Origin of the sequence: Janibacter limosus, assembly GCF_004295485.1 — a bacterium.
In the GTDB taxonomy this organism is placed as follows: Bacteria; Actinomycetota; Actinomycetes; order Actinomycetales; family Dermatophilaceae; genus Janibacter; species Janibacter limosus_A.
In genome coordinates this window covers 3281711-3503234 of sequence record NZ_CP036164.1, presented here as the reverse complement: position 1 = coordinate 3503234, position 221524 = coordinate 3281711, and the positions used below count along the sequence as shown (strand labels likewise).

Here is a 221524-nt window from a genome sequence, read left to right as displayed (position 1 = left end):
CCGACCTACGGCGTCGCCACCTTCATCGTCCCGCTCCTGCAGCGCTATTTCGGCCTACCGATCGGGGCCGCGTCCATTGGCGCCGGAGCGATCCTCGGCCTCGCCGGGATCGTCGGCCTGCTGGTGGGCGGACGCCTGGCCGACCGCGCAGCCGATCGCCACCCCTCCGGTCGCCTCGTCGTCCCGGCCATCGGATTCGCCCTCGCCATCCCCCTCACCCTCGCGGCCCTGCTCCTCGGGTCCGGCAACGCGGTGCTCTTCATCGCCCTCTTCGCCACCGGTTGGACGGGCACCCAGTTCCTCTCCGCCGCAGCCTCGCCCGCGATTGCCGATGTCACACCACCGGACATGCGAGCAACCGCCATCGCGGTCTACTTCGCGTCCTTCAACCTCGTCGGGGCGACCCTCGGACCGATCCTCGTCGGCATCCTCTCCGACACCTTCGCGACACCGGTCGGTGGCCTGAGCGCCGAAGCCGTCGGTCTTCACCGCGCCCTGCTCGTCATCGTGCCCATCGGGTTGGTGGTCGCCGTCTTCGGCTCCTATCGGGCCAGCCGGGCACTGCCTGCCGACCGGGAGTCGATGACCGGCCCGTCGGGAGTCACTGCGACAGCGTGACCACGCCCAGCAGTCGGGCGAGCCGAGCCGCCATGTCCTCGGCTGAGTGGTCCTCGTGGTCCTGCCACCACGTGACGGCGGCAGCGACGATCGACTCCCACAGCCGGTCGAGGAGGTCGTGGTCGAGCGGGTCCGTCAGGCCGGCGCTGGAGAGCACGTCACGGGTGCCGACGGTCCCCATCGTGCGCAGCTGCACCCGCAGCTCCATCGCGCGGGCCGCAGCGGCGGACCCCTCGGGCAGGGTCTCGTCGTTGATGAGCGCCCACGCATGGCGGTGGTCAGCCATCGCGCTGAAGATCGCGGTGAAGGTCTCCTGCGCCCGCTGCCCGGGGTCGCTCGCCGTCTGCGCCATCGCGATCGACGCGACCAGGCCGGGCCCGACCTCCTCGAGACAGGCCAGTGCGAGCGACTGCTTGGAGCCGAAGACGTTGTGCACCATCGCCTTGGAGACACCGGCGCGCTCGGCGACATCGGCCATCGACGCCCCGGCATAGCCCCTCCGGCCCAGCTCCTCGACGGCCTCGTCGACGAGCTGCCGCCTGCGCTCGGCGCGAGCCACGCCCTTCGTCCCGATCCCGGTCACATCTCCTCCTCCTGTGATGCGGCACATCTTGTCACCGGCCTGAACTGACTCTAGAGTCAGTTGTCCCCCTCTCGATGCGGCAAAGGAGCCCCGACATGCAGCGACCCGATCTCACCGTGCTGGCCATCCCGGCCTTCGTCGGCGCCATGGGAGCCGAGTTCTGGTGGCAGCGCAAGTACCCGGCAGCCCCGGGCGAGGACCGCGCGGGCGACTACGAGCTCAATGACACGATCGCCAGCCTGGCCATGGGCGTCGGGAGCCTGATCGCTCCCTTCGTCACCGGTCCGATCATCCACCGGCTCTACCCCGGCCGCACCCGGGCTGGCAATGTCCTGGTCGGCCTCGGGGTGGCTGCCGGGGTCGCGACTACCGTCGGCGATGTCCTGCGCCGGCGCGCGGACCACGGAGGCAGGCTGCCCGAGGCGGGCACTCTCCCCTCGGACCAGACACCCGCCACCACCGTCCGCTCGCGTGTTGACGCCCTCGGCCTGATGACCTCGGGGTCCGCCGTCGCGGCCGTCGGCTCCTCGGCTGTCGCCGCCGCCTCGATCTGGGCGGTGCAGACCTCCGCGACCAAGCTGGCCGAGCGCAGCCCCCTGTCGATGCGGTCCGGTACTGCCGCCTACCTGATCGCCATCGCGGGCTGGGACTTCATCTACTACTGGAACCACCGCCTGTCCCACGAGTCCCGCTGGCTCTGGGCGGTCCACGTGGTCCACCACAGCAGCGAGCGCTACAACCTGTCCACGGCACTGCGTCAGCCGGTCGCGGACGGCGTCACGATGGCCGTCCCCTACGGTCTGCTCGCACTCCTCGGCATCCCTCCGCGGTACATCGAGGATGCCCGCGCGATCAACCTGATCTACCAGTTCTGGATCCACACCGAGGCGGTCAAGTCGATCGGCTGGCTCGAGAAGTTGCTCAACACCCCGAGCCACCACCGCGCCCACCACGGCAGCCAGCGCCAATACCTCGACATCAACCACGGTTCGATCCTCATCCTGTGGGACAAGCTCTTCGGCACCTTCGAGCCCGAGGTCGAGCGGGTGCGCTACGGCCTGACCCGCAACATCGAGACCTACAACCTCGGCACGATCGCCACCCACGAGTGGCGCGCCATCGCCTCGGACATCGCCTCGTCGCCCACGTGGTCGGACCGGTTCGGCTTCCTGCTGCGCGGGCCCGGCTGGGCCTACGAGCGGCGTGACGAGCTCGCCCCGCCAACGCACGAGCCGGTCTCCGCGCCCGTCGCGGGCTGAGCGCCCGACGTTACCTGCGGGTACGACGTGCACCTGCCGTGACCGCTCGATCCTCACGCCCGGCAACTCGGGCCCCGCGCCCCTCCCGCGGCCGAAGGTGCACGTCGTACCCGCAAGTAACGAGTCAGTAGTAGACGGCGAGCGGCCCGTTGGGCCCGGCGATCACCTGCACGGGGGTGTCGAAGACCCGCGTGAGCACCTCGGCGGTCATGATCTCGGCCGGCGTGCCGAACTCCACGACCTTGCCGTGCTTGACCGCGCAGATCCGGTCGGAGTAGTGACCGGCGAAGTTGATGTCGTGCAGGACCACGATGATCGTGCGCCCCAGCTCGTCGGCGGCCCGGCGCAACATCCGCATCATGTGCACCGAGTGCTGCATGTCCAGGTTGTTGAGCGGCTCGTCGAGCAGGACGTAGTCGGTGTCCTGGGACAGGACCATCGCCACATAGGCGCGCTGCCGCTGGCCGCCGGAGAGCTGGTCGAGGTAGCGGCCCTCGAGCCCACCGAGGTCGAGGAAGTCGATCGAGCGGGAGATGACCTCCTCGTCCTCGACGGTCAGCCGCCCCTGCGAGTGGGGGAAGCGCCCGAAGCCCACGAGCTGGCGCACGGTCAACCGGGTGATGAAGTGGTTTTCCTGCCGCAGGATCGAGACGATCTTGGCCAGGTCCTTGGACTTGGTGCTCGCCACGTCGTAGCCGGCGACCTCGATGCTCCCCTCGTCGAGGTCGAGCAGGCGACCGATCATCGTCAGCAGCGTCGACTTGCCGGCGCCGTTGGGTCCGACGAGCGCAGTGACACCACCGGCCGGGATCTCGAGGTCGACCGGACCGATCGTCACCTCGCTGCCATAGGTCTTGCGGACATCGGTCAGGGTGATCACAGGCGCCCCTTGCGGAGGATGACGATGAGGAAGACGGAGCCGCCGACGAGCTCGATGATGATCGAGACGACGCCCTGCGCGTAGAAGACGTGCTTCATCACGAAGTACGCCCCCGACAGGACGACGAAGCCCACGAGCACGGCCACGGGGAAGATCCGCCGGTGGTCATAGCTGTCGGCGAACTGGTAGGCGAGGGTGGCGACGAGGAACCCGAGGAAGGTCATCGGCCCGACGAGCGCCGTCGAGACGGCCATGAGGATCGAGACGAGGAAGAGGGTCACCATCAGCTCGTGGCGGTGGTTGAGCCCGAGGTTGGTGGCGGTGTCGCGGCCGAGCGCCACGACGTTCAACCGGCTCGAGCGCCACCACAGCAGGGCAGCGGCGACGATGCACAGGGGGATCGCGACGGGGAAGTACATCGGGTCAGCGTTGGCCATCGACCCGAACATCCGCGCGGTGAGCACGTCGAACTCGCTGGGCGTGAGCATCCGCCGCATGAAGGAGGAGACCGAGGCGAGCCCGCCGCCGATGACGATGCCGATCAGCAGCATGATCTCGACATTGCCGTAGCGCCCGGACAGCAGCCACCCGTAGAGCGCGAGGGAGAGCCCGACCATGATCGCGATCTGCAGGACGAACTGGGGCAGCCCGGTGAGCATCCCCAGGCCGGCGACGCCGAGGAAGTACACGGCGGCCGTCTGCACCGCGACGTAGAGCGACTCGAAGCCCATGATCGAGGGCGTGATGATCCGGTTGTTGGTCACCGTCTGGAAGCTCACGGTGGCGATCGCCTGGCAGACCGCGACGACCGCCATCGCCACGAGAGAGCTCGCCCGCAGCTCGGCGACGAGCCAGAATCCCTCGGAGCCGAGCGGCATCGGGTTGTCCCAGGCGAGGTGCCCGAAGCCGAAGCCGACCGCCAGGACGATGAGCACGGTCAGGACGATCCGGTAACGCCGGCGGGAGCGAGCGGTGGGAAGGGGGCCTGACGCGCGTTCGCCCGTGGTCACCGCGGAGTCCCCACCGACCACGGAGTCCGTGATCGGTGGGGTCACGCGCTGCCGCGTGGACGCCTCAGCCACGACGACGCTGCCTGAGCAGGAGGGTGACGAAGACGACCGCACCGACGACCCCGAGGATGAGCGAGACCGGCACCTCGAAGGGCGCGATGACCGTGCGTCCGATGAGGTCGCAGACCGTGACGATCGCGATGCCGAGCAGGCAGACCCACGGCAGGTTGCTGCGCAGGTCGTCGCCGCGGAACATCGAGACGATGTTGGGCACGATCAGCCCGAGGAAGGGCAGGTTGCCGACGACGACCGTCACGACCCCCGTCGCCACGGCGATCAGGCAGGTGCCGATGAGGATGACCTGGTTGTAGTTGAGCCCGACATTGGTCGAGATCTCCTCGCCGAGGCCGGCGACGGTGAAGCGGTCCGCGACCACGAAGATGGCGATGGCCACGAGGGCGACGATCCACAGCACCTCGTACTGGCCCCTCAGGACCGAGGTGAAGCTGCCGGCGAACCAGATCCCCAGGTTCTGCAGCATGTCGGTCTGCAGCGCGATGAAGGTGGAGACCGAGCCCACGACGGCGCCCAGCATGATCCCCACGATCGGGACGATGAGCGAGGACCGGAGGGTCACCCTTCGCAGGAAGAGGAAGAAGACCATGGTGCCGATGAAGGCCGCGACGATCGCGCCGATCATCCGCTCCATGAGGCTGGCGCCCGGGAAGAGGATCATCACGGCGAGCAGGCCGAGACCGGCCCACTCCGTCGTGCCGGTCGTCGTCGGCTCGACGAAGCGGTTCTGCGTCAGCAGCTGCATCACCAGGCCCGACATCGCCATCGCGGCGCCGGCGAGGACGAGGGCGACGGTCCGCGGGATGCGGGTGATGGCGAACATCTCGCCCCCCCGATCCCCGCCGAAGATGTCGTAGACGCCGGTGAAGAGAGAGACGACGAGGAGCCCGCCCACGGCCAGGATGCCGAGGGCGAGCTTCGCGTCGAGGAGACGTCCCTTGGAGGCGACGCGCTCAGCGGTCGTGGCGCTCAGCTCTTCTTCCCCTCCAGCGCGTCGGCGAAGGTCGTGAAGAACTCCGTGAAGGTCTGGATGCCCTCGTTGGTGTAGGTGTCGGCGGGCATGAAGACGACATTGCCCTCCTTGACCGCGGTGACGTCCTTGAGCGCCTCGGAGTCCTCGAGGAGCTGCTTGGCGGGCGTGTAGCCCTCCTCGTCGGCAGCCACGGCGGCGTCGCGGTCCATGACGAGGATCCAGTCCGGGTCCGCCTTGGCGATGGCCTCGACGGAGACCTCGTCGCCCTGGTGGTCATCACTCGCGCCCTCGACCTCGAGGGCCGGCTCCAGGTCGAGCAGGTCGAAGACCGGGCCGAGCGTCTGGCCGACCGTCGGCGCGATGTAGCCGAGCTCGCCGCCGGAGGTGTTGATCGCCATCACGGTGTCGCCGGGCTGGTAGGCGTCCTTGACCCGGGCGACCTGGGCGTCGAGATCCTTGCCGAGCTTGGCCGCTTCGTCCTCCTTGTCGAAGACCTCACCCAGGACGGTGGTCGCGCGCTTGAGCTCGTCGTCGAGAGGCTCGCCCTCGCGCGGGTCGAGGTTGAGGAAGGCCGCATCGGGCGCCAGCTCCTTGAGCTTGGGCTCGTGCTGGGCGTAGCGGTTGCCGTTGATGACCAGGTCGGGCTTGGCGGCGACGATCGCCTCGAGGTCGGGCTCACGGTGGCTGCCGAGGTCGACGATGCTGTCGTCCTTGGTGTAGTCGATCGTGTCCGGCATCAGGGTCACGGCCGCCGCGGAGAGCTTGACGTCCCAGTCGGAGAGCGTCTCGAAGGTGCGGTTGTCGGTCGCGACGACCGACGTCGGCGCCTGCGGCACCGCCACGGTGCCGGAGTTGTCCTGCACCTCGATGGTGGGTCCGGCGGCGGTGTCGGCGTCGGAGGCTCCGCCGCAGGCGGACAGGGCGAGGGCGAGCCCGCCGACGAGGGCGAGCGAGCGGGTACGAGTGAGCACGAAGGGGGGTCCTTACGACGGGGCGCACCGCACCAGCGGACGCCGGGTGGCGAGATGCGGTAAGGCTAGCCTCACCATACGTGCACCTGTCACGTGGGTCCCACCCTGCGGAACGCCCGGCCCCGGAAGAGGTCCGCTCGACCGTCAGTCGACCGGCTCCCCCAGCACCGTCGTCAGCCGGTCAATGACGTCCTCGTCACCGTCCATCTCGACCAGGTGAGCCGGCCCGCGGTGCCACAGCCACAGGTCGAGGTCCTGAGCTGTCCCCGAGACGAGCGCATCGGCATCGCCGTGCCCGTGCACCGCCCGATCGGCGACCCGCAGGTGTGGCTGGTCGATGTCTGCGTCGTCCCTCGGGTTGTGACCGGTGACCCGACCGAGGGCGACGAGGATGCGATGGCCCGTGTCGGTCACGTGGACGAGCACCGTGCCGCCGTCCGGGGCGAAGCTCGCCCAGCGCGGCAGCCCGCCGTACATCCAGTCCAGCGCCTCGAGCACACCGTCGGCCGCCAGCTCGGTGTCGAGCGGGGTGGGGTCCCCGATCGCGAGCTCGGCGTCGACCCGGTGGATGAGCGCCTCGTGCGCCTGCCGGCGCATCGTGAAGCCGACCGTGTGCAGCTCCGGGTCACCGCTCCACGACCAGGCGCCCTCCGCCGGGTCGGCGTTGCGCAGGCGCAGCATGAGGTCCTCGTGGGCATGGTCGAGGACGTGCAGCAGGCCGGCCCGGTCCGCGGGACGCGCCGGCTCCTCGTAGGCAGCCGGCGCGTCCGGCCGGTGGGCGATGACCCACGCCCAGAAGTCCTGCACCTCGCCACCCAGGTGCCACAGCAGGTCGTCGGCGCTCCAGTCCGGGCAGCTCGGTACCCGCGCTGACGGGTCGGCGTCGGCGAGGCACTCGCGCGCTCGTCGGGTCTCCCGCTCCAGAGCCGCGAGATAGGTGTCGAAGGGGAGCCAGTGGGCCTGCACGTCACCAGTCATGGGGTGAGACTTCCCCCCTTCGGCCTGCGGCGCAACGGCATTGTCGGCACGCGGGTGCAGGATGGTCCGGTGACGACCACCGTCTTCTTCCACGCCCACCCCGACGACGAGGCCAGCGGGACCGCCGGCTCGATGATCCTCACCTCCCGCGCCGGCCACCGGGTGGTCGTCGTCTACGCGACGCACGGCGAGCACGGCACGGTCCCCGACGATCTGGGCGAAGGGGGGAGCCTCGCCGACCACCGTCGGCGCGAGGCCGAGTCGTCGGCCGCGATCACCGGCACCGCCCGGGTCGCGTGGCTCGGCTACGCCGACTCCGGCATGACCGGGTGGGAGCAGAACGGTCACGAGACCTCCTTCCACGCCGCTGACCTCGACGAGGCCGCCGGACGGCTGGCGCGCGTCCTCGACGAGGAGGACGCGGACATCCTCGTCGGCTACGACTGGCACGGTGGCTACGGCCACCCCGACCACGTCAAGGTCCACCACGTCGCCCACCGGGCCGCGGAGCTGGCCGTACGCCGCCCCCGCGTCCTGGAAAACACGATGAACCGCGACCGGATGCGTGAGCAGATCGAGGCGGCCAAGGCGATGGGGATCGACCCCAGCTTCTCACCCGACGACCCCATGGACGACGGCAACCCGATGGGCCTGCCGCAGGACGAGATCCACCACGCGGTCGACGTCACCGAGGTCATCGACGTCAAGCGTGCGGCGCTCGCGGCCCACGGGTCCCAGGTCGACGTGCAGCAGATGCTGGCCATGCCGCCGGAGATCTTCGCGGTGGCCTTCGGCGTCGAGCACTACGCCGAGCCCGGGCTACCACAGCAGCTGTCGACGGAGAACCCCTTCGTCTCATGAGCGGAACACAGGGTAGGCAGGCCTAACCCCATGGGTCTATCGTGCGGGCATGGGCAAGAAGGTGAAGATCGGCAAGGTCAAGGTCAAGGAGAAGTGCTGCGTCAGCAAGAGTCGCTGCAGCTCCTGCCCCATCCGCCTGCTCAAGGAAGGCCGTCTGCCCGACGGCTACGCCGTCCACAAGCGCAAGCTCGTCACCACCAAGCAGAAGGCCAAGCTGCGCGCTGCCGCCTGACCCCGCGCCCCTGAGGCGTCTGCGAGCGCACGTAGGGTCGCCTGTCCTTGCTCGAACAGCGGCGGGCTCGACCATAGGCTGGCGCGATGACGACGTCGAAGTTTGCCGCCCAGCTCACCGTGCAGATCGGCGAGGAGTTCGCCGCGCACCAGCAGTACCTCGCGATCGCCGCGCACTACGAGGGCATGACCCTGCCCCAGCTCGCCGGCTGCTTCTACCGCCAGGCCGCCGAGGAGCGCGGCCACGCGATGATGATGGTCCAGTACCTCCTCGACACCGACCAGCCGGTGCGCATCCCGGCCACCCCGGCACCGACCTGCGACTTCGAGGGGGTCGTCGCCCCGATCGAGCTCGCCGTCGAGCAGGAGAAGACGGTCACCCGGCAGATCAACGCCCTGACCCGGATCGCCCGCGACGAGAACGACTTCGCCGCCGAGCAGTTCATGCAGTGGTTCATCAAGGAGCAGGTCGAGGAGGTCTCCAAGATGCAGGACCTGCTCACTGTGGCCCGTCGCAGCGAGGGCGACCTCAACGACATCGAGACCTATGTCGAGCGCGACATGGGCGCCGGTGCCGCCGACCCGGCCGCGCCCCGTCAGGCCGGGCAGGTCCAGTGAGCATCGCTCCCTCAGGAGGCGCGCCAGCGCCGTCTCGAAGGGTCCCTGAGGAGGCGCGCCAGCGCCGTCTCGAAGGGTCCCTGAGGAGGCGCGCCAGCGCCGTCTCGAAGGGTCAGCGCAGGCTGACCCGCACCCGCCCGTCGACGACCTCGAAGAGCACGTCGGCGAGCGAGCCCACGACGAGGTCGGCGCCCGCCAGGGCGTCGGCCTCGCTGGTCGTCGTGACCGCGAGCACGGTGCACCCGGCCGCCCGGGCCGCGGCGACCCCGCTGGGCGCGTCCTCGCAGACGAGGCAGTCGGCCGGGTCCACGCCCAGGCGCTGCGCCGCGAGCAGGAAGGGATCGGGGTGCGGCTTGCCGCGCTCGACGTCGTCGAAGCTGACGACCTCGTCGATACCGATCTCCGCGGCTGCCAGTCGGACCCGCGCCAGCTCGCGCGTCGCGGACGTCGCCACCGCGACCGGCGCCCCGTCGAGTGCGGCGATCGCCTCGAGCACCCCGCCGAGGGCGATGACCCCCTCGACGTCGGCGAGCTCGAGCTGCTCGATCCGCGCGAAGGCTGCCACCGGGTCCACGTGCGGTGCGACCGAGGCGATGATCGCCGGTGCCGGCATCCCGTGGTGGCCGGCGAGCGCGCGCGGGTCGATGTCGTGCTCGAGCGCCCACCTCACCCAGGAGCGCTCCACCGACCCCGTCGAGTCGACGAGGGTGCCGTCGTTGTCGAAGATCACCGCGGCGAAGGTGCGGTCGGCGAAGGGGGCCGGGCCTGCTGGGGTTGAGTCCATGCACACGACCTTAAGGAGATGCGCACCGATCTCGTCCTAGTCTGGGCGCAGAGCCCCTGGAGGTGCCATGTACAGCACGACATCGGCCGGACCCGACCGCGAGCCCCCGCCGGACCGGTCCGCGATCGGACCCGACTCCCGCGGCCTGTGGCTCATGGGCAATGACGTGGACCTCGCCCGCCGCCTCGCCGGCACGGGCTTCGACTGGCTCGCCCTCGATGCCCAGCACGGCGCGATCGACCGCTCGGCCCTCGTGGACCTCGGTCGTGCCCTCGGTGACGTCGGGGCCAACTACGTCGTCCGGGTCCCCGGGGTCGACCACGCGTGGATCGGCGCCTCGCTCGATGCCGGCGCCGCGGGTGTCGTCGTTCCTTCGATCGCCTCCGTGGAGGACGCCCGCGAGGCCGTGCGAGCGACCTACTACCCGCCGCTCGGCGAGCGCAGCTGGGGTCCGCTCACCCCGATGTGGGACGGCTACGCCCCGGATGCCGAGCGCGCCAATGCCCAGGTCCAGTGCGCGGTGATGATCGAGACGGTCGGCGCGCTCGATGCCGTCGAGGAGATCGCGGCGCTGGAGGGGGTCAACCTGCTCTTCCTCGGCCCGGTCGACCTCTCCCTCTCCCTCGGGATGAGCCTGGACGACCTGCTCGCCGACACCTCCGACTCCGGCCCCGTCGGTCGGATCCTCGCGGCTGCACGCGGCCACGGCGTCGAGGTCGCCGCCTTCGCCGGCGATCCGTCGAGGGTCCCCGCCCTGCGGGCCCTGGGCATCAGCCGCATCGCGGTCGCCACCGACATCGCCCTCGTGGCCCTCGGCGCCCAGCAGGTCCTCGACCTCACCTGAGCCACGTATCCTCGGGGTCCGTGAGCACCACACCCGAGGACCCCGCGCGCACGACCACCGTGGCGGGCGTCGACCCCGACGACCTGGCCACCACCCTTCGCGTCCTCGGGATGCTCCACGAGCTGCCGTCCGGCCACGACGACATCTCCACGGTCAAGCGGGCGACCAGCTCGATGTACAACCGGGTGAAGAAGACCCGCCGCCGCGAGGCCCGCCAGGCCGAGCGCGGCCCCAAGGTCATCCACGACCAGGCGATCCTCGACCAGACCGCGACCGGCTCCCCGTTGCGCATCGACGACGAGACGAAGGGGATCCCCCTCACCTCCTCGACGGGGGCCCGCTACGCGGGCGAGCTGCAGATCCCGCGCGGCTGCTACATGTGCCACGCCGACTACACACTCGTCGACGCCTTCTACCACTGGCTCTGCCCGGACTGCGCGGCCATGAGCCACGAGCGCCGCGACCAGGGCACCGACCTGCGCGGACGTCGGGCGCTGCTCACCGGTGGGCGCGCCAAGATCGGCATGTACATCGCCCTGCGCCTGCTGCGCGACGGAGCCGACCTGACGATCACGACCCGCTTCCCCAGGGATGCCGCGCGACGCTTCGCCGAGCTCGCCGACTCCCCCGAGTGGATCGACCGGCTGACGATCATCGGCATCGACCTGCGCGACCCGACGCAGGTCGTCGCGCTGACCGACGAGGTCGCTGCCGCAGGGCCGCTCGACATCCTCATCAACAACGCCTGCCAGACCGTGCGCCGCTCCCCCGGCGCCTACTCGAGCCTCGTCGACGGCGAGTCCCAGCCGCTGGAGACCGGTGGGGCGACGCCCAGGATGCTGACCTTCGACCGGGTGAGCGAGGCGCACCCGGCCGCGCTCATCGGGACGCTGGGTGAGCACCCGGTGCCGCACGCGGACGTCGCCGCACGCAGCGCCGCCGACCTGACCAAGCTCGCTCTCTCCGCCGGCAATGCCTCGCTCGAGGCGCACCTCGCCGGCACTGCCGTCGACGCCGGTGGCCTGCTCCCCGACGTCGTCGCGAGCAACTCGTGGAAGCAGACCGTCGACGAGGTCGACCCGCTCGAGCTCCTCGAGGTGCAGATGTGCAACTCGGTCGCTCCCTTCCTCCTCGTCTCCCGGCTGCGGCCGGCGATGCGGGCCGCAGTGGAGCGGCGCAGCGAAGAGGTCGGCCACGCTGCTCGGGCCTATGTCGTCAACGTCTCGGCGATGGAGGGGCAGTTCTCCCGGCGGTACAAGGGCGCCGGCCACCCGCACACCAACATGGCCAAGGCCGCGCTCAACATGCTGACCCGCACCTCTGCCGGCGAGATGTTCGAGACCGACCGGATCCTCATGACCGCCGTCGACACCGGCTGGATCACCGACGAGCGTCCGCACCACGAAAAGCTGGAGATCGCGGCCCAGGGATGGCACGCCCCGCTCGACCTCGTCGACGGTGCCGCCCGTGTCTACGACCCGATCGTGCGTGGCGAGCGCGGTGAAGACCTGCACGGGGTCTTCCTGAAGAACTTCGAGCCCTACGCCTGGTAGAGGTGTGCGGGGCCCCCCTTCGGGTATGAAAGAGGCTACGGTGACAGAGATCACCACCTCGTGACGAAGGAGCAGCCGCAATGGCACCGAAGGACTCGACCTTCTTGGGCTGGCCCGTCCTGCGGCAGCTGGCGTCCGGCGACTTCCTCGGCCGCGGCAACGCGGTCACCTCACGCACGACCCGTGAGATCGAGCCGCGCACGTCGACGGCCGACCGTGTCGTGCAGAGCGTGTGCCCCTACTGCGCCGTCGGCTGCGGTCAGCGGGTCTTCGTCAAGGACGACAAGGTCGTCCAGATCGAGGGTGACCCGGACTCGCCGGTGAGCCGCGGGCGGTTGTGCCCCAAGGGTGCCGCGAGCGAGCAGCTGGTCAACTCCCCCACCCGTCAGACGCACGTGATGTACCGCGCGCCCGGAGCCACGGAGTTCAAGCGGATGGACCGCGACGCCGCGCTCGACATGGTCGCCGACCGGTACCTGGAGGCCCGCGCCAACAAGTGGCAAGAGGTCGACGACAAGGGTCGTCGCCTGCGGCGCACGATGGGGATCGCTTCGCTCGGGGGCGCGACCCTCGACAACGAAGAGAACTACCTGATGAAGAAGCTGTACACGGCTTCTGGCGCGATACAGATCGAGAACCAGGCGCGTATTTGACACTCCGCCACGGTTCCCAGTCTGGGATCCTCCTTCGGGCGCGGCGGCGCCACCCAGTCTCTGCAGGACATGGCCAACGCAGACTGCATCATCATCCAGGGCTCCAACATGGCCGAGTGCCATCCCGTGGGCTTCCAGTGGGTGGCCGAGGCCAAGGCCCGCGGCGCCCGGGTGATCCACATCGACCCCCGCTTCACCCGCACCTCCGCGATCGCTGACACGCACGCCGCGATCCGGGCCGGTACCGATGTCGTCCTGCTCGGCGCGCTGATCAACCACGTCCTGGCCAAGGACCTCTACTTCCACGACTACGTCGTCGCCTACACCAACGCGGCCACGCTGGTCAGCGAGGACTTCGTCGACACCGAGGACCTCGACGGCGTCTTCTCCGGCTACGACCCCGAGACCGGTACCTACGACATGTCCTCGTGGGCCTACGACGAGCGTGACGATGGCGAAGGGAGCGGCGAAGGGAGCGGCGAAGGGGGCGATGGCGCCGGCGATGACGTCGGTGGCCCCACCGGTGGCCACGAGCACGGCTCCAGCAAGAGCGCTCGCGCCGCGGGCGACCAGCACGGCGGCTCAGGGCCGGCCCTCGAGCACGCCCGGGTCATCCGTGACGAGACCCTGCAGCACCCGCGCTCGGTCTTCCAGGTCCTCAAGCGTCACTACGCCCGCTACACGCCGCAGATGGTCGAGGACCTCTGCGGCATCCCCCAGTCGCAGTTCCACGAGATCGCCGACGCCCTGACGGCGAACTCCGGTCGCGAGCGCACCACCTGCTTCGCCTATGCGCTGGGCTGGACCCAGCACAGCCTGGGCGCGCAGTTCATCCGCACCGCAGCGATCCTCCAGCTGCTCATGGGCAACATGGGTCGGCCCGGTGGCGGGATCATGGCGCTGCGCGGGCACGCGAGCATCCAGGGCTGCACCGACATCCCGACGCTCTTCAACATCCTGCCGGGGTACCTGCCGATGCCGACCGTCGGTCTGCACGACACCTACGAGGACTACCTATCCAGCATCAGCTCTCCGCTGCAGAAGGGCTTCTGGACCGAGGCGCCCTCCTACACCGCCAGCTTGCTCAAGGCGTGGTTCGGTGACGCCGCCACACCGGACAACGACTTCTGCTTCGACTACCTGCCCCGTCTGACGGGTGCCCACGGGACCTACCAGACCGTCATGTCGATGATGGACGACGAGGTCGAGGGGTACTTCATCCTCGGGCAAAACCCAGCGGTCGGCTCGGCCCACGGCAAGATGCAGCGGCTGGCGATGACGCACCTGAAGTGGGTGGTCGTCCGCGACTTCCAGCTCATCGAGTCGGCGACCTTCTGGAAGGACTCCCCCGAGATCGCCAGCGGCGAGCTCAAGACGGAGGACATCGACACCGAGGTCTTCTTCTTCCCCGCCGCCAACCACGTGGAAAAATCGGGCACCTTCACCCAGACCCAGCGGATGCTCCAGTGGCACCACCAGGCGGTGCTGCCCCCCGGCGATGCGCAGAGCGAGCTGGAGTTCTTCCACGAGCTCGGCGTGCGGATCCGCGCACGTCTGAAGGGCTCGACCGACGAGCGCGATCGTCCGCTGCTCGACATGACCTGGGACTACCCCAAGGACGAGCACGGCGAGACCGACGCCGAGGCGGTCCTGAAGGAGATCAACGGCTTCCACCTGAGCGGCGACAAGGCCGGGCAGCTGCTCGACAAGTTCGCCGACATGAGGCCCGACGGCTCGACCTCCGGCGGCTGCTGGATCTACACCGGCGTCTTCGCCGGTGGGGTCAACAAGTCGGCCAACCGCGTCCCCGGCCAGGAGCAGGACGAGACCGCGCTCGACTGGGGCTGGGCCTGGCCGATGAACCGCCGGATCCTCTACAACCGCGCCTCCGCCGATCCCGAAGGCCGGCCGTGGAGCGAGCGGAAGAAGTACGTCTGGTGGGACGCCGACGCCAAGAAGTGGGTCGGCAAGGATGTCCCGGACTTCCCCATCGACCGCGACCCGTCCTTCCGACCCGACCCGGACATCGGTGGACCGGCAGCGATCGCCGGTGACGACCCCTTCATCATGCAAGCGGACGGCAAGGGGTGGCTCTTCGCACCCAAGGGCATGGTCGATGGCCCGATGCCCAGCCACTACGAGGCGCAGGAGTCGCCGGTCACCAACCCGCTGTACTCGCAGCAGCGCAACCCGGGCCGGCTGGTCTACCCGCGCAAGGACAACCTGTGGAGTCCGTCCGGTGACGAGCCGGGATCGGGTGTCTACCCCTTCGTCTTCACGACCTACCGCCTCACCGAGCACCACACCGCCGGGGGGATGAGCCGCTGGCTGCCGTACCTGTCGGAACTGCAGCCGGAGATGTTCTGCGAGGTCTCCCCCGAGCTCGCCGAGCAACAAGGGCTGGTCAACGGCGAGTGGGCGACGATCGTCTCGGCGCGCAGCGCCATCGAGGCACGCGTCCTGGTCACCGAGCGCATGACGCCGCTGACGATCATGGGCCACACCGTCCACCAGATCGGTCTGCCCTACCACTGGGGCGTCGGGCGCGATGCCGTCGTCGAGGGCGACGGCGCCAACGACCTGCTCGGCATCGCCCTCGACCCCAATGTCCAGATCCAGGAGTCGAAGGTCGGGTCCTGCGACATCCAGCCCGGCCGACGGCCCCGTGGCGAGGAGCTGCTGCGTCTCGTCGCGGAGTACCAGTCGCGCTCCGGCACCACGGTCGAGACGGGCAACCAGCACCGCGACGACCAAGGAGGAGATCGCTGATGGGGTACCTCTCCCGACAGCTCGCCGGGCCCACTGACCCGGCACAGGACGCCGGTTGGCAGGACGCTCCCAGCCGCAAGGGCTTCTTCACCGACACCTCCATCTGCATCGGCTGCAAGGCCTGCGAGGTCGCCTGCAAGGAGTGGAACGGCATCCCGCTCGACGGGCTGGCGATCACCGGCAACTCCTACGACAACACCGGCGACCTGGGGGCGAGCACCTGGCGGCACGTCGCCTTCGTCGAGCAGACCCAGGACCGCATCACTGCCGCCCGCGAGTCGGGCCAGGCGCTCGTGGACCTCGGGATGCCCAGCATGGGTGCACCAGCAGCCACGCCCGAGCCGTCGATCGCCTCCCCCGCCGGGTACGGCACGCTCCCCGCGCCGATCGAGGGGCACGGGCCTGCGCTCACGGACATGCTCAACGAAAAGGCCACGGTCGAGGCCGGCGGTACGGGCGACTACGGCCTCACCGTCGACGGCGTGCCGATCGTCGGGGCGGTGCCGGAGTTTCGTTGGTTGATGTCCTCCGACGTCTGCAAGCACTGCACCCACGCCGGCTGCCTGGACGTGTGTCCCACGGGCTCGCTCTTCCGCAGCGAGCACGGCACCGTCGTCGTGCAGGACGACATCTGCAACGGCTGCGGGTACTGCGTCGGCGCCTGCCCCTTCGGCGTCATCGAGCGTCGCACTGACAAGAGCGTCTCGGTCACCGCCGACAGCCACGTGCCCAATGTCGGTGTCGCCCAGAAGTGCACGCTCTGCTACGACCGGCTCGAGCACAACCAGACACCCGCCTGCGCCCAGACCTGCCCCACGACCTCGATCAAGTTCGGGGCCCACGAGGACATGGTGACCACGGCCCGCGAGCGCGTGGTCCAGCTGCACGAGCAGGGTTTCACCGAGGCCCGGCTGTACGGCGCCAACGAGGACGACGGCGTGGGCGGCACCGGGTCGGTCTTCCTCCTGCTCGACGAGCCCGAGGTCTACGGCCTGCCGCCGGACCCGATCGTCCCCACCGCCAAGCTGCCCGAGATGTTCCGCGCTGCGGGCCTCGCCGGGATCGGCCTGCTCGGAGCCGTGGCCGTCTCCTTCATCGGGAGCAAGCCGTGACGACCTCTCCCTTCGACAGCTACCGCCCGCCCGAGGAGGGTCGGCGCAAGCGCCGCCGTGACTCCGGGATCCGCCGGGCCGGCGATCTGGCCAAGGGGGCCCAGCGCAGCTGGCTCAGCCGTGACGGCGGCGGTCGTCGGGAGGCGCCCGCGGTTCCGGACGCCGAGTTCTCCAGCTATTACGGCCAGGCGATCGTCAAGCCGGTGCCGTGGGACCACAAGATCTCCGCGTACCTCTTCGTCGGGGGCATCGCGGGGACGTCCGGCATCATCCAGGCGGGAGCTGCGGCCACGGGCAATGCTGTCCTGCAACGCAATGCACGACTGACGGCGATGACCACCGTCGCGCTCAGCGGCGCAGCCCTCGTGGCCGACCTCGGTCGACCCGAGCGCTTCCTCAACATGATGCGCACCGTCAAGCTCACCTCCCCCATGTCGGTCGGCACCTGGATCCTCACCGCGTACGCCGGCTGTGCATCAGTCACCACGGGCGCCGAGGTGCTGCGACTCCTGCCCGCGCGGGGACCGGTCACGGCCCTCACCCGGGTCACGGACGCACTCGACACTCCGTCGACCATCGGTCAGGCCGCCTTCGGCGCGCCGCTCGCGGCATACACCGCTGTCCTGCTCGCCGACACCGCCCACCCGGTGTGGCATGAGAGCCGGCGCCAGCTCCCCTTCGTCTTCGTCGGCTCTGCGGCCCTGGCCTCCGCTGGCGTGCAGATGGTCCTGACCCCCGCTGCTCTTGCCGGTCCGGTGCGTCGGCTGGCTTTGGCGGGTGTCGCCACCGAGCTGGCCGCCATGCACCAGCTCGAGGAGCACCTGACCGACCTGGGCATCGACGAGCCGGTCACCACCGGGCAGGGCGCGGGCAAGCTGCGCATGGCCAAGGGGCTGGCCATCGCCGGCGGCCTGGGCACCCTGCTCGCGGGGCGCAGTCGCGTCGCCGCGATCGCCTCGGGCACGGCCCTGGCGGCCGCTTCGGCCCTGACCCGCATGGGGATCGTCGAGGCGGGTATCGAGTCGGCCAAGGACCCCAAGTACACCGTCCGTGTCCAGAAGGACCGGCTCGACAAGAGACGACAGCAGGGCTCCATCGACGACAGCATCGTCACGGTCCGCTGACCAGCGGGCCGTGCCCCTTCGTACCAGGAGGTCTCCATGAGCACGGCAACCACGAGCTCCGCTTCGGCCGCCACCGGCAACCGGTGGCTCATCCTCGCTGGTGGTGTCCTCGTCCAGCTGACGATCGGGGCCGTCTACGCATGGAGCACCTTCAGCAAGGCGATCCAGGGTGACGCGTCGGCGATCGAGCTGTCCAAGGTCCAGGCCACCATCCCCTTCGAGGTGGCCATCGGCATGCTCTTCCTGGGGACCTTCCTCGGTGGGCGCATCCAGGACAAGCGCGGACCACGGCTCGTCGCCCTGGCCGGTGTCGTCATCTACTCGATCGGCATCATGCTGGCCAGCCTCACCCGGGAGGCCTCCGACCTGTGGCTGCTCATCCTCGGCTACGGCGTGCTCGGCGGCTTCGGTCTCGGCCTGGCCTACATCGTGCCGATCGCCATGTTGCAGAAGTGGTTCCCCGACAAGCGCGGCCTGATCACCGGCATCGCTGTCGGTGGCTTCGGCTTCGGTGCCGTCATCACCTCCCCGCTCGCCCAGCGGATGATCGACGGGATGGCTGGCTATGACGTCCACCCGACCAAGGCCTTCCTCTGGTTGGGCGTCGCCTACCTGGTCTTCGGCCTCATCGGCGCCTCGGTCTTCAAGAACCCGCCGGCCGGCTATGTCGCGCCCGGCGTGGCCGCGGCAGAGGCGAAGCACGACACCAAGAAGCAGGAGCAGGCCAAGAAGGCCGCCCGTGACTTCACCCAGCAGGAGGCGCTGAGCACCCCGCAGTGGTACATGCTCACGCTCATCCTGACGATCTCCGTGACCGCCGGCATCTCACTGATCTCTGTCGCCGCCGGGACCGCCACGGACGTGGCGGGCATGAGCGCCGCCGCGGCCGCGACCCTCGTCGGCGTCATGGGCCTCTTCAACGGCGGTGGTCGCATCCTCTGGGCGGCGGTCTCCGACAAGATCGGCCGCATGCCGGCCTTCATGGGCATCCTCGGGCTGCAGGGTCTGGCCCTGCTCGCGATCCCGCACATCGGCAATGCCGCCGCCTTCTACGTGCTGTGCGCCATCGTCTACACCTGCTACGGCGGCGCCTTCGGCACCCTGCCGGCCACTGCTGGCGACTTCTTCGGAGTGAAGAACTCCGGTGGCATCTACGGCCTGATGCTCATCGGCTGGTCCATCGGCGGGATCATCGGCCCGCTGCTCATCTCGTGGCTCATCGGCGAGGACCAGGCATACACGATGGCCTTCACCGTCATGGGCATCATCGCCCTCGCCGGTCTGGTGATCCCGTTCATCGCCAAGCCGCCGAAGCACGCGTAGCCACTCGGCAGCCCGAGCCCGGCGTCGTTGTGCGCGCCCGGACCCCCTTCTCGGGTCAGCCGGGTGCCGTCAACGACGCCGGGCTCACTCCCGGATGTCCGCGGGGCCGGCGTGGAGCGCGAGGCCGGCGGCGATCCACCCTTCGACCCCATCGATGACATCGGTCGCATCCACTCCCAGTGAGCGAAGGGAGGCCGCCGCCAGGCTCGAGCTGTAGCCCTGACGGCACAGCACGATGACCGGCACGCCGGCGGCCGCCTCGGGGATGCGGTGCGGGCTCGTGGGGTCCAGTCGCCACTCGAGGACGGTCCGATCGATGACCAAGGCACCGGGCAACTCGCCCTGCCGGGCCCGTTGGGCAGCGGTCCGGGTGTCGATGAGGAGGGCTCCCCCCTTCGCCGCATCGTGTGCTTGCTCGGGGGTGAGGCGGGTCAGGCCGGCACGGGCCGACTCAAGGAGCCGGCCGATCTCGTTCACGCCACCTGCACCAGGGCGCCGTCGGGCAGCGAACCGGCAGCGACGGTCTCGCCGACGACCGGGGCACCGGGTACCTCACCGACGACGAGCAGCCCGCCAGAGGTCTGCGCGTCCGCGAGCAGGATGAGCTCGTCCTCGGTGATGCCAACCGCGGACAGGTGCGGGCGGACCCAGTCGAGATTGCGCTTGGACCCGCCCGGGACGTGCCCGGCAGCCAGAGCCTCGCGGGCACCCGTCACGTACGGAACCGCAGCGGCATCGATCCGAGCGGCGACACCAGAGGCCCGGCACATCTTGTAGAGGTGGCCGAGCAGACCGAAGCCGGTGACATCGGTCGCGGCCCGGACACCTGCAGCCAGTGCCGCATGGGCGGCATCGCGGTTGAGGGCAACCATCGAGGCGATGGCTTCTTCGCTGCGCTCCCCGGTCGCCTTGTGCCGGTTGTTGAGCACGCCGACGCCGAGCGGCTTGGTCAGGCTGATCGCCAGGCCCGCTTGTGCAGCGTCGTTGCGCATGAGCCGGTCCGGGTCGGCGGTGCCGGTAACGGCCATGCCGTAGATCGGCTCGGGGGCGTCGATGCTGTGGCCACCGAGCACGGGGAAACCGGCCTCGGTGGCGACGTCGAGACCCCCACGGAGCACCTCGGTCAGCAACTCGGTCGGCAGCAGCTCCCGCGGCCAGGCCACGAGGTTGATCGCCATGATCGGGTCCCCACCCATGGCGTAGATGTCGGAGACCGCATTGGCCGCGGCGATCCGACCCCAGTCATAGGGATCGTCGACGACGGGCGTGAAGAAGTCCGAGGTCGAGAGCACCGCGCGGCCGCCCTCGATGCGCACCGCCGCCGCGTCGTCGCCGTCGTCGAGACCGACGAGGACGTCGGAGCCGGGCGGGGCCGCGACGTGCAGGCCGGCGACGATCTGCTCGAGCTCACCCGCCGGGATCTTGCAGGCGCAGCCCCCGCCGCGGGCGAACTGGGTCAGTCGGATCGGCTCCATGACCTCACCATAGGACCCAGGTCACACCGGGGGGGAGTCGCGGTCTCAGAGCAGGACGGCGAGCACGGCGCCGGCCACGATCCCGGCCCCGGCCACCACACCGGCCGTGGCTGCGGTGACCCGCCAGGTGAGCGAGCGGCCGACCATGATCAGCGAGGGCAGGCTGACCGCGGGCAGTGCCATGAGGACGAGCCCGAGCACCCACGGGCTGGCGCCGATCGCGGCGAGGGTGAGCAGCACCGGGATCTCACCACCCGTCGGGATGACGAGGAGGACGACGATGGCGGCGACCGCGACGAGCGCGATGCCTCCACCCGTCACCCAGGCCGCGTCGAAGGTGAAGACGTGCGCAGCCGCGCCGACGAGGGCGACGACGACGAGGTACTCGGGCACGAGGGTGATCGTGAAGCGCGCGAGGGAGCGCACGAACCGCTGGAGCGAGGGCCCGTCCTGCTCCTCGCTCGGCTCGGGGACGAGGTCCGCGGAGGTGGGGTCCACCCAACGCCTCGGGGCCAGGCGGGCGGCGAGGGCCGCAGCCCCGAGCACCAGGCCCATGCCGACGACGAGCCGGGTGGCGGCCCACTGCCACGGTCCGACGAGGGCGAGGAAGACGAGGACGGCCGGGTTGAGCACCGGGTTGCCCAGCCAGTACGCGACGACCGAAGGGAGGGGAACCCCGGTGCGGCGCAGGGAGACCGCGACCGGCGAGGCACAGCAGGTGCACATCATGCTGGGCATCGATGCCGCGCCCGCGATCGCGGCACCGGCGGTGGTGCTGCGACGGGTGAGGACCCGGCGCAGCCACTCGCGGGGCAGCAGTGCGTCGATGGCAGCGGCGATCAGCAGGCCGACGAGCAGGGCCTTCCACACCGCGTCGCTGTACGCGATGGTGAACTCCCACGCGCCCTGCCACCACGTCGGCGCGTCCCTCGCGACGTCGACGAGCGCGCCGCCGTCCCACGCCCGGCTGTCGACGAGCCCGTCGATCTTGAGCGTGTAGGGCCACCACTTGGCCCAGACCAGCCCGCCGACGAAGAGCAATGTTGTGAGGGCCGCGCCGAGGACCCAGCGGTCGAGGGGCCGCGGCGCGCGAGGGGTGGGTGCGGTGCTCACCAGCAACACCATAGGACCCACCCGTGTGACTCGAGCCACCTGCCATAAGGTGGGAGTCGGAGGCGTCTGGGTTCCTGGTGGTCCCCCCGGTCTTCAACACCGGTGAGGCCGAGCATCTCGGTCTGGCGGGTTCGATTCCCGTCCGCCTCCGCCACCTCTTCACCCGGACGAAGGGAGCGCAACCCGTGAGCGAGGACCCGCGCCGGGCCATCCCGCGCACCGACACCGTGTTGGCCCAGGCTCCCTTCGTCGCAGCGGTCGAGCAGCTGGGTCGCACCGTCGTACGGACCGCCGTCGCCGCGGCACAGCAGCGAGCCCGGGACGGCGAGATCGCCCCCGACGAGGTGGTCGACGCGGCACTGGCAGCCTTGCCCACCCGGACCAGCTCGCTCACCCCGGTGCTCAATGCCACGGGGGTCGTCGTCCACACCAACATCGGCCGAGCGCCTCTCTCCCCCACCGCGATCGAAGCCGTCGTCGACGCCGCCGGGTACGTCGACGTCGAGATGGACCTGGCCACCGGGGCGCGCAGCCGGCGGGGCGCCGGGGCCCTGGCGGCGCTGCTCGAGGCGGTCCCGGACGCCGCAGGTGCGTTGGTGGTCAACAACGGCGCCGCAGCGCTCGTCCTCGCCACCACCGCCCTGGCCGCCGGCCGTGAGGTCGTCGTCTCCCGGGGCGAGATGGTCGAGATCGGCGACGGCTTCCGCCTGCCAGACCTCATCGCCTCGACCGGGGCGCGGCTGCGTGAGGTCGGCACGACCAACCGCACCCATCTGCGTGACTACACCGATGCGATCGGCCCCGAGACCGGGTGCGTGCTCAAGGTGCACCCGAGCAACTTCCGCGTCGACGGGTTCGTCACCTCGGTCGGGCTGGACGAGCTGCGAGGGCTCACTCGTCCTGATGGCTCGAGCGTGCCGGTCGTCGCCGACATCGGCTCCGGTCTCCTCTCCCCCGACCCGCTGCTGCCCGACGAGCCGGATGCGACGACCTGGCTGCGCGCCGGCGCCACGATCGTCACCGCGAGCGGCGACAAGCTGCTCGGCGGACCGCAGGCCGGGCTCGTCCTCGGTGACGCGGAGGTCGTCGAGAAGCTGCGCCGGCATCCCCTCCAGCGTGCGCTGCGCGTCGACAAGCTCGCCCTCGCCGCGCTCGAGGCGACCGTGCGTGGACCCGTCCCACCCGTGACGGCGGCGCTGCACGCAACCGCCGACGACCTGCGGCCCCGTGTCGAGGCACTCGCCGCCGAGGTCGGTCGCGAGATCGTCCCGGTCGAGGGTCGAGTCGGTGGCGGGGGCGCCCCCGGGGTCCCACTGCCAGGATGGGCCGTCGAGATCCCCGTCGCTGCGGTCGAGCGACTACGCCAGCCCGAGGGTGACCTGCCGGTCGTCCTCGCCCGCGTCGAAGGGGGCCGTGGCCTGGTCGACCTGCGCTGCATCCCCGTCGACCGGGATGTCGACGTGCTCGCAGCGCTGCGAGCGGCACTGGGGCACGACGGATCTGGCGCGACTCCCCCTTCGTCGTCATGAGGAGAGTGCTCGCCACTGCCGGGCACGTCGACCACGGCAAGTCGACCCTCGTGCAGGCCCTCACGGGGCGCGACCCCGACCGGCTGCGCGAGGAGCGTGAGCGCGGACTGACGATCCAGCTGGGCTACGCGTGGACGACCCTGCCGAGCGGGGCGGAGGTCGCCTTCGTCGACGTGCCGGGGCACCAGCGCTTCGTCGGGACGATGCTCTCCGGGCTCGGCCCGGCGCCAGCGGTGGTCTTCGTCGTCGCCGCCGACCAGGGCTGGCAGGCGCAGAGCAGCGAGCACCTCGCGGCCGTCCAGGCCCTGGGCATCACCGACGGGCTGCTCGTGCTCACCCGCTGCGACCTGGCCGACGAGCCCCAGCGCGATCAGGTGCGGACGGAGGCCACCCGGCGGTTGACGGAGGCCGGGCTCGACGTACCGGCGGTGGAGGTGTCGGCCGTCCGCGGCGACGGCATGGACGCGCTGCGGGTCGCTCTCGACGACCTGGCAGGGCGACTGTCCGAGCCGGATCCCGGTGCGCCCGTGCGGCTCTGGGGCGACCGCAGCTTTTCGGTCTCGGGCGCGGGGACGGTCGTCACCGGCACGCTCGGCGCCGGCACGGTCCGGGCCGGCGACCGCCTGACACTGCTGGACCACGGACGCGCTCGTGAGGTGAGCGTGCGCGGCTTGCACAGCCAGGACTCCGCTCGCGAGGAGGTCGGACCGGTCTCTCGGGTCGCGGTCAACCTGCGCCGGGTCGAGTCCGACGAGGTCGGCCGTTCGCTCGCGCTGCTCACGCCGGGAGCCTTCGAGCTGGCATCGGTCATCGACGTCGCGTTGACCGAGGTGGCCGTCACCGAATCCGCGCATCTGCCTCGGCAGATGCAGGGTGAGGGTGACCACGACAGGGGCGTCGACCGGGCAACGCTGCACGTCGGGTCGCTCGACATCGCCGTCCACGTGCGTCCGCTCGCGGACGGGCTGGCCCGCCTCTCAGCCGACGTCGACCTGCCGTGGCGGGTCGGCGACCGGGCGATCCTGCGCGACGCGGGCAGCCGCCGACTGTGGGCGGTGCGGGTCCTCGACGTCGACCCGCTCCCGCTGACCCGCCGCGGAGCCGCGGGACGCAGGGGGCAGGCCCTCACCGCTGCCGGCCCCTCCCCCGAGGCCCTGGCCGGGGTCCGCCTGACCTCCCGCGCGGCCGACCACGCAGGGGTGCTCGATCGGCTGGGCCTCGAGGCACCGAGCAGCGCTGTGCAGCACGGCGACTGGTGGATCGACCCCGACGCTCTGCAGCTGTGGCGCGACCGTCTGGCCAAGGCGGTCCGGGCGCGTCACGCGTCCGATGCGCTGAGCGCCGGCCTGCCTCTGGCGGAGGCCGCACGCTCCCTGGGTCTGCCCACACACCTGCCGACCGCCCTAGGTCAGGCACTCGTGCCGACGCTGGCAGCGGAGGTCGAGCTGACCGTCACCGACGGCCGGGTCCACGACGCTGCGGCAGCCGGCCTCGGACCCGCGGAGGCGGGGATCGCGGCTCTCGAGGAGAGGTTGCGGGGCACCCCCTTCGTCGCGGCGGATCGGGGTGAGCTCGCCGACCTCGGGCTGGGTACCGCGGAGCTGGCTGCCGCCGAGCGGCTCGGTCGGGTCATGCGGCTGCCCGACGAGGTCGTGCTGCTGCCCGACGCCCCGGCTCGGGCGATGCGCGTGCTCGCGGGGCTGGAGCAACCCTTCACCCTCAGCCAGGCGCGGCAGGCGCTCGGGACCACGCGACGCGTCGCGGTACCCCTGCTGGAGCACCTCGACGCGCGAGGGTGGACCCGGAGGGTCGACGGCACGCTCCGCGAGGTCGCCCGCTGACGACGAACCCCCACAGGCAGGGCCTGCAGGGGTTCGCGGTCGGATGCAGATCGCTCAGGCAGCGACCTCGAGGCTCGTGGTCACCGGCACGCCGTTCGTCAGGTTGTCGAGCACCGGGCAGTGGGCGGCGACCGCCTGCTCGAGACGCCGGTACTCGGCCTCGCTCTCGGGACCGGAGACCTTAATGCCCAGCTCGATGCCCTGGAACCCCGGTCGCACCGAGTCGTCCGTGCCGAGGAAGCCGGCGAGGTCGAGGTCGCCACGCAGGTCGACGTCGATCGTGTCGACCGTGAGGCCGAGCTTGTCGGCCCAGACCTGGTAGCTGATGACGGTGCAGGAGGCGAGCGCAGCGAGCAGGTGCTCGACCGGGTTGGCGCCCTTGTCGGTGCCGCCCAGGGCCGGTGGCTCGTCGATCGTGTAGCTGAACTGGCGGCTGGTGAGGGTCACCTCGGTCCCGGTGACGAGCGAGCCCTGGGTGGTGACCTCGAGCAGGGTGGTGGGGACAGCAGTTGCAGTCATGGATGGCTCCTGAAGATCAAGGGCTCTGGCGAACCCGCGCTTGGCGCGGCCGGTCGGCCGACGCCCTGGTCGTCACCCGGGGCACCCCACCGAGGGTGGAGGGTTGCCGCCCAGCAAGCCGGGGCTTCGCGCTGGGACTCATGACCTACACATAAGATGACACACAGCCACCCATAACGTCCAGTTATGTATCAATGGGCGGGACGGGCTGCTTCAGGTCCACGGTGAAGAGCGGCAGGAAGAGCTGCGCGAGGGGGCCGATCGCCAGGGCGTAGATGACGGTGCCCAGACCGACGACGCCTCCGAGCAGCCAGCCGACGACGACCACCGCGACCTCGAGGCCGGTGCGCACCACCCGGATCGAGCGACCACTGACCCGGGCCAGCCCGGTCATCAGCCCGTCGCGGGGGCCGGGGCCGAACTGCGAGCCGATGTACATGCCGGTCGCGACCCCGTTGAGCACGATCCCGCCGAGGGTGAGCACGAGCCGCCAGGCGATGTGCTCCGGCGGGTCGATCAGCGACAGGACGATGTCGGCCGACGGACCGATGAGCAGGGCGTTGCCGATCGTGCCGACACCGGGCTTCTGCCGCAGCGGGATCCAGCCCAGCAGCACGAGCAGCGAGACGCAGATGACGATCGTGCCGAAGCTCAGCGGGATGTGGTGGGAGACGCCGACGTGCAGGACGTCCCACGGGATCTGCCCGAGCGTCCCGCGGATGACCATGGCCATCGACCCGCCGTAGAGGAAGAGCCCGACGAGCAGGAGAGGGAGGCGGATCGTCAGCCTGCCGGCCCTCAGCTGATCGATGGGGCCGATGTCGGCCAGTGCCCGGTTGCGTGGCTGGGTGGGTCGTGCAGCATTCTTCGTCACGAGGTCACCTTGCACCTGCAAGGCCGAGGGTGTCGACCTGGCGCTCCAGGATCGCGGCGAGGAGTCGGTCCGCCGGCGCCACCAGTGGCAGGTTCAGTCCCCGATGAGCTTCTTCCCGCGAGCGACGACCTTCCTGTCCGGGGCGTAGACGACGGCCGTGTCCTTGCCCTCGTAGTCGAACTGGTTGAGGAAGTAGCGGATCGCGTTGATCCGCCCCCGCTTCTTGTCATTGGACTTGATGACGATCCAGGGCGCGTGCCGGGTGTCCGTCCGCTCGAACATCGCCTCCTTGGCCGCCGTGTACTCGTCCCACTTGTCGAGGCTCTCGAGGTCCATCGGGGAGAGCTTCCACCGACGCACGGGGTCGATCTGGCGGATCGCGAAGCGGGTGCGCTGCTCCTGCTGGGTCACCGAGAACCACAGCTTCGTCACGTGGACACCGGCGTCGGAGAGCATCCGCTCCACCTTGGGCGCCTGGTCGATGAAGCCCTCGTACTGCTCATCGGAGCAGAAGCCCATGACCCGCTCGACCCCGGCGCGGTTGTACCAGGACCGGTCGAAGAGGACGATCTCGCCGCTCGTGGGCAGGTACCGGAGGTAGCGCTGGAAATACCACTGCCCTTCCTCGCGCTCGCTCGGCTTCGTCAGGGCGACCACGCGCGCACCGCGCGGGTTGAGGTGCTCCGTGAAGCGCTTGATGGTCCCGCCCTTGCCCGCGGCGTCACGTCCCTCGAAGAGGACGACGAACTTCCGCCCGGTGTCCTGCGCCCAGTACTGGAACTTCAGCAGCTCGATCTGGAGCAGGTACTTCTCGACGTCGTAGTCGTTGCGGGTCATCAGCTCGTCGTAGGGGTAGTTCTCCCGCCAGGTCTCGACCGCCTTGCCATCGGGCGCGATGAGCATGGGGTCATCGCCCTGGTCGTCGCGGACGGTGTAGCCCTCGACCATCAGCTGGTCGATGTACTCGCGGAGGTTCTGCTTCTGCATGAGGTGTTCTTACCACCCCGAGATGACGAGCAGGTGGACAGCGACACCGGGCCGTGCCAAGAGGACACTGGACCCATGAGCAAGAGGACGAAGGGGGGCGGCGCCACCCCTGCGACGCGGGCGCTGGTGGCGGCCGGGGTGGAGTTCACCGAGCACCCCTACGAGCACGACCCGGCGGCACCGTCGTACGGGCTCGAGGCGGCCGAGGCGATCGGCGCACCTCCGGAGCGGGTCTTCAAGACGCTGCTCGCCCAGACCGACCTGCCCCGCGACCACGGCCTCCTCGTCGGCATCGTGCCCGTCACCGGGCAGCTCGACCTCAAAGCCCTCGCGGCGGCAGTCGGGGCCAAGAAGGCGAGCATGGCCGACCCGGCACTCGGGGAGAAGACAACCGGATATGTCGTCGGCGGCATCAGCCCCATCGGTCAGAAGCGTTCGCTGACAACGGTCCTCGACTCCTCGGCGCTGGAGCACGCGACGGTCTTCGTCAGCGGGGGGCGACGCGGACTCGATCTGGAGCTGCTCCCTTCGGACCTGGTGGCGGTCACCTCTGCGACGGTGGCCGCCATCGCCAAGGACTGAGGCACGACCGCGAGTCGTACTGGAGTTCAGTCCCCGTGCCCGGCGTCGTTGTGCGGGGTTGGCCGACGACATACCGTCAGCCAACCCTGCACAACGACGCCAACCCTGCACAAGGACGCCGGGTCAGCGCCCGAGCGGGTCGACCTGACTCACGCAGCCGACGGGCAGGTCGCCGCCGTAGACATGGGGGAAGAGCTCGTCGCCACCGACGACCGCCGGCTCGTACCGCACGTCGAGGCCGTGGGTGGCGAGCGCCTGCTCGTCGAGGGTCAGGACGAGCAGGGGCTCGGTCACATCCGCGTAGAAGCGACCCGCGACTGCGTCCCGCTGCTGCTCGGACCCGCTGCAGTGCATGAAGCCCTCCTCCGCAATCAGCCGACCGCGAGTGGAGATCGGGTAGGTGCCGGCGGCCTGAGCGGCCTGCCAGTCGGACTCGAGGGCGATGTGCTGGAGGGTCATGGGTCCATGGTGCCCCTCACATCTTGACGCCGATGTACTTCGTCTCGAGGAACTCCTCGATGCCGGTCATGCCCCCTTCGCGGCCGAGGCCGGACTCCTTGATCCCGCCGAAGGGAGCGGCGGGGTTGGACACGACGCCCTGGTTGAGGCCGACCATCCCGGCCTCGAGCGCCTCGCTGACCCGCAGTCCGCGGTCGAGACCCTGGGTGAAGACGTACGAGATCAGGCCGAAGGGAGTGTCGTTGGCCAGCGCGATCGCCTCCTCCTCGGTGTCGAACTCGGTGATCGCCGCGACCGGACCGAAGATCTCGGCCTCACCCATCTGCGCATCCGCCGGCACGCCCGTCAGGACCGTCGCGGGATAGAAGAAGCCCTCGCGATCGACCGGCTCCCCGCCGAGGGTTGCCGTGGCTCCCCTGCCCACCGCGTCGCGGACGAGCTCGTCGACCTTGTCGACCGCCTTCTGGTTGACCAGCGGCCCGACGACGACGCCCTCCTCGACGCCACGGCCCATGGGCAGCGCGCCCATCCGCTCGGCGAGCCGCTCGCCGAACTCCTTTGCGACAGAACGCTGCACGAGGATCCGGTTGGCGGCGGTGCAGGCCTGGCCGATGTTGCGCATCTTGGCCGCCATCGCGCCCTCGACCGCCACGTCCATGTCGGCGTCGTCGAAGACGATGAAGGGGGCATTGCCCCCGAGCTCCATCGAGGTGCGCATGACCGTCTTGGCGGCCAGCTCCAGCAGGTGCTTGCCGACCGGCGTCGACCCGGTGAAGGAGAGCTTGCGCGAGCGCGGGTCGAGGATCATCGGCGCCATGACGTCGTCGCTCCTGCTCGTCGTCACGACGTTGACCACGCCCGCGGGCAGGCCCGCGCGCACGAGGATGTCGGCGAGCGCGAGCGTGGACAGCGGGGTCTCGGCGGCGGGCTTGATGACCGAGGTGCAGCCGGCGGCGATGGCCGGGCCGATCTTGCGCGTGCCCATGGCCATCGGGAAGTTCCACGGGGTGATGAAGACGCATGGGCCGACCGGCTGCTTGGCGACGAGGAAGCGCGAGCCCCCGGCCGGGGCGGTCATGAAGCCACCGTCGATGCGCACGGCCTCCTCGGCGAACCAGCGGAAGAACTCGGCGGCGTAGGCGATCTCCCCCTTCGCCTCCGCCAGCGGCTTGCCCATCTCGAGGGTCATGATCAGCGCGAGCCGGTCGACGTCGGCGAGCATGAGGTCGCGGGCCCGGATGAGGATCTCGCTGCGCTCCCGCGGCGGCGTCCTGGCCCAGTCCGCCTGGGCCGCAGCGGCGGCGTCCAGCGCGGCGGCCGCCTCGTCGGGGTCGGCGTCGGCGATCTCGCACAGAGGCTGCCCGGTCGAGGGGTCGACGACCGGCATCGTCGCCGCAGTGGTGCGCCACTCCCCCCCGATGAAGAGACCCGTCGGCACCGAGGCGATGGCCTCGCGCTCCTGCTCGCGGGTGACCTCTGCCGTATCCGTCGTGGTCATGGGTGACTCCTTCGTCAGCGTCCTTGCCGTCCCCCTCACCGTAGACGTATTGTCAACAATCAGACGAACAACTCGGAGGTTCTGATGACAGCGTTGTCCCCCCTGCTCAAGCAGGCCACCCCCGTCACGATCGACCATGCCCTCGGCAGTGAGATCTTCGACGTCGATGGCAACCGCCACCTCGACTTCACCGCCGGCATCGGCGTCGTGAGCACGGGCCACTGCCACCCCAAGGTGGTCGCCGCCGCGCAGGAGCAGATCGGCAAGCTCATCCACGGTCAGTACACGACCGTCATGCACAAGCCCCTCCTCGCGCTGGTCGAGCGACTCAACGGCGTCCTGCCCGAGCACCTCGATTCGCTCTTCTTCGCCAACTCCGGCAGCGAGGCGCTGGAGGCCTCCCTGCGCCTCTCCCGCCAGGCGACCGGTCGGCCCAATGTCATCGTCTTCCACGGCGGCTTCCACGGTCGGACGGTCGCGACCGCGACGATGACGACCTCCGGCACCCGCTTCTCGGCCGGCTTCTCACCCCTCATGGGCGGGGTGCACGTCGCGCCCTTCCCCAATGCCTACCGCTACGGCTGGAGCGAGGAGGAGGCCACCGCCTTCGCCCTCAGGGAGCTCGACTTCATCCTCGCAACGCTCACCTCGCCGCAGGAGACCGCCGCCTTCATCGTCGAGCCCGTGCTGGGCGAAGGGGGGTACGTCCCGGGCAACACCGCCTTCTTCCAGGGTCTGCGCGAGCGCGCGGACAAGCACGGCATCCTCCTGGTGATGGACGAGGTCCAAACCGGCTTCGGCCGCACCGGCAAGATGTTCGGTCACCAGCACTTCGACGTGCAGCCCGACATCATCACGCTGGCCAAGGGGATCGCCTCCGGCTTCCCCATCTCGGGCATCGCCGCCTCGCAGGAGCTGATGAGCAAGGCGTGGCCCGGCTCGCAGGGTGGCACCTACGGCGCCAACGCGGTGGCCTGCGCTGCCGCTGTCGCCACCCTCGACGTCATCGAGGAGGAGGGCCTGGTCGCCAACTCCGCCGAGCGCGGCGCCCAGCTGCTCGAGGGCGCGAAGGCCGCCGCCGCCCTTCGAGACGGTCGCGGGGCGACCTCCTCAGGGAACGGGACCATCGGTGACGTGCGGGGCCTCGGCCTGCTCGTGGGCAGCGAGTTCACCGCCGCCGACGGGACCCCGGACAGCGCACGGGCCGCGAAGGCCCAGCAGCTCGCCGCGACCAAGGGTCTGCTGCTCCTCACCTGCGGCGCCCACATGAACACCGTGCGGATGATCCCGCCGCTCGTCGTCACGGCCGAGCAGGTGGACGAGGCCCTGGACATCTGGGGCAAGGTCCTCGCGGAGGTCTGACCCCCTTCGCCGGTTGGAGGTAAACCCGCTGATCAATCGTCAGCGCGTTCACCTCCAACCGGAACGATGAGTTGGTGCTGGAGGCGCACATGAGTCGGTACATGTCGATCACCCTCGAGTCGCGCGGCGTGGTGTGCCGGGCCCGACTGCTCGAGGAGGAGGCCCCGCTGACCTGCGACGCCGTGTGGGACGCACTGCCCGCGGGCGGTGACGCCTTCCACGCGAAGTACGCGCGCAACGAGGTCTACACGCTGCTCCCGCGGATCACCGCGGCCCCCCATCGGGAGAACCCGACGATCACCCCTATCCCCGGCGACGTGTGCCTCTTCGACTTCGAGCCCTGGGAGATCGGCAACCCCGCCTACGGGTACGACCCGGGCTCGACCGCCCACGCCGAGCAGGGCGCGACGGACCTGGCGATCTTCTACGGCCGCAACAACCTGCTCATCAACGGCGACCTGGGCTGGGTGCCCGGCTCGGTCTTCGGCGCGATCGAGGAGGGGCTGCCCGAGATGGCCGCCGCGTGCAACGACCTGTGGCGGCACGGCTTCGCCGGGGAGCGGCTGGTCTTCGCCCGGGCCTGAGGCCCGAGCACGAGAGGGCGTCCTGGTGCATTTCGTGGCGGAATCTGCCACCGAATGCACCAGGACGACCCTTTGTGCACGGGCAGGTCAGGGGAATGTCGTCCGGAACCAGGCCCGGGCCCGCGACTCGTCCTGCGCGGTGATGGCATGGCCGACGGGCAACACCTCGTGGGTGACGGCAGCATGCATGCCGCGCAGGTCCCCAGCCAGCAGGGCCCCATCCCCCACAGCTCGACGCTCGTCGTGGGCACCGTCGAGGACGAGGACCGGCACGCCACCCAAGTCCACCAACGGCGGCGTGGCGAAGGGAGAGAGCGGCCGGAAGAGCACAGCGCCCGCGATCAGCTCGGGGTGCGACATGAGCACTGCAGCCGCCATGATCGCTCCGTTGGAAAAGCCGACCACCACGGGTCGGGCGCCGAGGTCGCGCTCCATGCCCAGGATGAACTCACGAAGGACGGGAACCCTCGCCGAGAGGTCTTCCTCGTCGATCCGCCGGTCTGCGTGGCGTCGGAAGAATGCGTGACCGCCCAACATGACGACTCGCCCACGCACCCCGAGCTTCGTGGCTGTGGGTGAGAGTCGATGAGCAAGCCCCAGCAGGTCCGACTCGTTGCCATCCGACCCATGGAGGAGCACCAGAGAGGCGCTCCCCGTGTTGGTACCGGGGACAAGGACATGCTCATGGGGTGGCGAGCTCACACTTCATCCTCCCCCGAGCCCGTGGAACGAGTCAGCCCGCGAGCACGCCCTCGATCCACCGGGCGGCAGCGAGGACGAGGTCGTCGGAGTGGCGCGGCCCGACGATCTGCAGGCCGACGGGCAGTCCGGCGGCCGTGGTCCCACAGGGGATGCTGATCGCCGGCTGCTGGGTCATGTTGAAGGGATAGGTGTACGGGGTCCAGTCGGGCCAGCCGCGCATCCCGCTGCCCGGCGGCACGTCGTGACCGGCCTCGAAGGCCACGATCGGCATGGTCGGGGTGAGCAGCAGGTTGTGCTGCTCGTGGAAGGCGCCCATCGTGATGCCGAGCTGGGCCGCCACGCCGCGCGCCTGGAGGTAATCGACTCCCGAGCTGGTCTCCCCTTCGTCCCAGACCCGCCCCAGACCCGGATCGATGGTCTCCCGCGCACCCGGCATCCCCCGCAGCAGCGTCGCGGCGCCGGTCGCCCACAGCAGCTCGAAGGCCGCAAGCGGGTCCCCGAAGCCCGGGTCGGCCGCATCCACGGCCAGCCCGGCCGCAGCGACGCGTGCGACGGCCGCATCGACGACCCGGCCGACCTCGTCGTCGAGATCGACGAAGCCCAGGTCGCGTGAGTACGCCACGTGCAGACCGGTGAGGTCCCGGGCGAGCTCCCCGCGGAAGGTGCGCGTCGGCGGGGCGAGCGAGGTCGGGTCGCGTGGGTCGGGCATCGAGAGGATGTCCATGAGCAGGGCCGTGTCCTCGACCGTGCGCGTCATCGGGCCGGCGTGCGCCAGCGGGCCGAAGGGGCTCGCGGGAAACATCGAGATGCGGCCGTGCGTCGGCTTGAACCCGACGATCCCGCAGAAGGACGCGGGGATGCGTACGCTGCCACCCCCGTCGGTGCCCACCGCGACCGGCCCCATGCCCGCGGCAACCGCTGCCGCCGCGCCCCCCGACGACCCTCCTGCAGTCGTCGAGGGGTCGGCGGGGTTGCGGGTGATGCCGGTCAGCGGCGAGTCGGTGACGCCCTTCCACGCGAGCTCGGGCGTCGTCGTCTTGCCGACGAAGACCATCCCGTCGGCACGCAGCCGCGCGGCGACGGGCGAGTCGACGTCCCACGGCTGGTCCGGGTTGATCGCCTTGGAGCCGCGAAGGGTGGGCCATCCCTGGGTGAGGAAGATGTCCTTGATCGAGATGGGCACCCCGTCGAGCAGACCCTGCGGGTGACCCGCATGCCACCGCTCCTGCGAAGCGCGCGCCTGCACGAGCGCCGACTCCCGGTCGACGAGGCAGAAGGCGTTGAGGTCACCGTCGGCCGCCTCGATGCGATCGACGACCGCATCGGTCGCCTCCACCGGGGAGAGCTCGCTGGACCCGTAGGCGGCGACGAGCTCGACAGCGGTCATCTCGGTGGGGTTCATGCAGGGCTCCCGTCGGTCGGTACATATCCCAGTGAGGTGTCGACGACGTGGCGCAACGGCTCCTCGTCGACCCACCGGGTGAAGTTGTCGGCGAAGAGCCGCACGAGCTCCTCGCGCCACCCCACGAAGTCCCCCGAGCTGTGCGGGGTGATGACGACATCGGGCAGGTCCCACAGGGGGTGGTCGGTCGGCAGCGGCTCGGTGTCGAGCACGTCGAGGGCAGCGCCGGCGATGGCACCCTCCTGCAGCGCGGTCACCAGGTCGTCGGTGACGACAGACTCGCCCCGGCCCACGTTGATGAAGCGGGCGTGATCGGGCATGGCGCGGAAGGCTGCGGCGTCGAACATCCCTCGTGTGGCGTCCGTCAGCGGGGCGATGCAGACGACCCAGTCGGCTCCGGCGAGCGCGTGGTGCAGGTCCCCCTGGGCGGTCACCGTGCCGAAGTCCGGGTCGCCGGTGCGGGCGCGGCGACCGGAGGCGGAGACCTCCATGCCGACGGCGCGCAGGAGTCGGGCGATCGCGCGACCGATCTGACCGGTACCGACGACGAGCACGCGCGAGCCGGCGACCCGCTCGGACTCGCGGTGCACCCAGCGGTGGGCTTGCTGCAGCTCCCACGAGCGCGGCAGCCCCTTGGCGATGCTCACGACCTGCCCGAGGACGTACTCCGCGATCGCCTCGTCGAAGACGCCACGCGAGTTGGTGAGGACGACATCGCTCTCGCGCACCTCCGGGGAGAGGATCGCGTCGACACCCGTGGAGGCCACGTGGAGCCACTCGAGGGAGTCTGCCGCAGGCCACGCGTCAGGGATCGCGGTGGAGAAGAAGTCGTAGGCGAAGAGCACATCGGCGCCGACGATCGCCTCGGGCAGCTCGGCTGCTGTCGCGTAGCGCACCTCGTGCGCCCGCTCGAGGACCGGCGCCATCGCCTGCTCGCTCGGGAGATCTCCGTCGTGGAGCACCACGACCACGGACTGCCTGGGCATGTTGACAACGTAGGAGCGGGTTCCTAGATTGTCAACAATCTGGCAATCCGATGCGAAGGGTGGTCCGCGCGTGGAGCTCACCGGCGTCGAGTTCGACGGGCCGCTGGCCCAACGCGGCATCGGGGTCATCGCCCCCTTCGACCTGGCGCTGGAGCGAGAGCTGTGGCGCTGGGCCCCGCTGGAGGTCAGCTTCCACCTGGCGCGCACCCCCTTCGAGCCGGTGCCGGTCAGCCTCGAGATGGCGCAGCGGGTCTCCGACATCGGCGCGCTGCAGGCCGCGACCCGCGAGCTGCTCGGTGTGGACCCCGAGGTCGTGGCCTACCTGTGCAGCTCGGGCAGCTTCATCCACGGCCGCGACGGCGAGGTGGCGCTCGGTGATGCGATGCGGGCGGCAGGCGCACCAGATGCGGTCACGTCGTCGGGTGCGCTGGCGGAGGCCGTCACGTCGCTGGGGTTGCGCCGGATCTCGGTGATCACGCCCTACGACCGGCCGCTGACCGACCGGCTCGTGGAGTTCCTCGGTGAGCTCGACGTCGAGGTCGTCACCGCGCAGCACCTGGGTCTCGGGGGCGGCATCTGGCGAGTCAATTACCGCACCGTGGCCGAGCTCGTCTGTGCCGCAGACGATCCCGCGAGCGAGGCGCTCTTCGTCTCCTGCACCAACCTGCCGACCTACGACATCATCGACCCGCTCGAGCGCGACCTCGGCAAGCCGGTGCTCACGGCCAACCAGCTCACGGTCTGGGCCTGCCTCGCGCGCATGGGCCTGCCGATGATGGGGCCGGGCAGCTGGCCGGGAGAGGTGTTCGGCTGATGAGCGGGGCGAAGGGAGTCACCGCCGGGATCATCTACCCGGACCACGCCGCCGAGGACGAGTACCCCTGGGCCGCAGACCTGCTCGGCGTGCACCTGCCGGTGACGCACGTGTACGGCACTGACCTGCATGCGGTGCCCGAGCTGCTCGACCTCGGCCGTCCCGACCGGCTGGCAGCCGGTGCGGCGGCGCTCGCCGAGCACGACCCCCAGTCGGTCATGTGGGCGTGCACGTCGGGCAGCTTCGTCTACGGGCCCGAGGGCGCGCGGCAGCAGATCGACCAGCTCGCCTCTGCCGCAGGCGTGCCCGCGTCGAGCACGAGCGCGGCCTTTGTCGACGCTCTGTCCCACCTCGGTCTGACGCGCGTGGCCGTGGCGGCGAGCTATCCCGAGGACGTCGCTCGGCTCTTCGTCGAGTACCTGGCCGCCGCGGGCATCGAGGTCGTCGGGATGTCCAGTGCGGGCATCGACACCGCCGCCGAGGTCGGCGCCCTCACCCCCGAGGAGGTCATCGACCTCGCCGTCACCCACGACCGTCCCGAGGCGCAGACGCTCCTCGTCCCGGACACCGCCATGCGTACCCTCGGCGTCATCCCCGACCTGGAGGCCCGCCTGGGCAAGCCGGTGCTCACGGCCAACCAGGTGACGATCTGGCAGGCGCTGCGGCTGGCCGGGTCGCGGCCCACCTCGTCCGTGCTCGGCACCCTCTTCGCGCAAAGGCAGGACCATGCCCGTCAGTGACCTGACCCCCCACCCGCGTCGCTCGACGGTCGAGCACATCGCCGACGAGCTGCGCAGCGCCGTGATGACCGGGCGCCTCGAGCCGGGCGAGCAGCTCGGCGAGGCCGACCTGGCCGCGCACTTCGAGGTCTCGCGGGGGCCGCTGCGCGAGGCCATGCAACGGCTGGTCTCCGAGGGGATCCTGCACGCCATCACCAACCGTGGCGTCTTCGTCAGCGAGCTGACCCTGGAGGACGTGCGCGACGTCTACCGCACCCGCTCGGTCATCGAGCGTGGCGCGCTCGAGGCCGTCCTCGACGAAGGGCACCGGGAGGCGACCGCCGACGAGCTCGACGACGTGGTCCGCCGGATGCGACGGGCGGCGGCGAAGGGGGACGGTCCCGCGGTCTCCGACGCGGACCAGCACTTCCACGAGGTGCTCGTCGAGGCATCCGGCAGCCCGCGACTCATCCGCGCGATGCGCACCCTCCTCGTCGAGACCCGGATGTGCCTGGGCGAGCTGCGCACGACCTACACGGACCTCGAGACGCAGGTCGACGAGCATGAGGCCCTGCGGCGCACGATCCTCGAGGCGACCCCCGCCAAGGCCAAGGCGGCCCTGCAGGCCCACCTCGACGATGCCGTCGAGCGGCTCGTGGCCAAGCGCACCTGAGCTGCCGCCTCCTCCCCCTTCGCACGACCTTAAGGAGATGCGCACCCAAGACGCACGACCTTAAGGAGATGCGCACCCAAGACACACGACCTCAAGGAGATGCGGAAGGGCCAGGTCAGGGGATGACGATCTGCGCGCCCTCGAGCAGCCGCAGGTTGGTCGACGCGAGGTTGAAGGCGGTCTGCCGCATGGGGATCCGCTCGGTGAGCCAGTGCTCGGCGAGCACCGCGACCTTGGAGCGCATCTCGGTCGACAACCTGCGGAAGGAGTCCTCCGGGTCGGTCCCCACCTGCCCCTGCAGCAGCCACCAGGCCCAGGCCGCGGCGCCGGTGTTGGCGATGAAGTCAGGGACGACGGCGACTCCCCTGGCCACGAGCGCGTCCTCCGCGGCCCACGTGGAGGCGGCATTGGCGGCCTCGACGACGACGCGGGCTGCCACCCCTTCGACGTTGTCCTCACGGATCGCGTACGAGACCGCCGCCGGCACGAAGATGTCGGCCGTGATCCCGAGGATCGCGTCGCGGTCGAGCTGCTGCACACCGGCCGGGACCTGCGACCGGTCGACCTCGCCGTAGACGTCCCGCAGCTCGAGGAGCGCGTGGACGTCGAGGCCGGCAGGGTCGAAGAGCGTCCCCCGGGCGTCGGCGACTGCCGTGACCTTGGCGCCGGCTTCCTGGAGGTACCAGGCAGCGCCACCGCCCATGGTCCCGATGCCCTGGATCGTCACCTCGGTCTCGGTGACCGGCCAGCCGAAGCCCTCGGCCACCCCGAGGCAGGCCTGCGCCACCCCGTAGCCGCCGATGATGTCGCCGAGCGGCAGCCCGTCGGTCATGACACCGAGGCCGGCGTGGACCCGCTCGAGGGTCGCGGACGGGTCGGGCGAGCGGGTGATCGCCGCGTGGAAGGACTGCGAGAGGCCGATCTCCTCGAAGGCCTCGTCGATGAGCTGCTGGGTCACGCCCAGGTCCTCGGCGGTCACCCAGTGACCGTCGAGCCACGGGCGCATCTGCTCGAAGAAGCGGGTGAGCACACCAAAGGCCCGCGGGTCCTTGGGGTCGAAGTCGACCCCGCCCTTGGCCCCGCCGACGGGCAGGCCGAAGGCCGCGGTCTTGGTCGCCATGCCGCGTGCCAGGTCGGCGACCTCGTCACGGGTGCACCCGGCCCGCATGCGGGTGCCACCCGTCGCGATGCCGCACACGAGGGTGTGCACGACCAGGTACCCGTGGGCCCCGGTCACGGGGTCCACCCAGTGCTCCTCGTGCGCGGGGGCGCGGTCGACGAAGTCATGAGCAGCGTTGGTGGGGTGCGTGAGGGTCATGGATGAACCACCTCTATTCGTGGGGACCGATGACCCCAGCGTCCGGCTGTGACACCGCTCACGTCCAGTTACAGAAGGTGGGCTCGATCGTGCACCTCCACTGCACGATGACTCGGGCCTAGGGTGACCACATGGAGCTGTCCCTGCGACGACTGCAGATGCTGCGCGAGCTGCACCGCCGTGGCACGGTCACCGCTGCGGCGCAGGCCCTGCACTACAGCCCCTCCGGCGTCTCCCAACAGCTCGCCCAGCTCGAGCGCGAGGTGGGCGTGCAGCTCATCGAGAAGACGGGCCGGCGGGTGCAGCTCACCGCGCTGGGGCTGCTGCTGTCCGAGCACGCCGAGGAGATCCTCGCGTCGGTCGAGCGCGCGACGACCGCCATCGAGCAGGCGCAGTCAGGCATCACCGCGCGGCTGAGCGTGGGGGTGTGGGCTTCCGTCGCGTCGGGCCTGATCCCCCGGGCCCTGTCGGTGCTGGCACTCGACCATCCCGGCATCGCGGTGAGCACGACGGAGCTGCTCCCGGAGGAGACCGCGAGCGCGGTGCGCGACGGGCGGGTCGACGCGTCCTTCGTCATCGACTACTCGGGTCGCACCACCGACTGGGAGCCGTCGCTGCACCGGTCGGTCGTCGCCGTCGAGCGCTTGCACGCTGCAGTCCCGGAGGGCGCGATCCCCGACGACACGGTGTCGTTGAATGCGCTGGCCGAGTTCCCCTGGATCCTCGCGGGGCCGCGGTCCCACTTCGGTCGGGCGGTGCGCGCCGAGTGCCACGCCCGGGGGTTCGAGCCGCGGATCGCCCACACCGTCGAGGAGCAGTTCACCGCCCTGGCGATGATCGCCGGCGGTCTCGGCGTCAGCCTCGTCACCGACCTGGGCCTGACCCTGCTGCCGCCCGGTGTCGACGTGGTCCCCCTCGAGGAGCCGATCCTGCGCACCCTGTCGGTCGCCCATCGGGCCACCTCGACGCCGCGCCCCTCCATCGACCTCTTCGTCGAGGCGGTGCGCACCGCCGCCGAGGAGCAGGGCCTGGGCGCCGGCGGCACTCCGCCCGACGCCGCACGACCTTAAGGAGATGTGGGGTTGGTGCCGCACGACCTTAAGGAGATGCGGGGCCAGGGCGCACGACCTTAAGGAGATGCGGGTTTGGGAGTGCTGATGCGGGACTCGGTGGCTGGGCGAGGTGCCGGAGCAGGCACCAGCAGGAGGGCGGCGCCGGTGGCGATCTGCCAGACGATGACCGCGTCGACCGCGAGCCGCTCCACGAGCCCGAACCCGCCGACACCCGTCAGCGCCAGCACGCAGCCAAGGAGGGAGACCAGCGCGCACACCGCGGTCCACACGGCGAGCAGAGGGTGTCGCCCGGCCACTGCGGCCGTGATCGCCGCCAGCAGCACCGCGCCGCCGACGATCGCCATGACGGCCCCGAGCCCGTGCATGTTGGCCCGCTCCGCGGTCAGGCCGGTCGGGTAGAACCCGACGATGATCGTCCCCACCCCGTGCACGACGGCGAGCGGCAGCACCAGCCACCGGACCCGCGGGACGAAGGGAGCGAGCACCAGCGTCGCGAGCAGCACCCGCGCCCCAGAGGCGATGAAGGTCGCGTTCATCGCCACGTGGCGGGTCGAGGCGATCTCCCCCTCGCCGGAGTGGAGGACCTCGGGCACGCCGAGCGCGCTGATCGCGTCCTGCGTCCAGCTGTAGGGCCGTCCCTGCCAGCCACCGACGGCCCACGCCTCACCGATCAGGTAGGCGATCGCGAGCAGGAGCAGCAGCCCACCGAGGCGGCGACGCATCACACCCCGGACGAAGGGGGTCCTGCCGGCGGGTCGTCGTCGGCGGCACCGTCGTCGGGTGCCTGGTCGGCGACGACGTCGACCCCCGCAGCCAGGCCCGAGCGGACCTTGCCGAGGAGTCCGGTGGCCTTGCCCCCGGTGACCCGGTCGACCTCGCCCTCGGCCTTGTCGAGGAGACCGTGCGCCTGGTCGCGGTGCTCGGCGGCGAAGCTGCCGGCGGCGCCCACCGCCTGCTGGGCGAACTTCGCCGCGGCCGCCCCGGCGGCCGCGAGGTGCTTGTCGAGCTCGAGGTCCTCGATCGCCTTGCGGGCGTCTCGCTTGTCATCGGTCACGGGAGTCACTCCCCCTTCGTCGGCAGGTGGTCGTCCAGCCAGCCGATGACGAGGTCGGTGACCTCGTCGCGGTTGGTCTCGTTGAGCAGCTCGTGGCGAGCGCCCGGGAAGAGCTCGAGGGTGACGTCCTCGACGCCACCGGCCCGGAAGGCCTCGGCCGCGGCCCGCACGCCGGCGCCGTCCTTGCCGCCGACCGGGTCCTGCTCGCCCGAGATCACCAAGAGCGGCAGGTCGTGGGGGACGCGGGCTGCCAGCCCCTGCAACCGGTTGACGCCACCGAGCAGGTCGGCGAAGAAGCCGGAGGTGAAGACCTCACCGCAGCGAGGGTCGTCGATGTACTTGCGCACCTCGGCCCGGTCACGAGAGAGCCAGCCGAACTCCCCCTCGGCCTTGAAGGGCTTGTTGTACGCGCCGAAGGTCATGGCATCCATGAGCTTGGACGTGTGGCGGCGACCGCGGAGGCGCGCCTCGACGCTCGCCAGTCCCTGGCCGACCTTGCCCAGCAGGCCGGGGTTGGCTGCCGTGCCGCTCAGGACGGCACCGACGAGGTCCTGCCCGTAGCGGGTGATGTAGTCGCGGCCGAGCAGGGAACCCATGGAGTGGCCGAAGAAGAAGAGCGGCAGTCCCGGGTGGGCCTCGGCGATCGCCCGGGTCACGGTGTGCATGTCCTCGACGACCGTGTCCCAGCCGTGGTCGTCGGCGTAGTAGCCGCGGTCCTCCTGCTCGGTCGAGGTCTCGCCGTGGCCGCGATGGTCGTGCATCCACGCTGCGTAGCCGGCGTCGGTGAGCGCCTGCGCGAAGCGCTCGTAGCGCCCGGAGTGCTCGGCCATCCCGTGGGCCATCTGGACGACGCCCTTGGCCTCGCCGTCGGGCTGCCAGGTGCGCACGAAGAGTGGCAACCCGTCCTGCGGGGAGGTGATGGTCGTCGTCTCTGAACGCATGCAGTCAGACTAGTGGCGAGCACCCTCAGTAGACCTTCAGTTGACGGTGCAATAATCCCGGCAATTCCGCCCCCGCCTACCCCGAGGGACCCATGAGCAGCAAGAAGTCGATGTCCGCCCGCGAGGTCAAGCTCGCCGAGGCACGCAAGAAGGCCCAGTCCGCCGAGCGTCGCCGCTCCCTCCTCCTGGCAGGTGCCGCAGCCGTGGTGATCGCACTCATCGCTGGCACCGTGGGCTATGCCATCGTCAGCGAGCGCGACGACCGCCGGGCCGCGGGAGACCTGTCGGGGGTCAAGACCTTCGACTACACGGGCGGCAACCACGTCGAGGGCAAGATCGACTACAAGGAGTCGCCGCCCGTGGGCGGCGAGCACAACGGCGTGTGGCTCAACTGCGGCACCTACGACACGCCGGTGCCCGACGAGCACGCCGTCCACTCCCTCGAGCACGGCGCCGTGTGGATCGGCTACGACCCCGACCTGCCTGAGGCCGACGTCAAGAAGCTGGACGACGCGCTGCCCGACACCTACACGATCCTCTCGCCCTACGAGGGCAAGATGCCCGGCAAGATCGTCCTGTCGGCCTGGAGCAACCAGCTGAGCGTCGACTCGGCTGACGACCCGCGGATCAAGGGCTTCATCAAGGAGTACCGGCAGGGCAAGCAGACCCCCGAGCCCGGGGCGGCCTGCACCGGTGGTGTGACCCCCGAGACGAGCCTGGTCAAGTGACCCCCCGGGTCGTCCTCGCCGCGGTCGTCGCGCTCGCGATCGGTCTCGTCGCCGGCCTGGCGCTCAGCCGCGTCGGCGGGGACGACCTCCCTGGTGACGACAGCGTCGCCGCCGGCTTCGCCCGCGACATGCAGACGCACCACGACCAGGCCGTCGAGATGTCCTGGATCATCTACGACCGCACCGACGACTCGTTGGTGCGCTCCCTCGCCTACGACATCGCGCGCACCCAGGAGTCGCAGTCGGGGCAGATGGCCGGTTGGCTGCAGGTCTGGGGGCTCTCGCCCACCGGACCCGGCAAGCAGATGGACTGGATGCGTGGCCTGGGCCACGAGCACGGCGCAACGATGACCCTCGGCGATGACGGCCTGATGCCCGGCATGGCGACCCAGGCCGAGATGACCAAGCTGAAGGGGATGCGCGGCAAGGCGGCCGACATCTACTACCTCCAGATGATGATCCGCCACCACAAGGCGGGTGTGCCGATGGCCGAGGCCGCGCGTGACAACTCTCAGAATGACGCCGTCGAGACCCTCGCCCAGTCGATCATCAACAGCCAGACCACCGAGGTCGAGACGATGACCCAGATGCTCAAGGAGCGCGGCGCCAAGCCCCTTCCCGAGTGACACGGCGGGCCGGCCTCGCGACGATGGATGTGCAGGTCGAGGTACGTGAGGAGCCTCGAGGTACTCGGTCAGGGCATCGAGCAGCCGGTCGTCGGGAGCGCTCCCGACGAGGGCCTCGATCACTGCCGACGCGTCGATGACAATCATCGGCGGCCCTCGTGCAGGGCAGCCAGGATGTCCTCTCGCGTCGGGGCTCCACGCCGATCTGCCGCCCGCAGCCTGCTCACCAGCTCGGCATTCGTGGGCCGCTGGGCCAGCTTGCTCAGCTCGGCACCGACGTAGGCTGACAAGGACCGGCCCTCCGTGGCCGCTCGCGCGCTGAGGGTCGCGGCCACATCGCCGGGGATGTCACGGATGTGGAGCGTCGCCATCGCCTCGTGCTAGCGCTCTGCAAGCAACCGCGCCTGGCTTGCCCTCGTCGGTCGTCACCGATGATGGACCCATGGACTTCGGCATCGACAACATCAGGGCGGCAGCGCAGCGGCTCGAGGGCAGGGTGCGGCGGACCCCCCTTCTCTCCTCGCCGATGCTCGACCAGCTCACGGGCGCAACGGTCCTCGTCAAGGCCGAGGCGCTGCAGCTGACCGGCTCCTTCAAGATCCGCGGCGCGCTCAACACCCTGCTCTCCCTGAGCGACGAGGAGCGGGCGGCAGGTGTGCTCGCCTTCTCCACCGGCAATCACGGGCAGGCGGTCGCCGCCTCGGCGCAGATGACCGGCTCGACCGCGACGATCGTCATGCCGCAGGACGCCCCGCGGATCAAGGTCGACGGCTGCCGGTGGTGGGGCGCCGAGGTCGTCTTCTACGACCCGGCGACGCAGGACCGCGAGGTGGTCGGCCGCGAGCTCGTCGCCGAGCGCGGACTGACGCTGGTGCACCCCTATGACGATGTCCGCGTGATGTCCGGCCAGGGGACGGTGGGCCTGGAGATCGTCGACCAGCTGGGCGAAGGGGGGTACTCCCCCGACGCGGTCGTCCTCCCCTGCAGCGGTGGTGGGCTCTCGTCGGGAACCATCGAGGCGGTGCGGCACTCGCTGCCGGGGGTCACCCCCTTCGTCGTGGAGCGGGCCGGCTACCCCAAGATGGCGCGCTCGCTCGCCTCCGGGCAGGTGGAAAAGGTGCCGGCCGTGCCGGTCTTCCTCGATGCCATCGGCTCACCGACGGTCGGTCAGCACACGCTCGAGGCCCTTTCGCGGCACCCGGTCGAGGCACTGGAGGTCACCGACGACCAGGCCCGGGTCGCGATGCGCGAGGCCGTGCGCACGCTGAAGCTCGTCGTCGAGCCCGGCGGGTCCGCAGCACTGGCCGCCGTCCTGGCGCACAAAGAGCGCTTCGCCGGCCAGACCGTCGTCGTCGTGGCCAGCGGTGGCAATGTCGACGCGTCGGTCCTGGCCGAGGTGCTCGCCACCGGTCCCTGAGGAGGCCGCCCGCGGCCGCCTCGAAGGGCCGACCCGACTCAGCCCTGCCCTTCGTGACGCTTGCTGCGCAAACTCCTCAGGACCCGGGAATCGTGGCGACCTGACCGGCCCGCTCCAGGCTCGCCGCGACGAAGCCGCTGCCCTTGAGCTCCTCGACGACAGCAGTCAGCGCGGCCACCTGTGACTCGGGACGGTCGCGGGGAACCGCGATCGCCTGACGGATTGCCTGGAAGGCCGGCTCGAGCACGGTCAGGCCGTTCTGCTGCGCGTAGACGGTCACCGGCTGGCGGACTCCGGCGAGGACGTCGGCGCCACCCTCGTAGACGTCCTCGGCCTCGTCCCCGCGCAGGATCGTCGCGTGCTCGATCGTGCGGGTGAGATAGAGGTCGTAGGCCGAGCCGCTGCGGACCGCGATCTCGATGCCCTCCCGGTCGACGTCAGCGACGGTGAGGTCGGTGTCGCCGGTCGCGAAGACCCCTTCGATCCCGACATAGGGGGTGGTGAAGCGCACGCCCTCCTCACGGGCCGGCTCGATCGCGAGGAAGCCGACGTCAACGTGGCCCTCGACGAGCGCCGCGTACGCGTGGCGTGCGGCGGTGACCGTGGTCAGCTCGAGCTCAACCCCGAGACGCTCCGCCAGCTCACGGGCGATGTCGACGGTGACCCCGGTGGGCGCCTCAGGGGTGCCCTGTGCCAGCACCGGGTTGCCGAGGTTGATGACGACGCGGAGGGAGCCGGTCGGGCAGAGCCCGGGCAGCAAGTCGGAGGAGGTCATACGGGCATCCGATCACACTCGCCCGGCGGGGCTCAGGCCAGCGTCGCCGCCAGCTGCTGGTCGGTCGGGTCGCGGTCGGCGAACCGGCTTGCCGCGCCACTCGGCAGCGGCGATCTCGCGTAGCCAACAACCTGACATCAGCGAGCCACGCTCCATCACCTCAGAGGGGCACTACCCAGTCGCTGATGAGTCTGGTTTGCAGCGGCTGGACGATCGCATCCCAGCCGCCGGTGAGCAGGAGTACCCCGACGATGATCAGCAGGGTTGCGCCGGCGATCTGGATCCTGCGCTGATGACGAAGCAGCCAGTTCGAGACCGGGGCCCAGCGCTCGTAGGCCGCGGCGATGAGGATGAAGGGCAGTCCTAGCCCGAGGCAGTAGGCCACGGCGAGAACGACAGCTCGGGTGATCGAGGCGTCGCCGGCGAGGTTGAGCGCGAGGACCGCGGCGAGTGTCGGGCCCATGCAGGGCGCCCAGCCCAGGCCGAAGACGGCCCCGAGGACGGGCGCCCCGGTCAGGCCGGTGGCGGGCTTGATCGGCAGGCGGAAGGTCCGCTGCGAACCGGCGCCGAGGAAGACAAGGGCCATGAGAATCACCACTACGCCACCGATGCGCATCAGCAGCTCTCGGTGCTCCACGAGCGCGCGGCCAGCGGTGGCGACGAACATCGAGGCAAGAACGAAAACGAGGGTGAAGCCGAGGATGAACAGCAGCGCGCCCAAGACCATCCGGCCGCGGCTGCGCTTCTCCAGTGCTACGTCGGACAGGCCGGTGACGTAGCCGAGATAGCCCGGTACGAGGGGCAGCACGCAGGGCGTGGCGAAGGAGACTAGCCCGGCGAGGGCCGCGACGAGCGCCGCAAGAGGCAGAGCCCCACTGGCGACCTGGTCACTGAGCCCGGTCGTGAAGGAGACGATCATCGGCCCCCCTCGGCAAGGGTGTCCTCGATCAAGCCTCGGAGGGTCGACTGCGTGGTCGCTCCGAGGACAACCGCAGCGATACGACCCTGGCGGTCGAGGACAGCGGTGGAGGGCTGGGTGGTCATCTTGCCTTGCATGGCGATCGAGGTGATTCCGGACTTGTCGTAGATCGAGGGCCAGGTGAAGCCCCACGTCTTGGCTTGTGCTCTGCCGGTCGCCACGGAGGACTCTCGGAAGTTGATCCCGACGAGCTGCACGTCCTCCCCCTTCATCTCCTTGTTGAGCGCGACGAGGTGTGGGGCCTCTTTGGCGCAGGGTCCGCACCAGCTGGCCCAGACGTTGACGACGACGACCTTGCCACGGTGATCGGCGCTGTCCCACGTCTGGCCGTCAAGCGTTTCACCAGCCAGTTCAACCGGTTCGCCCCGCTGGGACTCGTCGAAGGCGGTCACGCTGCCGTCCCCGGATCGATAGCCGAGGTCTTGGTCATCCTCGGCGCCGGATGAGGAGCACGCGGCGAGAGCACCGGTGGCAGCGATGGCACCTGCCGCGGTGAGGAGACTTCGGCGGGATGGACGACGTGCGGTCATTCGGGTCTCATGCTCCTGAGGTTGTCGGCGCGTGTGCGTGGATGCGCGGCGAGGTGTCGGGGTCGTCGTTCGTTGGCGCCGGGGTGGCTGGAGGATGCCGCTCGGCCTCTCGGCGTGATGGCGATTCGGTCCACGGGTCAGTGATCACAGGATCGTGACCCAGTAGTTCCAGAACCTGATGGCGATGAGCACGATGATCACGAGGTACCACGCGGTCAGTGCTGCTGCGCGGTACTCGATGAGCACTGATACCACCCGGGGTACGTGCCGAGCCGTGGTGGCTCGCCAACGCTGGAGGTTGTGGATGGTGGTGTGCCAGAAGACGGCGATGGTCACGACCCACACGACCATGCAATAGGGACACAGTGCGCCGATGACGTACAGGCTCTGGAAGATCAGCCAGTGGATGAACACCACCGCGAGGGTCACCGCGGCCTGGGTCGCGACCCACAACCATGCCCGAAGGCTTGTGCCACTGACCAGGACTGCTCCAAGCATGGCAAGGGCTGCGAACCCGGCGACTCCGATGAGCGGATTGGGGATGCCGAAGGCGTCTGCCTGCGGGGTGACCATGACCGAGCCGCAGGACAGGATCGGGTTGATGCTGCACGAGGGGACGTAGTCCGGGTTCTTGAGCAGCTCGATCTTCTCCACGAGCAGCACGCCGGCGCAGAGCAGCCCGACCAGGCCCCCGACGAGGTACAGCCAGCCCAGTCCGCGTGCGTTGAATGCAGCCGACGGAGTGACGACGGCCGGCTCAGTCTTCGATTGCGGCATCAAGCTTGGTCTCGAAGTCGGCGATGGTGGTCGGCTCGATCTTGTTGCCGTCGAGGAAGAACGTGGGGGTGCCGGTGACACCCAGTGTCTGGGCGTCCTTCGTGCTCTGCTCGATGCGCTTCGCGGCGGCGGGGTCCTTCAGGCTGGCGCGGTACTGCTTCATGTCCAGCCCCAGCTCCTGGGCATATCCCTCGAAGGTCTTCTCCTTCGAGGCCTCGGAGTGGCTCCACTCGGCCTGCGTCTCGAAGAGCTTGTCGTGCATTTCCTCGAACTTGTCCTGCTCACGGGCGGCCTCGGCAGCCAGTGCCGCGTTCATCGAGTTTCCGTGGAGGGGCAGGTAGCGCACCACGAAGGTCACGTCGTTGCCGTACTTCTCTCGCAGGTCTGTCATGACGGGGTGGGCTGCGCCGCAGGCCTCGCACTCGAAGTCGAGGTACTCCACGAACACTGCCTTCTTGCCGGAGGTCAGGCGAGGGCTGTCATCGCGCACCAAGGGCGCGGAGGCACCGCTTCCGGACCCCGTGGGTGCCGCTTCTTCGCCGGCCCGGCTGAACGTCACCGCAGCGACCAAGGCCACCAGGACCGCCACGATCATGACCATGGACAGTTTCAGGCTCTTGCTCATCGGGATCCAATCATCGAAGGGGGCTGCTGGCGCGCAGGGTAGTCATCGATTCTGGCCACAGGCTGGGAATGGCGCTGGGTGCGGATGGCTCGCAGACCGTTGGCGATGACGATGACCTCGGCGACCTCGTGGACCAGCACGACCGCGGCCAGACCCAGCACGCCGAACAGAGCGAGCGGGAAGAGGACCGCGATCAGGACCACGGACAGGACGACGTTCTGGGTCATGATCGCTCGTCCGCGGCGGGCATGTGCGAGGGCCTGTGGCAGCAGGCGGAGGTCGTGGCCGGTGAAGGCAACGTCTGCGGACTCGACTGCGGCGGCGGAACCGCCGGCACCCATCGCGATACCGACGGTGGCAGTGGCCAGGGCGGGCGCGTCGTTGATTCCGTCGCCGATCATCGCCGTCGGGGCCGTGGCCATCGAGGCGCGGATGTGGTCGGCCTTGTCCTGGGGCAGGGACTCCGCGTGCACCTGTCGGATGCCGGCTTCAGCGGCGATGGCCTGCGCGGTGCGTGTGTTGTCACCTGTGAGCATCACGGTGGACACGCCCTGCTGGTGCAGGGCGGCGATGGCCTGGGCTGCCTCGGGGCGTAGCTCGTCGCGGATGCCGATCACGCCGCATGCTTGATCGTTGACCTCGACCACCATCAGGCTCATGCCTTGGCTGGCCATGGCGTCGGCCTGCTCGCTCAGGTCGTTCGGGGCGACCCAGCGGGGGCTGCCCACGCGTACCCGGTGTCCGTCCACCAACCCGCTGACGCCGTGTCCGGCGTGCTCGTGGACATCGCTCGCCGCAGGATGAACTGGTGAGGCAGCGACCACCGCCGACGCCAGGGGGTGGGTGCTGGTGGCCTCCAGTGCCGCTGCCAAGGAGAGCACCTCAGCGTCGGTGTGGCCCTTGGCCGCGTGAGTGGCCACCACCCGGGGGTCGTTGCGAGTCAGGGTGCCTGTCTTGTCGAAGGCGACCGTGCGGATCGTCCCGAGCTGCTCGAAGGCTGCTCCGGACTTGATGATCACCCCGAACTTGCTGGCCGAGCCGATCGCTGAGATCACCGTGACCGGGACCGCGATCGCCAACGCGCAGGGCGAGGCCGCGACCAGCACCACCAGCGCACGCTCGATCCACGTCTGTGGGTCGCCCACCACGAACCCGTACGCCGCGACCAGAGCAGCGGCCAGCAGCACCAGGGGGACGAGCGGTTGGGCGATGCGGTCAGCCAGGCGCGCACGCTCGCCCTTGTCCGCGTGAGCCTGCTCGACGAGCTCGACCATCTGGGTCAGGGAGTTGTCCCGCCCGTCGGCGACTGCTGTGATGCGCAATGTGCCCGACGTGTTGACCGATCCGGCCGCGATCTCGTCGCCGGGCGCGACTTCGACGGGGATCGACTCGCCGGTGATCGCAGAGGTGTCCATCCACGAGTGACCCGCCTCGACCACGCCGTCCGTGCTGACCCGGTCGCCAGCGCCGACGACGAGGACATCGCCCCGCCGAACCTGCTCCGCGGGGATCCGTTCATCAGTTCCCGCTCGTGAAACGACAGCGGTCTCTGGGATCAGGGACAACAACGCCCGCAGCCCGTGACGGGCCCGGTCCATAGCGCGGTCCTCAAGCGCCTCGGCAATCGAGAACAGAAAGGCCAAGGCTGCCGCCTCGCCCACGTGCCCCAGCAGGACGGCACCCGTACCGGCGATCGTCATCAGCAGGCCCACACCCAACCGGCCCTGCCCACGCCCGGTGACGAGGCGGCGGATGGCAGCCGGAGCAAACGTCCACGCACCCGCCCCCAGACCGAGCGCGTACGCGGCCACACCAAAGCCCTCGGCCCCGGCGGACTCCAGAACCAAGCCGGCCAGCCACAACACTCCAGCGGCGGCCGGCAGCGCCAATTCCCGGTCGCGCCACCACGGTGCCAGGTCCTCGTGCACCGGCTCGTCAGAGACCCCACAGCATGCATCGCTCACTGGTCTACCTTCCTTGTATCAGCGTTCTCCGATAGGGCGTTGATGCACCCGAGGTGCCACCAGGCCATCGCCCAGCTCGCTCGATGCGTTGGATGTCCACGATGAGATCTGCGAGGTCTGGTGGTTACCCGGGACGTGCAGACCGTCGACAGGGCTGAGCGCCTCCGAGCGCCGATCAGTGAGCGAACCGGCAGCTGCGTCCCGGCACCAGCGGCACCACATGAGGGTGCCTCCCCACTGGGACTAGCAGCGAGGAGGCTGACATGCAGTCTGCCACCAGCACCACCCTGCCCGAAACCCCACTCAACGACGTCACGGCCGGCATCGATTGGGCCGTGGATGACCACGCCGCGTGCATCGTCGACGGCCGCGGCCGCGAAATAGCGCGCGTCATGGTCGAACACACCACGACCGGCCTGCGCGACCTGGTCATCTTCCTGGCCAAGCACGGCGTCGATGAGGTCGCCATCGAACGACCCGACGGGCCGATCATCGACGTCCTCCTCGAGGCCGAACTGACGGTGGTGGTGATCAGCCCCAACCAGGTCAAGAACCTGCGCGGCCGGTACGGCTCGGCCGGCAACAAGGACGACCGCTTCGACGCGTTCGTGCTCGCCGACACCCTGCGCACCGACCGGGCCCAGCTGCGCCGACTGGAGCCGGACACCCAGGCCACCACGGCGCTGCGCCGCGCCTGCCGCACCCGCAAGGACCTCGTGGCCCACCGGGTCGCCGCCGCCAACCAGCTGCGCGCCCACCTGAGCATCGTCTTCCCCGGCGCGGTGGGCCTGTTCGCCGACCTCGACTCCGAGATCAGCCTGGCCTTCATCGCCCGCTTCGATACCCAAGAGCGCGCCGACTGGCTCTCTCCCGCCCGGCTGGGCAAGTGGCTGGCCTCGGTCGGCTACAGCGGCCGCACCGACCCTGCCGTGCTCCACGCCCACCTGACCCAGGCACCCAGGGGCCTGACCGGCCCGGCGGCCACCGCCGAGGCCGGCAGCACCCACGCGATGATCGCGCTGCTGACGACCCTGGTCGAGCAGATCAAGATCCTGGGCCGCCAGATCGGCGACCAGCTCGACGCCCACGCCGACGGGCACATCTTCACCAGCCTGCCCCGCTCCGGACGCGTACGCGCCGCCCGGCTGCTGGCCGAGATCGGCGACTGCCGCGCCAAGTACCCCACCCCCGAATCCCTGGCCTGCCTGGCCGGCGTCGCGCCCTCGACCCGACAATCCGGCAAGATGCGCGTCGTCGGCTTCCGCTGGGCCTGCGACAAGCAACTGCGCGACGCCGTCACCGACTTCGCCGGCGGCAGCCGACACGCCAACCTCTGGGCCGCCGACCTCTACGACCGGTCCCGAGCCCGCGGACACGATCACGCCCACGCCGTGCGCATCCTCGCCCGCGCCTGGCTCTACGTCATCTGGCACTGCTGGCAAGACAACGCTGCCTACGACCCCGACAAGCACCACGCGCTCCAACGCGTCCTGACCAACCGACGAGCCACCCAAAACCAGGCGGCTTGACACAGGGCTTCTCATCGCGCGACCTCATTCTTCTCATCGAGGGTGAGTGGAGGCGTGGCTCCGCAGCACAGCGGTACATCGCAGTCCGCATCCATGCAGGGGACCCCGTCGTCGACCGCCAAGACCACGTCCATCAGCGACTCCAATGCCCGAGTCAGATGCGCGTCAGCGATCTCGTACCGGGTGCGACGCCCTTCCGGTGCGGTGACCACGATCCCGCAGCCGCGCAGACAGGCCAGATGATTCGAGACATTCGTACGGCTCAGATCGAGGTCACGCGCCAGCTCAGCGGGATAACTTGCCTCCCGCAGCAGCGTCACCAGGATCCGCGCGCGGGTCGGGTCCGCCATCGCCCTACCCAATCGATTGAGCACGTCCAGTCGAGCAGCATTGTTCAGCATGCAGTGACCATACATTGCCAACTGACTCATGGGCCAACCGCGTGGGTACCAACTCATCGTTCAATGGCGGTAGCATCGCTCCATGACGATCAATAGCCAGCATGAAAGTCCAGCTGCGATGGAGGTGTCTGACGCCTGCGCCGCCTTGTTCCACGCCTTGGCCGAGCCCACGCGCCTGGCGCTCCTGAAGCACCTCTCCAGTGGGGAACATCGGGTCCGTGACCTGGTCGACCACATGCACCTGGCTCAGTCGACGGTGAGCAAGCACTTGGCGTGCCTGCGGGACTGTGGGCTGGTGAGGGTGCGGACCGAGGGTCGCGCGTCGTGGATCTCGTTGACCGATCCGTCCCGACTGTCTGACCTTTTCGAAAGCGCGGATGCGCTACTGGCAGCGTCGGGCGCGGTGTTGTCCCTGAGCGAGCACCGTGACCACGACCAACTTGCGACCGAGGAGGTCTGATGGGATCCGACCACCACCACGGCCCGACGAATGGGCAAGCGAGCAGTGGCTTGCGCAACCGCCTTCTGCTTGCCTTCGGCATCACCTCGCTCATCGTCATCGCGCAGGCGATCGGGAGCGTCATCACCGGCAGCCTGGCGCTGCTGACGGACACTGCCCACGCTCTATCGGACTCCACCGGCCTGCTGGTCGCGGTCATCGCGGCCACCATGATGCTGCGGCCTCCGAGCAGCCAGCGCACGTGGGGTTTCGCGCGAATCGAGATCGTCGCTGCCCTGGGCCAAGCGGCGTTGCTGCTGGTGGTGGGTTCGTACGCGGCCATCGAAGGGGTCCGCCGACTGGTTGAGCCCACGCAGGTCCAAGCCAGGGAGCTGCTGCTCTTCGGCATCATCGGACTCGCGGCGAACATCGTCGCAATGGTGATCCTGTCCTCCAGCCGCGACGCGAACTTCAACATGCGCGCGGCATTCCTCGAAGTGCTCAACGACGCCTTGGGTTCCTTCGGGGTGATCGTGGCCGCCATCGTGATCGCCACCACAGGGTTCCAACGAGCGGACACCATCGCCGGGCTGTTCATCGCGGCCTTGATCCTCCCCCGCGCATACAAGCTCTTGCGCGAGACCGTGCGGGTGCTGATGGAGTTCACCCCGAAGGACGTCGACCTGGACGCCGTGCGGACACACATCCTTGAGCTGGAGCATGTTCGTGAGGTCCACGACCTGCACGCCTCCACGATCGGCACTGACCTGCCCGTCATCTCCGCGCACGTCGTGATCGACGACGAGTGCTTCGAGTCGGGCCACGCACCACAGATCCTGGAGCAGATCACTTCGTGTGTGAAGGAGCACTTTCCCGTTTCCTTCGAGCATGCCACCATCCAGCTCGAGACGGCCGCAGTACGAGCGCGAGCATGCACCTCGGTTCAACACACGTAGAGCGACCCGACCCATGAGCACGTCCGCCCACGCGCTCACCGAGAGCCACCCCCGCGTCCCCCTTGCCACTCTGGGCCAAGTGATTCAGCAACTGCTGTACAGTTCACCACATGCTAACCATTGCTTCTCGACTGGACGTCATGCGTCGTCTGGGCCGCGCGCTGGCCGACCCGACCAGATCCCGGATCCTCCTGACCCTGCTCGACAGCCCGGCCTACCCGGCAGAGCTGGCCCGGGACCTGGACCTGACTCGCTCGAACGTGTCCAACCACCTGGCCTGCCTGCGCGACTGCGGCATCGTCATTGCCGAGCACGAGGGCCGCAGGACGCGCTATGAAATCGTCGACTCACATCTCGCACAGGCACTGGCGGCGCTGGTCGACGTCACCCTGGCTGTCGACGACGGCGCCCCATGCATCGATCCAGGCTGCTTTGTCCCGGGCTGCTGTGCAGGAGAGGTGGACGCCTGATGCTCACCACGACACTCCAGGCCATCGGCCTGTTCATGGCCACCAACATCGACGACATCATCGTGCTGTCACTCTTCTTCGCTCGAGGCGCGGGCCAGCGCGGCACCACCACCCGCATCCTGGTCGGCCAGTACCTCGGGTTCGCCGGCATTCTCGGCGCGGCAGTGCTGGTGACCGTTGGCGCCGGTGCCTTCCTGCCCTCCGGGGCCATTCCCTACTTCGGGCTCATCCCTCTGGCCCTCGGGCTCTGGGCTGCGTGGAACGCCTGGCGCGGCGACGATGACGATGACGACGACGCGAAGGTCGCCGGCAAGAAGATCGGCGCGTGGACCGTCGCCGGTGTCACCTTCGCCAACGGCGGAGACAACATCGGCGTCTACACCCCCGTCTTCCTCAGCGTGGACCCCCTAGCGGTCGTCGCCTACTGCATCGTCTTCCTCGCGCTGGTCGCCGTCTTGGTCGTACTCGCCAAATTCGTCGCCACCCGCCCACCGATCGCTGAGATCCTCGAACGCTGGGAACACATCCTTTTCCCCATCGTCCTCATCGGCCTCGGCATCGTCATCCTCGTCACCGGCGGAGCATTCGGTCTCTAGCGAAGACAGGATCGGTCAGGTCCGTGGCGGTCCGCCGGACGACCATCACCGCGCACCCGTCAACATGCGGTGAAGACATGAACGATCCGTGAAGGTCGCCAGCGAGATTGTCAGGTGGCTCCGACGATGCTGGGGTCACCACCCGAGGCGGGCAGCCAGCTCTTCGGCTGTCAGATCTCGGTCGGCATAGATCAGGCGCACGGCGTCCGGGTTGGGGTTGCCCTCGTCCGGGGCGCGGTACTGCCGGGTCATGCCCAGCTTGGTGGCGACTCGCTCGGACGCGATGTTGTGCTCGAGGAGCCACGCGATGACCGGCGACTCAGGAGCGATCTCGCGGGCTGCCGCGAGCGCGGGACGCGAGGCCTCGGTGCCCACACCCGCACAGCGGGCGTCCGGGGCGATGCCGTAGCCGAGGTTCCACCAACCACCCGGCCGCAGCCAGCACCCCGCGTTGCCGAGGAAGGCACCGTCCTCGAGCGAGCGCACGATCCACGGTCCCAGCCCGTCGCTCTCCCACCCATCCATCCAGCCGGCGAGCATGACGAAGGTCGTGCGCTCATCCGTCTGCAGGTCCTCCGGGGAATGCGCCCAGGTCCGCGGGTCCGAGTAGATGGCGTGCAGGTCCGACAGGTCGTCGATGGTCGGGATGTCGAGCCGGAGCCGCTCGGTGCGCACGTGCTGCAGGTCGCTCATGCGGGAGCGATGACAGCGAAACCGAGGTCGCGAGACGCCTCAGCCATGCGGTGGTCGTAGGTCACGATGGCGTCGGCTCCGATGCGTATGGCTGCCGCGAGATGCAGTGCGTCGAGCGATCTCAGGTGGGCCCCACCCAGCAGCCCTGCCTCGCGGAAGAGCGATGTCGGCACCTCGAAGAGGTTCACCCGCTCGATCAGCTGGGTCACCATCTCCTGGGTGAGGTCACCCCTTCGTTGCGCTGCCCGACGCAGCTCCGTCTCGAGCAGCAGGCAGGCCACGAGGTCGGGGGTCTCTGTGTCCAGGTGATCGACCAGCACGCTCGATTCCCGCTCGTCGATCACGAGCTTCAGGGCAGCCGAGGTGTCGAGGTACCACGAGCTCACCGCTCGCCCCGCAGGTCGTCGAGGAGTTCTTGGGTGGACTCGGTGGCACGGACCCGGCGGATCTCGGCGAAGGGCGATCGCTTGGTTGCTGGCCGCAGACACCGCAGGTCCGTCTGCCCGGTGAAGGGTGACAACCGCGCCACGGGGACCCCACGTCGGGTCACCGTGTAGCTCTCGCCCTGTTCGACACCGCGCATGATCTCTGCGTTGTCGTTGCGCAGTTCCCGCTGGCTGATCGTGGTCATGAACCAACTGTAGCGTGCTGTAGCACAAGCAGGCAGCGGTCGAGCGTGTGGACGGTCCGGCGCGCGTTGTCGGTCTGCGCGGATACGGTCTGACCGTGGCACTTCACCTCCACCGCGCGCAGCGCACCGACACCCTCGCCGACGAGCTCGGCGAGCTGCTGTCGAGCCCGCTGCCGGACCCCTTCGCTCAGGAGGTCGTCGTCGTGCCCGAGCAGGGCATCGAGCGGTGGCTGGCCCAGCGGCTCTCCCACCGCCTTGGTACGGGCGAAGGGGGGCACGACGGGGTGTGCGCCGGCGTCACCTTCCTGCGCCCCCGCTCCCTCGTCACGATGCTCACCGGCCGCGACGACGACGACCCGTGGCTGCCGCAGCACCTCGTCTGGCCGCTCCTCGAGGTCATCGACGCCTCGCTCGGGCAGCCGTGGTGCGTCGCGCTGAGCCGCCACCTCGGCCACGGCACCGCGCCGGGCGACCTCTTCGACGTGCGGGCCGGACGGCGATACTCCGTCGCCCTGCGGCTGGCCCGGCTCTTCCACCGCTACGGGCAGAGCCGACCCACGATGCTCACCGACTGGCGCGAGGGCCGTGACACCGACGGGGCCGGCCACCCCCTCGACGCCGACCTCACCTGGCAGGCCGAGCTGTGGCGGCGACTCGTCACGGCCGTCGACGCTCCCCCGCCAGATGTGCGGCACGCCGAGACCGTCGCCCGGCTGCGCGATCTTGCCCCCTCTGGTGGGGGCGACGGCCTCGACCTGCCCGAGCGCCTGTCGCTCTTCGGTCACACGAGGCTGGCCGTCACCGAGGTCGAGCTGCTCGAGGCCCTCGCCCTCTCCCGCGATGTCCACCTGTGGCTGCCGCAGCCGTCGACCGACCTGTGGGAGCGGCTGGCGCCCGCCGCCTCCGAGGGCGTCGTGGCCAGGGTCGAGGACTCGACGAGCGAGCTCGTGCGCCATCCGCTGCTTGCCTCGCTCGGACGAGACTCGCGCGAGCTGGCGCGGGCGCTGGGGGCGGCTGCGTCGGTGGAGGTGGGAGGCGGTCCGCGGCCGAACCTCGACACCGCCCCGGGCTTCGAGGCTCCTCCGTCGCACCTCAGCCAGCGTTCGGTGCTCCAGTGGCTGCAGGCGGACCTGCGCGACGACCACGTACCCGACGAGGGCGAGCGACTGGCCCGCACCGTGCCGCAGGACGACCGGTCGATCCAGGTCCACGCCTGCCACGGCCCCGCCCGGCAGGTCGAGGTGCTGCGCGAGGTGCTCGTCGGGCTCCTCGACGACGACCCGACGCTCGAGCCGCGAGACGTGCTCGTCATGTGCCCCGATGTCGAGACCTATGCGCCGCTCATCGGGGCGGCCTTCGGCCTCGGCGACCACGGCACCGACGCCCAGGGCGTCGACACCCACCCGGCCCACCGACTGCGGGTACGCCTCGCCGACCGGTCGCTGCGGGCGACCAACCCGCTGCTCGCCGTCGCCGACCGGTTCGTCGGGCTGGCCGGGGGGCGGCTCACCGCCAGCGAGGTGCTCGACCTCGCGGCCAGCGAGCCGGTGCGCCGGCGCTTCCGGCTCGATGACGACGATCTCGCGACGATGACCCGATGGGTCGGTGACTCGGGCATCCGGTGGGGCTACGACCAGGCGGGGCGGGCCCCCTTCGCGCTGGACGTGGAGCCGCAGGGGACGTGGCGCTTCGGTCTCGACCGGCTGCTGCTCGGCGTCACCGTCTCCGCCGACGGGCCGCTGCAGGTGGGCGGAGTCATGCCGCTGGACGACGTCGGCAGCGGGTCGGTCGACCTCGTGGGCCGGGTCAGCGAGCTGCTCGCCCGCATCGGCGACGGCCTCGACCGGCTCGAGCGTGCCGGCACGGCAACGGAGTGGATGGACGGCCTCACCGAGACCGTCCTCGCGCTGACCGACGTCCCCACCCGCGAGCGCTGGCAGGTCGGCGACCTGCAGCGCACCCTCTCCTCCGCCGCGCGCCACGCCAGCGACGAGGTCCCACTGCGACTGGCCGACGTGCGCGTCCTGCTCGCCGACCAGCTCGCCGGCCGACCGAGCCGCGCCAGCTTCCGCACCGGGGGCCTCACGGTCTGCACGATGACGCCGATGCGCTCGGTGCCCCACCGCGTGGTGTGCCTGCTCGGCATGGACGACGACACCTTCCCCCGGCAGCAGAGCGTCGACGGCGACGACGTCCTCGCCCGACGTCCGCTGACCGGCGAGCGCGATGCCCGCAGCGAGGACCGCCAGCTCCTGCTCGACGCCGTCCTGGCCGCCCGCGAGCGCCTGGTCATCGCCTACACCGGCGCCGACGAGCACAGTGGCGAGCCCTGCCCGCCGGCCGTCCCCCTCGGCGAGCTCGTCGACGCCGCCCGGGAGACCACCGCCGCCCCGATCGACGTCATGCAGCACCCGCTGCAGCCCTTCGACGCGCGCAACCTCACCGCCGGCGGGGTCGGCGGGTCGCGCCCCTTCAGCTTCGACCGCTCAGCGCTGGACGCCGCCCGGGCCAGCGCCGGCCCTCGGACCGCACCCGGTCGGCTGCTCACCGCTCCTCTGCCCGCGCGCGCGATCGAGGACATCTCACTCGCGGACCTGATCTTGTTCTTCGACAACCCCGCTCGCGGGTTCCTGCGCGACCGGCTGCACGTGGGTGTCTCCCGCGAGGCCGAGGAGGTCAGCGACCGGCTGCCCATCGACCTCGACGGCTTGCAGAAATGGACCGTCGGCGATCGCGCCCTGCGGGCCCGCATCGCCGGACACGACCCGCGCTCGATCTACCGGGCCGAGCTGCTGCGCGGTGAGCTGCCACCCGCCGGCCTCGGCGAGGCGACCCTCGAGGAGATCGGCCGCGCCGTCGAGCTGCTGATGGGCCAGCTCGCCCTCGGCCCGCCCGAGGACCCCCGCTCGGTCGACGTCGAGGTCACTCTGCCCGCAGACGTGCGACTGACCGGCACCGTCGACGGTGTGCGCGGCCTGCACGTCGTCGACGCGACCTACTCTCGGCTGGGCCCCAAGCAGCTCATGGCCTCGTGGATCCGGCTGCTCGCGCTGACCGCCGGCGGCACCGACGACGAGGGCTGGCAGGCATCGGCCCTCGGCAAGGGCTCGCGCGGCAAGGTCGCCCGCACCAGCTACGGCGCCCTTCCGCAGGCTGCGGCCCGCTCCCACCTGGCTGCCCTCATCGACGTCTACTCCCTCGGCCAGACCGCGCCCCTCCCCCTGCCGGTCAAGACCGCCCACGCATGGATGCAGGTCGTCCACCGCAACCCCACCCACCGGCGAGCCGCCACGCAGAAGGCCGTCGGCGAGTGGCTGCCCAACCAGAAGTTCGGCTTCCCCGGCGAGCGTGACGACGCGTGGTGGCGTCTCGTCCACGGGAGCGATGCTCCCTTCGAGGTGCTGCTCGAGGCACCGGCCGGCCCGGGGAGCGACCTGGCCACCCTGGCACCGAAGATCTGGGCCCCGGCCCTCGACAACGTCGGGAGCACCTCATGAGCGCCGGCTTCAGCACGAGCGAGCTGACCCCCTTCGACATCACCGCGGACCTGCCCACCGGCACGGTCCTGCTCGAGGCGAGCGCGGGGACCGGCAAGACGTGGACCATCGGGGCCCTCGTCGCCCGGCACATCGCCGAGGGGGTGGTGCGGCTCGAGGACATGCTCGTCATCACCTTCGGTCGGGCCGCCTCCCGCGAGATGCGCGAGCGGGTCCGTGAGCACCTGCGCCACGTCCACCGGCACGTCGCCGACCCGAGCCTGCCGACGCCCGACCCCGTCGTCGCGCTCCTGCGCGAGGGCACCGACGAGCAGGTCGCCGAGCGGGCCCGCCGGCTGCGCGACGCGCTCACCCACTTCGACGCGGCGACGATCGCGACGACCCACCAGTTCTGCCAGCTGGTGCTGCGCGGGCTCGGTGTCGCCGGCGACTCCGACCCCCACTCCCGGCTCGTCGACGACCTGTCCGACCTGCGCGACGAGGTCGTCGACGACCTCTACGTCCGCGGCTTCGCCCAGGGCGGACCGCCCGCCTTCACCCGGCAGCGCGCCGGGGAGATCGCCCGCGCCGTGACCGACAACCCGCACGCCCAGCTCGACCCCAGCGTCCTCGAGGGTGGGACCGCGGACGCGCGCAGCTTGCGCTTCGCCCATCTCGTGCGCGCCGAGCTCGACCGTCGCAAGCGCCGGCAGGGCGTCCTCGGCTACGACGACCTGCTCTCCCACCTGGCCACGGCCCTCGAGGACGAGGACTCGCCCGCTCGCGAGCGGATGCGCCAGCGGTGGAAGGTCGTGCTCGTCGACGAGTTCCAGGACACCGACCCCGTCCAGTGGCAGATCCTCGACCGCGCCTTCAGCGGCCACAGCACCCTCGTCCTGATCGGCGACCCCAAGCAGGCGATCTACGGGTTCCGCGGCGGCGACGTCGACACCTACCTGACCGCCTCCGAGAGCGCGACCACCAGGCACACGCTCGGGGTCAACCACCGCTCCGACGGGCCGCTGGTGCGCAGCCTCGGGGTCCTGCTCGGCGGGGCCGAGCTCGGCGACTCCGAGATCGTCGTGCACCCGGTGAGCGCTGCCCACGAGGGGTCGCGCCTCGGGGTCGCCGACGGCATCGCTCCCGACGGGCTGCTCGCCCCGGTGCGGCTGCGCGCCCTGCCCAGCGAGCGGGTCCTGCCTCCCGGCGAGCGCTCGGTGTCGATCGGCACCGTGCGCCCGATCGTCGCGGCCGACTGCGCCGCCGAGATCACCCGGCTGCTCACGGGCCGCACGACCTTCGACGGGCGACTCCTGCGCGCCGGCGACGTCGCCGTCCTCGCGCATACCCGCCGGCAGCTCGACGAGGTGCGCTCCGCCCTGACCGCCGTCGGGCTGCGCTCGGTCATCGTCTCCAGCGACAGCATCTACGACTCCCCTGCCGCCACCGCCTGGCTCACCCTGCTCGAGGCGATGGAGCTGACCCACCGACCCGAGCGGGTCCGCGCGGCGGCACTCACTCCCTTCGTCGGCCTGGGTGCCCGCGAGCTCGACGACCGCGGCGACGACGTCACCGAGGAGGTCGCCCACCGGCTGCGGACCTGGGCCGCCCTGCTCGGGCGGCGAGGCGTGGCAGCGGTCCTCGCCGCCGCCACCGCTGACGGGATGGACGCCCGCGTCCTCTCCCGCACCGACGGCGAGCGCCTCCTGACGGACCTGCGCCACATCGGCGAGACCCTCCACCAGCGGGTCGTCACCGAGGACGACGGGCTGGCCTCGCTGACCGCGTGGCTGCGTGAGCGCATGGGCGCGACCCGCAAGGAGGAGCGCGCCCGCCGTCTCGACAGCGACGCCGACGCCGTCCACCTCGCCACGATCCACGCGAGCAAGGGGCTGCAGTACCCGATCGTCATGCTCCCCTTCGTCTGCGACCGCTGGCTGCCGCGCCCGGACGTGCTGCACTTCCACCGCGCCGACCGCACCCGCTGCCTCGACATCGGGATCAGCTCCGACGAAGGCCGCCAGGACCGCCTCGACCGGGCCGCGGCGGAGGAGAGCGGCGAGTCGCTGCGACTGCTCTACGTGGCGATGACCCGTGCCCAGAGCCAGGTCGTCACGTGGTGGTTCCCCTCGGCCACCAACACCGGGCCCTCCTCGCTCCACCGGGTCCTCCTCGGTCGCTCGCAGGGCCAGGGGCCGGTCCCGCGCACCCACCCCGTCCCCGGCGACGCGACGCTCCAGGACCAGCTGACCCAGTGGGAGCACCGCGGCGCCCTGCGCGTCGAGTACGTCGACCAGCCGTCACCCGTGCCGATGGCCCGGCCCGAGACGACCACCGACCTGTCGGTGCGCGGCTTCACCCGCACCGTCGACGACGACTGGCGGCGCACCTCCTACACCGCCCTGACCCGACCGCTCGACGACGTCACCCACGCCGGAGCAGACACCCTCGTGGCCAGCGAGCCGGAGGTCACCGACCGTCAGGACGACGAAGGGAGCGCCCCTCTCGCCGTCGTCGGCGACGGGTTCGCCCCCTCTGGAGGGGGCGAAGGGCTCGCCCCCTCGGCAGGGGACGACGGGCTCACCCCGGAGGGCGGGGGCACGCACATCCCCTCGCCCATGGCCGACCTGCCGGTCGGCGCGGGCTTCGGCTCGCTCGTGCACGCGGTGCTCGAGGAGGCCGATGCACAGGCACCGGACCTGCTCGCCGAGCTGCGGGCCCACGTCGAGGAGCAGATCATCGCGTGGCCCGTGCCCGACCTCGATCGTGATGCCCTCGCCGAGGCCCTCGTCGAGGTGGTCCGCACCCCCCTCGGGCCGCTGGCCCCGGGCACGAGCCTGGCCGACATCGGGGCACGGGACCGTCTGTGCGAGATGGAGTTCGAGCTGCCGCTGGGTGGCGGCGACGACGCGCCGTCACCGTCGGCCGCGCAGGCGGTGCTGGGCGACCTCGCGACCCTCATGCGCGAGCACCTGCCGGCTGACGACCCGGTCCTGCCCTTCGCCGACGTGCTCGACAACCCGCTCCTCGGTGACCAGTCGCTGCGCGGCTACCTCACCGGCTCGGTCGACATCGTGCTGCGCGTCGGGCAGCGCCACCTCGTCGTCGACTACAAGACCAACTGGCTCGGGCCCGTCGACACCCCGCTGACGACGCAGCACTACGACCCCGCCGCCCTGCGCGAGGCGATGAACCACTCCTCCTACCCGCTCCAGGCGATCCTCTACGGGGTCGTGCTGCACCGCTTCCTGCGGTGGCGCCAGCCCGGGTACGACCCGTCGGTGCACTTCGGTGGCGTGCTCTACCTCTACCTGCGCGGCATGGCCGGACCGGACACCCCCACCGTCGACGGGCACCCGACGGGCGTCTTCTCCTGGCAGCCGCCGATCGCGCTCATCGAGGGTGTGTCCGACCTGCTGGACGGTCGTCGGCCCGCGGCGGCCGGACCCTCGACCGCCACCCCCGAGGAGACGCCATGACCGAGATCCTCGACGGCTACGACCGGCGACTGGCGCGCACCGCGACCGGAGAGCTGGCGGACCTCAACGCCGCCGGCATCCTCGAGGCCGCCGATGTCCACGTCGCCACGCGCCTGGCCGAGCTCGTCGACGAGAGCGACCCACTCGCGCGGGTCACCCTCGCCCTCACGGTGCGGGCCGCCCGCGAAGGCTCGACGAGCATGGCGCCCGAGCACGCCCGTGAGCTCCTCGCCGCGGGAGCCACCGCCGGCGACTCTGGAGTCCAGGGCGGCACCGAGGCTGGCGGCGGGACCGCGCGGGATGGCGAGTCCGAGGGTAACGGCGGGATCGAGAGTGACGGTGGGATCGAGGGGACGAGCACAGCCTCCCCCTTCGAGCTGCCGCCCACCGACGCCTGGCTGGACCGGGTGCGCACCAGCGCCCTCGGTGAGGCGGGGGTGCTGCTCGTCGAGCACGGCCTGGTCTACCTCGACCGCTACCACCGCGAGGAGGTCCAGGTCGCCGACGACCTGGCCCGCCGGGCTGCGGCGCCGCAGCCGAGCATCGACGCGCAGATGCTCCAGGACGGGCTCGACCGGGTCTTCGCCGAGGCGACCTGGTCCGAGCAGCGGTCGGCCGTGCAGGCTGCTGCCGGGCGGCTCACGACGGTCCTCGCCGGCGGCCCCGGCACCGGCAAGACCTCGACCGTCGCCGGGCTGCTGACCCTGCTGCTCGAGCAGGCCGAGTCGAGCGGCCACCGGCCCCGCATCGCGCTGGCCGCGCCCACGGGCAAGGCGGCGGCCCGACTGCGCGAGTCGGTCCTCGGCTCGCTGGCCGGGCTGCCCGCCCAGGACCGTGACCGGCTCGGCAGCGACATCGAGGCGGTCACCATCCACCGCCTGCTCGGCTGGCGCCCCGACAGCGGCAACCGGTTCCGGCGGGACCGGCGCAACCCCCTTCCCCACGACATCGTCATCATCGACGAGGCGTCGATGCTCTCCCTCACCCTCACCGCACGCCTGCTCGAGGCGCTTCGGCCCACGACCCGGCTGCTCCTCGTCGGCGACCCCGACCAGCTGGCCTCGGTCGAGGCCGGCGCGGTGCTCGCCGACCTCGTCGCGGGTTACGGCGAGAGCGGACCCGTGGTCCGGCTGAGCACCTCGCACCGATTCGGCCAGGAGATCGGCGAGCTGGCCGAGGCCGTCCGGGTCGGTGACGCCGACCGGGTCCTCGAGCTGCTCGATGCCGCCGCTCCCGGCGGCCCGGTCGAGCACCTGCCCGTGGACGACGTGCTCGGGGCCGACGAGGTCCTGCGGCCCAGGCTGGTCGAGCACGCGGCCCGACTGCGTGACCTCGCGCTGGCCCGTCGGCACGCCGACGCCCTGCGCGCCCTCGGCGAGCACCGCCTGCTGTGCGCCCACCGCGATGGCCCCTGGGGCGTCGGCCCGTGGAACGACCGCGTCGAGCGCTGGCTCGGTGAGACCACCGACTACGCCGGACGCCAGGTCCTCGGACGCCCGCTGCTCGTCACGACCAACGACCGTGGCCTCGGCCTCTACAACGGCGACACCGGCGTGATGTCCCTGCGCGAGGACGGTCGGGTCGTCGGTGTCTTCGGTGAGCCGACCGCTCCCCAGGTGCATGCCGTCTCCACCCTCGGTGAGGTCGACACGGCGCACGCGATGACGATCCACAAGAGCCAGGGCAGCCAAGCCCGGTCGATCACCGTGCTGCTGCCCGACGCGGACTCCCGGCTGCTCACCCGAGAGCTGCTCTACACGGCGATCACCCGCGCCCAGGAGTCGATCACGCTCGTGGGATCGCACGAGGCGATCCGGGCGGCCGTCACCCGCCGCACCCAGCGGGCGACCGGCCTGCGCCACCGGGTCTGACCGCTCGACGAGACGGACCCGGTGGCCCGATCTGCGTGGGTCTACCGGGGCGCGTCCGCAGGCTCCGAGTAGATGACCCGCAGGTCCTCGAGGACGACCGGCATGTCCGGGGCGAAGCCCCGGTCGTGGCTCGCGTGCTCGGTGAAGAAGGCTTCGTGCACCTGCCGCCAGTGGTCGAGCGAGCGGTCGCCCTCCCCTTCGGCCCTGGCGTGCTCCTCGTCCACCTGGTCGAAGGGGACGGTCCGCACCCGGCTCGTCACGACGAGGGCCCGCGGGGCTCCCCGCCCGTCGGTGACGATGCCGAGGGTGCCCTCGGTCGGGAGGTCCTCCCCTTCGGCCTCGTAGTCCCACAGCGCCGACGACGTCGAGGTCTTGGTCCCATCGATCACGAGGGCGAGCAGCTCGTCCGCCTGCTCCGGGGTCGCGCCGAAGGCCCAGGCCGGTGGGCGCAGGAGCGCCATCGGGCTCTCACCCATGTACGAGTTCACCGTCGCAAGCTCGGCGTGCCGCTGCGCGCGCTGCCAGAAGGCCTCGATGTCATCCATCTGCCCATCATGCCCCCGGCAGGCGCGCCTGCGGGCGAGGCCGCGTGCGTCACGGAGGGAGGCGAGCACCGTGGCACGCTGACCGCATGACCACGCCATCCCACCCCTCACGCAGCGACACCCCGACGAAGGGGGCCTTCCCCTCGTGGTCGGCACCCGCCGGCGAGATCGTCGGTCGCCGCGACGGCGCGGTGCTGCGGGCCGGTGGGATCCGCTACGCCAGGGCCGCACGGTTTGCCCCACCCGTGGCCGAGGCACCGGTCGAGCGCATCGACGCCACCGGCCCGTCGCCGGCCTGCCCGCAGCCCCGGGTGGAGTTCCTCGAGGAGGTCCTCGGCCTCGTCCCGGGCGAGCTGCCCTTCGACGAGGACTGCCTGCGGCTGTCGGTGACCGTCCCCGCCGACCTGGGTGGCGACGAGACCCTGCCGGTCATGGTGATGATCCACGGCGGCTCCTACGTCTCGGGCGCCGGTGACCTGGAGATCTACGACCCCGCGGTCCTCGTCGTCGAGCAGCGGGTGGTCGTCGTGCGCGTGACCTACCGCCTCGGCCTGCTCGGCTATCTCGGCGACGGCGCGACCCGCCCCGCCAACCTCGGTCTCCTCGACCAGATCGAGGCGCTGCGGTGGGTGCGCGCCAACATCGCGGCCTTCGGCGGCGACCCGAGCGAGGTCACCCTCTTCGGTCAGTCCGCGGGCGGCGACGCGATCGCGCACCTGATGATCGCCGAGGGCGCCGACGGGCTCTTCCGCCGCGCCATCATCCAGAGCCCACCGATCGGCGTCATGCCCGGACGGTCGGCGATGACGGACGCGATGATGCGGGTCGCGCAGTCCCTCACGATCGAGACCGACATCGACGACGTGCTCAGCGCGCAGCCGTCGGTCGAGCCCTCGATCGCGCGCCACGGAATCGCTGCCGGCATGCCCTTCGGCGTGCAGTACGGCCACCACCCGCTGCCCGCCGAGGAGGACCTCGACGCGGCCTGGCGCGAGGCCGCGCAGCGGGTCGACGTGCTCATCGGGTCCACCGACCGCGAGGCCTCGCTCTTCCTGGGCAAGGCGCTCGGTGACCGGGCGCTGAGCCCGTGGCTGGCTCCCTTCGTCCAGCGGGTCGGGCAGGCGCTGACCGACCGGATCTACGGCAACGGCATCCTCGACTTCGCCGAGCGGCACCACCGGGCCGGCGGGCGCGGACAGCGCTACCTCATCACCTGGGGCGTCTCCGGCAACCCCTATGCGGGCGCACACACCATCGAGCTCCCCCTGCTCCAGGGACGCCTCGAGACCTGGTGGGGCGCCGACCTGATCGAGGGCGTCGACCCGGACGACTTCGAGCGATCGGGTCGGCGGCTGCGGCAGGTCTTCGCCGACTTCGCCCGCACCGGTGACGTCGGCGTGATCAGCGAGCCGGGGCTCATCGAGGTCCGCGAGCTGCCCTCGCGCTGACTCCCCGCCACCCACCGCGGACAGGCAGACGCCCCCTTCGTCCGTGGGGGGAGCTCGGACGAAGGGGGCGTCAGTCGTGGGGCGGGAGGCTCAGGAGCCGTAGACCGAGCGGATCCCGTCACGGTCGGTGGAGGTCATGCTCAGGTCGTCGCTCGACCCGTTGCACTGCGGGTAGTGCATGATCGACGCCGAGTCGTAGGGGGTCAGCGGACGCCAGTTGTTGTCCTCGAAGCAGGTGCCTGCCTCCGGTCGGGTGTGCTCGTGGCGGAAGCCGAGGGTGTGGCCGAGCTCGTGGGCGAGGATGTTGCTCGGGGTCCACGAGCCGGCGTTGAAGAGCTGGTTGGTGCTCACCAGGACGTTGCGGCTGCGCTTGGGGGTGCTGGGGAAGAAGGCCCGCGCGATGTAGCTCGTCGTGTTGGTCGGCTCGACGGAGAAGAGGACGTTGCTGTTGCGGGTGGTGCACTTGCCGTCCTGCGCGGCGACGTGGGTGAAGTTCACGCCGGAGCTGGCGGCCTCCCACTGGGCTGCCCCGCTGGCCATCGCGGCAGCCACCGCGTCGTGATCGGTCCCGAACTTCGTGCTCACGCAGTAGGTGAGGTTCTTGGCCTGGGTCGCGGTCCAGACGTCGTCCTTGCCGTAGACGGTGTTGACGATGAGCTGGTTGTCCTGCCCCGGGCTGACCATCCCCTGGTAGAACTCGCGCAGCTGCTTCTCGCCGGACACCGGGATGTCGCCGTTGACGATGTACTGCTGGTCGGCGTCCTGGAGCGTCTGCGACTTGAAGTCCTGGTAGGTCGGCTCCTCGGTCACCCCGGCGTACCCGACGCTGGCGGCCCCCAACGAGACGGTGGCGGCGAGAGTCAGGACGGTTGCTGCACGCTTCATGCGATTCACCCTTCGACGAGTCCCGGGGCGCGGTCGCGCCGACCGGGTGGTGGGAATCTATGACCGCGGGGGCGCGCACTCCACCAGACTTCGGGTGAGGTTGTGCATGGGTTTGGTCAAGTCCTCGGGCCCTTGTCGTCGGGGCGAAATCCGCTCCGAGACAGCAGGATGCCCCCTCGCGACGGGGAGGAGATCCATCGCGAAGGGGCATCCCTTCAGGGGTGGTTCCGAGCCCGGGGAGACTCAAGAACCAGTGATCGGGTGGACCCCCTCGCGGTCCGCCCGATCAGGTCTCGTGCACGATGTCGACGCTACGCGCCGACCGCGTCACGACTCCATCCCCGGGGCGTCAGGGTTCCGGCAGGAGACGTGCGGACTTCGTCAGGACCGAAGGGAGGTCAGCTCGCCCGACCCACGAGGCCGGCGAGGATCTCGAGGGTGCGCACCCGCTCGTCGAGACCGGGTGCCGGGTTGGTGAGGATCAGCTCGTCCGCGTCGGCGAGCGCGGCGAAGTCGCTCAGCCCCGACGCGACCTGCTCCGGGTCGCCGACGATCGTGTGGGTGAGCATGTGGCGGGCCTGGGCCCCGACCGCGCTGTCCATGAGGGCGGTGACCATGTCCTCGTCGAGGCTGCCGCTGCCGACCCGGCCGGCGAGCATCCGCACCCGGGCACGCAGCACCTTGTCGGCGAGCTCGGTGGCGGTCGCGGAGTCGTCCGCGGCGACGACATTGGCCGCGGCGATGACGTACGGGCTGCTCAGCTGCTCGCTCGGGGTGAAGCGCTCGCGGTAGACCCGCACGGCCTGCTGCAGCGCGTCGGGGGCGAAGTGGCTCGCGAAGGCGTAGGGCAGACCGTAGGCCGCAGCCAGCTGCGCGCCGAAGAGCGAGGAGCCGAGGACATAGAGGGGCACCCGCGTCCCGCGGCCGGGGTAGGCGTGGATCCCGTCGATGAGGGTGTCGCCGGAGAGATAGCCCTGCAGCTCACGCACGTCCTGGGGGAAGGACTCCGCGGCCCGCGGGTCCGTGCGCAGCGCGCGCATCGTGGCGCCGTCGGTGCCCGGGGCGCGGCCGAGACCGAGGTCGATGCGGTCGGGGTAGAGCTCGGCGAGGGTGCCGAACTGCTCGGCGATGACGAGCGGCGAGTGGTTGGGCAGCATCACCCCGCCGGAGCCGACGCGGATCCGCTCGGTGCGCGCCGCCACGTGGGCGATGAGCACGGAGGTCGCGGCGGACGCGATGCGCGACATGTTGTGGTGCTCGGCGAACCACAGCCGCTCGAAGCTCCCGAGCTCGTCGGCGCGCTGCGCCAGGGTGACGGTGTCGGCGAGCGCCTCGCTGATCGGCTGGTCGCGGCCCACGGTGGCCAGGTCGAGGAGAGAGAGTTTGGGGAGCACGCCCGCGACAACCCCGGCAGCGCGGCGGGTATTCCCCGACGACACCCTCGACGACCCCGGCGAAGGGGGGTTGTCGGGGGCAGCGCCTACCCTCCTGCTCATGGACATCGGGGAGGCGCGGCGCATGGGTCGCGCACTCATGGACGAGCACGGCCTGGAGGACTGGCGGCTCGTCGTCGACCGCGCCAAGAAGCGCGCGGGGGTCTGCCGCGCGGCGGAGCGCACGATCGGCCTGAGCGGCCCCCTCACCGCACTGCACTCGCCGGAGCAGGTCCGCGACACCGTCCTGCACGAGATCGCACACGCTCTCGTCGGGCCCCGGCACGGCCACGGGCCGAGGTGGCAGGCGATGGCCAGCAGCATCGGAGCCGCACCGGAGCGGTGCCTGCCGCAGGACGCCCCGAGCGTCCCCGGCGCCTGGGTGGGCACCTGCCCGGCCGGCCACACCATCGACCGGCACCGCCGCCCGTCACAGGTCACCTCGTGCCGTGAGTGCAGCCGCTCCTTCAGCGCGCAGGCCATCTTCACCTGGACCCACCACGGCGTCGCGGCCCCGATGACACCGGCCTACCGCCGTCAGCTGGCGACACTGCGCGCCACCGCCGACCGCGGCGGCAGCGGTGACCTCGTCAGCATCGGCGACCGCGTGCGGGTCCTCACCCCCGGCCGCTACCAGGGCTTCGTCGGGGTGGTCGTCAAACGGGGCCGTACCCGCTTCCACGTGCGCGGCTCGGGGTCCCTGCTCACCGTCCCCTTCGACCACGTCGAGGCGGCACAGGTCCCCCGGGTGCAGGAGATCTGGCGAAGTCGTGGTTGGCTGGAGGGGTGAACGTGCGCGAGATCCTGCCCCCCGGCCTCGACCTGCCCGCTGACGGCACGGTCACGATGTTTTCCACGACGTGGTGCGGCTACTGCCGTCGGCTGAAGTCGCAGCTCGACCGTGAGGGCATCGGATACACCGAGATCAACATCGAGACGACGCCCGGCACCGCCGAGCTGGTCAAGACGATCAACCGTGGCAATCAGACGGTGCCGACGCTGCTCTACCCCGACGGCTCCTCCGCGACCAACCCGTCGCTGGCCGACGTCAAGAAGGCGCTGGGCTGACATGGCCCGTCTGTCGCCCGCCACCCGCACCGCCGTGGGCACGACGCTCGCCGGGACAGCACTGTCGGCGCTGTCCACCGCGCCGCACCAGCTGAGCCACCTCTTCCGCGGTCGCTTCCCGGCGGTCGCCGTCACCGGCATGACGGGTGTCGGCAAGACCCGCCTGGCCGACCGGCTCGCCCGGCGCGCCTCCGCCGAGAGCACCGTCGAGGTCGGCTCCGCCACGATGGAGCGCCGCACCCGCCGCTCGGCCAAGGGCAAGGGCTTCCGCTTCCGCGTGGTCCCCGGCGACAACGCCGCGACCCGGCTCGGCGCCCTCGACGAGGTCTTCCACGACGACCCGGTCGACGGGATCCTGCACGTCGTCGCCAACGGCTACGCCACCCCCCGCCGACCTGCGGGCACGACCGGCACGGCCGTGGCCACCCGCGAGGAGCAGCTGGCCGCCGAGCTCGAGGACTGGACCATCACCTCGCACCGGATCGCGTCGATGGCCCTGCGCCGTGACCGCCCGGTGTGGCTGGTCATCGTCGTCACCAAGGCCGATCTCTTCCCCGACGGGGTCGAGGACGCGGTCCGCTACTACTCCCCCGGCAGCGGGTCTCCCTTCGCCGTCAAGCTCGACGAGCTGCGCTCCCTCGCCGGCGGGGCACGCCTGTCCGTCGACGTGCTGCCGATGTGCACCGAGCCGGGCGAGGCGTCCGGCAAGGCCGCCCGCAAGGACGCCGGCAAGCGCTGCAGCGCGATGCTCGCCGCCCTCGAGTCGCGCATGGCCCAGCTCAGCGGTCACGTCTGAGCCTCCACACCCCTTCGCCCCGCTCCCCCTTCGCTCCACCCCCCCTTCGCCGGGTGGAGGTATGCGCGCCGACGAATCATCCGCGGGTCTGCCTCCACCCGAGGCGCGGGCACGGGCGAACGGGGCGGGTGGATGTCGACACGCCGACCTTTCGTCCGCGCGTTTACCTCCACCCGGCGCCCCTCAGAACGTGTGGCGAAGGGGGTAGCCGCTCACCCCGACGTCGTCCGTCCTGGTGGCGAGCAGGTGGGTCAGCTGGACGTCGTTGCGCTCGAAGCCGATGCGCGAGCCGACCATGTACAACCCCCACAGGCGGGCGGTCCCCTCACCGACCTCGGCGACGGCCTCGTCCCAGTTGTCCACGAGGTTGTCGACCCAGCCGGCGAGCGTGCGCGCGTAGTGCATGCGGAAGTTCTCGGCGTGCTGCATCTCCAGGCCCGCGTCCTGGAGCTGGACGAGCAGCGTGCCGGCACCGGTCAGCTCCCCGTCGGGGAAGATGTAGCGGTCGATGACCGCCCCGGTACGCGTGGCGCGGTTGTGGTCGCGCGTGATGCAGTGGTTGAGCAGCCGACCCTGGGGCCGCAGCTTGCCACGCAGCGCCGCGAAGTACGCCGGGTAGTTGCGGATGCCGATGTGCTCGGTCAGACCGATCGAGCTGACCGCGTCGAAGTCCCCCTCGGGCACGTCGCGGTAGTCCATGAATCGCACCTCGGCGAGGTCACCGAGACCCTCGCGGTCGATGGCCCGCTTGGCCCAGTCGGCCTGCGCCTGCGAGAGGGTCACGCCGAGCGCCTTGACGCCGTGGTGCTTGGCCGCGTGGATCACCATGCCGCCCCAGCCGCAGCCGACGTCGAGCAGCCGCTGCCCGGGCTGCAGGTCGAGCTTGCGGGCGATGAGCTCGTACTTGTGGGCCTGCGCCTCCTCGAGCGTCGCGTCGGCGGTGGGGTAGACCGCGCACGTGTAGGTCATCGACGGGCCGAGGATCATCTCGTAGAAGCGGTTGGACACGTCGTAGTGGTGGTGGATCACCTCGGCGTCGCGGGCCCGGCTGTGCCGCATGCCCTCGACGACGCGGCGCCAGCGCGGCAGGTGCTCCTGGGGCGGGATCGGCGGCGGGTTGAGCTTGTCCCACCCGATCCCGCGGATCAGCTCCAGGGCCTGCGCGGGACCGGGGATGCGCCACCGGTCAGTACTGCTCATCAGGTCGAGCACCGGGTAGAGGTTGCCGGGGTGGAAGCCCGTGCCGACGAGGTCGCCGGCCACCCAGGCCCGGGCGAAGCCGAGGTCGCCGGGCGCGGTGAGCAGGTAGCGCAGACCCCGCTCGTTGCGCAGCTCGAGCCCGATGTCGGCGTCGACGGGGCCGGCGGAGCTGCCGTCGTAGGCCGTCAGCCGCACCGGGAGGTCGGCGGGCATGATCCCCGCCAGTGCTTCAGCAATCTTGATCGTGCTCACCTGGTCTGCACCACCTTGTCGTAGAGGTCGGTCAGTCGGCCGGCCGGGTCGTAGCGTCGCCGCACCTCAGCGAGGTTGGCGCCGTCGTAGAGCTCGTCGAAGACGTCTCGTGGGTAGAAGGCCTCGGAGTACAACGACTTGTGCCCGCCGAGCTCGTGCACCTTGGCCTCGACGGCACGGTTGGTCGGCCCCTCCGGGGCGTCGTCACCGACGTGCACCGTGCCCCAGAAGCCGACGTTGACGTAGGTGCGGCCCGGGTCGAGGGGGTAGGAGGGCCACGTGCGGGCACCGTCGGCACCCTCCCGGAGGCGAAGGGGGCACAGCCACACCGGTCGCATCCCCACCTGGGCGTCGAACCACTCGAGGAACTCGGGGAGGCGCTCGCTGAGCACCTCGATGTCCTGGATGACCCGCTCGCGCTGCGGCCGTCCGGCCCTGCGGTCCAGCCTCCCGACGACGTCGAGGCGCCGGTCCAGCCCGACGAGTCGGTGGTAGACGTCGGAGCGTCGCCACCGGCGGGGCCAGAGTCGACGGATCGCCGGGCGGTGCAGTCCGAAGGCACCGGAGCACCAGAACCAGTCGGTGTCCCACCGCCACAGGTAGTCGTGCATCGTCAGCAGGTCGGTGCTGCGCTCCTGCAGCGAGCGGTAGAAGATCTGCTGGCCCGTGTAGTCACTCGTGGGCCGCGCGTCGTGCGTCCACGTGGCCAGCGTCAGGTAGATCTCGTCGGGCGCGAAGGCGACGCCGTCGAGCGCGTCCACCCGCACGCCCTCGTGCTCACCGGCGTCGACGATCGCGTCGATGGCGTCGGTCGCGGCCCGTGCGTCGTGGAAGCGCAGGTGCCGCAGGGCGACCCGTGGGGGCACGGCCTCCAGCTCGATGTGCAGCCGCACGGCGTAGCCGAGCGAGCCGTAGGAGTTGGGGAAGGCGAAGAAGAGGTCCGAGTGCTCGTTGTCGGGTCGCGCGGTCACGACCTCACCGGACCCGGTGAGCACGTCCATCTCGAGGACCGACTCGTGCGGCAGGCCGTTGCGGAAGCTGGTCGCCTCGATGCCCAGCCCGGTGACCGCGCCCCCGAGCGTGATCGTGCGCAGCTGGGGCACGACGAGCGGGATCAACCCGTGCGGCAGCGTGGCGGCGACGAGGTCCTCGTAGGTGCACATGCCCTGCACCTGCGCGGTCCGGGAGGTGGGGTCGACCTCGATGACGCCGGCCAGCCCCGAGACGTCGAGACCGGCCACGTCGGTCGCGGCACGGTGGCGGAAGAGGTTGGAGGTGCGCTTGGCCAGGCGCACGGGGGAGCCGGCCGGGATCGAGTCATGGGAGCGCACGAGCCGGTCGACGGCGTCCCGGTGTGCCTGCCATCCAGTTGTCTGCATCGCACACACAATCTACTCCGGGTGCTGCGCGTCAGTACAGCGGGTTGTCCTGCTGCTCGCCCCGGGCGAAGCGGGCGACGGCGGCCAGGCACTCGCTCGGCGACTGCCACAGGTCGTTGTGCGTGCGACCGGGCACGACCACGCGCAGCGCCGACGCCAGACCCCGCTCGAGCTGTGCGCTCATCGCCGGCGGGACGAGGTCGTCGAGCTCACCGTGGACGAGCATCGTCGGCACCTCGATCCGCTCGAGCAGGCCGTCGGTCTCCCACCGGTCGGGGACGAGCCGGCGGGGGAAGCCGCGCACCACCCGCTGGACCATCGCGGTCATCGACGTGAAGGGGGAGACGAGGACGAGGCGGCCACTCCCTTCGTCATCGGTGAGCAGGCCCTCCGCGGCGAGGTGGGCCGCCACCGACGAGCCGAGCGACTCGCCCACGAGGACGGTGCGCTCCGCGGGAAGGGAGAGGTGGGCCAGCCCGTCGCGGGCAGCCGAGAGGATCCCGTCCTGGGTGGTGCGGCCGGTCGCGGGCCCGTAGCCGGGGTACTCGACCGCGGCGAAACCCAGTCCCTGCTCGTCGAAGAGGCCCGCGAGCGGGTTGGCCGACGCGAGGTCGGAGCCGTTGCCGTGCAGGTAGACGACCGTGCGACCGCCCTCGGGGGCGGGGTGGTGGACCAGGTGGGTACCGCCCTTCGTCGTGGTGACGGGCAGAGCGATCGCCGGGTCCCAGGCGGGGACGGGGTAGATCAGGCGGCGCAGCATCAGATCTCCTGCAGCTGCTCGACCGGCTGGCCGTCGCCGGGGTCGGGATCTGGCAGCACCTCGTCGTGGTCGATGAGGTAGACCGTGTAGCCGTCGAGCCGCAGCCGGCGCAGGGCCTCGAGGAGCATGTGCCGGGCCGGGCCGCCCACCGAGCTGACGTGGGTGAGGTCGACGACGATCGTCCGCTCGACCGGCTCCTCCTCCGCAAGGCGCCGCACGACCCGCTCGGCACCGGTGAACCCGATGGTCCCGGCCAGCTCGAAGACCCGCACGGCCTCCTCGCCCTCACCGACGACTCGCGAGCGCTGGATGACCGAGCGCGCGGGTGGGGCGACCTCCATGAGGTGCAGACCCATGTCGTGGGAGAGCCGCTCGAAGGTCTCGATCCCGCGCACGCTGCTGCCGTGCGGGTCCAGCCGCGGGGCGAAGGTCGCGATCCCGACCTGGCCGGGCAGCGCGCCGATGATCCCGCCGCCCACCCCGCTCTTGGCCGGGATCCCGACGTTGGAGACCCAGTCACCGGCCGAGTCGTACATGCCGCAGGTGAGCATGACCGAGAGCAGGTGACGCACCTGGTGACCGGAAAAGATGCGCTGGCCGGTCACCGGCTGCACCCCCGCGTTGGCCAGCGTCGCCGCCATCATCGCGAGGTCCTCGGCCGTGACGAGCACGGCGCACTGGCGCACGTAGGCGGAGACGACCTCCTCGGGCGAGTCGCTGATGATGCCGTGGCTGCGCAGCAGGTGCGCGATCGCCAGGTTGCGGTCACTCACCGACATCTCCGAGGCCCACACCTCCTCGTCGACCGAGAGCTCGCGACCGGCGAGGTCGCACAGCAGCCGGTGGATCTCCTCGAAGCGACCCGCGGAGCTCACCCCGTCGCCGCCGACGAGGGCGTGGGTGGTGATCGCTCCGGCGTTGATCATCGGGTTGCGCGGTCGCCCGGTGCCGTCCTCGAGCGACAGCTCGTCGAAGGGGTCGCCGGACGGCTCGACGTCCACCTTGCGCAGCACCTCGGTCAGGCCCCGCTCGCGCACCGCCAGCCCGTAGACGAAGGCCTTGGAGATCGACTGGATGGTGAACTCGTGACGGGCGTCCCCGACGGAGTACAGCGCGCCGTCGATCGTCGCCATCGCGACGCCGTAGCGGTCCGGGTCGACCGAGGCCAGCTCCGGGATGTACGAGGCCGGCTCGCCGGAGGTCAGCGACGCGCAGGCTTCGGCGACCTCGGCCAGGTAGTCGGGCACGGGGTTGTCCATGCGGCCGATCCTGTCACGCGACACCCGGCTCGTCGGACCGGCCGCACGTCGGGTCGAGCCCGTCGGTCACCAGATCGACTCGACCCACTCCGGGTGGTCGATGAAGGGGTTGCGGTTGCCCTGCCAGTTGGCGTAGATCCGCTCGTTGCGGCGCTGCTCGAAGGCGTCGGGCGGGTCCTGCTGGCTCCACTGCTTGAGGACGGAGACCCGTCCCATGTACGGGGCGGAACCGTTGCCCACCCGGTCGTTGACCTCGAGGTCGACCATGTCGCCGGCCTCGTAGCGGACCGACATGTAGAAGATCATCCGGGCCACATCGCCCTTGACCGCGTCGCGCGGCTCCCACGAGTCCCCGTCGGCGTAGTTGCCCGGGGCCTCAGAGTTTTCGCTGCCACCGTTGTCGAAGTCGAGGTTGCCGCGCGCGGAGTTGACCGTGACATCGGTCGGTCGCAGGTGGTGCAGGTCGGTGCCGGGTCCGTTGGAGGTGCCGAAGTCGCCGTGGCTCTTGGCCCAGACGTGCTCGCGGTTCCAGTTGTCCACTCCCCCACCGTTGTTCGACTTCGGAGAGGTTGTGCCGGAGTAGAGGAGTCGGACGCTGCTCGTGTCCTGCGTGTCCTCGTCGACATCCTTGAGCCCCTCCCAGACCTGCGAGTAGCTCAGCACGGTCTGGTTGCTGATGATCCCGTGCAGCTCCTCCTTCAGCGCCTGTCCGCTCAGGCCTGCGGTCCCGTCGTAGTAGCTGCCGGGGTCGGTTGGCTCACCGGGCTCCTCGGGGTCGCCCGGGTCCTCAGGAGTGCTGCCGTCAGCGAGCGCGATCGAGCTCGTGCCCTTGACCCCGGGATGGGAGAAGTACGCCTCGAGCGCACCGGTCACGTCGACCTGCTGCCCCATGAGGTCGGGGTTGGACGCGAGTCCCCACTGCGAGCGCAGGGCCGCGGGCACCTGGACATAGAGGATCTTCGACGTGTCGGTCTCACCCGCAGAGGCGGCGATCGCGATGGCGTAGTCGTTGGGGAAGCCACTGGTGACCACTCGCTCGCTCGCAGTCGGCTGCCCGACGACGACGCCGCGCACGGTCTGGGTCGAGCCGTCCTGCTGCCCCAGTGCCGCGCTGACCCCGAGCGGCGCGGCCGTCGCCGCGAGCGAGGACGTGGACTGGGTGGTCGCGGAGCGAGCGGCCTGCGAAGGGAGGGCCGGCACGGCCACGAGGGCGGCGGCTCCGGCGAGACCGACGAGGCGGCGGAGGGTGCGGGACATGGGTGGACCTCACGGGTGGGGGCTGGGTGTGGGCCCAGCCTCACCGTCCGCGAGGCCCGCTGGGTGAACGGCGAGTCAACGAAGGGTCGAGGTTCTCCCCCCTTCGTCCATGGAACCGCTGGCGTCCGGGCGGCGTCAGACCATCACCACCATCCAGGGAGGACCCATGACCATCCGACGCCGCACCCTCGCCCTCGCCGCCGCCGCCTCATGCCTGCCCGTGCTCACCGGCTGCGGCCTGCTCGATCCCGACCCCGGACCGGTCCCGGTGACCATCACGAGCAGCTCGTGGAACGGCTGGGATCGCAACCACAAGCCGACCCCCAGGATCACGACGGTCGATGCGACGAAGGGGGCCAGCGTCCCCTTCACGGGGCACGTCGACTTCGACATCACCTTCACCGACGTGGACGAGGACTCCGTCGAGTTCACGACGAGCGAGCCGATGTCACCGCGTGGCGAGGGCGGTGGCTTGAGTCTGAGCGACACCGAGACCGAGTTCACCGTCGAGCGCGGAGAGACGCTGAGGTTCTCCACGCCGACGACGGACGGCGGTATGCACTACGAGGTCACCCTCGCGTCGTGAGGGTCAGATCGTCGAGGCGTCGATGACGAAGCGGTAGCGCACGTCGGAGGCGACGACCCGCTCCCAGGCCTCGTTGACCTGGTCGGCCGAGATGACCTCGATCTTGGCGCCGATGCCCTTGTCCGCGCAGAAGTCGAGCATCTCCTGGGTCTCGGGGATCCCGCCGATCATGGAGCCAGCCAAGGACTTGCCGCCACCGATCAGGGAGAAGGCCGGGACCTGGAAGGGCTCGACCGGCGCGCCGACGTTGACCAGCGTGCCCTCCACCCCGAGCAGCGACAGGTACTGCTGGATCGGCAGGCTCGCGCTGACCGTGTTGAGGATCAGGTCGAACTTCCCGCGCAGGTCCTCGAAGGTGCTGTCGTCGCTCGTCGCGCGGTAGTCGGTCGCACCGAGGGCGAGACCGTCCTCCTGCTTCTTCAGCGACTGGGACAGCACGGTGACCTCCGCGCCGAGCGCGACGGCCAGCTGGACGCCCATGTGGCCGAGGCCGCCGAGACCGATGACGGCCACCTTGGAGCCCTCACCGACACCGAAGCGGCGCAGCGGGGACCACGTGGTGACACCGGCGCACAGCAGGGGGGCCGCGACGTCGAGGTCGATGCCCTCGGGGATCTTCAGGGCGAAATCGGCGTCGACGACGATGTGGGTCGAGTAGCCGCCCTGGGTGATGGTGCCGTCGCGGTCGGTCGCGTTGTAGGTGCCCACGGACTGTGGGCAGTACTGCTCCTTGCCAGCGGTGCAGGCATCGCACTCACCGCAGGAGTTGACCAGGCAGCCGACGCCGACGCGGTCACCGACCTTGTGCTTGGTGACGGCGGATCCGACCTCGGCGACGGTGCCGGCGATCTCGTGGCCGACGACGAGCGGGTAGGGGGCCTCGCCCCACTCGCTGCGGGCGGTGTGGATGTCGCTGTGGCAGATGCCGGCGAAGGCGATGTCGATCAGTATGTCGTTGTCGCCGACGTCCCGACGCTCGATGGTCGTCGCGGACAGGGGTGCGGTGGCGGAGGTGGCCGCCCAGGCCTTCACGGTGCGCACGGGTGCGCTCCTCTCATCGGGGGAAGACGGATCCCCCTCAGTCAACTCCTCGCGCCCCGAGTCACCAAAACGAGCCGAGGATCCACAGGCGAAGGGCAAGAGTCAGCTGACATCAGACGGGCGGTGGCGGCTGCCCGTGCGGAGGCCGGCCCCCCACGACGGGTGGACCGGCCGCCTGCCACGGCGGCATCCCCTGTCGCAGCCCCTGCGCGATCTGATCGATGGCCCGTCCGCTGTCGGACCAGCCACCGCCCTCGGTCTCCCACGCAAAGGTCCAGCCCTCACGCACCTCCACCCACCAGTGCCGGCCGAGGAGCATCCGGCCCACGACGGCGAAGGGGAGGACCAGCAGCAGGAGCAACATCTCCAGGGCGACGACGAGGCCAAGCACCAGGACCGGGATGAAGAGGATGAGCAGGACGACGCCGATGATCGCGCTGATCGGGTCGTCCCCGAGGCTGCCGCTGAAGACGGGCCCGTCCCCCCAGCTGCCGAAGCGTGTCTTGCGCCGCCACGGCATCCACCGCCGCGAGACACGCCATGTCCGGCCTTGCGGGTCGACGACCTTCATCGCGAGTCCGCCCCCGCGACGAGCAGGCTCAGCAGGGGCGCTGAGTCCTGCGGCAACGGCCGGCTCACGTCGACCCACCGGACCTCCTCGATCTCGGCAGCGGGGACGACGCTCGGACGCGACCGGTCTGTCAGGTGCGGGTGGCGGAAGACGCTCGCGACGAGCGCCATGCCCGCCTCGTTGGCGGCGGCCGTGCGGTGCACCGCCAGGAGGTCGAGCCGCTCCGGGTCGAGGACCAGACCGAGCTCCTCCTCCACCTCACGGACCGCGCACTGCGCAGGGGTCTCGCCCGGCTCCGGCTTGCCACCGGGGTGCATGAAGGAGTGCGTGCCCCGCTTGCGGACGGTGAGCACGTGGCCGTCGGCATCGGCGAGCACGACCGCGCTGACGACGATCGCGTCACCGACGTCGTGCGGGTGGTCGCTCGCCAGCGCGGCGTACACGAGCGAGTCGGTCCACTCCCCCTTGCTCCAGTAGTCCTGTCGCGGCTGGGCCTCCAGCTGCATCCCGAGCCGCTCGGCGACGCGCGCCGAGGCCGTGTTGCGAGCATCCATCTGGGCGATGACCCGGTGCAACCCGTAGCGGGCGAAGCCGACCTCGAGGACTGCGGCCGCCGCCTCGGTGGCGAAGCCCTGCCCCGCGACGTCGGGGCGGAAGGCCCAGCCCATCTCTCCCTTCGCTCCCGCCTCGTCGGTGACCCAGAGCAGGACGTCCCCGATCACGCGACCCTCGTGCTCCACCACGAGGCCGAGGCTGCGGGCCGGGGTGTCCAGTCCCAGACACAGCACCCGCTTGGCCAGGTGCTCCCGGCCGGTCTCCCGGGTCCACGGGTGGTAGGGGAGGTAGCGCGCCACCTCGGGCAGGGACTCGTACTCCAGCAGCGGCTCGAGGTCGCCCACGCGGTGCGCCCGAAGGGTGAGGCGCTCGGTCCGGATCGGCAGGAAGGTGTCGGCGTGCACCCGACCAGCATGCCCGGTCCGCGCCCTGCTGCCTCCCAGACTCGACCCCTAGGCTGGCTCGGCACCCGACCCCGGAGAGACCATGACCCAGCCCCCCGCGCTGCCAGCGGAACTGTCCGACGACGCGATCCGCCGGTTCGCCCAGATCCGTGACGACTTCACGCGGATGATGCTCGGCTACCGGTTCGGCATGGAGCAGGTCGCGATGCGGCTGGAGATCCTGCGCGAGGAGTTCGCCGAGCTGCACCTCGACAACCCGATCGAGCACATCTCCACCCGGGTCAAGAGCCCGGAGAGCATCCTGGAGAAGGCCGCCCGCCAGGGGGTCGAGCTGGAGATCCCGGACCTGCGCGAGCACATCACCGACATCGCCGGGGTGCGGGTCATCTGCTCCTTCGTCGCCGACGTCTACCGGCTCGTGGACTCGCTCACGGCGCAGGCCGACATCACCGTGCGGGTGGTCAAGGACTACATCGCCAACCCCAAGGCCAACGGCTACCGCTCGCTGCACGTGATCCTCGAGATCCCCGTCTTCCTCTCCTCCGGGCCGGTGCAGGTGCCGGTCGAGGTGCAGTTCCGCACGGTGGCGATGGACTTCTGGGCGAGCACCGAGCACAAGATCTTCTACAAGTACGAAGGGGACGTCCCTCCCGACCTGCGTCAGCGCATCACGGATGCGGCTGCGACGGCCGCGCGGATGGACGAGGAGATGGCGCAGCTGCACCGGGCCGTACACGGTGGCGACTGACAGACAAATTCGTCCACACCCCCGTTACCGTTTCGTGTCCCAATGCCTTATCCTTTTCGCGACCCCACACACGAGGGGTTGCCACCGGGCCGCCTAATCCTGCCAACCCGACTGGCCCCCTGAGTCAGCACGGCAGGAGCGGGGGACCCACCGAACCATGGCCTTGCAGCCTTGGGGTGAAGTCCTCGTGGTCCACGGACCACAGGGCGGAGTGATCTCCACTCCAACCCGACAGCTAACTCCGCAGGCGTAGGAGAGACCCATGTCGATGTTCTACGCCGGACGCCACCGCGGTCCGAGCCACCCCTCGCAGGTCGGCAAGCGCGCTGGCGCGACCATGGTCGCCGTCGCCGCAGTCAGCCTCGGCACCGCCACCATCGGCGCCCAGTCCGCCACCGCCGCTCCGTCCGCCACCTCCGCCGCCACCTTCTCCGGTCTGGTCAAGCAGGGCTCCCGCGGCACCGTCGTCAAGCAGATCCAGCAGAAGGTCGGCGTCAGCGCCGACGGCATCTTCGGCTCCCGGACCGCCTACGCCGTCAAGCGCTGGCAGCGCAGCCACGGCCTGACCGCCGATGGCGTCGTCGGCCCCCGCACCGGCACCAAGATGGGCCTGGGATCGACCACGACCCGCTCCAGTCGGACCACCGCGTCCTCCACCGCGCGCACCAACTTCACCGGCCTGGTCCGTCAGGGCTCGCGCGGCACCGTCGTCAAGCAGGTCCAGCGCGTGGTCGGCGTCAGCGCCGACGGCATCTTCGGCTCCGGGACGGCCGCCGCCGTCAAGCGCTGGCAGCGCAGCCACGGACTGACCGCCGACGGCGTCGTCGGTCCCCGCACCGGCTCCGCGATGGGCATCACCGGGTCCACCCGCTCCACCACCACGACGACCTCGCGCTCGACGACGCGCACCGCGGTCTCCAGCAGCGGCATCATCAACACCGCCGCGAGCCTCGTCGGCACCCCCTACGTCATGGGTGGCACGAGCCCCTCGACCGGCTTCGACTGCTCGGGCTTCACCCAGTACGTCTTCGCCCGCAACGGCAAGACCCTGCCGCGCACGGCCGAGCAGCAGCGTCAGGCCACCACCCGGGTCTCCTCGCCCCGCGTCGGCGACCTCGTCTTCTTCGGTGCCCCCGCCTGGCACATGGGCATCTACGCCGGCAACGGCCAGATGTACGACGCCGGCAACTCGCGCGTCGACACGACCAAGCGCGCCATCTGGACCAGCGCCGTCACCTACGGTCGCGTCTGATCCACCAGTGACGACGCACCGCGTCGCCACCATCGAGGGGCCCCGACCGTCACGGTCGGGGCCCCTCGGCGTTGCGCCGGCGGGGTCAAGGCATGCTGGCCGGTCAGCGTCGAGTGCGCCCCCACGGCTTGTACACCGAGAGGACAGTCGCCAGGGAGAGCACGACGAGGGACACGATCGGCGGGAAGACCAGCTCCGAGACGTCCCCCTCCGGCACGAGGCCGGCCGCCAGCTGCTCACCGTGGAGGACCACCTCGGGCATCCCCGGCCGTAGCGCGACGACGATCAGCACCGTGAGCACGAGCGTGAGACCGAGCTTGACGAGCACCCACCAGTACCGAGCCAGACCCCACTTCGTCCCCAGGCCGAGCAGCAGCCCGGTCGCGAGGCTCGCGAGTGCGGCTGTGAGCATCGGGACGACGACGAAGCTCCCGAGGGCCCGGTAGGCCAGACCGGCCGTCGCCGGATCGCCGAGCGTCCCGGCGAGGACGAGTGCACCGACGAGGACGTCGATCCCGATCCATCCGCCCACCGAGAGCAGGTGGAGGACGAGCACCCCCTTGCGCAGGGCGGGCCTCATCCGCGGTCGCCGGGCATCGGCGGCGGTCGAAGGTCGGCGAGTGGTCGTGGCGGTGGACATGGCTCCAAGAGTCCTGCCGCACGGGCGCGGGCGCGTCACCCACCGGACGCAACCGCAGCTACGTCCGGGGACGTAGGCCCTGTTACGCCGCAGGCGGGGTGACGGGTGGGCCCTCCTGCGCGAGAGTGGACATCGCCCACACCGACGAAGGGAGAGCCGTGCCGCGACGCAGCACCGGTCGGCCGGCGCCCGCACGAGGTCCCGGGTGGCTGCGCGAGGTCCCGCTCGCGCTGCTGCTCGCCGTGCTCGGCCTCGTCACCCTCCCCTTCCTCGGCGGGGGCGAGGGCCCGTGGGGACGCCAGGGGCAGGGACCCGGTGACGGACCCCCCTTCGGCCCGGGGGCCAGCGACGCCGTCCCGCCCGATGCTCTGGCGCTCGCCCTCGTCGCCACGGCCGCCGTCGCGCTGGTGCTGCGGCGGCGGCAGCCGGTGTGGACCCTCGTCGTCACGACCACCGCGACCGCCACCTACCTCGCGCTCGGCCACCCGTACGGTCCGGTTCTGCTCAGCCTCGCCGTGGCGGTCTTCGCCATCGCCCGGCACCGCCCCACCCGCGAGGCGGCGCTCTGGTCGTCGGGGGCCTTCGTCGCGCTGCTCGTCCACCTCTTCACCCAGCCACCGGGTGGCAGCGCCGTCGCCGGTGTCGTGCCGGCTGCCACCTGGGTCGTGCTGCCCTTCACCATCGGGTGGGCTCGCCAGGTGCTCGCGGACGCCAGGGCCCGCTCCCGGGCGGACGCCGACGAGCGGCTCGTCCAGGCAGAACGCGTCCGGCTCGCTCAGGAGGTCCACGACGTCGTCGGTCACGGTCTCGCCGCGATCCAGATGCAGGCCGACATCGCCCTGCACGTCCGGGCGGCGCGCCCGGGCCAGCCGGAGGAGGCCCTGCGGGCGATCAGCGCGGCGAGCGCGGAGGCCCTGGAGGAGCTGCGGACCACGCTGTCCACCCTTCGGCCCGAGGACTCCGGGGCGCCGGACGACTCGCGGGCACCGACCCCGGGAGTGGCCCGACTCGGCGCCCTGTGCGAGCGGGTGCGGGCGGCGGGCGTCGAGGTGGATCTCGAGGTGAGCGGTGTCGACGCAGCGCTGCCCGCGGCCACCGATCTGGCCGTGTACCGGATCGTCCAGGAGTCCCTCACCAATGTCGTCAAGCACTCGGCGCATCCTCGCGCCGAGGTCCGCGTGGGTCGCGACGAGGACGCCGTCACGGTTACCGTCACCAACCAGGACCTCCACGCCGACGACCACGTGGCCGGACTCGGCATCACCGGGATGCGCCACCGCGCGACCCAGCTCGGCGGCGAGCTGGCCCACGGCCCGGGTCCTCGACCGCACACCTTCCGGATCCACGCCGTCCTGCCTGCCCCACCGAAGGAGTCCCCGTGACCTCCGTGCTGCTCGTCGACGACCAGGAGCTCGTCCGCCTCGGACTGCGGGCCCTCGTGGAGGCCACCGAGGGTCTCACCATCGCGGGCGAGGCCGCCGACGGGATCGCCGCGGTCGCCCTGGCGCGCGCCACCCGTCCCGACGTCGTCCTCATGGACATCCGGATGCCCGGTATCGACGGGCTCGAGGCGACCCGTCGGATCGTCGGGGACCCCGACCTCTCGCACACGCGCGTCCTCGTGCTGACGACCTTCGAGCTCGACGAGTACGTCTTCGATGCGCTCCGGCACGGCGCGAGCGGATTCCTGCTGAAGAACACCCCGCCCGCGACTCTGGTCGAGGCGATCGAGACGGTGGCCGACGGTGGCGCCCTGCTCTCGCCGTCGGTGACCCGGACCCTCATCCGCGAGTTCACCGCCAACGCACCCCGACGTCCCCGACCGCACCCCCGCCTGGCCGACCTCACCGAGCGCGAGCGAGAGGTCGTCACCCTCGTCGCCGAGGGGATGAACAACAAGGAGATCGCCGAGCGTCTCGTCGTCAGCCCGGCCACCGCGCGTACTCACGTCAGCCGGGCGATGATCAAGCTCGGCGCCCGTGACCGGGCCCAGCTCGTGGTCTTCGCCTTCCAGTCCGGCCTCGCCTGACGCCATGACGAAGGGGGGAGCCCGCGGCTCCCCCCTTCGTCTCGAGATCACTTCTCGCGCAACACCGTGCGTCGGGCGCGGTACTCCTCCTCGTCGATCGACCCGTCGGCGTACCGCTCGGCGAGCAGCCGCTCGCCCGAGCGGCGTCCGGCGGTGGCCTCGCGGCGGCGGCGACCCAGGACGGCGACGGTGATGATCCCGCCGACGAGCAGCAGCCAGACGAGCGGGAAGATGACGAAGGGCGGTCCTGCGCCTTCGGCCCACCGGCCGTCGCCGGCATGGACGGCAAGCTCGGGCAGTGCGGTGATCAGGGTGTTCATGGGGTCCTCCTGGAGTCGGCTGGTGATGTGTCCACACTCCTCGGGTCGTCGCCCTGCGACATCCGCCCGTGAGCGACACCCGGCGTACGTCGCGAGGCGCATGCCGGGCGGCGACGGGGTGGATGTCGACGAGCTGCGCCACCCCAAGCGCTCGTTACCATTTCGTGACCAAATGGCCTAGTGTTCTCCGCGGCCCCGACACGCGTCGGGGTACTTCGGGGCACGCCGTGACCTACCACCCCGGAGGTTTCCCCTGCAGTGCCGGTAGGCGTGGTGGAGCAGAGCTCGCCGCGGGCGCAGGAGATCTACATGAGTACCTTCCACACCGCGCGTCACAGCGCACGTCGCACGCACCGGACCGCCGCGCACCGCGCTGGCGCCGGAGTCCTCGCCGCAACGGCCCTCGGCCTCGGAGCATCGATGATGACCGCGACGGGCGCCGCCGCCCAGGGCGGACCCGAGGCACCGGCGTCGTCGACCTCGACCGCCAGCGCACCGAGCGCCGGCACCGCGACCAGCAGCTCGTCCTTCGACGACGTCGTGCGCGTCGGCGACCGTGGCATCGTCGTCGAGCAGATCCAGGACAAGGTCGGCGTCACCTCCGACGGCGTCTTCGGCAGCGAGACCGAGCAGGGCGTCATCAGCTGGCAGAACGACCACGGACTGTCGGCCGACGGCATCGTCGGCAGCGAGACGGGCTCCAGGATGGGCCTGTCGAGTGGCTCCACGACGTCGACGGCGAGCTCCTCCGAGACCGCCGCTGCCTCGACGAGCAGCCCGGCATCGGACTCCTCGATCGTCGAGACGGCCCGCGGACTCGTCGGGACGCCCTATGTCATGGGCGGCACGAGCACCTCGGGCTTCGACTGCTCGGGCTTCGTCCAGCACGTGTACGAGGCTGCCGGCAAGGATGTGCCGCGCACCACCCAGGACCAGCAGGCGGCGGCCACCCCGGTCTCCGACCCACAGCCCGGTGACATCGTCTTCTTCGGCAACCCCGCGTACCACAACGGGATCTACGCCGGAGACGGCAAGATCATCGACGCAGGCAACCCCAGCACCGGAGTCAGCGAGCGCGACATCTGGACCGACGACGTGACGTACGGTCGCTTCTGATCCACCACTGACGACGCACCGCGTCGACACCACCGAAGGGTCCCGACCGTCACGGTCGGGGCCCTTCGGCGTTGCGCTCCCCTGTCGGTTGTCCCAACCCGGTGGCAGGGTTGGCACATGAGCAGCGGACACGAGGGACACGAGCACACCGGGCACGGGCACGAGGGCCACGCAGGTCATTCGGGCAGCGGGCACTTCGACGACCGGGCCTCGACCTGGGACGACGACCCGGACAAGCTCCGGCAGTCGGGTGAGGTCGCCGAGGCCATCGCGGCCGCGATCTCCCTTCCTGCCCGTGCCCGGGTGCTCGAGTACGGCGCCGGCACGGGCCTGGTGACCGCCGCCCTCCTGCCGCACCTCGTCGAGCCCACGCTCACCTTCGCCGACAACTCCTCGGGCATGCGGCAGGTCCTGGCGGACAAGGTCGAGGCGGGGGCCCTCCCTTCGCCCTCCCGGGTGTGGGACCTCGACCTCGAGTCGGCCCCGGTCCCGACCGACCGCTTCGACCTCGTCCTGACGTCCAACGTCATGCACCACGTGCAGCAGCTGGACCGGGTGCTCGCCGGCTTCGCCGAGCTGCTCGATGCCGGAGGTCACCTCTGCATCGCCGACCTCGACCGCGAGGACGGCAGCTTCCACGACCACGACTTCGGCGGGCACCACGGGTTCTCGCGCGACGAGCTGGCCACGCAGATCGAGGCGGCCGGACTCACCGACGTGAGCGTCGGCGACGCGGGCAAGGTCGTCAAGGAGGGCCGCGACTACTCCGTCTTCCTCGCCGTGGCGCGCAAGGCCTGAGTCGTGCGTCTGGTCGACGACCGCGAGCGCCGCGCCCGGCTGGCGGTCCGGCACGGGCTGCACCCCGAGCACCGGGCGAGCGGTCCGGTCGGTGCCGCCGAGGCGGTCGTCTGCCTCCACGCGACCGAGGCGGCGACCGTCCACCTGGCCGTCGGCGCCCGGACCAGGGGCACCACCCCCGCCGACGTCGAGACGGCGCTCTACGAGGACCGCTCGCTCGTCAAGCAGCTGGCGATGCGCCGGACCCTCTTCGCCTTCCCCCGCGACCTGCTTCCGGCGGCACTGGGCGTCGCGCTCTCACGGATCGCGCCCGAGCAACGGCGCCTCATCGCCCGCGATGCCGCACGGCACGGCATCGCCGCCGACGGTGACGCCTGGCTCGACGCCGCCGGCGCGGCCGTCGTCGACCGGCTGACCGGCTCGCCGGCGCTCCCCGCCAGGGCCCTGCGTGAGGAGCTGCCCGAGCTGTCGGGCGCCATCACGGTCAACGCGGACAAGCGCTACGGCGGCACCTTCAACCTCGCTCCCCGGGTGCTCACGTGGCTCGGCGCCGAGGGGAGGCTCACCCGGGGGCCCAACGCCGGTCACTGGCGACTGTCCAAACCGGCCTGGACGCTGCTGCCCGACTGGCTCGGCGAGAGCATCGCGCCACTGCCCCTCGACGATGCCTATGCCCAGCTCGTGCGACGTTGGCTGGCCCGCTTCGGCCCCGGGACGCTCGAGGACGTGCAGTGGTGGCTGGGCGCGACCAAGGGCGCCACCCGGGCGGCCCTCACCGCGGTCGGTGCCGTCGAGGTCGCCCTCGAGCGCGAGCGCACCGGATGGGTGCTGCCCGACGACCTCGACCCGGTCGCCGACGTCTCCCCGTGGGCCGCGCTGCTACCCACCCTCGACCCGACGACGATGGGGTGGAGGCACCGCGAGGCCTACCTCGACCCGGCGCACCGCGAGCTGCTCTTCGACAGCAATGGCAACGGCGGCAGCACCGCGTGGTGGGACGGCCGGATCGTGGGCGCCTGGGTCCAGGACGACGACGGCGTCGTGTCCGTCGTCGAGTGCCCCGGCACCGACCTCGGTGGCGAAGGGAGGTCCGCCCTCGCCCTCGAGGCGCAGCGGCTGACCGCCTGGCTCGACGGGGTGCGGATCACCAATGTCTACAGCTCACGACTGATGAAGGGCGAGGCACTCCCCTGAGTGGCCGGTCGGCAGACGGCTCGCCGCGGTCCGACGGTGGTCGCTGGCGGGTGCCACCCTCGCCCGGCACACTGGGTGGATGAGCGAGCAAACCCCTGACGAGGCAGCCGTCGACCTGGCCCACCAGCTCTTCGACTGGGCGCGGGAGGGCCAGACCGATCGGGTCGCCGCCTATGTCGACGCGGGCGCTCCCGCCGACCTCGCCGACCCGGCGGGCAACACCCTGCTCATGCTCGCGGCCTATCACGGCCACGCCGGGCTGGTCGGTGAGCTCGTCCGACGAGGGGCCGACGTCAACCGGCCCAACGACCGCGGCCAGACCCCGCTCGCGGGCGCTATCTTCAAGGCTGAGCCCGACGTGGTCGCCGTCCTGCTCGATCACGGCGCCGATCCAGACGCCGGGACACCCACCGCCCGGGCGACCGCCGAGATGTTCGGTCAGGCCGCGTTGCTCGAGGAGAGGACGTCATGACCGACGAGTACGACGTCGTCGTCATCGGCGGCGGCCCCGTTGGCGAGAACGCGGCGCAGTACGCGACGGAGGGCACCGACCTCGGCGCCGTCCTCGTCGAGGGCGAGCTCTTCGGCGGCGAGTGCTCCTACTGGGCCTGCATGCCGAGCAAGGCGCTGCTGCGACCGATCTCCGTCGCGGGCACCACGCACGACCTGCCGGGGGTGCACCCCACCGAGGTCGACCGCGACGCGCTCCTGGCCCGACGTGACGCCTGGGTCTCGTCCTATGACGACGCGGGGCAGGTCCGGTGGGCCCACGACACGGGCATCGCGACCGTGCGCGGGCACGGCCGGCTCGTCGGTGACCGCCTCGTCGAGGTCACCGGGCCCGAGGGCACCCGGCGGCTGCGTTCCCGGCACGCCGTGGTCATCGCGACGGGCAGCGCACCCGCCGTCCCCGCTCCCTTCGTCGACGTGCGGCCGTGGGGGTCACGCGACGCGACCGGCGTCGTCGAGGTGCCCGACCGTCTCGTGGTCATCGGCGGTGGCGTCGTCGCGTGCGAGGCGGCCACGTGGATGAGCGCCATCGGCTCGCAGGTCACGATGCTCGTGCGCGGCGAGCGGCTGCTGTCCGGGCTGGAGCCCTTCGTCGGCCGGGAGATCGCCGACTCCCTGCGGGCGAAGGGGGTGGACGTCCGGTTGTCGACGTCGAGCACCGGCTGCACCCGACCCGACCCGCAGGACACCGGAGTCGGCCGGGTCCACGGCGGTCCGGTCACGGTCGAGACCGACGACGGTGCGGTCGAGGCCGACGAGGTGCTCGTCGCGACCGGTCGACGACCCCGCCTCGACGACGTCGGGCTGGAGACGGTCGACCTCACCGCCGACGACGTCCTCGAGGGCCGTCTGCCCGGGTGGCTCCACGCCGTCGGTGACGCCAGCGGGGACGCTCCGCTGACCCACTGGGGCAAGTACCGGGCGCGGGTCGTCGGGGCCCAGATCGCCGCCTCCGCGACGGGCGCCCCGGCACCCGCCGTGGTCGAGGACGCCCCCGTGCCGCAGGTGGTCTTCACCGACCCACAGGTGGCGTCGGTCGGGATGACCGAGGAGGAGGCCCGCGATGCCGGGCACGACCTGGTCGTCTCGTCGGCCCCCGTGTCCGGGGTGGCCGGCGCGGCCCTGCTGCGCGATCACGTCTCGGGCACCGCGCAGATCGTCGTCGACCGGCGGACTCGTCTGCTGCTCGGAGCGACCTTCGTGGGGCCGGACGTGGGCGAGCTCGTCCACGCTGCCACGGTGGCGATCACCGGCCGGGTCCCGGTCCACGTCCTGCGCCACGCGGTGCCGAGCTATCCGACCTCGGCCGAGGTGTGGCTGCGCCTGCTCGAGGAGCTGCCGGTCGAGCTGCGGAGACCGGCGTGAGAGCGGCGTGCCCGGCGTGAGGCGGGCGCTCAGTCGACCGGGCCGGAGGGGGCCGCGCGCAGGTTGAGGTCCGCGTAGTCGGGGTGCCTGGCCATCCAGGACTCGATGAAGGGGCAGACCGCGAGCACCTGGCGCGTCCCCTCCGCCCGCACCTGGTCGAGGGCGCCTCGGGCCAGCGCCCCACCGACACCCTTGCCCTCGTGCGCCGGGTCGACCTGCGTGTGGGTGAAGACGTAGAGGTCGTCGGTGAGCTGGTACTCGGCGAAACCGACGAGCACCACTCCCTGATGAGCCTCGAAGCGGCCCTTGTCCGCGTGGTCGGTGACGACGATGTCCGGCACGTGAGCTCCTGGGCAGTTGACGCTGTCGGGGGTCGGGGGTTCGATCATCAGTATGGATCAGATCTCAGACTTCCGTCCCGATCTCGACACCGCCCAGACCTGGGTCGCCGACCTCATCAGTGCCGTGCGACCTGATCAGCTCGACTCCCCCACACCGTGCACCGAGTACGACGTCCGCGGCCTGCTCCAGCACATCTCGGCACTCCCGGCCAAGGTCACGGCCGTCGCCGCGGGCGGCAACCGGCGCGAGCTGCCCCCGCAGGTGGCCATCGACGAGGAGGGCGTCGGGGAGCGCTACCGCGAGGAGGCCGCCGCGGCGCTGGGCGCGTGGGGCGACGACGCGCTCCTCACGACCACCCTCACGGCACCGTGGGGACCGGCTCCGGGTGGGGCCGCGCTGGGCGGGTTCGTCATGGAGACCGTGGCGCACGGGTGGGACCTGGCCGTCGCCACAGGTCAGGACCCCGAGGCCGACCCGGCCCTGGCGGCCAAGGCCCACGCCATCGGTGAGCGCGCGCTGGCCGAGGCACCCCGTGGGTCCGGGATGCCCTTCGGCACCCCCGTCGAGGCCCCCGCCGGAGCGGGACCGACGACCCGGCTCGCCGCCTTCCTCGGGCGGTCCTGGGACCGCGGCTGACCGTCGGTCCGCGGCTCAGGTCCGCTCGTGACGATCGGTCAGCAGCCAGCCGGCCGTGATCGACAGCCAGGCGTCCTCGCCGTCCCGCAGCCGGACCAGCACGTCGTCGACCTCGGGCAGGCCGAGCTCGGCCAGTGCCTCGATCGCGGGCAGGACGACCTCCTTGTCGTCGTGCTCGACGACGCGCAGGAGCGCCGGGGCGGCCACTCGGGCAGCGGGGTCACCGATGCCCAGCAGCACCTCGGCCGCGTGCCGTCGCACGGACGCGTCCGCGTCGTCCAGCCTGGTCGCCAGCCCGGCAACCGCAGCCTCGCCTGCCTGCTCCAGGGCCCGAGTGAGCTCTCGGCGACGGAACTCGTCCTCGTCACCGAGATGGTCGACGAGTGCCGCGACGGCGCCCGGGGTCCCGATGCGCCCGAGCGCCCACCACGCCTTGGCCGCGACCGCATCGTCCTCGTCGTCGGCCAAGGGCAGGATCTCGGCGACCGAGGCCGGCTCACGGATCTTGCTCAGGGCGTGGAGCACCTGCACGCGGGCGGGACCGGGGTCGGCCAGCGCCTGCACCAGCAGCGGGTAGGTGCTCACCGACCTCGTCACCACTGCCCACGTGAGCGTCTCGCGGACGTAGAAGTCCGGCTCGGTGACCAGCAGTGACACGAGCTCCTCGGCGATCGACTCGTCGCCGTGGGTACCGAGCCAGAAGGCGGCCCGCTGCCGCACGGAGGAGTCGTCGTGGCGCGCGGCCCGCAGGGCCCGCTCGAGAGAGCTGCTCATGGTCGGGACGCTACCCGCGACCCTGAGCAGCCGCTCAGTGCGTCGTGCCCCCGATGTCCGTCCCGCGCGGTGTCAGGACGAAGACCGTCGCCGCCACGACCAGCATGAGGACCCCACCGACCAGGCCGGCCGTCTGGAGCGACTGGGTGAAGGCGGCCCCCGCGTCGTGGGCGAGGGCGGGCAGCCCGAGCCGGTCGGCGGTGGCGGTGGCCGCGCCCAGCGAGTCCTGGGCCTGTCGGGCGGCCTCCGGGCCGGCCTGCTCGAGTACTCTCGAGCCGGCGAGGTGGTCCTTGTAGACCAGGGCCGAGATGCTGCCGAGGACGGCCACACCGAGCGTCCCGCCGAGCTCGTAGGAGGTCTCCTCGAGTGCGCCTGCGTTGCCGGCCTTGTCCTCGGGCGAGCCGAGCATGATCATCGCCGAGGCGATGGCCAGCGACCCCGTACCGGTCCCGACGAAGAGCATCGCGACGAGGACCAGGCGATAGGTCAGGACATCGGGGCCGAAGCCGACGACGAGCAGGCCGACACCGGCCATGGCGAGGCCACCGGCGAGGACGGCCCGCGCACCGATGCGGTGGGCCAGCGGCGGGGCCAGGAGTGAGGCGGCCGCGGCCGCTAGCGCGACAGGGATGAGCTTGATGCCCGACTCGATGGGGCTCGAGTGGTCCACGAGCTGCAGCCACTGGGTGAGCAGCAGCAGCGCGGCGAGCATGGCGAAGGTGGTGCCGAGGGCCGCGATGATGCCGGCGGAGAAGGGTCGGTTGCGAAAGAGCCTGATGTCGAGCAGCGGGTGCGCGCTGCGCAGGCAGCGGAGCACGAACCACACCATGGCGCCGATGCCGACCGCGAGGGCGAGCAGCGCGGCGGGGTCGGCGAAGGTCGCCTTCTTGCCGAAGTCCTTCAGCGCCCACACCACGAGGACCATGCCGACCAGTGACAGCGCTGCGGCGAGGGCGTCCCACGGTCCGGCGCCGACCACCTTGGACTCGGGCAGGATCAGCAGCCCGGCGATGATCGCGACGATCATCAGCGGCACGTTGACGAGGAAGGCCGCGTGCCAGGAGAAGTGCTCGAGGAGGAAGCCTCCGACGAAGGGCCCGACGGCCGCCCCGAGACCGGACACCGCGGCCCAGATGCTCAGCGCGGTCGCCCGCTTGCTCGCGTCGGTGAAGATCACCCGGATGAGCGAGAGGGTGTTGGGCATGATCATCGCGCCGCCGACACCCAAGAAGATGCGCAGGGCGATGACGGACTCCGCAGAGTCAGCCAGGAGCACGAGGAGCGAGGCCACGAGGAAGATCGCGTACCCGGTCATGAGCATCCGCTTGCGGCCGATCCGGTCGGCGATCGCCGCGAAGGAGACGAGCAACCCGGCGAGGACGAGGGAGTAGACGTCGACGACCCACAGCTGCTGGGTGGCAGTCGGCCGCAGCTCGGCGGACATCTCCGGCAGGGCGATGTTGAGGATCGTCATGTCCATCGTGACGACGAGCAGGCTGGCGCTGAGGACGGCGACGGCAGCCCAGGCGCGGCGGGTGGACACCGGCTCGGCCACGGAGGTCGTGAGGGTGGTGGTCATCGGGGGTCACTCCCTTCGCTCGGGGGGATGGTCATGAGGGCTCGGAGGGTGCGGGCCATGGCGTCGGCGGGGATCGGCTCGTCGTGCAGGCCGGCGTGGAGGGTCACGCCGTCGAGGTACACCGCGATGGCTTCCGCTGCCTCCCGGCCGACGTGCTCGGTGAGGATCTCGGTGAGCCGATCGGTCCACCGACGGGCGATGTCGCGCAGACGAGGGTCGGTCATGCCGGACCCCATGAGCTCGATCTCGGCGCGGACCTGCCGGGTGTCGGTGAGGAACTCGTGCATCACTGCGGCGAACCGCTCGGGCGCGGACTCGAGCGGCAGGATCTGGTCTGCGACCCGCGCCAGGTCGACGTCGACGTCCTCGGCGAGAGCCTGCAGCGCGGCCTCGCGCAGCTCGTCCAGGGAGGTGAAGTACTGCGTCGTCGAGCCGAGTGAGACCTCGGCCCGCGCGGCGACTGCGCGATGGGTGATCGACGCGGCGCCACCCTCGACGATGAGCTCGGCGGCGGCCGCGATGATCGCGCGACGACGCCCCTCGGGGTCGCGTCGCCCCGGTGCCGGCCGGTCCTGCTGGGAGCCCACGGCTCCTCCCTTCGATCCTGTACAGACGTACATGTACAGGTGTACATGATCGCCGTGGGTGACGCAAACGGGGAGCGTTCCCCATCGCCACCCCACGACCGCGGTGGCACAGTGCCCCCATGGCATCCGACACCGGCACCGAGCTCCCGTCCTGGTGGCGCGTCGTCGCCACCCTGGCGGTCGGGACCGTCATCGCGCTGGTCCTGGCGCTCGCCGTGACGACGCTGGGCGAAGGGGGCGACCCCCGCCCCGTCGCCGACGTCGGCCACGTCTACGACCATCCCTTCGCCGAGGACGAGCTGCCGCACGCCGGCGCGGTCTCCCTGCCGTGGGCGCGGATCGAGGTGGCGGTGGGCACTCCCCAGCGCGAGCTCCCCACGATCCTGGACGACGCCGTCGACGTGGCGCCACCCGAGGGTGGCAGCTTCGTGCGGGTCGATGCCCGTGCGGCCGAGCCCGCCCAGCTGGCCTTCGCCGCGACCGGCCGTCCCCTGCAGGCGGAGGTCGAGGTCGTGCTGCGGGCCGACGGCGCCGAGTACCCCCTGAGCGGTCCCGGAGGGCTGCGCTTCGACCCCAACGACGCCTTCGTCGGCTCGACGGGCAGCCGGTGGGTCGCCGTCCCGGGCCGCCCGAGCGAGCTCGAGGTCGCCGTCCTCGTGGACGGCGAGGAGCAGACCGTGCACGCCGACGGCACGGTGAGCGCCGGACGAGCCACCGGCCTGGCCGAGCTGCCGACGTTGAGCTCGACCAGCCGGCCCGACGAGGTCGCGTGCGGCCCGGCCCGCCGCACCGACCACTCGTCGCTGCGACCGCCCGAAGGCCTGGACGACCTGGCCTGCACGGTCAAGGCGACCTTCCGCACGCCCTATGTCGACGGGGTCGGGTGGGCGCCCGAGGGGCGTGAGTACCTCGTCGTCGCGGCCCACGACGACGTCCCCGCGGTCGACGGCCCGGCCGGCGAGAGGTGGAATGCCACCGACACGCTCACGGGACGGCTCGACGGGGCCGAGCCCGTCGTCGCCCCGGTCGACGTCAACGCCGTCAACGCCGGAACCCTGGCCTTCCAGGACCCCGACGACCCCCGCATGCTGGTCTTCGAGGTGGCGGAGACGGGCTCCACGGGTGACCTCGTCCTGCGGCTCGACGTCGACGCCCGACCCGACGACCCCGCGGCCTCCGGCCACGAGCGGATGCGCCTGGAGTCGACCGTGCCCGAGGAGGACCTGCGATGAGCCCGGGACGACACCCACGCCGGCACACCCACCCACGCGCCACCCCGGGCGAGGTCAAGCTGGCCCTGACGGCGCTCTTCGCCGTCCTCGTGCTGCTCGTGACGCTGGCGGCGACGACGTCGCCGGACTCCTCCCACGTCGTCTCGGTCGGCGAGCAGCTCCCCCTGCAGGCCGCCCCCTACAACGGCGACGTCCACGAGGTCATCGTGCCGAGCGCCACGGTCACCCTGCGCGTCGGCCAGCCCGTCGAGGAGATCGACAGCGCGCTGGTGGACCTCGAGGACGTCCCGGACGCCGATCGCGCCCAACGCTCCGACGACCCGGTGCGAGCCACCGCTGGAGCGACCCTCGTCCCCGTGTCGTGGAGCGTGCGGCCGGCGACGAGCGGCAGCAGCGCCGAGATCCAGGCCGTGCCCATCACGATCCGGCTCGTGGCCGGCGAGCGGTCGCTGGACCTGGCCGACGGCCCGCTGATGTCATTGCGCTCGCCCGAGGGCGAGACCCATCCCCCGATGTCGCTCGTCGGGGTCGAGCGGGCTGCCGACCTGTCGATCGAGGTCGAGTACGACGGCGTCACCCAGACCCTCGACATCGCGACCGGCGAGCTGGACACCGGCCTCGCCGCAGGCATCTACTCGCCCACGTCCACCATCGACACCGGGTGCGGGGAGGGCGCAGGGTGCCACCTGGGCACCGACCCCGGCTCGACCTGGCAGGTCGACCGCAACGACGCCACGATCACGGTCCGGCCGCTGACGATCCGTCCCTACGACCCCGAGCTGGGCTGGGCGGCGTCGGGGCAGCGATGGGCGACGGTCGGGATGCACATGGCGTCAGCCAGCGGGGTCAGGGACGGCGAGAGGTACCGGTCCGTCGACCGGGCCGGCCCCTTGGAGGTCACCCTCGACGGGGCCGAGCCCGAGCGCTCCACGGGCCTGGGTGATGACCGCTTCGTGGATACGCGGGTGGGCAGCGCGGTCTTCGCGGTCGATGCCGACACCCCGCCTCGCGAGCTGTCGGTCGACCAGGCCCTCACGCTCGAGGGCAAGGAGTCACCGCGGACGGTGGCGATGCACCTCTCGATCCCGCTCGACGGTGGGAAGTGAGAACCCTCCCTCCACCTGCGCGGAGGCTGCCGCGCCGGGCACCGGCCTACTCCACGGGTCCGGCGACCTACGCTTGATGACATGCAGCACCGCATCTTCACCACCGCCGTCGCCGACGTCCACCCCCTCTACGTGACCAAGGTCGAGAAGAAGGGGCGCACCCGCGCCGAGGTCGACGAGGTCATCCGGTGGCTCACCGGCTTCGACCAGACGACGCTGCAGGGTCACCTGGATGCGGGCACGACCTTCGCCGACTTCTTCGACGCGGCGACCCTCAACCCGCACACCGACCTGATCACCGGCTCGGTGTGCGGGGTCAAGGTGCAGGAGGTCGAGGACCCGCTGATGCAGAAGATCCGCTTCCTCGACAAGCTCGTCGACGAGCTGGCCAAGGGCAAGGCGATGGACAAGGTCCTGCGCGGCTGACCCAGCCCCTCACCTACGCCCGCGGCAGACCCGCGAGGGCGGCGGCTACCCCTCGAAGGTGTCGGCCAGCGCGACCGAGGTGTCCCGCAGCCGATCGGTGGCGTCGCGACCGAGCCAGGCGCGCAGGTGGTCGGTCGCGTCCCAGTCGTTGGTGTGCATGGCCGCGACGACCGTGCCGTCGCTGATCATGACGGCGTTGAGCACCCGACTGGCGTGGTCACCACGCACGACGATCTCGTCGTAGCCCTCACGCCCGAGGTGGCCGACGTACTCCATGCCCAGGTCGTACTGGTCGGTGAAGAAGTACGGCTGACGGGCGTAGGGCTCCTCACCACCGAGCATGCTGCGGGCGGCGTGCTGCCCCTGCTTGATCGCGGTGTCCCAGTGCTCCACGCGCAGTCGCCCGAGCTCGGGGTGGTCGTGGTGGGCGACATCGCCGGCGGCGTAGACGTGCGGGTCGCTCGTGCGCAGCCGGGCGTCGACGAGGATCCCGTGGTCCACCTCCAGCCCGGCCGCCTCGGCGAGCGCGGTGTCGGGCACGGCGCCGATGGCGACGAGGACGAGGTCGGGGCGCACCTCGGTGCCGTCGGAGAGGACGGCGCGGGTCCCCCCTTCGTCCTGCTCGAGGGTGGTGAGCGAGGTGTCGAGGTGCAGGTCGACGCCGTGCTCGCGGTGCAGGTCGGCGAAGACGCGCGCCATGTCCTCACCGATCGCGCCCACGAGGGGAAGGGGGGCGCTCTCGACCACGGTGACCGCGCCACCTGCCGCCCTGGCGGCCGACGCGACCTCGAGGCCGATCCAGCCGGCACCGACGATGAGCAGGCTGCCGCCGAGGTGCTGCTTGAGCTCCTCGGACTCCTCGACGGTGCGCAGGTAGGCGACCGGCACACCCGACTCATCGGCCATCGGCAGGTGCCGCGAGGTGGCGCCGGTGGCGATGAGCAGGTCGTCGTAGGAGATCGTCCGGCCGTCGACCTCGAAGGTGCGGGCCGCGGTGTCGAGTGCCGTGACACGGGTGCCGGTGATCAGCTCGACACCGTTGTCGGCGTACCAGCCCTCGTCCTTGGCCGCGGCATCGGCGGCGGTGCCCTTGCCGAGGAGGATGTCCTTGGACAACGGCGGTCGCTCGTAGGGTGCGTGCGGCTCGGCTCCCACGAGGACGATGTCCCCGTCGTAGCCCTGCTCGCGCAGCTCGGCGGCGGCGCTGGCGCCGGTCAGGCCGGCCCCGATGATGGCGATGGTCATGGCGTGCTCCTGGTGAGTGCGAGGAATTCGGCGCGGCTGCGCGGGTCTTCCCGAAGTCGTCCGAAGAGTGCTGAGGTCGTGGTGGCCGTCCCTGCGACCCTAGCCCCGCGGAGTGTCATGCAGGTGTGCTCGGCCTGGACGACGACGCCGACGCCCCGCGGGCCGAGCGCGTCGTCGAGGTGGGTGGCGATCTGATGCGTCAGCCGCTCCTGGGTCTGCGGGCGACGGGCGTGCCACTCCACCATCCGGGCGAACTTGGACAGCCCGAGGATGCGCTCGCCCGGCAGGTAGCCGACGTGGGCGACCCCCGTGAAGGGCAGGATGTGGTGCTCGCAGACCGACTGGACCGGGATGTCGCGCACGAGGACCAGCTCGTCGTAGCCCTCGTCGTTGGGGAAGGTCGTCAGCTCGAAGTCCTCGCTGCTCGTCATCTCGATGAGCGCCTGGGCCATCCGGTGCGGTGTGCGGGCGAGATGCTCGGCGGTGAGGTCGAGCCCGAGGGCGGCGAGCAGGGCGGCGGCTGCCGCCTCGGCAGCGGCCGGGTCGACCGCAGGGTGCGTGCCGGCCACCCGCAGGTGCGGCCGCGACGCCTCGCGGGCGTCGTGACCTGCTGCGGGCGAGGGTGCGGGGGTCATGCGCTGGTCCCGCGATCGGTGGCGGCGCGGGCCGTGACGCGGTCCGGGGTCGCCAGGACGTAGAGGGACAGGGCCGCCACGAGGAGGCCGAAGTCGCGCAGGGCCACGTCGTAGAAGCCGCTGTAGGTCAGCAGGTTGACGATGATGCCGATCAGCCAAGCGGACACGAGCAGGGCTCCCCAGCGCGGGCGGGTCGCGACGACGATGCCGGCGACGATCTCGATGACGCCGACGATGTACATCGCCTGCTGGGCGTCGCCGGGGACGATGTTGTCGATCCACGGCGCGAGGTAGGCGGGCCAGTCGGTGAGGACGTTGGCGAACTTGTCGAGGCCGAAGACGATCGGCGCGATGGTGAAGACGGTGCGCAGCAGGAGGAAGGCGCGCTGGGCTCCCTTCGTCGAGATGTCGGGGGTGGCGAGGGCGTTGTGGGAGGGGGAACGGGGTGCGGTGGTGGCGCTCATGACGGGACTCCTTCTAAACAAGATGTGATTCGATTTTAGACCCGTCACCATGTCTTGTGTCAACGACATTGTGTTTTAGAGTGGGGGTATGAACCTTCGCTCCCTCGCCTCCGGCATCGGCTCGCTGTCCGACGACACCCGCCGCGAGCTCTACGAGTACGTCGTGGGCCGGGGCGAGCCGGTGAGCAGGGAGGAGGCGGCCACCGCCACCGGGCTGCGCCCGCACAAGGCCAACTTCCACCTCGACCGCCTCGTCGAGGAGGGACTGCTCGAGGTGGAGTACCGCCGGCTCACCGGCCGCACCGGCCCCGGCGCCGGCCGTCCGAGCAAGCTCTACCGCCGCTCGCGGCAGGAGTTCGCACTCTCGCTGCCGCCGCGCCGCTACGACCTGGTCGGCGACATCCTCGCGGCGTCGGTGACCCGGGCGAGCGCGGGCGAGCCGCTCGACGCGGCACTGCAGGACTCGGCCCGCGACCACGGCATCGAGGCCGGGCAGGCGGCACCCCACGACGACCCGGCGAGCATCGAGGACCTCACCTCGGCCCTCGCCGGCCAGGGGTACGAGCCCGGCGAGGAGGATGGCGTGCTGGAGCTGCACAACTGCCCCTTCGACGCCCTCGCCGACCGACACCGAGCCCTGGTGTGCGGGCTCAACGAGTCCTACGTGCAGGGGGTCGCCGACGGCATGGGGTGCGCGCGGGCGGACGCCCGGCTCGAGCCCGGCGACGGCCGGTGCTGCGTGCGGGTGCACCGGCGGGAGTGATCAGACGGGGGTTGGTCGCGGAGTGGGTCTGCGGGTCGGGTTGCCCCGGCTCTGGACGTGACGGCCGTCACCCAGTTGGATGGGCGCATGAAGAGCACCATGCAGGACGACCAGCTGACCATCGCCTCCTTGGTGCGCCACGCCACCCGGGTGCACCCCGACTCGCACGTCGTCACGGCCACGGCCGACGGGAGCAGGTCGATCACCTACGGCGAGCTCGGCGGGCGGGTGGCCCGGCTGGCCGGCGGCCTGCGCTCGCTCGGCATCACCGGCGACGACCGGGTCGCGACCTTCCAGTGGAACAACCAGGAGCACCTCGAGGCCTATCTGGCGATCCCCGCGATGGGCGCCGTCCTGCACACCCTCAACATCCGCCTCTTCCCCGAGCAGCTGATCTACGTCGCCAACCATGCACAGGACAAGGTCGTCATCGTCGACGACTCCCTCGTGGGGCTGCTCGCCGCCCAGCTGCCGCACCTCGAGACCGTGACCCACGTTCTCGTCGCCGGGCCGGACGCTGCGGGCGCCGACCTGGACTCCCTTCGCTCCAGCGGCAAGGAGGTCCTGCTCTACGAGGACGTCTTGGCGCAGCAGGAGGAGACCTTCGACTGGCCCGAGGTGGACGAGCGGGACGCGGCGGCCATGTGCTACACGAGCGGGACGACCGGCAACCCCAAGGGGGTCGTCTACAGCCATCGCTCCGCCTACCTGCACTCCCTGGCGGTCTGCACCGGCAATGTCGCGGGGCTGACCTTCGCCGACCGGGTGCTGCCGATCGTGCCGATGTTCCACGCCAACGCGTGGGGCCTGGCCTATGCAGCGATCATGAGCGGCGCCTCGCTGTGCATGCCCGACCGGTGGCTGCAGGCCGAGCCGCTGGTCCGCTTCATCCGCGAGACACGACCGACGCTCTCCGGCGCCGTGCCGACCGTGTGGAACGACGTCCTCACCCACCTCGACAACAACCCGGACGTGCAGCTGGACTCCCTGCAGCGGATCCTGTGCGGCGGGTCCGCGGTGCCCGTCGCGCTGATGAAGGCGCTGCGTGAGCGGCACGGGCTCGACATGGTCCAGGCCTGGGGGATGACCGAGACCTCCCCCGTCGCCTCCGTGGCCAACCCTCCCCTCGGCGTCGACGGGGAGGACGAGTGGCGCTACAAGGGCACGGCCGGTCGGCTCCTGTGCGGGGTCGAGGGCCGAATCGTCGGTGACGACGGCGCGGTCCTGCCGCGCGACGGGGTGGCCGTCGGCGAGCTCGAGGTCCGCGGCCCGTGGGTCACGGCGAGCTACTACCTGTCCGACGACCCCGAGTCGGAGGCGAAGTTCGACAACGGCTGGCTGCGCACCGGTGACGTCGGCAACCTCGACGAGCGTGGGTACATCACGCTCACCGACCGGGCCAAGGACGTCATCAAGTCCGGAGGCGAGTGGATCTCGTCGGTGGACCTCGAGAACGCACTCATGGGGCACCCGGCCGTGCTCGAGGCGGCGGTCGTCGGCATCCCCGACGAGAAGTGGCAGGAGCGTCCCCTCGCCAACATCGTCGTGCGCGAGGGCGCGAGCGTCACCGCTGCCGAGCTGCGGGAGTTCCTGTCCTCTGACTTCGCGAAGTGGCAGCTGCCGGAGGCCTTCGCCTTCATCGACCAGGTCCCGCGCACGTCGGTCGGCAAGTTCGACAAGAAGGTGCTGCGGCAGCGCTTCCGCGAGGGGGACCTGAGCGTGGAGCAGGCCTGAGCCGAGCGTCCCCGGTCTCAGTCCCCCGGGTCGAGCAGCGCCCGGATGTCGGTCGAGGTGATCGCCCCCGACAGCGCCCCGCCCTCGTCGACGACCCGCTCGAAGAGGTCTCGCTTGCGCTCCTGCAACGCCAGCACCTTTTCCTCGATGGTCCCCGTCGAGACGAGCCGGTAGACCATGACCGGCCTGTCCTGCCCGATGCGGTGCACCCGGTCGATGGCCTGCGCCTCGGCGGCGGGGTTCCACCAGGGGTCGAGGATGAAGACGTAGTCGGCCTCCGTGAGAGTCAGCCCGACTCCGCCGGCCTTGAGGCTGATGAGGAAGGCGGTCTGCTCCCCCTGCTTGAAGCCGTCGATGACCTCGGGCCGGTTGGTGGTCGAGCCGTCGAGATAGCTGGTCGTGATGCCCTCGGCGTCGAGCCGATCGCGCACGAGCCCGAGGAACCCGGTGAACTGGCTGAAGACCAGGGCCCGGTGCCCCTCGATCGCCAGCTCGCGCAGGTGCTGGACGAGCACGTCGATCTTGGCCGAGGCGCCCTGCCCGAGGAGCTCCTCGTCGACGAGCCCGGGGTCGAGGCTCAGCTGACGCAGCCGGGTGAGGGAGGCGAGGATCGCCACGCGGTTGCCGTCGGGGTCCTCGAGGAGGCCGAGCACCCGCTTGCGCTCGCGCTGCAGGTGCCGGTCGTAGACCCTGCGATGAGTCGGGGTGAGGTCGACGGGCAGGACCTGGACCTGCTTGGGCGGCAGGTCGAGCGCCACCTGCTCCTTGGTGCGCCGCAGCATGAGCGGACGGATGCGCCGGCGCAGCCGGTCGAGGAGCTCGGGCTGCGCCCCGGACTCGATGGGCTTGCGATAGAGGTCGTTGAACTGGTCGCGGCGGGGATAGAGCCCGGGTGCCGCGAGGGCGAAGAGGGACCACAGGTCCATCAGCGAGTTCTCCAGCGGGGTCCCCGTCACCGCCAGGACGAAGGGAGCGGACAGCCCCCGGAGTGCCTGGTGGATCTTGGACCGGTCGTTCTTGACGAACTGCGCCTCGTCGAGGATCACCCCTCGCCACTCGACCTCGGTGAACTGCTCGGCGTCGATGCGCAGCACGGCGTAAGAGGTGACGACGAGCTGGGCACCCTCGACGGCCTCGACCACCGAGCTCCCCCGCCGTTTGTGGGTGGACCCGAGGGTGCACACCTCGAGGTCGGGGACGAACTTCGCCGCCTCGCTCGCCCACGTGCCGACGACGCTCGTGGGGGCCACGACCAGGACAGGACGATCGAGGTCGCCCGCCTCGTGGGCCCGGGCGAGCAGCGCGAGCGTCTGCACCGTCTTGCCCAGACCCATGTCGTCGGCGAGCACGCCACCGAGGCCGGCGTCCCAGAGCGTCGTCAGCCAGTGGTAGCCCTCGAGCTGGTACGGGCGCAGGGTCGCCCCGAGCGAGGTGGGCACCGAGGGTGCGGGCAGGGTGTCGATCTCACGGAGAGTCTCGACGCTGGCCCGCCACGCGTGCTCGCGGTCGACCGCGATGTCACCGAGGTCGGACAGCTCGTCCCAGAGGTCGGCCTGGTAGCGACTCAGGCGCAGGTGGCCGGCCTCCGGCTCGGCGAGCTCACGGGCCTCGGCGATGAGCGCACGCAGGTCGGTGAGGACGGGGTGGTCGAGGCGGAACCACTCGCCAGTCGGCAGGTGCATCAGCTCGTCGCCGCGGACGAGCGCCTCGAAGAGCGGCTCGAAGGGGATCTCGACGTCACCGATGGTCACCGAGACGTGCAGGTCGAGCCAGTCGGACCCGCCGGATGAGTCGCCGGCACCGATCGCGATCTGCGGCTCGTCGACGAGCTCCTCGTAGGTCGGCAGGTCGTCGTCGAGCTCGACCACGACGCGCGGGTCGTCGTCGAGGCGTGGCACGACGTCGGTGAGCACGTGGACGGCATCGGGTCCGTGGAGCGTGACGGCAGGCTGCAGTCGCCACCGGGTGCTGCCCTGCACCCTGGTCGTCGCCCCGGGGACGTCATCGAGCACCTCGATCCCCATGAGCAGCGCCTGCTCGCCCCTGGTGTCCCTCGGGGCGCTGCCGCCCGCGGTGGCGTCGACGACGTGGCTGCGCGACCCGGTCGTGTAGACGAAGCCGAGTCTGAGTCGGATGCCGTGACCGGCTGCCTGCACGCGCACGTGCAATCGCGGGGGTTGCGCCTCGGGCAGATCGACGCTGCCGTCCGACGAGATGACCGTGAGGCGCTCCCGCAGGCGCGGCAGGTAGAGCGTGACGAACCGGTCGACGTCGCCCTCGGGGATCTCCAGCCCGCGGGGCCGGTCCACCAGGTCGGCGACCTCGGGGTCGAGCGGGGCGACGAAGGGGGTGAGCGCGAGGGTTGTCCCCCGCGTGACGGCCACGCCGTGGCGCGGCCGACCGATGAGCTGGGTCTCCCGGAGGTCAGCGCTCGGGCCTGAGCCATCGGCGCCGACACCCTCGACGAGCGGCTGCAGGAGGAGCCCCTCGCCAGTGCGCACGAGGTCGACGGCCGCCTCGACCGGGGTGTCGTCGAGCAGGACCGGCTCCCCGGCCTCGCTGCCGATCAGGACGACGCCCGCGTCGCGCACGCGGCGCAGGACTGGCCACACGTCCGGGCCGAAGTCGTCGAGGTGCAGCGTCGTGGCCTCGGCCAGGTAGTAGCCGCGCCGGCCGCCCGTGCTGCGGTCGTGCAGCTGGACCAACGCGGCGAGCACCGCCCGGTGGCGCTCGAGGGCGTCGCCGCGACTTTGGCTGCGCATGGGCGTGCGCACCGAGTTCCACGCGGTGTTCTTGGCCCACCCTCCCGCCTTGGTGCGCTGGCTCGGACGCAGCCGGATGCGCGGCTCCCCGTGCCGGCTCCAGGTGTCCGGTGGGGCGATGACGCTCTCGACGATGAGTGCCAGGGGGACGCCCTGGTCGAGCCGCTCGGGCGTGGGGTCGGCGGCGAGGGGCGCCAGGGCCTCCTCCCACGCGACGGTCGCGGGCTGGTCACCGCCGAGGGCGTCGCGCACGGTGAGGATCACGGCCACCGCATGCTTGCAGTCCGTCGCCACCGGACAGCTGCAGCGCGCGCTCCACTCGAGGACGTCGTCCTTGGGGTCGCTGTGCTGGGAGATGATCGTCTGGTAGCTCTGCGCGCCCGAGCCCTTGACCTTGGCCACGACGACCCGGCCGCGGTTGAGCGTCGCGATCTGGGTGACCATCTCCTCGTCGGCATAACCCACCCCGCGCTGGAAGGTCCCCAGGTCCAGCGCCTCCTCGAGCCGCTCATCGGTCAGCGCGCGCACCCACGTCGCGGAGGCCAGGTCCCAGACCATGGGTCAGCTCCGGAGTGGGGACGGACGGAAGATCAGCACGTGTCCACGATAAGTGCCGGGCCCGTCAGCCCTGTCCGCGGCGGCAGTCGTGTGGGTGGGCGGAGCCACCCCTGCCAGGCTGTGGATGACACCTGCCGGGACCGGGGTCCAGCGTGTTGCCGTGCTCGGGTGCGGGGCTGGTGAAGACCAGGCCGTGACCGTCAGACTGTGACCGTGGTCGACGACTTCCTCATCGCGCGCAACCCCGAGGCGGACAGCACGCTGCCCTATCTCGTGCGCATCCCGCTCCGGGACCGCGTCATCGTGCTCAAGACCAAGGACGTCTGGCCGCGCACGAGCAAGCTCTACTGCCACCGGGCCGAGGCCTGGCCCACCACCCCAGAGATCGTCGAGCGGGTCCCCATCCGCACGTGCTCGAGCCGCGGCGCCGCGATCGACCTCGTCATCGACCGCGCCCGCGAGAACCGCTCGCAGTTCGTCCTCACCCGCGCCCGCGGACGCGAGGTGATCTTCTGGCAGAGCGCCCGCACGACGAAGCAGGCCCGTCCCCGCGTCACCATCCCGACCGCTCGCGCGCAGGGCGGCGCAGACCTCGAGATCCTCGTCGACCACCGCGAGCGGTACGCGTGGAAGTTTTCCCACCAACAAGCCACCACGGAGCGAAGGGGGCTGCCCGCCGGCGACTACGCCGTCGAGGTCGACGACACGATCGTCGCGGCCGTGGAGCGCAAGTCCTTGGCGGACCTGGCCTCCAGCCTCACCAGCGGCCGCCTCGGCTACGTCACGGCGGAGCTGGCCTCCCTTCCCCGGGCTGCGGTGGTGGTGGAGGACCGGTACTCGCAGGTCTTCGCCCTCCAGCACGTGCGGCCCGCTGTGGTCGCCGAGGCCATCGCGGAGAGCCAGGCGCGCTTCCCGCAGGTACCGATCATCTTCGCCGAAAACCGCGCACTGGCCCAGGAGTGGACCTACCGCTTCCTCGCCGCTGCACGGACGGAGGTCGGCCTCGGCGGGCCGACGGGCTCCGCGCTCGAGTCGCTCACGCCACCCGCGCCGGCGAGCGCCGCAGACATCCGCCGGTGGGCACGGGAGGCCGGCTACGAGGTGTCGGCCCGCGGGCGGATCCCCGAGGAGATCAGGCGGGCCTTCGAGCGCCGCTGACCGCGCCACCTGGCAGGACCGCACCACCACGGGCTGAGGCCGGGCCTGGTCCGCGTGGCGACGGGCGCTCGTGTTCACCCCCACGCACCCACGCTCCAGCCCGGGTCGACCACCCCGCGGCCGGCGACCCAGGCCATGAGACTGCGCTGGTCCGGTGCACCCAACCGGTCCGGGAGCGTCGCGAGCAGGACGCGCAGGTCCCAGTCGACGTAGTCCTGCGGCCAGTCCGCCACCGCGTACGACAGCCCGAGGTCGACGTGGTGCATCTCGACCTCCCGCAGGCGGTGCGCTGGGCAGGCCGTGACGGGGTATGCCTCGCCACCGAGGAGCTCGCCGTGCGGCCAGCCCGCGGCGTCGGCCGTCTCGAAGAGCTCCAGCAACCGCGACTGGCTTGCCCGTAGGCCCGCCAGGACCTCGACCGCGGGCCGGTGGGCACCCCCTTCGATCTCGTCGAGGGGCTGCTGGGCGCCGCCGGCGTACTTGCCCAGCCCCTCGCCGCGCAGCGCTCCCTCGACCCGGCGGGCGTGGCCGTCGGCGTTGCTCGCGAGGTGGGTGAGCACGTGGCCGACCGACCAGTCCGGCAGGCGGCTGGGGACGCGCAGATCGTCGTCACCGAGCTCGGCGACCGTCGCCGCCAGGCGCTCCTCCGCTGCGCGGCACAGCTCGATGGCTCGGCTGGGGTCCTGGGCGAGGTCGGTCATGGGCTGCTTCCTGCGAAGGGGGCGACGCCCGCAGCCTAGAGCGCCCGCACGGCAGGGGCCGGGGTGGTGATGACAGGCCTGAGCCCCGACCCCGTGTGGGGTCGGGTGCGGGGCGGGAACGCTAGACGGTATGGGTGACCACTCGGGCTGACCGAGGGGTTGCGGGCCGGGGCCTCTCTCACACATGTTCGTGGGTTACCGAGTAGGGGCTGCCTGCTCGGCCTGTCCGACAGTTGTGGGAGGCCCCGGTGTTTACCGAGCGTACGAGTGTTGGGCTCGACGTGCATGCACGATCTGTTGCTGCGGCGGCGATCGATGGTGTCACGGGCGAGCTGTTCCAATCGAAGCTGACTCCGTCTCACGAGCACGTCGTGTCCTGGGTCCAAGCCTTGCCGGGACCAGTGGCGGTGACCTACGAGGCCGGGCCGACCGGATTCGGCCTGTACCGACATCTGGCCGCGGCGGGGATCCGGTGCGAGGTCGCCGCGCCGAGCAAGCTGCAAAAGCCCTCCGGTGATCGGGTCAAGACCGACGCCAAGGACGCGATCCACTTGGCTCGGCTGCTGCGCCTGGACGAAGTCACCTCGGTCGCGATCCCGAGCGTGGACCAGGAGGCCGCCCGGGATCTGGTCCGTGCCCGTGAGGACTGCCGCGGTGACCTGATGCGCGCCCGGCACCGACTGTCGAAGTTGTTGCTGCGCCACGGGGTCGTCTACTACGGCGGTGCCGCGTGGACCGGCAAGCATGACGTGTGGTTGCGCCAAGAGGCACTGTCACAGTTGACCGGTCGTGCCACCCGGCTGGCCTTCGACTCCGATTACGAGGCCGTGCTGACGGTCCAGGCACGCCGCGACCGACTCAACGTCGCGATCGAGGAGATGGCCGCTGACGGCGAGTTCACCGACGTGGTCCACCGGCTCGGGTGCCTGCGCGGGGTGGGCACCCTGACCGGGTTCGCCTTGGCGGTCGAGGTCGGCGACTGGCACCGGTTCACCGGCAACAGCATCGGTTCCTTCGTCGGGCTCGTACCCAGCGAGTACTCCTCCGGCAGCTCGTGCGTGCAGGGATCGATCACCAAGACCGGCAACACCCATGTACGTCGACTGCTGGTCGAGGCCGCCTGGCACCACCGCCCCCGCTACCGGATCGGCAAGACCATGCGTGATCGGTGGGACCTGGCACCCGCTGCTGCCCGGTCCCGCGGGGACGCGGGCAACCGACGCCTGCACGAGCGGTGGGTGAGGTTCAACGAACGCAGGAAGAAGCCCACCGTCGCCAACATCGCCATCGCGCGTGAGCTCGCCGGCTGGTGCTGGTCCCTGGCCGTCCTCGAAGGAGCGTCCATGCCATAGGCCCCACGAACTGCTTCGTCGCCGCGCCGGTACTGGTGGCAGCGCGTGGAGCGACCCGCGAAACACCTATGAGCAGCCAGCCCAGACTGGCCACGCTCGTTGCTAGACACGCGGTCCAGCTCCTGCCGAAAGCACCGTCCTGCGGTAACCAACCCGCGAATATCAGTCTGACCGCGCGTCGGGAAACGACACGCTCGCCAGCACCACGACGACGAAGCATGAGGCGCCCGCCCCCTGATTCGGGGACGGGCGCCTCACCCTGCCTCTTGACAAGAAGTCGCTCCATATCAGGTGTGCCAGGTGACGCCGAAGGCCGTGATGGTGCAGGTCAGGCCATGGGTGTGGACCGTCGTGTGGTGGCGCTCGCACAGCAGAGCGGATCGCCCGATGTCGGTACAGCCGCCCAGGGACCAGTAGTCGACGTGGTGGGCATCGCACCAGTGAGCGGGCATGGTGCACCCGGGGAAGGTGCAGCCGCCGTCTCGCAAGTAGAGCGCCCGCTTTTGCCCCGGACTGAAGTAGCGGGCCGCACGACCGAGCTCGAGGGGCTCGGAGTCGGTGCCCAGGAGCGCGGGGATGATCGCGCCCTCGCAGGCCATCTTGCGCACCACCGCGGGCGCCAGGACCTGCCCGGTCGCCGTCAGCCCACCCGCGTGACCGCCCCCGGCGACTCCTGCGGCGCCCAGTCCGTGTCCCGCACCGCCACGACCGACGCCGCCGCTCACACCGCCACCGAGGTCGCCGACGTGGGCGAGCGGCTGGCCGAAGGCATTGGTTGGCAGGTCCTGCCCGCAGGCTCCGCACCGACCGGCCGTGAGGTTGGCGGTGAGCGCGGCCAGGCTGATGGTCACGACGACCTGGGCCTTGTCGCTCTTGGGTGCCTGGCCCGGCGAGGACACCCCCCGGCCGACGATCGCCAGCAGGGCATCGGCGCGACGTCGGGCCGGGGTCCGATCGTCAGGCTCACCCTCGGGTCCCTTGACCGGGGCCGAGAGGGCAGCGACCGCGGCGTCGATGATCGCGGCGCCCTCGGGGTCCAGCACCAACTTGTAGCGCGTCAAGCCGCACCCGTCGGTGTGCTGGGTCAGCGAGCGCGACGCCTTGAGCCGCTCGTCGTCATCACGCAAGTCCTTGTCCGGGCGCAGCATCCGCGTGGTCATCGTGATGGCGGCTGCCAGCTTTTTTTCGTCCAGGCCGGACACCCGCTGCAGCGTCCGACCCTGCGGACCGGTGAGGACCTCGTCGTCGCGGGCCTGGCCGAGCAGGATGCCGAGGTCGGCCGCCAGCAGGTCGGCATCGGCGACCCGACGCACGCCCTCCTCGAACCGCACGAGCTGGTCGGCCTTGCCCAACGGCAGGTCACCCTCGGTGAAGGCTGCGACCACGTCGGGCACGCCGGCCGCCGGGCTGGACGAGGCCTCGTCGTCCGTGTCGGAGTCCGGGGCTGCCTCCGGGGCCGGCTCGCTCAGGCCGCTCCCGGTCCGCAGGCCGGCCTCGGCCACCCGCACCACCGACCCCACGTGCCGCATCTGCGGACGAGGTGCCCGGCGCCCTTCGCTGACACCGACCCAGTCACGCACCGACCACGACTCCTGCGTCGGCAGACCCCGCGAGACCCCCTCCCGCACGGCCGCGACCTCGGCGACCTCGGTCAGCTGACGAATCTGCCCCACCAGGGCGAGCGCCTCACCCACGTCGCTGTCGGGGACCTGCCATATCGTCGAGACATCGCCATATGTGAGCGCGCGCAACGCGTCTCGCAACCCCGGGAGCAACCCCGGATCCGCGTAACGCACCGTCGCCTCTGACATACCTCGATCGTAGGTACGACCACCGACAGCGTCCCGGGCTCACGAGGCCCTGTGGACGGTCGCCCCCTTCGCCCTGGGGGTGTGGACAGGAGGCTTCGAAGACCCGCCGCTGCTCAGCGGCCAATTGCTCGGGACCATTCCACCAGCCGCAGCTTTCTAGAGTCCGGCCAAGGGTCTTGGCCGAGGTCGATCCCGGGGCTTCCTGGATCGGGACGGCTACCGGAGCCTGGACGCCCCATGGCCTCTTCTGGCGGTCCGCGCTAACCTCGAAGGACCCTCGAGAGGCGGCACAATGAGTGCTCCACAGGCAGTCCAAGAGCTGACGGCCGACGCGTGCTGGTCGTTGATGAGGTCGACCACGGTCGGCCGTCTCGCGGTCTGGCTAGACGACCATCCGGACATCTTCCCGCTCAACTTCGTCGTCGATCAGGGCACCGTCGTCTTCCGCACCGGTGAGGGGACCAAGGTCGCCGGGATCAGCGGGACCCCCGTCGCGCTGGAGGCCGACGGTCTCGACGAGGCCACCGGCGAGGCATGGAGCGTCGTCGTCCGGGGCCGCGCGCACTCGATCACCGAGCAGCACGACGTCATGGACACGGCCGACCTCCCGCTGCACCCCTGGCAAGGCGGGCGCAAGGACCGCTTCGTGCGCATCACCCCCGACGTCATCTCCGGCCGCCGGTTCGCCGTCGCGGACCCCAGCGTCTGGCGGACCGGCCTGGACCACCGATCGGCTGCCACCGACTGACCGCGAGGGCTGCGGCCCCGAAGGGGGTGGCTACGCCTGGTTCGCCAACTGCGGCATCGGCCGACCGGTCGCCGAGTCGCTCGACGCGACGATGAGCTGGCTCGCCGGCTCGACGAGGTCGCTCCCGCCTGCTCGCGGACTGGCCCCCCTCCGGGGAGGCGGTACAGCCTTTCAAGCGGTACGGCGGCTCAGGCCGGCCGGGACCGCAGTTCCCGGATGATCGCTGCCTGCCGGTCACGCAGTTGTCGCATCGAGCCGACCTGCTGCTCACCCTGCTGCAGGCGAGCGAGCTTGAGCTGGTCCTCGCTACGCGCCAGCTGGGCAATGAGCTCCCTCACGGTGAGCATGCAGAGGTCGGTCCCAGACGCGGCGGCCGTCGGGCGCTGGGCTCCCGGAGCGGGCCCGCCTGCGCCGATGGGACGCTCGAGCGTCGTCGCCGATCGGTGCTCGGAGATGGTCGTCATGCTCGCCCTCCTCGGTCCTCACATCAGGTGTCGAGATTGCCCTTCGCCAGCTCCTCGCGCAGACCATCGACCTCGTCCTGCAGGTCGATGACCATCGAGATGCCGGCGGTGTTGAGTCCGGCGTCGAGGAGCACGTCGATGCGGCGCAGACGCACCAGGTCGTCCTCGCTGTAGCGCCTGGTGCCTCCCTCGGTGCGATCCGGACTCAACAGCCCCTGCGTCTCGTACCAGCGCAGCTGCTGCGAGCCCATGCCCACCAGGTCGGCCGCCACCGAGATGCCGTACACGCCTCGTGCCGGGTCCGTCGTCATGATTCTCCAGTGCCTCTTGAGTACGTCCTTGGTGTCTGCTATAAAAAATCTATCACCACCGTCACAGATTGTGGAGGTGGTCAACACGAGGAAGGAGTCCGAAGATGACGCAGATGCTGATGCGCACCGACCCGTTCCGCGAGTTGGACAGGGTGACCCAGCAGCTGTTTCGCGGTGACGGGAGCCTGGCCCCCACATCGATGCCGATGGATGCGTGGCGTGAGGGTGACACCTTCGTCGTCGAGTTCGACCTGCCCGGCCTCCGGGCGGAGGACGTCGACCTGGACGTCGAGCGCAACGTGGTCACCGTGCGGGCGGAGCGCCCGGCCAGAGACGCTGGACAGGAGATGATCGCTGCCGAGAGGCGCAGGGGCACCTTCACCCGGCAGCTGATCCTCGGGGACAACCTGGACACCAGCAGCATCGACGCCGCCTACGACGCCGGTGTCCTCACACTGCGGATCCCGGTGGCCGAGCAGGCCAAGCCCCGCAAGATCCAGATCACCTCCCGGGGCGGTGGTCACACGGCGATCGACGCGTGATCAGGGGTGCGACATGACCATGGCGATGATCGAGCACGACGACATCCTCGACACCACCCGCGAGCGGTTTGTCGACGTCGTCCTGCAGGACGAAGAGCTGCTGCTCCTGGAGTTCGAGGCGATCATCGGGTCCGGCCCACCGCGGGTGACCACCTGCCGCGGGCATCGACGACACCGGCAAGGCACCGGCCCCTTCGATGCCCGACGAGCACCCTCGGCCACGGCGCACCTCGCCCCGACCCTCGAACCGTGGGCGAGGCAGCGCTCGCCTCCGCACAAGCGACCCGCGGTCACTGACGGAGAGTGTGATGACCCCGTGACTGCCACACCGGGGCCGCCGCCCCGCCCCCACATTTCGCACACGCGCGCCCGACGAGATCACGCGGCGACCGTGTCACGACGACACTCCTCGAAGCGGGCCGGGCGGCGGTCTTCGATCTGCCCGGTCTCTCGACACGAGACCTGGAGCCGGCCCCGAGTAGACACGTCGCCTCAGGTGGACGCGCACTCGATGCAGGTCCGCGCGACCGGCCGCGCCTCGAGCCGGCCCGGTGCGATCGGCGCGCCGCACCGCTCGCAGGTCCCGTAGGTGCCGGCGTCGATACGCTCCAGCGCAGCATCGATCTCGGTCAGGTGGTGGCGCGCCTGCTGGACGAGCGCGTCCAGCTGTGAGCGCTCGAAGGCGATCGTCGCGCCTTCAGGGTCGTGCTCGTCGTCGGCATTGCTCCCTTCGCTCGCCTCGACGATGGCCGTGAAGTCCCCGGTGAGCGTCGCGAGGCGGGCGAGGGTCTCCCTCCGCTCCTCTTCGAGTGTCGTGCGCGGATCAGCCATCCGCCCATCCTGCCCCCACGAGGTCGCACGCCGGGCGGGGTTGCAGACCGGATGGCTGACACTGGGTGGTCACGCAGCCGGGCGGTCGCGCACCCCATGCGTCGGCCCGAATCGCACGCGACGACCTCGGAGCACGACGGGCGGGGGATGTTCGTCGAGCTGGGCGCAGCCCTGGCCTCGGCAACCGGAGGCGGACGCGTCCGGCACATCGTCGTCGTGGGCCCGATCCAGCACGAGAGCGTCTTCTACTTCCATCCCGCGGTGACCCGGGTTGGTCACGTCGGCGAGTGGCTGACGGCGTTGGCCTGAAGCGTTGAGCGCGCGAGTACGAGTGCCCCACCGGGACCCACGCGAGTGCTGCGTCGACCTCGGTGCGGTGCGCGGACAGGCCGCGACGATCACACCCCGGCGCGCTCCCGCTCGGCCCACGCTGCGTAGCCACCGACGAGATCGGTCACCTCGGCGTGACCCCGTGACCGCAGCAGGCTCGCGGCGACCGAGGAGCGCCAGCCCCCGGCACAGTGGACGAGCACCGGCCGCTCGGCAGGCAGCTCACGGTGACGACGGGCGAGCTCGGCCAGTGGGATGTGGATGGCCCCGGGGATGAGCTGACCGCCCTCGCGCTCGCCGGCATTGCGCACGTCGAGCACGACTGTCTGGTCGGCCAGCTCGTCCCAGCCGGTGACCTCGACGCGCTCGACCGAGACGACGGCGTCGGGGACCTGTGCCAGCGCGGCCGGCCCACCTGCGACGTGGCCGATGACGGTGTCGAAGCCGATGCGCGCCAGCCGGAGCGCCGCCTCCGCGTGCCGACCGGGCTCGGCGAGGACGAGGATCTCGTCGCCGTGGTCCAGGACCATCCCAGCGGTCTCGGCGAAGCGTCCGTCCAGTCCCACACTGAGCGAGCCCACGAGGTGTCCGGTGGCGAAGTCCTCCGGGGAGCGGGTGTCGACGACGATGGCCCCGCCCTCGATCGCCGCGCGCACCTCGGCGGGGGTGAAGGGGACGACGGTCTCGTCCGGGTCGAGCAGCTCGCGCTGACGCAGGTTGAGCGCCGCGTCGACCTGGAAGTACGGCGGCGCGGAGGGCTGACCGGTGGTGACCATCCGGACGAACTCGTCCACGGGCATCGCTGCGGCGAAGGGGTTGGTCACGCGCTGGGCCCCGATGGTGGACTCGAGCTCGTCGGACAGGCCCCGACCGCAGGACGAGCCGGCGCCGTGGGCGGGCATGACCTTCGTCGCGTCGGGCAGCGAGAGCAGCACGTCGTGCAGGGTGCTGTACATGGCCTCCGCCAAGGACTGCGGCGTCGACCCGTCGGAGACGACGAGGTCGGGTCGTCCGACGCCGCCGATGAAGAGCGAGTCACCGGTGAGCACGGCGTGGGGGCTGCCGTGCTCGAGCGCGAGCACGCTGATCGACTCCCAGGTGTGGCCTGGCGTCTCGAGGATCTCGAGGGTGACCTCGTCACCCAGCTCGATGCGGTCCCCCTGCGCGAGGGGCCGCACCACGAACTCGGCCCGCTCGGCCGCGGTCGGCCCGTAGCCGATCCAGGCGCCGGTCGCGGCGGCCAGCTCGAGGTGACCCGCGACGAAGTCGGCGTGCACGTGCGTGTTGATGACACCGACGATGTCGAGGTCGTGCTCCCGCGCTTCGGCGAGGTAGTCGCTGATGTCGCGTCGCGGGTCGACCACGACGGCCTTGCGGCTGCCCTCGTCGGCGATGAGGTAGGAACCATGCGAGAGGCAGCTGAGGTAGTACTGGGTGAGGATCATCGAGTCGCTCCTTCGGGGATGCGGGGTGTGGTGGTCATGGGGCACGTCCGGAAGGGGGTGGGTCAGGACAGGAGTGCCGGCAGGGACTGCGTGGCGGTGAAGGCGGCGATGACGAGCACGAGGACCGCGAAGGCTTGTGAGAGTCGAGCCGCCGGAAGCCGGTCGGCGACACGGCTGCCGAGGAGGCTGCCGACGACGGCGACCGCGGCAAAACCGACGATGATGGGCCAGTCGAGGTCACCTATGCCCTGCTGCGCCCGGGCGGCCAACGCCGTCGCGCTGTTGATCGCGATGACGAGCAGGGAGGTGCCGACAGCCGCGGGCATGGTGAAGCCGAGGACGAGCACCAGTGCCGGGACGAGCACGAAGCCGCCCCCGACACCGAGGAACCCGGTCAGCAGGCCGACGAGAGTTGCCGCGACGACCAGCTTGATCACGCGCGGGCAGGCGCAGGTCAGAGGGCGCACGGTCAGTATCGGCTCGTGGGGACCGAGGTCGGCGCTCCCCCGGGGGCCGTGGCGACTGCGCCGCAGCATCAGGACGGCCACCACGACCATGAGCGCGGCGAAGACGGTCATCAGGACCTCACCCGGCACCGCCCGGGAGGCCGCCGACCCGGCGAACGAGCCGGCCGTCCCCAGCAGACCGAAGGCCACCCCCTGCCCGAACCTCACTCGCTGCGCACGGTGGTGCGCCGGCAGGGAGAGGAGGGAGGTGATGCCCACGATGAGCAGTGAGCTGGTGGTCGCGGTGACCGGGTCCTGTCCCAGGACGTGAACCAGGGCGGGGACGGCGAGGATCGACCCTCCTCCGCCGAGGGCACCGAGCGCGAGGCCGATGACCAGGCCGAGGGGGATGACAGCAAGGGGCACGGCGCCGGGTGGATCAGCCGCGGCCGAAGAGGCGGGCGAGCGGGTTGCGGGAGGCGGCGGCCCCCTTCGCCGGAGCGGAGTGTCCGGGGCACCGCTGGCTGCCCGGCACTCCCTTCATGACCTGGTCGACGTGCTGGCCGCAGCCGGCCCAGCTGGTCTTGCCGCACTGACGGCAGGTTGTTTGACGGCACATGGGGATCTCCTGGAGCTGGGGAAGGGGGTGGGTCAGCTGGCGTGGCCACGGCAGCTCGCGCTGTGGCCACCATGGACAAATTAATACCCCCGGGGGTATGGTGTCAACACGGTCGGACAGGCCGCACGACACAGGGAGAGACGACATGCGATACGCCATCACCACCACCGTGGACGCTCCGTTCGATCAGACGCTGGCAGCCACCCGTGACGCGCTGGCCGACCAGGGCTTCGGGGTGCTCACCGAGATCGACCTGGCTGCGACCCTCAAGGCCAAGGTCGGGGCCGACATCGCACCCCAGGTGATCCTCGGCGCCTGCCGGCCGCAGCTGGCGGAGCAGGCCGTCGCCGTGGAGGCTTCGATCGGGCTGCTGCTCCCGTGCAATGTCGTCGTCCGGGCCGACGGCGACGACGGACGCACGATCGTCGAGGCGGTCGACCCCGGCATGATGGTCGGCGTCACCGGCAACGAGGGCCTGCAGGCCGTCGCGCAGGAGGCGGACACCCGCCTGCGCGCTGCGCTCGAAGCGATCCCCACCCACATCGCCTGACGCACCTGATCACGAAGGAGAGAGACACAATGGTCACGCTGGACATGGACGAGATGGGCCCGGTCGTCAACCGGCTGCGCCGGGCGCAGGGGCAGATCGGTGGGGTCATCCGCCTCATCGAGGAGGGTCGCGACTGCAAGGACGTCGTGACCCAGCTCGCCGCAGCGAGCAAGGCCCTCGACCGAGCTGGCTTCGCCATCGTCTCCTCCGGCCTGCGCGAGTGCCTCTCCTCCCCCGACGGTGTCAACGAGGAGGACCGCGCGGCGATGGAGAAGCTCTTCCTCACGCTGGCCTGAGACTCGTGGCCTTACGCTGAGACAGTCACCTGGAGGCTCGTCATGACGATCAAACCGCCCACCCCTCCGTTCACCCTCGAGACCGCGACTCAGAAGGTCCGCGGCGCCGAGGACGCGTGGAACAGGCAGGACCCCGACAGCGTCGCGTTGGCGTACACTGCTGACAGCTGGTGGCGTAATCGGACATCCTTCGTCCAGGGTCGCGAGCAGATCATCGAGTTCTTGGAACACAAATGGGCCCGCGAGCTGAACTATCGGTTGATCAAGGAGCTCTGGGCATTCACCGAGACCCGGATCGCCGTTCGCTACTGCTATGAGTCGCAGGCCACCACCGGATCGTGGTACCGATCGTTCGGAAACGAGAACTGGGAGTTCGACCAGAACGGATTGATGCGTTGGCGGCATTCGAGCATCAACGACCTGGAGATCGATGAGGCGGACCGCAAGTTCCATTGGGAGCTTGGCACGCCGAGACCTCCCGATCACCCCGGACTCAGCGAGCTGGGGCTGTGAACGGGTCACGGCGAGCCACCGGTCCGCGCGGTGGGTCGCGCCTCGAGGCGCCCCGCGGCGATCCTGTCACCGTGACCGAGAGGGCGCGGATTCGCTAGCCTCGAGGACCCACCGCACCCAGCGCACAGGAGCGATCATGAGCACTCGGACACCGGAGCCCGCGGACGATCTCCCCGACGACGTCCCCGAGGCAGATGCCGCCGACCAACGACTGTCGACAGGCACGCAGGACGAGGACGGTCAGAGCCTGCCCGAGGAGCCCATCGGGCTGAGCGACGATGCCAATCCCGCCGATGTCTGGGAGCAGTCGCAGCCCGCCCCGGACGACGAGGACGAGCGCGACGAGGTCTGAGACCCGGCGCGGCGAAGGGGGGCGCTACCCCGCGATCTCGGCCACGAGCTCGTCGGCTCCTCGGGTGCTGTCGAGGCGAAGCACCGGGCAGGTCAGGGTGGCGAGCCACGCCTCGTGCTGGGCCCGGTTGCGGCCATCTGTCGTGGGGTCCTCGTAACCGCTCGCCCAGTCCATGAAGTCGCGGTGCGCGCTCTCGTGCATGCCGCCGGGCTCGATGCGCGAGCCATAGCGGGTCACCTCCCGGGCGTGGAGGCGACTCATCCGCACGTCGTGGTCGACGGAGAGGAAGACCACCGCATCGAAGCTCTCGGTGAGCGGGTCGCCCCACCCCATGAGCGACCCGGACAGCACCCAGGCGTCGCGGCCGACGAAGACCTCGCGCATCAGGCGGATCCGCGCGGCCTCCTCGCGCTTGGTCGTGTACGGCGGCGAGGTCGGCACCCAGAAGTAGTCGTCCGAGTCGGCGTGCGGCACCGCCCACTGCGTGGCGAGCCGACGGCCGAGCGTGGTCGTGCCGGTCCCGCTGGCGCCGGTGATGTGCAGGCGGCAGGGCGTCATGCGCCCACTGTTGCACGGACCACGGAAGGGGATCCGAGGCGACGCGCTCCATGGCCTGCAGGGACGAACGATCAGGTCAACGGCCGCGACCGGAGCGGTCAGCTGAGCACATCCTTGCGGGCGAAGTGCCGGTAGGCCAGGGCGAGGAAGACCGTCGCGTAGAGCAGCGCCCACAGGACCCCCGGCAGGAGTGCGCCGTAGTCGGCGTCGGGACCGAACAGGCCGATCCACTCCCGGGCGTAGTGGTTGGGCAGTGCCCGGCGGTAGTCCCCGAGCGCGCTCAGGGAGTCCAGGATCGAGGAGACGATCGCGGCGAAGACCGCGACGCCGACCGCGGCCAGGGGCGCATCGGTGCGCACACCCATCCAGAAGGCGATCGCGGCGAAGGGCAGCTGGGCGAGGAAGACGTAGCCGGCGCTCGCCGCGAGACGGGGCAGCACCTGGCTCCACGTCAGGGAGCCGCCGACGTCCAGCGACAGGGCCTCCCATCCGTAGAAGATGCCACCCACGATCAGGACCCATCCGAGTAGGAGCAGGACCGCGAAGGCAGTCAGGCCCAGCCCGACGAGGAGCTTGCTCGTGAGCAGTCTGGCCCGGGGGACGGGGGCGGTCAGGAGGTAGCGCAGGGACGACCACGAGGCCTCCGCCGGCACCGGGTCCCCGACGAAGAGGGCGGCGAGGATGAGGATGAGCAGTTCGGCGGTCACGAGCAGCATGAACACGGCGAAGTTGGCCGAGCCCGTGGTGGCCAGGTCCGCGAAGTTCTGTCCCTCGTTGCTGTCGTCGCCCAGGGTGAAGGCGGCGACCACGACGAGTGGGAGTGCCAGCAGGACGAGGTAGGTCCAGCGGGTGCGGGGTCGGGTGATCTGCCGTCGCAGCTCGACGCGCAGGCTCAGCGGGCGGCTCACCGCGGCCGCACCTGGTTGAGGTCTGAGCCGTCCCCGGCTCGGGCAATCGTCGACAGGAAGACGGACTCGAGGTTGCGTCCCTCGGCGACACCCAGCTCGTCGACCGAGCCGGCGGCCAGGACCCGTCCGGCGTGCATGACCACGACGTGCGAGCAGGTCATCTCGACCTCGGCGAGCAGGTGGCTGGAGACGACGACGGTGCGCCCCCCTTCGGCATATCTCGCGAGCATCGGGCGCATCGCGGCGATCTGCGGCGGGTCCAAGCCGTTGGTCGGCTCGTCGAGGATCAGCACCTCGGGCATGCCCAGCATGGCTTGGGCGATGCCCAGGCGCTGGCGCATGCCCTGGCTGTAGGCCTTGACCGGGCGGTCGATGGCGTCCCCCAGCGCGGCGATCTCCAGCGCCTCGTCCATCCGTGCCTCCCCTGCGGGGTTGCCGGTGGCCGCCCAGTACGAGACGAGGTTGGCGCGTCCGCTCAGGTGGGGCAGGAAGCCTGGCCCTTCGACCAGCGCGCCGACCCGGCGCAGCACGGGGGCACCTGCGGTGACGGGCTGCCCCAGCACGTGCACCGTCCCTGCGTCGGGACGGATCAGCCCCATGACCATCCGCAGGGTCGTGGTCTTGCCGGCGCCGTTGGGCCCGAGCAGCCCGACGACCTGACCGCGCTCTGCCCGCCAGCTCACGTCGTCGACGGCCCGGTGCCCGTCCGGGTAGGCCTTGACCAGCCCCTCGATGGCCAGGGGCACGTCGGCCAGGTCCTCGCGCACCGGGTGCGGGGCCCGGCGGGACCGCAGGGCCAGGACGCCGAGCACGAGCAGCAGGAGGGCCAGCGCACCGGCTGTCCCGACCGTCTCGCGATCCCAGGGGCTGCTCGAGTCCGCTGTGGCACCGGTGGCGACCGGGACGACCAGGCCGGGGCCGGTGACCCGCACCCGGTCGGCACGCACCTCGTCCGGACCGGAGTACGCCGCATCGGTTGCCGTGACCAGCACCCGCCAGGTCGAGCCCGTCGGCATCTGCCAGGTACCGCCGGGCAGGTCCACCGTCACCGTGGTGGGCTGCCCTGGGGTCACGTCCACCCGGACGGGGGCCACGAGTCGTCTCGGGAGGACCGGTCCGGAGCTCTCCACCTCCCACAGGGACAGGAAGAGGGTGCTGCTGGGTCCGGTCGAGGTGATCTCGAGATCGATCCGGGGTTGACCGACCACGGTCAGGCTCTGGTCCAGGGGCTCGGTGTCGAAGGCCGCCGACTGCCCCGGCAGCGCGGCCAGCGGGTAGGTCGACAGGCTCGACGACAGGCTGTCGAGGGAGCCCAGACCAGGCACGGCCGTGGTGGCCCTGGGCACTCCCCCCGGAGGGTTGATCAGGTCGGTGCCTGCCACCGGCGTCAGCGGTAGCTCCACGCGGTCGGCGTCCGGTGGCGGGTAGGTCCTCGCCTCGACGACCTGCTCGCCCTGAGCCTCACCGCGACGGCGCGAAGGGGGCATCGCGTAGCTGAACGCAGGGACCGGCAGGCTCTCCTGGGTGACGGGTCCGTCGGCGCGCAAGGTGCCGTCCAGCCAGGTGGCGAGTCGCTCTCGTTGCCTTTCCTCCTGGCCGGGCCGACCGCCGCCGTCGTGTCCGCCGTTGAACCAGCTGACGGCCACGGGCACGCCGGCCTCCTGCAGGGCACGGGCGTTGGCATCAGCCTGATCGGTCCCGAAGAGCGAGTCGGCCATGCCTTGCTCGAGATAGACCGGCGCCTCGATGTCGGCGAGCGTTGCGGCCGGGCTGTGCCTGCGCAGCAGTGTGAGCAGGTCGGGATCGGCCTGGCCCGTCTCGGCGGCCGTGGTGAATAGGTCGCACACCTGTGGGGAGAAGCCTCCACACAACCCATCTGCACCTGACCCACCCGGCGCGCCGCCGGAGGCGCTGATGAAGAAGTTGGAGGCCCACAGTGCCTTGAAGGGCCCCGGCTGACTGACCTGCGGCGCTGACTGGGGGAAGAAGGCGTCGGACAGGTCGTGCCAGGTGATGGATGCGATCACGGAGTCGACGCGAGGATCGGCTCCGGCTGCCATCAGGGCGAGCGCACCGCCGTAGCTCCCGCCGGCGACGGCCACCCTGGGGTCGCCGGGGGCGTCCAGGCGCACCCCGGGCTGCTCCGCGAGGAGGTCGATCAGCGCGAGGGCGTCGGCGATCTCGTAGTCCGGGTCGTTGAGGTGGACGTCGCCTCCCGAGTCGCCGAATCCTCGAGCGCTGTAGGTCATGACGAGGTACCCGTCGTCGGTCAGGGCCGTTGCCTGCTCCGCCAGGGCATCCTTGCTGCCACCGAACCCGTGCGCGAGCAGCACCGCCTCGTGGGGACCGTCGGAGTCCTCGGCAGGGCGGTAGATATCGGCATCGATGCGGACAGGGTCACCGTCGGGTTCGGCGCCGACCGGCACCCACACCTGCTCGACCTGCGACGCGGCGCGGCCGTCGTCCCTCGCCGACGCGGTGGGCGCACCCAGCACAGCGAGCAGCGCGACGGCGCTGACCAGACTGCGGGTGATCGGCGCCATGCCCAAATATCGCAGGTCACGACGGCAGTGACGTCGGCGGAGCCCCGCGTACTGGCTCGATGGTCTCCTGACGGTCTATGAAGCGGTGAGCGGTCGCGCCGCGCAGGTGTTGCGGTTGACGATCGTCACCGCACACTCGTCACCGGGCTCAGAATCGGGCATTAGCGACTTGCGCCACACAGGGCACTGACACGGATGGCCAGGCCCTGGGCTCGAAGGGCCCGCACTCTCGGCACATGGCGCGAGAATTCACCTCCGAGGAGACCGTTCCCTTATCTGCCGGGATGACGTCTGGGCCAAGTTGGCCGCGATGGAGGAGTACGCGCTCACGAAGCTCGGCGACGACCCCTCTGCAACGTGCAGGTAGAGACGTGCGGGGTCGAGACTCCTCCGTGGAAGCTGCATGTGAGGCATGGCACGAGCATGGGACCCCCTAGAGCGCAGTCACTGCTTCCACTCACACCGAACCGCTACGTTCAACGTCGCACTTGATGCCGCATCCTTAGACAAGTACGACGTCCCGATCCGCAGCAACAAACAGCAAGTTGTCTGCCACTTGCTGCATCAGGAGCGCTCTCCAGATGCTAAGCCCCCAAGCACTTCAGGAACGCGACACTAGAGCAGCAACGGCCCCTCTAGAGCCGTCCACAGGGTGCCGGCAACGATCCCGAGGGCCAGGCTCGCGGTGGCGGCGACACCGGCGGTGGCGGCAGCCCAGGCGTCCCCGCCCGTGCGGCGACGGGTCGCGGATTCCTGGGTGGGGCGGGCGAAGACGGGACCGAACCAGCGGAGGTAGTAGAAGAGGCTGAGCAGGCTGTTGAGCATCACGAGCAGGGCCAGCCAGCTGTGTCCACCGTCCCAAGCGGCGGTGGCGGTGGTGAGCTTGCCGACGAACACGGCCGTCGGTGGGGTGCCCACTAGGCCGAGCAGTGCGACGAGCAGGGCGAGTGCGAGCCCGGGGCGTTCGTGGACCAGCCCGCGGTAGGCGGTCAGGTCTCGGCGCTCGGGAAGGGCCGCGGTGACCGCGAAGGCGGCCACGTTGGTCAGGGCGTAGGCGGCGAGATAGAACAGCAGTGAGGGCAGGGCGAGGTCACTGCGGCCGGCGGCGGCCACAGGAACGAGGAGGAACCCGACCTGGGCCACGGTCGACCAGCCCAGCAGCCGGCGGGGATCACGCTGCCAGTAGGCGGCGAGGTTGCCCAGGAACATCGAGGCCGTGGCCAGGGCTGCCGTGACGATCAACCATGTCTCGTTCCCGGCAGAGATCGTGGCCACGAACCGGTAGATGGCCACCAGTGCTCCGATCTTGGGCACGGTGGTGAGGAAGGTCGCGGCGGTCACGCCGGTGCCTTGTGCGGCGTCGGGGATCCAGAAGTGGACGGGCGCTCCGCCGGCCTTGAACAGCAGCCCGGTGAGCACGCACAACACGCCCGCGCCCACGGCTGCGGCCGGGGCGCCAGGTAGTTCGTCTTTGAGCCGGGCGTAGTCGGTGGCGCCGGTCAGGGCGTAGAGGAGGGTGACCCCGAGCATGAGCAGGATCCCGGACAGCGCACCCATGAGGTAGGTCTTCATGGCGGCCTCGGCCCCTGAGCGACCGCCGGTCAGGCCCACGATCCCGTACAGGGGGATGCTGGCCAGGAGGAATCCGACGATGAGCACGAGCAGGTCGGTGGTCGCGGCCAGGACCATGACCCCGGTGGTGGCGAAGAGCAGCAGGGCGTAGGTGTCGGACTCCCGGGGGGAGTCGGCGATCTCTCCGGAGGCCACGCCCAGGACCAGCAGGGTGGCCAACGCGGCGATCACCCGGGCGGCGCCGGTGGCGGTGTCCACGGCGAAGGTTCCCGAGAATGCGGTCTGCGCGGGCCCGGCCATGGCCAGGGCCGCCGCGGTCGCGGCACCCAGTAGCGCCAGGGCGGCCACGGCGCGGGCGATCCACTGCCGATGTCTGGGCAGGAACGAGCCGCCCAGCAGGACGATCAGGCCACCGAGGAAGGTGAGGATCTCCGGGAGCAACAGTTCGGGGCGCATCTGCATCGAGGCGTCCACGGTTACCTGCCGACCAGGTCGACAAGGGCGGCCGAGGCCGGCTCGATGACCCCGAGCAGTAACTGCGGCAGGACGCCGATGAGCAGGGACAGGGCCAGCAGTGGGCCGATCGACCACAGCTCTCGACCGTGCAGGTCCGCGAACCCGGGCGACTGGCCCTGCGTGGGGCCGGTGAAGACTCGCTGCAGCGCTAACAGGAACAGGGCGGCAGTGACGAGGATGCCCGGCAGAGCGATCGCGGTGACCGGGGCGACGGCGATGCTGCCGGCAAAGATCTGGAACTCAGCGATGAACCCGGACAACCCGGGCAGGCCCAACGAGGCGAACGCCGCGATCGCGAACAGTGCCGCGAAACGCGGCGCGGGTGTAGCCAGGCCACCGTAGGCACCCATGTCGTAGGTGCCGGCGCGGGTGCGCATCACCCCGGCCAGGAGGAAGAGCGCGGCGGCGATCAGCCCATGGCTGACCATCTGCACAACCGCGCCGGTGACGGCCACCGAACGGGCCTGGGCGGTGTCACCGGCGATGAGGCCGACCGCGCCCAGGGCCAGGACGATGTAGCCCATGTGGTTCACGGAGGTGTAGGCGATCATGCGTTTGAGGTTGGTCTGGGCCAGTGCCACGAATGCTCCGTACAGCACCGAGACGATGCCGACCACCACGATCACCCAGGCCCATGCCCGCCACGCCTCGGGCAGGATCGGCATGGCGATGCGCACGAAGCCATAGGTGCCCATCTTCAGCAGCACCCCGGCCAGCACCGCCGAGCCGGTGGCCGGGGCGTCGGTGTGGGCGGGGGGCAGCCAGGTGTGGAAGGGCACGGTGGGGGTCTTCACGGCCAGACCCACCAGGATCGCCGCCAGCACCAGCCCTCCGGCCAGCGGGCTGTCCTCCAGCGGCGTGGCCGCGACGAGCTCGGGGATGTCGAAGGTGTGGGGATCCGAGGCCACGTACAGGCCGATGAAGCCCAGCAGCAGGGCGAGGGACCCCAGGAAGGTGTAGAGGAAGAACTTCAGTGCCGAACGGGCGGCATTCCCGTGACCCCACCCAGCGATGACGAAGTACATGCCCACGATGGACAGATCGAAGAAGACGAAGAACACGATGAGGTCGGCAGCCACGAACACCCCGAGACTCACGCCCTGCAGGAACAGGAACAGAGCCGTCTGCGCGCGGGGCCGCTCACCGTCCCGAAGAGCGTAGACGGCGCACGCGAGGAAGATGACCGCCGTCATGGCCACCAGCGGCAACGAGAGCCCGTCCACGCCGACGTGGTAGCTGCTGCCGACCCCCGGGATCCACGGCACCTGCTCCTCGAACGCCAACCCGTTCGGCCCCGGATCCTCATACCCGGCCCAGAGGACGCCGACGAGCACCACCTCCACGGCGCTGACCGCGACCCACACCCACCGCGCGGCCGCGGCGCCGAGCGAGGGAACCGCAGCCACGACTACGGCGACGGCCAGGGGAAGGAAGACGATCAGACTCAGCATGCTCAACCCATCACGGCGTAGACGGACCAGACCACGGCGCCGGCGGCCAGTACCGCGACGGTCTGGAGGAAGTACTGGTGGATGGCCCCTGTCTGCGGGGCCCGCGCCAGGTGCCCGAGTCGGCGAACCCGGCCGGCGATAGCCGACACGACCCGGTCCAGGACGTGGTCATCGACGCGGGCAGCTGACCGCGCCAGCATGAGGACCGACCCGGCCACGGCATTCACGGCCCGGTCCAGGACGTGGTCGTCGACGCGGGCAGCTGACCGCGCCAGCACGGGGACCGACCCGGCCACGGCATTCACGGCCCGGTCCAGGACGTGGTCGTCGAACCGCGCCAGAGCGTGCGCCACGGTCAAGGACGGGCGCACCACGACGGCCTGCGCCGCCGCTTCCAGCCCCAGCCACCGCCGAGCCCACCTCGGCGCGGGGGCACGCACTCGCAGCATCAGCAGCACCACGACCACTGCGATCACGGCAGAGACGGCCAGCTCGACGGTCGGGATCTGAGCGTGGCCGCCCAGGGCGCCGGCGAGCATGCCACTGATCGGAGGCAGGGCGAGCACACCCAGCACGACCGCGCCAACGGCAAACACGACCAGCGGGGCCTGCTCCCAGGCGCCTACCTCGCCGGCGTCGTCGGCCCGCGCTTCGGCGCGGGCACCGCGCCGCCAGATCGCCCACAGGGCCTTGCCGGCATAGGCGGCCGACAATGCCGCGGCGACCAGTCCTGCAGCGTAGAGCCACGGGGATGACTCGAGCGCGGCCGTGAGCACAGCATCCTTGGTCGCCCACAGGGACAACGGTGCGATCCCGGCCAGAGCCAGCGCCGCCACGCTCGCGGCCACCCCCACGACCGGCCACCGACGGGCGACACCCCGCAGTTTCGTCAGGTCCTCGCTCCCCAACGCGGTCAGCCAGGCGCCCGCAGCCAGGAACAGCAGTGCCTTGACCGAGGCGTGCGCCACCAAGTGGGCGACGCCGCCACTGACCGCGCCGACACCGGCGGCGAGCACCACGAAGCCCAGCTGGGCGGCCGTGGAAGCGGCCAACAACTGCTTGAGATCCCGCTGCGCCAACGCCACCAGCCCCATGAGCACCGCCGTGAGCACGCCGACCCACGCGGTCAGCGGACCGGCCCACCCGGTCGCGGCCAACAGGGGCTCCACGCGCAACAGCAGGTAGCCACCCATGGCGACCATCGCAGCGGAGTGCAGCAGCGCGCTGACCGGGCTGGGGCCCTTCATCGCTCCGGAGAGCCAGAAGGAGAAGGGCAGCTGCGCTGCCTTGCCCAGTGCCGCCACCAGGATCCCGGCGGCGGCGACATCCCGCCACGGCCCCTGCGCGGACGGCAGGTCAGCCAAGGCCATGCCCGCCCCACCGGCCAGGGCAGCGCCCGCAGCGACGTAGAGGCCCAAGTCAGCTGTGCGCGTCGTGATGAAGGCCGTCAGCCCCGCTGAGACACGCTCGGAGTCGCGCCACCAAAACCCGATCAGGGCGTAGGAGGTCGCGCCCATCACCTCCCAGGCGAACAGCAGCGCCGGGATGGTCGCGGCGGTCGCCGTGACCAGGGCGGCCGCCGCGAAGATGAGCATCAGCCCGTGGAATCGAGCCCGGGACTCCCGGATGTTTCCCGCCGCGAAGATCAGCACCAGGAAGGTCACGGTGGCGACCATCGGCACGACCAGCGCCGCGAGGGCATCGACGTCCAGGGCAAAGTCGGCGCCGGCAACGAAGGGGTAGGACACGGCCGGCCGCGCCAGCGCAGTGGCGAACGCCAAGACAGTCGTGAGCCCGGAGGTCACCAGCGCGATCGGTACCGCACCACGGTGCGGGCGGGCGAGGGCGAGCACGCCACCCACGGTGGCCGGGAGTACCACCATCGCCAGCAGCGCAGTTTGGGGCCCGCTCATCCGGACAGCTCCTCGGCCATGTCGGTCATGTCCGTCTGTGCCCGTCGGTGCAGCAGCGTGGCCACCGCGAAGCCCATGGCCATCTCCACCGTCATCGCGGCTAGCACCACCAGCAGCAGGACCTGCCCAGTCGGGTCCGGGGCCAAGAAGAACCAGAACCCGGCGGCAGCCAGGAGCACCCCGTTGATCATCAGTTCAAGGCCCATCATCACCATCACGACGACCTGCTGGGACAGGGCGCCATACAGGCCCACCGCAAACAGGGCGGCAGCCACCACCAGCACAGCCTCGAGGGTCACCGGCCGACACCTCCTTGTCGGGGGTCGTTGGCCGGGTGGCGGCGCAGATCGTCGCCGAACCGCTCATAGCGGGTGCGGTGGGTAGCCAGGACCACCCCGGCCACGATGGTCGCGACCATGACCGGTCCCAGCACGGCCATGACCAGCATCTTCTCGCCCATGATCTCCAGACCGAGCGCGCGAGTGAGATCCTCGGAAGCGGCGCCACGGCGCTGCGGCCAAGGGATAAACAGCGCACCACTGGCCAGCAGCACGAAGGCTCCGACCGATGCACCGATAGCGGTCTTCTTCCCGTGGGTCATGTCCATGGGCATCAGCGCAGGATTCATCCCCATGAACATCACCATGTAGACGGCCATCACCGCCATCTCCATCACCATCATCAAGATTGTGATCAACCCCAGGTAGCCCTGCTCCAGCAGAAGGATCTGCACTCCCACGGCGATGAACGACAGGGCTAGGGCATACGTGGCTCGTGCCATGGAGTTCACCACGAACACGGCCACGCCCGAGGCCACGGCCATCACGGCCACCACCCAGAACGCCACTCCGATCAGCACGGGTCACCCTCCCCGGACGACGATGAGGGACACCAATAGGTCCTGGGCCACGACCGCCGGGAGCAGCACCATCCACCCGATCTCCATGAACCGGTCCGGGCGCAACAGTGGAACCTTTCGGCGCAGCCATACCAGCACGGCCAACACCACCACGGTCTTGACCAGCACCCAAGCCCAGCCGGGCAACACCGGCCCGGCGCCACCGCCCAGGAACAGCGGCACTGAGAAGGCCGCTCCAGCGGTTAGGAACAGGTAGCGCCCAGCCTGAAAGACGAGACGGTCCACGGCCGAGAGCTCGGCCAGCACCCCGCCGGCGATGTCCGCTGCCAGCGCGGGAGCAAACGGTCCCCACACGGAGAACCCCGTCACGCCCACCAGGTAGACGAGGAAGGCGACCGGCATCCACACCACGAACCACGCGCCGTCCTGGGCGGCCACCACGTCCCCGACACCCAGGCTGCCGGCGGCGATCGCCGGAGCGACCAGGGCGAACATCAGCGGCAGTTCGTAGGCCAGTCCATGGGCCAGGAAGCGATAGCCGCCCACCAAGCTGTGGGCGGAGTTTGCGCCCCACCCGGTCAGCCACACCAGGGCCCAGACCATGACGTCGACGACGTTGAACCACACGATGCCCACATCGGGATCGGCCAGCACCCACCGTCCCATCGGGATGACCGCGACCGTCAAGAACGCGCCGATGAACATCCCGGCGCCGCCGACTCGCCACAGCAGGGTGTCCGCGGCCACGGTGGTGCGTCGGCGTTGCCGCAACAGCCGCGCAGCGCGGCTCAGGGGCGCGGTCCACCCGCCGCGCACACCCAGCTGCCGGGCCGAGAGCACGGCATCGAGAGTCACCGCGACGTAGGCCAGAGCGCACAGGAGGATGCCGGCCAGCACGGCCCACCCCACAGCAACGATCACCACCCCACTCTCAGGCATGCCTCGTCTCCTGGACGGTCGAGAACGGCTCCAGATTCAAGCTGGCCACGGCCAGACGCACGGTGGCCAGCTCCAACCCGGTCACCAGCTGCGGCATCCTCTCCCACGGCACTGCGCCAGACTCCACGGCCGCCGGGACTGCGCCGCATACCTCGCTCCGGAGCCCTTCCACCAGGGACGACAGGCGGTCGTGGGCGTCTCCTCGGCAAACCTCCGGCAGGTCGTGCCGTGCCAGATCGGACGGATCGAGGACCATCACCCCCCGCAGGGACCAGCGCAGCAACCACGATCTCCGCACCGTACGGTGCAACCGCTCGACGGCATCCCGGGCGGCACCCTGATCGCCACGCACCAGGGCGTCCCGGGCCCGGCGAGCACGGGCGGCCGCGTCATCCGCCCCGGCCAACGCCAGCAGCGCCATGACTCCATCGCACCGCACTGCAGAGGCAGGCACTGGTGGGGTCTGGGGCTCCTTGCTGCTGGCTGCGTGGCCCGCACCGTCAACGACGGACGCCGCAGCGTCGACGACGACATCACCTTGCAGCGAGCAGAGCAGCGCCAGCCCAGCCGGCCAAAACGGAAGCACGGGACCGAGCGGTAGATGCAGGACATCCATCTCCAGACCGTCCCGGTCCTGACCACCTTGGGCCAGCGCGATCCCGGCCGGGGCCATGTCCATCCCGCCATGACCCCCGTGGCCCGCGTGGTCCATGCCCTCGTGGTCCATGGCCTCGTGGTTCATGCCCTCGTGCCCACCGTGGTCCATGCCCTCGTGGTTCATGCCCTCGTGACCACCGTGGTCCATGCCCTCGTGCCCACCGTGGCCCATTTGACCGTGGTCCTCAGGAATCCGAGGCTCTTGCGCCCTCTCCCGGGCATCCGCCCGGTGATACGGGGTATCGAGAAGGAGCGTTGCCGCGTCCTCGAGAGTAGAACCCACAACTGCCGGCGAGGCGACGTCGACGCGCGCCCGTGGGCCGGGCATCTGTTCCCACAGGCGCTCCGCGAGTTCTGCCAGCTCGGGACCTGGCACACCGCACACGGCCAGCACGTCCGCATTTGCCGGCGTCCATGCCGCACGCCAGCCTCGGAGCGCCATCTGCTGCTCGAGCTCCACGCGCGTGAGCCAGTGACCCGGTGCCTCGACGATCAGGACATGGGTGGAGTTGACCGCCAGATGGGCGAGGATTCGGGTCAGGCCCATCGGAAGACCCCCTCCCGCCAGGCCCACGTCACGGCGATGAGCAGGGCTCCGAGGAAGAGGAACATCTCCACCACCGCAGTCATCCCTTCCTCGGCCACGATCACTGCCCACGGGTACATGAACAGCATCTCGACGTCGAAGGCGAGGAAGACGATGGAGGCGGGATACCAGCGGGCGTGGAATCGGGAGAGCGCATGTTCCTGGGGCAGCCACCCCGACTGCGCCGGGAGCACCGTCAGTGGCTCGGCCAGTACATTGACAGCCCGGTGGAGCGCATAGAGGAACGCGACAGCGAATACAGCCACTAGCGCCATGGCCACGATCCCGTACACCGCGATCCGCCCTTCTTGACCTGTAGACAACAAACTTCTGTGAGGCAGCAGAGGATCGACGCAAAGGGGGCGTCGTCTGCCACGACCTTCGCACTCAGCAGCATCTCACCGTTCCGGTCACTTGGCTGGCTGGATCTCGCTCTCCACGACCCACTTGTGATTTGTCATCTTCATGCCATCCATCGTGAGGTCGACCATGTACACCGTCTCGTCGGTCGAGCTGTCGATCGTCGCCTCGGCGCCATCCATGCCGGCCATGTGATCGGCAGCCAGGACGACCTCGGTACCCGCTTCCAATGGCGCGTCGCCGGCGTCCTCCAGCTCCTCGTGAACGACCCACTTGTGGTCCGTGACCCGCTCACCGCCCTCCGTGGGCGTGTAGCTGACGGAGTAGGCCGTCGTGTCGAAGGCGTCCGAGATGGTCGCATCGGCCCCCTTCATCCCCGGCATGCGGTCAGCAGTCAACGTCACCCTCGTGCCCACGGGATACGTCGGCGAACTCGCCTGCTCGATACCCTCTGGGGGAGCTCCGCCATCAGTCTTGTGACCACCCATAGCCTCGCTGGTCCCACTGCTGGACGCGGACGAGTCAGACGTCATCGACGACTGTGGTGACTGCGTCGCGTCATCTTCGGCCGTTCCTCCCCACCCTGCCAGCAGCGCAATTGCCGCCGCAGCAGTCGCTGCCGCGTGAACCTTCCGATGGACCGCCGTCATGCCAACTCCCATCCTTCGTGCTTTTCTCCTCGTGAACCTTCATACCACTACCCCCTGACAGTATGTACGGCTGCGTCGGATGGAGCAGGACGAGTTCGAGCAAGGTCCCGACATCATGAACCAGGGCATGGTTACCAACCGTGGGCACATAGCCCAGCAGCTGTCCGCTCCTGTGCCAGACGAGCAGGTTTCGGCATACCTCACTGGGGTAGCCCAAGGACTCTCGTCGACGCGCCGCATGGACCGTTGTCGCGTCGCCCCATTTGATGAAGGAGTACAGACATGCACACCGTGGAGCAGATGCTCGAGACCTACCCGAAAGATCTGGGTGGCATCGACAGAGCCAAGTTGATCGAGTGCATCCAAGCCTGCTTCGAGTGCGCCCAGACGTGCACCGCCTGTGCCGACGCCTGCCTGAGTGAGGACACAGTCGCTGATCTCACCAAATGCATCCGCGCCAATCTCGATTGCGCGGACATCTGCACAACGACCGGCTCAGCGCTTTCGCGCCACACAGGTTACGACGCCAACGTCACGCGGGCTTTCCTCGAGGCCTGTGCGACAGCCTGCAAGTCGTGCGGTGACAGCTGTGAGGAGCATGCCTCGATGCATGAGCACTGCCGCGTCTGTGCCGAGGCGTGCCGGCGGTGCGAGCAGGCCTGCCGCGAGTTGATCACCTCGCTCACCTGACCGATTATCGGGAGCGGGTCGCGCGCCCACCGTGATCCGGCCGGCCGAACTCGCCAAGGCCATGCCGCGCTCAGAGTTCGCGTTGCATGGCCTTGATCTCGGCCTTCTGGGCCTTGACGATGCTCTTGGCCGTTCTCTTGACTGCGTTGTCCTCGGTCGTGGTGAGAACTTGCTCTGCCATGGTTACGGCGCCTTGATGGTGCTTGATCATGAGGGTGAGCCACTGCTTGTCGAACTTGGCGCCAGTGGCCGACTCGAGTTTGGACATCTCATCCTGCGTCATCATCCCGGACCCGTGGTCCATGCCGGAAGAGCTTGGGGTGGGGGCGTCCCAGTCCTTGAGCCAACCTTCCATCGTCTGGATTTCTGGGTCTTGGGCGTCCTTGATGTCCTTGGCGAAGTCATGGACTTGCCGTGATGCCTTGGCGGAAGGGTCGAGAGCGAGGTCGGCCATCGTGATCGCTTGCTCGTGGTGGGGGATCATCATCTGGGCGAACATGATGTCACCTTGCCGGCCATCCGCCGCCGTGGACGTGTCGCTGGTGCTCATCGGTGTCTTGTCATGGTCCATCCCGGACATGGATCCGTCCGAGCCGCTGGAGCAGGCAGCCAAGGTGCCTGCGGTGAGGGTTGTCGCGACCACGAGGGCAGCGCGCCGTGCAAGTCGGGTCATGGGGACTCCTTCGCCAAATGTTTTGCGGACACATCCACCCTCACGTCGCGAGATGATGATTCGACCCCGCTCTCGTTGAGGTTCGATGAAGGCCACCCGTTGATGCACAGGGACGGCGACGACAGGTCACTGAACCAACGTCTGGGTGGTAGTTCCTGCATCCTTGGTGCTGATCACCTGCCCTTCGACAGACGCGATGATCTCCAGCTGCCCGTCGCTGGTGCGGCCCGCCCACAGCGCTTCGGCCTGACCGATGCTCCTGGGGTGAAGGGTCCAGGTCTGGCCGGCGTCCCTGCTGGTTGCGAGTCTTCCTGCGGCTGACGAGGTCACGATGGTCTCTTCGTCGGCCCAAGCGACGAGGACGGCGGTCTGCGGTGGGTCGAGAGAGCTCCAGGTCGCCCCTTGATCCTGGCTCATGAGCAGGCCGGCGCTGGTGGTGGCCAGCAACTTCCCGGACGTGGGAGAAGCGGCCAGTACTCGTGGCGGCGAGGGGATGTCCCGCGTGGTCCAGGTCGTGTTGTCGCTGGTGTGTCGGAGCGTTCCGTCAAACCCGATGACGCCGTCTGGGCCGACCGTCAGGGCGTGGAAGTCCGAGCGTCCACCGAGTGAAGCGACCTGCCAGGTCCGGCCTGTGTCCTGGGATGTGATGAGACCGACTGGCTGGGGCAGATCGGTGCCGGGCGCTGGGTGGCCGGAGGCGTACAGGGTGCCGTCGTCGTCGATGGTGAAGCCCATGAGGTCGATGGCAGGCCCTATGCGGGCGAGTTTGCCATCGACCTTCTGGAACAAGCCTTGGTGTGAGGCCACGAGAAGGTCGCCGGTGAGCGGATGTCGGGCGATCCCGTGAACATGAAGCATGGGTGTGGGCTGTTCGGCCGCAGCGCCTCCTGCAGGGGTCGACGACTGGTTACCGGCGGACTGGGGCGTCCCGGTCTCGGAGGTGGACGAACAGGCGGCCAGCAACGCCACGACAGCGGCGGTAGCGACACCAAGGACAGCACGTCGTCGAAGGGGCCTCATGTGGTGTACTTCAGGGCGATCATCATGCCAGCCTCGGCGTGGTAGATGTTGTGGCAGTGGATCATCCAGTCACCTGTGTTGTCAGCGTCGAGGTCGATGGCGAATGACTGCATCGGGGCCATGAGGACAGTGTCCTTCCTGAGCCCGGAGGGCAGGGCGAAGGTGTGCCCGTGCACGTGCAGCGGGTGGGTCATCATCGTCATGTTGGTGGCGTTGATCCGCAGTCGTTGCCCGGCCTGGACGGTCAACGGTTCGTTCTCGCCGAACGGCGCCCCGTTCATCCCCCACGCGTAGGGCTGCATCGATCCGGTGAGGGTCAGCCGCGTGGTCGCATCAGCAGTCCTGCTGGGTAGCTTGGCAGCCTGGGTGGGTCGGAGGTCGGAGCCGATGAGGACCTTCCCGGACAGTTCTCGTGGGTTGGCGCCCTCACCGGGTGCACTGCCGCTTCCGGTGCGGATCAGGGCCATGGCCTGGCCACCGCTGGTCTTGCCGACCGGCTTGGCCACCAAGGGGAAGACCCCGTCGCCAAGGGTGACGATCGCGTCGTACCGTTCACCCATCCCGATGTAGAACGCATCTGTCTCGGTCGGTTGGACAGGGAATCCGTCGCTGTGCGTGATCGTCATCCGATGCCCTCCGAGAGCGACGGCGAAGATGGTGTCGGAGGCGGCGTTGATGAATCGCAGACGAACCTTCTGCCCAGGCTTGGCAGTGAGCGTCTCAAGGTCTGCGGGCGGGCGCCCGTTGATGAGGAAGTAGGGATAGGTCACATCTCCGGCGTCACCCCAAGGCCCGGCCTCGTCCGTGGTGCCTCGGCTCATGCCATCCATCTCGCCGTGGTCCATGCCACCCATGCCACCGGATCCGGAATCATTGGCCACGAGCTCATCCAGGACCTGCTCGGGTGTGGTGCCCGTTCCGTCGATCCAGTCATCGAGGACAAGGACCCACTCGGTGTCGTAGTCCCCTGGCTCCTTCGGATCGTCGATGATCAACGGGGCGTACAACCCACGGTCGAGCTGGACGCCTACGTGGGGGTGGAAGAAGTACGTGCCCGGGTCGGGCGCAGTGAACTCGTAGACGTAGGAGGCGTCTGGCTTCACCGGGTCCTGGGTCATGCCGGGGACCCCGTCGGCTTGGTTGCGCAGACGAATACCGTGCCAGTGGATGGTGGTCTCGTCCGGCAGCTGGTTGTCGAGAGTGACGCGCAGGAAGTCGCCGGCGTTGGCTCGCAGAAGCGGGCCCGGCACGGCGTCGCCGTATCCCCAGGTCGAGACGGTGCGGCCCGCCAGGTCGAGGGTGATCGGCTTGGCGGTCAACGTCTTGGTCACCACCGCCTGGCCACGGTCAGGTGAGACAGGCGTCGGGGCACCGAACGGGCCCTTCGGTGTACTTGGACTCGATCCCTGGGTGGCGGCATAGGCTCCCAAACCGACTGTGCCGGCGGCACCGAGGCCGCCGATCAGCAGGCCACGGCGAGTGATGGTGTTCATAGTTCCCTTCCAAGTGTCGATGTGCCGACGCACGTCAGCGGCCGTGAATGATCAGATGACGTCGCTTCTCGTACTCATCGACGCTCAGGTCACCGCGGGCCAGCCCTTCGTCCAGAAGCGTCAAGGCGTCAGGTCGAGGGGGCTCTGAGCCGGCCCTCTTCTGCCCGGGGAAGAGGGCACGCACGGCGAGTACGACGATCACCCAGAAGGTGAGGACCCCCGCGGTCATGCCCAGCCACATCATGTCGCAGCCCTGGTTCCACATCATCGGGAGACTCCTTCCTGGCGCCGACCTTCAGCCAGCATACGGACAGACTCTCGGAGGAAGGTCATGGGTTGGTGGTCGCCGCGTTGAGGTTTGACGAAGATCCTCATCGATTCACCGCTGACGTCGGCCGTGGTGCGGCCCTCGGGTGAGACTGTCTGTCGTGAGCACACGAAGCCCTGTCGAGCCGTTGGCGAAGGTGCTCATCATCGAGGACGAGAAGACGCTGGCGGAGATGATCGCCGCCTATCTCGCCCGCAGCGGGTACCAGACCGCCGTCGAGCACGACGGCGTCGCCGGAGTACACGCAGCACGAGAGCAGTCCCCAGACGTGGTGATCCTCGACCTGGGACTGCCCGGACTGGACGGCATCGAGGTCTGCCGCCAGATCCGCACCTTCAGCGACTGCTACGTCATCGTCGCAACCGCCCGGACGGACGAGGTAGACACCCTGATCGGCCTGTCCGTGGGCGCCGACGACTACGTCACCAAACCCTTCAGCGTGCGCGAGCTGGTGGCACGCGTGCAGACGGTCCTGCGTCGCCCACGGGGCGGGAACCCCGGCAACTCCACCGCTGCGGCAACCCCATGGGTATTCGGGGACCTTCAGGTCGACCCGCTCGGGCAACAGGTCCACCTGAAGGGGGAACCAGTTCCGCTGACACCTACCGAACGGGATCTGCTGATGACCCTGGCCCAACGACCCGCGATGGCCTTCTCCCGCACGCAGCTCATCGAAGAGGTCTGGGGTGGCGGCTGGGTCGGCGACGAGCACCTGGTCGACGTCCACATCGCTCACCTGCGACGCAAGCTCGGAGACAACCCCGATCTCGCTCGCTACATCACCACGGTGCGCGGCATCGGTTACCGGATGGGGCCTGGATGAACAAGCGCGTCAACAAGCTCTCCAAGGGTCTGGCGCCTCGATTACTGGCGGGCCAGATCCTGGTACTCCTTGCGGGAGCACTGACCGCCGGTCTCGTCGCCGCCGTCATCGGCCCCCCGATCTTCCACGACCACCTCCTCCAAGCGGGGCACCAGGAGAACGCGCCCGAGCTGGTCCACATCGAGATGGCCTACCGGGACGCTTCGCTCATCGCCTCGGGTGTGAGTCTGCTCATCTCTCTGACTGGGGCGACTGCGGTGGCCTGGTTCCTCGCCCGACGACTGCGCCAACCGCTGGCGCAGATGACCGATGCCGCGCGCGAACTGAGCCGTGGCCACTACTCCACCCGCGTGCCTCATGTCGGTGCGGGGACTGAGCTCGAGACCCTCGCCGGAGCATTCAACGTGATGGCGGCCCGCTTGGAAGGAGTCGAGGACACCCGACGGCGGATGCTTTCCGACCTCGCCCACGAACTTCGCACGCCGATCGCGACCTTGAGCGCCTACCACGAGGGACTGCACGACGGCGTGGTGACCCTGGGTGATGACTCTCGTCTCGCGTTGACCGCCCAGACGGAACGACTCGAGCGGCTGGCCGAGGACATCAACGAGGTCTCCACGGCCGAAGAAGGACACCTCGCCCTCGACATCCAACGCCACAAGGTGGCCGACTTGTTGTGGGCGGCCTACGGGGGCATGCATGACAGCTACTCGGAGAAGGGCATCAACCTGGTCCTGGACGTTGACCAGGCGACAGGACTCGAGACCCTGGTCGATCCCGTCCGATTCGCCCAAGTCATGACCAACCTCCTCACCAACGCACACCGGCACACCCCTGCAGGCGGAACAGTCACCCTGACGGCCACCCGTGAAGACGGTGAGGCCATCATCACCGTCACCGACACCGGCGACGGCATGACCCCCGAGCAGGTACAGCACGCATTCGAACGCTTCTACCGCGGGGACTCGGCCCGCACCAACGACCAACGAGGATCTGGCATCGGCCTGACCATCAGCAAGGCCATCATCGACGCGCATCACGGAGGACTCACCGCATCCAGCCCCGGTCCGGGGAAGGGCTCGTGCTTCACAATCTCCCTGTCGCTCGGGCGCTGAGGAGCAAAGGCATCCTGGGAGCCAGTCGCGTTGCCTATCGTCACCGCACGGCCCTGTGTGGCTCAGAACCTGACGTCACCGGAGTCGGGCCCGACCTGTCCAGCGTCCGGCGTCGCGTGACTGGTCGGTGAACCGGGACAGCCTTATCCATCGATAGTGGTCGTTTGGCGTAGGCCGATCCATCCTGCGGTCGCGGCGGCGAGAAGGAGGGTGGCGCCGAGGTAGTAGACGGCGCGGATACCGAGCGTGTCGGCGAGCAGCCCGCCGGCGAGCAGGGACAGAAGCCGACCTGACTGCCAGAGCATGTCGAAGCCGGCGAAGACCCTCCCACGCAGTTTCTCGGGGGTTTCGGCCTGGAGCAGGGAGTTGAAGGTCACGGCACCTGTGGAGGTGCCAATGCCATAGGCGAGCAGGGTGCTCGTGGCGGCGACGAGGCCGGTCACGGTGGCGAGCACTGCGTCGACGGCTGCCCGCAGAACGAAGGGTCCGAGGACGTAGACCGGGCGACGCGGGTCGTCGGTCAGTCGGGACAGCAGTAGCGGGCCGAGGGCCGCACCCACCCCGATCGCACCCAGTAGCAGCCCGTAGTCACTTGGGCGCAGGGCCAAGTGTTCTTGGGCCAGTACGACGAGCAGAGCACCAGTGGCTCCCGCGGACAGCGCCGCCAAGAACTGGCCAGCGGCCAACGCCCGCAGCAGCCGATGCCCAGCCATGGCGGCAATCCCAGCGGTGGCGTCGGCATACCACGAGGTGCGCGTAGTCATCGCTGGCGCGGCGGGGATGGTCAGGCGTCGCAGGGCCAGCGCGGACAGCAGGTAGCTGACGGCGTTGATCCAGAACGCCCAGGTGTAGCCGAAGCTGACGACCACGATCCCAGCGAGGGGTGCGAGCACGACCTGCGAAATGACCGCGGCGGTCCACAGCCCGCTGTTGGCGGCGACCAGGTCCCGTTCGCGCACGATCGCGGGGAGCACGGACTGCGCGGCGGGGTTGAAGAACACCGCCGCCGCCGACAGGCCGACCGCGACTGCGTACACCGCGGCCACGTGCCCCTGGACGAAAGGCAGCGCGAATGCTAACCCGGCGCGCACCAAGTCGGCGCCGATCATCACCGGGATCCGCGGCAACCGGTCGACCACCGCGCCGGCGATCGGCGCCAACAGGAGCACCGGGATGATCTCCGCGATCACCACGCCCGAGACGCCCACGCCCGAACCGGTTAGGGAGTAGACGAGCAGTACCAGGGCGACGGTGTTGAACGCGTCTCCCCACTGCGACACCGTCCGCGCCACCCACAGCTGCCGGTACGGCCTCTGCCGCAACAGCGCTGTCACCGTTGTCCGCCTAGCCACTATGGTCGCTTGCCCCTCTGCTTCGTGTCCGCAGTCGCCGCTCGTGTGCCCGCTGTCCGATCCGAGCTCGCGTAAGACACACTGGGGGTTCCAGTTAAGGGCAAGGTCAAGGCGAGGAAGTCGAGAACGTGGGGGGGCGGCAGTGCTGATCGGTGAGCTGGCTGCGGTGAGTGATACGACGGCGAAGACGATCCGCTTCTACGAGGCCAATGCCCTGCTCCCCCCGGCTGCGCGTACCGCCGGCGGCTACCGAGACTTCACCCCGAAGAGCATCGCGCGTCTGGACTTCATCCGCCGCGGGCGCGCCGCCAGCCTCACCCTGGCTCAGATCCGCGAGATCCTCCGGATCCGAGACGCTGGCGATGCCCCGTGCCAGCACGTCCGGGGTCTACTCGCCGAGAGGCTGGCCGGCTTGGATACTCAAATCGCCGCCCTGCAGGACCTCCGTGACACTGTGTCCCAGCTGCACGACGGCGTTGCCGCAGGACCCGACAGAAGCGACGCCGTTCGGGTCTGCTGCTTCCTGTGACCGCAGCGGTGCCCTCCTGCGGCACGCCTCAAGAGGATCCTCACCGCACACCGCGACTGGAGAAACTGAGGGCTATAGCAACCAGGGCTCACACCCTTGCCGCGATGAACTTCGGACGATGACAGTTGCCGGCCGCGGCCCTAAAACGAACGACAGTGGGTGGGGATTCCACCCGTGAGACGGGTGATGCCGTAGAGCGCCCGCTCTCGATTTCAGAAGTGGACGGCACGGATTTCAGAAGTCGGATGCACGAACCGCCAGGCTCAAAGCTCCTGCCTCAACAAAGGTTCGATAGCCTGAACTCATGGAGATGGCATGTGCGGATTGTGGATGTGTGGTCCAACGCGGCGTGATCGTGCACGCCTGCGATCGCCATCCAGATTGTTGCTGCCGGGACGTGCCGGTCGCGCAAGTCAGTGACACTGCGGGCGCCTAGCACCCGTCGTGATGGGAGCTCAAGGCGTCGGGCGGTGCGTGGCGGTCGTCGGCGACGAACCGGGAGAGCCCGTAGGCCACGATCCGTCACTGGGACGAGCAGCCCGCGCCACCACTGGGTTCGGAAACGAACATCAGTGGGCCGCGCTCCTTCACATCAGAGGGGCACTTTCCAGTCACTGATGAGTGTGGTTTGCAGCCGCTGGACGATCGAATCCCAGCCGCCGGTTAGCAGGAGTGTCCCGACGATGATCAGCAGGGTTGCGCCGACGACTTGGATCGTGCGTTGGTGTCGTTGCAGCCACGACGAGACCGGGGCCCAGCGCTCGTAGGCCGCGGCGATGAGGATGAAGGGCAGTCCTAGCCCGAGGCAGTAGGCCACGGCGAGAACGACAGCTCGGGTGATCGAGGCGTCGCCGGCGAGGTTGAGCGCGAGGACCGCGGCGAGTGTCGGGCCCATGCAGGGCGCCCAGCCCAGGCCGAAGACGGCCCCGAGGACGGGCGCCCCGGTCAGGCCGGTGGCGGGCTTGATCGGCAGGCGGAAGGTCCGCTGCGAACCGGCGCCGAGGAAGACAAGGGCCATGAGAATCACCACTACGCCACCGATGCGCATCAGCAGCTCTCGGTGCTCCACGAGCGCGCGGCCAGCGGTGGCGACGAACATCGAGGCAAGAACGAAAACGAGGGTGAAGCCGAGGATGAACAGCAGCGCGCCCAAGACCATCCGGCCGCGGCTGCGCTTCTCCAGTGCTACGTCGGACAGGCCGGTGACGTAGCCGAGATAGCCCGGTACGAGGGGCAGCACGCAGGGCGTGGCGAAGGAGACTAGCCCGGCGAGGGCCGCGACGAGCGCCGCAAGAGGCAGAGCCCCACTGGCGACCTGGTCACTGAGCCCGGTCGTGAAGGAGACGATCATCGGCCCCCCTCGGCAAGGGTGTCCTCGATCAAGCCTCGGAGGGTCGACTGCGTGGTCGCTCCGAGGACAACCGCAGCGATACGACCCTGGCGGTCGAGGACAGCGGTGGAGGGCTGGGTGGTCATCTTGCCTTGCATGGCGATCGAGGTGATTCCGGACTTGTCGTAGATCGAGGGCCAGGTGAAGCCCCACGTCTTGGCTTGTGCTCTGCCGGTCGCCACGGAGGACTCTCGGAAGTTGATCCCGACGAGCTGCACGTCCTCCCCCTTCATCTCCTTGTTGAGCGCGACGAGGTGTGGGGCCTCTTTGGCGCAGGGTCCGCACCAGCTGGCCCAGACGTTGACGACGACGACCTTGCCACGGTGATCGGCGCTGTCCCACGTCTGGCCGTCAAGCGTTTCACCAGCCAGTTCAACCGGTTCGCCCCGCTGGGACTCGTCGAAGGCGGTCACGCTGCCGTCCCCGGATCGATAGCCGAGGTCTTGGTCATCCTCGGCGCCGGATGAGGAGCACGCGGCGAGAGCACCGGTGGCAGCGATGGCACCTGCCGCGGTGAGGAGACTTCGGCGGGATGGACGACGTGCGGTCATTCGGGTCTCATGCTCCTGAGGTTGTCGGCGCGTGTGCGTGGATGCGCGGCGAGGTGTCGGGGTCGTCGTTCGTTGGCGCCGGGGTGGCTGGAGAATGCCGCTCGGCCTCTCGGCGTGATTGCGATTCGGTCCACGGGTCAGTGATCACAGGAGCGTGACCCAGTAGTCCCAGAACCTGATAGCGATGAGCACGATGATCACGAGGTACCAGGCGGTCAAGACCGCTGCGCGGTACTCGATGAGCATCGCTACACCGCGGTGTGCGGGCGAAGCGACGGAGCCCCGGTGACGCCGGAGGTTGTGGATGGTGGTGTGCCAGAAGACGGCGATGGTCACGACCCACACGATCATGCAATAGGGGCACAGGGCTCCGATGACGTACAAGCTCTGGAAGATCAGCCAGTGGATGAACACCACCGCGAGGCTCACCACGGCCTGGGTCGCCACCCACAACCATGCACGAAGGCTCGTGGCACTGACCAGGACTGCTCCAAGCATGGCGAGGGCTGCGAACCCGGTGACTCCGATGAGCGGGTTGGGGATACCAAGAGCGTCGGCCTGAGGAGTGACCATGACCGAGCCGCAGGACAGGATTGGGTTGATGCTGCACGAGGGGACGTAGTCCGGGTTCTTGAGCAGCTCGGTCTTCTCGATGAGGAGCACGACAGCGCAGAGCAGCCCGATCAGGCCCCCGACGAGGTACAGCCAGCCCAGTCCACGCGCGTTGACCGCAGCCGCCGGAGTGACAGCGGTCGGGTCAGTCTTCGATTGCGGCATCAAGCTTGGTCTCGAAGTCGGCGATGGTGGTCGGCTCGATCTTTTTGCCGTCGAGGAAGAACGTGGGTGTGCCGGTGACGCCCAGTGTCTGGGCATCCTTCGTGCTCTGCTCGATGCGCTGCGCGGCGGCGGGGTCCTTCAGGCTGGCGCGGTACTGCTTCATGTCCAGCCCCAGCTCCTGGGCGTATCCCTCGAAGGTCTTCTCCTTGGACGACTCAGAGTGGCTCCATGAAGCGACCCAGGTTCTCTGCCGCTCTCATACGGGCTGCGGCTCGGGGTTAAGGGCAGCGTAGTGGGCTTGCTCGTACTCGATGGGTGGGACGTTGCCCAGCGAGCCATGGAGCCGTCGGTTGTTGTACCAGTCGACCCAGCCGGCGGTGGCGTACTCGACGTCGGCGATGCTCTTGTAGGGCCCGTCGTGGAAGACGGTGGTGCGGATGCACTCGGCCTTGTAGAGGCCGTTGATCGTTTCCATCAGCGCGTTGTCGTAGGCGTCGCCGACCGATCCGATCGAGGGCCGGATCTCCTCCAGGGCAAGGTGCGCGGTCAACCGCAGACTCGTATATTGCGACCCGGCGTCCGAGTGGTGGATCAACTCACCGGGCTCGGTGGGGTGCTTCTCGCGGCCACGCTGCCACAGCGCCATCCGCAGCGGGATCATCACCAGATCGGTCTGCTTGGTAGTCGCGGCATGCCAGGCCACGATCCGTTGGGCGTAGACATCGACGATGAACGCGACATACGTGAAGCCAGCCCACGTCCTGACGTAGGTGAAGTCGGTGACCCACACCCGGTTGGGGGCCGGTGCGGTGAAGTCACGATCGAGCAGGTCACCAGCGCGGATGCCGTCCTTGGCAGGGATCGTGGTGCGCACGCCCTTGTCGCGTCGCACGCCGGTCAGGCCAAGGGTGCGCATCGCCCGGTCCACCGCCCCGAACGACGCATCACCGATGACGGTGCGACGCACGCAGGCGGTCATCTTCCGGCGGCCGTAGAGACCCTCCGGGGTCAGCTTGCGCCGGCCGTGCTGGTCGAGGGTCCAGGCGATGTCACGGACCGCGTCCATGACCTGGGCATCGGTCATGGTCCGCGCGGCCACGGCACGGCCACTGGTCTTCCAGCTGCGGTAGGTCCGCGCAGCGATCCGGCAGCCCTGCTCGCGCAGCACCCGGCAGATCGACTCGACCGCGTGGCCCTGGGCCCTCATGGTGTCGATGAATCCCATGATCATCGGTTGCGGGGGTCGAGCTCCCCCGCGAAGAAAGTCGTCGCCGCCTTCAGCACGGCCACGTCCTCGCGCAACCGACGATTCTCCGCCTTCAATCGCTTGATCTCTTGGTGCTCTTGGCTGCTGACGCCTTCGCGACGTCCGGCGTCGATGTCCGCCTGGCTGACCCATCGGCGGACGGACTCCCGCGAGACGCCCAGCTGCTTCGATACCGCGACCATCGCCTCGGTCACCGAGGGGTACTCCTGCTGGTGCTCGGTCACCAACCTGACAGCTCGAGCGCGTAGCTCGGGATCAATCTTCTTCGGCATGTGCTCATCCTCCTGGACTCAAACAGGAGCGGCATCAAACCTGGGGCGCTTCACCAAGCCCCTTGCCTCGCCCCTGATGCACTGCGACTCATAACAAGAACTTTTGAGAACCCATAACGAGAAGTTATTGCTGCAAAGACCTGCCTTCTCTGCAATCTGCGCTGCATCTCGACATCAGATGTCGAGATGCAGCGAAGACTGCGCAGGACACGCGGCCTACTTTGCACAGATCGCGCCCCCAGCGTCGCACGTGCAATCTAGGCGACCCTCGGCTCACCAGTCTCGCCAGAGGGCGCCGGCGGATCCCGGTGACAGCGCATACCCCGTCAGGCTCGATGATGAACTGGGTTTCAGTCCTTTCGTTCACACCTTCTATGGGGCCGCGAGCGTGGCATCGCCCAACTGGGTCAGAGCGAGTTGCGTGAACGAGGCGAGTTGATAGAAGTCGCCGACCCAGTGACCAGGGACGATGTGCTGGTCGGAACTCTTCTCGCCCGGAATCAGGTCCGGCCACGCGTAGCCATGCGCCATCCCAGACCACACGTTCCACATCCACTCGATGTGCTCCTGAAGCTGCTTCTGGATCTGGGGATCGTCAGTTCCATTGGCTGAGTCTCGAGCGAGCGCTTCGGCCATGGTTCGGGCGGTGGACTTGAGCATGGCTCCATCACCCGGCCCGCCCTTGCCGAGGCGATCGATCTCCTCGGTGAAGGGGTCGTCAGCATCGTCCGGGACGCGCTCTGCCTGGAGCCCCTCGAGTTCAGTGAAGTCGCGTGCGCTCTTCACCATCGCCAGGTAGCTCCTCGCCTGCTGACGGGATACCTGACGCGCGTGCTCGACGCGCTCGTCAGCATCCAGCGGACCGAGCACATAGATCACCCGCCCAGTCGACACCAGCGCTGCCCGGGAAAGCGTCGCGACGACGGACGCACGCGGCTCTCCCACTGCCCCGAGGAGGTGGGCCAGGTGCGCCATCGTCGCCATCGAGGTCCGGGCACTCGCTGCGAGGGTGTGGCTGACCCAGATGTCTGCGCCGAGCGCCGCATCGATGCGCGCGATCTCACTCCGTTCGTGGGGTGGCATCACGATTCTTCGCTCTATCGCGTCGAACGTGCCGACGATCGCCACCGCGGCAAGGAGGACCTCATTGGACTCGTCGGTGTTGTTCCCAATACGGCTGCGCATGTTCGTCTTGTCCTCGTAGTCGGCGCGTCATCTCCCGCCTCTTGGGTGAGCGTACGCAACTTGCTCGTCGGACAAGCCCGCTGGTTGCGGACTACGAGCCCAAGACCACGGAGTGGACGCACCGCTTCGCCTCCGAAAGTTCTCCATTCCAGAAGCGAACTTTCGCGAACGGACGGACATCCTGAGCGGCAGCAACACTCCCCGAGTCTGAGATATCCATCTACCAATACCCCCTCAATTACGACCGCTAGCGAACGGGGAAGACGGCCTCCCCTGCGACCGATCCGTGGCTTCCTTCCCACTGGGCGACCGCGCTACACCACTCTATGGGGCTCAACTCGACCGGAGCGCAGGCCAAACGCGCCCGTTGCGCTCCCAACGCCGACACTTCTGTAAGACTGCGGCAGACACGGGACTGCCCAGAGTTGGGTTGACACTCGGGGGTGGTTCTCAGGCCGCGTGTGCGGCCACGTAGATCATCTCAAACTCGACCGGGGTGAGCTTGCCCAGTGCACGCTGGCGACGGCGGCGGTGGTACTTGGTTTCGATCCAGGTGACGATCGCCAGGCGCAGTTCTTCGCGGCTGTCCCAGCGGCGGGTGTCGAGGACGTTCTTCTGCAACAGAGCGAAAAAGCTTTCCATGGCGGCGTTGTCGCCGCTGGATCCCACGCGGCCCATCGAGCCGCGTAGGCCGTTGTTCTTCAACAGCCGCACCACCTTCTTGGAACGGAATTGAGATCCTCGGTCGCTGTGCACGATGGTGGCCTCTGGCGACCGCAGGGCGATCGCGTTGCGCAACGCGGCAGCGGCCAGCCCGGACTTCATCCGTGAGCCGATCGAGTAGCCCACGATCTTGTTGGAGTACACGTCCTTGACCGCACACAGGTAGAGCTTGCCTTCCTTGGTGGGGTGCTCGGAGATGTCGGTCAACCACACCTGGTTCGGGCCGGACGCCGCCCCGACGAAGTCGTGAGTCACCCGGCCCTTGTCGTCGATGCTCGCGAGCAGGTCGTCATGCACGGCCGGCCCAGGCTTGCCGGACTTGCCCCGCCGGCGATGGTGGGAGGCGAACACCCCCGCGATCGAGCACAACCGCCACGCCCGGTTCTCGCTCGCGGCGATGCCGACGTCGGCGAGTTCGTCGCCGATGAACCGGTAGCCGAGAGTGGGGTCGTCGGCGTGGATGTCACGGATCACGTCGATGACATGCGCGTCGTCCCAGTCACGTTGTGACACAGGAGAGTTGACCCACTTGTAGTACCCCTGAGTCGACAGCTTCAGCACCCTGCACGCCACCGCGACCGGCACCCTGACTCGGGCACCGGCCGCGGCCATCTCACGGACGAGCGGGAAGACTATTTTCCCGGCAGGTTCGCCTGCGACAGGTAGGCAGCCGCACGACGCAGAACCTCGTTCTCCTGCTCCAGCAGCCGGTTGCGTTTCTTCAGCTCACGCACCTCAGCCGACTGCCTCTCGGTGACTCCAGGACGGTGTCCGTCCTCGACGTCGGCCTTCTTCAGCCAGTTCGACAGACAACCTTCGGAAATCCCGAAGTCCTTCGCGATCTGCTTCATCGAAGCTTCGCCCTTGCGGGCCACTGCCACGACGTCATCGCGGAACTCCTTGGGATAGGGCTTCGGCATGACAGACATCCTTCCAGCGAAGACGAATCCTCACAGGTCAGGTGTCAACCAAACTCTGGGCAGACCCTATCGCCAGCGCACCCGGGTCTAGTCAGATGCCGTTCATACGCACGGAACCGACGGCCACGAAATATGCACCTCGGCGAAGGGATCCACTTGAGTGCGCGCCGGGAGAACTGGTTCCCGGGATTCTCGGGAAGGTGACCCATTCGCCGCTGGGGATGATGTTAGGCCTACCCGGTTCGAGGGTGCTGTCGACCAGCTCGCCGATGAGCCGGCAGAACCCACCTGGCAGCGCTCGCCTCGAGTTCGCCGAGCTGGCCATGGCGGAGGCCACTGAACGCGACGCTCGTAATGAACTCCCACGTGCCCGCCTTCTCGCGCTGATCGGCAGTGCTCTGGTTGCCGTAGTGCTGGCGGATTCGGTGAAGCAGTGGCCGACCCGTCTGACCCACATACACTGCCTCGCGCCCATCGAAGGCGACATAGACCCGCGGTTCTACACCCTGCGGCCAAAGGACCGGATCCTCGATCTCGCCCCGGCGCACATGCAGCACGTCCAACGGCATCGAGGTCGGCGTGTAGTCCGGCGTCTTGGACAACGTCAGCCATCGGACCCACTGGCCGAGGGCCGGACTGCACTCCTCCCGCGCGACGGCCTCTTGCCACGTCGACACCAGCTGCCGCTGGCCGGCGAACACCAGCGACCTCGACGCGGTAGTGGCCACGGGATCGACCGGCACCAACACACGCTGGCGCCGAGAACGGCCGTGACTCACGGCGATGCCTCGGCTCGTGGCCGTCACTGGAGCTTCCCGATCAGTTTGTTCGCCTGCATCAGCGCATCGTGGAACGCGTCGATGTCCTCCTCGGACAGTCCGGTGGTCGCACCAACTCGATCGTGCAGCCGCCGGACCTCTTCGACGTCCTTCAGCAGGTCCTGAGCCGCGTCCGGGAGCGCGCTGGCGAGGTCCAAGAGCAACTCCTCCTCCGTCTGGCCGCCGTCGCCCGGCTCCTCGTTCTCGGAGTCCTTGTTCGTGGCACGGCCAGGGTCCCCTTGGGCGGCCAAGGTAGCGATCTGCTTTTCGGTCACGCCTACTACGGCCTTGGCCTTATCGCGTTGGATGCGGTCCTCCCGGGCCATATCCAGCGCGGGCAGCCGACTCTTCTCGGCCTTCTGGGCCGGCTTGAAGGTGTTCGCGGCGATGGCCAGAAGGGTCAGCCCCTCCTCGGTCGCGGTCAGCGAACCGATAGTGGTGTTGATCGCTCCCCGGTAATCGAGTTTGCTCTTCGAGCCACCAGAGCCACCGACTACCGCTGTTGTCAGGACCCCATCCGCGAGCAATGCGGTACCGCCGGCAAGCGCCAGCTCGAGCGCGGCAGCCTCGACTTCGTCTTCGTCTGCATCCTTATCGAAAATCAGCTCGACCAAGTCGAGATAATCGGCCGGATGCGTGGGCTCCAAAACTGCGCTACGGAGCTCCGGAAGGACCGGGCCGCCGTAATTCCAAGCCTTCGTCATCGGCTTGTCGGTGCCCCAAGGCTCGCACACCAGCGGAGCGATGTACTCGACCACCTGGTTGAGAGTGAGCCGCTGGTGCCCACCGAACTCGCGCAGGTTCCTCTTAAGCACGTCGTAGGTGGTCTGGCTGCCCAAAACCGCCATGATGCTGACTGCTCGGCGCAGCAGCACCTTCGAATTGTCGACATCATCGTGGGACGGGTGGATCTGCTCGTCAACCACTTCGGGATCGACGCGTCCCGTGCACAGGCCATGGAAGGCGTCCGTGATGTCCCCGTTGTCCAACATCTTGGTCAACGCCCGGACAACCGTGTGCCGCGCCTGATCCTCCGGGGCCCACCCGTCGACGCCCGTGTGAGTGTCCGAGACGACGCCCTGCATGGCCGACTCCATTGCGTGCGGTTCGCCGCTCTCCGTGTGGGTCGCTAGCAGGTACACATCAGCAGGCAGGCTCAAGAACTGCCGGATCGAGATGGCCCGCTCGTCGGGGCCATCCTCGGTCACTCGACCCTCGTAGACCTCGACGTGCTTGTGGTGCTGCCGCTGCATCCGGCGGACCAGATCGTTCGAGCGACTCGACGCCGTCAGGACATTCGTCGGGATCAGCGTCTCCACGATGCTCTTCGCAGCCACTGTCGTGTCCTTGTCCACCAGGTCCAGAACGCCGGCCAGGCACACCGAGAGTCGGCTAATGCCATCACTGGCCATCGGCACCCACTGCTCGGGCGTGCCGTCCTCGAACTGCACCCTCACCATCGATACCGAGATCGGTCGGCGCGTACCCGTCGCCGCGATCTCCAGCGGGCGGCCACGCTTCTTCGCGCGCACCAGCGAGCGGCCGATCGAGTCCGCGCACCACCGCCTCAGGTGTTCCAGGTCTTCGAAGACCAACGTGCGCAGCCCGAGGTGGTCCTCGGCAGCATCGGAATCTTCAATCGGGTCCGGTGCCTGCGTAGGGCGACCGCCAGAGGCGGCACCGCGAGGCTGATCGCCGGGCAGGACCGCGAAGCAAGAGAACACAGTGCGTAGAACGCTGACGTCGGCGATGTCGGTCGACAACATCGTGATGCCTGTCTCGAGGCGATCAACGACCCTCTTGGGGTCCTCAGCGATGCTGCGAGCAAAGGCTCGCACCATGCCTTCAGGAGGGGCGTTGCTAATCAGCCCGGCTGCTTCTGCGCGATCGAACGAACGGAGAAACTGCGCCTCGTGACGTGCCAGCGGGGCATAGGTGGCCGGTTCGGGAGCGAGTCTCTTGACTGCGACCTCTTCACGACCCACGCGGATCGAAACGTCGCTGTCTTGGGTCCACTCAGGCTGCGGGAAGTTGCTGTTACTCATGGGAATGAGCTTTCTGCTGCCGTGTCGACAGGAGGTGCGGCAAGCCGCGAGTCTTACTCCTGCTTCTCGCCCAGGGTCGCGACGGCAGTCAGCGGGCTCGACAGTCTCGTTCTGCTCGACATCCCCTGGGCGGGTGGCGGAACGGTCAGGCGCTGGCATGGGGACCAGCGCCAGATCAGGAACAGACCTTGATTGCCGTTGACCCACATCCGGTGGGGCACGTCGCGCACAAGTTCCAAGCTTTCGCCAACCAGCGCACGCTGGTCATCCATTACGTGAGAGCAGACATACTGTACCGCACTACTCAAACCTTATATGGCACCGCCCGTTGGCGGGACTGCTTCAACATGCGGACAAACGTGGGCAGTCGAGGGAGACATCTAAGCATTGGAACTGCTGCGCCGTCAGGTCAACTCTGCCTATCCAGCCGCGAGCGACGCCGACAGCGCTCCGACGGAACTGAGGTGGACTCCAGTCGGAGGGCTCCCGGTGTGCGATCCTCGCAAGACTGACCCAGGGGGTCGCATGCCTCTCAGCATGTCTTTGTCCTGAGAGGCATGGACCACTCGGAGCCGAGGATGCGCATAACGTCGAGAAGCGCGAGACTGTCCGCGCGCTCCTTGCCTCGCCGCATAGTGCGCTGCAGCGCCATGCCAGCTCTGCGCGCCCCTGAACCCGGATCCACCGTCCGGGTTCTCTTGGCGGCATGAGGGCGGGATTTTCGTGTGGTCCTGGATGAGGGCGTGAGGGGGCCACCGGGCTGTCCGGTTCTTCCACTGCGGGTCCTTGGTCGCGCCCCGGTGGGGGCTGGGTGGTCAGGTCATCGCTGGGCTTGGTGGCCCGCAGGCGGTGGTGAACAGCGCTTCCCAGGCGTCCTGCCAGGGCCAGCCTTGGGGTAGGTGCATGCGTAGGCGTCGGGCGGAGCGGGCCAGCCGGGCCGGGACGGCGATCAGGTGGTTGCGGATGGTGGCGGTGGTGGCCTTGGCGTGGAAGAGCGAGGCCAAGGCTCCGGCGGCGCGCGTGAGGTTGAAAGCGATCGCGGCCAGCACCAGCCAGGCACTGTTGGCCGCGAACGACCCGGAGGGCGCGTGGGCCAGCGGGCCAGATCGTAGGTCGGCGTGGACCTGCTCGATGATGGCGTGAGCGCGGTGGGCGGCCTCCGCTTCGAGCATTCCCAGTGGGGTATCGGTGAACACGCCGTGGTGGCGATAGGTGGCGAACAGTTCGCCCTGCCCGGCGGGCACGGTCTTGGGGTTGAGCCGCTTGACCCGGCGCACGATCAGCCGGGCGGTGATGTGCTCGCTCTTGCGGCGGGAGGTGAACGCGGTGAAGGGAATCTCGGCGACCTCGGCGTCGGAGACCAGGCGTTGTTCCTCCTCGTCCCAGATCGCGTTCGGGTAGTGGATCGGGGTCCACGCCGACTCGGGAATGCTCGAGATCGCCGCGGTCACCGCGGTGTTGTTGCGGGCGGTGACGGAGAACCGGGCGCCGGCCCGGTGGGCTGCGGCGGCCACGTCGTGGCCGTAGTAGGCGCTGTCGGCGCGCACGACCAGCAGCCCGGTGGCCCCGGCGGCGCGGCTGGTGGCCAGCGCGTCGGCGACGAACTTGGCCGCGCCGCGGGCGGAGTTGGTGTTGCCCCGCCGCAGCCGGGTGCCCACGATCATCGGTGCGGCCAGCGGGGTGGAGAGCGTGGCGATCAACGCGTTCAGGCCCTTGACCTTGTTGTAGCCGTACCCGACGCCTTGCTTGGCGTAGCCGTGGGTGGCCTTGATCGTGTCGTCGACATCGAGGTAGGCGATCTGGTCGGCGCCGGCCAGGACCGGCGCGTGCCGGGTCAGGCCGCTCAGGAACCGGGAAGCGATCGCGTCCAGCTGCCGCACGTGCCCGAAGGAGAAGGTCCGCAAGAAGGTCCCCAGCGTCGAGGGAGCCCGTATCCCGGTGAACAGCCGGCCCATCCCGCCGTGGCGCAGCAGGTCCATGTCATCGATGGAGTCGGCGCCGGCGACCATCCCGGCCACCAGTGCCGGGACCTTCAGGTGCGCGTTGGCGCTACCGGGCTTGCTCAAACTCAGGTGCTCGGTGACCAGTGCCGCCAGGCCGGCGCGCTGCGCCAGCGCCATGGTCGGTGCCAGCCCGGCGCACGAGACCAAGTTGGGGTCATCGAAAACCGCGGACAGGTTGTGAGAGGATCGCATCTACCGGATGCCCCTTTTTTGCTCGGTGAACTGGAACCTTTGACAGTCCCAATTCTCCTCGCACGGAGGGGCATTCGCCTGTTCCGACCCGCACGATTCCCTACGTCACCGACACTTCATCGGTGGATCCGGGCTGAATCTGACGCGGACACCTCAACGGTCCCTACGCCAGTGGACCCGACGCCCTCATCCGATCGCCGTCGCGTGGCGAGCGGCGCATTCAAGCGTTCAGACCACGCGCCAGATCCAGCAGACTCTTATAGGAGTAGTAGCCTTCCGGATCGTCATGATCGGTCATGTAATCCTCGTGGAGCCCCTCCGCGAGGTTCTGCCACACATCTTGGGTTCCATCGGTTGCACACGTCTCTCGGTATAGGTTCTGGAGTAGCTCGGGAGTATCCGATGCCTGATAGATCTGGCTATTCGTCCGGATGCAGACGGACGCCCGCTCAAGGTCCTCCGATGAGAGTTGTGGCGCCAACTTCAGAAGACAACGGAGGCGGGTCTCCGCGGCTCGAAACGAGGCGGCTCCCTCGAGAGCGTCGAGCGCTGGACCAACCCATTGCGCACGTTCGACAGATCGCGTTTCGACCAGTCGCTCAAGGTTCACGAACTCCGCTGTCGCCCCGGTTTTGGCGTGGGCATAGGCAGCGGCCACGTCGTCGTCGGCAGGTTCCCCTGCTGCGAACGTTTGGTTGTCAATCAGCATGTCAGGGTCGGCAACTTCGAGCAGGGCAACTACACGTGACTTGGTGCCCGGGCTGATCGTGCTCCAAAGAACCGAAAGATGGCCCAGCGCTCCGACCATACGCAGGAGAACCTCATCAGTTAGCGAGCCAGTTCGCTCCCAAGATGAAACCACCCCGTGAATGCCCTCCCTGACCAAGTCAGGCTGAACTTCATAGATTGCGTGGACGGATGCTCGGCAGCGAGAAGCGACGATCTCGACGCTCATCTTTAGCGCTTCGTCCGTGGGTGGCTGCATCGAGCCCTTGAGCACAAGCTTCGTCAAGTTGATGCACACAGATCGTCTAGTGCCTGAGAGGTATTCCGTACGCAGGTAGTTCGCTAGGTCTCCATCACGTGGCCAAGAACTGGAGTCCACGTCACGCAGGAAATTGTCGAGAGCCTTCCTACCCGAGACTGGGGGTAGGGCGAGCGCACAATCGACGGCTGCTGCCAGATGGCCGCGCACCAGTTCTGCGGTAGGCGCGAACACCTCGCCCGGCTTGACAAATGCAGGGTGTGCGGAGAGGTTCCGGTCCTCATAGAGCCGTTCGAGCTCAACACGCTCTCTGCTTGTCAGGAACTCAAAGCTCGTCTCGCACACTTCAAGGATGGTTCGCTCATGCTGTTGCATCGCAACTGTGTCGCGCTCATCAATGGCCTTGTCAAGCTGCTCGATCTTAACCCTCGCCTCCCCATCGCCCGTATCTGCCAGGTGGCGGATCTTGTTAGTTAGGTCGAGGGCTACCGCAACCCAAGCCTCAACGATTGCCGCGCGGTAGGCACCCGACTGGAAAGCCCTCACTGCCTCCTGAAGGTGGGGTCGTGACAGCGGATCACGCACACTCGTCGCTAATATGTCTAAGTCTCGCATGGTTGCCCGCCTCTAATCTTTCACGTTGCTACTTCGACTGCGTTCCGAATAGCTTCTGACCGGTTGATGATTCGCGGTCTCGTAGAACGCATCTGCCAGCGCCACGACGACCCCGTGCGCCCCGGGCCCGTCGCTGAAGAAGTAGTCCGCCATGGTGTTGTGCGCGTCCTGGTTCTCAACGACCGCCTCGGTGACGGCGGACTGGAAGTCCTGTGACTCTATGAACTGCTTCTTCGTGTTCACCCTCGTCTGCGCCACGAGATCGGGGTAGGCCATGAGCCGCTCCACGAGCCCCAGCACGAACTCCCGAATCTGCGACTCCGCAAACGACTCAGCCCCGAAGAGGTCGTTCATCTTGTCGATGACGACCTGGAGCGCGACGTACTTCGGGTCCTTCTTCGCGCCAGTGCCGGCGGCGCTGATGCCCTTCAACTCGCCATCACCAGTGAGGGAGATGTCGACTGCCGCGCCTTTGCTGTGCTTGACCCCGACGAGCACCACGTCGGACAAGTCGACCTCAGCGGCCCACGACTCGTCCTTGATGACCCGCTCGAGCAGCCGCAGGAAGATCGAGAGCATCTCCATGTACGGGTCGCCGTAGTCGACGATCTGGCTCATGAAGTCATACAGCCGCACGTACGTGGAGACGTCCTTGCGGAAGAGGTCGAGCTCGTTGAGCAGGACCTTGTCGTCGGTCTCGAGTGCCTTCTCGTAGCGCTTGGCAAATGCCCGCTTCGCCGGGCCTACCGCGGCGGACAGGGCGTTGTTGCCCTTGCGTGTCACCCACAGCTCAGCGGCCTTGCGGACTTGGTCCTCGTCGTAGATCCCTGACTGTGCGAGTTTCGTGGCCAGGTGCGCCACGACGTAGGGGTCGGTCTCGGTCTCCAGGGTCGCGCCCTTGAAGTACGGCTCGAACGAGGTCCGGATGTCTTCCGGCTCGTTGATGAAGTCGATGACGAAGGTCTTGCGCTTCTGCTCCCCACCCGCTGCCCGGTGGGTGCGGTTCAACCGCGACAACGTCTGCACCGCCGTCACGCCAGCCAGGCGCTTGTCGACGTACATCGCCGACAGCAGCGGCTGGTCGAAGCCGGTCTGAAACTTGTTGGCGACCGTCATGATCTTGTACGTCTCACCCTTGAACGCCGCCGCCAAGTCACTCCCGGCGCCGGGGTTCATGTTCGCTTCGGTGAACTCGTCGTCCTTCGAGGGCATCGGACCCCACTCAACTGCCCACACCTCGTTCTCAGCCATCGTCACCCCACCGGAGAAGGCGACCAGCGTCCCGTAGCTGTACGACGCGTCCTCGGCCGTCCGCTTGGCGATGTATGCCTCGATCGCCAGCTTGTACTTCACCGCGGACTTGCGCGAGTCAGTCACCACCATCGCCTTGGCCTTGCCCTCGAGCAGATGAGCGACGTTGGCATGGAAGTGCTCGACGATGATCTGGACCTTCTGGCTGATGTTCGTCGGGTGCAACTGCACCCACCGCATCAACCCCTTGCGCGCAGCGCCCTCCTCAACCTCCCCGTCCCCCGTGCTGGTCGCCTTCCCGGCGATCTTCAGCGCGGTGTCATAGGACTGATAGCCCTTAAGCACATCGAGGATGTACCCCTCCTCGATGGCCTGCTTCATCGAGTACAGGTGGAACTCCACCGGCCTACCATCGGCGCCCTTGCGCCCGAAGAGCTCCAGCGTCTTGTTCTTCGGCGTCGCGGTGAACGCGAGGTAGGAGATGTTCGGCGACTCGGCTCGTTCGCTCATCTCCGCGGCCAGGACCGACTCGACGTCGACCTGCCCGCCTTCCTCGATGTCCTTGACCTCCTCGGCGGTGAGGACCGCCTTCAGCTTCGAGGAGACCTGCCCGGACTGCGAGGAGTGCGCCTCGTCGGCGATGACCGCGAACTTGCGGCCCTTCAGCGCCGAGTCGGCGCGGATCTCATCAAGCGCGTACGGGAAGGTCTGCACCGTCACCGCGATGATCAGCTCACCGTTCTTCAACGCGGTCGCCAGCAGGTTCGACTTCGACTTCGCGCCCGCCTTGCGCACATCCTCCGGGCTGATCGTTGCCACGATCTTGCCGCTGCCATCGATCTGCCGGATCGCGTCCTGCAGCTGCCCGTCGAGCACCGTTCGGTCCACGACCACGATGACCGAGTCGAAGACCTTCTTGTCATCGATGTGCAGCCGCGCCAGCCGGTGCGCCGTCCACGCGATGGTGTTCGTCTTGCCCGACCCCGCGGAGTGCTCGATCAGGTACCGCTCACCGACGCCCTCTTCTTCGATGGCGGCGGCGATGTTGGTGACGGCCTCCCACTGGTGGAAGCGAGGGAAGAGCATCGACGTGCGACGAAGGGAGGTCCCCGTCGCCACGTCCCACTCCTCCTTGGTCTCCACGATCATCAGCCGGCCGATGATGTTGAGCCAGGCGTGCTTCTCCCACACCCGCTCCCACAGGTACGCCGTGGCCGACTTCCCGTCCGCCGCGGGCGGGTTGCCGGCCCCGCCATCGTCATCGCCGGTGTTGAAGGGGAGGAAGTGCGTCTTCTCGCCCTCGAGCCGCGTGGTCATCGCGGCCAAGTCGTTGGAGACCGCGAAGTGCACCAATGCCCGGTGCCCGAACGACAGCAGCGGCTCCACCCGGCCGTTGGTAACCGGGCTGCGGTCTTTCTTGTACTGGTTGATCGCCTCGTCCAGCGACTGGGTGAAGTCCGTCTTCAGCTCGACCGTGCCCACCGGCAGTCCGTTGACGAAGAACACCAAGTCGATGCTGCGCTGATCCGCGGTGGAGAAGTGCACCTGCCGCATCACCCGCACCCGCATCGCCTCGTACTGCTCGACGGTCGTCGCGTTCAGCGAGGTCTCGGGACGGAACTGGGCCATCTTCAACCGGCCACCCCCGATGTACTGCACCCCGTTGCGCAGGATGTTCAACGTCCCGCCGCCATGCTCCAGCGGCTTGTCCAGGGCAATTGTGAGCACGTCGAGGAACTTCGCCTGCGACCCCGCCGCCTTCAATGCTTTTGCGTACGGGCCGGGTTGAGTTTCCTTCAGCCACGCGAACAGGTCTTCCGGGAACAGCGCCCGCTCCCGGTCATACCCGGTGTCATTCTCGGCATAGAGCCAGCCGTGCGCCTCGAGGTGCGCGCAGATCTCCGACTCGAAGACCACCTCGTTGTGGGCCGCCATCACGCTACCTCTCGCACGTCGATCTGCCCCGTGACCGCAGCCGTGATCAGCGCCGCCCGTCGCTCCCGCGACAACTCGATGAACCGCTCCGACTCGGCGATCAACACATCGATCTTCTTGATCGCGGCTGCAGACCTAGCGACGATCTCCGCTTGCATCGCGCGGTCCGGTATCGGGATCTCGACCTGCTGGACGACTTTGGTGTTAAGTCGGGCACGAGTGGCGCCGCGCGCCAGCAACATGATCTGAGACCCAGTCTGAGGTGCAGACATGACCCAGGCCAGGTACTGAGGGCTGACCATGTCATTGGGTCGAAGCCGATAGCAATCAGCTTTGACGATCGCAGCTCCCAGGTCAGGGACCACCGCTGCACGCCCCAGCGGCATCCGGTCGTCGCCAAGTCCGGCTACTACGACGTCCCCCGCAACGACCGCGTGCGCTTCCAACTCATCCGCGTACTCAATCGGGATAAACGCTGAGTCATGGTCTTTGAACTCGTTGATCCCAACGTTCCCCAGGCGAATCACCCGCGCACCTTCATCGGTGTAGTGGGCAGACGTCAGGGAAGATCCGAATGGACCGTCAACTATCGAGGAGATGACGCGCTTAACGGGTAGAAGCACTCCGGCGCCACTTGCCGCGTCTACATCGGTGTCCCACGTGGAGTCACGACGCTCGAGGAGCATCTCGATCAGGCGCCGCTGCTCCATGATGAGCGTGTCGATGCGGGCGGTCTCGCGGTCGAGGTAGGCGGCGATGGCACGCTGCTCGTCGACTGGCGGAACAGGTGCGCGCACGACCTTCATCATCGGTTTCGTGATGTGCGTCATCGCGGAGCCGTGCATGAAGCCCTCGAAGCGTGCAACGCTCCAAGTCAGCGCATACGCTAGCCAACGCTTGTCGACGCCTGACGCAGGATCGACGCGAAACAGGTGCTGGTTGAGGAATGCATTGCCTCGGGTCCAAAAGCCCACCGACAAGGAGCCGGACCACGAGAAGATCAAGTCGCCGTCCGAAATTTGGTACTTCGGCTCCAAGTCCCCATCGTAGTGGTCGAAGCTGGCGGCGGGATCGTTCAGTTGGCGGATTCTGACAATGGGAGTGCCGGTATCCCCAAGCTGGTGCGGCTTAAACGGATACCCGTTCTCGAAATTCGCCAGAGCGGCTATCGGCCGCTCGCTCCAACCCAGTCGCGTCATCCCTCTACCTCGCGCAGCAGTTGAAGGATCTTGGCGACCTGCTGCTCGAGGTCGGCGTCGATCTCAGCGAGGGGCCGAGGAGGCACATACGTGTAGAAGTGGCGGGTGAAGGGGATTTCGTAGCCGACCTTTGTCTTCTCGTGGTCGATCCACGCATCGGGAACGTGGGGGGCCACCTCGGCGTCGAAGTAGGCCAGAACGACCTCGTTCTTACCCGCGACCCCAGCGGTGGAGCCGCCGTAGGTAAAGGGCACGTTCTCGGTGTCGCGCTTCTTGGAGTCGGGCTTGGGCTTGCCCTTGCGGTCGGTGACGGGCTCCCCTTCGTCATCCAACTTGGGCCGCTCGACGGTGATGGTCCAGTACCCGAAGTCGTCGTTGCTCAGCACCTTGGAGTGCTCGGCGTCAGCGTCCTTGAAGTCGTCGTAAAGCTTGACGACCTTCGCGCGGTCCTCGTCGCTGATCTCGCGGTTCTTCGAGCCGAGGGTCTTGCGCATCTTCGTCCAGTACGACGTGCCGTCGATGAGCTGGACTTTGCCCTTGCGGTCGGGGTGCTTGGAGTTGTCGAGGATCCAGATGTAGGTCGCGATGCCGGTGTTGAAGAACATGTTGGTCGGCAGCGCCACGATCGCCTCGACCAGGTCGTTCTCCAGCAGGTAGCGGCGGATCTCCGAAGGGCCCGAGCCCGCGCCACCGTTGAAGAGCGGGGAGCCGTTCATGACGATGCCGACCCGGCCACCACCGTCCTGCGGGTCGCGCATCTTGTGCGCCAAGTGGAGCAGGAAGAGCATCTGCCCATCAGAGGTGGACGGCAGGCCTGGCGCGAAACGGCCATAGGGGCCAGCGCTGTCCTTCTCTTCCTTGATGGTCTTGGCGTACTGCTTCCAGTCCACGCCGTAGGGCGGGTTGGACATGCAGAAGTCGAACTGGCGGTTCGCGAAGGCGTCATCGGTCAGGGTGTTGCCGAAGGCGATGTTGGTCGGGTCGTTGCCCTTGGCGAGCATGTCCGACTTGCAGATCGCGTAGGACTGCGGGTTGTACTCCTGCCCGAAGAGGCTGAGTCGCGCGTCGGGGTTCTGCGCCAGCAAGTGTTCCTGAGCGAGCGACAGCATCCCTCCGGTTCCCGCGGTGGGGTCGTACAGCGACCGGACGATCCCCGGCTCAGACAGGCCGGCGTCTTCCTCGGCGAAGAGCAGGTCCACGAGCAGCTTGATCGCGTCGCGGGGCGTGTAGTGGTCTCCGGAGGTCTCGTTCGCGGCCTCGTTGAACTTGCGGATGATGTACTCGAACGCGTCGCCCATGTCCGAGTTGGACACCCGGCTCGGGTGCAGGTCGATCACAGCGAAGGACTTGACGACCTCGCGCAGCAGCTCGGCCTTCTCGAGCGCGAGGATCTCCTTTTTGAAGTCGAAGTACTCGAAGACGTCGACCTCCGGTGAGAACCGGTCGATGTAGTCGTTGAGGTTGTCCGTCAGGCCGTCGGCGTCCTTGAGCAGGTTGGCGAAGGAGTAGTTCGAGGTGTTGTAGAAGGTCCGCCCGGTGGCTTTCTTGACCTCAACCTTGAGCCGGTTGGGGTTGTCGAACTTGGCCGCCAGCTCCCGGACAGTCGCTCGGTCGGGCTCGAGGATGCAGTCCAGGCGCCGCAAGATCGTCAGCGGGAGGATCACGTTGCCGTACTGGTTCGGCCGGTACGGCCCTCGCAGCTGGTCAGCGATCGACCAGATGAAGCTTCCGAGCGTGCTCAACAGGACCCCTCGCGGCAAGACGACGATTGTCTGCGTCATCCTGCCGCAGGTCCATCCGCAATTGGGACAGAGCCCTCGTCAGCTGAGAGTTGGGTCCCCGGCCACCGGCACCCGTAGGTACTTGCGATCCCGGCTCGTCGGGGGGGCCGTAGCCGAAATCTGCCCGTGCTGAATGAGCCTGCGCAGTATCGGGCGCAAGCTGCTCGGTGTCTTGTCGAGTTCCTCCGCCAGCTCATTGATGCTCATCGGCACAACGGCAGACAGCGCACCGAAGACCCGCGCCTCAGCAGGCCGCATCTGCGGCCCATCGCTCCAGAGTTCGTAACGTTCAGCCTCTGCCTGCCGGAGGAGCCCTCTTCCGGCGAGGTCGCCCAATAGCTCTCGTGCATCATCAGAATCAACCCGAAGCAGCTCGCGGAGCGATGAGACGCTCACACTCCCTTCGCGGCGCGCGATGATCAACGCAGCATCGTCGCGATCACTCAATGGTTCCGAACTGAGCCTGGCCAACCAAGCTCGCAGAGCGGGAATCTCGGCGCCGTGGCGCCGCAACTCGACCGTCACCTGATCCGGCGACACCTTGAAGCGGGGACGGTCGAGCGCGTGGGCCTCCATCTCATGCACCATGAGTGCAACCCGCCGCCCTGCCCCTCGACAGTGACACCCACGCTCTCCGCCACGGGGACGTTCTGCAGCAGCTGCATCAACGTCTGGTTTCGGCAGCGCGAGTTCCCATCGTCCAAGTTGTCGAGCGTCTTGCCACCCCATAGCCCCCCTGGGTTGGTAACTGTCACCCGGTTGGGGTAGACGTCCACGGTGATCGGCTGCCCCTGAAAGAGGTCGTGATACTCGCGATGAACGGCGGCGTTTGCGATCGCTTCGCGCAGTACCTCGCGCGGAATCTCTAGGCGGTCTTTGCGCGCCGAACCCTCGACAGTCGAATACGTCCGGAGGTTCCTCGCCGTGGCATCCACGGCTTGGTCGATCGCTTCTACGAGTGGCCCCTCGCACTGCACTCGGTCGAGGAATCTCACTCGCTCACCCGGCGCAGACTTCTCGTTGGCAGGATGCACCGAGACGTCGATGAGGAGACGCGGAAGGTACTGCTGTGGATACTTCCCGAGCGCCAGAAGCCCCGCGAGACGCACCTCTTGATCGCCAGTCATGACATTGAGTCGAGCCAGTTGCGCATCCAGCGCAACAACACCGCGCAGGGCCTTGGACGTCTTCCGTCGCGCCACAAGAGCCTCGACCAAGTTCTCGTCGAGGTCAGCGATGGATGCCTCCCCCACAGGCCTACGGTCGGCGTCTTGAGGGGTGAGCGCCATCTGCATCTCGAAGATCTCGGGTGCTGTGAGCTTGATGTCCTTGTCATCAACGCGCTTATAGCTCCCGCCTTGGACGCCCTTCGACCGTATGTAGCAAGGCTTGTCGCCTAGGTCGTTCTCCGCGATGTCGACGAGGAGGACTGGCGCTCCATCCACCTCTCCTCTAGTAATGGAGTACGCGGGAGGGCTCGCCAGCAGACCAGTTCCTCCACCATCCCCGACGCCCTCGACGAACTGGTCACAGACTCGATCGGCATCGAACCCATCAGCCGGGGCGAAGCCCCCGCCCTGATCAAGCCCGAGGATCAGGAGCCCACCGGTCGTGTTGGCAAAGGCACTCACGGTGTCCCACACGGCGGAGCCCAGGGCCGATGCACACGCCTTGACCTCCACCGAGGCGTCGTCGTTTCGCTGCGCTCGAATGCGTCGGACGATTTGGTCCAGTTCGTCAGGGGCCATGTGCCAGCACCTTCGTTCGCGTCAGTGCACCTCAGTGAACTTCACTGAGGTCCTCACTCTACATTTCGCACCCTCAGTGAAGTTCACTGTCGTGCACTGAGCGACCAGGCAGTGCGCCGAGAGCTCACCGAGACCTACGGCCACAAGGCGAGAGTTCAATTTCTAATCAGAACCCGCCCGAGTCCTTCGCCAGGTTCGAGAACCGCGCGTAGTGCCCCTGGAAGCCGAGCACGATGTCGGCGGTGGGGCCGTTGCGGTGCTTGGCGACGATGACGTCGGCCTCCCCTTCGCGCTCCGAGCCTGGGTCTCGGTCGCGGTGGAGCAGGATCACGATGTCGGCATCCTGCTCGATGGAGCCTGACTCACGAAGGTCGCTCATGGCCGGACGCTTGTCGGTGCGCTGCTCAGGACCACGGTTCAGCTGGCTGATCGCGATGACCGGGACCTGCAGCTCCTTGGCCAGCAACTTCAGCGCACGGGAGAACTCGGAGACCTCCTGCTGGCGGGACTCCACCTTTTTGCCCGAGCTCATCAGCTGCAGGTAGTCGATGACGATGAGCTTGAGGTTGTGCTGCTGCTTCAGCCGCCGTGCCTTGGCGCGGATCTCCATGAGCGACAGGTTGGGCGAGTCGTCGATGTAGAGCGGGCTGTCGCTGATCCGGCCGACGACGCGGGAGAGCTTGCGCCAGTCCGGATCGCTCATCTTCCCTCGCCGCAGGTGCTGCAGCTGGATGCTCGCCTCCGCCGCGAGCACACGCATGGTGATCTCGCTGCGGCTCATCTCGAGGGAGAAGATCGCGCTCGGCATCTGGTGGTGGATCGCCGCCGCACGGGCGATGTCCACACCCAGGGTCGAGTTGTGGGTCGGGATCATCGATCGGCCAGCGAGGTAGAGGTGGGCAGCGTTGTCGACCTCGACGCACCGCACGGGGACCGACGCGACCCGACGGACATCGACGATGGTCCGGGCACGCACGGCCCCGCGACGCTCCTTGTGAGCCACCGCCCGGTCGACAACGCGGAAGACGTCCGCGTCCGCGACGAAGGTCAAGACATGAGGAGTCGAGGACTCCACTCGATGGCCAAGACCCACGACGAGCTCGGCAAGCTCCTCGCCACCACCGGCAACGGTGACGCGACCCTCGTCGTCCACCGAGCCGCCCACGTCGAGCACGCCGGACAAGAGCGCCCTGCGCTGCGGCTTCCCCGCGCGAAGGTAGGTGGGGTCGATCCTCGCGCCACTGTCGTGATTCATCACGTGAGTCACGACCGGAGGGGTGGAACCCCCTTCGTCCTCTGCCTCGAGATGCATCCGCACCTCCGGCGACAGCTCGTCCTCGCCGGTCCATGCCAGACCCAGCCGAACCCCCATGGCATACGGGGCAAGCGGCAGGTCGGTGTCGGCGAGCTCCAGCGGCTGCGTCAGGGCCACCTCGTGCACCTGGTCCAGCGTGGCCGCGAGCTGCTCGGTCGTGCGCACGGCCCCCGTGGTCTGCCACTGGTGCTGAGCATCCGCCACGATCACGGACCCGTCAGAGAACTCGACCTCGTAGCAGGGCCGCTCAGCCATGACCTCGGTCGCTGCCACCACTCGCGTCGGGCGCCCCGAGGCATCGATGAGCTCGTCGCCGACCGCGACCTCGCCCATCGTGGTCCAACCGGTGGGCGTCGGCAGTGGCGTGTCCAGCGCGAGCGCCTTACCCACTGCCGGTCGAGCTGCGATGACGACCATCTGCCCCGGGTGCAGGCCGTGCGTCAGCTCGTCGAGATCGGTGAAGCCCGTGGGCACACCCGTCAGCTCGTCGGTGCGCGCGGCTGCGACCTCGATCTCGGTCATCGTCTCGTTGAGCGTGTCCCACAGCGGGGCGTAGTCCTCGCCGCCGCGCTTCTCCGCGACCCCGTAGACCTCGGCCTGCGCAGAGTTGACGATCTCCTCGACGTCACCGCCGCCCTGGGCATAACCCATCTGGACGATCTTGGTCCCGGCCTCGACCAGCCGCCGCAGCACGGCCCGCTCGGCGACGATCTGCGCGTAGTACCCGGCGTTGGCCGCGGTCGGCACCGACTGGATCAGGTCGTGGAGATAGGCCTGCCCACCCGCGCGCTGCAGGTTGCCGCGCTTGCTGAGCTCATCGGCGATCGTGATCGCGTCGGCTGGCTCGCCCCGGCTGTAGAGGTCGATGATCGCGTCGAAGATGACCTCGTGCGAGGGCCGGTAGAAGTCGTGCCCCCGCACCGTCTCGCCGACATCGGCGATCGCGTCCTTGCTCAGCAGCATGCCGCCGAGGACCGACTGCTCGGCGTTGAGGTCCTGGGGCGGGAGACGATCGGACGGCGGTCCCGACGAGTACGAGCCCGGGTCCCCGTAGCCCGTGTCCATCTCGGTCGTCGTCACCCGCGTGCCCTCCGTCAGTCCTCTGCGACCCCGGCGAAGGGGGGTCCGCACGCCCCCGCGAAGGAGACGTCAGAGCAGAGTCGCACTCCGCACCGACAACGACAAACGGGCCTGTGGACAAGGATGTGGACAGGCTGTGGACGACGCGCCATGGCACTGTGCACAGCCAGTGGACAACCCTGTGGATCCCGCCGTCACACAGGTCACAGCACCCACTCTGACCTGCACAAACGCAATCGCGCAGATGTGGACCCGAAAAAACCTATCCGCAGATCATCCACAGGCACGACACGCCGAAAATCCTTCGGCGACACGCCCGGAGGACATATTTGCCCCCTCCGCGCAAGTCCAGTCAGCCCGTTTTTCCGTAACGAATCCTGGCGCGCTCCTTGGCCTTCTCCGCCTCGACCGCACGGTCCTTGGGCGGGGCATTGGTGGTCAGGTGCGAGAGCAGGTGCTGGGTCACCTGGGCGATCTCCTCGACCGCCTCGTCGAAGGCGGCCTGGTTGGCCTGGCTCGGCTTGGTCGACCCGCTCACCTTGCGCACGTACTGCAGCGCGGCAGCGCGCACCTCGTCGCTCGTGGCCGGGGGGGTCGAAGTTGTGCAGCTGTCTGATGTTTCGGCACATGCGACCAGTCTCCTCTCGACCACCGACGGGCGGCACCCCCTTCGCCCCTCAAAAGCCATTTGGTCACTGTCGGTGCTCTGACCGACCATGGAGGACATGCCCTCCCCCGCGGCCGCGCCGCACCCCGTGACCACGCCTGCCCAGACGACCCTGGTCCTGCGCGTGCTCACCGTCGCCACCTTCGTCGTGATCCTCAACGAGACGATCATGAACAACGCGATCCCGCGGCTCATGGACGAGTTCCACGTCCCCGAGACGACCGCGCAGTGGCTGACCACCGCCTTCATGCTCACCATGGCCGTCGTCATCCCGATGACCGGCTGGATCATGCGGCGCCTGGCGACCCGGCGCACCTTCGCCCTGGCCATGGGCCTGTTCACCATCGGCACGACGATCGCGGCCGCGGCACCCACCTTCGAGGTCCTCGTGGCCGCCCGGGTGGTCCAGGCCGCCGGGACCGCCATCATGATCCCGCTGCTCATGACCACGCTCATGGACCTGGTCCCCGTCGCGGACCGCGGCCGCACGATGGGCAATGTCTCCCTCGTCATCGCCGTCGCCCCCGCCATGGGACCGGCCGTCTCCGGGATCCTGCTCGAGCTCGGCACCTGGCGGCTGATCTTCATCACCGTCCTGCCCATCGCCGCGGTCGCCCTCTGGCTCGGCCTGCGCCACCTCCCCGACGTCGGCGAGCGCGGGGACAGCCGCCTGGACATCCTCAGCGTCGCGCTGGCCACCGTCGGCTTCGGCGGTCTCGTCTACGGCCTCTCGGGCCTCGGCGGCGGCCACGCAGGCCCCGGCGCCCCTGCCCCCGAGCCCGTCGTCGACCCGGCCCTAGCCGCGGGCGTCGCCGCGATCGCACTCATCGCCTTCGTCCTGCGACAGATCGCCCTCGGCCGCGACGGCGACCCGCTGATGGACCTGCGCGCCTTCACCCACCGCAGCTTCACCGGCGCCTTCGTCACCATGTGCCTCGGGTTCGCCGCGCTCATCAGCTCGATCATCCTGCTGCCGATCCACCTCCAGCGCGGCCTGGGCCTGTCCACCCTCGAGACGGGCCTGCTCCTCATCCCCGGCGGCATCGCGATGGGCTTGCTCGGACCGACCATCGGACGCCTCTACGACCGGATCGGCGCCCGCCCTCTCGTCGTGCCCGGCGCCGTCGGCATGACCGTCACCCTGGGCCTCTTCACGGCCCTCGTGCCGCACGTCGGCCAGTGGACGATCCTGCTCCTGCACGTACTGCTCAGCCTGTCGCTGGCGTTGCTTTTCACCCCGCTCTTCACCGCCGGGCTCGGGTCGCTGCCGAGCTCCCTCTACGCCCACGGGTCGGCGCTGCTCGGCTCCTCCCAGCAGGTCTTCGGCGCCGCTGGCACCGCCACGAGCATCGCCGTCATGTCCCTCGTCGCGGGCACGGACCCGACCGTCGCCGAGCGCGCCTCGGGCGTGCAGGTCGCCTTCGGCATGCTCACCGCCCTCGCCGCGATCGCCGTCGTCACCTGCCTGATGGTCACGACGCCGAGGGACGACATGGCGACCGAGGACGTACCCCTCGAGGACGCGCCGCTCGACGACGTACCCGCGTCGTAGTCACCACTGACCCGGCACGAGCGGCGGCGTGCGCCGCAACAGCACGGTCAGCCCCGCCGTGGCCGCGAGCAGCACGAGCGAGAGCGCGACGACCCCCGGCCAGTGACCATGCGTCCACGCCAGGCCCGCGATCGTGCCGAAGACCGCGGAGCCCAGGTAGTACGTGAAGAGGTAGAGCGACGCCGCCTGGCTGGCACTGGCCCCGCCAGCGTGCGCCCGCACGGGCACCCAGCCGCTCGCGATGCCGTGCACGGCGAAGAAGCCGATGACCACGAGCGCCAGCCCGATGACGAGGGTGCTCAGATGATCCGGGAGCGTCACGACTACGCCCACGGCGGCGATCCCCGCCCCCACCGGAGCGACCGTCCGGCGACCGTGCCGGTCGGCGAGCCGGCCGAACCACGCCGAGCTGATCGTCCCGAGCGGGTAGACGAGGAAGACCAGGCTCGCCAGCCCGAGCCCGAGGTGGAAGGGCGCCTCGGTGAGGCGAAATCCGACCATGTTGAAGGGGGCCTGCATCGCCCCGAGGACGCAGCCACCGATGGCGTAGAGCGCCAGCAGCCCTCGGTCGGTGAGCGCCTTCCTCGTCGTGGCGAGCAGCGCCCGCGGGTTGCCGGGCACGGCGACGAAACCCCGTGACGGTGGCAACCACATCCGCACGACCACCGCGCAGACCAGCCCGAGCGCGACCGTCGCCCCGATCCCCCACCGCCAGCCACCGACCTCCGCACCAGCACCGGCGAGCAGCCGGCTGAACATCGCGCCGACGGCGGTGCCACCGACATAGAGCCCGGACGCACTGGCCTGACTGGAGCGGTGCAGCTCCTCGCGCAGGTAGGCCGTGGCGACGGCGGGCAGCCCCGCGAGGACGAAGCCGGAGGCGAAGCGCAGCACGAGCAGTGAGGTCCACGTCGGTGCGAGCGCGGATGCCAGTCCGACGAGCACCGACGCGAGCAGCGACAGGTGGATCAGCCGGGTGCGACCGACGACGTCGGACAGCGGTCCGGCGATGAGCAGTCCGCAGCCCAGCCCGAGGGTGGTCAGCGAGATCGTCAGCGTCGCGCTCTCACTCGAGACACCGAAGTGCCGGGTGAAGTCCGGCAGCAGCGCCTGCGTCGAGTAGAGCAGGACGAAGGTGGCCGTCCCCGCGGCGAAGAGTGACCAGACGACCCGGCGGTACTCCGGCGTCCCCGGCAGGTACCCCTCGTGCACCGCTCCGGTCGCGCTCACCCGCGCCGCACGTGGTCCACCCGGTCGCGGTGGGCGATGGCGGCGACGAGCAGGGTCTGGCCGACGACGTAGGTGAGCATCACCCACACCCCGTGCAGAGGCAGCTCGAGGTCGGCGAATGCGCGCACCGCGATGAGCGCATCGGAGATGACGAAGATGATCGCTCCGATCGTGGCGACCCGGTCCAGTCCGGTCGCCAGGACGGCCATCGTCATGATCGCGATCCCGTAGAGCGCCACCTGCCACCTGAACCCGCTGCCCAGCGTGACGACCACGAGCAGCACCACCAACGCGATGGCATAGGGCGCGATGAGGACGGGCCGGGTGCGCGCGATGCTGCGATCGGCGAAGGGGTACAGCGCCGCCACGTAGGCGAGCTGCGCCAGCAGGAAGGCCCCGAGCATGAGCATGAAACCGAGCTCGCTGCCGTCCTCCACGAAGCGCGGGAGCGTGTCGCCGAGCCAGGACAGGACGAGGGCCACCACCGTCAGGCGCACGAGGAGCGACTGGGGTCGGGTCGTCGTGGTGACGAGGAACCACAGCAGGAGCGGCATGAGCAGCACCTGGGTGACGTCGGCGACCATTCCCCCGGGTGCGACGGCCTGGGCGCCGAGGTGGATCAGGGTGACCACGGCGAGGGCGGCGAGGGCTGGCATGGCTTCGAGCGTAGTCAGCGGGCGCACACCGCGGCGGCGAGGCCGCGGGCTGGGCGACAGGACGTCGCCGAGTCGCGTGGGAATACCCTAGGGGGGTACAGTACTTGTACGAGGCATCACCCCGACGAAAGGACACCCCATGAGCACCACCGCCACCTACACCGTCACCGGCATGACCTGCGGCCACTGCGTCAGCTCCGTCACCGAGGAGATCCAGGAGATCGCCGGCGTCGAGGGCGTCCAGGTCGAGCTCGAGTCCGGCGCCGTGACCGTGACCAGCGCCGAGCCCGTCGACGCCGCCGCCGTGCGCACCGCCGTCGAAGAGGCCGGCTACCAGCTGGTCTGACCGGCACCACCCCCTTCGCCACCACAGGAGAGAGACATGACCGCCCCACACACCGTGCCGACCCCGACGGCGGGCTCGACGCAGGTCGAGCTGGACATCACCGGCATGACCTGCGCCTCGTGCGCCAACCGGATCGAGCGCAAGCTCAACAAGCTCGACGGGGTGAGCGCCTCGGTCAACTACGCGACCGAGAAGGCCAAGGTCACCTACGCGCCCGAGGTCACGCCCGAGCGCCTCGTCGAGACGGTCGAGTCGGCGGGTTACGGGGCATCTCTCCCCCGCACGGAGGAGGCGAAGGGGGCCGGCCCGGCCCTCCCCGACGAGACCGAGCAGCTGCGCCAGCGGCTGATCATCTCGGCGGTCCTGTCGGTCCCGGTCATCGCGATGGCGATGATCCCGCCGCTGCAGTTCACCAACTGGCAGTGGCTGTCGCTGACCTTGGCCGCGCCGGTCGTGATCTGGGGCGCGCTGCCCTTCCACAAGGCCGCCTGGACCAACCTCAAGCACGGCGCGACGACGATGGACACGCTGGTGTCGATCGGCACGCTCGCCGCCCTCGCCTGGTCGCTGTACGCCCTCTTCTTCGGCACCGCGGGCATGCCGGGCATGACGCACCCCTTCGAGCTCACCGTCGAGCGGGGTGACGGCTCGGGCAACATCTACCTCGAGGCCGCGGCAGGGGTGACGACCTTCATCCTCGCCGGGCGCTACTTCGAGAAGCGCTCCAAGCGCCAGGCCGGCGCCGCCCTGCGGGCGCTGCTCGAGATGGGCGCCAAGGAGGTCACCGTCCTCGACGCCGACGGGACCACCGAGCGGCAGGTCCCCGTCGAGGAGCTGGCCGTGGGGACGCTCTTCGTCGTCCGCCCGGGCGAGAAGATCGCCACGGACGGCGTGATCGAGCGCGGCACCTCCGCGGTCGACACCTCGATGCTCACCGGCGAGTCGGTCCCCGTCGAGGTCGCCCCAGGCGACGGCGTCGTCGGTGCGACGGTCAACGCCGGTGGCCGCCTCGTCGTGCGCGCCACCCGCGTCGGCGGCGACACCCAGCTGGCGCAGATGGCCCAGATGGTCGCGGACGCGCAGAACGGCAAGGCCGAGGCGCAGCGTCTGGCGGACCGTATCTCGGGGATCTTCGTCCCGATCGTCCTCGTGCTCTCGCTGGCGACACTGATCTTCTGGATCGCCATCGGGACCGGCCTGTCGATGGCCTTCACCGCTGCCGTCGCGGTCCTGATCATCGCCTGCCCCTGCGCCCTCGGACTGGCCACGCCCACCGCCCTGATGGTCGGTACCGGTCGCGGCGCCCAGCTGGGGATCCTCATCAAGGGCCCCGAGGTGCTCGAGTCCACCCGCAAGGTCGACACGATCGTGCTCGACAAGACCGGCACCGTCACCACCGGTCGGATGACGCTGCGCGAGGTCATCGCCGCTGACGGCCAGGACGAGGACGAGGTCCTGCGCTACGCCGGAGCCCTCGAGGCCGCGTCGGAGCACCCGATCGCCCAGGCGATCGTCACCGGTGCCCGCGCCCGCTCGGGGTCGTTGCCCGAGGTCGACGGCTTCGCCAATGTCGAGGGCCTGGGTGTGCAGGGCGTCATCCTGAGCGGCGACGTCAGCACCTCGGTCGTCGTCGGGCGCCCCCAGCTGCTCGCCGACTGGTCGATGCCCCTGGGGCAGGAGCTGCAGGAGGCGATGACTCGCGCCCAGCAGGACGGTGGCACCGCCGTCGCCGTCGGCTGGGACGGGGTCATCCGGGGCATCGTCGTCGTCGCCGACGCGATCAAGGACACCTCGAAGCAGGCGATCACCGAGCTGCGCGCCCTGGGGTTGCGGCCGATCCTGCTCACCGGTGACAACGAGGTCGTCGCCCGGGCCGTCGCAGCCGAGGTCGGGATTGCCGAGGACGACGTCTTCGCCGATGTCATGCCCGCGGACAAGGTCGCGGTCGTCGAGCGGCTGCAGGGCGAGGGCAAGGTCGTCGCCATGGTCGGTGACGGCGTCAACGACGCGGCCGCGCTGGCCACCGCCGACCTCGGTCTGGCGATGGGCACCGGCACGGATGTCGCCATCGAGGCCAGTGACCTGACCCTCGTGCGCGGTGACCTGCGGGTCGCGGTCGACGCGATCCGGCTGGCCCGGCGCACCCTGTCGACGATCAAGGGCAACCTCTTCTGGGCGTTCGCCTACAACGTCGCCGCCATCCCGCTGGCGATGGCCGGGATGCTCAACCCGATGATCGCCGGAGCGGCGATGGCCTTCTCCTCGGTCTTCGTCGTGAGCAACAGCCTGCGGCTGAGGGGCTTCAAGGCCCACTGATCCGGGCCGGGGGTGTCGGCGGGGCGGACTAGGGTCGGTGTATGACCCTCCTCGACACTCCCCTCGCCCGCCTCGACGGCACCCCCGGCACCCTGCGCGACCTCACCGGCGGCAAGCCCGCCCTTCTGGTCAACGTCGCGTCCAAGTGCGGCCTGACCCCGCAGTACACGGCGCTGGAGGCGCTGCACGAGCAGCACCCCGACCTCGCGGTCGTCGGGCTGCCGTGCAACCAGTTCGGCGGGCAGGAGCCCGGCACGTCCGAGGAGATCGCCGAGTTCTGCTCCGCGACCTACGGCGTCGCCTTCCCCATGAGCGAAAAGATCGAGGTCAACGGCCCCGGCCGCCACGCCCTCTACGAGGGCCTCGTCGACACCCAGGACGAGGGTGGCGAGAGCGGCGACATCCGGTGGAACTTCGAGAAGTTCGTCATCGACGCCGACGGCACCCCGGTCGCCCGCTTCGGCCCGCAGGTGGAGCCGGACGACGAGCGGGTGGTCGCCGCCCTTCGCTCCGTCCTTGCCTGAGCTGCCGGTGGAGGGCACCGACGAGCCCGTCGAGCGGATCGACGGGGGTGACCGCTCGTGCGCGCGGCTGCTCATCCTGCTGCGCGCCCGCGTCGCCGACCTCGCCGAAGGGTCGGTCGTGCACCTGAGCACGACCGACCCGGTGGCCCCGATCGACCTGCCGGCGTGGTGCCGGATCACCGGCCACACCTACCTCGGGCTCGCCGACGCCGGCCCCCCGCCGGTCTACGCGGTGCGGGTGAGCGGCTCCCCCGTCGCCACCCGCCCCGACCGGCCGTGGCACCCGGTGACCTGAGGGCCACCGGGTGCCGGTCCGGGATCAGTCCCGGGCGTTGGCGGGCCGGCCCCACGGCCCGGTGATCGCGAAGGTGCGGCCCGGGTCGCCCTGGATGTTGGCGAAGAGGGTCGTGCCGGCCGCGTTGAAGGTCGGCCCGGCCCACTCGCTGTCGTCGACGAGGTTGAGCGCGAGGCGGTAGGCCTTGCCCTGGTCGGTGACACCGATGAGCTGCGAGGCGCCGTCGCCGTCCTCGGCGAGGACGAGGCCGCCGTGGGGGGAGACCGTGATGTTGTCCGGACCGTCGACGCCCGCGCCGTCCTCGTTGACCGCGAAGATCGTCGTCAGGGTGACGGTCTGCTTCTTCGGGTCGAAGAACCACACCTGGCCGTCGTGCTCGTGGATCGAGCCGTCGTCCGTGCGGCCGTAGCTCGCGACGAAGTAGACGCCGCCGTCGCCCCACCACTGGCCCTCGAGCTTGCGCGCGCGGGTGACCTGGGCGTCGGTGAGCTGCTCGCGGATCGGCATCGTCTGCGCGTCGCGCTCGGGCACCTCGGCCCACGAGGTCGTGTAGGTCGTCTTCGTACGGGTCGCCAGCGACAGGTCCGTCACGTGGCGACCGCTGCGCTCCGTCGCGACGAGCGCCTCGAGGGTGCCGACCTCGACGGCGCCATCCTGGGCGAGGGCGTGCAGCGCGCCCTTGCCCTGGCGGTAACCGGCCGGCGGGGTCCAGCGGTAGAAGAGCCCGTTGGGCTCGTCGGCGTCCTCGGTCAGGTAGATCTGGCCCGTCGTGGGATCGACGACCGCGGCCTCGTGCTCGAAGCGACCGAGGAACTTCAGCGGGATGTTGGCCGTGCCGATGTTGGCGGCCTGGCTGGTCGGGTCGACCTCGAAGACGTAGCCGTGGTCCTGCTCGAAGGTGTAGGTCACCCCGTCGTCCTCGTGGGTCCCGGCGCGCTCGTCGGTCTCCTCGCAGGTCAGCCAGGTGCCCCACGGGGTGATGCCGCCGGCGCAGTTGTCGACCGTCCCGGCCACCGAGGTGTAGTGCTCGACCACCGTGTTGTCCTGGGTGACCACGAGGGTGGAGGTACCCCCCTTCGCCCCGGCGTCGTAGACGAGACCGTCGACGTGCGGGACGAGGTCGTCGTCCGAGCCGCCGAGCTCGTGGTTGCAGACGATGGTCGAGCCGCCACCGGGGCGGGCGAAGCAGCCCATCGCGTCCTGGCTGCCGGCGACCGCGTAGCCACCGACGGTGGTCGTGCCGGACTCGGCGAGGACGGTGTAGGAGAAGCCGTCGGGCAGCGCGAGCAGCGGGCCGGCCGGGGTGAGCTTGCCGTAGCCGGCCGCGAGGCGCGTGGTCTGGGCGGCGGACGCGTGCGAGGCGAAGGGAGCGGCGCTCCCCGCGACGAGCAGGCCGAGCGCGCCGGCCGAGCCGCCGAGCAGGGTGCGGCGGTCGAGGTTGGTGCTGGACATGGGACTCCTTGGCGAGGGACAGGGGATGTCCATGCAGTCCAGCAACCTGACGTTCGCCCGGGGGGACCTGAGTGGGTACTGCGGGCGAACTCCGGGTGAAGGAGTGGGGCTGGAGCGGGGCTAGTGCAGGCTGGGCCGGTAGACGAGCTCCATGGTCCGGCCGTCGAGGACGGTGCTCTCGAGCAGCTCGAGATCGAGGTCCTCCCAGCCGGCGAAGACGGGCGCCGACCCGTGGCGTCCGGTGAGGGCCGGGAAGAGCGTCACCTGCACCCGGTCGACGAGGCCGGCCGCGACGAGCGCGCGGTTGAGGGACAGGCTCCCGTGGGAGCGAAGGGGGACGGGCGAGTCCTCCTAGTCGCTGCGCATCGCCACGAACTCCCTGAAGGTCGTGGCCCCGAAGACCATCCGCTGGTCGGCCTCCTGCTGCGCGAGCCGGTGGGCGAGGAGCTCCGGGCCCTGCTTGCCCCAGTAGCCGCCCCAGCCACCGCCGCTCACGCTGCCGAAGCCGTCGAGGGAGGTGAAGATGTCGACGGTGTAGGTCGTCGTCATGGTCATCAGGCGGCCAGCAGCGCGTCGAGCTGGCTCACTGCAGAGGTGGAGCCCTCGACGACGCCCATGTCGAGGACCTTCTGCATGTCCTCGGCGGACTCCCACGTCGAGGTGTTGACCATCCGGGCGCCGGTGTCGGTCGCGGTGATCTCGATGACCATCTGGTTTTCCGGCGCGGACGCCACGGGGTTGCCGTCGGCGTCGGCGAAGAAGTCGCGCAGCTCGAGGCGGTGGGGTGCATCGACGGCGATGACCTCCCAGCCGCCGGGGAACTTCTCCCCCTCGGGGCTGGTCATGTGGTACTTCACGAAGCCGCCGGGCGTCAGGTCGTGCTCGGTGACGGTGGCCGGGTAGGTCTCGGGGCCCCACCACTGCTCGAGCTGGCGCGGGTCAGCCCACACCTGCCAGAGGCGTTCGGGGGTGACCGGGAAGTCGCAGGTCATGGTGAGGGTGCGGGTGTCGAGGTCGGTGGTGACGTCGGTGAGGGGCATGGTGATCTCCTGGGGGGGTCAGGTGGTGGTGTCGGTGCTGGTGTCGAGGTCGGTGGTGACGTCGGTGAGGGGCATGGTGATCTCCTGGGGGGGTCAGGTGGTGGTGTCGGTGCTGGTGTCCTGGGCCAGGAGGGCGTCGATGCCCTTGACCCGTCCACGCCACACGTCCTCGAGCTCGGTGAGCATCGCGCCGACCGCTCGCACGGCCTCGACGTCTCCGCTCGCCAGGGACTCGCGTCCGCTGCGGCGCTTGGTGATCAGCCCCGCCCGCTCGAGCACCGCCACGTGCTTCTGCACGGCGGCGAAGCTCATCGGGTACTGCGCGGCCAGGGCAGACACCGAGTGCTCCCCCGCCATCACCCGGCGCAGGATGTCGCGCCTGGTGCTGTCGGCGAGCGCGTGGAAGAAGGCGTCTGCCCGGTCCTCGTCGCTCGGTGTCATGAGACCAACATACAACCAATCGGTTGTATGTTGTCAAGGTTCGGAGTCACAGAATTATCGGGTCACCCGAGAATCCACGGGTGAGCATGAGTTTCAAACCCTTGCGAAGGCGAGGTTTATCGGGTCACCCGAGAATCCTGGGAAACAGCGGCCCGCCGGTTGAGGTACCGCTGCTCGGGGATGCTCTGGGTCCGGCTCGCGGCGAGCAGGTATGCCGAAGCGGCCTCCTCCCGGCGCCCCGCCCGCTCCAGCAGGTGCGCCCGCACGGCGTGGACCCGGTGGCCCCGCGCGAGGAGCGGGTCGTCGAGGAGTGGCTCCAGGGCCGCCAGTCCGGCAGCGGGACCCTGCGACATCCCCACGGCCGCAGCGAGGTTGAGCTCGACCATCGGCGACGGCGCGATGCGCAGCAGCATCCGGTAGAGCACCTCGATCTGCGGCCAGTCGGTCTCGTCCGCCGTGGTGGCCTCCCCGTGGACGGCGGCGATCGCGGCCTGCAGCTGGAAGGGGCCGACCGCTCCCCTGGTCAGCGCCTCCTCGACGAGGGCGACCCCGCGGGCGATGGCGGCGTGGTCCCAGCGCGTGCGGTCCTGCGCGTCGAGCGGGATGAGGTCGCCGGCCGCGTCCTGCCGGGCGGCGGTGCGGGCGTGGTCGATGAGCAGCAGGGCGAGGAGGCCGGCGGTCTCCGGGTCGCGGGGCAACGCACGGTGCAGCCGCTCGGCCAGCCGCAGCGCCTCGCGCTGCAGGTCGGTGTCGACGAGCCGGTCGCCGGCCGCGGTCGTGTGCCCGGCGGTGAAGACGAGGTAGACGACGTGCCGGACGGCGTGCAGCCGCGCCACCGCGTCCTCCTGCGTCGGCGGGGCGAAGGGAGCCTCGCTCCCCCTGATCGTCGCCTTGGCCCGACTGATCCGCTGCGCCATGGTCGCCTCGGGCACGAGGAAGCAGGCCGCGACCTGCGCCGTCGTCAGCCCGGCGACGGCGCGCAGGGTGAGCGCCACGCGGGAGGCGTCGCTCAGGTCGGGATGGGCGCAGAGCATGCACATACGCAGCGTGTCGTCTTCTGCCGGCACGGCCGGTGCGTCGAGCAGTGCTGCGGCAGAGGAGGACTGGGCCTCCTCCCTTCGCTCCCGGGAGGTGGTGCTGCGGTGGGCGTCGATCAGCCGGCGGGACGCCACGCGGACCAGCCAGGCCTTGGGGTCGTCCGGGGTCCCGTCGACCGGCCACTGCTGGGCCGCGGCGAGCAGCGCCTCCTGGACCGCGTCCTCGCAGGCCCCGAAGTCGCCGCTGCGGCGCACGAGCGCGGCGAGGACGTCGGCGGTGTGCTCCCGCCAGACATCCTCATCGCTCACTGCTCGTCGCCGCCCGGCCACATGGTCGGACGCAGCTCGATCGTCTCGCCGGGGCCGGCGAAGTGGAAGGCGATCTCCTCGGCTCGCTCACGGCTGGCGACGTCGATGAGGAAGAACCCGGCGAACTGCTCCTTGGTCTCCGCGTAGGGACCGTCGGAGGCGATCGGGTCGCCGTCAGCCCAGCGGAAGAGCGTGGAGCTGCGCGGGTCGCCGAGGGCCTCACCGCCGACGAGCTCACCGGCTTCCTGCAGCTGGGTGAGCACCTGGTCGAAGTGCGCGTTCATGTCGTCGCGCTGCTCCTGCGGCAGGGCCTGGTGCTCGGCGACGAAGTCACCGGTGGGGTGCCCCCACGGCTCGGGGGTGGAGTGGATGAGGATGACGAACTTCACGAGGTGCCTCCTGCCGCCGGCGGCGGTGTCGGTGATCGGCCGTGATGGCCATGACACCCCGGACGTCGGAGCAGACGAGGCGCCCTCGACATCCTGCCTGCTCAGCCCTCCACGAGCTTGGCGAAGACGACCACATTGTCGAGGTGGCGACGGGCGGAGCTGTCATAGCTGCCACCGCAGGTGATGATCCGCAGCTCAGGTCCCGCCGTCGCGCCGTACACGTCGACGCGCGGGAAGTCGGCCTTCGGGTACATGCGCACGTCGGTGACCTCGAAGGTCGCCGTGCTGCCGTCCGCGCGGTCCACCTCGACCAGGTCCCCCGACCTCGTCGCCCCCAGCTCGAAGAAGACGGAGGGATCCTGGCCGGACCCGGTGACGTGTCCCTCGAGGACCGCCGGTCCCACCTCACCCGGCGTGGGCGACCCGTCGTACCAGGCGACCTCGTCGTAGCGGTCCCCCGACGGCACCATCAGCCGGCCCTGCGCGTCCAGACCGAGTCCGTGGACCGGTGAGTCCACGTCGATGCTCGGCAGCCGGACCGCGGTGGGCTTGGACCTGGCGAGCGGTGTCGCCGTGGTGGGCGAAGGGGGTGCTGCCGCCGTCGTCGAGGAGGCGGCCGAGGACGTGGCCGAGGAGGGTCCGGTCGACGAGCTCGTCGACGAGCTCGTGGGCGTGGCCACGCTCGGGCTGGAGCTGCTGCTCGAGCTCGAGGTGGCCACGGGCATGGGAGGCGCCGGGACCTGGTGGGTGGCTGCCCACCCGACGGTCCCGGCGCCGGCCAGGAGCAGCCCGGCAGACGCCACGACGGCTGCTGTGCGTCGGCGGTGTCCGCCGGTCTGCTCGGTCGTCATCTCGATCAGCGGTTGGTCTTGATGCGACGGGTGGCGGCGAAGCCGACACCACCCAGGCCCAGGGCCAGTGCACCGAGGGCGAACCCACCGGCGTACTCGGTACCGGCGGTGTCGGAGCCACCGGTCTCGACGCCGCCCTGCGGCATGTTCATCTGGGCGACGTTGAGCTCACCGCAGGCTGCCGGGTCGGTGGCCTCGGAGGGCAGCTTCGGGTCGAGGTCGGACTTGACGCTGCCGTCGTACTTGCCCGAGCCGTCGTGGTCGACACCGTGGACGACGACGACACCGTCGCCCGCGGCGATCTGCTTGGCGATTGCGTCATCGACAGTGACCGTGCGCGAGTAGGAGTTGGTGGCTCCGGTCGGGAAGTTGGCCACGTCCAGGGCCGCCGACGCGTCGGTCTTGCCCGGGTCCTGGGTCAGCGAGACCTTGACCGCGCCGTACTGGTCGACCGCGTCACTGGTCTGCAGCGCGCCCTCGAAGCCGCTGCCCTTCTGGTCATTGCTCGGGCAGCTGTTGGTGCCACCGATGTGGATGTGCTGGGCGTGGGGGGCGCCGGGGAGCAGGCCCTTGGTGTCGAGCTTGATCTCGACCTGGTTGCCGGTGACCTTGGCCCACGCGGTGCCCGAGGCGCCGGAGTCGTTGAGCTGGGTCAGCGTGGCCGTCAGCTCACCGCCCTCGTGCCCTTGCGCACTGGCGGGGCTCGCGAGCAGGGGCAGACCGACCAGGGCGGCGGTTGCGGCGATGGTGGCGATTCGTGAGGTGCGCATTGATAGTCCTCCTGTAGCCCGGCGACCAGGTGCCGCCTCGTTGTGGCAGGAGGGGGTTCGGACCCGCCGCCGATCCGGATTGGGCCGTGGGGAAGAAAGTTTTGGGCCGTCTCGTTCCACCGACGATGACCACCGATGCCGCCGCCCGGACCGCCCGACTCGTCGAGCTCGGGGTGCCTGCCCTCGCGGGCCTCACCGACGCCGCCTTCGCCGACCTCGTCCCCGACGCCCTGGAGGGCGGTGGCGTGCTGGTGGTCCACCCTTCGCTCGTCGCGGCCGCAGACCTCGCGCCGCTGCTGGCTCTCGGGGGCACGCCCGGTTTCGTCGTCGAGGACCTGACGGACCTCGCGGAGTTCGTGCCGATCGACGGTGAGGTCGTGCCCGACGCGCCGCTGTACTGGATCACCGACCTCGAGCGCGGCGACGAGATGGGCAACTGGTCGCCCGACGAGGCGCTGCCCGCGATCCGCGAGCGCGGGCGCCACCCCCTCACCGTGAGCGAGGGGATCAGCTGGCTGTTGCAGGAGCCGGGACGGCTCGAGCGCAACCGCTGCTTCATGACGATCGCCTCGCGCAAGCCCAGGGCGAAGGGAGCCGGACTGGACTCGCGGACCCCGGCCCTGTGGATCAGCAACGGCACCGGCCGCGACGGCGCGGCGCGCAAGGGCGCCCCCAAGGTCGGGTGGTGCTGGGCGGGCAACCGGCACACCTGGCTCGGCTTCGCCTCGGCAGCCGCGCGCGCAGCCAACGCTGGCTGAGGTGCGTAGGCCGTCCACGGCCGAAGCCTCGAAGCCACCGTGGCTTCGAGGCTTCTCGCTGGCGCTCGTCTCACCTCAGCCGGCGTTGGCCGCGTTGCTCACGATCGCGTCGTGCAGCCACTGGGCGGTGCCGGGCTCGATGTCCTCGTAGTGCGCGGTGAACCGCGGGTCCGAGAGGTACATCTGCGCCAGGCAGACCTGGAACTCGTGGTCGCAGTCGTAGAAGCGCGCGATGCTCGCCCGGTGGCGCTCGGCGAGGGCGGCCGCGGCGTCGCCGTCGACCGGCGTCCCGGCGCGGACAGCGGCACCGAGGTCGGACTCGAAGCCCTCGGTCTCGGCCTTGACCTCCGCCCACTGCGCGGGGGTCATGTCCTTGGTCCGCTCCTGGGACTGGGCCCACTTGTCGGTGTCACCCCAGCGCTGCTGCGCCTCGGCCCGGTACTCCTCGTTGTAGCCGTCGCCGAAGAGCTCCTTGAGGTCCTCGGTCGTGGCCGGCTTGTTGTCCATCTCTGCCTCCAGTCGTCGGTCGATCGCTGCCACGAGGTCGGACATCTCCGCCAACCTCGTCGTGACCAGATCGCGCTGTCGCCGCAGGTGCTCGACGACGTCGGCGCCGTCGAGCAGCTCACCGATCTCCTCGAGGGAGAAGCCCAACCGTCGGTAGACGACGATCGTGCTGAGCCGCTCCAGGTCGCCGGCGGTGTAGAGCCGGTAGCCCGCACCGGTGCGCTCGCTCGGGTGCAGCAGCCCGACCTCGTCGTAGTGGTGCAGCGTCCGCACCGTCACGCCGAAGGTCTCGGCCACCTGTCCCACCGTGAGCGCCTCCATGAGGCCAGTCTGCGACAGCCGCGCGATCTTGGTCATGGGACGAGCGTGCTGCCTCACGTCACGTGAGGGTCAAGCCCGATGCCCGAAGGGGGGCGATCCCCACCCCGGGTCCGGGTGCCGGGCCCATGGTCTGGGGCGGCCCCGGTCCATAGCGTCGAAGGCATGTCCTCCCCTGCCCTCGCGACCCTGTGGATCTTCCGCGTCCTGACGATCCCGCAGGCGATCCTCTTCGTCCTGCAACCGATCTCGATAGGATCCTTCCTCCAGGGGAGCTGGGCTGCCTTCGACCTGCACTCGATCACCGGCGGGATCCTCGTCCTCCCGACGATGGCCACCGCGGCTGTCGGCGTGCTGCTCGCGGCCCTCGCCCGCAGACCATCGGTAGGGATCGGCAGCATCGCCCTCGGCGTCCTCACGACCGGGCAGGTCGCGATGGGCCACACCCGACTGCTGGCCGTGCACATCCCGCTCGGCGTGCTGCTGGTGGCACTCGCGCTGTGGCTGGCGATCTGGCCGTGGACGAAGGGGGCCCGCCGATGAGCCTGTCCCGTCGCCAGCTGTTCGCCCTCTCGGGAGGCATCGTCTCCGGGGTCGGCCTCACCGCGTGCGGCCTCGTCCTGACCGCTCCCGGTGGCTCGACCGGGGCGCTGCTGCCGAGCAGGGTGCCGCTGCCCTCCCCCTTCGTCACGGAGCTGCCGCGGCTGACCTCCCTTCGTCCTGATGGCGCAGGAAAGGCGCGGGTCACGGTGCGGCGCAAGGGGATCGAGATCCTCCCCGGCTACACCACGGAGATCGCCGGGTACGACGGCACCTTCCCGGGACCCACGATCGAAGCGACGAAGGGGGAGCCCCTCAACCTCACCGTGCGCAACGAGATCGACGTCCCGATCGTCAACCACCTGCACGGCGGCGTGGTCCCGCCCCAGGGCGACGGCTACCCGACCGACTTCGTGCGGCCGGACCAGGAGCGGGAGTACCGCTACCCGCTCGACCAGCGCGCGGCCACGCTCTGGTACCACGACCACGCGATGGACCTGACGGGTCCCAATGTCTACGCGGGCCTGGCCGGGGCCTTCGTCCTGCGTGACCCGGCCGAGGAGGACCTCGGGCTGCCACGCGGCGAGCGCGAGCTGACCCTCGTTATCACCGACCGGTCCTTCGGCGAGGATGCGGAGCTCGTCTACCCGGTGAGCGAAGGGGTCATCGACCACCGCTACCACGGGGGGCTGCTCGGCGACGTCATGCTCGTCAACGGCGCACCGTGGCCGCACTTCGACGTCGACGCCGCGCGCTACCGGTTGCGGATCCTCAACGCCTGCAACGCGCGTCGGCTCGAGCTGGCGCTCGACGGTGGCTTCGGGCAGGGCACCGAGATCGTGCAGGTCGGCACAGACCAGGGCCTGCTCACGCGCCCGCACCGGCGCTCCACCCTCACCCTCGCACCGGCCGAGCGAGCTGATGTGGTCGTCGACTTCACCGAGCACGCGGTCGGGTCGCAGATCTCGCTCGTCAACCGCTTGGACGAGAGGGCGATGGGCCAGGTCATGCGCTTCGACGTGGCGCGGCGGGCCGGGGACGACTCGCACGTGCCCGAGCGACTGTCGACGATCGAGCGGCTCGACCCGGCCTCGGTGGTGACGACCCGTGACTTCCACCTCTCGCTCGGCACGCGCCTGGGGCAGGGCGGCTCGCACTCCTCGCACGGCAGTGCGGGCGGCGGATCCGGCGACGGTGGGGGCCTGGCGATGTGGTCGATCAACGGACGCCCCTATGAGCCGGGTGTCGACATCGCGCGACCTCGCCTCGGGACCCTGGAGCGGTGGCGCTTCACGACCGATGTGCACCACCCGGTGCACGCGCACCTCGTGCACTTCCAGGTGGAGCAGGACGGGGCGCCGGCGTGGAAGGACACCGTGGACGTCGGGCCGGCTTCGCGGATCGAGCTGTTGGTCCCGATCGTGGGCTACCGAGGGCGGTATGTCCTGCACTGCCACAACCTCGAGCACGAGGACCGGATGATGATGGCGGACTTCTCGGTGGTGTGAGCGGGTCAGAGGACGGGAGCACGTCCGTGGTGCTGAAGTTGACTCTTGAAGGCCAGGGGATCACACGTGCTGATCCCCTGCTACCCGCCGGAGCAGTCGACGACGTCGAGGCTGCGCGTGAAGTCCTCGTCGTTCACCCGCAGGTCCACCTCGTCGGCACCGGGGTGGGCGCACATGTACTCGACCGCCGCACGGAAGCGGTCGTCCGAGGCGTCCGGCACCCACATCTGCGCCTCACGCCTCAGTTCGCCGTCGTGTCCGATGGTGGACTCCAGCGTGAGCTGGCCGATGGCGGATGTCGCCGGGTGCTCCTCGGCCCAGGTGAGCCACTCCTCGACGACCTTGCGATCGGCGCCGCACTCGAGGTCGACGACGCGCTCGTACCCGAGGTCGTCGTCGGACTCGTAGGTGACGCTGGCCCGGGTCACCTCGGCCCCCGGCTCGGAGGGGGCGCACTGGAGGGCGAGCAGGTCCATCGTCTCGGCTGCCGGCAGCTCCCGGTGCGTGCCGACGAGGGCGATCGCGGATCGCAGCCGCACGTCCGCAGGCTCCTCGGCAGAGGCCGAGACCGTGAGCGGTGAGGTCGCGACATCGTGCTCGGAGAACTTCAGGTGCTGGTACCGTGACGCGGTCAGGCGGGGCTCGACCTGTGCGACATGACGACTCTCCGCGGCGCGCTCGGCACGCTCCTGCCGCCAGTCCTGCCAGGCGCCGGCACCCTGCAGCACGAGGGCGACCATGCCGATGAGCACCACGGCGGAGAGCACCCCCGTCACGAGGACGTTCTTCATCCACAGGGGAGAGAGGCGGACCTCCTCCTCCCGGTCGGTGACGGCGCGGGGGCGGATCCCGAGCTCCCGGGACAGGTCCTCGAAGGCGCCATCGGGGAAGAGCCATCCGGGCAGGGCGACGAAGCGCTCGTCACGGGTGTCGGTGATGAACCAGTAGAACCCCGGCACCGAGCTCATGCTCAGGCTGCTGGTGCTGCCCCGCACGAGCCCGCCCACCTCGGCCCGCGGGAGACGCTGACGTCGCCCCATCCGGGTGACGACGAGCTCGTCGCGGGTGAGCACCACCGTGGAGCGGCTGTAGAGGGCGTTGTAGACCGCCACTGCGCCGAGGACACCCCCGAGGACCAGGCCGGCGTTGACCAGCGTCTGGCTCCAGCTGTCGTTGTTGCGGTACGAGTAGCCGCCCCAGATGACGACGAGGGTGACCGCCGACGGCCAGTTCTTGCGGAGGTTGGCCAGGGCGACGCGATGCCCGGTGGCGCCCGCCCTGAGGGTGAGGTCCGCTGGCTGGGTCCGGGCGCGCAGGCTCATGGTCTCCGTGGGGGGTGATCGAGGTCGGGCTCTGGTGAAAATCTACCGGGGAGGCACGTCCTCGACACGTCCAGGTTGGTGGTGAAGGCTGGGGGCATGACGACGACGTCCACCCCCTTCGCCCGGCTGCGGCAGGCCGACTGCCGCGTGGAGGACCTGGCGGCGCTGCTGGCCGACCAGAGCGACCCCGACCTGGCCTTCACCGAGCGCGTCGAGCAGCAGGTGCCGATCTACGACGCGGCGCGCCTGCGCGCGGCGATCGCGACCGACGAGGGCTGTGCCGCCGTGGAGTCCGAGCTCGCGGCGGTCCTCGCCGACGGTCCCGGGATCTTCGTCATCACCGGCGCGCTCTCGCACCCCGTCCTCGACCGCGTGTCCGCGGCCTTCGAGGAGATCATCGCGACCGAGCGGGCGGCCGGCGGCGAGGTCGGCGACCACTTCGCGGCCGGCGGCGTCAACGACCGCATCTGGAACGCGCTCGAGAAGCTGGCGGTCGCCCACCCCGAGGACTTCGTCGACTACTACGCCGACGACCTGGTCGCGCTCGCCGCGCGGTCGTGGCTCGGCCCCGGCTACCAGGTGACCAGCCAGGTCAACATCGTCAACCCCGGCGGCGTCGGGCAGACCGTGCACCGCGACTACCACCTCGGCTTCACCTCGCCCGAGGTCACCGAGCGCTACCCGCGGCACGTGCACGCCCTCTCGCCCGTGCTCACCCTCCAAGGCGCGATCGCCCACTGCGACATGCCGATCGAGACCGGGCCGACCCTCTACCTGCCCCACTCGCAGAAGTACCCGCCCGGCTACCTCGCCTACTGGCTCCCGGAGTTCCAGGACTACTTCACCGAGCACCACGTGCAGCTGCCGCTGGCGAAGGGGGATGTCGTCTTCTTCAACCCCGCCCTCTTCCACGCGGCCGGGTCCAACACCACGGGCGATGTGCGCCGGATGGCCAACCTCCTGCAGATCAGCTCCGCCTTCGGCCGGGCCATGGAGTCGGTCGACCGGGAGCGGATCGTCACCGCGATCTACCCGGCGCTCCTGTCCCGCAGCACCGCTGGGGTGGACGTGAGCCACGCCGTCGCCGCGAGCGCCGAGGGCTACGCCTTCCCGACCAACCTCGACCGGGACCAGCCCGTCGACGGGATGTCACCCCCTTCGCAGGCCGACATCGTCCGCGAGGCGCTCGCCGAGGGCGCCGCGCCGGCGGACCTCGCCACCCGCTTGGCCGCCCACTCCACCCGCCGCACCACCCAGGAGGACTAGACGGTATGGGTGACCACTCGGGCTGACCGAGGGGTTGCGGGCCGGGGCCTCTCTCACACATGTTCGTGGGTTACCGAGTAGGGGCTGCCTGCTCGGCCTGTCCGACAGTTGTGGGAGGCCCCGGTGTTTACCGAGCGTACGAGTGTTGGGCTCGACGTGCATGCACGATCTGTTGCTGCGGCGGCGATCGATGGTGACACGGGCGAGCTGTTCCAATCGAAGCTGACTCCGTCTCACGAGCACGTCGTGTCCTGGGCTTCGCCGAGGCGCGCTTCGGGCGTGAGCTCGCCCCTGAGACCGCCGCCGGTCGCAGCCCGGGCAAGAGCGCGACCCAGCGCAGGTGCCTGCTTGAACAGATTGTGACCGGCCACAAAAAAGACAGAGCCTGCCTCCCACACGGCCACGCCGTCCTCGCTCCACGGGAGGTCGGTCACCCAGCAGTGAAGGAAGTCGCGCGGCTCTGGGTGGAGACCGGGCAGCGCCCGTGTCACGTAGTCGCGTGCGCGTTCGTCCAGCGATCCAATCGCCGCAGGGTCAATGAACGTTCCGTCGTCGCGGACGCCGACGGTGTCGCTGAGTCCGACCGAATAACTGCTGTTGCCCGGTAGCGGCGTCGCGTACACGCCGACTTCGCCGAAGACGCCGCTGCTGTCCTGCAGGCACGCGACTCGTGCCGGGGCGGCGGCTTTCACGTCGAAGGTCAGCCGGACGTGTGCGGCAAGGCGAACCGGCAGCGACAGGCCGACGCTGCGGGCCAGGCGGGCGGTTTCGCGGCCGGCGCACACGACGACCTTGGAGTAGACAGCCCGGTCGGCGACGCTGCGCACCTCGACCGTCCCATCGGCGCGGGGATCGATGGAGATGACCTCGGCGGTGGTGACGGCATCTGCGAGGGCACCCGCGAGTGCCGTGATCGCGGTGCGGGTGCGGATCGCGCCGCCCGACTCGTCGAGCACCGCTGGCCCCGAGTACCCAGCGAGCAGCGGCATTCGCTGGGCGAGCTCGGCTGCATCGATCTCGTGCGCTTCCACGCCGCCGACCTGGTCGAGCACCCGCAGCCGCGCCAGGGCGCTGTCGCCGATCGCCACGACACCGTCTGATGAGACCAGCTCGACGTCGAAGTGTTCGGCCCACTCATCCCATACGCCGCGGCTTTCGCGCGCGAGAGCGACGAGTCGCGGGTCGTCGTGGGCATGCCGGAAGATCCGCGACTCGCCTGCGGACTGACCCGTTCCGGGCACACCGGCCTCGTACAAGCGCACCGGAACGCCCTGCTCCCGCAGCGCGTACGCCGTCGACAGACCGACGATCCCGCCCCCGATCACTGCTACCTCGGGTGAACGCGTCGTGGCAACGTCGTCGTCAGTTCCTGTCATCGCGGTTCCTCGATCTGTTGGGGATGTGCGATAGGCCGCAAGATAAGGGGCCGCTGCCACGGCGTCAACGGACTGTGTCAGCCCGAAGTCACCGCGCGCAGCGACCCCTCATGTCTGGGTCAGTACTCCCGGTCTGTGGTGTCAGGCGGGAAGTTTGGAGCCCAACACGTCGAGCTTCTCGATCGTCGGCTCGGAGAACAACGCACCGGTCTGCTCGCCGAGAGCTACCGCAACAGGGCCGGACAGGTGAGCGTCACGTCCGGCGTCATCGGGGAACACGTCGAAGATCCCGAAGGAGGAGGGCCCGAGGCGGATCGCGAACCACGCGGTGGTCGCCGGCTCTTGCTCAACAAGCGCACGGCCGCTGTCAAGGAACTCCTTCACGTCGTCCTCCTTGCCGGGCAGCGCGTCGAACCTGACCAGCAATCCCTTGGTCACACTCATGACTTCTCCTCTTCCTTTGTCGTGGTGCCCGCGAGTTGGGACACGATCGCCACGGAGAACGCCGGTAGGTCCTCCGGCGAGCGGCTGGTGATGAGATTCTTGTCGACCACGACCTCCTGGTCAACGACGTTCGCGCCGGCATTGCGCAGATCCGTGCGGATGCTCGGGAAGGACGTCAAGGTGCGACCGGTGGCCACGCCGGCCTCGATCAACGTCCACGGTCCGTGACAGATCGCCGCCACCGGCTTGCCGCTCTCGACGAAGTCCCGGACGAAGGCGACAGCGTCCTCGTCGACCCGGAGCTTGTCGGGGTTCACCGTGCCGCCCGGAAGCACCAAGGCGTCGTAGTCGGCCACCGAGGCCTCAGCCACCAGCCCGTCGACGCCGAACGTCCCCGCCGGATCCAGGTCGTTGTCGCGGGCCTGGATCTCGCCCTCATCGACCGAGAGGACCTCGGTCCGAGCGCCGGCCTTGTCCAGAGCCTCGCGGGGTTGCTCGAGTTCGACGCGCTCGACCCCGTCCGCGGCGAGGATCGCGACTCTCTTGCCCTGCAGATCTGCTGCCATGTCAGTTTGTCTTCTTTCCGTCGGACATACCCGGCTTGATGACGACCTTGGTCCAGCCCTCAGACCTGGAGTCGAAGTTCCTGTAGGCGTCGGCGGCCTGGTCCAGCGAGATCTCGTGGGAGACGATCCAGGACGGCTTCGCCTTGTCAGCCGCGATCAGGTCACGCAGCCGGCGGTTGTACCTCTTGACCGGGGCTTGACCGTTGCCCATGGTCTGTCCCTTGAACCAGTGGGTGCCGAAGTCGATGGCCACCTTGCCCTGCTTGGCCAATTCGCCCTTGGCCCCCGGGTCCTGGGGGACGAACACGCCGACGGTGCCGATCCCGCCGGTAAAACGCACCGAGTTGATGAGCATGTTCAAGGTGGCAGCCGGGTCTTCGTTCCCCTGCGGGTCGTGGGCCTGGTAGCCCACGCACTCGCAGCCACGGTCGGCTCCGAGTCCCATGGTCTGGTCCAGCACAGCCTGCACGGGGTCGGTCTTGGAGTCGTCGATGGCGATCGCTCCGATCTGCTCGGCCAGCGCGAGCCGGTCGGGGTGGCGATCGACCACCATGACCTTCGCGGCGCCCTTGATCGTCGCGGACAGCGCAGCCATCAGACCCACCGGACCGGCTCCAGCGATCACGACGCTGTCGCCCGGGATCACGCCAGCCATCTCGGTGGCGTGGTAACCGGTGGGGAAGATGTCGGAGAGCATGACGTAGTCATTCTCCTTCTCCTCCGCGTCCTCGCCCAGGCGCAGTGCGTTGTGGTCGCCGAAGGGCACCCGGAGCAGCTCGGCCTGGCCGCCGCCGTACGAACCCATGTCTGCAAATCCGTAGGCCGCACCGGCGGCAGACGGGTCAGGCTGGGTGGTGAGGCAGTAGTTCGTGAGCCCGCGCTCGCAGTTCTTGCAGAACCCGCACGAAATGTTGAAGGGCAGCACGACCCGGTCGCCGACCTGGACCTTCTCCACGCCCCTACCGATCTCTACCACCTCCCCCATGTTTTCGTGGCCGAAGGTGCGGCCCTCCTCGAAGGAGGTCCGTCCCTCGTACATGTGCAGGTCCGAGCCGCAGATATTGGTCGTTGTCATCCTGACCAGCACATCGGTGGGGCGCTCGATCTTCGCGTCCGGAACATCCGTGACCGCGACATCTCTGGGCCCCTGATAGACGACAGCCTTCATGGCGAGTCTCCAATTGTCGTGCGTGGTGAACTTCTGACTCCTTCACACTCACAGCGCGTCACGGCCGAGTCAAGCGCGTGTCACCGAACCCGACATGCCGACCGGACTTCCCCTAGCCTTCGGCCGTGGGCCCCACCGATCCGGACCGTCCGCGGTGGCGGCAAGTCATGCCCCCCGCGGTCGCGATGGTGCTCGCCGTCGTCGTGGTCGCCGAGATCGCGTGGGCCGCCCTTGTCCTCGCGGGGTCCGACGACCTGAGTCCGCACGCCGTGCCCGCGGTGGTCGCCGCCGACCCGGTCGTCGCCGAGAGCGTGGCCCGGCACTACGACGACCTGCCGGGCGACCCCTTCGACCTGCGTGCGGTGACCAACGAGGACACCCTCGACGCGGCGATTCGCGACCGCGTCGAGTAGATCGACGAGAGTCTTGGCCGCACCGTCGACGTCGAGACCGTCGGCCCCGCTGACGCCGACGAGCGAAGGGAGGCCGCCCGCCTTGCCGTCGCCCTCGCCCTGCTCCTGGGTTCCTCCTCGCGGTGGGCACGAGCCTGCGCGACGGGCCGGTGTCCCGCACCCACCTGCGCGCGCTGCGCCAGACCCTCGTCATCGGCTCCGCCTCCGTCGTCGGCGGGGCGCTCATCGTTGTGCTCGTGCTGCGCGGCAGCTGGGTCGAGGTGCTCGTGGCGCCCGCCGTCGCCGGAGCGGCCGCGGTCTCGACCATCGCGCTCGAAGCTCTCTTCGGGTGGGCGGGTCTCGGGCTGGTGGTCGTCGCCTTCTTCGCCACGGGCGCACCGGTGCTCGCCCGGGTCGACCCCTATCTCGTCGGCACCGGCAAGGACCGGTGGGTCTACGTCTACGGCACCGCCAACCCGGGCTCCGACAGGCGTGGGGTACTCCCTTCGCGTCGCGCGGGATGCGGCCCGACGACCTGCTGAACCAGTCGCGCTGGCGCTACTGGGACGGCGGCGGGTGGTCCCGCTCGCAGGCTGACGCGACCGAGATGATCGCGGCGCGTGACGGGGTCTCCCAGACGCTCAGTGTCTTCACCCGCCGCGGGCGCTGGTACGCCCTGAGCAAGCGCAACGACCTGCTGGCAGCGACACCACCGTGTGGACCGCGAACTCCCCCACCGGGCCGTGGTCATCGGGCACCGCGGTCGCCAAGGTGTCGAAGGGAGAGACCTGAACCAGCGCGGTCGACAGTTGCTCGTCGAGCGGGTCGTCGATGAAGGGTGGGCCGTGGCGCACGCGGCCAAGGCCCAGGGCATCTCGCGTCAGTGCGCCCACAGGTGCGCGAGGTCCTCGAACAGCTCGGTGCCAAGCACAAGTTCATCAAGCCCCACTGCCCCTGGCAGAACGGCAAGGTCGAACGCTTCAACCGCACCCTGCAAACCGAGTGGGCCTACCGGAAGGTCTTCACCAGCAACCAGCAACGAGCAGACGCCCTTGCACCTTGGCTCGAGCACGACAACACTGAACGCCGCCACACCGCACTCGGCGGCCTCGCCCCGACCAGTCGACTGTCAACAACCTGACGGCCGAGTACAACTAGATGCAGGAGCTGCTCACCGACAAGGTCGTCGTCATCGTCGGCGGTACGTCCGGACTCGGCGCCGGCATCGCCGCCGCTGCCGTCCGCGAGGGCGCCTCCGTCGTCGTCACCGGCCGCCGCCCAGAGCCCGGGGAGGCCCTCGTCGACGAGCTCGGCGAGTCCGTCAGCGCCGTCACGGGGAATGTGTCCGACCCCGAGCAGGCGAAGGGGGTCGTGGCGGCGGCCAGCGAGCGGTACGGCCGCATCGACTGCCTCGTCAACTGCGCCGGCCTCACCGACCGCGGGTCGATCCTCGACACGACGCCCGAGCTCTTCGACCGGCAGGTCGCGACCAACCTGCGCGGTCCCTTCTTCACCATGCAGGCCGCGATCGCGGACATGACCTCCCGCGGCGAGCCCGGCACGATCGTCAACATCTCGAGCATCAGCGCGCGGGGCGGGCAGCCCTTCCTGGCGCCCTATGTCGCCGCCAAGGCCGGCCTGATGGGTCTGACCAAGAACGTCGCCCACGCCCACAAGCACGACCGGATCCGGGTCAACGCCCTCAACATCGGGTGGACCGAGACCTCTGGCGAGGACGAGACCCAGCGACGCTGGCACGGCGCTGGCGACGACTGGGTGGAGCAGGCCAACGCGCGCCTGCCCATGGGCAAGCTCGGGCAGGTCGACGAGATCGCGGACGCGGTCGTCTTCCTGCTCTCGGACCGCAGCGGCGTCGTCACCGGCTCCGTCATCGACTGGGACCAGCAGGTCATCGGAGGACAGGACTGAGATGCGCATCGGACTCATCGGACTCGGGCGCATCGGCGCCTTCCACGCCACGACCCTCGCGGGGCTCGAGCACGTCGAGGAGCTCGTCGTCACCGACCCCGTGTCGGCGGCGGTCGACGCGGTGATCGGTCGCATCGGCAAGGCCCGCGCGGTCGCCGACCCGGCCGCCCTGCTCGCCGACGGGCTCGACGGTGTCGTCATCGCCGCTGCCACCGCCGCGCACGCCGACCTCATCCGCGCCGCCGTCGCGCAGGGAGTCCCCGCCCTGTGCGAGAAGCCCATCGCCGGGACCCTCGCCGACGCCCTGGCCGTCGAGGCGGCGGTCGCCGAGAGCGACGTGCCCGTGCAGATCGGCTACCCACGGCGCTTCGACCCGGCATTCGTCGCGGCGCGCGACGCGGTGCGGTCGGGCGCGCTCGGTCGGATCACGACGGTCCGCTCCACCACGTTGGACCCGGCTCCCCCGCCGGCCGCCTACCTCGCCGGGAGCGGCGGGGTCTTCCGCGACTGTTCGGTGCACGACTTCGACGCGGTGCGCTGGGTGACCGGTCAGGAGGTCGTCGAGGTCTACGCCACTGGCGCGGTCGACCCGGACGCCCCGCACGAGATGTACGCGGCGCACGGCGACCACTCCACGGTCTCGGCGCTGCTCACCCTCTCCGACGGCACGATCGGCGTCGTGTCCAACACCCGCACCAACGGCCGCGGATACGACGTGCGGCTCGAGGTGCACGGGGTCAAGGACGCGGTGGCCGCAGGACTGGACGAGGGGCTCCCCCTTCGCTCCACGCAGCCGGGGATCAGCTGGCCGAGCGGTCCGGCCCACGAGTTCTTCATGGACCGCCTGGCCGAGGCCTTCCGCATCGAGATGGGCGTCTTCACGCAGGTCGCGGCGGGCGAGGTCGACAACCCGTGCACCGTGGCCGACGCGATGGGCACCACGTGGACTGCCGAGGCGGCCACCCTCTCGGCCGCGGAGCACCGGCCGGTGACGATCGAGGAGGTCCGCGCCGCCAGCGGCGCCTGAGTCACCGCAGGGAGCCCTGTCACCGCAGGGAGCGAAGGGCGACCCCCGGGTCCGCGAGTGCCGCGGGGTCGGGGGTCGCGTGCGTCGCGATGAGCTGCTCGGCGACGCGGATGTCCTTGGCGACGACCGGGCCCCGGCCGAGCGAGGTGGCCGCGACGAGCCGCCCGTCGCCGTCGAGACCGAAGTGGATCAGCGATCCGTCCTCGCGGCGACGCACGACCTCGTCGACGGCGGTCGTCGGCAGGCCGGCGGTCTGCAGCATCTGGTCGTACTGGTCGGACCAAAACCAGGGGACGGCGACGTGCGGCTCCTGCCCACCCGTCATCGACGCGGCGACGGTGACCGCCTGGTCGTGGGCGCTGCGCCAGGACTCGACGCGCACCCGGTGACCGCTGCGGGCGTCGGGGAAGGCCGCGCAGTCCCCCGCTGCCCAGACCCGCGGGTCGCTCGTCCGCAGCTGCTCGTCGACGACGATGCCGTCCTCGACGAGCAGCCCTGCCGCAGCGGCGATCTCGGTGTGCGGGGCGGCTCCGACACCGGCGACGACCGTGTCCACGTCGAGGCTCTCGCCGGTGGAGAGACTGGCGAGCAACCCTCCCTCGTGCCGCTCCACGGCGGTGACGGTCGTGCCCGTGCGCACCTCGACCCCGTGCGCCGCGTGCAGCGCGACGACCTGCTCGGCGACGACCGGCGGGACCATCCGGGCCAGGGCACGCTCGGCGGCCTCGACGACGACGACCTCCATGCCCCGTTCGCGGGCTCCCGCCGCGATCTCCAGGCCGATGAAGCCCGCACCGATGACGAGCAGCCGCCCGCCCCTGCTCACGAGGTCACGCAGCGTGGCGGCGTCGGAGTGGGTGCGCAGGTAGTGCACGTGATCGAGACCCAGCCGGCGCGGCCCCGCGCCGGTCGCGAGCAGCAGCCGGTCGTAGGGCACGGGCCCGTCGGTGGTCTCGACGGTCCGCGCCTCGCGGTCCATGCCGGTGACGTCCACCCCGAGACGAAGGGCGACCCCCGCCTCGGCCAGCGCCTCCGCCGTCCACGGGTGGACCAGCTCGGCGTCGTCGGCGGCCAGGGCCGCCTTGGAGAGGGGCGGGCGCTCGTAGGCGATGACGTCTTCACGGCCGAGCAGGGTGATCGCGCCGGTGAAGCCGCGCTCGCGCAGCGCCATCGCCGCCCGGGTGCCGCATTCGCCGGCACCGACGACGACGATCCGCTCCGGCCCGCGCATGCTCTCGCTCATGACCCGACCTTCGCACAGGGCCCGACGGCGGTCACGCGCGCGCCACGCGGCGACGTCGAGGACATGTCACCGCTCGACGAGAGTGCCGTGTGCTCCGGGATCGCTCGCCGCTGGCCGGACATCCGCCCCTTCGACCGGCTGCGCTGACATACTGGAGCCGGACACCGACGTCATGCAGGAGGACCCCGTGAGCACCATCCCGCCCGAGGACATCGACACCCAGGGCCACGCCGGCCTGCTCATCGGCTCGCAGTGGAGCCCGCCCGGCGACCCGACGTGGGTCGCGGTCATCGCGCACGGCTACGGCGAGCACATCGGGCGCTACCAGTGGGTGGCCGAGCGGCTCACCGCCGACGGCGCCGTCGTCTACGGGCACGACCACGTCGGCCACGGGCGCAGCGAGGGCGAGCGGGTGCTGATCGAGGACTTCGAGCGGGTCGTCGACGACCTGCACCTGCTCGTGCAGCGTGCCCACGTAGAGCACCCCGACCTGCCGCTCGTGCTCATCGGCCACTCGATGGGCGGCATGATCGCCGCCCGCTACACCCAGCGCCACCCCGAGAGCCTCACCGCGACCGTGCTCTCCGGCCCGGTGCTCGGCTCGTGGGAGCCGACCGCCCTGGCCGACCTCGACGAGATCCCGCCGACGCCGATCGACATCACGACCCTGAGCCGCGACCCCGACGTCGGGCGCGCCTACGAGGCCGACGAGCTCGTCTGGCACGGCGACTTCACGCGGCCCACCCTCCTCGCGCTGCGCGCCTGCCTCGAGACGATCACCGCGGGTGGGCGCCTGCAGGTCCCGACGATCTGGCTGCACGGCGCCGACGACCAGCTCGTCCCGATCGACCGCTCCGACGAGGGCTGGGCACACATCGCCCCCGACGGCGCCCCGTCGAAGCGCTACCCCGGCGCCCGCCACGAGATCTTCAACGAGACCAACCGCGAAGAGGTCCTCGACGACGTCCTCGCCTTCGTGCACGAGCACATCGGCTGATCGGGCTCCCCGGACGAAGGGAGCCGTCGAGCCACTTCGGTCGAAGGGTGGACGGGGTCGAGCCTGACGGCGTTGGTGTCACCTGGCCCCCCGGAGAGAGGCAACCGGGTGACACCAACGCTGCCGGGTGGCGATAACGCTGCCAGCCAGGCCGCTCACCCGCCCTCGCTGACGCTCGGTCGGCGCGCCGCGCCGTCGTCAGTCGTTTTGCGGGAACCCGAGGTTGAGGCCCCCGTGGCTCGGGTCGAGCCAGCGCTGGGTGACCGCCTTGGTGCGGGTGAAGAAGTGCACGCCCTCGATGCCGTGGGCGTGGGTGTCGCCGAAGAGGCTGTTCTTCCACCCACCGAAGGAGTAGTAGGCCATCGGCGTGGGGATCGGCACGTTGATGCCGACCATCCCGACCTCGACCTCGTGCTGGAAGCGCCGCGCTGCCCCACCGTCGTTGGTGAAGATCGTCGTGCCGTTGCCGTAGGGGTTGTCGTTGATCAACTGCAGGCCCTCGTCGTAGGAGCCCACCCGCACGACCGAGAGCACCGGGCCGAAGATCTCGTCCGTGTAGATCGACATCTGCGGCGTCACCCGGTCGAAGAGCGTCGGCTTGAGGAAGAAGCCCCCACCCAGGTCGCCCGCACCCTCGCGCCCGTCGATGACGAGCTCCGCGCCGGCCGCGACGCCCTCCTCGACGTAGCCGGTCACCTTGTCCAGATGGGCCCGGGTGACGAGCGGCCCCATGTCGCTCTCGCCCATGCCGTCGCCGGTGCGCAGGGTCCGGGTGCGCTCGGCGATCTTGGCGACGAGCTCGTCCGCGACCGACTCGGTCGCGAGCACGACCGAGATCGCCATGCAGCGCTCGCCCGCGGCGCCGTAGCCCGCCGACACGGCAGCGTCGGCGGCGAGGTCGAGGTCGGCGTCGGGCAGGACGAGCATGTGGTTCTTCGCGCCTCCGAGTGCCTGCACCCGCTTGCCGGCCGCCACGCCGCGCTCGTAGACGTAGCGCGCGATGGGCGTCGACCCGACGAAGGAGATCGCCTTGACGTCGGGGTGGTCGAGCAGCGCGTCGACCGCCTCCTTGTCACCGTGCACGACATTCATCACCCCGTCGGGCAGACCGGCCTCGCGCCACAGGTCGGCGATGAGGTTGACGGCGGTCGGGTCCTTCTCGCTCGGCTTGATGACGACGGCATTGCCCGTGGCCACGGCGATCGGGACGAACCACAGCGGCACCATCGCCGGGAAGTTGAAGGGTGAGATGACCCCGACGACGCCCAGCGGCTGGAGGATCGAGTAGGCGTCGACGCCGGTCGACACGTTTTCCGAGAAGCCACCCTTGAGCAGCTGCGGGATGCCGCAGGCGAACTCCACGACCTCCTGGCCACGAGAGATCTCCGCCATGGCGTCGTCGTGGGTCTTGCCGTGCTCGGCCGTGATGACGCGCGCGATCTCGTCCGTGCGCTCCTCGAGCAGCTGACGGAAGGCGAAGAGCACGCGCACCCGCTTGGCGAGCGAGACGTGCCGCCAGTCCTGCCACGCCGTCTGCGCCCGGGTGACGACCGCGTCGACGACCTCGGCGCTCGCCAGGTCGAGGACGCCCGTGACCTCACCCGTCGCGGGGTTGAAGACCTCGGAGGTGCGCGTGGCCTCCCCCTCCCACGACGAGTGGCCGACGCGGTGGGTGATCCGACCGGGAGCGGTGCGGGCGGAGACGCTCATCTGTGCCCTCCTTTGGGCAAAGCGGGGATTTGTCCTTACATGCTAACAAGACAAGCCCGGCGCGTCACCCCTTCGCACGGGTCCGATCAGGCGGGCGAAGGGGGGTCCTCCCCTCCGCCGTCCGCCTCGTCCGGGCGGGGGATGAGGAGGGACAGACCGAGGGCGAGGACGAGGAGGACCGCACCCGTGAGGATCCCGGCGCGGTAGCCGGCGGCCGTACCCACGGCCGAGCCCACCGCGGTGTCGACCCCGAAGAGGAGCGCGAAGCTCAGCCCGGCGCCGAGGTTGAAGGCGCCGGAGTTCATCCCCGGCAGGTATCCTTGGTTGTCGCGGGGGCTCAGCACGACCCCGAGACCGTTGAGCATGATGTTGCACGTGCCGGCGTAGCCGAGACCGACGACGACGAAGACTCCCAGCAGCAGCGCCGGCGTAAGCGACTCGACGAGGAGCGCGGTCCCGACGAGCGCCGCGATGCTCACCCCGAGCCCGACGCGCAGCACCCGCGCGTAGCCGAAGCGGGCGGCCAGCTGCCCGGCGACGGGGCCCATGACGAGCCCCGCGAGCGCATACGGCGTGAGCGTCCACCACGACACCACGTCGGCGCCGAGGGCGATGCCGGCGCCCGGGTCCTGGGCGATGTTGGGCAGCAGGCCGTTCATCACCGCAAAGACGCCGGACATCGTCAGCAGGGTCGTCCCGAGCAGCGCCCAGGTGCGTCGCTGCCGGAGGTGACCGGTCGTGACGAGCGGGTGGGCGACCCGCTGCTCGAGCTGCCAGAAGACGGCGAAGGCGACGGCCGCCACGACCACCAGGGCGAGGACCACCAGCCAGCGGGCGTCGGCGACCTTGCCGGCCTCGTCGAGGGCGAAGTAGAGCGCCGCGAGGACGACGACGAGCGCGGTGACCCCCGTCCAGTCCATGGGCATCGTGCGCTCCGAGCGGGACTCCCGGGTCCCGAGCGCGACCGCCACGAGGGCGATGACGCTCACAGCGGCCATGGCCCAGAAGACCGAGCGAAACCCCCAGCTCGCCGCGAGCCACCCTCCCGCGAGCGCGTCCACGCCGGCGATGCCGCCGTTGACCGCGGTGAGCACCGCCATGAGCTGGGCGTAGCGCCGCGCGTCGGGCACCTGCACGCGCAGCATGATCAGGGCCATCGGGACGATCGGGCCGGAGATGCCCATGACGACGCGTCCGGGGCCGAGCACCCCGACCGACGGCGCGAGCGCCGACACGACGCTGCCGACGGTGGTCACCGCGAGCATGCCGAGCATCAGCCGCTTGCGGCCGACGAGGTCGCCCCAGCGCGGCAGGAAGAGGGAGAAGAGCGCCGCGGAGGCGAAGAAGGCGGTCTGCGTCACGCCCACCTGGGCCGACGTCGCCTCGAGCTCTCGCTCCATCGTCGCGAGCACGGGCGAGAGCATCGACGCGCTGAGCTGGAAGGCGAAGATCGCCGACAACAGGGCGGCCATCAGACCGACCACCCCGCTCCCCGTGGTCGTGGGGCGGGCATCGGGCGTGGTCGTGGTCATGCGCGGCACCTCTTCCTCGAGAGCGGCGGTGGGGTGGGGCGGATCAGGCGCGCGAAGGGGGTGTGTGCGGCCCCTCGGTCGCCCCCGGGTGGGCGAGCACCCCCCGGGAGAGGCCATGACCGGACTGGACGGCCTCCTCGAGGCCGGCTCCGGTGAGCACGGCGGTGAGGAAGCCGGCGTTGAAGGCGTCCCCGGCGCCGGTCATGTCGCGGACGTCGTCGACGGGCTCCACGGGGACGGTCGCGACGACCTGACCGCCGCGGAAGATGCGGGTGGGGTCCTGGCCGGCGCGGGCGAGCACGACCGTGCCGGGCAGGTCGAGGGCGAGCGGCCCCGGCCCGTCGCCCTCGACGAGCCGCAGCAGGGCGGTCTCGTCCTCGTTGGCCGAGATGAAGTCGGGCGCGAGGCTGCGCACGAGGTCGGTGAAGGCCGCGCGGCCGTGCAGCTCGATCATGCCGGTGGACGACAGGTCGAAGGAGATGCGGCCACCTCCCGCGCGCACCCGACGGGCGGCGTCGAGGACGCTGGCGGCCGACGGCTCGCTCGCGAGCGAGTAGCCGGTGATGTGGAGGATCTCGAGGTCCTCGAGCCACGCGTCGTCGACGTGCTCGATGAGGGCCGACTCTCCGCGGGAGGGAAACATCATCCGCTCGCCGCGGTCGTCGATGAGCACGACGATCATGCCGGTCATCGCCCCGACCTGGAGGCGCACGTCGACGCCTCGGTCCTCGAGCTCGCGGCGCACCGCGTAGCCCCCGATGTCGTCACCGACGCGCCCGATGAACCGCGTCGGGTGCCGTGGCCCGGCGAAGGCGGCGACGTTGGCCGCCGACCCGCCGCGCCGCATGGTGATCTCCGACTGCGTGTCCGTCGCCGGGCGCAACGGCTCCTGCATCCAGACCACGACGTCCTGCACGACGTCGCCGATGACGCCCAGCACGGCCGGTCAGCCCCGCGTCAGGGCGACGGCGATCTGCGACGCCAGCCGCACGTTGTTGCGGTAGAGCGCGACGTTGGCGTCGAGGCTGGCGTCGCCCGTCTCGCGGCGGATGAAGTCGAGGAGGAAGGGGGTGACCTCCTGCCCGGAGATGCCCTGCTGCTCGAGCGCGGCCCAGGCCTTCTCGATGGCCCCGTCGAGCAGCGACGGGTCGAGCTGCTCGTCGGCCGGGACGGGTTGGCCACGAGGAGGGCGGTCGTCAGGTCGAGGGCGCGCTGGGTCGCGTAGATCGTCGCGGCGTCCTGCGGGGTCTCGATGCGGTGCGGCACGGCGAAGCCGGACTCGGTGGAGTAGAAGCCCGGGTAGGCGTGGGTGCGGTAGCCGACGATCGGCACGCTCAGGCTCTCGAAGCGCTCGAGGGTGGCGTGGACGTCGAGGACGGCCTTGGCCCCGGAGCTGACGAGGACGATCGGGTTGAGCGCGAGGGCGAGCAGGTCGGCGGACTCGTCGAAGTTGGTCGACGCACCGTGGTGGACGCCGCCGAGGCCGCCGGTGGCGAAGACCTTGACTCCGGCGCGGTGGGCGAGGAGCGAGGTGGCGGCGATGGTCGTGCCGGCGTTCTTGCGGTTGACCGCGCCGATCGGCAGCTCGCGGATGCCCGACTTGAGGACGTCGTCGTCCTGGCTGAGCTCGACGATCTCGTCACGGGTCAGGCCGACGACCGGCTCACCGTGGACGACCCCGATGGTGGCCGGCACGGCGCCGGCGTCGCGGACGATCTGCTCGGCCTCCTCGGCGACCTCGACGTTGCGCGGGCGGGGCAGACCGTGGGTGAAGATCGTCGACTCGAGGGCCACGACGGGGCTGCCGGCGGTGACGGCCTCCTGCACCTCGGCGGCGACGCGGACGAAGGGGGTCATGGCACTCCTCGGGACGGGGACGAAGGGGGTCTGACCCCACCGTAGGAAGGCGCACCGCGACGAACCAGACCCAGGTCGGTATCGAGTCATAGGCTGACACCTATGCAGTTCACGCTCCGCCGGCTCACGGTCTTCGCGACGCTCGCGCGCACGGGGCACTTCGGGCGGGCGGCCGACGAGCTGGGGCTGGCCCAACCGACGGTCAGCGGGGAGGTCCGCGGGCTCGAGCGCACCCTCGGCGTGCGGCTCTTCGACCGGTCGCGTGCCGGCACGACGCTCACACCTGCCGGCCGGGAGCTGCTGCCCGCCGCGCAGGAGGTCCTCGCGGCCGCGCGCCGGCTCGAGGCGGGCGTCGCCCGGGTCCGGGCGACCCGTGAGGTCGTGCGCCTCGCCGCGTCACCCAGCCTGGTCAACCGGGTCGTGCCCGAGGCCCTGCGCGCGGTCGGCGCTCTGACGAGGGCCCGCTCGTCGAGGTCGTCGAGGTCCTCACCGGCGAGGTCTCTGCCGCCCTGGCCTCCGGGGAGGCGGAGGTCGGCATCGGGCACCTCGTCGACCGCGTCCCGGGGACCAAGCGGGCGACCCTCGGCGCCGACGAGCTGTGCGTGCTCGCGGCACGTGAGCGCATCGGCACCGGCGAGGCGGCGGACCTGGCGGCCCTCGACGACCTGCGGCTGCTCATCTAGCCGCGCGAGCAGAACCCCGAGTACCACGACCTCGTCCTAGGAGCCTGCCGGGACAACGGCGTCGACCCGCAGGTCGTCGAGTCCGCGACCCGGTTCTCCGGGTCCTACTCGTACCTGCTGACCGACGGGCAGGCCTTCGCCCTCGTGCCGACCGACTACGCCCGGGAGGCCCCGGCCAGCCTGGCCTGGGCCCCCCTTCGTCGTCCGGCGCGGCTACCGCTCCACGTGACCTGGCGCCACGACCCGACCCCGGGCGCGCAGGTGCTGCTCGAGGCCCTCGCGCGCACCGTCCGCGCGACGTCCTTCCCGGCGTCCTCGAGACCCTGATCGCGGCCACCCGCGGGCCGGCGATGCCTCAGCCGTCGGCGCTATCGACGACGACGATCGGGATGTCGTGCTCGTCGGCCACCGCGGCCCACTCCTGCGCCGTCCTCTCGGCGAAGGCGGCACCGAGCCGCTCATGGGTGCACTCCTGCGCAGACAGCCCGAGGAGCGAGAGCAGGTTGTGCGTGAAGTGCGACTCGAGAGCGGCGAGCGCGATCTGGCCGTCGGCCGTGTCGTGGATCGCGTAGACGGGCAGTCCGCCGCCGAGGAGCTGCCCGGGGCCGGTCAGACCTGCGCGCAGCGGGCCCGAGAGGGTGTGCGCGAGGTCGGACAGGGCCACCTCCCGACGGATGCCCTCGCCCAGGCGGGCGCGGGCCAGGAGCGCCGCCGACGCCTCGGCCGCAGCGCGCTCCGCGCCGCTCAGGTCGATCATCGCCGTCCTGGGCATGCTGCCGGTCACGAGCAGCCCGCTGCTCGCCTGGTAGGTGAGGTCGTGCCCGGGGACCTCCGCGCGCTCACCCGGGTACCCGACGATGTCGATCTGGCAGACCTGCGGGTGTCGGGCGTGCACGCTCGCGAAGTTCAGGTCGAGACGTCGCAGGGCGGACGGCCGGGAGGAGGTCACGAAGACATCGGCGGTCGCCAGCAGGGCGTCGAGCTCGGCGCGACCCTCCTGCGTCTTGAGGTCGAGCGTGCGCAGCTCCTGGCCGTCGTGCAGCTCCTCGAAGTACTCCCGGGCGAACTGCTGCAGCGGGTCACCGCCCGGCGGGATCACCGTGACGACCCGCGCCCCCTGGGCCGTCAGCCGCGCAGCGGCAGCGGGACCGGGCAGGTTGATGGCGATGGAGACGACGGTGACGCCCTCGAGGGGCATGGGGGTGCTCATGGTTCTCGCTTTCCGTCACCGGGTGGGGCCCGGTGCGACGAAGGGGGTGGGGTCAGTCCGCGCTGACGGTGATCCGGGCGACGGGGCGGCCGTCGGGGTCGCCGTCGAGCTGGTCCCAGACGGCATCGACGACGGGATCGATGAAGAGCTGCCCGACCTGGCCCATGAGCGTGCGCAGCACCTGGACCTTGTCGGAGCGTGACGTCGACGCGTGGCCGCTGCGACGCAGCTCCGCGACCTCACGGACGGTGAGGGCGACGATCTCGCGCAGCAGGCGGCCACCGCGACCGTCCGGCTCGATGAGGGCACGGTTGATGTACCGCACCACGGTGGGGTTGGCGCGCAGCATCTGCTGCACCGCGGCGTCCCGTGCCTCGACGACCTCGGCTGGGGTACCGATCGGCTCGACCGTGGCCAGTGCACCGGCGAAGTACGAGACGACGTAGTCGTCGACGGCCTGGCCCAGGCCCTCCTTGGTGCCGAAGTGGTGCTGGATGAGGCCGATGGTCACCCCCGCCTCAGCAGCGACCGTGCGCATCGAGACCTTGTCCTCGCCGCGCGCGGCGTAGAGCTCGAGCGTGGCGTTGCGGATCCGGGCACGTGCGGTGAGGTCCTGCTGCTGGGGCTGGGGGTGAGTGCTCATCGTCGGCGATTCTCGTACATCTCGTCGATGACGTCGTGCGTGCGCTCGGCGATGACGGAGCGCTTGATCTTCATCGTCGGGGTGAGGTCCCCGGACTCGACGGTCCACTCCTGCGGGAGCAGGCGCCACGCACGCACCGACTCCGCCCTGGAGACCTCCTGGTTGACGAGCTCGACCTGCTCCTGGATCGAGGCCAGGACCGTGGGGTGGGACGCCAGATCGGTCCCCTCCGGGATGTCGTGGGTGCGCGCCCAGGCGGGCGCGGCCTCGGCATCCAGCGTGAGGAGCGCCGCGATGAAGGGTCGGTTGTCACCGACGACCAGGGCCTGACCGATGAGAGGGTGCTGGAGCAGCCCGGCCTCGAGCACGACGGGTGCGACGTTCTTGCCACCCGCGGTGACGATGAGCTCCTTGGACCGACCGATGATCCTCAGGTAGCCGTCCTCGATGACTCCGAGGTCGCCGGTCCGGTACCACTCCCCCGTGAAGGCAGCCTGCGTGGCCTCGGGGTTGGCGTGGTACTCGGTCATCCGTGCCTGGGTGCTGATGAGGACCTCACCCAGGTCGTCGATGGCCATGCGGGTGCCCGGCGTGGGCACCCCGACGGTACCGACCCGGGTCCGGCCGGGCGGGTTGGCCGACGTCACCCCGACCTCGGTGAGGCCGTAGCCCTCGATGATCTCCAGGCCGACGCCCGCGAAGAAGTCACTGAGGTGCTCGCTCAGCGCGCTGCCGCCCGAGATGATCGTGCGGCACTCGTCGCCGAGCGCCGCGCGCAGCTTGCGGTAGACCAGCCGGTCGAAGAGCGCGTGCCGCACCCGCAGGCCGAGGCCCGGGGAGTCGGTCCGGGCCCACTCGACGGCGGTCGCCTCGGCCGCGGCGAAGACCTTGGCGCCGCGCTCTCCCTTCGCCTGGGCCGCGGCGGAGGCACTCGCGTGCACCTTTTCGAAGACCCGGGGCACCGACCCGATGTAGGTCGGGCGGTGCGTGGCGAAGGCCTGCACGAGGTGGGTCATGTCGGGCTCGTGCACGAGGACGTGGCGCGACAGCAGCGTCGAGGCCTCGATGACGCGACCGAAGATGTGCGCCAGCGGCAGCATGAGCACCGTGCTCGGCGAGTCACTGGCACTGATCCGCTCGCCGATGATCGCGAGCGGACCATCGATCCCCTGGAGGAAGCCGGAGTGGCTGATCGCGCACCCCTTGGGGCGCCCGGTCGTGCCCGAGGTGTAGACGATCGTGATGAGGTCGCTCTCCTCCACGGAGGCGGCCCGCTGGTCGAGGCGCTCCTCGTCGACGGAGGCAGCAGCCTCCTCGATCCGGGCAAGGGCGCCCTCGTCGATGACGAGGGCGTCGGGCCGGTCGACGTCGGCGAGCTCGTCGACGGCGCTGGCCGCCCGGAGCGCGGCGTCCTCCACGACCAGGAGGCTGACGCCGGCGTCGGTGAGGTTCCACTCCACCTGGGTCGGCGCCGAGGTCTCGTAGACGGGGACGACGACGATGCCGGCATAGGCGCTCGCCCAGGACAGCAGCGTCCACTCCACACGGGTGCGACTCATGATCGACAGGCGGTCGCCCCGCTCGAGCCCCAGCCCGATGAGACCACGTGCCAGGGTGCGGACCCGGTCTCGGAAACCCTCGGCGGTCAGCGACTCCCACGCCTCCAGGGGCGCCGCGGTGTCGCCGCCCGGTGGGATCCGCATGAGGACTGCCTCGGGCACCTCGGCGATCCAGTCCACGGCGAGCGGTCCCGTCCGGGGGAAGGTCTCTGCGGCGGGCCCGCCGTCGACCTCGTCGACGATGACCGGCGTGCTCATGGCCACACGCCGTCGGTGATCGCGTCGGACGCGTGGAAGCGAGCACCGTGGCGCGCCTCCAGCTCGGTGCACCGAGCACGCAGCGCGTCCGCCCCACCGGGGTAGGTCGCGAGGAACTGGCGGGGGCCACCGGTCCACGGCGGGAAGCCGAAACCGAAGATCGCGCCGATGTTGGCCTCCGCGTCGGACTCGATGACGCCCTCGTCGACGCACCGTTGCGCCTCGATCGCCTGACCGAGCAGGAACCGGTCGACGAGCTCGTCCAGATCGGGCGCAGGTTCGAGGACACTCGGAGTGGGCTGCGTGCCGAAGTGCTCGAAGAGCCCCGGCCAGAGCCCGACCCGCTTGCCGTCGGCGTAGTCGTAGAAGCCCTGCCCGGCCTGGCGACCGGTCCGCTGCAGCTCGTCGACCATCCGGTCGATGACCCGCAGGGCCCCTTCGGGCGCGGCCATCTTCGGGTCCTGCGCGGCCGCGCGCTGCGACTCGGCCATGATCTTCTGCAGGGTGATGAGGTTGAGCTCGTCGCTCAGCTGCAGCGGTGGGGCCGGGTACCCGGCGCGGCGGCCGGCCTGCTCGATGACGGAGGGAGCGATCCCTTCGTCGAGCATCGTCGCGGCCTCCATGATGTAGCGGGCGAAGACGCGCGAGGTGTAGAAGCCACGGGAGTCGTTGACGACGATCGGGGTCATCCCGATGGCCTGGGTGTAGTCCAGGGCGCGCGCCAGGGTCTCGTCGTCGGTCTGCTCGCCGCGGATGATCTCCAGCAGCGGCATCTTGTCCACGGGAGAGAAGAAGTGCAGCCCGATGAAGGCCTGCGGGCGCGTGACGGAGCCAGCGAGGCCGGTGATCGGCAGGGTCGACGTGTTGGAGCCGAGCAGGGCGTCAGGAGCGACCACCGGCTCGAGCTCACGGAAGACCTGGTCCTTCAGCTCCGGCGACTCGAAGACGGCCTCGACGACGAAGTCGCAGCCGGCGAGGTCGGCGCTGTCGGCACTCGGGTGGATCCGGGCCAGGAGCTCGTCGGCCTTGCCCTGCGTCAGACGACCCGTGGCGACAGCCGTGTCGACGAGGGTGCGCGAGTAGGCCTTGCCCTTCTCCGCCGAGGCGAGCTCGACGTCCTTGAGGACGACGTCGATCCCGGCCTTGGCGGTGACGTACGCGATGCCCGCGCCCATCATCCCGGCGCCGATGACCGCGACCTTCGTCGGACGACGCTCGGCGAAGGGGGTCCCGTCGGCCTGCGTGGGACGCGCGCCCCCGCTCGTGCAGTGCTGCATGTCGAAGAAGAAGGCCTGCACCATGTTGCGGGCCACCCGATCGCGCAGGAGGCTCACGACGTAGCGCGTCTCGATGCTCGAGGCGGTGTCGACGTCGACCTTGGCGCCCTCGACGGCTGCCGCGAGGATCGCCTTGGGCGCGGGCATCGGGGCATTGCCGATCTGCTTGAGCAGGGTGGCGCCGAAGGACGGCAGGATCGCCGCCAGCTTCGGGCTGTCGGGCGTGCCGCCGGGCATCCGGTAGCCCTCGACGTCCCACGGGGCGGCGGCCTGCGGGTTCGCGGTGATCCACGCGATCGCCGCCGGCAGCAGGGCCTCCGGCTCGGTGACGGTCTCGTCGACCAGCCCGGCCTCGAGAGCGGCTGCCACCCGGTGACGCGCACCGGTGAGCAGGTGCTGGGTCAGGGCGCTCTGGAGGCCGAGGAGGCGCACGAGGCGCGTAACGCCACCGCCGCCCGGGAGGAGGCCGAGCTGCACCTCCGGCAAACCGATGCGGATCTTCGGGCCGTCCAGCGCGATGCGGTGGTGGCAGGCGAGGGCGATCTCGAAGCCGCCCCCCAGCGCGGTGCCGTTGATGGCCGCGACGACGGGGCGCCCGAGCGTCTCGAGACGTCGCAGGTTGCCCTTGAAGGTCTCGAACATCGCGGTGAGGTCGTCGCCGGCGTCCATGGAGGCGCGCAGCTCGACGAGGTCGGCCCCGGCGAGGAAGTCCTTCTTGGCCGAGGTCACGACGACGCCCGTGATGTCCTCCCGGCCGGCGACGATCTCGTCGACGGCTCGGGTGAGCGAGGCCTGGAAGTCCTCGCTGATGGTGTTGACGTCCTGGGTGGGGTGGTCCAGCGTCAGGACGACGATGCCGTCCTCGCGTCGCTCCAGGCGGATGTGATCGGTGGTCATGGCGTGCTCCTGGTCCGTCAGACGCGTTCGATGATCGTGGCGACGCCCATGCCGGCGCCGATGCAGAGGGTGATGAGGGCGCGCTGCTCGTCGCGCCGCTCGAGCTCGTCGAGCACGGTGTTCATGAGCATCGCTCCGGTCGCCCCGAGCGGGTGCCCCATGGCGATCGCGCCGCCGTTGACGTTGATGATCTCCTCCGAGACACCCATCTCCCGGCCGAACCAGATCGGCACGGCGGCGAAGGCCTCGTTGACCTCCCAGAGGTCGATGTCGGACACGCTCAGCCCGGCGATGTCCAGCGCCTTGCGCGAGGCGGGCACCGGGCCGCTCAGCATGATCACCGTGTCGGCGCCGCTCGTGGCGGTCGCGACGACGCGCGCCCGTGGCGTCAGGCCCATCTCCTCGCCGGCCTCCCGGGTGGCCAGGATCGACAGCGCGGCCCCGTCGACGATGCCGGAGGAGTTGCCGGGGGTGTGGATGTGGTCGATGCGCTCGGCCTGCGGGTAGCGCTGCAGCGCCACGGCGTCGAAGCCGCCCTGTGCGCCGACCGCCGCGAAAGAGGGCTTGAGGGCCCCCAGGGACTCGACCGTGGCCTCGGGCCGGACGATCTCGTCACGCTCGAGGACCAGCTGGCCGTTCATGTCGCGGACCGGGACGATCGAGCGGTCGAACCAGCCCTGGTCCCACGCGTGGGCGGCCCGCTCGTGCGAGCGCGCGGCGTAGGCGTCGACGTCCTCACGGGTGATGCCCTCGATCGTCGCGAGCAGGTCGATCGAGACGCCTTGGGGGGTGAAGCCCAGGCGCATCGAGGTCGCCGGGTCCATCGCCCAGGCGCCGCCGTCGGAGCCCATCGGCACCCGGGACATCGACTCGACACCGCCGGCGAGGACCACGTCCTCCCAGCCGGCAGCGACCTTCTCCGCGGCCGTGTTGACGGCGCTCAGCCCTGAGCCGCAGAAGCGGTTGATCTGCAGGCCCGGGACCGTGTCCGGCATCCCGGCGAGCAGTGCCGCGGTGCGTGGCAGGACCATCCCCTGGTCACCGACCGGCGAGACGATCCCGAGGACGAGGTCGGCGATCCTCCCTTCGTCGAGGCCGGGGTTGCGCTCGCGGAGCGCCTGGATCAGCCCGACGACGAGGTCGACGGGCTTGGTGCCGTGCAGTGCACCCGACGCCTTCCCCTTGCCGCGCGGGGTCCGCACGGCGTCGTAGATGTATGCGTGTGCGGCCATGTGCTGCTACCTCGTTCCCCGACTGACGTCGATGGCAGTCGTTCATGTGGTGGCGACCATACAGTTGCATGGGGAAATGAGCAATCGTATTGTCATGCTCCGAGACCACCCGTTTGACTGCCAGGAGAGCCACATGTTCGAGCCCACGCCCTACCGTTCGCCGTGGATGTCCGATGACCTCGATGACGTGCGCACGCTGGCACGCACCTTCCTCGAGCGTGAGCTCGTGCCCCACGCGGACCGGTTCACCACGCAGGGTGCGGTGGACCGTGAGTTCTGGAACAAGGCCGGCGACGCGGGCCTGCTGTGCATCTCGATCCCCGAGGAGTACGGGGGCGGCGGCACCTTCGCGCACGAGGCGGTCGTCGCCGAGGAGCAGGCCCGGGCCATCGACGACGGGTGGGCCAACCAGGTCCACAGCACGATCGTCGCGCACTACGTCCTCGCCTACGGGACCGAGGAGCAGAAGCAGCGCTGGCTGCCCAAGATGGCCTCCGGCGAGATGGTCGGCGCGATCGCGATGACCGAGCCGGGTGCCGGGTCCGACCTGCAGTCGCTGCGCACGACCGCCCGGCGGGACGGCGACGACCTCGTCATCAACGGCGCCAAGACCTTCATCTCCAACGGTCTGCATTGCGACCTCCTGATCATCGTCACGCGCACCGGTGGCGAAGGGGGGCAGGGCCTCTCCCTGGTCGTCGCCGAGACCGCAGACCTGCCCGGCTTCTCCCGGGGCCGCAAGCTGGACAAGGTCGGCCTGAGGTACCAGGACACGATGGAGCTGTTCTTCGAGGACATGCGTGTCCCGGCAGCCAACATCCTCGGCGGCGAGGCGGGCGAGGGACAGGGCTTCATCCAGCTCATGCAGCAGCTGGGTCAGGAGCGCCTGATCATCGGGCTGACGGGCGTGGCCACCGCCGAGATCGCGGTCGAGCTCGCGATCGCGTACGCCAAGGAGCGCGAGGCCTTCGGTCGCCCGATCCTGAAGTTCCAGAACCTGCGCTTCGAGCTCGCCGAGTGCAGGACCGAGACGCTCGCCGCACGCACGCTCGTCGACCACTGCATCGGCCTGCACCTGCAGGGCAAGCTCGACCCCGCCACCGCGTCGATGGCCAAGTACTACGGCACCGATGTGCAGTGCGACATCATCGACCGCTGCCTGCAGGTCTTCGGTGGCTACGGCTTCATGACCGAGTACCCCATCGGCCGCATGTACGCGTCCGCCCGCGTCCAGAAGATCTACGGCGGCACCAACGAGATCATGAAGGAGCTCATCAGCCGGACCCTCTGAGGGAAGGCCGCCCGCGCAGCGGCGGGCGGGCGGCCCCACGGCCCGACCCTCAGCGGGTGAGGACGTGGACGGACGCGGCGGCGACGTCCATGCCGTTGACCACACCACCAAGCATCTGCGCCACCCCGACGCGCGCCCCCGGCACCTGGACGTCGCCCGAGCGTCCTCTCAGCTGGTTGGTGATGTCGCAGATGGTACGCACACCGGACGCGGCCAGCGGGTGCCCGAGGGAGAGCAGGCCACCGCTGGGGTTGACCGGGATGCGACCGCCGAGCGAAGTCGCTCCAGAGCGGAGCAGGCCGACCCCGTCGCCGCGGTCGCACAGACCCAGGTCCTCGTAGTGGACGATCTCCTCGCTGGCGAAGGCATCGTGCAGCTCGACGACATCGACGTCGGAGGGTGCGACGCCCGCCTGCTCGTAGGCGGCCGCCGCCGCGCGAGCACCGGCATCCATCGAGGTGATGTCCTCGCGCAGGAAGTCCTGCTGACCGGAGACCAGGGCCGAGCCCGCGATGCGGATCGGCATCTGCGCGTGTGCGCGCGCCACCTCGGCAGAGGCCAGGACCACGGCCGCGGCACCATCGGTGTTGGGGCAGCACTGCAGCAGGGTGATCGGGTCGGCGATCATCCGCGAGCCGAGGACCTCGTCGATGGTGAAGCGCTTGCGGTACTGCGCCCGGGGGTTGAGGGCGCCGAAGTCGTGCGCCTTGACCGACACCCGGGCGAAGTCCTCGCGCCGGGCCCCGTGCGTCTCCATGAGGCGCCGCGCCTGCAGGCCGAAGAGGACCGGCATGGTCAGGCCGAGCTGACCGTCGAGGTCGTCCTTGTCCGGCGGGATGAGCCTGCCAGCCACCGGGCTCGTCGTCATCGACTCGACGCCGATGGCGATGCCGACGTCGACGAACCCGGCCGCGATGTCCTTGTAGAGGCTGCGGACCGCGGTCGAGCCTCCGGCGCAGGCGTTGTCCACGTTGACCATCTCGATGCGCGCCACCCCGAGGTCCTTCATGATCGTCTGGCTGGTCACCATCGCGTCGAAGACGCGTGACGAGAAGACCGTCTGCAGGTCCCGGGGCCTGAGACCCGCGTCGCGGATCGCCTCGACGGCAGCCTGACGACCCATCTGCGCGGCGCTGCGCTCCGGGGTCTTGCCGAAGTCGCTCTGACCGGTCCCGATGACGAAGACGTCACGCATCGAGGTCCTCCTCGGGGGTGCAGGGGGTGAACCTGTAGCCGATGACATCGGGCTGGTCCTGCGGCCACAGGGGCGCGATCTCCAGTCGCATCCGCGTGCCCGACGGGAGCGGCTCGTCGCCGGTGCTGACGATCTGGGTGAAGACCCGGACGCCGCGGGGCATGATCACGTAGCCCACGCTGTAGCCCGGCGCGAAGCCGGCCGCGCCCATGTGGACGACGGTGGCGCAGAGCAGCTCACCCGTGTCGCCGAGCGCGAAGGGGGTGACCTCCTCGCCCCCGCACTCGAGGCAGATGCTCGTGCTCGGGAAGGTGGTGCGTCCGCATGCTGCGCACTCACCCGCCAGCAGCGTCGGGCCGGTGTCGCTCTCGCGGAAGAGTCCCTCCCGGATGGGCGTGGTCATCGGGAGACGGTCTCGTCGCGCAGCACGTGCTTGAGGATCTTGCCCGAGGGGTTGCGCGGGATCTCGCGGACGATGAGCTCGCGCGGGAGCTTGTAGTCGGCGACGTGCGCGGAGGCGAACTCGCGGAGGCCGTCGAGGGTGACCCCACCCCCTTCGTGCGGGGTGACGACGGCGACGATCCGCTCGCCGAAGGTCTCGTCGGGGTGACCGATGACCGCCACGTCGGCGACGTCGGGGTGGCCCGCCAGCGCGTTCTCGACCTCGACGCTGTAGACGTTGCGCCCGCCGGTGATGATCATGTCCTTCATCCGGTCGACGATCGTCATGAAGCCGTCCGCGTCGACCCGGGCGATGTCGCCGCTGTGCAACCACCCGTCACGGATCGTGTCTGCCGTGGCCTCCGGCTGACCCCAGTACTCCTTCATCAGGGTCTCGCCTCGGTAGATGATCTCGCCGGCGGCGCCGGCAGCGACGTCCTGGCCGTCGGCGTCGACGACCCGGACCTCGCAGTTGGGGATCGGCCACCGGCCGGTCGCATCGGGACGCGCCCTGACCTCGTCGGGTGTGAGGTAGATGCCCGTCGGGCCGCCCTCGGTCTGGCCGCACAGCTGGAAGAAGTCGACGGCCGGCAGGGTCGCCGTGAGCTGCTCGACGGCCTGCGGCGGCATCGGGGCGGCGCCGAAGAACCCCAACCGCCACGCGGAGAAGTCCCGCTCGGCGAGATCCGGCAGGCGCAGCATCAGCTGGTACATCGTCGGCACACCGAGGAAGACCGTGATCCGGTGCTCCTCGAGAGCATCGGCCACGGCCTGCGGCTCGAAGGCCGGCAGCACGACATTGGTCGCACCCACCGAGATGCTGTTGAGCATGAAGAGCACGAGCTGGGCGCAGTGGTAGAGCGGCGCGACGTGCAGGTGCCGGTCCATGCCGGTCGTCCCCAGGCTGGCCATCGAGTGACCGACCCAGAGCATGCGGTGGTGGTCGAAGAGCGCCCCCTTGGCCAGCCCGGTGGTCCCCGAGGTGTAGATGATGATGCAGTCGTCGGACTCCTCCACGACCACGTCAGGGGCCGTCGACGGCTGGCTCGCCGTCTGCACACGCAGACTCGGGTAGCCCTCGAGCACGTCGAGGGCGAGCACGTGCGGCGCACGCTCGATCGGGTCGAGCTCGACGAGACCCTCGACCGCAGGCGTCATGCCGGCACCGAGCAGGAGCACCGAGGCGCCGGAGTCGGTGAGCAGGTGCCGCAGCTCAGGAGAGGTCGCTCGAGGGTTGACCGGGACGACGATCGCCCCGAGTCGGAAGACGGCATACATCGCGATGACGAAGCCGTCGCTGTTGCCGGACATCAGCGCGACACGATCCCCCTTCGTCACCCCGAGGGCGGTGAGGGCGTGCGCGTGGCGGTTGACCTCCTCGTCGAGCTGACGGTAGGTGAGCTCGCGCCCCTCGAAGACCAGCGCGGTCTTCGTCGGGTACGACGCGGCGGAGCGGGCGAGCTGTCCTGCGAGTGTTGCCATGATCGGGCCTACTTCCGTGGAGGCGTGGTGCAGCGGGTGGGCAGGGGGCGAACTGGCCTGAAGGTCGTGGCGCTCACAGCGCCCGACCGATGAGCTCGCGCATGATCTCGCTGGCCCCCCCGTAGATGCGTTGCACGCGGGCGGCTGCGTACATCCGGGCGATGGGGTACTCCGTCATGTAGCCGTACCCGCCGAAGAGCTGGAGGCAGCGGTCGACCACCTCGCCCTGGACCTCGCTCCCGAGGAGCTTGGCCATCGACGCGGTGGCCGCGTCGAGCGTCCCGGCCTCGGCCTTGACGACGCACTCGTCGACGAAGGCGCGGGCAGCCAAGGTCTTGGTCGTCAGCGAGGCGAGCTCGAAGCGGGTGTTCTGGAAGTCGAAGATCGCCTGCCCGAAGGCCGATCGCTCCTTGGTGTAGGCGATGGTCTCCAGGAGGGCCGCCTCGGCCGCGGCCACGGCGCTCACGCCGATGATGAGCCGCTCTCGGGGGAGCTGCTGCATCAGCTGGTAGAAGCCCTGCCCCTCCTCCTCGCCGAGGAGGTTGGCGACCGGCACCCGCACGTCGGTGAAGGACAGCTCACGGGTGTCCTGACCGTGCTGCCCGATCTTGTCCAGGACACGCCCCCGCTCGAACCCGGGGAGGTCGTCAAGCTCGAGCACGATGAGCGAGATGCCCTTGGCTCCCTCCGCGGGTCCGGTCCGTGCGACGAGCACGAGCAGGTCCATGTGCGTGGCGTTGGAGATGAAGGTCTTGGACCCGTTGATGACGTAGTGGTCGCCGTCGCGCCTGGCGGTCGTGCGGACCCGCTGCAGGTCCGATCCGGTTCCCGGCTCGGTCATCGCGATGCCGATGACCGAGTCGCCCGTTGCCAGACGCGGCAGCCACCTCGCCTTCTGCTCCTCGCTGCCGAAGGCGAGGACATAGTGGGAGACGATCGTGCTGTGGACCATGTGCCCGAGAGCGGTGTCGTGGGCACGGGCGAGCTCCTGCGCGATGACGGCCTCGTGGCCGAAGCTGCCACCGCCCCCGCCGTACTCCTCGGGGACGTCGAGGAGCAGGAGCCCGGCGCCGCCGACCTTGGTCCAGATCTCTCGGTCGACCCGGTGCTGCTCGTCCCAGCGCGCCTGGTGCGGCATGAGCTCGGCCCGGAAGAAGGCGCGGGCGAGCTTGCGCAGCTCGGCCTGGTCCTCGTCCTGCCACACGGGCACGTGGTCGGTGATGAGTCCGCTCATGGCTGTTCCCCCGTGTAGAGGTCCGCGTGCTGGGCGCGGATGACCTTCTTGTCGAGCTTGCCGACGCTCGTGCGGGGCAGCTCCTCGACGAAGAGCACCTGCTCGGGCATCTGCCAGCTGGCGAAGTGCGGGGCGAGGTGCCGGTGCAGGTCCTCGATCGGGACCTCTCCCCCGTCGTCGCTGACGACGAGCGCCACGGGACGCTCCTGCCACTTCGGGTGCGCGATGCCGACGACCGCGGCCTCGCGGATCCTCGGGTGGGACATCAGGTGGTTCTCCATGTCGATCGAGGAGATCCACTCGCCGCCGGACTTGATGACGTCCTTGAGCCGGTCGGTGAGCTTGAGGTACCCGTGCTCGTCGATCGTGCCGACGTCACCGCTGCGCCAGTAGCCGTCGTGGAAGCGGGTGTCGTCGTCCATGGCGTGGTAGCTGTCGATGATCCACGGCCCCCGCACGAGGACCTCGCCCTGGCTGACCCCGTCGAAGGGAACGTCCCGGCCGTCGCCGTCGACGAGGCGGAAGTCGACCCCCGTGGCCATGAGCCCCTGGCGACGCTTCATGTCCCACTTCTCGTCATCGGAGAGCACCGCTCGCAGGGAGGGCTTGAGCCCCTTGTTGACCGTGACGAGCGGGGTGGTCTCGGTCGCACCGTAGGCGTGGATGACGTCGGCGCCGGTCACCTCGTGGAAGCCCTTCATCAGGCTGAGCGGTGGCTCGGTCGCGCCGCTCAGGAGGCGGGCCCGGCTGAAGTCGGGCCGGGGGTCGAGCGTCCTGATGTAGTCGAGCATCGGACCGAAGATGGCCGGGGCGCCGTTGGCGACCGTGACCTCCTCGGCGACCATGGCGTCGACGAGGACCGAGGTGTCCTCCATCGTGTAGCGGCCGGGGAGGACGATCTTCGTCATCGCCTGGACCGCCGCCTGGGGCAGGCCCCAGCACTGCCCGTGGAACATCGGCGTGATGAACATCGTCGTGTCCTCGCTGCTCATGCCGATCAGGGCCACCATGGCGAGGGTGTGCAGGTAGATGCCGCGGTGCGAGTAGTAGATGCCCTTGGGCCGGCCGGTCGTCCCGGTCGTGTAGCAGGCGCTGTAGGCGGAGTCCTCGGCGATGAGTGCCCACTCGCGCGTGTCCGCTGCGGCAGCCAGCAGGTCCTCGTAGTGGTGGACGTCCGGCAGGGAGGTCTCGATCTGGTCGAGCGGCTTGTCGCTCATGACGATCCAGCCCTTGACCCCCTGGGTGTGCGGCGCGATCGCCTCGGCGATCGGCAGGAGCGACTCGTCGACGCAGATCCACGAGGCCTCGCTGTGGGTGGTGACGTAGCCCAGGTCCTCGGGTCCGAGGCGAAGGTTCATCTGCAGCATGACCGCCGCGAGTCCCGGGATCGCCCAGTAGAGCTCGAAGTGACGCCGGCTGTTCCAGTCGAGGACACCCACGACGTCTCCCGGGGCGACGCCCAGGCGCTCGAGGGCGTTGGCGCCACGCGTGATCCGGCCCCAGGCGTCCCCGTAGGAGTAGCGGTCCCAGCCGCCGTCGGCTGTGCGGTAGACGATCTCCTGCTCGGGGTAGGTGCGCGCCGCGTGCCGCATGAGGGTCGTCGTGTTGAGGGGGTAACCGTCGTTGTGGGTCGAGGGACGGCCGTGGACGAGCTCGGTGGTCATGCCTTCTCCTGGTCGTTGGTGGGGTGCGTGGGGTCAGCGGGTGTCGCGAGGGGCCGCATGTGGACGTAGGCGCTGACCTGCAGGGACAGGACGAGCTCGCCGGACTGGTTGACGAGCTGCCCGGCGAAGGTGAGCAGCCCCCTTCGCCGCTCCGGCTCGAGGCGACGGTCGACGATCTCGGAGGTGCCGGTGAGCACATCGCCGGGACGGACGGGGCGACGCAGGACGAGGTCCTTGATGCCCGTGCCCCCGATGACGTGCCACTCCTGCGTGCGGGAGGTGATCTCGAGGCGTTGGTAGATCGCCATCGTGTGGATGCCGCTGGCGATGAGCCCGCCGAAGGCTCCCTCGCTGGTCGCACGCTGGGGGTCGGTGTGGAAGAACTGCGGGTCCCACCGAGAGGCGAAGTCGACGATCTCGCGCTCCGTCACCTCGTAGCTGCCCAGGTCGCGGACCTCGCCGATGGGTGTGTCCTCGGCCCATCGGCCGGTGGCCGTCAGCTGCTCGCTCATCCGCTGTCCCTATCGTCATCGAGTCGAACCTTGTACGTTTGTATAGCAAATATGCTGGAATGTACAGGGCGGGTGTGTCGTGCTTGACTCATGACGACGAAGGGACGAGCCATGACCGAGGCACTCCGGCACGACCTCACGGCGCGTGCCCGCATCCGCAACTCGGCGTTGGCGCTCTTTGCCCGGCACGGCGTCGAGGGCGCGTCCATGCGCCGGGTCGCCGCCGACGCCGGGGTCACGGTGGGGCTGGTCGTGCACCACTTCGGGACCAAGGAGCGCTTGCGCGAGGAGGTCGAGACCTACGTCGTCGACCGCTTCGGCGCGGCCATCCGCTCCGTGCCCGTCCAGGGCTCGGCCAGGGACGTCGCGCGCGGTCGCGACGAGGCCGTGGCCACGATGCTGGCCACCGAGCCCGATCTGGTCACCTACCTGCGCCGAGCCCTCCTCGGCCTCAGCGGACCCGACGACCACCTCCTGCGACGCCTGACCGAGCTCGCCGCCGAGGAGGTCGCTCGGGCCAGGGCGGCTGGCGTGGCCGACACCGACCGGCGCGGGTCCACGCAGACCATCCGGACCATGACCCGCCAGCTCGGGCAGCTGCTGCTCCAGCCGATGATCGACGCGATGTGGGAGCAGCTCGAGGGCCAGAGCGAGAGCCCGGACAAGCCCGCGCTCGTCGTGCGGGTCGAGTAGACCTCCCGCCGATCGGTGACACACGAAGGGGGCGCGGCCGGATCACCCGGCCGCGCCCCCTTCGCCATCATCGGGTCACAACGCCCAGCAGGTGCTCGGCGGCGTGGCGCCGGCGAAGCGCTGCTCGAAGAAGAGCATCGACTTCTCGATGTGCGGCACGTAGCCACCGACGTGCGTCGGGGTCACGCCGGCGTTGAAGGAGACGTGCGCCCCCTTGTCGCACCAGTCGCTGCCCAGCTGCTTGCCCACCGCGTAGGGGACCACCTCGTCGCCCACGGAGTGGTTGATGACGACCGGCGCGCTGGGCCTCGTCCTGCCGATGCGCTGCTGCGCCACGGCGCTCTCGAAGGGCTCCGTGGCGAGCAGCTCGGTCACCGTCGCGCCCCCGGACAGGTACCGGCTCGAGTCCTGGAAGGCATAGTCGGCCAGCTCGAGGAAGCAGTGGTCCTCGACGTCAGCCGCCATGTCGCGCCCCTCGGCACTGAGATGGGGGTCGAGGTCGATGCCTGCACTCTGGGCCTGGCCCAGGAGGCCGTAGAGCACGGCGGCACCCAGCAGCCCGCCCTCGGCGTTCTCGACGGTCGCCGCGAGGTCGGCCGGCGGGGCGCCGACGGCCGAGCCCTTGAGCTGCAGATCGGGGGCATAGGTGCCGGCCATCTCCGCCGCGGCCGCGCCCCCGCCCTGGGAGTAGCCCATGATGCCCACGGGGTTGGCATCGGTGATGCCGCTGCCCTCGAGGTCCTGCACCGCCCGGGCCATGTCCAGCACGGCCGCACCCTGGGCCCTGCGGTCCATGTACGTGTGCGTGCCGGGGGTGCCCAGGCCCTGGTAGTCCGTGATCCCGACCGCGTAGCCACGGCCGATCGTGCGAGCGAGGCCGACGCCCTCGTACTCGACGAGGTCGGACATCTGCCGCGAGGGCGCGCAGCGGTCGCCCATGCCTTGTGTGCCCGGCGCATAGCTGAGCAGCGGTCGACTGGAGGTGCCGACGTAGGGGGTCTTGGGGACGAAGACGGTGCCGGTGACCGCGATCGGCGTGCCGTAGCGGTCGGTGGACGAGTATATGACCCGCGTGGCCGTGACCACCGACGAGGAGAGGCCGAGCGGGTCGAGGAGGAGGGTCGCCGGCTCGCTGCGGATGATCGTGCCCGGCGTGCTCGGGATCGTGGCAGGCGGCTCGTAGAAGGCGGGGCGGGGCGGCGGCTCGGGAGTGCCGGTCAGGGTCGCGGCGCCGGCCGTGCCGGGCGTGTCGTCGGGACCGGCGGATGCCTGGCCGGCGACGGGGAGGGCGACGGCGATGCTCAGGACAGTGGCGGCGAGCATGCGCGAGCGAAGGGGGATCATGCGTGGTCCTTTGTCGTGGCGGAGCAAACGCTCGGTGACGGACAGGGTGATGATCCGGTGGCGAGACGTCCTTGTCTGGCGGTGCGGCGAACTTTACTGATCAGTTAGTAATGAGCAACAGATCGGCGCGGGATAGCATCCGGGCGGACGGACGACGGGTGAGGAGCCATGGCCAGACAGCGAGTGACGACGACGAGTGATGTCGTGGAGGCCGCTGCTCACGTCTTCGCGAGGAAGGGCTACCGCAGCTCGACGATCGACGACATCTGCCTCGAGGCCGGCGTCTCCCGCCCCACCATCTACAAGTACGTCGAGAGCAAGCCCTGGCTCCTGGACCAGATGGTCGTGCTCGTCACCGGGGAGCTCAGCGAGCGCATCGGCGCCATCCTGGCGACCGCGGACCCACCCCGCGACAAGATCCGCCAGCTGGTCAGCATGCACGTCGACCTGACCACCCGGATGCGCGGCCACTACGCCACGGTGTACAGCGAGCAGACCGAGCTCTCGGCGGCCACCTCGGCCGGGTTCCGCACGTGGTCGCACGCCATCACCCAGCAGTTTGCGGCACTCATCGACGACTACGCACGCAGTGAGCGCCTGGCACCGGCCGCCGACAGCACGGTCCTGGCCAACCTGACCCTGACGATGCTCACGGGCCTGTACCGGTGGCACGACCCGAGCGGACCGACGTCGCCCGACGACCTCGCCGACCAGGTCCTCGCCATGCTCTCGGGCCCCCTCCCCGGACTGGACCGTCGCGACGGGTGACCCCTGGCCCGCTCCGCGTCGTGGAGCAGGCGGACCCGGTCACGAGCCGGGTGTCTCGACGGCGACCGGGACACCACTCGCCAGCGACTGCATGCCGGCGGTGCACACGAGGGTCGAGACGTAGCCGTCGCGGCTCGTCGGTCCGACGACCTCGCCGCGGCGGGAGGCGTCGACCCAGGCCTGCACCTCGAGGTCGTAGGCACGCTCGAACCGCACCCGGTAGTCGGGGTCGATCGGTCCGCCCCAGGAGCCATCGCCACCGCCCGGGTCGGCTGTCGTCGTGTAGACGCCGCTCGCGGGGCGGCCGATGATCGCGCTGCCCCGCTCGGCCACCGCCTCGACCCGCACCTCGTACCCCGTGCGAGCGTTGACGAAGACCTCGTTGGTCACGACCGCCCCCGACGCCGTGCGCAGGATCGCGATCTGCGGGTCGACGACCCCCTCGCGCGCGTGCGAGGTCGGCGTCGGGCTGATGACCTGGATCGAGACGATCTCCTCGCCGAGCAGCCAGCGCGCGCAGTCGATCTCGTGGACGAGGGAGTCGCGCACGATCATCTCGGAGCGGAAGTCGGGGTGGGGCACGCTCTTGTTGCGGTGCGTCTGGTGGAGCAGCAGCGTGCGGCCCATCCGCCCCGAGTCCAGCAGCGCCTTCAGCCGCACGTACTCCGGGTCGAAGCGCCGCATGAAGCCCACCTGCACGAGGTCACGACCACCGGCGCGCTCGGCCTCGACGACGCGCAGCGAGGACTCGCTGTCCATCGTCAGCGGCTTCTCGCACAGCACGTGCACACCTCGTTCGATGCACGCGAGCAGCTGCTCCTCGTGGACCGACCCGGGGGACGCGAGCACGACGGCGTCGACGTCGTCGGAGGCGATGAGGTCGAGCGGATCGGCGTGCACTGCGATCCCGTCGAGCTCCTCGGCGAGGGCACCGACCCGCCCCTCGTCGGGGTCGGCGAGCGCCGTCAGGCTCGCGCCGGCGATGCGGGTGGCCAGCCGGCGCGCGTGGTCGGCACCCATGAGGCCGACGCCGACGACCCCGACGCGAAGCCCTTCGAGACGGGCGCGGGCACCCTCCTCAGGAATCGAGGTCACTGCGGCTTCTCCTCCTGCACCTCGGGCTTGCCGGGGCCGGCGAGCTGGACCTCCGGGTTGTCCGGGTCGACGGTCTTGCCGGGGTCGACGTCGCCGAGCTCGTGCTTGAGGGCGTCGAGCTCCTGGCCACCGGCCATCTCCGCGGTCAGCTGGTCGAGCGTCAGCTCGTCGCGGTGCGCGTCGAGGGTGAGCCGACCGAGCTTGAGGATGATGAAGTGGTTGCCGACGAGGTAGGCGTGGTGCGGGTTGTGGGTGATGAAGACGACCCCGAGGCCGGCATCGCGAGCCTTGGCGATGTACTTGAGGACCACCCCCGACTGCTTGACACCCAGGGCTGCGGTCGGCTCGTCGAGGATGATGACCTTTGCGCCGAAGTAGATCGCGCGGGCGATGGCGATGCACTGCTTCTGCCCACCGGAGAGACCACCGACCGGCCGGTCGAGGTCCCCGATCTGGATCCCCATCTTCTGCAGCTCCTCGTCGGCGATGCGTCGCATCGCCCGCGAGTCGAGGAAGGGACCCTTGCGGATCTCGTTGCCCATGAAGAAGTTGCGCCACACCGACATGAGCGGCGCCAGGGCGAGGTCCTGGTAGACCGTCGCGATGCCCAGGGCCTGCGCCGCGCGCGGCGACGCGAGCTGGCGCTTGACGCCCGCGACCTCGAAGCTGCCCGAGGTGTGCTCGTGCAGGCCGGCCATGATCTTGATGAGCGTCGACTTGCCGGCACCGTTGTCACCGAGGACGCAGGTGACCTCGCCGGGGTAGACCTCGAGGTTGACGCCCTGCAGCGCATTGACGTTGCCGTAGGACTTGCCGACGTTTTTCATGACGACGAGGGGCTCGACGTCGGCCGCGCGCCGCGGCGTGGTCTGGATGCTCATCGTGCGTCCGCCTTCTTCTTGACGTAGAGGTTGACGAGGGTCGCGAGCAGGAGCATCACGCCGAGGAAGGTGAAGAACCAGTCGACGTTCCAGCCCGCGTAGTTGATGCCCATGCGGGTCATGCCGAAGATCAGCGCGCCGAGGGCCGCGCCGACGACCGACCCGTAGCCACCGGTGAGCAGGCAGCCACCGACGACCGCGGCGATGATGTAGATGAACTCCTGGCCGACACCCTCGCCGGACTGCATCACCTGGTACGAAAACAGCAGGTGCATACCGAGCATCCAGGCGCAGAAGCCGACGGTCATGAAGAGCCCGATCTTGACCCGCGTGACGGGGACGCCCACGGCGCGGGCGGCAGCGGCGTCACCGCCGACGGCGAAGATCCAGTTGCCGATCTGGGTCCGCTGCAGCACGAGCGAGCCGACCACGACCATGACGAGCCAGTAGACGACGAGCGACTTGATGGTCACCGGACCGACGGAGACGCTCCATGCGAAGACCTGCTGCGCAGAGGCGTAGCCGTCCATGTCGGAGATCGTCGGCGTCGAGACGGTGCCGCCGACGAGCCGCGTCACGGCGAGGTTGGCACCCTGGAGCACGAAGAAGGTCCCGAGCGTCACGAGGAAGCTCGGCAGCCCGGTGCGCATGAGCAGCCAGCCGTTGAAGGCCCCGACGAGCAGGGAGAAGACGAGCGCCGCGAGCACGCCGATCCAGACGTTGAGCCCGAAGTTCCAGGCGGTGAGGGCCGCGCAGATCCCCGATGCCGTCGCCGCGACACCGGTCGACAGGTCGAACTCGCCTCCGACCATGAGCAGCGAGACGCCGACGGCCATGACGCCGATGGCGGAGGCCTCGTAGAGGATCGTGCCGGTGTTGCCCAGGCTGCGGAAGGACGGGGCGACGGCGAGGAAGAGGGCCATGACGGCCAGGGCGCCGATGAGCGCCCCGACCTCGGGCCGGGCGAAGAGGAGGCCGGCCCTCCCCTTCGCCACGACTCGGTCGTCCGCCTCGGGTGCGGCGGTCTGTGCGGTCATCCCCGGATCAGTCCTCGAGCAGCAGGTCGACGTTCTTGTCGTCGACGAAGGCGGGCCCGGTGAAGCTCGGCTCGCCGCCGCCGACGGAGGCGCCCTTGTTGACGCGCAGCCACAGCGAGTCGACGGCCTGGTAGCCCTGGACGTAGGGCTGCTGGTCGACCGCCCACTCGATGCCGCCGCCCTTGATCTGCTTGAGCGCCTCGTCGTTGAGGTCGAAGGTCGCGACCTTGGCCTCGCTGCTGGCCTCCTTGACCGACTTCTGCGCGATGAGGGCGAAGGGGGCGCCGAGCGTCAGCACGTGCGTGATGCTCTTGTCCTGCTGCAGCTTGGCGGTGATCGTCGACTGCACGTTGGCGGTGTCGGTGCCCTTGACGTAGATCTTCTCGGACTTGTCGAAGGTCTTGGCGACGCCCTTGCAGCGCGCCTCGAGCCCGACGTGGCCCTGCTCCTGGATGACGCAGAGGGTCTTGCCCGCCTTTTCCTCGGTGAGGCGCTCGCCCGCAGCCTCGCCGGCGAGCTCGTCGTCCTGGCCGAAGAAGGACAGGGCGCCCATGTCCTTCCACTCGTTCATGCCGGCGTTGAGCGCGACGACGGGGATGTCGGCGCCGACGGCCTTCTCGACATTGCCCTTCATCGCCTCGGGCTTGGCGAGGGTGACGGCGATGCCGTCGACCTTCTTGTCGACCGCCTGCTGGACAAGGTTGGACTGCCCGGCCCCCTCGGGGTTGGCGGTGTACTCGAGCTTGACGTTGTTCTTCTTGGCGGCGTCCTCGGCACCGGCGCGCACCTGGTCCCAGAAGGTGTCACCGGGCTCGGCGTGGGTGATGAAGGCGACGGTCATCTCGGGGGTGTCGACACCACCCGCGCTGCCTCCGCCCTCCTCGGTCTGCTTGCCCCCGGAGGAGGAGCATGCGGCGAGTGCGAGCGCGGCCATGGCCGACGTCGCGGCGACGCTGACGCGTGAAAAACGGGACATGGTTGTGCCTTTCTCATCATCCGTCGCTCCGTTGCGGCGGAAGGGTGCGGTGCCCGGGCGGGCACCTCTCTTCAGTTGTGAGTCTGGGGGCTCGCGTCGTCGACACGCGGGATCTCCGCCGGGTCGAGATGCGAACGTTGTCGGCTCTTGTGCTGCTCGTAGGTGGCTCGCGCCTCGCGGGTGCTGTCGAGCTCGCTCACCTCGCCGACGGGCACGTCCCACCACGAGCCGGAGTCGGGCCCGAAGACCATCGGGTCGGTCTCGACGTGGATGACGACGGGCCCGTCGTCGGCCGGGGCTGCCTTGGCTTCGCGGATGGCGGCCTCGAGCCCGGCCCGTTCGTGCACCTCGATGACGTGGGCGCCGAGCGAGCGCGCGTTGGCGGCGAGGTCGACGGGCAGCCGGTCGCCGTCGAGGCGCCCCCCGTCGCCGCGGCCCCGGTAGGCCGTGCCGTACCGCTGGCTGCCGAGGGACTGGGAGAGCGACCCGATGGAGTGGAAGCCGTGGTTCTGCACGAGCACGACGATGACCTTGGTCCGCTCCTGGACCGCGGTGACGAGCTCGGTCGGCATCATGAGGTAGCCGCCGTCGCCGACCATCGCGAAGACGTCGCGGGTCGGGTCGGCCCAGCGGATGCCGAGCGAGGCCGGCACCTCGTAGCCCATGCAGGAGTAGCCGTACTCGACGTGGTAGCCGCGTCGGTCGCGGACCCGCCAGGTCTTGTGCAGGTCGCCGGGCATGGAGCCGGCGGCACACAGCACGACGTCGCGGGGGTCGGAGAGCTCGTTGACGAGCCCGAGGACCTCGCCCTGGGTGAGCAGGCCGTCGGCGAGCGCGTCGGTGATCTGCGACGAAGGGTGGTGGGCCGCCTCGACCTGCGCGTCCCAGTCGGCCCACAGGCCGGCCTGCTCCTGCCGGTAGTCTTCGTCGACGGACCAGCCGTCGAGCGCGGCGGTCAGCGCGGTGAGACCCTCGCGGGCGTCGCCGACGACCGTCAGGCCGGAGTGCTTCACCGCGTCGAAGGGGGTGATGTTGAGATTGACGAAGCGCACCCCTTCGGCGGCGAAGGCCGTGCGGGAGGCGGTCGTGAAGTCCTGGTACCTCGTCCCGACGCCGATGACGACATCGGCCTGCGCCGCAACGGCATTGGCGGCGGCGGTCCCGGTGGAGCCGACCGCGCCGAGGAGCTGCGGGTTGCCGTGCAGGAGCGAGCCCTTGCCAGCCTGCGTCTCGCCGACGGGGATGCCGGTCGCGGCGCACAGGGCCGCGAGCGCGTCCTCGGCCTGCGAGTAGTGGACGCCGCCGCCCGCGACGATCATCGGTCGCCGCGCCGAGCGGATGATCTGCGCAGCCTGCTCGATCCGTGACGGCTCGGCCGGGGGCCTGGCCACGTGGTGGGTGCGCTCGGCGAAGAGCTCGAGCGGCCAGTCGAAGGCCTCCGCCTGCACGTCCTGCGGGAGGGAGATGGTCACGGCCCCGGTCTCGGCGGGGTCGGTGAGCACCCGCATCGCCGAGAGCAGGATGCTCGGCAGCTGCTCGGGCCGGCGCACCTCGTCGTAGAAGCGCGAGAGCGGGCGGAAGGCGTCGTTGACCGTGAGGTCCCCGCCGTGGGGCTGCTCCAGCTCCTGCAGCAGCGGCCCGGCGGCCCGGGTGGCGAAGATCGAGCTCGGCAGCAGCAGCACCGGGATCCGGTTGATCGTCGCGAGCGCGGCGCCGGTGAGCATGTTGGTGCTGCCGGGGCCGACCGAGGCGGTGCACGCCCAGGTCTGCAGCCGGTCCTTCTGCTTGGCATAGGCGACGGAGGTGTGCACCATCGCCTGC

General features: G+C 69.9%; 217 protein-coding genes, 1 tRNA gene, 5 pseudogenes and 2 riboswitches (2 of these 225 cut by a window edge). Of the genes and pseudogenes, 86 read left to right on the top strand and 137 right to left on the bottom strand.

The annotated features are described in order from the left end of the window. Window positions 1-618, top strand: partial view of a spinster family MFS transporter gene (locus EXU32_RS16880; RefSeq protein WP_130630943.1) — the 3' portion only. It extends 699 nt beyond the left edge of the window; only the last 618 of its 1317 coding nucleotides appear in the window; its start codon lies beyond the left edge, outside the window; the stop codon is at window positions 616-618. Here the strand turns inward: EXU32_RS16880 and EXU32_RS16875 are convergent. Further along, window positions 602-1201, bottom strand: coding sequence for a TetR/AcrR family transcriptional regulator (locus tag EXU32_RS16875; protein WP_207233843.1), 600 nt, complete (start codon window positions 1199-1201; stop codon window positions 602-604). The genes EXU32_RS16880 and EXU32_RS16875 overlap by 17 nt on opposite strands. Before the next feature lie 95 nt (window positions 1202-1296). Here EXU32_RS16875 and EXU32_RS16870 point away from each other — a divergent pair, with 95 nt between their 5' ends. Continuing rightward, complete coding sequence (locus EXU32_RS16870; protein ID WP_130630941.1) at window positions 1297-2460, top strand: sterol desaturase family protein; 1164 nt, start codon at window positions 1297-1299, stop codon at window positions 2458-2460. A gap of 124 nt (window positions 2461-2584) precedes the next feature. Here the strand turns inward: EXU32_RS16870 and EXU32_RS16865 are convergent, their stop codons facing one another. From EXU32_RS16865 to EXU32_RS16845, 5 genes are all read right to left on the bottom strand, one after another. Then, a complete protein-coding gene (locus EXU32_RS16865) occupies window positions 2585-3340 on the bottom strand; it encodes an iron ABC transporter ATP-binding protein (RefSeq protein WP_130630940.1) in 756 nt (251 codons plus the stop codon). Continuing rightward, complete coding sequence (locus EXU32_RS16860; RefSeq protein ID WP_207233842.1) at window positions 3337-4422, bottom strand: iron chelate uptake ABC transporter family permease subunit; 1086 nt, start codon at window positions 4420-4422, stop codon at window positions 3337-3339. Before EXU32_RS16860 ends, EXU32_RS16865 begins: the two co-directional genes overlap by 4 nt. Then, window positions 4415-5320: an ABC transporter permease gene (locus EXU32_RS16855; protein WP_431603031.1), complete on the bottom strand. Its 906-nt coding sequence runs from the start codon at window positions 5318-5320 to the stop codon at window positions 4415-4417. The genes EXU32_RS16860 and EXU32_RS16855 overlap by 8 nt, the downstream gene beginning before the upstream one ends. A 74-nt stretch (window positions 5321-5394) precedes the next feature. Continuing rightward, window positions 5395-6369, bottom strand: coding sequence for a siderophore ABC transporter substrate-binding protein (locus EXU32_RS16850; RefSeq protein ID WP_130630938.1), 975 nt, complete (start codon window positions 6367-6369; stop codon window positions 5395-5397). Between the two features lie 144 nt (window positions 6370-6513). Next, entirely contained in the window at window positions 6514-7347 is an 834-nt protein-coding gene (locus EXU32_RS16845) for a maleylpyruvate isomerase N-terminal domain-containing protein (protein ID WP_130630937.1), read from the bottom strand. 69 nt (window positions 7348-7416) lie between these two features. Here EXU32_RS16845 and EXU32_RS16840 point away from each other — a divergent pair, with 69 nt between their 5' ends. The 3 genes from EXU32_RS16840 (at window position 7417) to EXU32_RS16830 (ending at window position 9057) form a co-directional block, all read left to right on the top strand. Further along, window positions 7417-8208, top strand: a complete 792-nt coding sequence (locus tag EXU32_RS16840; protein WP_130630936.1) for a PIG-L deacetylase family protein — start codon at window positions 7417-7419, stop codon at window positions 8206-8208. A 49-nt stretch (window positions 8209-8257) separates the two neighbouring features. Continuing rightward, entirely contained in the window at window positions 8258-8440 is a 183-nt protein-coding gene (locus EXU32_RS16835; protein ID WP_068261519.1) for a hypothetical protein, read from the top strand. 86 nt (window positions 8441-8526) lie between these two features. After that, complete coding sequence (locus tag EXU32_RS16830) at window positions 8527-9057, top strand: ferritin (protein WP_130630935.1); 531 nt, start codon at window positions 8527-8529, stop codon at window positions 9055-9057. A gap of 112 nt (window positions 9058-9169) precedes the next feature. Here EXU32_RS16830 and EXU32_RS16825 read toward each other — a convergent pair whose 3' ends face one another. Further along, a complete protein-coding gene (locus EXU32_RS16825; RefSeq protein ID WP_130630934.1) occupies window positions 9170-9841 on the bottom strand; it encodes an HAD family hydrolase in 672 nt (223 codons plus the stop codon). A gap of 67 nt (window positions 9842-9908) precedes the next feature. Here EXU32_RS16825 and EXU32_RS16820 point away from each other — a divergent pair, with 67 nt between their 5' ends. The 6 genes from EXU32_RS16820 to EXU32_RS16795 all read left to right on the top strand — a co-directional run bounded on the left by EXU32_RS16820 (window position 9909) and on the right by EXU32_RS16795 (window position 19219). Next, window positions 9909-10685, top strand: a complete 777-nt coding sequence (locus EXU32_RS16820) for an HpcH/HpaI aldolase family protein (RefSeq protein WP_130630933.1) — start codon at window positions 9909-9911, stop codon at window positions 10683-10685. Window positions 10686-10705: 20 nt separating this feature from the next. Then, on the top strand, window positions 10706-12238 hold the full coding sequence (locus EXU32_RS16815; protein ID WP_242612831.1) for an SDR family NAD(P)-dependent oxidoreductase: 1533 nt from the start codon (window positions 10706-10708) through the stop codon (window positions 12236-12238). Between the two features lie 80 nt (window positions 12239-12318). Then, window positions 12319-15660 (top strand): formate dehydrogenase, encoded by a 3342-nt coding sequence (fdh, locus tag EXU32_RS16810; protein WP_130630932.1) that lies wholly within the window; start codon window positions 12319-12321, stop codon window positions 15658-15660. Further along, window positions 15660-16772, top strand: coding sequence for a 4Fe-4S dicluster domain-containing protein (locus tag EXU32_RS16805; RefSeq protein WP_130630931.1), 1113 nt, complete (start codon window positions 15660-15662; stop codon window positions 16770-16772). The genes fdh and EXU32_RS16805 overlap by 1 nt, the downstream gene beginning before the upstream one ends. Then, window positions 16769-17896, top strand: coding sequence for an NrfD/PsrC family molybdoenzyme membrane anchor subunit (nrfD, locus tag EXU32_RS16800; protein WP_130630930.1), 1128 nt, complete (start codon window positions 16769-16771; stop codon window positions 17894-17896). Before EXU32_RS16805 ends, nrfD begins: the two co-directional genes overlap by 4 nt. 36 nt (window positions 17897-17932) lie before the next feature. After that, window positions 17933-19219 (top strand): L-lactate MFS transporter, encoded by a 1287-nt coding sequence (locus EXU32_RS16795; protein ID WP_130630929.1) that lies wholly within the window; start codon window positions 17933-17935, stop codon window positions 19217-19219. A gap of 84 nt (window positions 19220-19303) precedes the next feature. Here EXU32_RS16795 and EXU32_RS16790 read toward each other — a convergent pair whose 3' ends face one another. From EXU32_RS16790 to EXU32_RS16780, 3 genes are read right to left on the bottom strand one after another with little or no spacing between them, the layout of a single operon-like run. After that, the gene (locus EXU32_RS16790; protein ID WP_130630928.1) at window positions 19304-19696 is read right to left on the bottom strand and encodes a rhodanese-like domain-containing protein; all 393 of its coding nucleotides are present in this window, start codon (window positions 19694-19696) and stop codon (window positions 19304-19306) included. Continuing rightward, a complete protein-coding gene (selD, locus tag EXU32_RS16785) occupies window positions 19693-20694 on the bottom strand; it encodes a selenide, water dikinase SelD (protein WP_130630927.1) in 1002 nt (333 codons plus the stop codon). The genes EXU32_RS16790 and selD overlap by 4 nt, the downstream gene beginning before the upstream one ends. A gap of 45 nt (window positions 20695-20739) precedes the next feature. Next, window positions 20740-21807 carry a permease gene (locus EXU32_RS16780; protein WP_242612830.1) on the bottom strand — a complete coding sequence of 356 codons (1068 nt, stop codon included), beginning with the start codon at window positions 21805-21807 and terminating at the stop codon, window positions 20740-20742. Between the two features lie 58 nt (window positions 21808-21865). Here EXU32_RS16780 and EXU32_RS16775 point away from each other — a divergent pair. The 3 genes from EXU32_RS16775 (at window position 21866) to EXU32_RS16765 (ending at window position 25177) form a co-directional block, all read left to right on the top strand. Then, window positions 21866-21961, top strand: a tRNA-Sec gene (locus EXU32_RS16775). Window positions 21962-21992: 31 nt separating this feature from the next. Next, on the top strand, window positions 21993-23336 hold the full coding sequence (selA, locus tag EXU32_RS16770; protein ID WP_130630925.1) for an L-seryl-tRNA(Sec) selenium transferase: 1344 nt from the start codon (window positions 21993-21995) through the stop codon (window positions 23334-23336). Next, a complete protein-coding gene (locus EXU32_RS16765; protein ID WP_130630924.1) occupies window positions 23333-25177 on the top strand; it encodes a SelB C-terminal domain-containing protein in 1845 nt (614 codons plus the stop codon). The genes selA and EXU32_RS16765 overlap by 4 nt, the downstream gene beginning before the upstream one ends. Before the next feature lie 54 nt (window positions 25178-25231). Here EXU32_RS16765 and EXU32_RS16760 read toward each other — a convergent pair whose 3' ends face one another. The 3 genes from EXU32_RS16760 to ppk2 form a co-directional block, all read right to left on the bottom strand. Continuing rightward, the gene (locus EXU32_RS16760) at window positions 25232-25696 is read right to left on the bottom strand and encodes an OsmC family protein (protein WP_130630923.1); all 465 of its coding nucleotides are present in this window, start codon (window positions 25694-25696) and stop codon (window positions 25232-25234) included. A gap of 31 nt (window positions 25697-25727) precedes the next feature. Further along, window positions 25728-25842, bottom strand: a riboswitch (SAM riboswitch). A 38-nt stretch (window positions 25843-25880) separates the two neighbouring features. Next, window positions 25881-26570, bottom strand: coding sequence for a YczE/YyaS/YitT family protein (locus EXU32_RS16755; protein ID WP_130630922.1), 690 nt, complete (start codon window positions 26568-26570; stop codon window positions 25881-25883). A 93-nt stretch (window positions 26571-26663) separates the two neighbouring features. Then, window positions 26664-27557, bottom strand: coding sequence for a polyphosphate kinase 2 (gene ppk2 / locus EXU32_RS16750; protein WP_130630921.1), 894 nt, complete (start codon window positions 27555-27557; stop codon window positions 26664-26666). Window positions 27558-27632: 75 nt separating this feature from the next. On the opposite strand from ppk2, the gene ybaK reads away from it, so the two are divergent. Beyond that, the gene (gene ybaK / locus EXU32_RS16745; RefSeq protein ID WP_130630920.1) at window positions 27633-28139 is read left to right on the top strand and encodes a Cys-tRNA(Pro) deacylase; all 507 of its coding nucleotides are present in this window, start codon (window positions 27633-27635) and stop codon (window positions 28137-28139) included. Window positions 28140-28262: 123 nt separating this feature from the next. Here ybaK and EXU32_RS16740 read toward each other — a convergent pair whose 3' ends face one another. Continuing rightward, a complete protein-coding gene (locus EXU32_RS16740) occupies window positions 28263-28598 on the bottom strand; it encodes a DUF952 domain-containing protein (RefSeq protein ID WP_130630919.1) in 336 nt (111 codons plus the stop codon). 16 nt (window positions 28599-28614) lie between these two features. Further along, entirely contained in the window at window positions 28615-30096 is a 1482-nt protein-coding gene (locus EXU32_RS16735; RefSeq protein ID WP_130630918.1) for an NAD-dependent succinate-semialdehyde dehydrogenase, read from the bottom strand. Window positions 30097-30180: 84 nt separating this feature from the next. Here EXU32_RS16735 and EXU32_RS16730 point away from each other — a divergent pair, with 84 nt between their 5' ends. Both EXU32_RS16730 and EXU32_RS16725 read left to right on the top strand, forming a co-directional pair. Further along, window positions 30181-31458, top strand: a complete 1278-nt coding sequence (locus EXU32_RS16730; RefSeq protein ID WP_130630917.1) for an aspartate aminotransferase family protein — start codon at window positions 30181-30183, stop codon at window positions 31456-31458. Between the two features lie 89 nt (window positions 31459-31547). Next, complete coding sequence (locus EXU32_RS16725; RefSeq protein ID WP_130630916.1) at window positions 31548-32042, top strand: DUF3830 family protein; 495 nt, start codon at window positions 31548-31550, stop codon at window positions 32040-32042. Between the two features lie 87 nt (window positions 32043-32129). Here the strand turns inward: EXU32_RS16725 and EXU32_RS16720 are convergent, their stop codons facing one another. The 3 genes from EXU32_RS16720 to EXU32_RS16710 all read right to left on the bottom strand — a co-directional run bounded on the left by EXU32_RS16720 (window position 32130) and on the right by EXU32_RS16710 (window position 35132). Further along, a complete protein-coding gene (locus EXU32_RS16720) occupies window positions 32130-32579 on the bottom strand; it encodes an alpha/beta hydrolase (RefSeq protein WP_207233839.1) in 450 nt (149 codons plus the stop codon). A gap of 196 nt (window positions 32580-32775) precedes the next feature. Next, complete coding sequence (locus EXU32_RS16715) at window positions 32776-34146, bottom strand: amidase (RefSeq protein WP_130630914.1); 1371 nt, start codon at window positions 34144-34146, stop codon at window positions 32776-32778. Beyond that, entirely contained in the window at window positions 34143-35132 is a 990-nt protein-coding gene (locus EXU32_RS16710; RefSeq protein WP_130630913.1) for a D-2-hydroxyacid dehydrogenase, read from the bottom strand. Before EXU32_RS16710 ends, EXU32_RS16715 begins: the two co-directional genes overlap by 4 nt. 70 nt (window positions 35133-35202) lie before the next feature. On the opposite strand from EXU32_RS16710, the gene EXU32_RS16705 reads away from it, so the two are divergent. From EXU32_RS16705 to EXU32_RS16695, 3 genes are read left to right on the top strand one after another with little or no spacing between them, the layout of a single operon-like run. Continuing rightward, window positions 35203-35946, top strand: coding sequence for a maleate cis-trans isomerase family protein (locus EXU32_RS16705; protein WP_130630912.1), 744 nt, complete (start codon window positions 35203-35205; stop codon window positions 35944-35946). Then, the gene (locus EXU32_RS16700; protein ID WP_130630911.1) at window positions 35946-36686 is read left to right on the top strand and encodes a maleate cis-trans isomerase family protein; all 741 of its coding nucleotides are present in this window, start codon (window positions 35946-35948) and stop codon (window positions 36684-36686) included. The genes EXU32_RS16705 and EXU32_RS16700 overlap by 1 nt, the downstream gene beginning before the upstream one ends. Continuing rightward, window positions 36673-37338, top strand: a complete 666-nt coding sequence (locus EXU32_RS16695) for a GntR family transcriptional regulator (protein WP_130630910.1) — start codon at window positions 36673-36675, stop codon at window positions 37336-37338. Before EXU32_RS16700 ends, EXU32_RS16695 begins: the two co-directional genes overlap by 14 nt. A 115-nt stretch (window positions 37339-37453) precedes the next feature. Here EXU32_RS16695 and EXU32_RS16690 read toward each other — a convergent pair whose 3' ends face one another. Continuing rightward, window positions 37454-38656 carry a Glu/Leu/Phe/Val dehydrogenase dimerization domain-containing protein gene (locus EXU32_RS16690; RefSeq protein WP_130630909.1) on the bottom strand — a complete coding sequence of 401 codons (1203 nt, stop codon included), beginning with the start codon at window positions 38654-38656 and terminating at the stop codon, window positions 37454-37456. A 131-nt stretch (window positions 38657-38787) separates the two neighbouring features. On the opposite strand from EXU32_RS16690, the gene EXU32_RS16685 reads away from it, so the two are divergent. Further along, window positions 38788-39726, top strand: a complete 939-nt coding sequence (locus tag EXU32_RS16685) for a LysR family transcriptional regulator (protein WP_130630908.1) — start codon at window positions 38788-38790, stop codon at window positions 39724-39726. A gap of 59 nt (window positions 39727-39785) precedes the next feature. Here EXU32_RS16685 and EXU32_RS16680 read toward each other — a convergent pair whose 3' ends face one another. Genes EXU32_RS16680 through EXU32_RS16670 form a run of 3 tightly spaced genes read right to left on the bottom strand, consistent with a single transcriptional unit; the run spans window position 39786 to window position 41724 of the window. Then, window positions 39786-40451: a DUF998 domain-containing protein gene (locus tag EXU32_RS16680; protein ID WP_165399716.1), complete on the bottom strand. Its 666-nt coding sequence runs from the start codon at window positions 40449-40451 to the stop codon at window positions 39786-39788. After that, complete coding sequence (locus tag EXU32_RS16675) at window positions 40451-40783, bottom strand: Rv0909 family putative TA system antitoxin (RefSeq protein WP_130630906.1); 333 nt, start codon at window positions 40781-40783, stop codon at window positions 40451-40453. The genes EXU32_RS16680 and EXU32_RS16675 overlap by 1 nt, the downstream gene beginning before the upstream one ends. A 5-nt stretch (window positions 40784-40788) precedes the next feature. Beyond that, a complete protein-coding gene (locus tag EXU32_RS16670; protein WP_128277005.1) occupies window positions 40789-41724 on the bottom strand; it encodes an alpha/beta hydrolase in 936 nt (311 codons plus the stop codon). A 92-nt stretch (window positions 41725-41816) separates the two neighbouring features. Here EXU32_RS16670 and EXU32_RS16665 point away from each other — a divergent pair, with 92 nt between their 5' ends. Continuing rightward, entirely contained in the window at window positions 41817-42452 is a 636-nt protein-coding gene (locus tag EXU32_RS16665) for a DUF3105 domain-containing protein (RefSeq protein ID WP_072625873.1), read from the top strand. After that, complete coding sequence (locus EXU32_RS16660) at window positions 42449-43078, top strand: DUF305 domain-containing protein (protein ID WP_130630905.1); 630 nt, start codon at window positions 42449-42451, stop codon at window positions 43076-43078. Before EXU32_RS16665 ends, EXU32_RS16660 begins: the two co-directional genes overlap by 4 nt. 143 nt (window positions 43079-43221) lie before the next feature. On the opposite strand, the gene EXU32_RS16655 is transcribed toward EXU32_RS16660, so the two are convergent. Next, window positions 43222-43449, bottom strand: a complete 228-nt coding sequence (locus EXU32_RS16655; protein ID WP_130630904.1) for a FitA-like ribbon-helix-helix domain-containing protein — start codon at window positions 43447-43449, stop codon at window positions 43222-43224. A 71-nt stretch (window positions 43450-43520) separates the two neighbouring features. Between EXU32_RS16655 and EXU32_RS16650 the strand changes: the two genes are divergently transcribed. Beyond that, a complete protein-coding gene (locus EXU32_RS16650; RefSeq protein ID WP_130630903.1) occupies window positions 43521-44495 on the top strand; it encodes a threonine ammonia-lyase in 975 nt (324 codons plus the stop codon). Between the two features lie 76 nt (window positions 44496-44571). Here the strand turns inward: EXU32_RS16650 and EXU32_RS16645 are convergent, their stop codons facing one another. The 6 genes from EXU32_RS16645 to EXU32_RS16620 form a co-directional block, all read right to left on the bottom strand. Next, the gene (locus tag EXU32_RS16645) at window positions 44572-45270 is read right to left on the bottom strand and encodes a transporter substrate-binding domain-containing protein (protein ID WP_130630902.1); all 699 of its coding nucleotides are present in this window, start codon (window positions 45268-45270) and stop codon (window positions 44572-44574) included. Window positions 45271-45430: 160 nt separating this feature from the next. Continuing rightward, complete coding sequence (locus EXU32_RS16640) at window positions 45431-46189, bottom strand: cytochrome c biogenesis CcdA family protein (RefSeq protein ID WP_130630901.1); 759 nt, start codon at window positions 46187-46189, stop codon at window positions 45431-45433. Beyond that, entirely contained in the window at window positions 46186-46641 is a 456-nt protein-coding gene (locus EXU32_RS16635) for a TlpA disulfide reductase family protein (protein WP_165399712.1), read from the bottom strand. Before EXU32_RS16635 ends, EXU32_RS16640 begins: the two co-directional genes overlap by 4 nt. A gap of 282 nt (window positions 46642-46923) precedes the next feature. Next, entirely contained in the window at window positions 46924-47556 is a 633-nt protein-coding gene (locus EXU32_RS16630; protein WP_130630900.1) for a vitamin K epoxide reductase family protein, read from the bottom strand. Further along, window positions 47537-48181: a DsbA family protein gene (locus EXU32_RS16625; protein WP_130630899.1), complete on the bottom strand. Its 645-nt coding sequence runs from the start codon at window positions 48179-48181 to the stop codon at window positions 47537-47539. The genes EXU32_RS16630 and EXU32_RS16625 overlap by 20 nt, the downstream gene beginning before the upstream one ends. Further along, on the bottom strand, window positions 48178-50145 hold the full coding sequence (locus EXU32_RS16620; protein ID WP_130630898.1) for a heavy metal translocating P-type ATPase: 1968 nt from the start codon (window positions 50143-50145) through the stop codon (window positions 48178-48180). The genes EXU32_RS16625 and EXU32_RS16620 overlap by 4 nt, the downstream gene beginning before the upstream one ends. Before the next feature lie 263 nt (window positions 50146-50408). On the opposite strand from EXU32_RS16620, the gene EXU32_RS16615 reads away from it, so the two are divergent. Further along, complete coding sequence (locus tag EXU32_RS16615; RefSeq protein ID WP_130630897.1) at window positions 50409-51674, top strand: IS110 family transposase; 1266 nt, start codon at window positions 50409-50411, stop codon at window positions 51672-51674. Between the two features lie 11 nt (window positions 51675-51685). On the opposite strand, the gene cmtR (EXU32_RS16610) is transcribed toward EXU32_RS16615, so the two are convergent. Continuing rightward, window positions 51686-52075 carry a Cd(II)/Pb(II)-sensing metalloregulatory transcriptional regulator CmtR gene (gene cmtR, locus EXU32_RS16610; protein WP_130630896.1) on the bottom strand — a complete coding sequence of 130 codons (390 nt, stop codon included), beginning with the start codon at window positions 52073-52075 and terminating at the stop codon, window positions 51686-51688. 82 nt (window positions 52076-52157) lie between these two features. Here cmtR (EXU32_RS16610) and EXU32_RS16605 point away from each other — a divergent pair, with 82 nt between their 5' ends. From EXU32_RS16605 to EXU32_RS16590, 4 genes are all read left to right on the top strand, one after another. After that, window positions 52158-52535, top strand: coding sequence for an ArsR/SmtB family transcription factor (locus EXU32_RS16605; protein WP_130630895.1), 378 nt, complete (start codon window positions 52158-52160; stop codon window positions 52533-52535). Next, window positions 52535-53470 carry a cation diffusion facilitator family transporter gene (locus EXU32_RS16600; protein ID WP_130630894.1) on the top strand — a complete coding sequence of 312 codons (936 nt, stop codon included), beginning with the start codon at window positions 52535-52537 and terminating at the stop codon, window positions 53468-53470. Before EXU32_RS16605 ends, EXU32_RS16600 begins: the two co-directional genes overlap by 1 nt. Before the next feature lie 110 nt (window positions 53471-53580). Beyond that, window positions 53581-53940, top strand: a complete 360-nt coding sequence (gene cmtR / locus EXU32_RS16595; RefSeq protein WP_130630893.1) for a Cd(II)/Pb(II)-sensing metalloregulatory transcriptional regulator CmtR — start codon at window positions 53581-53583, stop codon at window positions 53938-53940. Continuing rightward, window positions 53937-54536, top strand: a complete 600-nt coding sequence (locus EXU32_RS16590; RefSeq protein WP_130631255.1) for a cadmium resistance transporter — start codon at window positions 53937-53939, stop codon at window positions 54534-54536. Before cmtR (EXU32_RS16595) ends, EXU32_RS16590 begins: the two co-directional genes overlap by 4 nt. Before the next feature lie 135 nt (window positions 54537-54671). Here the strand turns inward: EXU32_RS16590 and EXU32_RS16585 are convergent, their stop codons facing one another. The 3 genes from EXU32_RS16585 to EXU32_RS16575 are packed head-to-tail and all read right to left on the bottom strand — an operon-like array spanning window position 54672 to window position 55860. Then, the gene (locus tag EXU32_RS16585) at window positions 54672-55229 is read right to left on the bottom strand and encodes a GNAT family N-acetyltransferase (protein WP_130630892.1); all 558 of its coding nucleotides are present in this window, start codon (window positions 55227-55229) and stop codon (window positions 54672-54674) included. Then, the gene (locus EXU32_RS16580) at window positions 55226-55615 is read right to left on the bottom strand and encodes a type II toxin-antitoxin system VapC family toxin (protein WP_130630891.1); all 390 of its coding nucleotides are present in this window, start codon (window positions 55613-55615) and stop codon (window positions 55226-55228) included. Before EXU32_RS16580 ends, EXU32_RS16585 begins: the two co-directional genes overlap by 4 nt. Next, on the bottom strand, window positions 55612-55860 hold the full coding sequence (locus tag EXU32_RS16575) for a type II toxin-antitoxin system Phd/YefM family antitoxin (RefSeq protein WP_130630890.1): 249 nt from the start codon (window positions 55858-55860) through the stop codon (window positions 55612-55614). The genes EXU32_RS16580 and EXU32_RS16575 overlap by 4 nt, the downstream gene beginning before the upstream one ends. Window positions 55861-55955: 95 nt before the next feature. On the opposite strand from EXU32_RS16575, the gene recC reads away from it, so the two are divergent. From recC to recD, 3 genes are read left to right on the top strand one after another with little or no spacing between them, the layout of a single operon-like run. Next, entirely contained in the window at window positions 55956-59357 is a 3402-nt protein-coding gene (gene recC / locus EXU32_RS16570; protein ID WP_207233838.1) for an exodeoxyribonuclease V subunit gamma, read from the top strand. Further along, complete coding sequence (locus EXU32_RS16565; protein ID WP_130630889.1) at window positions 59354-62815, top strand: UvrD-helicase domain-containing protein; 3462 nt, start codon at window positions 59354-59356, stop codon at window positions 62813-62815. The genes recC and EXU32_RS16565 overlap by 4 nt, the downstream gene beginning before the upstream one ends. Beyond that, window positions 62812-64686, top strand: coding sequence for an exodeoxyribonuclease V subunit alpha (recD, locus tag EXU32_RS16560; RefSeq protein ID WP_130630888.1), 1875 nt, complete (start codon window positions 62812-62814; stop codon window positions 64684-64686). Before EXU32_RS16565 ends, recD begins: the two co-directional genes overlap by 4 nt. Window positions 64687-64727: 41 nt before the next feature. Here recD and EXU32_RS16555 read toward each other — a convergent pair whose 3' ends face one another. Further along, window positions 64728-65231 (bottom strand): ASCH domain-containing protein, encoded by a 504-nt coding sequence (locus tag EXU32_RS16555; protein WP_130630887.1) that lies wholly within the window; start codon window positions 65229-65231, stop codon window positions 64728-64730. A gap of 86 nt (window positions 65232-65317) precedes the next feature. Between EXU32_RS16555 and EXU32_RS16550 the strand changes: the two genes are divergently transcribed. Next, window positions 65318-66679, top strand: coding sequence for a carboxylesterase family protein (locus EXU32_RS16550; protein ID WP_130630886.1), 1362 nt, complete (start codon window positions 65318-65320; stop codon window positions 66677-66679). 90 nt (window positions 66680-66769) lie between these two features. Here EXU32_RS16550 and EXU32_RS16545 read toward each other — a convergent pair whose 3' ends face one another. Both EXU32_RS16545 and EXU32_RS16540 read right to left on the bottom strand, forming a co-directional pair. Next, the gene (locus tag EXU32_RS16545; RefSeq protein WP_130630885.1) at window positions 66770-67564 is read right to left on the bottom strand and encodes a M57 family metalloprotease; all 795 of its coding nucleotides are present in this window, start codon (window positions 67562-67564) and stop codon (window positions 66770-66772) included. A gap of 398 nt (window positions 67565-67962) precedes the next feature. Then, window positions 67963-68958 carry an LLM class flavin-dependent oxidoreductase gene (locus EXU32_RS16540; protein WP_242612829.1) on the bottom strand — a complete coding sequence of 332 codons (996 nt, stop codon included), beginning with the start codon at window positions 68956-68958 and terminating at the stop codon, window positions 67963-67965. Window positions 68959-69058: 100 nt separating this feature from the next. On the opposite strand from EXU32_RS16540, the gene EXU32_RS16535 reads away from it, so the two are divergent. From EXU32_RS16535 to EXU32_RS16525, 3 genes are read left to right on the top strand one after another with little or no spacing between them, the layout of a single operon-like run. Next, window positions 69059-69787: a SprT-like domain-containing protein gene (locus EXU32_RS16535; protein WP_130630884.1), complete on the top strand. Its 729-nt coding sequence runs from the start codon at window positions 69059-69061 to the stop codon at window positions 69785-69787. Between the two features lie 56 nt (window positions 69788-69843). After that, the gene (locus tag EXU32_RS16530) at window positions 69844-70065 is read left to right on the top strand and encodes a mycoredoxin (RefSeq protein WP_130631252.1); all 222 of its coding nucleotides are present in this window, start codon (window positions 69844-69846) and stop codon (window positions 70063-70065) included. A 1-nt stretch (window position 70066) separates the two neighbouring features. Continuing rightward, window positions 70067-70861: a GTPase domain-containing protein gene (locus EXU32_RS16525; protein WP_130630883.1), complete on the top strand. Its 795-nt coding sequence runs from the start codon at window positions 70067-70069 to the stop codon at window positions 70859-70861. A gap of 183 nt (window positions 70862-71044) precedes the next feature. Here the strand turns inward: EXU32_RS16525 and EXU32_RS16520 are convergent, their stop codons facing one another. The 5 genes from EXU32_RS16520 to EXU32_RS16500 form a co-directional block, all read right to left on the bottom strand. Then, window positions 71045-72313 carry an SAM-dependent methyltransferase gene (locus tag EXU32_RS16520; RefSeq protein ID WP_242612828.1) on the bottom strand — a complete coding sequence of 423 codons (1269 nt, stop codon included), beginning with the start codon at window positions 72311-72313 and terminating at the stop codon, window positions 71045-71047. Continuing rightward, window positions 72310-73692 carry an FAD-binding oxidoreductase gene (locus EXU32_RS16515; protein WP_130630882.1) on the bottom strand — a complete coding sequence of 461 codons (1383 nt, stop codon included), beginning with the start codon at window positions 73690-73692 and terminating at the stop codon, window positions 72310-72312. Before EXU32_RS16515 ends, EXU32_RS16520 begins: the two co-directional genes overlap by 4 nt. A 31-nt stretch (window positions 73693-73723) precedes the next feature. Further along, complete coding sequence (locus EXU32_RS16510; protein ID WP_130630881.1) at window positions 73724-74452, bottom strand: alpha/beta hydrolase; 729 nt, start codon at window positions 74450-74452, stop codon at window positions 73724-73726. Next, window positions 74452-75711: a glutaminase gene (locus EXU32_RS16505; RefSeq protein ID WP_130630880.1), complete on the bottom strand. Its 1260-nt coding sequence runs from the start codon at window positions 75709-75711 to the stop codon at window positions 74452-74454. Before EXU32_RS16505 ends, EXU32_RS16510 begins: the two co-directional genes overlap by 1 nt. A 66-nt stretch (window positions 75712-75777) precedes the next feature. Continuing rightward, window positions 75778-76968 carry an endonuclease gene (locus tag EXU32_RS16500; RefSeq protein WP_130630879.1) on the bottom strand — a complete coding sequence of 397 codons (1191 nt, stop codon included), beginning with the start codon at window positions 76966-76968 and terminating at the stop codon, window positions 75778-75780. Window positions 76969-77134: 166 nt separating this feature from the next. Here EXU32_RS16500 and EXU32_RS16495 point away from each other — a divergent pair, with 166 nt between their 5' ends. After that, entirely contained in the window at window positions 77135-77554 is a 420-nt protein-coding gene (locus tag EXU32_RS16495; protein WP_130630878.1) for a hypothetical protein, read from the top strand. 3 nt (window positions 77555-77557) lie between these two features. On the opposite strand, the gene EXU32_RS16490 is transcribed toward EXU32_RS16495, so the two are convergent. The 3 genes from EXU32_RS16490 to EXU32_RS17660 all read right to left on the bottom strand — a co-directional run bounded on the left by EXU32_RS16490 (window position 77558) and on the right by EXU32_RS17660 (window position 80125). After that, complete coding sequence (locus tag EXU32_RS16490; RefSeq protein WP_130630877.1) at window positions 77558-78595, bottom strand: NAD(P)-dependent alcohol dehydrogenase; 1038 nt, start codon at window positions 78593-78595, stop codon at window positions 77558-77560. Window positions 78596-78707: 112 nt separating this feature from the next. Continuing rightward, complete coding sequence (locus EXU32_RS16485) at window positions 78708-79166, bottom strand: hypothetical protein (protein WP_130630876.1); 459 nt, start codon at window positions 79164-79166, stop codon at window positions 78708-78710. Beyond that, window positions 79163-80125 carry a GNAT family N-acetyltransferase gene (locus EXU32_RS17660; RefSeq protein WP_347400283.1) on the bottom strand — a complete coding sequence of 321 codons (963 nt, stop codon included), beginning with the start codon at window positions 80123-80125 and terminating at the stop codon, window positions 79163-79165. The genes EXU32_RS16485 and EXU32_RS17660 overlap by 4 nt, the downstream gene beginning before the upstream one ends. An 82-nt stretch (window positions 80126-80207) precedes the next feature. Here EXU32_RS17660 and EXU32_RS16475 point away from each other — a divergent pair, with 82 nt between their 5' ends. Then, window positions 80208-80873, top strand: coding sequence for a GTP pyrophosphokinase (locus EXU32_RS16475; protein WP_207233837.1), 666 nt, complete (start codon window positions 80208-80210; stop codon window positions 80871-80873). Window positions 80874-80963: 90 nt separating this feature from the next. Further along, window positions 80964-81132, top strand: a riboswitch (cyclic di-AMP (ydaO/yuaA leader). A 3-nt stretch (window positions 81133-81135) separates the two neighbouring features. Continuing rightward, window positions 81136-82125: a peptidoglycan-binding protein gene (locus EXU32_RS16470; protein ID WP_165399715.1), complete on the top strand. Its 990-nt coding sequence runs from the start codon at window positions 81136-81138 to the stop codon at window positions 82123-82125. Window positions 82126-82228: 103 nt separating this feature from the next. Here EXU32_RS16470 and EXU32_RS16465 read toward each other — a convergent pair whose 3' ends face one another. Next, window positions 82229-82705, bottom strand: coding sequence for a hypothetical protein (locus tag EXU32_RS16465; protein WP_130630875.1), 477 nt, complete (start codon window positions 82703-82705; stop codon window positions 82229-82231). A 218-nt stretch (window positions 82706-82923) separates the two neighbouring features. On the opposite strand from EXU32_RS16465, the gene EXU32_RS16460 reads away from it, so the two are divergent. Further along, window positions 82924-84147, top strand: a complete 1224-nt coding sequence (locus tag EXU32_RS16460; RefSeq protein ID WP_130630874.1) for a sensor histidine kinase — start codon at window positions 82924-82926, stop codon at window positions 84145-84147. Further along, window positions 84144-84794: a response regulator transcription factor gene (locus EXU32_RS16455; protein ID WP_130630873.1), complete on the top strand. Its 651-nt coding sequence runs from the start codon at window positions 84144-84146 to the stop codon at window positions 84792-84794. The genes EXU32_RS16460 and EXU32_RS16455 overlap by 4 nt, the downstream gene beginning before the upstream one ends. Before the next feature lie 47 nt (window positions 84795-84841). On the opposite strand, the gene EXU32_RS16450 is transcribed toward EXU32_RS16455, so the two are convergent. Beyond that, on the bottom strand, window positions 84842-85114 hold the full coding sequence (locus EXU32_RS16450; RefSeq protein WP_130630872.1) for an SHOCT domain-containing protein: 273 nt from the start codon (window positions 85112-85114) through the stop codon (window positions 84842-84844). A gap of 309 nt (window positions 85115-85423) precedes the next feature. Here EXU32_RS16450 and EXU32_RS16445 point away from each other — a divergent pair, with 309 nt between their 5' ends. From EXU32_RS16445 to EXU32_RS16425, 5 genes are all read left to right on the top strand, one after another. Further along, the gene (locus tag EXU32_RS16445) at window positions 85424-86230 is read left to right on the top strand and encodes an NlpC/P60 family protein (RefSeq protein WP_130630871.1); all 807 of its coding nucleotides are present in this window, start codon (window positions 85424-85426) and stop codon (window positions 86228-86230) included. 117 nt (window positions 86231-86347) lie between these two features. Next, window positions 86348-87028: a class I SAM-dependent DNA methyltransferase gene (locus EXU32_RS16440; RefSeq protein WP_130630870.1), complete on the top strand. Its 681-nt coding sequence runs from the start codon at window positions 86348-86350 to the stop codon at window positions 87026-87028. Between the two features lie 3 nt (window positions 87029-87031). Further along, entirely contained in the window at window positions 87032-88222 is a 1191-nt protein-coding gene (locus EXU32_RS16435; protein WP_130630869.1) for a winged helix DNA-binding domain-containing protein, read from the top strand. Window positions 88223-88301: 79 nt separating this feature from the next. Beyond that, entirely contained in the window at window positions 88302-88694 is a 393-nt protein-coding gene (locus tag EXU32_RS16430; protein WP_130630868.1) for an ankyrin repeat domain-containing protein, read from the top strand. Beyond that, the gene (locus tag EXU32_RS16425; RefSeq protein ID WP_130630867.1) at window positions 88691-90097 is read left to right on the top strand and encodes a dihydrolipoyl dehydrogenase family protein; all 1407 of its coding nucleotides are present in this window, start codon (window positions 88691-88693) and stop codon (window positions 90095-90097) included. Before EXU32_RS16430 ends, EXU32_RS16425 begins: the two co-directional genes overlap by 4 nt. A 29-nt stretch (window positions 90098-90126) precedes the next feature. On the opposite strand, the gene EXU32_RS16420 is transcribed toward EXU32_RS16425, so the two are convergent. Then, window positions 90127-90438, bottom strand: coding sequence for a GNAT family N-acetyltransferase (locus tag EXU32_RS16420; RefSeq protein WP_207233836.1), 312 nt, complete (start codon window positions 90436-90438; stop codon window positions 90127-90129). A gap of 52 nt (window positions 90439-90490) precedes the next feature. Between EXU32_RS16420 and EXU32_RS16415 the strand changes: the two genes are divergently transcribed. Next, window positions 90491-91075 (top strand): TIGR03086 family metal-binding protein, encoded by a 585-nt coding sequence (locus EXU32_RS16415; protein WP_130630865.1) that lies wholly within the window; start codon window positions 90491-90493, stop codon window positions 91073-91075. 15 nt (window positions 91076-91090) lie between these two features. Here EXU32_RS16415 and EXU32_RS16410 read toward each other — a convergent pair whose 3' ends face one another. The 3 genes from EXU32_RS16410 to EXU32_RS16400 are packed head-to-tail and all read right to left on the bottom strand — an operon-like array spanning window position 91091 to window position 94015. Then, complete coding sequence (locus EXU32_RS16410) at window positions 91091-91849, bottom strand: HEAT repeat domain-containing protein (RefSeq protein WP_130630864.1); 759 nt, start codon at window positions 91847-91849, stop codon at window positions 91091-91093. Between the two features lie 34 nt (window positions 91850-91883). Beyond that, a complete protein-coding gene (locus EXU32_RS16405) occupies window positions 91884-93428 on the bottom strand; it encodes an MFS transporter (protein WP_130630863.1) in 1545 nt (514 codons plus the stop codon). Further along, window positions 93425-94015 (bottom strand): TetR/AcrR family transcriptional regulator, encoded by a 591-nt coding sequence (locus tag EXU32_RS16400; protein WP_130630862.1) that lies wholly within the window; start codon window positions 94013-94015, stop codon window positions 93425-93427. The genes EXU32_RS16405 and EXU32_RS16400 overlap by 4 nt, the downstream gene beginning before the upstream one ends. 119 nt (window positions 94016-94134) lie before the next feature. Here EXU32_RS16400 and EXU32_RS16395 point away from each other — a divergent pair, with 119 nt between their 5' ends. The 3 genes from EXU32_RS16395 (at window position 94135) to EXU32_RS16385 (ending at window position 96779) form a co-directional block, all read left to right on the top strand. Next, window positions 94135-95247 (top strand): hypothetical protein, encoded by a 1113-nt coding sequence (locus EXU32_RS16395; RefSeq protein ID WP_130630861.1) that lies wholly within the window; start codon window positions 94135-94137, stop codon window positions 95245-95247. Further along, on the top strand, window positions 95244-96353 hold the full coding sequence (locus EXU32_RS16390; RefSeq protein WP_130630860.1) for a hypothetical protein: 1110 nt from the start codon (window positions 95244-95246) through the stop codon (window positions 96351-96353). Before EXU32_RS16395 ends, EXU32_RS16390 begins: the two co-directional genes overlap by 4 nt. An 81-nt stretch (window positions 96354-96434) precedes the next feature. Then, window positions 96435-96779, top strand: a complete 345-nt coding sequence (locus EXU32_RS16385) for a DUF2200 domain-containing protein (RefSeq protein ID WP_130630859.1) — start codon at window positions 96435-96437, stop codon at window positions 96777-96779. Between the two features lie 45 nt (window positions 96780-96824). On the opposite strand, the gene EXU32_RS16380 is transcribed toward EXU32_RS16385, so the two are convergent. From EXU32_RS16380 to EXU32_RS16370, 3 genes are read right to left on the bottom strand one after another with little or no spacing between them, the layout of a single operon-like run. Further along, on the bottom strand, window positions 96825-98024 hold the full coding sequence (locus tag EXU32_RS16380) for an NAD(P)/FAD-dependent oxidoreductase (RefSeq protein ID WP_130630858.1): 1200 nt from the start codon (window positions 98022-98024) through the stop codon (window positions 96825-96827). Then, window positions 98021-98659 (bottom strand): GTP cyclohydrolase I FolE, encoded by a 639-nt coding sequence (folE, locus tag EXU32_RS16375; protein ID WP_130630857.1) that lies wholly within the window; start codon window positions 98657-98659, stop codon window positions 98021-98023. Before folE ends, EXU32_RS16380 begins: the two co-directional genes overlap by 4 nt. Beyond that, on the bottom strand, window positions 98656-99123 hold the full coding sequence (locus EXU32_RS16370) for a DoxX family membrane protein (RefSeq protein ID WP_130630856.1): 468 nt from the start codon (window positions 99121-99123) through the stop codon (window positions 98656-98658). Before EXU32_RS16370 ends, folE begins: the two co-directional genes overlap by 4 nt. Window positions 99124-99211: 88 nt before the next feature. Here EXU32_RS16370 and EXU32_RS16365 point away from each other — a divergent pair, with 88 nt between their 5' ends. Next, window positions 99212-99886, top strand: coding sequence for a helix-turn-helix transcriptional regulator (locus tag EXU32_RS16365; protein WP_130630855.1), 675 nt, complete (start codon window positions 99212-99214; stop codon window positions 99884-99886). A gap of 87 nt (window positions 99887-99973) precedes the next feature. After that, window positions 99974-101620 carry a fatty acid--CoA ligase gene (locus EXU32_RS16360; protein WP_130630854.1) on the top strand — a complete coding sequence of 549 codons (1647 nt, stop codon included), beginning with the start codon at window positions 99974-99976 and terminating at the stop codon, window positions 101618-101620. A 17-nt stretch (window positions 101621-101637) separates the two neighbouring features. Here EXU32_RS16360 and EXU32_RS16355 read toward each other — a convergent pair whose 3' ends face one another. Then, entirely contained in the window at window positions 101638-104940 is a 3303-nt protein-coding gene (locus EXU32_RS16355; RefSeq protein ID WP_130630853.1) for a DEAD/DEAH box helicase, read from the bottom strand. 207 nt (window positions 104941-105147) lie between these two features. Here EXU32_RS16355 and EXU32_RS16350 point away from each other — a divergent pair, with 207 nt between their 5' ends. Beyond that, complete coding sequence (locus tag EXU32_RS16350) at window positions 105148-106098, top strand: ERCC4 domain-containing protein (RefSeq protein ID WP_207233835.1); 951 nt, start codon at window positions 105148-105150, stop codon at window positions 106096-106098. 74 nt (window positions 106099-106172) lie between these two features. On the opposite strand, the gene EXU32_RS16345 is transcribed toward EXU32_RS16350, so the two are convergent. Beyond that, window positions 106173-106799, bottom strand: a complete 627-nt coding sequence (locus EXU32_RS16345; RefSeq protein ID WP_165399713.1) for a maleylpyruvate isomerase family mycothiol-dependent enzyme — start codon at window positions 106797-106799, stop codon at window positions 106173-106175. A 248-nt stretch (window positions 106800-107047) separates the two neighbouring features. Here EXU32_RS16345 and EXU32_RS16340 point away from each other — a divergent pair, with 248 nt between their 5' ends. Continuing rightward, complete coding sequence (locus EXU32_RS16340) at window positions 107048-108151, top strand: IS110 family transposase (protein ID WP_130630851.1); 1104 nt, start codon at window positions 107048-107050, stop codon at window positions 108149-108151. Window positions 108152-108438: 287 nt separating this feature from the next. On the opposite strand, the gene EXU32_RS16335 is transcribed toward EXU32_RS16340, so the two are convergent. Next, entirely contained in the window at window positions 108439-109962 is a 1524-nt protein-coding gene (locus EXU32_RS16335; protein ID WP_130630850.1) for an HNH endonuclease signature motif containing protein, read from the bottom strand. Window positions 109963-110308: 346 nt separating this feature from the next. On the opposite strand from EXU32_RS16335, the gene EXU32_RS16330 reads away from it, so the two are divergent. After that, complete coding sequence (locus EXU32_RS16330) at window positions 110309-110710, top strand: pyridoxamine 5'-phosphate oxidase family protein (protein ID WP_347400282.1); 402 nt, start codon at window positions 110309-110311, stop codon at window positions 110708-110710. A 188-nt stretch (window positions 110711-110898) separates the two neighbouring features. Here the strand turns inward: EXU32_RS16330 and EXU32_RS16320 are convergent, their stop codons facing one another. Continuing rightward, a complete protein-coding gene (locus EXU32_RS16320) occupies window positions 110899-111174 on the bottom strand; it encodes a hypothetical protein (protein ID WP_130630848.1) in 276 nt (91 codons plus the stop codon). Window positions 111175-111197: 23 nt separating this feature from the next. Beyond that, window positions 111198-111485: a MerR family transcriptional regulator gene (locus EXU32_RS16315; RefSeq protein ID WP_055990090.1), complete on the bottom strand. Its 288-nt coding sequence runs from the start codon at window positions 111483-111485 to the stop codon at window positions 111198-111200. Between the two features lie 113 nt (window positions 111486-111598). On the opposite strand from EXU32_RS16315, the gene EXU32_RS16310 reads away from it, so the two are divergent. Then, window positions 111599-112027 (top strand): Hsp20/alpha crystallin family protein, encoded by a 429-nt coding sequence (locus EXU32_RS16310; RefSeq protein WP_130631247.1) that lies wholly within the window; start codon window positions 111599-111601, stop codon window positions 112025-112027. 492 nt (window positions 112028-112519) lie between these two features. Here the strand turns inward: EXU32_RS16310 and EXU32_RS16305 are convergent, their stop codons facing one another. Further along, window positions 112520-112858, bottom strand: a complete 339-nt coding sequence (locus EXU32_RS16305; protein ID WP_130630847.1) for a TraR/DksA family transcriptional regulator — start codon at window positions 112856-112858, stop codon at window positions 112520-112522. A gap of 51 nt (window positions 112859-112909) precedes the next feature. Between EXU32_RS16305 and EXU32_RS16300 the strand changes: the two genes are divergently transcribed. After that, window positions 112910-113167: a hypothetical protein gene (locus EXU32_RS16300; protein ID WP_130630846.1), complete on the top strand. Its 258-nt coding sequence runs from the start codon at window positions 112910-112912 to the stop codon at window positions 113165-113167. A gap of 89 nt (window positions 113168-113256) precedes the next feature. Here the strand turns inward: EXU32_RS16300 and EXU32_RS16295 are convergent, their stop codons facing one another. The 3 genes from EXU32_RS16295 to EXU32_RS16285 form a co-directional block, all read right to left on the bottom strand. Further along, on the bottom strand, window positions 113257-114633 hold the full coding sequence (locus EXU32_RS16295; RefSeq protein WP_130630845.1) for an MBL fold metallo-hydrolase: 1377 nt from the start codon (window positions 114631-114633) through the stop codon (window positions 113257-113259). A gap of 62 nt (window positions 114634-114695) precedes the next feature. Then, window positions 114696-115505, bottom strand: a complete 810-nt coding sequence (locus tag EXU32_RS16290) for a sulfite exporter TauE/SafE family protein (protein WP_207233834.1) — start codon at window positions 115503-115505, stop codon at window positions 114696-114698. Window positions 115506-115518: 13 nt separating this feature from the next. After that, the gene (locus EXU32_RS16285) at window positions 115519-115698 is read right to left on the bottom strand and encodes a hypothetical protein (protein ID WP_084349401.1); all 180 of its coding nucleotides are present in this window, start codon (window positions 115696-115698) and stop codon (window positions 115519-115521) included. Between the two features lie 145 nt (window positions 115699-115843). Between EXU32_RS16285 and EXU32_RS16280 the strand changes: the two genes are divergently transcribed. The 4 genes from EXU32_RS16280 to EXU32_RS16265 all read left to right on the top strand — a co-directional run bounded on the left by EXU32_RS16280 (window position 115844) and on the right by EXU32_RS16265 (window position 117409). Beyond that, entirely contained in the window at window positions 115844-116248 is a 405-nt protein-coding gene (locus EXU32_RS16280; protein ID WP_130630844.1) for a DUF302 domain-containing protein, read from the top strand. Window positions 116249-116277: 29 nt separating this feature from the next. Beyond that, window positions 116278-116544, top strand: coding sequence for a metal-sensitive transcriptional regulator (locus EXU32_RS16275; protein WP_068265009.1), 267 nt, complete (start codon window positions 116278-116280; stop codon window positions 116542-116544). 42 nt (window positions 116545-116586) lie between these two features. Then, entirely contained in the window at window positions 116587-117057 is a 471-nt protein-coding gene (locus EXU32_RS16270; RefSeq protein WP_068265010.1) for a DUF1348 family protein, read from the top strand. A gap of 136 nt (window positions 117058-117193) precedes the next feature. Beyond that, the gene (locus tag EXU32_RS16265) at window positions 117194-117409 is read left to right on the top strand and encodes a hypothetical protein (protein WP_130630843.1); all 216 of its coding nucleotides are present in this window, start codon (window positions 117194-117196) and stop codon (window positions 117407-117409) included. A gap of 24 nt (window positions 117410-117433) precedes the next feature. Here EXU32_RS16265 and EXU32_RS16260 read toward each other — a convergent pair whose 3' ends face one another. From EXU32_RS16260 to EXU32_RS16205, 12 genes are all read right to left on the bottom strand, one after another. Further along, a complete protein-coding gene (locus EXU32_RS16260) occupies window positions 117434-117967 on the bottom strand; it encodes a hypothetical protein (RefSeq protein ID WP_130630842.1) in 534 nt (177 codons plus the stop codon). A gap of 98 nt (window positions 117968-118065) precedes the next feature. Next, window positions 118066-118875 (bottom strand): ABC transporter permease subunit, encoded by an 810-nt coding sequence (locus EXU32_RS16255; RefSeq protein ID WP_130630841.1) that lies wholly within the window; start codon window positions 118873-118875, stop codon window positions 118066-118068. Continuing rightward, window positions 118872-121418, bottom strand: a complete 2547-nt coding sequence (locus EXU32_RS16250) for an alpha/beta fold hydrolase (protein WP_130630840.1) — start codon at window positions 121416-121418, stop codon at window positions 118872-118874. Before EXU32_RS16250 ends, EXU32_RS16255 begins: the two co-directional genes overlap by 4 nt. Before the next feature lie 615 nt (window positions 121419-122033). Further along, complete coding sequence (locus EXU32_RS16245) at window positions 122034-123464, bottom strand: NADH-quinone oxidoreductase subunit N (RefSeq protein ID WP_207233833.1); 1431 nt, start codon at window positions 123462-123464, stop codon at window positions 122034-122036. A gap of 2 nt (window positions 123465-123466) precedes the next feature. After that, a complete protein-coding gene (locus tag EXU32_RS16240) occupies window positions 123467-124957 on the bottom strand; it encodes a complex I subunit 4 family protein (protein WP_128277191.1) in 1491 nt (496 codons plus the stop codon). A 2-nt stretch (window positions 124958-124959) separates the two neighbouring features. Further along, window positions 124960-126870 (bottom strand): NADH-quinone oxidoreductase subunit 5 family protein, encoded by a 1911-nt coding sequence (locus EXU32_RS16235; RefSeq protein WP_130630839.1) that lies wholly within the window; start codon window positions 126868-126870, stop codon window positions 124960-124962. Beyond that, complete coding sequence (locus EXU32_RS16230; RefSeq protein ID WP_068326552.1) at window positions 126867-127169, bottom strand: NADH-quinone oxidoreductase subunit NuoK; 303 nt, start codon at window positions 127167-127169, stop codon at window positions 126867-126869. Before EXU32_RS16230 ends, EXU32_RS16235 begins: the two co-directional genes overlap by 4 nt. Beyond that, the gene (locus tag EXU32_RS16225; RefSeq protein WP_130630838.1) at window positions 127166-127729 is read right to left on the bottom strand and encodes an NADH-quinone oxidoreductase subunit J; all 564 of its coding nucleotides are present in this window, start codon (window positions 127727-127729) and stop codon (window positions 127166-127168) included. The genes EXU32_RS16230 and EXU32_RS16225 overlap by 4 nt, the downstream gene beginning before the upstream one ends. 3 nt (window positions 127730-127732) lie before the next feature. Next, complete coding sequence (locus EXU32_RS16220) at window positions 127733-128668, bottom strand: NADH-quinone oxidoreductase subunit H (RefSeq protein WP_130630837.1); 936 nt, start codon at window positions 128666-128668, stop codon at window positions 127733-127735. Beyond that, window positions 128661-129872 (bottom strand): hypothetical protein, encoded by a 1212-nt coding sequence (locus EXU32_RS17560; RefSeq protein ID WP_242612827.1) that lies wholly within the window; start codon window positions 129870-129872, stop codon window positions 128661-128663. The genes EXU32_RS16220 and EXU32_RS17560 overlap by 8 nt, the downstream gene beginning before the upstream one ends. Then, window positions 129863-130204 (bottom strand): NADH-quinone oxidoreductase subunit A, encoded by a 342-nt coding sequence (locus tag EXU32_RS16210; protein WP_207233832.1) that lies wholly within the window; start codon window positions 130202-130204, stop codon window positions 129863-129865. The genes EXU32_RS17560 and EXU32_RS16210 overlap by 10 nt, the downstream gene beginning before the upstream one ends. 117 nt (window positions 130205-130321) lie before the next feature. Then, window positions 130322-130921, bottom strand: coding sequence for a YdhK family protein (locus tag EXU32_RS16205; protein ID WP_130630836.1), 600 nt, complete (start codon window positions 130919-130921; stop codon window positions 130322-130324). Between the two features lie 282 nt (window positions 130922-131203). Between EXU32_RS16205 and EXU32_RS16200 the strand changes: the two genes are divergently transcribed. Next, on the top strand, window positions 131204-131611 hold the full coding sequence (locus EXU32_RS16200) for a four-helix bundle copper-binding protein (RefSeq protein ID WP_130630835.1): 408 nt from the start codon (window positions 131204-131206) through the stop codon (window positions 131609-131611). Window positions 131612-131681: 70 nt separating this feature from the next. Here EXU32_RS16200 and EXU32_RS16195 read toward each other — a convergent pair whose 3' ends face one another. The 4 genes from EXU32_RS16195 to EXU32_RS16180 all read right to left on the bottom strand — a co-directional run bounded on the left by EXU32_RS16195 (window position 131682) and on the right by EXU32_RS16180 (window position 135065). Then, window positions 131682-132284 carry a DUF305 domain-containing protein gene (locus EXU32_RS16195; RefSeq protein WP_130630834.1) on the bottom strand — a complete coding sequence of 201 codons (603 nt, stop codon included), beginning with the start codon at window positions 132282-132284 and terminating at the stop codon, window positions 131682-131684. 126 nt (window positions 132285-132410) lie between these two features. Beyond that, a complete protein-coding gene (locus tag EXU32_RS16190; RefSeq protein ID WP_242612826.1) occupies window positions 132411-133142 on the bottom strand; it encodes a F510_1955 family glycosylhydrolase in 732 nt (243 codons plus the stop codon). 158 nt (window positions 133143-133300) lie between these two features. Then, a complete protein-coding gene (locus tag EXU32_RS16185; RefSeq protein WP_130630832.1) occupies window positions 133301-134797 on the bottom strand; it encodes a multicopper oxidase family protein in 1497 nt (498 codons plus the stop codon). Between the two features lie 34 nt (window positions 134798-134831). Continuing rightward, window positions 134832-135065, bottom strand: a complete 234-nt coding sequence (locus tag EXU32_RS16180; RefSeq protein WP_068326527.1) for an SHOCT domain-containing protein — start codon at window positions 135063-135065, stop codon at window positions 134832-134834. A 232-nt stretch (window positions 135066-135297) separates the two neighbouring features. Here EXU32_RS16180 and EXU32_RS16175 point away from each other — a divergent pair, with 232 nt between their 5' ends. Together EXU32_RS16175 and EXU32_RS16170 are read left to right on the top strand one after the other, a co-directional pair. After that, a complete protein-coding gene (locus tag EXU32_RS16175) occupies window positions 135298-135948 on the top strand; it encodes a response regulator transcription factor (RefSeq protein WP_242612992.1) in 651 nt (216 codons plus the stop codon). Further along, a complete protein-coding gene (locus tag EXU32_RS16170; protein ID WP_130630831.1) occupies window positions 135945-137063 on the top strand; it encodes a sensor histidine kinase in 1119 nt (372 codons plus the stop codon). Before EXU32_RS16175 ends, EXU32_RS16170 begins: the two co-directional genes overlap by 4 nt. Window positions 137064-137206: 143 nt before the next feature. Here the strand turns inward: EXU32_RS16170 and EXU32_RS16165 are convergent, their stop codons facing one another. Then, window positions 137207-138397: an MFS transporter gene (locus tag EXU32_RS16165; RefSeq protein WP_130630830.1), complete on the bottom strand. Its 1191-nt coding sequence runs from the start codon at window positions 138395-138397 to the stop codon at window positions 137207-137209. A gap of 160 nt (window positions 138398-138557) precedes the next feature. Between EXU32_RS16165 and EXU32_RS16160 the strand changes: the two genes are divergently transcribed. Beyond that, window positions 138558-138944, top strand: a complete 387-nt coding sequence (locus tag EXU32_RS16160; protein ID WP_130630829.1) for a heavy metal-responsive transcriptional regulator — start codon at window positions 138558-138560, stop codon at window positions 138942-138944. A gap of 592 nt (window positions 138945-139536) precedes the next feature. Here the strand turns inward: EXU32_RS16160 and EXU32_RS16155 are convergent. The 19 genes and pseudogenes from EXU32_RS16155 to EXU32_RS16065 form a co-directional block, all read right to left on the bottom strand. Then, window positions 139537-140295, bottom strand: a complete 759-nt coding sequence (locus EXU32_RS16155; RefSeq protein ID WP_130630828.1) for a cytochrome c biogenesis CcdA family protein — start codon at window positions 140293-140295, stop codon at window positions 139537-139539. Then, window positions 140292-140747 (bottom strand): TlpA disulfide reductase family protein, encoded by a 456-nt coding sequence (locus tag EXU32_RS16150; protein WP_165399712.1) that lies wholly within the window; start codon window positions 140745-140747, stop codon window positions 140292-140294. Before EXU32_RS16150 ends, EXU32_RS16155 begins: the two co-directional genes overlap by 4 nt. A gap of 282 nt (window positions 140748-141029) precedes the next feature. Beyond that, complete coding sequence (locus EXU32_RS16145; protein WP_130630826.1) at window positions 141030-141662, bottom strand: vitamin K epoxide reductase family protein; 633 nt, start codon at window positions 141660-141662, stop codon at window positions 141030-141032. Further along, window positions 141643-141849: pseudogene (locus EXU32_RS16140) on the bottom strand (DsbA family protein); the annotation flags it as partial. The pseudogene EXU32_RS16140 and the gene EXU32_RS16145, both read right to left, overlap by 20 nt. A gap of 69 nt (window positions 141850-141918) precedes the next feature. Further along, window positions 141919-143201, bottom strand: a protein-coding gene (locus tag EXU32_RS16135) for an IS3 family transposase (RefSeq protein ID WP_130630825.1) whose coding sequence is annotated in 2 segments (ribosomal slippage) — window positions 141919-142928 and window positions 142928-143201 — 1284 coding nt in all. Because the reading frame shifts where the segments join, the coding sequence is not laid out codon by codon here. Window positions 143202-143573: 372 nt separating this feature from the next. Further along, entirely contained in the window at window positions 143574-144386 is an 813-nt protein-coding gene (locus tag EXU32_RS16130) for a hypothetical protein (RefSeq protein ID WP_130630824.1), read from the bottom strand. A 450-nt stretch (window positions 144387-144836) separates the two neighbouring features. Then, window positions 144837-146029, bottom strand: a protein-coding gene (locus tag EXU32_RS16125) for an IS3 family transposase (protein WP_130630823.1) whose coding sequence is annotated in 2 segments (ribosomal slippage) — window positions 144837-145748 and window positions 145751-146029 — 1191 coding nt in all. Because the reading frame shifts where the segments join, the coding sequence is not laid out codon by codon here. Window positions 146030-146262: 233 nt separating this feature from the next. Continuing rightward, window positions 146263-146772 carry a hypothetical protein gene (locus EXU32_RS16120; protein WP_130630822.1) on the bottom strand — a complete coding sequence of 170 codons (510 nt, stop codon included), beginning with the start codon at window positions 146770-146772 and terminating at the stop codon, window positions 146263-146265. A gap of 59 nt (window positions 146773-146831) precedes the next feature. Further along, a complete protein-coding gene (locus EXU32_RS16115; protein WP_130630821.1) occupies window positions 146832-148892 on the bottom strand; it encodes a hypothetical protein in 2061 nt (686 codons plus the stop codon). 53 nt (window positions 148893-148945) lie between these two features. Beyond that, a complete protein-coding gene (locus tag EXU32_RS16110; RefSeq protein ID WP_130630820.1) occupies window positions 148946-149164 on the bottom strand; it encodes a hypothetical protein in 219 nt (72 codons plus the stop codon). Window positions 149165-149707: 543 nt separating this feature from the next. Further along, window positions 149708-151087: an IS1380 family transposase gene (locus EXU32_RS16105; RefSeq protein ID WP_130628214.1), complete on the bottom strand. Its 1380-nt coding sequence runs from the start codon at window positions 151085-151087 to the stop codon at window positions 149708-149710. A gap of 220 nt (window positions 151088-151307) precedes the next feature. After that, window positions 151308-152618, bottom strand: a complete 1311-nt coding sequence (locus EXU32_RS16100; RefSeq protein WP_165399711.1) for a hypothetical protein — start codon at window positions 152616-152618, stop codon at window positions 151308-151310. A gap of 81 nt (window positions 152619-152699) precedes the next feature. After that, window positions 152700-155873 carry a type I restriction endonuclease subunit R gene (locus EXU32_RS16095; RefSeq protein WP_130630818.1) on the bottom strand — a complete coding sequence of 1058 codons (3174 nt, stop codon included), beginning with the start codon at window positions 155871-155873 and terminating at the stop codon, window positions 152700-152702. Continuing rightward, complete coding sequence (locus EXU32_RS16090) at window positions 155873-157072, bottom strand: restriction endonuclease subunit S (protein ID WP_130630817.1); 1200 nt, start codon at window positions 157070-157072, stop codon at window positions 155873-155875. Before EXU32_RS16090 ends, EXU32_RS16095 begins: the two co-directional genes overlap by 1 nt. Further along, window positions 157069-158814 (bottom strand): HsdM family class I SAM-dependent methyltransferase, encoded by a 1746-nt coding sequence (locus tag EXU32_RS16085; RefSeq protein WP_130630816.1) that lies wholly within the window; start codon window positions 158812-158814, stop codon window positions 157069-157071. The genes EXU32_RS16090 and EXU32_RS16085 overlap by 4 nt, the downstream gene beginning before the upstream one ends. 78 nt (window positions 158815-158892) lie before the next feature. Further along, window positions 158893-159429, bottom strand: coding sequence for a hypothetical protein (locus EXU32_RS16080; RefSeq protein WP_130630815.1), 537 nt, complete (start codon window positions 159427-159429; stop codon window positions 158893-158895). Continuing rightward, window positions 159375-160601: an ATP-binding protein gene (locus tag EXU32_RS16075; protein ID WP_130630814.1), complete on the bottom strand. Its 1227-nt coding sequence runs from the start codon at window positions 160599-160601 to the stop codon at window positions 159375-159377. Before EXU32_RS16075 ends, EXU32_RS16080 begins: the two co-directional genes overlap by 55 nt. A gap of 166 nt (window positions 160602-160767) precedes the next feature. Then, entirely contained in the window at window positions 160768-162981 is a 2214-nt protein-coding gene (gene dnaB, locus EXU32_RS16070; RefSeq protein ID WP_130631241.1) for a replicative DNA helicase, read from the bottom strand. Between the two features lie 367 nt (window positions 162982-163348). After that, window positions 163349-163625: pseudogene (locus EXU32_RS16065) on the bottom strand (DUF2277 domain-containing protein). Window positions 163626-163721: 96 nt separating this feature from the next. On the opposite strand from EXU32_RS16065, the gene EXU32_RS16060 reads away from it, so the two are divergent. Continuing rightward, window positions 163722-165215, top strand: coding sequence for a DHA2 family efflux MFS transporter permease subunit (locus EXU32_RS16060; protein ID WP_130630813.1), 1494 nt, complete (start codon window positions 163722-163724; stop codon window positions 165213-165215). On the opposite strand, the gene EXU32_RS16055 is transcribed toward EXU32_RS16060, so the two are convergent. After that, a complete protein-coding gene (locus tag EXU32_RS16055; RefSeq protein WP_242612825.1) occupies window positions 165216-166445 on the bottom strand; it encodes an MFS transporter in 1230 nt (409 codons plus the stop codon). Next, window positions 166442-167101 (bottom strand): lysoplasmalogenase, encoded by a 660-nt coding sequence (locus tag EXU32_RS16050; RefSeq protein ID WP_130630812.1) that lies wholly within the window; start codon window positions 167099-167101, stop codon window positions 166442-166444. The genes EXU32_RS16055 and EXU32_RS16050 overlap by 4 nt, the downstream gene beginning before the upstream one ends. A gap of 139 nt (window positions 167102-167240) precedes the next feature. Here EXU32_RS16050 and EXU32_RS16045 point away from each other — a divergent pair, with 139 nt between their 5' ends. Genes EXU32_RS16045 through EXU32_RS16030 form a run of 4 tightly spaced genes read left to right on the top strand, consistent with a single transcriptional unit; the run spans window position 167241 to window position 170582 of the window. Next, window positions 167241-167447 (top strand): heavy-metal-associated domain-containing protein, encoded by a 207-nt coding sequence (locus tag EXU32_RS16045; RefSeq protein ID WP_130630811.1) that lies wholly within the window; start codon window positions 167241-167243, stop codon window positions 167445-167447. A 36-nt stretch (window positions 167448-167483) separates the two neighbouring features. Further along, on the top strand, window positions 167484-169763 hold the full coding sequence (locus EXU32_RS16040; RefSeq protein ID WP_130630810.1) for a heavy metal translocating P-type ATPase: 2280 nt from the start codon (window positions 167484-167486) through the stop codon (window positions 169761-169763). A 41-nt stretch (window positions 169764-169804) separates the two neighbouring features. Beyond that, window positions 169805-170287, top strand: coding sequence for a glutathione peroxidase (locus tag EXU32_RS16035; protein WP_130630809.1), 483 nt, complete (start codon window positions 169805-169807; stop codon window positions 170285-170287). Further along, window positions 170280-170582: a sulfurtransferase TusA family protein gene (locus tag EXU32_RS16030; RefSeq protein WP_207233830.1), complete on the top strand. Its 303-nt coding sequence runs from the start codon at window positions 170280-170282 to the stop codon at window positions 170580-170582. Before EXU32_RS16035 ends, EXU32_RS16030 begins: the two co-directional genes overlap by 8 nt. Before the next feature lie 24 nt (window positions 170583-170606). Here the strand turns inward: EXU32_RS16030 and EXU32_RS16025 are convergent, their stop codons facing one another. The 8 genes from EXU32_RS16025 to EXU32_RS17545 all read right to left on the bottom strand — a co-directional run bounded on the left by EXU32_RS16025 (window position 170607) and on the right by EXU32_RS17545 (window position 175768). Beyond that, complete coding sequence (locus tag EXU32_RS16025; protein WP_130630808.1) at window positions 170607-172034, bottom strand: alkaline phosphatase PhoX; 1428 nt, start codon at window positions 172032-172034, stop codon at window positions 170607-170609. Window positions 172035-172154: 120 nt separating this feature from the next. Beyond that, a complete protein-coding gene (locus EXU32_RS17555; RefSeq protein WP_242612824.1) occupies window positions 172155-172304 on the bottom strand; it encodes a hypothetical protein in 150 nt (49 codons plus the stop codon). 81 nt (window positions 172305-172385) lie between these two features. Next, window positions 172386-172583: a hypothetical protein gene (locus tag EXU32_RS17550; protein ID WP_242612823.1), complete on the bottom strand. Its 198-nt coding sequence runs from the start codon at window positions 172581-172583 to the stop codon at window positions 172386-172388. Window positions 172584-172588: 5 nt separating this feature from the next. After that, window positions 172589-173074 carry an SRPBCC family protein gene (locus tag EXU32_RS16015; protein ID WP_130630807.1) on the bottom strand — a complete coding sequence of 162 codons (486 nt, stop codon included), beginning with the start codon at window positions 173072-173074 and terminating at the stop codon, window positions 172589-172591. 93 nt (window positions 173075-173167) lie between these two features. Next, window positions 173168-173515, bottom strand: coding sequence for an ArsR/SmtB family transcription factor (locus EXU32_RS16010; RefSeq protein WP_130630806.1), 348 nt, complete (start codon window positions 173513-173515; stop codon window positions 173168-173170). 116 nt (window positions 173516-173631) lie between these two features. Next, window positions 173632-174861: an RNA polymerase sigma factor gene (locus EXU32_RS16005; RefSeq protein WP_130630805.1), complete on the bottom strand. Its 1230-nt coding sequence runs from the start codon at window positions 174859-174861 to the stop codon at window positions 173632-173634. Then, window positions 174858-175250, bottom strand: a complete 393-nt coding sequence (locus tag EXU32_RS16000) for a YciI family protein (RefSeq protein WP_130630804.1) — start codon at window positions 175248-175250, stop codon at window positions 174858-174860. The genes EXU32_RS16005 and EXU32_RS16000 overlap by 4 nt, the downstream gene beginning before the upstream one ends. A 101-nt stretch (window positions 175251-175351) precedes the next feature. Beyond that, window positions 175352-175768, bottom strand: a complete 417-nt coding sequence (locus EXU32_RS17545; protein ID WP_242612822.1) for a class F sortase — start codon at window positions 175766-175768, stop codon at window positions 175352-175354. A gap of 4 nt (window positions 175769-175772) precedes the next feature. On the opposite strand from EXU32_RS17545, the gene EXU32_RS17540 reads away from it, so the two are divergent. Next, window positions 175773-176123: a hypothetical protein gene (locus EXU32_RS17540; protein ID WP_242612821.1), complete on the top strand. Its 351-nt coding sequence runs from the start codon at window positions 175773-175775 to the stop codon at window positions 176121-176123. On the opposite strand, the gene EXU32_RS15990 is transcribed toward EXU32_RS17540, so the two are convergent. Continuing rightward, the gene (locus tag EXU32_RS15990; protein WP_130630802.1) at window positions 176107-176871 is read right to left on the bottom strand and encodes a CHRD domain-containing protein; all 765 of its coding nucleotides are present in this window, start codon (window positions 176869-176871) and stop codon (window positions 176107-176109) included. The genes EXU32_RS17540 and EXU32_RS15990 overlap by 17 nt on opposite strands. Before the next feature lie 125 nt (window positions 176872-176996). Between EXU32_RS15990 and EXU32_RS15985 the strand changes: the two genes are divergently transcribed. Further along, entirely contained in the window at window positions 176997-177629 is a 633-nt protein-coding gene (locus tag EXU32_RS15985) for a DUF5701 family protein (protein WP_130630801.1), read from the top strand. A gap of 75 nt (window positions 177630-177704) precedes the next feature. On the opposite strand, the gene EXU32_RS15980 is transcribed toward EXU32_RS15985, so the two are convergent. Continuing rightward, entirely contained in the window at window positions 177705-178493 is a 789-nt protein-coding gene (locus EXU32_RS15980; protein WP_242612820.1) for a MerR family transcriptional regulator, read from the bottom strand. Between the two features lie 126 nt (window positions 178494-178619). On the opposite strand from EXU32_RS15980, the gene EXU32_RS15975 reads away from it, so the two are divergent. Both EXU32_RS15975 and EXU32_RS15970 read left to right on the top strand, forming a co-directional pair. Further along, window positions 178620-178997 carry a hypothetical protein gene (locus EXU32_RS15975; protein WP_130630800.1) on the top strand — a complete coding sequence of 126 codons (378 nt, stop codon included), beginning with the start codon at window positions 178620-178622 and terminating at the stop codon, window positions 178995-178997. Continuing rightward, window positions 178994-180502 carry a multicopper oxidase family protein gene (locus EXU32_RS15970; protein WP_130630799.1) on the top strand — a complete coding sequence of 503 codons (1509 nt, stop codon included), beginning with the start codon at window positions 178994-178996 and terminating at the stop codon, window positions 180500-180502. The genes EXU32_RS15975 and EXU32_RS15970 overlap by 4 nt, the downstream gene beginning before the upstream one ends. Window positions 180503-180582: 80 nt before the next feature. Here the strand turns inward: EXU32_RS15970 and EXU32_RS15965 are convergent, their stop codons facing one another. Then, window positions 180583-181824 (bottom strand): hypothetical protein, encoded by a 1242-nt coding sequence (locus tag EXU32_RS15965; protein ID WP_130630798.1) that lies wholly within the window; start codon window positions 181822-181824, stop codon window positions 180583-180585. Between the two features lie 96 nt (window positions 181825-181920). On the opposite strand from EXU32_RS15965, the gene EXU32_RS15960 reads away from it, so the two are divergent. Further along, a complete protein-coding gene (locus tag EXU32_RS15960; protein ID WP_130630797.1) occupies window positions 181921-183090 on the top strand; it encodes a phytanoyl-CoA dioxygenase family protein in 1170 nt (389 codons plus the stop codon). Window positions 183091-183323: 233 nt separating this feature from the next. Here EXU32_RS15960 and EXU32_RS15950 read toward each other — a convergent pair whose 3' ends face one another. The 4 genes from EXU32_RS15950 to EXU32_RS15935 form a co-directional block, all read right to left on the bottom strand. Next, entirely contained in the window at window positions 183324-184466 is a 1143-nt protein-coding gene (locus EXU32_RS15950; RefSeq protein ID WP_207233829.1) for an NAD(P)/FAD-dependent oxidoreductase, read from the bottom strand. Window positions 184467-184607: 141 nt separating this feature from the next. Next, a complete protein-coding gene (locus EXU32_RS15945) occupies window positions 184608-184910 on the bottom strand; it encodes a putative quinol monooxygenase (RefSeq protein ID WP_130630796.1) in 303 nt (100 codons plus the stop codon). Then, window positions 184907-185476 (bottom strand): type 1 glutamine amidotransferase domain-containing protein, encoded by a 570-nt coding sequence (locus EXU32_RS15940; RefSeq protein WP_130630795.1) that lies wholly within the window; start codon window positions 185474-185476, stop codon window positions 184907-184909. The genes EXU32_RS15945 and EXU32_RS15940 overlap by 4 nt, the downstream gene beginning before the upstream one ends. 1 nt (window position 185477) lies before the next feature. Further along, on the bottom strand, window positions 185478-186551 hold the full coding sequence (locus EXU32_RS15935; protein WP_347400281.1) for a glutathione-independent formaldehyde dehydrogenase: 1074 nt from the start codon (window positions 186549-186551) through the stop codon (window positions 185478-185480). A gap of 218 nt (window positions 186552-186769) precedes the next feature. On the opposite strand from EXU32_RS15935, the gene EXU32_RS15930 reads away from it, so the two are divergent. The 5 genes and pseudogenes from EXU32_RS15930 (at window position 186770) to EXU32_RS15905 (ending at window position 189992) form a co-directional block, all read left to right on the top strand. After that, entirely contained in the window at window positions 186770-187057 is a 288-nt protein-coding gene (locus EXU32_RS15930) for a hypothetical protein (RefSeq protein WP_130630793.1), read from the top strand. A 122-nt stretch (window positions 187058-187179) separates the two neighbouring features. Beyond that, window positions 187180-187578 (top strand): hypothetical protein, encoded by a 399-nt coding sequence (locus EXU32_RS15925; protein ID WP_130630792.1) that lies wholly within the window; start codon window positions 187180-187182, stop codon window positions 187576-187578. Window positions 187579-187955: 377 nt separating this feature from the next. After that, a pseudogene (locus EXU32_RS15915) lies at window positions 187956-188177 on the top strand (integrase core domain-containing protein); the annotation flags it as partial. Window positions 188178-188194: 17 nt separating this feature from the next. Next, window positions 188195-188965, top strand: a complete 771-nt coding sequence (locus EXU32_RS15910) for an SDR family oxidoreductase (RefSeq protein ID WP_130630791.1) — start codon at window positions 188195-188197, stop codon at window positions 188963-188965. Between the two features lies 1 nt (window position 188966). Then, window positions 188967-189992: a Gfo/Idh/MocA family protein gene (locus EXU32_RS15905; RefSeq protein ID WP_130630790.1), complete on the top strand. Its 1026-nt coding sequence runs from the start codon at window positions 188967-188969 to the stop codon at window positions 189990-189992. Window positions 189993-190011: 19 nt separating this feature from the next. Here the strand turns inward: EXU32_RS15905 and EXU32_RS15900 are convergent, their stop codons facing one another. Then, complete coding sequence (locus EXU32_RS15900; RefSeq protein WP_207233828.1) at window positions 190012-191235, bottom strand: NAD(P)/FAD-dependent oxidoreductase; 1224 nt, start codon at window positions 191233-191235, stop codon at window positions 190012-190014. Window positions 191236-191422: 187 nt separating this feature from the next. On the opposite strand from EXU32_RS15900, the gene EXU32_RS15895 reads away from it, so the two are divergent. Next, window positions 191423-192232 carry an alpha/beta hydrolase gene (locus tag EXU32_RS15895; RefSeq protein WP_130630789.1) on the top strand — a complete coding sequence of 270 codons (810 nt, stop codon included), beginning with the start codon at window positions 191423-191425 and terminating at the stop codon, window positions 192230-192232. Between the two features lie 198 nt (window positions 192233-192430). Here EXU32_RS15895 and EXU32_RS15890 read toward each other — a convergent pair whose 3' ends face one another. The 4 genes and pseudogenes from EXU32_RS15890 to EXU32_RS15875 form a co-directional block, all read right to left on the bottom strand. After that, a complete protein-coding gene (locus EXU32_RS15890; protein WP_130630788.1) occupies window positions 192431-193942 on the bottom strand; it encodes a CoA-acylating methylmalonate-semialdehyde dehydrogenase in 1512 nt (503 codons plus the stop codon). Between the two features lie 86 nt (window positions 193943-194028). Beyond that, on the bottom strand, window positions 194029-195474 hold the full coding sequence (locus EXU32_RS15885; protein WP_130630787.1) for an MFS transporter: 1446 nt from the start codon (window positions 195472-195474) through the stop codon (window positions 194029-194031). A 43-nt stretch (window positions 195475-195517) separates the two neighbouring features. Then, the gene (locus EXU32_RS15880; protein WP_130630786.1) at window positions 195518-196414 is read right to left on the bottom strand and encodes a carbohydrate kinase family protein; all 897 of its coding nucleotides are present in this window, start codon (window positions 196412-196414) and stop codon (window positions 195518-195520) included. A gap of 6 nt (window positions 196415-196420) precedes the next feature. Beyond that, a pseudogene (locus EXU32_RS15875) lies at window positions 196421-197331 on the bottom strand (pseudouridine-5'-phosphate glycosidase). Between the two features lie 102 nt (window positions 197332-197433). Here EXU32_RS15875 and EXU32_RS15870 point away from each other — a divergent pair. Together EXU32_RS15870 and EXU32_RS17250 are read left to right on the top strand one after the other, a co-directional pair. Further along, window positions 197434-198054, top strand: coding sequence for a LysR family transcriptional regulator (locus tag EXU32_RS15870; protein ID WP_130630785.1), 621 nt, complete (start codon window positions 197434-197436; stop codon window positions 198052-198054). Between the two features lie 26 nt (window positions 198055-198080). Further along, window positions 198081-198341: pseudogene (locus EXU32_RS17250) on the top strand (hypothetical protein); the annotation flags it as partial. 28 nt (window positions 198342-198369) lie between these two features. Here the strand turns inward: EXU32_RS17250 and EXU32_RS15860 are convergent. The 5 genes from EXU32_RS15860 to EXU32_RS15840 are packed head-to-tail and all read right to left on the bottom strand — an operon-like array spanning window position 198370 to window position 205090. Further along, a complete protein-coding gene (locus tag EXU32_RS15860; protein ID WP_130630783.1) occupies window positions 198370-199224 on the bottom strand; it encodes a CoA transferase in 855 nt (284 codons plus the stop codon). A gap of 52 nt (window positions 199225-199276) precedes the next feature. Then, window positions 199277-199867, bottom strand: coding sequence for a TetR/AcrR family transcriptional regulator (locus tag EXU32_RS15855; protein WP_130630782.1), 591 nt, complete (start codon window positions 199865-199867; stop codon window positions 199277-199279). Further along, window positions 199864-201684, bottom strand: coding sequence for an AMP-dependent synthetase/ligase (locus tag EXU32_RS15850; protein WP_130630781.1), 1821 nt, complete (start codon window positions 201682-201684; stop codon window positions 199864-199866). Before EXU32_RS15850 ends, EXU32_RS15855 begins: the two co-directional genes overlap by 4 nt. Beyond that, window positions 201681-203858, bottom strand: coding sequence for a 3-hydroxyacyl-CoA dehydrogenase NAD-binding domain-containing protein (locus tag EXU32_RS15845; protein WP_130630780.1), 2178 nt, complete (start codon window positions 203856-203858; stop codon window positions 201681-201683). Before EXU32_RS15845 ends, EXU32_RS15850 begins: the two co-directional genes overlap by 4 nt. Window positions 203859-203875: 17 nt before the next feature. After that, entirely contained in the window at window positions 203876-205090 is a 1215-nt protein-coding gene (locus tag EXU32_RS15840; protein ID WP_130630779.1) for an acetyl-CoA C-acetyltransferase, read from the bottom strand. A 133-nt stretch (window positions 205091-205223) separates the two neighbouring features. On the opposite strand from EXU32_RS15840, the gene EXU32_RS15835 reads away from it, so the two are divergent. Then, complete coding sequence (locus tag EXU32_RS15835; protein WP_130630778.1) at window positions 205224-206381, top strand: acyl-CoA dehydrogenase family protein; 1158 nt, start codon at window positions 205224-205226, stop codon at window positions 206379-206381. A 49-nt stretch (window positions 206382-206430) separates the two neighbouring features. Here EXU32_RS15835 and EXU32_RS15830 read toward each other — a convergent pair whose 3' ends face one another. From EXU32_RS15830 to EXU32_RS15805, 6 genes are all read right to left on the bottom strand, one after another. Continuing rightward, window positions 206431-207576 (bottom strand): thiolase family protein, encoded by a 1146-nt coding sequence (locus EXU32_RS15830; protein ID WP_165399710.1) that lies wholly within the window; start codon window positions 207574-207576, stop codon window positions 206431-206433. Continuing rightward, window positions 207569-207979 carry a Zn-ribbon domain-containing OB-fold protein gene (locus EXU32_RS15825; RefSeq protein ID WP_130630776.1) on the bottom strand — a complete coding sequence of 137 codons (411 nt, stop codon included), beginning with the start codon at window positions 207977-207979 and terminating at the stop codon, window positions 207569-207571. Before EXU32_RS15825 ends, EXU32_RS15830 begins: the two co-directional genes overlap by 8 nt. After that, window positions 207976-209499 (bottom strand): class I adenylate-forming enzyme family protein, encoded by a 1524-nt coding sequence (locus EXU32_RS15820; protein ID WP_130630775.1) that lies wholly within the window; start codon window positions 209497-209499, stop codon window positions 207976-207978. Before EXU32_RS15820 ends, EXU32_RS15825 begins: the two co-directional genes overlap by 4 nt. A 73-nt stretch (window positions 209500-209572) precedes the next feature. Continuing rightward, window positions 209573-210733 carry an acyl-CoA dehydrogenase family protein gene (locus EXU32_RS15815; protein WP_130630774.1) on the bottom strand — a complete coding sequence of 387 codons (1161 nt, stop codon included), beginning with the start codon at window positions 210731-210733 and terminating at the stop codon, window positions 209573-209575. Then, the gene (locus EXU32_RS15810) at window positions 210730-212397 is read right to left on the bottom strand and encodes a long-chain-fatty-acid--CoA ligase (RefSeq protein ID WP_130630773.1); all 1668 of its coding nucleotides are present in this window, start codon (window positions 212395-212397) and stop codon (window positions 210730-210732) included. Before EXU32_RS15810 ends, EXU32_RS15815 begins: the two co-directional genes overlap by 4 nt. Further along, entirely contained in the window at window positions 212394-212909 is a 516-nt protein-coding gene (locus tag EXU32_RS15805) for a MaoC/PaaZ C-terminal domain-containing protein (protein WP_130630772.1), read from the bottom strand. The genes EXU32_RS15810 and EXU32_RS15805 overlap by 4 nt, the downstream gene beginning before the upstream one ends. 111 nt (window positions 212910-213020) lie before the next feature. On the opposite strand from EXU32_RS15805, the gene EXU32_RS15800 reads away from it, so the two are divergent. After that, window positions 213021-213602: a TetR/AcrR family transcriptional regulator gene (locus EXU32_RS15800; protein WP_207233827.1), complete on the top strand. Its 582-nt coding sequence runs from the start codon at window positions 213021-213023 to the stop codon at window positions 213600-213602. 75 nt (window positions 213603-213677) lie between these two features. Here EXU32_RS15800 and EXU32_RS15795 read toward each other — a convergent pair whose 3' ends face one another. After that, window positions 213678-214946, bottom strand: coding sequence for a lipase family protein (locus EXU32_RS15795; RefSeq protein ID WP_130630770.1), 1269 nt, complete (start codon window positions 214944-214946; stop codon window positions 213678-213680). A 168-nt stretch (window positions 214947-215114) separates the two neighbouring features. Between EXU32_RS15795 and EXU32_RS15790 the strand changes: the two genes are divergently transcribed. Next, on the top strand, window positions 215115-215714 hold the full coding sequence (locus EXU32_RS15790; RefSeq protein ID WP_130630769.1) for a TetR/AcrR family transcriptional regulator: 600 nt from the start codon (window positions 215115-215117) through the stop codon (window positions 215712-215714). Window positions 215715-215753: 39 nt separating this feature from the next. Here the strand turns inward: EXU32_RS15790 and EXU32_RS15785 are convergent, their stop codons facing one another. From EXU32_RS15785 to iolD, 5 genes are all read right to left on the bottom strand, one after another. Further along, window positions 215754-216809 carry a Gfo/Idh/MocA family protein gene (locus EXU32_RS15785; RefSeq protein ID WP_242612819.1) on the bottom strand — a complete coding sequence of 352 codons (1056 nt, stop codon included), beginning with the start codon at window positions 216807-216809 and terminating at the stop codon, window positions 215754-215756. Continuing rightward, complete coding sequence (locus EXU32_RS15780; protein ID WP_130630768.1) at window positions 216806-217690, bottom strand: ATP-binding cassette domain-containing protein; 885 nt, start codon at window positions 217688-217690, stop codon at window positions 216806-216808. Before EXU32_RS15780 ends, EXU32_RS15785 begins: the two co-directional genes overlap by 4 nt. Next, complete coding sequence (locus EXU32_RS15775) at window positions 217687-218727, bottom strand: ABC transporter permease (RefSeq protein ID WP_130630767.1); 1041 nt, start codon at window positions 218725-218727, stop codon at window positions 217687-217689. Before EXU32_RS15775 ends, EXU32_RS15780 begins: the two co-directional genes overlap by 4 nt. A 7-nt stretch (window positions 218728-218734) precedes the next feature. Further along, window positions 218735-219703: a substrate-binding domain-containing protein gene (locus tag EXU32_RS15770; protein WP_207233826.1), complete on the bottom strand. Its 969-nt coding sequence runs from the start codon at window positions 219701-219703 to the stop codon at window positions 218735-218737. Between the two features lie 71 nt (window positions 219704-219774). Next, on the bottom strand, window positions 219775-221524 hold the 3' portion of the coding sequence (gene iolD / locus EXU32_RS15765) for a 3D-(3,5/4)-trihydroxycyclohexane-1,2-dione acylhydrolase (decyclizing) (RefSeq protein WP_130630766.1). The gene runs 254 nt beyond the window's last position; the window shows 1750 of its 2004 coding nt (coding positions 255-2004); its start codon lies off the right edge, out of view; it ends in the stop codon at window positions 219775-219777.

What these genes read in the sequence shown, in the direction of transcription:
- EXU32_RS16415 (WP_130630865.1), top strand. Translation starts at nt 90,491, where the DNA reads ATGGATCAGATCTCAGACTTCCGTCCCGATCTCGACACCGCCCAGACC.
- EXU32_RS16555 (WP_130630887.1), bottom strand. Translation starts at nt 65,231, where the DNA reads ATGGATGACATCGAGGCCTTCTGGCAGCGCGCGCAGCGGCACGCCGAG.
- EXU32_RS16655 (WP_130630904.1), bottom strand. Translation starts at nt 43,449, where the DNA reads ATGGCGACGCTCCACATCCGTGACATCCCCGGCGATGTGGCCGCGACC.
- EXU32_RS16300 (WP_130630846.1), top strand. Translation starts at nt 112,910, where the DNA reads ATGGCTGACACTGGGTGGTCACGCAGCCGGGCGGTCGCGCACCCCATG.
- EXU32_RS16425 (WP_130630867.1), top strand. Translation starts at nt 88,691, where the DNA reads ATGACCGACGAGTACGACGTCGTCGTCATCGGCGGCGGCCCCGTTGGC.
- EXU32_RS16545 (WP_130630885.1), bottom strand. Translation starts at nt 67,564, where the DNA reads ATGAAGCGTGCAGCAACCGTCCTGACTCTCGCCGCCACCGTCTCGTTG.
- EXU32_RS16060 (WP_130630813.1), top strand. Translation starts at nt 163,722, where the DNA reads ATGCCCTCCCCCGCGGCCGCGCCGCACCCCGTGACCACGCCTGCCCAG.
- EXU32_RS15775 (WP_130630767.1), bottom strand. Translation starts at nt 218,727, where the DNA reads ATGACCGCACAGACCGCCGCACCCGAGGCGGACGACCGAGTCGTGGCG.
- EXU32_RS16515 (WP_130630882.1), bottom strand. Translation starts at nt 73,692, where the DNA reads ATGCAGACAACTGGATGGCAGGCACACCGGGACGCCGTCGACCGGCTC.
- EXU32_RS16825 (WP_130630934.1), bottom strand. Translation starts at nt 9,841, where the DNA reads ATGGACTCAACCCCAGCAGGCCCGGCCCCCTTCGCCGACCGCACCTTC.
- EXU32_RS16345 (WP_165399713.1), bottom strand. Translation starts at nt 106,799, where the DNA reads ATGACCGACCTCGCCCAGGACCCCAGCCGAGCCATCGAGCTGTGCCGC.
- EXU32_RS16015 (WP_130630807.1), bottom strand. Translation starts at nt 173,074, where the DNA reads ATGCCCCTCACCGACGTCACCACCGACCTCGACACCCGCACCCTCACC.
- EXU32_RS16190 (WP_242612826.1), bottom strand. Translation starts at nt 133,142, where the DNA reads ATGCTTCATGTTCACGGGATCGCCCGACATCCGCTCACCGGCGACCTT.
- EXU32_RS16765 (WP_130630924.1), top strand. Translation starts at nt 23,333, where the DNA reads ATGAGGAGAGTGCTCGCCACTGCCGGGCACGTCGACCACGGCAAGTCG.
- EXU32_RS15815 (WP_130630774.1), bottom strand. Translation starts at nt 210,733, where the DNA reads ATGAGCGGACTCATCACCGACCACGTGCCCGTGTGGCAGGACGAGGAC.
- EXU32_RS15970 (WP_130630799.1), top strand. Translation starts at nt 178,994, where the DNA reads ATGAGCCTGTCCCGTCGCCAGCTGTTCGCCCTCTCGGGAGGCATCGTC.
- EXU32_RS16575 (WP_130630890.1), bottom strand. Translation starts at nt 55,860, where the DNA reads ATGACCACGATCAGCCAGCGGGAACTGCGCAACGACAACGCAGAGATC.
- EXU32_RS16050 (WP_130630812.1), bottom strand. Translation starts at nt 167,101, where the DNA reads ATGCCAGCCCTCGCCGCCCTCGCCGTGGTCACCCTGATCCACCTCGGC.
- EXU32_RS15830 (WP_165399710.1), bottom strand. Translation starts at nt 207,576, where the DNA reads ATGCGTGACGTCTTCGTCATCGGGACCGGTCAGAGCGACTTCGGCAAG.
- folE (WP_130630857.1), bottom strand. Translation starts at nt 98,659, where the DNA reads ATGACCCCCGCACCCTCGCCCGCAGCAGGTCACGACGCCCGCGAGGCG.
- EXU32_RS16500 (WP_130630879.1), bottom strand. Translation starts at nt 76,968, where the DNA reads ATGTCCCGCACCCTCCGCCGCCTCGTCGGTCTCGCCGGAGCCGCCGCC.
- EXU32_RS16370 (WP_130630856.1), bottom strand. Translation starts at nt 99,123, where the DNA reads ATGAGCGCCACCACCGCACCCCGTTCCCCCTCCCACAACGCCCTCGCC.
- EXU32_RS16605 (WP_130630895.1), top strand. Translation starts at nt 52,158, where the DNA reads ATGACGATCAATAGCCAGCATGAAAGTCCAGCTGCGATGGAGGTGTCT.
- EXU32_RS16450 (WP_130630872.1), bottom strand. Translation starts at nt 85,114, where the DNA reads ATGAACACCCTGATCACCGCACTGCCCGAGCTTGCCGTCCATGCCGGC.
- EXU32_RS15835 (WP_130630778.1), top strand. Translation starts at nt 205,224, where the DNA reads ATGTTCGAGCCCACGCCCTACCGTTCGCCGTGGATGTCCGATGACCTC.
- EXU32_RS16680 (WP_165399716.1), bottom strand. Translation starts at nt 40,451, where the DNA reads ATGCGTCGCCGCCTCGGTGGGCTGCTGCTCCTGCTCGCGATCGCCTAC.
- EXU32_RS16565 (WP_130630889.1), top strand. Translation starts at nt 59,354, where the DNA reads ATGAGCGCCGGCTTCAGCACGAGCGAGCTGACCCCCTTCGACATCACC.
- EXU32_RS16740 (WP_130630919.1), bottom strand. Translation starts at nt 28,598, where the DNA reads ATGACCCTCCAGCACATCGCCCTCGAGTCCGACTGGCAGGCCGCTCAG.
- EXU32_RS16205 (WP_130630836.1), bottom strand. Translation starts at nt 130,921, where the DNA reads ATGACGGCGGTCCATCGGAAGGTTCACGCGGCAGCGACTGCTGCGGCG.
- EXU32_RS16240 (WP_128277191.1), bottom strand. Translation starts at nt 124,957, where the DNA reads ATGCTGAGTCTGATCGTCTTCCTTCCCCTGGCCGTCGCCGTAGTCGTG.
- EXU32_RS16625 (WP_130630899.1), bottom strand. Translation starts at nt 48,181, where the DNA reads ATGAGCAAGAGCCTGAAACTGTCCATGGTCATGATCGTGGCGGTCCTG.
- EXU32_RS15960 (WP_130630797.1), top strand. Translation starts at nt 181,921, where the DNA reads ATGACGACGACGTCCACCCCCTTCGCCCGGCTGCGGCAGGCCGACTGC.
- EXU32_RS16695 (WP_130630910.1), top strand. Translation starts at nt 36,673, where the DNA reads ATGCCCGTCAGTGACCTGACCCCCCACCCGCGTCGCTCGACGGTCGAG.
- EXU32_RS15950 (WP_207233829.1), bottom strand. Translation starts at nt 184,466, where the DNA reads ATGACAGGAACTGACGACGACGTTGCCACGACGCGTTCACCCGAGGTA.
- EXU32_RS16700 (WP_130630911.1), top strand. Translation starts at nt 35,946, where the DNA reads ATGAGCGGGGCGAAGGGAGTCACCGCCGGGATCATCTACCCGGACCAC.
- EXU32_RS15840 (WP_130630779.1), bottom strand. Translation starts at nt 205,090, where the DNA reads ATGGCCGCACACGCATACATCTACGACGCCGTGCGGACCCCGCGCGGC.
- EXU32_RS16710 (WP_130630913.1), bottom strand. Translation starts at nt 35,132, where the DNA reads ATGCCCAGGCAGTCCGTGGTCGTGGTGCTCCACGACGGAGATCTCCCG.
- EXU32_RS16235 (WP_130630839.1), bottom strand. Translation starts at nt 126,870, where the DNA reads ATGAGCGGGCCCCAAACTGCGCTGCTGGCGATGGTGGTACTCCCGGCC.
- EXU32_RS16360 (WP_130630854.1), top strand. Translation starts at nt 99,974, where the DNA reads ATGAAGAGCACCATGCAGGACGACCAGCTGACCATCGCCTCCTTGGTG.
- EXU32_RS16395 (WP_130630861.1), top strand. Translation starts at nt 94,135, where the DNA reads ATGGCATCCGACACCGGCACCGAGCTCCCGTCCTGGTGGCGCGTCGTC.
- EXU32_RS16830 (WP_130630935.1), top strand. Translation starts at nt 8,527, where the DNA reads ATGACGACGTCGAAGTTTGCCGCCCAGCTCACCGTGCAGATCGGCGAG.
- EXU32_RS16280 (WP_130630844.1), top strand. Translation starts at nt 115,844, where the DNA reads ATGCGATACGCCATCACCACCACCGTGGACGCTCCGTTCGATCAGACG.
- EXU32_RS15810 (WP_130630773.1), bottom strand. Translation starts at nt 212,397, where the DNA reads ATGACCACCGAGCTCGTCCACGGCCGTCCCTCGACCCACAACGACGGT.
- EXU32_RS16025 (WP_130630808.1), bottom strand. Translation starts at nt 172,034, where the DNA reads ATGTCCAGCACCAACCTCGACCGCCGCACCCTGCTCGGCGGCTCGGCC.
- EXU32_RS16200 (WP_130630835.1), top strand. Translation starts at nt 131,204, where the DNA reads ATGCACACCGTGGAGCAGATGCTCGAGACCTACCCGAAAGATCTGGGT.
- EXU32_RS16535 (WP_130630884.1), top strand. Translation starts at nt 69,059, where the DNA reads ATGGACATCGGGGAGGCGCGGCGCATGGGTCGCGCACTCATGGACGAG.
- EXU32_RS16485 (WP_130630876.1), bottom strand. Translation starts at nt 79,166, where the DNA reads ATGAAGGTCGTCGACCCGCAAGGCCGGACATGGCGTGTCTCGCGGCGG.
- EXU32_RS16330 (WP_347400282.1), top strand. Translation starts at nt 110,309, where the DNA reads ATGAGGTCGACCACGGTCGGCCGTCTCGCGGTCTGGCTAGACGACCAT.
- EXU32_RS15990 (WP_130630802.1), bottom strand. Translation starts at nt 176,871, where the DNA reads ATGCGCACCTCACGAATCGCCACCATCGCCGCAACCGCCGCCCTGGTC.
- dnaB (WP_130631241.1), bottom strand. Translation starts at nt 162,981, where the DNA reads ATGGACACGGGCTACGGGGACCCGGGCTCGTACTCGTCGGGACCGCCG.
- EXU32_RS16295 (WP_130630845.1), bottom strand. Translation starts at nt 114,633, where the DNA reads ATGATCCTCACCCAGTACTACCTCAGCTGCCTCTCGCATGGTTCCTAC.
- EXU32_RS16285 (WP_084349401.1), bottom strand. Translation starts at nt 115,698, where the DNA reads ATGTGCCGTCAAACAACCTGCCGTCAGTGCGGCAAGACCAGCTGGGCC.
- EXU32_RS16270 (WP_068265010.1), top strand. Translation starts at nt 116,587, where the DNA reads ATGACGATCAAACCGCCCACCCCTCCGTTCACCCTCGAGACCGCGACT.
- cmtR (WP_130630893.1), top strand. Translation starts at nt 53,581, where the DNA reads ATGCTAACCATTGCTTCTCGACTGGACGTCATGCGTCGTCTGGGCCGC.
- EXU32_RS16115 (WP_130630821.1), bottom strand. Translation starts at nt 148,892, where the DNA reads ATGAGTAACAGCAACTTCCCGCAGCCTGAGTGGACCCAAGACAGCGAC.
- EXU32_RS16730 (WP_130630917.1), top strand. Translation starts at nt 30,181, where the DNA reads ATGACAGCGTTGTCCCCCCTGCTCAAGCAGGCCACCCCCGTCACGATC.
- EXU32_RS17560 (WP_242612827.1), bottom strand. Translation starts at nt 129,872, where the DNA reads ATGGGCCTGACCCGAATCCTCGCCCATCTGGCGGTCAACTCCACCCAT.
- EXU32_RS16265 (WP_130630843.1), top strand. Translation starts at nt 117,194, where the DNA reads ATGAGCACTCGGACACCGGAGCCCGCGGACGATCTCCCCGACGACGTC.
- EXU32_RS15845 (WP_130630780.1), bottom strand. Translation starts at nt 203,858, where the DNA reads ATGACCACCGATCACATCCGCCTGGAGCGACGCGAGGACGGCATCGTC.
- EXU32_RS16735 (WP_130630918.1), bottom strand. Translation starts at nt 30,096, where the DNA reads ATGACCACGACGGATACGGCAGAGGTCACCCGCGAGCAGGAGCGCGAG.
- EXU32_RS16685 (WP_130630908.1), top strand. Translation starts at nt 38,788, where the DNA reads ATGGAGCTGTCCCTGCGACGACTGCAGATGCTGCGCGAGCTGCACCGC.
- EXU32_RS16600 (WP_130630894.1), top strand. Translation starts at nt 52,535, where the DNA reads ATGGGATCCGACCACCACCACGGCCCGACGAATGGGCAAGCGAGCAGT.
- EXU32_RS15790 (WP_130630769.1), top strand. Translation starts at nt 215,115, where the DNA reads ATGGCCAGACAGCGAGTGACGACGACGAGTGATGTCGTGGAGGCCGCT.
- EXU32_RS16260 (WP_130630842.1), bottom strand. Translation starts at nt 117,967, where the DNA reads ATGACGCCCTGCCGCCTGCACATCACCGGCGCCAGCGGGACCGGCACG.
- EXU32_RS16835 (WP_068261519.1), top strand. Translation starts at nt 8,258, where the DNA reads ATGGGCAAGAAGGTGAAGATCGGCAAGGTCAAGGTCAAGGAGAAGTGC.
- EXU32_RS16470 (WP_165399715.1), top strand. Translation starts at nt 81,136, where the DNA reads ATGTCGATGTTCTACGCCGGACGCCACCGCGGTCCGAGCCACCCCTCG.
- EXU32_RS16095 (WP_130630818.1), bottom strand. Translation starts at nt 155,873, where the DNA reads ATGGCGGCCCACAACGAGGTGGTCTTCGAGTCGGAGATCTGCGCGCAC.
- EXU32_RS15805 (WP_130630772.1), bottom strand. Translation starts at nt 212,909, where the DNA reads ATGAGCGAGCAGCTGACGGCCACCGGCCGATGGGCCGAGGACACACCC.
- EXU32_RS16440 (WP_130630870.1), top strand. Translation starts at nt 86,348, where the DNA reads ATGAGCAGCGGACACGAGGGACACGAGCACACCGGGCACGGGCACGAG.
- EXU32_RS16185 (WP_130630832.1), bottom strand. Translation starts at nt 134,797, where the DNA reads ATGAACACCATCACTCGCCGTGGCCTGCTGATCGGCGGCCTCGGTGCC.
- EXU32_RS16475 (WP_207233837.1), top strand. Translation starts at nt 80,208, where the DNA reads ATGACCCAGCCCCCCGCGCTGCCAGCGGAACTGTCCGACGACGCGATC.
- EXU32_RS15820 (WP_130630775.1), bottom strand. Translation starts at nt 209,499, where the DNA reads ATGGCAACACTCGCAGGACAGCTCGCCCGCTCCGCCGCGTCGTACCCG.
- EXU32_RS15795 (WP_130630770.1), bottom strand. Translation starts at nt 214,946, where the DNA reads ATGATCCCCCTTCGCTCGCGCATGCTCGCCGCCACTGTCCTGAGCATC.
- EXU32_RS15885 (WP_130630787.1), bottom strand. Translation starts at nt 195,474, where the DNA reads ATGACCACGACCACGCCCGATGCCCGCCCCACGACCACGGGGAGCGGG.
- EXU32_RS15940 (WP_130630795.1), bottom strand. Translation starts at nt 185,476, where the DNA reads ATGGCAGCAGATCTGCAGGGCAAGAGAGTCGCGATCCTCGCCGCGGAC.
- EXU32_RS16075 (WP_130630814.1), bottom strand. Translation starts at nt 160,601, where the DNA reads ATGGCCCCTGACGAACTGGACCAAATCGTCCGACGCATTCGAGCGCAG.
- EXU32_RS16385 (WP_130630859.1), top strand. Translation starts at nt 96,435, where the DNA reads ATGCAGCACCGCATCTTCACCACCGCCGTCGCCGACGTCCACCCCCTC.
- EXU32_RS16315 (WP_055990090.1), bottom strand. Translation starts at nt 111,485, where the DNA reads ATGACGACGGACCCGGCACGAGGCGTGTACGGCATCTCGGTGGCGGCC.
- EXU32_RS16720 (WP_207233839.1), bottom strand. Translation starts at nt 32,579, where the DNA reads ATGTTGGGCGGTCACGCATTCTTCCGACGCCACGCAGACCGGCGGATC.
- EXU32_RS16045 (WP_130630811.1), top strand. Translation starts at nt 167,241, where the DNA reads ATGAGCACCACCGCCACCTACACCGTCACCGGCATGACCTGCGGCCAC.
- EXU32_RS16465 (WP_130630875.1), bottom strand. Translation starts at nt 82,705, where the DNA reads ATGAGGCCCGCCCTGCGCAAGGGGGTGCTCGTCCTCCACCTGCTCTCG.
- EXU32_RS16725 (WP_130630916.1), top strand. Translation starts at nt 31,548, where the DNA reads ATGAGTCGGTACATGTCGATCACCCTCGAGTCGCGCGGCGTGGTGTGC.
- EXU32_RS16445 (WP_130630871.1), top strand. Translation starts at nt 85,424, where the DNA reads ATGAGTACCTTCCACACCGCGCGTCACAGCGCACGTCGCACGCACCGG.
- EXU32_RS16320 (WP_130630848.1), bottom strand. Translation starts at nt 111,174, where the DNA reads ATGACGACCATCTCCGAGCACCGATCGGCGACGACGCTCGAGCGTCCC.
- EXU32_RS16310 (WP_130631247.1), top strand. Translation starts at nt 111,599, where the DNA reads ATGCTGATGCGCACCGACCCGTTCCGCGAGTTGGACAGGGTGACCCAG.
- EXU32_RS16080 (WP_130630815.1), bottom strand. Translation starts at nt 159,429, where the DNA reads ATGGAGGCCCACGCGCTCGACCGTCCCCGCTTCAAGGTGTCGCCGGAT.
- EXU32_RS16665 (WP_072625873.1), top strand. Translation starts at nt 41,817, where the DNA reads ATGAGCAGCAAGAAGTCGATGTCCGCCCGCGAGGTCAAGCTCGCCGAG.
- EXU32_RS15945 (WP_130630796.1), bottom strand. Translation starts at nt 184,910, where the DNA reads ATGAGTGTGACCAAGGGATTGCTGGTCAGGTTCGACGCGCTGCCCGGC.
- EXU32_RS16130 (WP_130630824.1), bottom strand. Translation starts at nt 144,386, where the DNA reads ATGCGCAGCCGTATTGGGAACAACACCGACGAGTCCAATGAGGTCCTC.
- EXU32_RS16365 (WP_130630855.1), top strand. Translation starts at nt 99,212, where the DNA reads ATGAACCTTCGCTCCCTCGCCTCCGGCATCGGCTCGCTGTCCGACGAC.
- EXU32_RS16355 (WP_130630853.1), bottom strand. Translation starts at nt 104,940, where the DNA reads ATGGTCTGGGACCTGGCCTCCGCGACGTGGGTGCGCGCGCTGACCGAT.
- EXU32_RS16105 (WP_130628214.1), bottom strand. Translation starts at nt 151,087, where the DNA reads ATGCGATCCTCTCACAACCTGTCCGCGGTTTTCGATGACCCCAACTTG.
- EXU32_RS15850 (WP_130630781.1), bottom strand. Translation starts at nt 201,684, where the DNA reads ATGAGCACGCCGGTCATCGTCGACGAGGTCGACGGCGGGCCCGCCGCA.
- EXU32_RS15870 (WP_130630785.1), top strand. Translation starts at nt 197,434, where the DNA reads ATGCAGTTCACGCTCCGCCGGCTCACGGTCTTCGCGACGCTCGCGCGC.
- EXU32_RS15980 (WP_242612820.1), bottom strand. Translation starts at nt 178,493, where the DNA reads ATGACCAAGATCGCGCGGCTGTCGCAGACTGGCCTCATGGAGGCGCTC.
- EXU32_RS16525 (WP_130630883.1), top strand. Translation starts at nt 70,067, where the DNA reads ATGGCCCGTCTGTCGCCCGCCACCCGCACCGCCGTGGGCACGACGCTC.
- EXU32_RS17550 (WP_242612823.1), bottom strand. Translation starts at nt 172,583, where the DNA reads ATGACGACGACCTACACCGTCGACATCTTCACCTCCCTCGACGGCTTC.
- EXU32_RS16410 (WP_130630864.1), bottom strand. Translation starts at nt 91,849, where the DNA reads ATGAGCAGCTCTCTCGAGCGGGCCCTGCGGGCCGCGCGCCACGACGAC.
- EXU32_RS17540 (WP_242612821.1), top strand. Translation starts at nt 175,773, where the DNA reads ATGCTCGGCAGCCGGACCGCGGTGGGCTTGGACCTGGCGAGCGGTGTC.
- EXU32_RS16035 (WP_130630809.1), top strand. Translation starts at nt 169,805, where the DNA reads ATGACCCTCCTCGACACTCCCCTCGCCCGCCTCGACGGCACCCCCGGC.
- EXU32_RS16795 (WP_130630929.1), top strand. Translation starts at nt 17,933, where the DNA reads ATGAGCACGGCAACCACGAGCTCCGCTTCGGCCGCCACCGGCAACCGG.
- EXU32_RS16640 (WP_130630901.1), bottom strand. Translation starts at nt 46,189, where the DNA reads ATGATCGTCTCCTTCACGACCGGGCTCAGTGACCAGGTCGCCAGTGGG.
- EXU32_RS16275 (WP_068265009.1), top strand. Translation starts at nt 116,278, where the DNA reads ATGGTCACGCTGGACATGGACGAGATGGGCCCGGTCGTCAACCGGCTG.
- EXU32_RS16040 (WP_130630810.1), top strand. Translation starts at nt 167,484, where the DNA reads ATGACCGCCCCACACACCGTGCCGACCCCGACGGCGGGCTCGACGCAG.
- EXU32_RS16820 (WP_130630933.1), top strand. Translation starts at nt 9,909, where the DNA reads ATGTACAGCACGACATCGGCCGGACCCGACCGCGAGCCCCCGCCGGAC.
- EXU32_RS15780 (WP_130630768.1), bottom strand. Translation starts at nt 217,690, where the DNA reads ATGAGCATCCAGACCACGCCGCGGCGCGCGGCCGACGTCGAGCCCCTC.
- EXU32_RS16510 (WP_130630881.1), bottom strand. Translation starts at nt 74,452, where the DNA reads ATGCTGCGCCGCCTGATCTACCCCGTCCCCGCCTGGGACCCGGCGATC.
- EXU32_RS15770 (WP_207233826.1), bottom strand. Translation starts at nt 219,703, where the DNA reads ATGTCCCGTTTTTCACGCGTCAGCGTCGCCGCGACGTCGGCCATGGCC.
- EXU32_RS15965 (WP_130630798.1), bottom strand. Translation starts at nt 181,824, where the DNA reads ATGAGCCTGCGCGCCCGGACCCAGCCAGCGGACCTCACCCTCAGGGCG.
- EXU32_RS16650 (WP_130630903.1), top strand. Translation starts at nt 43,521, where the DNA reads ATGGACTTCGGCATCGACAACATCAGGGCGGCAGCGCAGCGGCTCGAG.
- EXU32_RS16010 (WP_130630806.1), bottom strand. Translation starts at nt 173,515, where the DNA reads ATGACACCGAGCGACGAGGACCGGGCAGACGCCTTCTTCCACGCGCTC.
- EXU32_RS16175 (WP_242612992.1), top strand. Translation starts at nt 135,298, where the DNA reads ATGATCGCCGCCTATCTCGCCCGCAGCGGGTACCAGACCGCCGTCGAG.
- EXU32_RS16760 (WP_130630923.1), bottom strand. Translation starts at nt 25,696, where the DNA reads ATGACTGCAACTGCTGTCCCCACCACCCTGCTCGAGGTCACCACCCAG.
- EXU32_RS16550 (WP_130630886.1), top strand. Translation starts at nt 65,318, where the DNA reads ATGACCACGCCATCCCACCCCTCACGCAGCGACACCCCGACGAAGGGG.
- EXU32_RS16220 (WP_130630837.1), bottom strand. Translation starts at nt 128,668, where the DNA reads ATGCCTGAGAGTGGGGTGGTGATCGTTGCTGTGGGGTGGGCCGTGCTG.
- EXU32_RS15935 (WP_347400281.1), bottom strand. Translation starts at nt 186,551, where the DNA reads ATGACAACGACCAATATCTGCGGCTCGGACCTGCACATGTACGAGGGA.
- EXU32_RS16390 (WP_130630860.1), top strand. Translation starts at nt 95,244, where the DNA reads ATGAGCCCGGGACGACACCCACGCCGGCACACCCACCCACGCGCCACC.
- EXU32_RS15905 (WP_130630790.1), top strand. Translation starts at nt 188,967, where the DNA reads ATGCGCATCGGACTCATCGGACTCGGGCGCATCGGCGCCTTCCACGCC.
- EXU32_RS16630 (WP_130630900.1), bottom strand. Translation starts at nt 47,556, where the DNA reads ATGCCGCAATCGAAGACTGAGCCGGCCGTCGTCACTCCGTCGGCTGCA.
- EXU32_RS15855 (WP_130630782.1), bottom strand. Translation starts at nt 199,867, where the DNA reads ATGAGCACTCACCCCCAGCCCCAGCAGCAGGACCTCACCGCACGTGCC.
- EXU32_RS15910 (WP_130630791.1), top strand. Translation starts at nt 188,195, where the DNA reads ATGCAGGAGCTGCTCACCGACAAGGTCGTCGTCATCGTCGGCGGTACG.
- EXU32_RS16250 (WP_130630840.1), bottom strand. Translation starts at nt 121,418, where the DNA reads ATGGCGCCGATCACCCGCAGTCTGGTCAGCGCCGTCGCGCTGCTCGCT.
- cmtR (WP_130630896.1), bottom strand. Translation starts at nt 52,075, where the DNA reads ATGCTGAACAATGCTGCTCGACTGGACGTGCTCAATCGATTGGGTAGG.
- EXU32_RS16615 (WP_130630897.1), top strand. Translation starts at nt 50,409, where the DNA reads ATGCAGTCTGCCACCAGCACCACCCTGCCCGAAACCCCACTCAACGAC.
- EXU32_RS15900 (WP_207233828.1), bottom strand. Translation starts at nt 191,235, where the DNA reads ATGAGCGAGAGCATGCGCGGGCCGGAGCGGATCGTCGTCGTCGGTGCC.
- EXU32_RS16585 (WP_130630892.1), bottom strand. Translation starts at nt 55,229, where the DNA reads ATGAGCGACCTGCAGCACGTGCGCACCGAGCGGCTCCGGCTCGACATC.
- ybaK (WP_130630920.1), top strand. Translation starts at nt 27,633, where the DNA reads ATGAGCAAGAGGACGAAGGGGGGCGGCGCCACCCCTGCGACGCGGGCG.
- EXU32_RS16870 (WP_130630941.1), top strand. Translation starts at nt 1,297, where the DNA reads ATGCAGCGACCCGATCTCACCGTGCTGGCCATCCCGGCCTTCGTCGGC.
- selD (WP_130630927.1), bottom strand. Translation starts at nt 20,694, where the DNA reads ATGGAGCCGATCCGACTGACCCAGTTCGCCCGCGGCGGGGGCTGCGCC.
- EXU32_RS16845 (WP_130630937.1), bottom strand. Translation starts at nt 7,347, where the DNA reads ATGACTGGTGACGTGCAGGCCCACTGGCTCCCCTTCGACACCTATCTC.
- EXU32_RS15985 (WP_130630801.1), top strand. Translation starts at nt 176,997, where the DNA reads ATGACCACCGATGCCGCCGCCCGGACCGCCCGACTCGTCGAGCTCGGG.
- EXU32_RS16495 (WP_130630878.1), top strand. Translation starts at nt 77,135, where the DNA reads ATGACCATCCGACGCCGCACCCTCGCCCTCGCCGCCGCCGCCTCATGC.
- EXU32_RS16170 (WP_130630831.1), top strand. Translation starts at nt 135,945, where the DNA reads ATGAACAAGCGCGTCAACAAGCTCTCCAAGGGTCTGGCGCCTCGATTA.
- EXU32_RS16335 (WP_130630850.1), bottom strand. Translation starts at nt 109,962, where the DNA reads ATGTCAGAGGCGACGGTGCGTTACGCGGATCCGGGGTTGCTCCCGGGG.
- EXU32_RS16380 (WP_130630858.1), bottom strand. Translation starts at nt 98,024, where the DNA reads ATGACCATCGCCATCATCGGGGCCGGCCTGACCGGCGCCAGCGCCGCC.
- EXU32_RS16180 (WP_068326527.1), bottom strand. Translation starts at nt 135,065, where the DNA reads ATGATGTGGAACCAGGGCTGCGACATGATGTGGCTGGGCATGACCGCG.
- EXU32_RS16195 (WP_130630834.1), bottom strand. Translation starts at nt 132,284, where the DNA reads ATGACCCGACTTGCACGGCGCGCTGCCCTCGTGGTCGCGACAACCCTC.
- EXU32_RS16690 (WP_130630909.1), bottom strand. Translation starts at nt 38,656, where the DNA reads ATGACCCTCACGCACCCCACCAACGCTGCTCATGACTTCGTCGACCGC.
- EXU32_RS16305 (WP_130630847.1), bottom strand. Translation starts at nt 112,858, where the DNA reads ATGGCTGATCCGCGCACGACACTCGAAGAGGAGCGGAGGGAGACCCTC.
- EXU32_RS16505 (WP_130630880.1), bottom strand. Translation starts at nt 75,711, where the DNA reads ATGGACAACCCCGTGCCCGACTACCTGGCCGAGGTCGCCGAAGCCTGC.
- ppk2 (WP_130630921.1), bottom strand. Translation starts at nt 27,557, where the DNA reads ATGCAGAAGCAGAACCTCCGCGAGTACATCGACCAGCTGATGGTCGAG.
- EXU32_RS15890 (WP_130630788.1), bottom strand. Translation starts at nt 193,942, where the DNA reads ATGAGCGTCTCCGCCCGCACCGCTCCCGGTCGGATCACCCACCGCGTC.
- EXU32_RS16530 (WP_130631252.1), top strand. Translation starts at nt 69,844, where the DNA reads ATGTTTTCCACGACGTGGTGCGGCTACTGCCGTCGGCTGAAGTCGCAG.
- EXU32_RS16430 (WP_130630868.1), top strand. Translation starts at nt 88,302, where the DNA reads ATGAGCGAGCAAACCCCTGACGAGGCAGCCGTCGACCTGGCCCACCAG.
- EXU32_RS16645 (WP_130630902.1), bottom strand. Translation starts at nt 45,270, where the DNA reads ATGACCTCCTCCGACTTGCTGCCCGGGCTCTGCCCGACCGGCTCCCTC.
- EXU32_RS16145 (WP_130630826.1), bottom strand. Translation starts at nt 141,662, where the DNA reads ATGCCGCAATCGAAGACTGACCCGACCGCTGTCACTCCGGCGGCTGCG.
- EXU32_RS16110 (WP_130630820.1), bottom strand. Translation starts at nt 149,164, where the DNA reads ATGGATGACCAGCGTGCGCTGGTTGGCGAAAGCTTGGAACTTGTGCGC.
- EXU32_RS15975 (WP_130630800.1), top strand. Translation starts at nt 178,620, where the DNA reads ATGTCCTCCCCTGCCCTCGCGACCCTGTGGATCTTCCGCGTCCTGACG.
- EXU32_RS16805 (WP_130630931.1), top strand. Translation starts at nt 15,660, where the DNA reads ATGGGGTACCTCTCCCGACAGCTCGCCGGGCCCACTGACCCGGCACAG.
- EXU32_RS16090 (WP_130630817.1), bottom strand. Translation starts at nt 157,072, where the DNA reads ATGACGCGACTGGGTTGGAGCGAGCGGCCGATAGCCGCTCTGGCGAAT.
- recD (WP_130630888.1), top strand. Translation starts at nt 62,812, where the DNA reads ATGACCGAGATCCTCGACGGCTACGACCGGCGACTGGCGCGCACCGCG.
- EXU32_RS15860 (WP_130630783.1), bottom strand. Translation starts at nt 199,224, where the DNA reads ATGAGCACCCCCATGCCCCTCGAGGGCGTCACCGTCGTCTCCATCGCC.
- EXU32_RS16670 (WP_128277005.1), bottom strand. Translation starts at nt 41,724, where the DNA reads ATGCGTTCAGAGACGACGACCATCACCTCCCCGCAGGACGGGTTGCCA.
- EXU32_RS15825 (WP_130630776.1), bottom strand. Translation starts at nt 207,979, where the DNA reads ATGACCACGCCCATCCGGGAGGGACTCTTCCGCGAGAGCGACACCGGC.
- EXU32_RS16715 (WP_130630914.1), bottom strand. Translation starts at nt 34,146, where the DNA reads ATGAACCCCACCGAGATGACCGCTGTCGAGCTCGTCGCCGCCTACGGG.
- EXU32_RS16155 (WP_130630828.1), bottom strand. Translation starts at nt 140,295, where the DNA reads ATGATCGTCTCCTTCACGACCGGGCTCAGTGACCAGGTCGCCAGTGGG.
- EXU32_RS16405 (WP_130630863.1), bottom strand. Translation starts at nt 93,428, where the DNA reads ATGACCACCACCCTCACGACCTCCGTGGCCGAGCCGGTGTCCACCCGC.
- EXU32_RS15800 (WP_207233827.1), top strand. Translation starts at nt 213,021, where the DNA reads ATGACCGAGGCACTCCGGCACGACCTCACGGCGCGTGCCCGCATCCGC.